Genomic DNA, 230,686 nt, shown 5'->3' with positions numbered 1-230,686 from the left:
TCCGATGGAAGCCGCTACGAGGGCGACTGGAAACGGGGCGAACGGCACGGTGAGGGGCGCTGGCGCTCCGCAGACGGCACGACTTATACCGGCCAGTTCCAGAACGATCAGTTCCACGGCAAGGGCACGCTTACCCTGGCCAACGGCGACATATTGACCGGAAACTGGGAGCAGGGCCGTATGAATGGCCATGGTTCCCTGACCACCGCCGATGGCATGCTGTACGTTGGCGGCTTTCGGAATGATGAATTCCACGGCCAGGGCGCCCTCACCTACCCGGACGGACGCTCCTACGAAGGCGAATTCTCCAACGGCGAATTTCATGGCAAGGGCTCGGAAGTCTTTGCTGACGGAAAGAAATACGATGGCCAGTACATGGAAGGCAAGTTCCACGGCAAAGGCCTGCTGCGCAACCCTAACGGCAGCTCCATCGAGGCCACTTTCCGCCATGGTGAACCCTATGGACAGGTTCGCCTGACAACCGCGGCCGGCGAAGTGTTTACCGCCCGCACCACGGAACCCGGTGTCTGTTATCGGGAAAAGAGTTATCGGGCAACCCAGTGCCCGCAACTGGAAGGCTGGTAATCACCCGGTCGCAGCACCCACGCGTTTGCAGTAACAGGTTGAGGTAGTGACATGGCAATCAAAAATGCTCTGCTGGTGGACGACTCCAAAGTTGCCAGGTTTGCGCTAAGCAAACTGCTCGAGAGTCGGGACATGGAAGTGAACATGGCGGGATCAGCAGAAGAAGCGCTGGATTTCCTGAAGAGCCACGACCGGCCAGACGTGATCTTTATGGATCACCTGATGCCCGGCATGAATGGCGTGGAAGCCACCAAGGCCATCAAGAACAACCCGGAAACGGCCGGCATTCCGATCATCATGTGTACCTCCAAGAAATCCTCTTCCTTTATGGAGGAAGCGCGCAACTTTGGTGTCTACAACATCCTTACCAAGCCGCCTCACAACGAAGGTCTCAACCTGATGCTGGAGCAGTTGGCCAGTGACGTCGAGCAGGGGAACGTGCCAGAAGCACCTGTTGAAATGAACGGCCATGACCTGCGCGAGTCAGATGACGAACCCATGGACTTTCCGGAGGATGCCTCTGTGCAACTGTCGCCAAAAGCAGAAAGCGGCCTGAACGGCCAAAGCGCCCCGAATGTGGTGCCTCTGACCAGCGACCTGATTGAGCAGATTGCCCGCTCGGCGGTCAAGACTCATATCAACAACCGGCTGCATGAACTGCTCAGTTCCCTTTTCGACGAGCAGTTCGATCACCTCAAGCGTGCGCTGGACGAAACCCGCAGCAAGCAGGAAGCCACCATTGAGGAGCGCCTGGAGTCACTCAGCAAGATGCTGGATGAACGCACCCGCAACCTGCGCGACGAAGTGGCCGCCGAAGTGAACCTGAACCTGGGTCGCGAACTTACCTCCCTGAAAAAAGAACTCTCCAAAAACGCCGGGTTCACCTCCGAGCACATGGCGGAGTTGAAGGATCACATCACCAGCGTACAGACCATCGACACCGAGTTCTGGCAAACCCTGCAGTCAGAAGCCATTCAGCAGGCCCACGAGATTTCCCGGGAGACCGCCGAGGACATTGCCCAGCGCACCATCGATCTGTACGTGTCTCAGCAGCGCTCGGCCAACTCGCGCATCTATACCGTTGGCTTGGCCATCAGTCTGGGTATTTTCAGCGTAGGAATCGCCTGGTTATCCGGCCTGTTCGGCTAATTGCCCACGGACCTGCTGCCAGTCCTGAGGGGTGTCAACGTCCTGTTGCACCCCGGCTATTTCAACCGGACGGGTTCCGGCCCGGTTCAGAACTACCCCCGCCCCCGCATCGCCCTTAAGCAATAACAGATCTCCCCAGAGCGATTTCGGAATCCAGGCTGGCACGCCTACCCGCTTGCCATAACTGGCTGCCCAGGGCACCTCTGGCTTCCGCCGGGCGTTTGCGGACAGCCGTCTGAGCCCTTCGGTATCCAGTAAGGGCTGGTCTGCCAACAGCACAAACACACCCAAAGCAGCGGGAGAAAGTGCCTGCAGGCCGGCAATCAACGACGTCGACAAGCCCTCCCGCCAACGCTCGTTAACCACCCAGCGCGCCGGTTGCCGATTGCAGCGAAAGCGCACCAGAGGGAAGCCTGCGCCCGCAACCACCCACGTCTGCGCCGATAGCTGCCGCGCCTGACCAATAGCGTGCCCTAGCAATGAACCGCCACCTGGCAGCTTCAAAGCCTGCTTGTAACACCCCATTCGTCTCGCCTGGCCGGCTGCCAGCACCAATGCCGGAAACTGCGGATCCTTGATGCTATGATTCGCGTTTATGATGCGCCCCCTGAAACTGCTGAATGCAGCGATTTTTGCTAGAATTCCGCCATCATGCAACCTGACCACGCCGGACCCTCCATGAACCATCTCTTTGTCGACAACCTCACTGTGATTGATTTCGCCTATCTGGATCCCGCTCGAGGCCTGGTTGGCGAAAGCTGGATTGCCGATGTGGTGCTGGGAGGAGAACTGGACGAACAGGGCATGGTATTTGACTTCAGCAACGTCAAGCGCACCATCAAAAGGGTGATTGACGAACGCGTGGACCACCGGTTGGTGATTCCCCGCGGATATCAAGGCCTGCAATGGAGCGAGGACGCGCCCAACACTTTCCGCTGGGCACTCTCTGGCGGCGGTCACATCGAGCATAGCTCGCCGGACGAAGCCGTTGTCTGGCTGTCCTCGGACCGGGTCGTCCCGTCTGCCGTGGCCGCCCTGCTGGAAAAGGAGCTTAAAGCCGTTCTGCCCGGCAATGTCATCTCCGTCGACATCAACCTGCGCGAAGAAGTCATCGAAGGCGCCTACTACCACTATGTTCACGGCCTGAAAAAGCACCTGGGCAACTGCCAGCGCATTGCCCATGGGCATCGCTCCCCGATCCGCATTGACCGCAACGGACACCGGGCCTACGACCTCGAAGAACGCTGGGCGAAGCTCTGGCAGGATATCTATGTAGGCACAGAAGAAGACGTGGCTCGCCGATTCGTGGGCGAGGATGGCATTGGCTATATCACCTTCGAGTATGAAGCCAACCAGGGTGAGTTTGCCCTGACACTGCCTGAGCACCGCGTATACATGCTGGAAACGGACACAACCGTAGAGCTGATTGCCGCCCACATTGCGGACAAACTGAAAGCGGAGTTCTCCGGGGAGGAAATTCAGGTAAAAGCCTACGAGGGAGTGGGCAAAGGCGCTATTGCCATACGGGCCTGAACCGGCCACCCGGGATTGGCGTCCTAAACGGCGCGAATCCCGCCGACCATTCGTTAAGACACAAAAAAACCGCCCGAAGGCGGTTTTTTTGATGGCTATCCGGTGGACTAAACCGTCAAGCCTAATTGGCGTCCCCTAGGGGGTTCGAACCCCTGTTGCCGCCGTGAAAGGGCGGAGTCCTAGGCCACTAGACGAAGGGGACTAGAAATTGGTGGAGCCAAGCGGGATCGAACCGCTGACCTCAACACTGCCAGTGTTGCGCTCTCCCAGCTGAGCTATGGCCCCTCAACGGATGCGTATATTAAGGATCCGCCCTTGGGGCGTCAACACCCGATTCCGCTTTTTTTAAAGTTTTTTGAACATCCCTGTTCTCATCGTTCAATTAACCAACAAACCGCTCATCAAACACCCAGAGCGGCGTATTCCTTCTCTACTTTTTTGGTTTCTTTCTTGGAAAAGCCACCCATAACCTCAAGGGCATGACGCAAACGGGAGCGGGTCATGTCCGGGCCAAGCAACGCCATGGAGTCCATCACTGACCAGGAATTGGGCGTTCCGGCAATGGCCACAAAGATCGAGAACATGAAATCGCCCATCTTCAGGTCCATGGCTTTCGCCAACGCCTTGATGTCGGCAAAGATGGTGTCCTTGCTCCAGTGGCGCTGGGCTTCCAGTTTCCAAAGGGCAAACTGCAGCACGCGCTTGATCTGGCCTTCATCCAGTTTGTTATGGGCAAAGTCCTCCGGTTTCAGATTCAGCATGCCGCTGAACATGAACTGGGCCATTGGCGCCACATCGGAAAACACTTCTGCCCTACCCTTGATATGGGGCACCAGGGCTTTCAAGTCGTCCTGGTTAAACCACCACTGTTGCATCCGCGCCATGAACTGCTCGTCGCTCAGCTCCTCACGAATCCACTGGCCGTTGAGCCAACGCAGTTTTTCCACGTCAAACACGGGGCCACCCAGGGACACGCGCTGGATATCAAAGTTCTCGATCATCTCATCCAGAGTGAATTTCTCACGCTCGTCCGGCATGGACCAGCCCATACGACCCAGGTAGTTGGTCACAGCCTCTGGCAAGAAGCCCATACGCTCGTAAAAGTTGATACTGGTCGGGTTCTTGCGCTTCGACAGCTTGCTCTTGTCAGGGTTACGCAGCAGCGGCAGGTGACACAGCTCTGGCATATCCCAGCCAAAGTACTGATACAGCAGCTTGTGCTTGGGCGCAGAATTGATCCATTCCTCACCTCTCAGCACGTGGGTAATGCCCATCAAATGGTCATCAACAACATTGGCCAGGTGATAGGTCGGCATCCCATCAGACTTCAACAGGATCTGGCAGTCCACCTGAGCCCAATCGATCTCAATGGTACCCCGGAGCATATCCTGAATTTCACACACGCCTTCGTCGGGCACTTTCATGCGGATAACATACGGATCACCCGCATCCAGACGGCGCTTTACCTCTTCTTCCGGCAACTCCAGATCGCCCTTGATGCCGGGATTCAGGCCCTGAGCCCTGCGCTCTTCGCGGATAGCATCCAGCTCTTCCGGTGTACGGAAGCAATAGAACGCATGGCCAGCGGTGACCAGATCCTCAGCATACTGACCATACATGTGCTTGCGCTCAGACTGGCGATACGGGCCGTGGGGGCCGCCAACATCGGGACCCTCGTCCCAATTCAGACCCAGCCACCGCAACGCTGTCAGAATATCCTGCTCGGATTCAGCGGTACTGCGGGCCTGATCGGTGTCTTCGATGCGCAAAATGAACTGGCCGCCGTGCTGACGGGCAAAGCAAAGGTTAAACAGGGCCACGTAGGCGGTACCAACGTGTGGATCGCCGGTGGGCGACGGGGCAATTCGGGTGCGTACTGTCATGAAACCATCCTGAAAATAAGTGGCCGATTTATAAAGGGCGCATTATAGCGGCCATCCTGAGGTTTCGCATGGGCGGCTTTTGCATCTCCGATACAAACCGTTATATTATAACATTTCACGTACACGCAGGATTCAATACACCATGCCACAGAATGTCACCCGCCTGGCCCTCGCACTCTCAGCCCTGGCTATAGCAACACCCGCAGCCGCGACCAATGTGGTTGCGTCCATTAAACCTGTCGAACTTCTGGTCAAAGCTGTCGCGGGTGACAGCGTGGAAGTATCAACGCTGATACCACCCGGCTCCAGCCCCCACAACTACAGCATGAAGCCCTCTCAACGGCGGGCCCTGGAACAGGCGGATGTCATCTTCTGGGTGGGCCCGGATATGGAAACCTTCCTCAACCGTCTGCTCGGTGGCAAGGAATTCGCTGGCCGGGCGGTGGCTTTCATGGAAAGCGAAGGCGGTGAATCTGAGCACGACGAGCATCATGAAGAGCACAACCATGAGCATGAAGACCACGATGATCACGGGCATCATGACGAACCCGATGTCCATCACCACGATCACGGCGACGGCGAAGATCCACATATATGGGTAGACCCGATGCTGGCGCTGGACATGGCGAAAGACATCCGGAATGCGCTGAGCGAACATGAGGGCGTAAACCCCGAGGAGCTGAATGCCAATCTCGAGCGCTTTCAAGCCGAGCTGCTCAGTAAAGAAAAGAGTATTCGTGCGAGCTTTGCGGGCCTTAAAGATATCAGCCTGTTCGCGTATCACGATGCCTTTACTCGCTACGCCGATCACTATGATCTGACGCTGGACGGCATTCTGACACTGAACCCGGAGCTCTCACCCGGTGCCCGACATATTGCTGATGTGCAGGCCAAACTGGAGGCCGCCAATCACCCGTGCCTGCTGACCGAACCCCAGTTCAACCGTCAATGGTGGCGTTCCATTACCGAAGGGCTGAACGTCACTTTCAGCACCTGGGACCCGCTGGCAACCGACATTGAATCGACACCGGCAGGCTACATCGAGTTTCAGCAATCTGTGGCCGATGCGGTTCTCAAGTGCTTACCAGAGCAGGCTCAGTAGCACCGGAATAGAGACCATCGCCAACAGGGTTTGCCCGCTGATGATCCCTGCCATCAGCGGCGCATCCCCGCCAAGCTGACGCGCCAGGATGTAGGCGGACGTGGCAGTAGGCAAGGACGCCAACAGCACCGCCACCTTCACCAGCAGCCCTTCCAGCCCGAGCATCCAGGCCAGGCCCGCGGTCATCAGCGGAAACGCCACCAGTTTCAGGGCCGACGACACAATAAACGGAACCGAACCGCCACGCAGGGCACTGAGTTGCAAACCAGCCCCCACGCACATCAGCCCCATCGGCAGCGCCAGATTACTCAACGGCTCCAGTATGCCCGCCAGCAAGGGATGAAACCCTACCTGAAAATAGCTCCAGAGCACGCCAATGACCGAACCGACGATCAAAGGGTTGGTGACAATCGCCCGAATCACCGCCGCCAGATTGATTTGCTCTCGCCCTGCTACAAGAGCGAACATCAGAATACACAGCAGGTTCAACAACGGCACCATAATGGCCACGGCGATAGCCGTGAGCGAGAGCCCATCATCCCCCAGGAGCATGCCACCCGCGGCCAGACCCACGTAGGAATTGAAACGAATCGCACCCTGGTATACCGAAGAAAACACCGGACCAGACCAGCCCCAGAGCCACTGCGCAGCCACCAGCACCAGCGTCATCGCCAGCAGCATGGCGATAATCAGCATCGCCGTATCACCGTAGGCGGAAGGAGGCAGCCGGGCCTGCCCAAGCTTGAACACCAGCATGGCAGGAAACAGTACGTAATAGGTGAAGCGCTCCGCACGGGGCCAGAAATCACCTCCGGGAAAGTCCACGCGGCGCAAGCCATGGCCCAACATGATCAGCACGAAGACAGGAATCAAAGCCTGAACCACCATTGGCATCACCACCTCCCGACTACCAGACACCAGCCCGTTCACAGGTGCAAGACACTAGCACAGATCTTCGGCAAGTTCGCAGTTGCCATTTTGCTCACCCGGGGGTAGATTCAGAGCTTCTTCAACTCTAAAGGCGAAGTGCAATTCCCGTGAACATTCTGCGTTCAGGCAATTACACGATATCTCTGGCACTGCGGTCCTCCTTCGGGAACACCGGCAGGGCTGCCATCCGCCTCTGATTTCGCTGAATCCACTCTCTTCCCCGTCCGGATTCAGCGCCTAACCAACAATCGATTGTTTACCTGGAGATTGCTATGGCTGAATTGCCACCTATCACTGTTGCAGAAGAAGATTATAACCGTCTCAGCACCTTGCTTGAGCGGGTCGCCGGCCAGTCTGATGTGGCCGATGGGCTGGAAGACGAACTCAGCCGTGCCGACATGAAGCCTCTGGCCGACATGCCAGAGGGCGTGGTAACCATGAACTCACGAGTGCGCTTTCTGAACGAAGACACTGGCGAGGAGCACGAAGTGGCGTTGGTATACCCTCATGAAGTTGGCGACGCCGACCACAAAGTCTCGATACTGGCACCGGCCGGTGCAGCCATGCTGGGGCTGAGCATTGGCAGCAGCATCGAATGGCCCATGAAAGGCCGCAAGCCCATCCACCTGAAAGTGATCGGCGTTACCCGAAACCCATAAGCACTTTCCTTTACAAATATCAGGACTTGATATTTCTCCAAAGGCAGAACGGCCTCCGGTGGTAGCATTTCATCAATGCTAACCGACAGATCAGGAGGCCGTATGGCAGAGCAGCACCACGAAGACTGGGACCCCAGATCAGCCGAGGTTCAGACGGACCAGATCCGCGCCTACGATGCCATGCGCAAGGAATGCCCGGTAGCCTGGAGTGATTACCAGCAGTGGACGTTGTTTCGCCATGCCGATGTCATGCGGGCACTGGAGGATCATCACACCTTCAGTAACGCCGTCTCCGCGCACCTGTCCGTACCGAATGGCATGGACCCGCCCGAACACACCCCTTACCGCAAGGCCATCGAACCCTATTTTGCGCCCGAGCCCATGGCACACTTTGAACCGGTATGCCGGGATGTTGCCCGGGCGCTGGTGCAATCCCTGAACAAAAACAAGCCGCTGGATGTGGTCAACACTCTAAGCCGCCCCTTTGCACTACAGATTCAGTGCGCGTTTATGGGCTGGCCGGATAGCCTGCATCAACCGCTGGCCGAGTGGGTGATGAAGAATCACCGAGCAACCCTGGCCCGCGACCGTTCCGCCATGGCCGACGTTGCTGAAGAATTTGACGGGTACATCCGCGACCTTCTGAACTCACGGCGCCGGACCCGGGAGCCCGCACCAGATGATGTCACCACCCGACTAATGCGCGAGCAAATCGATGGCCAACCCATGACCGACGAAGAGCTGGTCAGTCTCTTGCGCAACTGGACAGTCGGAGAACTGGCCACCATTTCAGCCAGCATTTCCATACTGACCCACTATCTGGCCCATCATCCCGAGCTTCTTAATGACCTTAAGGCCGCCCCGGAGCAGCTCTCCGATGCTATTGACGAAATCCTGCGAATGGACGCCCCACTCATTTCCAATCGCCGATTAACCACCCGAGAGGTCAAAATAGACGGCAGAACCATTCCCGCCGGCGCGAAAATCACCCTTCTTTGGGCATCCGCCAACCGGGACGAAGTTGCTTTCGGCAACCCGGATCAGTTCTGCCCACGTCAGAACGCCGCGAAGAACCTGCTCTACGGAGCGGGCATACATATATGCCCGGGCGCACCGCTGGCGCGAATGGAACTGAGAGTTTTCATGGAAGAGTTGTTGAAACAGATCGACACCATCGAACCAGTGGCAGGCGAACAGCCTGAGCGGGCGATGTTCCCTACGGGCGGATTCAACGCTCTGCCGCTGGTATTCCGGTAAATGCCACACTGAAAAACAGAAAAGCCGCAGCGGAGCAACTCCGGCGCGGCTTTAAAGTACGCTGGGATCAGTCTTCGATAAACACCAGGCTTTCATCGGAGCCCGCGGCTTCAAGACGCCCCAGAGGCTGCAGATTCAGCCCATGCTTTCGGGCGAGGGCCTCAAAGGCTTCCCGGCTCTTTTCGGCCACGCTAACCATCAAGCCACCGCTGGTTTGCGGATCACAGAACAGCAGTTTGTCGGCGTCGGTCATACCGGAAATAGCCTTGCCGAAGGCCGCCGCGTTGCGGTGGGTGCCACCAGGGATGCAATCGGCATCAATATATGGCTTCAGGTTTGGCAGCACAGGCACAGCCTTGCGGCTTACCATTGCCTTCAAGCCACTGCCCCGGCAAATTTCCAGCAAGTGCCCGGCAAGACCAAAGCCGGTGACATCGGTCATGGCATTGACACCATCCACCTCAGCAAACACTTCGCCAACCTTATTGAGGGTCGCCATGTTCTCCACCGCCACGGCCAGGTCTTCAGGAGTAACCTTACCTTTCTTGGAAGCACTGGTGAGAATGCCGACGCCCAGTGGCTTGGTGAGATACAGCAAATCGCCCGCTTGAGCGGTATCGTTTCGGATAATACGGTCAACAGCCACCTGGCCAGTCACCGCCAGCCCGAATATCGGCTCCGGTGAATCGATGCTGTGGCCACCGGCCAGGGCGATACCTGCCTCGGCACACACGGCACGCCCACCATCGATTACCTTGGCGGCAATTTCCGGTTCCAGCTCATTGACCGGCCAGCCCAGAATGGCAATAGCCATCACGGGCTTTCCGCCCATGGCATAGACATCGCTAATGGCATTGGTGGCAGCAATACGGCCGAAATCGAACGGGTCGTCCACCACCGGCATAAAGAAATCGGTGGTGCTGATAATGCCAAGGCCGTTACCCACATCGGCAACCGCAGCATCGTCTCGGCTGCTGTTGCCCACCAGCAGTCGCGGATCGTGAAATTCGGGAGCATCAGTGTGAAGGATGCGGTCCAGAACGTCCGGAGCAATCTTGCAGCCACATCCGGCACCGTGGCTGAACTGGGTCAATTTGATGGACAAAGCGTCTTCCTTCTTTCGGTTGAGCAACTCGGTTATCGTCAGGATACGCAACAGTCTACAATGCAGCTCACTCTCCGGCCACCAAATGCGTAGGAACCACCATGACCACCCCAGACAACCAAGGCCCCGCTACCCGCATCATCCACAATCGCCGCCACAAGGATGCCTTCGGCAGCCCCTACTCGCCGGTATACAACACCACCACCTACCGGTTTGAGAATACGGCAGCCCTACTGGATGTGATTGAAGGGCGAAGCGACGGCAACCTGTACACCCGCTGGGGCACCAACCCGAGCATTCAGGAACTGGAGCAGGGACTGGCCGGGCTGGAAAACGCAGAAGCGGGCCTTGGGTTTGCCTCCGGTATGGCGGCAATTTCGGCCACTCTTCTGGCCCATGGCCGTAACGGAATTGTGTGCGTGGGCGATCTGTATGGCGGCACCCAGGAACTGCTGAAGAATCACTGCCAGGCGCTGGGGATTCCAGTGACTTTCCTGTTCCGTGAAGAGCAGGACCAGCTTGCGAAAACGCTCACCGAACCGGGCAAGCTGGTCTATTTTGAAACCCCGGCCAACCCGAACATGGCGATCCTGGACATTCGCGCCATTGCTGAAACGGCCCACCAGAACGGTGCACTGGTGGCGGTGGACAATACCTTCGCCAGCCCCATTAACCAGAAACCGCTGGAACTGGGCGCAGATCTCGTCTTGCACAGCGCCACCAAATACCTGGGCGGCCACAGCGACCTGACCGCCGGTGCCCTGATGACCTCTGCAAGCCTGGCAAAACCCGTGGTTGCCTGGCGCAAGAACCTGGGCCAGCTGATTGCCCCGGAAACCGCTGCCCTGCTTTCCCGCAGCCTGCGCACGCTGCCATTACGAGTCCGCCAACACAACGAAAACGCCATGGCCGTTGCTCAAGCCATGGAACAACATCCGAAAATCACCAAAGTACACTACCCGGGCCTGCCTTCATTCGAAGGCCACGAACTGGCGAAACGGCAGATGACCGGCTTCGGCGGCATGCTCAGTATTGAAGTGAAGGGTGGCCAGCAGGCAGCCGAAAAAGTGGCGGATTCCCTGAACGTCTTTCTGCTCGCTACCAGCCTGGGCGGCGTAGAAAGCCTGGTAAGCCAACCAAGCGCCACCAGTCATCACGGCCTGAGCCGGGAAGAACGCCTCAAACGGGGCATTGGCGATGGCATGCTACGCCTGTCAGTGGGGCTTGAGGATGCAGCCGATCTGATACAGGACCTGAATGATTCCCTTACACAAGTGTGTTAACGCCCCTGTAGCATGAAGGTTTCGTACTCAAGTTCATCGAACTTGCGGGACAGCAGCGCCAGTCCAACCAGAGCTGAGACCAGGGTAGCCGCCGCATAGCCGTATCCGTAAAAGGCGGCTCCCAACTCAATGGTGATCAGCGTGAACACGATATTGGTACCGAGGAACAGGGCGCAAAGAATCAGGTTTATCCCCCGGGCATCGAGGTAAAACAGCACATTCTGTATCGCAAGAAGAATCAACTGCATGGCCACCGCAATCAGGAAAATGTGGAACAGTGGAAGGTACAGTGTGGAGATACCCAGGGCGGAGAGAATCTCCTCTCCCCACAGGAACAGAATGATCACCGTCATTCCCTGCACTTTGATGATCTCATAAATGCCGTTTCTGGCGACCAGAACCATGTCATCCCGAAAACGGTTGATTCGCTCCAGGGTATCGCCCTCACGGACGGCGTTATAAAACCGGTCGTATGCTTCGGAAAAATCGGTTTCCATTCGCACCAGAAAAACAGCCATACCGGGGATGATCGAAAGGTAGGCAAGAAAAATGGGAATGTCATAGATAATCGACGCTCTCAAAAGCCCGATAATCGGCTCTGAGGTTTCCGGCACGAACCAGAAGATCAGCTTGTCGGCCCATACCGCAGCATTGAAGAGCAGCCCGGTAAAGATCAGGGTGGGAAAGATCTGGGCACGCCTGGCGAAGTCAAACCGGATGAGCGTGGTGCCCGGGTACTGGCGGATGATGGTGTAAAAAAAACTGAAAAACAAAAGGCTGTGGCCCAGCAGCAATCCGAGCAAAAACCCTTCAATGCCGAAATCACGCAGCTGCACCGAGGCAACGATAGCGACCAGATACCCAAGCGCGAAAACAACAACAATACGACGATAGGACTTCATGCTGGAGAGAAAGATGGTAACCGGCCAGAGGTTACACAGCACCACAAAATTCGCCAGCATCAGGAGCCGGTATAGATAACTGGTGCCCGGCATAAACCAGATAGCAGCAACAACGCCGAGCATGAAAGACGCGGCGGTTGAGACCCAGATAACCCCCATGAGGTTGGGCAGTATCAGGTTACGCTTGGACTCGTAGAGCCTGTCTGCGACCCAACGCGTGAAAACGTGCTGAAATACCCCGGAGAGAATCAGCGAGAACGCCATCAGATAGGTGACCGACACCAGAAACTGGACCACGAATCCCTGGTTTGCCTCGAGCGCAAAACTCAGCACCCCGATGATCATAACCCCGAGTACCGACAGTACCCAGGGCCCCGAACTGATGATGCCCGCCAGACCATAGGCACCCAGGAGGTTCACAAAGCTTTCCCGCCGGAGTATTCGCCTAAGCTCAAAACCGATACCCGCCACTAGCGCTCTCCCCCACTCGCCGTCTCTAACGACGCCTCATAGAGGCGGCGGTATTGATCAAACATACTGTCCAAAGTGTAATAGCGTGATACCCGCTCCAACCCCGCGGCCTGGGCTGCCCGCCAGGCCTCACTGTCCGTCAGCAGATGAATCGCTTCCCTGGCTGTCGCTTCAGGGTCGGCGATCGGAACGACAGCGCCCGAGGCACCCAAAGCCCGATCCTCCTCACTCATTCCCTCAATGAGTTCACGGCAGGCGCCGACATCCGTGGCAAGGCACGGCAGCCCCGCGGCATTGGCCTCAAGTATGACCAACGGCAGCGCCTCGGAGATCGAGGTAAGCACCATCAAACCCAGTTGGGGCAAAATCTCGCTGACATTCTGAAAACCCAGGAATTTAACGCGGCCTTCCAATCCCAGGCTGGTCACAAGATTGCGACACTCAGCGACATAGGCGGGGTCTTCATCCTCTGGCCCGACGATCCACCCTTCAGCCTCGGGCACTTGCTCCGAGACGCTTCTCATCGCCCGGATGAAGGTTTTAATGTCCTTGATCGGGACGACGCGGCCAACCAGCCCAAGCACCTTGGGAATGGCCTCCGACCGCTGCTCCCGTGGTTCCCGGAAACGCTCAGGATCGATCCCGTTCGGGATAATGCAGGTTTTTTCCGGCGAAGCCCCGTCCTGGTGCTGGCGAGTCTGGTTACCGGAATACAGCGAGACAATGCTGTCGGCCTTCTGGTAAGCCAGCCTTCCCACCACCTCGAAGAAGCGTATCCAGAGACGCCGGATATAGCCCAACTGGTCGTTAAGTGCCGCACTCACCTGGTCCTCCGGATCGTCAATCCATTGTGCCTGGGATAGATCGATCTTTCGTTCTTTGGTGTAAATGCCATGCTCACTGATCAGGTAAGGTATACGGTATCGGTCGCTCACCATTGCACCGAGCAGACCGGCATACCCGGTTGAGATAGAGTGCACCATCTTTACCCTGGGCATGTTCTTCGCAATCTCTGCCAGCGTAAACAGCGGCGCATGCATCGTCCGGATAGTCCAGAAATAGTCAACAAAAGAGGGTTCGGTGCAATAGGCACGGAAACTGTCTTCAATGACCTGCCAGCTCTCCCGGCTGTACAAAAAATCCTTGCGGGTAATCCCCCCGGTCTCACCCAGGTCTCTGAATACCTGCGTGAGCACCTCCTCGGGCACCGCCTCATTGGCCTTGAAACTCTCGTGCAGCCGCCGCTGACTCTGGAAGGCCCGCTTGTTTCCGTCCCTCGGCCTCGGCTTTTCCCGAACCTGGGTGTCCATCAGGTAGTGGCACTCCAGATGGGTGACATTATCCGGCAGGGTGTATTGCTGCTTTCCGTAATGGCTGGGATCGCCCCCCAGAAAAACCAGGGCAAACCGGTATTCCGGAAGTCCCGAGATCATCTGGTGTACCCAGGAAGACACGCCTCCCCGTATAAACGGATAGGTGCCTTCTAACAGCAATGCGATGTCCGCGATATACGGCTGCTTTCGTTTGAACAAACTCATAACCAGGCTTCGAGAAGAGGAGTGATCGCCGGATGATTGTGACCATGGGCGCACCGGGCCAGATAGAACCTGACCCGCTGGTAGTCCCTGGCCAGAAACGCGATTTCAGCAAGATAAGGCAGGATGTGTTCCTGACGGGCGCCATTATCAATAGCCAATTCGAAGGCATCACGTGCTTCTTCGGGCCGCCCCAACGCCAGTTCCACCCGCCCCAGGAGCTGCCAGTCCGAGGGCTCGTCATAGGTGGCAACCAGTTTCACCAGGAGGTCCCGCGACTTTTCGAGGTAGTACTGCCTGAGACTGCCCTGAGCCAATCCAAGATAGGCGGTTTCCCACCAGGTTTGTGCCAGGCGGCGATTCATGCGCTCGAGCGATTTCGGGTCAGCGGCTTCCGTCACCTGGCTCTGCAGGCGCTCAGCCTCCTGCACCAGCGCCTTTTCCTTCTGCTCCAGCATGGAATACGCCAGCAGCCGGACATCATCAACGGGATCCTTGAGTGCCTCCCGAAGAATATCAACTCCCTCCCGGCCCTCCATCTGTCGGCTGGCCAACAAAGCTTTCAGGCGTTTACCCGGATCACTCGCCTCTCTCAGAACCTGGCGCAAACCACCCTCGGTATAGACAACCTGACTGCCCATATCGGTCGGCCGGAAAGGCAGCTCGGGAATGGGCACCTGCTGCCACGGGAGTTCCCGGTTCGAGCGCGGGAGATACAGCGCGAGCAGAATGCCGACAAACACGCCAAGACTGCCCACCAGAGGAATCGCAAACTGCAGCGAAAACAGAAAGACTGCAGGCCGCCAGCGCTGTTTTCGGTAACGTTGAGGCATGAGGACCAGCAGAGCAAGCGTAAACACCACGCAGGACAACGCATGGGCAACGACATAACCACCCACTGCCCGAACCGAATCCTCACCGGTAAACAGTGCAACCGCACCGCCCAATTCTGAGACCAGTCCAAACGGTAACAACCAGTAGCTAGTCAATCGCGCCACCTTCGCGAGCCAGCCACTCGGCGACCTGGGCTTCCGTCTTTACCACCAGTGACTGCTGACTGGCAAAATCCCACAGTGAACGGCCCGCATTTTCCCGGATATCCAGTTCCAGTCGGTGCAGATACCCGGCAAGCCCCAATTCATCGGTCAGTGGCATCAACAGGACCACGCTGGGGCTCTCGTTCGCTCGGTTAACGGCAATCACATCAAGCCCCCGCAGCAAGCCGGTCATCCTGTCCGCGAGGGTTGCCAGATCCTGCTCGTTCACCTGCAGCTTAAGCAGCACGGAAGGCAAGCCAAAGGCCTCTGCATCTCTAGCTGCGCGACGCGCCTGGGAACACAGGCTCTGCCACTCATGAGAACCTGCCATCGTCTGATCCCGTTGGCACAGCATATCCGCCATATGCCCGGCAAGAATCGCCATCAAACGAAGCGTCCGGTTCTGGAAACTGAAGAATGGAATGGACTCCACCACACAGAGTGCCACCAGGTCATCGGTAGAACTAATGAGAGGGATCACAACCAGCAGATCAGTATCCAGTTTTTTCAGGTGTTTGCGGAACTCTGTCTGCACCGACACCAGTGTTCTTTCCTGCATGGCATATCGAATCAGCGGATCGGACTCCGAAACCGCCTCATAGTCACCAACCGTTGCCAGCGCCTTCGGTTCAATGTTTCGGTTTCCTTCCACTGCCAGTATGGCGGCCGTCTGGAGCTGGCCGTATCGAGCCAGAACCCGCAACATCAGGGCCGCGCTTTCTTCATTCAAACCCTCGGAGCGGGTCTGGGACAGTTCGCCATACAGTCGTCTCAGCGCTTCCCGCAGGCTGCCGGAGCTCCCGGCTAACTGTTGCTCGAGACGATCATGGGACACCTTCATCAGGTAGAAGTTGCGGGTAAATTCTTCCAGGCGCTGGAGACTGTATTCGTTAACTGCGTTGGCCCGGCGCAATTGACGTTCCCAGTAGTCCCGAAACTCCCCGGCCAGCAGCCCACATGCCAGCATGCCGGCGGCCCATCCCCACGGGTAGGCCGTGGCAGCGGCCTTGTCATAGTGCCACCCGGCCACAAGCAGCACCAACAGACTCGACATCAGAGCCGGGAAAAAGCCGTAGCGCAGGCCGATCAACAAGGGCGCCAGAACCGGCCACGCAAACGTATTGCCAACGTGGAGCGGGTCGTCAGGTCGCAGCCAGAAGCCTGCCGCGAGAAACAGGCCTGAGACCAGAACGACTTCCAGCCATTTCAGCCAGCCATGCACCTCGGTGGCGGGCCCCGATTGTGCCACTGTCGTAGTTGCCCGGGTGTCCTGCATCAGTATCAGTCTTCGCCGCGAACCAAAGGCATGGCATCAATGAGATCCTGAAGCACCTCACGCCCAACCGTTCCGAGACTCTCCCGCCCCCATCCCGTGCGAGCTGCTGTTCCGGACCAGACGATAGCGTTACTGCCAGAGCGTCTGACAATCATTGTCACGCCAACCGCGGGTTCGCTGTCGAAACCCGCCTTATAACGCCATTCTTCCACCGTTCCCGTGACGATAAGATCAGCCCCGTCCCGATCCGCCATGTCCATCGCTTCAGCCTGACGAGCCTGACTCTCATACATCAGTGGGTTCTGGTCTTCGGGCAAGTACAGCTCTACCCGGCCAGCCCCCTCCGCCCGCAGAATGGCAACCGCGATACTGGCGGCCCGGTCACCAGCCTGAGGGGTCTCCGAGAGATTAACAAAAGGCACAACCGCCACTTGCTCCGCCAGGCTGACAGGCGTGTCACCCGATTCCGTGATCAGGGTAGAACAACCGCTCAGGGCGACAAACAGTAGCCCCAGCAGCAGAGGTCGAAAAAGAATCATCGGTTTTCTCCCGCAGTTTTGAAAAACAAGGTATAGGTAACACGTGCGTCCAGCGAGCTGGCTCCACTCAGACTATCCGACGCATAACCGGCAGATAGCGCGATCTCGTCATCCCCGAATAGCGACCAGCTTACACCGCCGCCAAGCCCGTACTCGACGGTATCGGTGGAAAGAACATAGCCGGTGTTCACATCCAGGAACCAGCCTGGCTGAGCCTGTTGCTCGAGCAACGAGTGAGGTGAATGCTCTTGCCACCGCATACCGACAGACACGCGCTCGTAGTGTTCGGTGAGCAATTCACCGGTCTGGAGTGGTCGTTCAAACAGCGATTGCACTGCGCCTTCCAGGCGCTCTAGTCGATTCAGATCCTGCAACACATATTCCGCCCGTACACTCCAGTCCGGATAACGGCGAGCCACGAGATGACTACCGAACACCTCGAGCCGTTGTCCCTCCGCCACACTGCTTTGTGAACCGGCATCAAATGACAGTGATGCTAATCGCGCCCCAACGGTTGTTCGGCTGTCTGGCTGGTAAAGGCCCTCAAACGAAGTGCTGTCCCTGGAAACCAGCCACCAGGCTTCTGCCGAATCGGTCGAGCGCTCTCCCGAATGATACCCCACTGCCATCTGCCACCGGCCCAGTGGTTGGAACCGGGCCTCAAACCTGGTACTCAGTTCATCGCCGTCAAGACGCCCCACGTGCCCAAGCCCAGCCGTAAACAACCAATCTGTGGCGTTATTCTGAAGTTCAATCATGGCCTCGCTGGACGGTTCGGGAGCCTTCGTGAATCTCGTGTCGTCGCTGGTATCAACGCGGGCCGCTCGCCCGGTCAGCCGATAGCGTTCCGAACTGTAGTCCCACGCGCCGAACCAATGATTCACAGCCATGTCGCTGATGCGCTCCTGCTGCCAGCCCAACTGGGCAGCACGGTTCTCGGAACCAAACACCGGTTGCGCCCTGTATCCGGAGGACAACTCATCAGGGCTTCTTTGCCGTGACGGGGTTCTTTGCTCGACGCGTCGAGGAACCTGTCGAGCGGCGAGACGTCTGAGATGAAAAGCACTCGCCTGATCGCCAAGACTCTGGGCGAGCCCCGCCTGCTCCTCAAGGGCGCGGGGCTCAACGGCATTCTCCGTTCGCCACTTCTGTAACCAGTACCTGGACCGCTTATCCTGCCCAAGTGCCGAGTATCCATACGCAAGCAACGCATACTGTCGCTGCCCGGATTGCGATGACAGTTCTGTCAGAATGGCATTCAGCTTATCGCTCTTGCGCTGAGGTTCTGCCACCAGCAGCCAGCCCCACGCGCTGAGGATGTCCTCGCTTCCAGGATTCAGACGCAGCGCCTGTCGATAGGCCTTCTCTGCGTCACCAGCCTTGCCCCGCTGCTCAAACAGTCGCCCCCGGAATGTCCAGTAAAGGCCATCCTGACGGTGGGCCGGGTCTGACCGCCACTGTGCCAGCGTACGCTCCAACGCCTCCCACTGCCCCGTATTCGCCTGTGCATCGGCAAGAATGGGAATGTAACGGGCATTCCCGGTACGTTGAAACCGGTAACGGGCGAGTTCCGCAACACGCTCATAATCCCCGAACTGCGCGGCCAGGCCGATCAGCCGATCCGCCACACCAGGTCCATGCTGCCGCCAGGAACCAGCCATCAATTGCGAATACTCAGCCCGAATCTTGTCGACATCCCCCAGCATAGTCAGAAGATCCAGCCGCATCAGCTCTGCCTCTGCAGCGAAATCCGGATTCTGGAACGATACCGACAGGGTTTCGAACGCCCGCTCTACGCGCCGGGTTCGCCAATACAGATTGGCCAGAACCAATCGATCTCCCTCACTGAGCACATCCTGCCGCTCAAACAGGGCAATGGCGTCGAGATAACGATTGTTGTTGACGTACAACTGATACAGGCGGTCCTTGAACCCGGCGACGGAGGGATGCTTTCGCTGTCCCTCCTCAAGAACCGCAACTGCCTTGTCCAGCTCCACCGCTCTGGTATAGGCATCACCAAGCACAAGGTAACCATCGGCCCCAAGCTCACCTCTTGCCCTCGCCGTCTCGAGAGTTTTCACCAGTTCAGGCCAACGAAACAGTTCCTGAGCAAGCGCTGTTGCGCGCTGCAGTGCCTCGGGGTGACCGGCAGAAAGATAAAGCGACTGCCAGCGGGCCAGGGCTTTCTCCGGCTGCCCTCGCCACTCCCACACCCTTGCGGCCCAGATTCGATCCTCAACCACGGCCGCCGGCATCCCGGCAACGCGCTCAGCCGTCATTGCCACCTGGGCCAGATCTCCCTGGCCCAACTGCAGGGCTCGCAAACGACGGAGTTCGGTGATATCGGCCGTATACTGTCGCATCAACGACTCTAGCCATTGTCGTTCGAGAACGTCTTTGCCCGCCAATCGGGCCAACTGAATGGCCTCTTGCAGTCCCTCGGCTCCGGGAGACATCAGATTCCGGGCCTGAAAGGTATCCAGCGCGCGGACGGGTTGACCTGAGGCAAGGTATAGTCGCACCAGTTCCCTGGCCGCTTTGTCCTGCTCCTCAGCGGGTAGCTGGTCGATAATCCCGGCAAGGGTTTCCGCAGCGTCTGCCGGGTTCCCGGCAGCGACCTGAGCATGTCCTAGCGACATCACTAACCACAACCGGTCTTGCCCCTCCGATGATGAGATCAACGTCGGCAGCAAACTCAATTGCTCATCCGGCGTGAGCCAACCTAGCACCGTCTCTACGCTTCTGTGTACTCGGGGATGGGCACCTGCGCCCCCAGTCAGCCGCTCAACCAGAACCAGCAGGTCAGCCTTTCGCTCAGCGCGGGTATGTTCATCAGTCGCAGCCGCCAGTTTCTGAATGGCCAATGTCAAGGCCAGCTCCACGGCTTTCGGCGACACTGTCGGCTCATGGAGCAAGGGGCTCAACGTTGCCATGGCCTGTTCGGATTCACCAACATCCGATTGCATCTGTGCAAGCCGATAGCGCAACTCTTTATTATCGGAATCAGAATTCAGCAACACGGTGAGGTAAGCCAGGGAGAGCGCATCCGGCTTCTCAAGGCTGCCGATCTGGTCAAAAAACGCCTCCCTCGGGTGTACTACGTACAGCAACGCAATGGCCAGCACGCCCATCACCGCCAACGCCTGAACCCCGAACAGATTGGGACGGGAAGAGCTTCGCCTCACTCAACTACACTCCACCACAACGTTCGACACCGCTTTACCGGACAACCTGAAAGCAACCGGGCTCAGGCGGGTGGCCGGGTGATCACTTACCACTCGACAGGATTCAGCGCCACCAAAACGGAACTCCACCGGCACATGGCCATTTGCCGAGACAGTAACGCGCGAAGTCGCCCCGGAAACCTGCTCGCGCTCCCAACGCGTCAACCTGGCGTTGGCAGACTCCAGATATACTCCCTGAGGGGCGACCTCACTCACCGCCAGCGCTGCGCCGGGGCCTGTGAGGTGAACGTAATGTCTCTGACCATGCCTGATGAAGCCGGCAACTCCGGTGCTATTTTTCATATCCGGATACAGAGAATCGGGCAGTGTTACGGTCGCTGGCGTGTACACCCCTTTCCAGCGGTATACGCCATCGTCATCCCTGGTCATAACGCTGTAATAGCGGGCCTGGACCCGCGTTGCGTATTCGCTCAGGTATAGCGGTGAATTTGGTTTGTCCAGCGCATGCTGATAGACCTCATGAAGCGCCTTGATCGACTCCGGGTAGGTGCCGGAGTAAAAGTGATAATAGATCCCGCTGGGTTTCAACCGGTATGGGGCATCCAGCAGGTCGAAGCTCTCCCGGGCGTTACGATAACCATAGAACGGGCCTGTCCAGAGATCGGTGTAGACATTTTCGTTCAGCACGGGCGCATGAACCTGTAGCTCATCCCCCACCAGACGGGCATCCGGCCAGACCGCCGCGAGGGTAGAATCATATTTCAACGGCCGTGTATTGCCACCGTTGACGTTGACCAGCCCCAACTCCCTCACCATTCGCAACGCCGTTTTACCGGGCCGGGCATCACCACTCCACAGAAAGACACGAACCGCTTTATCGTCCGGGGTCAGCTCGTTAACAAAGGCCACCGAACCCGGGATTTCCCTTTTCAGATCCGGTTCGTAACCCGGCACTTCCGTGGCATATCCGTAGGCGGCCTGCTCGGCCGTCGGCGCTTCCCCACCCTCCATCATGCGCCAGAAAAACGGGTGACTGAACGTATGAGAGGCCACCTCGACATTCGGCTCCCGGAAGATCTGCCGCGTAGTCTCCAACGCCTCCCGACTCTCTGCCGGATAGACCCCGCGCTCCGAGACTTCCGCTTCGATGACGGAAACCGTATGGGGGATGGGATAGTGGCGGATGATCTTGTCCAGGATCACCTTGATGGCTTGCGGGGTTCCAGGCAGGTTAGCCCGGGAAACCGCTCCATCGCCGTCGATGTGAGCCGTGATGATGCGTCGCCCGGCTTCCGTCGTTGCATCCACGCCAGGATGACTCTCCGGCTTCAATGCATCGGCCATAAACCGTACCGGGTCAAACAGCCAATACGCTGCATTGTCTGGCCCTGGCTCAAACAAAAACGGACTCAGCGCGACGCCCCCTTCCGGGCGAATAAATACCGGGGAGTAGGATCGCGCGTTCTTGTCCTCAATCAGAATCCACGGCTCATAGGTATCCATGGCGGGCGGCATCGCCAGAGGAACCCGCGCCGGCAGACGGCTACCTTCAAACCTGCCAACCGTCTCCTGAAGTGCAGAAACCTGCAGCATCCCCTCCGGGACCCGCATGCGCTGGCCAGAAACGAGTCGCTGACAGGCAGGAGCTGCGGGCATTAACCCCATTAAAACCAACGGCAACTGGTCTTGAACGCTATTACCCAGCCACTGACACAGCCGGCTATGAGCCGTGCCCGCTTCCCACCAGACAACCACGCCGTGATACCGGTCGAGCACGGGTTCGGATAAGGGAGGTTCCAGAGCAGAGCGGTATACCGGTACAAACCCGAGGTATTCCAGAACAACGCCCAAACGGCTGTGGGCCTGACTCTGATCCGCTTGCTGCGGCGGCAGGTCATGCAACACCAGCACTTGTCGGCGTATCGTCTCTGGCGACGTCGGGCCTAATCGATCCAGCGCCTGGTTGCTGACCACCGGCAAAAGGCCCCGATCGCGAAGACGATGGGCCGTTTTTTGAGCCAACTGTGGCGTCGCTGTGTAATCAATGGCAATAACGGGCTTTTCGGGATATCGAGCCGACCACTCGGCAATACGAGCATCCAGCCATTCCCGATGTTCCTCAGGAACCGGCCGATAGCGACCCGACTCTGGATCAAAGCCCTCGAAGTAGGACTCGAACGCCAGCGCATCCACCTGATCAAGCGCCCGGACCGGCAGATGAAAGCCGCGGTTAATAATCATGACAGCTTCAGGGTACCTATCTCGGATATCGGCAATCAGATCAGCCTGCGCTTGCGCGAAGCTCAATGCGTCTACCTTGCCGGCCTCCACCATCAGGTGACTATCGAGCGTGTCGAGAAAAACCCCTTCAAAGCCTCGCATCAACGCCGGCACAACGCGCTTATTTACGAGAAACCGCCGGACTTCGGGTTTGCGGATATCCAGAATCACGCTCCCCCAGGCCTTATTGCGACCAACGATCCAGGCCGGATCTATTTGCGGGAAAAGCGCGTGAGATTTGGCAATCTCGTCAACCGCAACGTACGCCAGGGGCGCAGTCCCTCCCCGGGAAAGCAAAGACAGCCGGGCATCTGTGGCCTGATCCGGTTGCAACACCAGCCAGTCGTAGGCAAAAAGTGGCCCTATCGGTGACTCGTGGCCATAGTAAAAGCCAACATTTCTCGGGCTCTCGGCGGATAAAACCGGCACATGGAAAAGGAGTGAAAGAACCGTCAGAACTCTGAAAAACGTCATGGAGGCAGCGCAACCAACAAGCCAAACAGGCAGCAAAGAAAGAAGGTGCCTAGGGTACCATGGGTACCATGGGCTTGACAAAGGTCATACATCAAACGGCTAAAAAATGATCACCTGCATCAACAACCTACGAATGCGACGACCTGCTGACAAGATAGTCGGCCAGCGTTCGCGTCCAGTAACCCGGGAGCAGCTTGTTGGTGAACCAAAGCCCCCTGGCCCGCCAACCCGGGATAATCATAAACCGGCGGCGATCGATACCTTTGCGGATCTGCGCCACGGCATCATTCAAAGGCAAGGTGCCGGCCATCAACTTCAGCGCTTCGGTTTGCCTGGGGCGATTCAAGCGCTCCGCCTCTACCATCGGCGTTTCCACTTCCGGAGGGCACACCACAGAGACATCAATGCCCCGCGTTGCCAGCTCGATGCGCAACACCTCAGCTAACCCCACCACTCCGTATTTGGAAGCACAATAAGCCGCGTAGCCATAACACCCCACCAATCCGGCCATGGATGCAACCAGAACCAGCTGCGAACCTGCTTTCAAATGGGGCAGGACACCGGCCACCACATTGCGCGTACCGACCAGGTTGATGTTGATCACCCGGGCATAGGCATCGTCGTCTATGGCCTCGAAATCGGCCGCAATGGCAATTCCCGCGCAGTGAATGACCAGATCTGGCGGTGAAGACTCCGCCGCGGAGGCAAAGGCCTCTCTCACTCCGCCCGGTTTGGTCACATCCATGGCGAATGTTCGAATGGATGCCGGCCCCGCTATGGCTGCCAACATCTCCACAGCGGATTCCATGGGCTGGATATCAAACAGGGTAACCTCTGCCCCTGAACGCAGATAAGACCGCGCCAGTTCAAAGCCAATTCCGCTGGCACCACCGGTGATGTATACCTTCCTCGCAGACTTCTTCTGTACATTACCACCCGCCATACCACACGCTCCGCAAATCCTTGTTATCCCGCCAGCGTACCCCCGGCCAGCATAATCCTCCATGCCTTCAATGCCGGCCAATGCCCCGTGTTTGGCTATTGACGTAGCCGGTGCCGGTGTGATGCCGCCATCGTCCTATTTCCCGGGCCACGCGTTTATGAAACACTCTGCCCCTTTTGACGGAACCACACAGATTAAGGACGCAACATGGCCGTAAAATCCGTTGCCCTGGTGGCACACGACAACAAGAAGAAGGAACTGGTGGACTGGGCGAACGAGAACCGCACCCGCCTTGCCCCGTTGCGCTTGTACGCCACCGGCACCACTGGCCGGCTACTGAGTGAAAGCCTCGGACGAACCGATCTCAACTGTCTGCTGAGCGGGCCTTTGGGGGGCGACCAACAGATCGGCGCCAAGATTGCTGAAGGTGAAATCGACCTGCTGGTATTCTTCTGGGACCCTCTCGAACCTCAGCCCCACGACCCTGACATCAAGGCCCTGCTGCGCATAGCCGCACTCTGGAACATCCCCGTTGCCTGCAACCGGGCCACCGCAGAGTTCGTGCTGACCTCTGCCTATATGACCGACGACCAGCACCAGCCACAGAAGCCGGACTTCTCGGAATACACTGGTCGCAAAGTTCAGTAACCGAAAAAAACAGCCAGACGTCCAGATCGGAACTAACATGTAGGGACACCCTTGAAAGGAGCCGAGGGGAAAGACTATGGAAGCAATACGCCGATTACTGATCGCAGTGCTTGCCTCTCTGGCATTCGTTGCGCCCCATACGACGGCCAACGGGTTGCCGGCAGAAGTCAGACTGGCAACCATTGAGGGTGTGCCCAGCGCAACAGCCGCAAGGCAAATCCTGGAAATCGCCTACCAACGTTTGGGTGTCGGTGTCTCCGTGATGGAGGTGCCCACCAAACGCGCTCTTCTGCTGGCCGACAATGGCGGCCTGGATGGCGACCTCTACCGGGTTGATGCCGTCGCATCGAATTACCCCAACCTCGTGAGGGTTGAGTTCCCTCTTCTCCAGGGCAAGCTTCTGGCCGTTGTCCGGGAGACAGAAACCCACGACCTGCCACACTCTCCCAAAAATCAACCTCTTCGGGTATCTGTACTCCGGGGGGCCATCATCGCCGAGGACAAAGCCAGAGAGCTCGGCATGGAGCCTATCCTTGCAGACGATTACGATCAGGTCCGCTCCCTTCTGGAGCTAGGGAGAGTTGACGTGGCTTTCGTCTCGGATGTTGAGGGCATATCACCGCTGACAAACGAACATTGGCATCGGCTAAAGCCGATCCGAAAGCCCGTGACGACTTTTACGTTCTACCACTACCTTAACCAGCGACATGCTGTGCTCGCTGATCAACTCGCCAAGGTGCTCGAACAACTTGAACGCGAAGGAATCAAAGCCGAAGTACTGGAGTCCCTCCGTCGACATCAACACAGCAAAAGGTGACTCAGCATCGGAAAACCGCCTTTAAGGATCCCACATTATGCCCCGATCTTGGCCGCATCCACTGTTGGACATACTGCACGTAGAAAAACCCATCATCCAGGCCCCCATGGCTGGCGTTCAGGATTACCGCCTGGCCGCCGCGGTTACCAACGCCGGCGGCCTCGGTTCTCTGCCCTGCGCCATGCTCGGCCCCGATGCACTGAAAACAGAACTTCAGGCACTGAATGAAGCCACCCAGGGTGGCCCCTATAACCTCAATTTTTTCGCCCATACACCGCCCGCCCCGAATTACTCGCAGGAGGCCGGATGGAGGCAGGCACTGGCGCCCTATTACCAAGAATTCGAGATAGATCCAGCCACCATCAGCAACGGCCCCGGCCGCATGCCTTTCAACGAAGAATCCGCAGCTATTGTTGAAGCCTCCCGCCCGGCAGTGGTGAGCTTCCATTTCGGGCTACCAGAACCGGCATTGCTGGATAGAGTCCGGCAAGCCGGGGCAAAGATATTCTCTACCGCCACGACTGTGGAGGAAGCCATCTGGCTGGAACAACACGGCGCAGACGCAATTATCGCCCAAGGGCTGGAAGCGGGCGGTCATCGAGGGATTTTTCTTACGAAGGACATGACCACACAAATGGGCACCTTCGCCCTGTTGCCTCAGATTGTGGACGCCGTGAACATTCCCGTTATCGCTGCCGGAGGCATTGCAACCGCAGAGGGTGTGCAGGCCGCGTTGAAGCTTGGCGCAGTTGCAGCACAAATTGGCACGGCGTTTATGCTATGCCCCGAGGCAACCACCCGCCCCCTGCACCGGCAGGCACTCAAAAGCCCGCAGGCCAGGCATACCGCCCTGACAAACCTGTTTTCCGGAGGCCCTGCACGGGGCATTGTTAACCGGATAATGCGAGAACTCGGGCCAATATCAGAGCTCGCACCGGCATTTCCACTGGCAACCAACGCCATCGCACCACTCAGGGCAGCGGCTGAAGCTGCGGGCTCCGGCGATTTTTCACCGTTGTGGAGTGGGCAGAATGTGAGTGGGTGCAGGGAGGTTTCAGCGGGGGAGTTGGTGAGTGTTTTAACTCCTAAACCAGCAAACTAAAAAGAACACTCATCGGAGCACTACCCGTGTGACTTTTGTATGCGACTGGACCGTAGTATGTAAACGGAGCCGATTTGCCATTACGAAGCTTATTTTCACGAACGAACAGATGCACTGACAGTCCAAGCTTCTGATGGTGAATCAGCTCTCTACCACGCTTGCTCTCTGGCGTCGTTGAATTCTGGCTTTGCCAATGAAAGGTAGTTTCGTCGACCCAATGATCGATATAGCGGTGCTGACTTGCTTTGCCCTGCTTATTAAGTGTTACTAAAAGAACATGGGCCCCTGCCTCTTTCAAAAACACATGACCACTCTGCCAGTTCCCTGGGTTAAATTCCGCACCGAAAAGAGCTGGTATGTCTTCTCGCAGCAATTCCTGTCCGCGAGCCATTTCCAGCGGCGAGATAACCTCTTTCAACCGGGCGAAGGTCCTAAACTGCTCTACTAATTCCGGGGTGAGAACAATATCCTCGTAGGCTGGATTCGCAGCTTCCAGAATATATTCACCCTCAGCGGACTTCCGAACAGTTCGGAGCAAATATTGGGTATCGCCAGCCTCATCCAATCTTTCGATCGCTAACGTGGCATCAGAGATTTTCCCTGCAGCGCCAGAGCTGATCTGTTCGAGAAGTAGGTAATCGCCATCGTGGATAGGATTCTTGCCACCGTTCATGGAATTACCTGAGGCTTTCGCAATGAAATGCTTCTCCGGGTTTAATCGCCCGTAGCCGTTACCCAGAGACCGGTATTCCACGTCTTCAATCGCATCAACTCTGCTGTTTCTGAAGTGGCCGCAGGCAATTTTAAGAGTTGGAAAGAAAGGGAGTTCTGTACCCTCCGACGACATCGCCACTACGTTATTCTGCACTTCGGTCGCCGGAACAGTCTCGGACCTAGTCAAGTATTGGGCTAGCCTGAAGTCGATGAGTTCCTGGACCATTGACTCAAAAATCCCTAATCCAAACGTATCAACAGTGACTGTTGACTCAAATCGTCCGTTTTCCAAAACAAAAAAAGCGGGCGACTTGTTCGTCCAATATTTAGCGGGATTCTCTCTCCAATAATTCTGCCATTCAGGCGCTACACCATCCAAATGACGGACAGAATCGTGAATTTCCGCAAATAATCGAGGCCGGCGAGCCATTATTTTCCACGACTCATCCGCAAGTTTGGGAAACTCGACACCACCAGTCCAGCCACCAGTTGTCTGAAATGCCTCAAGCAATATTATTTTGAATGATTTATTCAGGGAGGTTTTCTCGACCTCTACGAAAAAATCACTATGTTTAGCCAGCAACTCATTTTCAGCTTCCGAGGCGTCACCAATAGCGCTCAGCAGACCAAACCAACTCCCATACTGCTTTCGCATCTGGCTAATATTAGCCCCAAAATGATAGTACTCAGTAAGCGTTGGCCTGCGCCCCAGCGTGTCTTTGAGCGCCTGATAGTCCTTCTCTGTCCCCTTCTGATCCAGCCCTTTCAGGAACTCAATCACTTCCAGATCATAATTAACGAAGCAGCCATCGGGCAATTCCAGCCGATTTTGCTCTGCTTTTCTCGCAAAATCAGCAAGCTGACGCTGGTTCATCGACTGCCCCATAAGGGCTTGGGGCTTGTGAAGGAAGCTTTGGTGGTTCCCGACAAAATCGAGAATCACAAGCCGCTCTTTACCATTGCTCTTACGCAGACCTCGGCCGATCTGCTGAAGAAATAAAACCTTCGATTCGGTTGGCCGGAGCAACAAAACCGTATCAATCGCGGGAAGGTCCACACCTTCGTTAAACAGGTCCACGGAGAAAATAACATCGAGATCACCCGACTCCAGCAACTCGAGTGCTTCACCTCGGGACATTTCTGAATCACCATGAACGGCAACGGCTCTAATCTTGTTCTTTTGGAAATACCGAGCCATAAAATCCGCATGTGCGCGGGACACACAGAAGGCCAATGTGCGGATTTGTTTATGTTGATTCCAGACCCGCAACGCATGGCGCGCACGCCCCATAGTAGCGAGTTTATGGGCGAGTAAATCAGGATCGAACTTCCCGTTGCGCCAGGGAATTTCCTGATACTCCACGGTTTCGTCGTAAATGCCGTAGTAATGGAATGGGACAAGGAAGTCGCCCCTTACGCCATCGAATAACGGGTATTCATAAACCAGATTGTCGTCACAAAGTGACAGAATGTCAGACCGGTCCGTTCGGTCAGGTGTGGCTGTCAGCCCCAATAAAAACTGTGGCGCAAAATACTTTAGGAGCCGGTGGTATGTCGGTGCGGCTGCGTGATGAAATTCATCAACCACAATGTAATCAAAATGCTGAGGAGCAAACCGCTCAAGGTGGGACTCTTTGCCTAGCGTTTGTATGGACGCGCAGAGGATATCGACAGAATGATCCCGCTGCTTGCCCATATAAAAACCAACGCGACTATCTGGTTTTATTCGGACAAAAGTCTCGGCGGCCTGGTACAGAATTTCCTCTCGATGCGCCACAAACAGAATTCGCCGCGCACCCAACTGCTTGGCATCAAAGGCTGACAACCACGTTTTACCAAGGCCGGTAGCCAAAACAACCAGGCCTCGCTTATATCCCTCGCCCCTGGTCTCGTCCAGAGCCTTTAACGCAGCCTTTTGCACTTCATTAGGTGTTGGTGGGGCTTCCTGCTCAGTACTACCAGGCGCTACTGGCTGAGGTGGGGGAACGCGCCTTTTAGCATACTCGTCGATCCAATGATCTGTTAGCGGAACGACATTGGGATGCCGGAAAAGTTCTTCAAAACGGTTTACAGCCTCCAGATAGCCGGTTTCTGGTGGATAATCGATTTGATAGTTCCACTCCAGTCCATCCTGAAGCGCTTGCCGACTGATATTACTAGAACCAATAAACGCCCTTCCCCAATGGTGACGAGAACCACCATGCCCCGCAAAGAGGTAGGCTTTCATATGAAAACTACTTCCTTTGCTCTCGTAGACGGCAACTTGTGCACCGTGATCTTGCAGCAGGGATAGCTTGCGCAATGCTTCCGGATCAGTGATATCGAGGTAATCACTGGTTAGTATTCTCACCCGTGCTGGGGCAGGCTCCCTGTCTTTGTGAATCACATCCAGAAGATCCGGAAGCAACAAATTCAAGCCCGTCGTTTTCACAAATGCGACAGCCATATCTACTTGGCCAGCTGAACGTATCGCATGGCACAGTTTCGGCAAGAAATGATGCTGTCTGCCTCCGATAGTCAGCCTGTCATGTGCTGCTGGTGCTTTATGAGCAAGCATGTTTAGCCATTGCTCATCACGCTCGGGCCGCTGATCGAGAGTCCGCCAGAAAGTTAATTGGACATCCTTCTCGACGGCTTCAAACCATTGCGCAGCCAACTCTTCGTTTGCATCCGTAAAATGCCGCCCGCCACTTTGGCGTTCGCCTTCGCCAAGCTTAAAGCTGGCATACAACGTGCCTCCGGGTTTTAAAGCAGACCAAAGGCGAGTTAAAGCGCTCGGAACTTCACTTGCGGGAAGATGTAGCAAACTGGCACAGGCCCATATTCCGTCGTAGGCATGCAGTTCTTCAACATCCAGAAACGACCGATGCTCAACCGGAAGCCCAGTTTTCTGACGAGCAAGCGCGGTGATTGCCTGCGATGCATCAAAGGCGGTAACCCGGTATCCATGACCGTGAAAATACAAAGCATCTCGGCCAGAGCCACAACCCGCATCAAGTATGTGGCCACCGTCGGCCACATGAGGGAGGAAGACGCGATAAATGTCATCCATAGATACATCCAGAGTTGAATCCACAAACGCTTCGGCATTGGCATTGTAATAGCCCAGCGTGTCTGACATTCGGTGGTTTCCTTGCTACTATTTCGCGCCCAATTCTTTTCTACCAGGTTACCAGCGACCGACTTTTTGTCCAGCCGCCTAAGGCAGCCACTCGAGCTCCCGCAGTTTCGCCTAGTTTGCTCAGACCGCAACCTGCCCGCTGGTGGCAACGTTCTTACACTCAGTGCGGGCGACGGAGTAACAGTTTGTGTCGTATGGCGGCGCTTTACCTTTGGATTCAGATAGTTGCCAACCAAGCGGCTCCGCGCACCCCACTGGAGTCTCCATGGGCGGCTTTCACAATCGACGTATCACACTCACCCCCAAACACATAGCTCGAAAGCCTTCCCGGCAGTTCCCGATATATCTGTTCCGCATTACTCATGCCGCCACCCAGCACGACGATGTCCGGGTCCAGCACGTTGATAACGGCGGCCAGGCCTCGGGCCAGGTGCTCCAGGTATTGCTGCAGGGTTTCGGTGGCTTGCGGGTCGCTATTTCGTGCGTTTGCAACAATGGTGTGGGCGGGCAGTTGCTGTCCCGTGTGCAGTTTGTGAGTGAGTGACAACCCGGTTCCGGAAAGAAAGGTTTCGTTGCAGCCATACCGGCCACAAAAGCAGGGGCGCTGTTGCAGTTCAGCTTCCGGTGTCCAGGGTAACGGGTTATGGCCCCATTCGCCGGCTACGCCGTTGGGGCCGGTCAGCAGCTGGCCGTTCACGGTGATGCCTGCGCCACAGCCCGTGCCTAGTATGGCGGCGAATACCGTGTGGTGGTTGCGCCCTGCTCCGTCTGTGGCTTCGGAAAGCGCCAGGCAGTTAGCATCGTTGGTCAGGGTTACGGGCCGTTGCAGGAGTTCACGAAGGTGTTGCTGCATGGGCTGGCCGTTCAGCCAGGTGGAGTTGGCGTTTTTAATGCGGCCGGTTTTGCCCGAAACGCTGCCGGGTATGCCTATGCCCACGGGTATTCCGGTGGTGCCGGCGTGGGCTTCGGCCTTTTGTACCAGGGCGTGGATGGTTTGCAGGGTGGCTTGATAGTTGCCGACGCTGGTTGGTACCCGTTGGCGAAAATGCTCCTGGCTATGCCGGTCGATCAGGATGACTTCGGTTTTGGTGCCACCCAGATCAATGCCTATCAGCCAATTGCTTCCCATGCCGCACTCTTTGTTCAACGGTTTCCCAGAAAATACGGTGTTATGAGCGGAAAGGGAACCCGGTATTTTTATGCGTCTTCTTTCTGACAAAAGCTCAGGTTATTCATAAAGCTCTTAACCATTATCGAAAATCCCTGTTTGCCTTGATATTCGTCAGTGCTTATCATCCCGCACCCTTTAACGCACCAAATCAGGGCATGAACAGGCAGTATGGGACGCAGGAACGAACAACTCCGCTGGCAGCTGGCCAAAGGCCTGGTTCAGGCGCTGCACCTGGAGCGCCTGGCGAGCAAGTACAGCCGTACCACGGTGATGGCGGTGTTCAACCTGGTTAATGGCGGGTTCAGTATTGCTTTGGTGTCGTTTGTGGCGCTGGTTACGCAGGAGGCTTTCATTTTCCCCTCCCTCGGTGCCACCGCTTTTATTCTGTTCTATGTGCCCATGGCGCAACCGGCGTCTCCCAGAAATACACTTTGCGGGCACCTGATTGGCGCCCTGATGGGCTTGCTGGCTCTGTACATGTTCGGGCTGCAGGGGCAGGCGTCGGCATTCATGACCGGTGTTGATCTGCCCAGGGTGGGGGCGGCGGCGTTATCGCTGGGGCTTACCAGCTGCCTGATGGTGGTGTTTCGGGTGGCTCACCCTCCGGCCGGTGCCACCGCACTGATCGTTTCCCTGGGCCTGATGCCCAATCCGGCGCAGTTGCCCGTGCTTATGGCGGGAGTGGCGTTGCTGTTGGCCCATGCCTTTGTGATGAACCGGCTGGCAGGTATTCCCTATCCGCTCTGGTCGGCCAGCACGGGTTCCGCTCCCATTCGGCAGCAGGCCCCAGCGGCCGATTGAGACTTACTTCTTCACCCATTTGCCGTTGATCAACACAAACTGGCCTGCGGGCGTTTTTTCAATGGCTTTCTGACCGGCCACGGTCTCAACCTGTGTCACCGGAATGTCGTGTTTTTCAGCAATGCGGGTGTATTCATCCCGGCGGGCCTGGTTAATGGCTTTCACCACAGCCTGGGCATCGCCTTCTGCACGCACCACGTCCAGGTAGCCGGTTGGCGTTTCCCCCACCAGGCCCTGCTGTTTAGCCGTGTCCAGTTTCTGTTTCGCTTCTTCCAGCCCCATGGCCAGCGCCGGTATTGCTATGGCGAGCGCCAACACAAAGGCGCCCAGTTGTATCAATCGTTTCATATTCAACCCCTTGGTCAGCCGTTGGCATTGTCCGGTGTTACTCAGAACAGCCCCTGTTCGCTGAACAGCTCGTCTACTTCTTTGTCCACCTTCACGTAGATCTCGTGCTGAATCTTTACGTTCAGGTTGACGGTAATCGGTTCTTTTGGTGCCGCCATCTGCACAGTGGGTGTGCACGCAAATAGCGCCAGCGGCAACATTAAAACCAGCAATGTTCTGGCCGCCAATGGCCGGCACCAACGCCATAGATTTGTCATGGCACTGCCTCCTGCCCGGATTGTTGTACCCGCTCCCGAACCCTTTCGGTCACGGCTTCGTTCACTCTGCCACTCAGCTGAAGGCTGGTTAACAGGGCGGGGATATCCTCTTCAAGATTGATGTTGAGCACAACCGGCTGCCCGCCACGAAGATCCGGATTCTCACCTTCCAGCCTCAGACCGAGCGCCAATTTTCCCTCTTCATCGTAGTCTATCGTGCTCTCCAGCACCGAATAGTGAAAGTTTTGCAAAGCTTGCACCACCAGATCCATGGCATCGCTGCTGCCCAACATGGCCTGCAGTCGCTCGGCCGGCATGATGAGTTTGCCACCGGGCGATACCGCCCTTAGTGCGCCCTCGTCTACTCGCACACCAGCGTCGGTCACCGCTACCGGAATGCGGCCTGTCAAGGTGCCAGTGCCTGAGAAGCCCTCTGCCGGATACGCCTGCAGCAGTCGCTCCAGCGAAAGATCGTAGACATCAATGGGAACCTGCCAGGGACGATTCGAGAGATCGACAGTGCGCGGCGCTACGCGAAGCCGGCCACCCAGAAACTCGGCTGTCGCCTGCTGAACGGCAAGCTGCCCCCTGAGCGGCGCAGCCAGGTTCGCTTCGTAATCCGCCAGGAGCTGAATCGGCCCAATGCCGATTCCGGAATCGACTTCGCCTATCCGGATGTCTCGCAGGGCGGCGGTTAATGTGTCCGCTTCCAGGGCAAACAACAGGCGCCCACTCAGGTTGGTGAGCGCCGTACGGTCCATTACCCCGGAAACATCAGAGAGGTCTAGCCGGGCATCCACCGCCAGCGGTTCATTTGGCTCCACCCAGAGATTTGCCTGAAGTGTTAGTTCACCGCTGTCCAGGGAAAGCAATTCCGGCCAGTTCAAGAGGGTGGCCGCAAGCGCCTCTCCTGCGTTCTGCGCAGCCATGGTCGTGCGGATGTCGGCAGTGAAGTCGCTCGCCGACCGGTTACGCAAGACGAGATTGGCTATCAGGCCGGAGCTGGCATTCAGTTTTCCCGCCAGCTCCAGATCTGCCAGCGTTCCGCTCACCTCTCCCTCAAACCACCGGCGTTGGGGCTTCAGGCTCGGGTGGCGGACTTCCGCTACGTCGATGCGCACATTTCCGGAGATGCGGGTGCGTTCCGGCATAGCACCCGGGGCGCCGAGATCAACGGTTACCTCGGTATCCGCGAGATCCAGCTGAACATCAATTAACTCTGCGGGGGTGCTTCCGGATTGCCGGGCAATGCGGGCTATTGTCAGCCGGGACCCCGGGCGGAAGGTAACGCCGACCTGCTTGTTACTTGCTTCAACGGAATTGACGATATCTGCGTGAATGCCCGTCGCTTTCCAGCCGGCGATTTCATAGTCAGGCAGCGCCAGGTCCATCCGACCTTGCTGGAGCGAGAACGTCCATGGCGTGGCATTTGCCTGAGAGAGTGTCAGGGCACCAGCCACCACAGCAACCAAACAGAACCAGAGGGCCCGAAAGAAGCTGGCTGGGGATCTTGGCGGTGGCAGTATCATCCAGTCGTTCCGATAAATTGGATTACTCCATGCAGGTATAGAGAGCCGGATTTAGGATACTACGGAGGCAGGGCTGATCATATTTCGTGTTAGACTCCACTCCGAATTTTTCTGTATCCGGAATACGATGACTTCTGAACAAGCCACCACCAAGGCCCTGTCCCGTCGCTTCTGCGTCGCTCCCATGATGGACTGGACCACCCCGCACTTTCGTTACCTGGCCCGCATCCTCAGCAAGCGGGCGCTGCTTTATACAGAAATGGTCACCACAGGTGCGCTCATCCATGGCGATACCGAGCGCTTTCTGCGCCACGATGTTTCAGAGTATCCGCTGGCGCTTCAGCTCGGCGGCAGCGACGCTAACGAGTTGGCCCATTGCGCGCGGCTGGCGCAACAGTTCGGGTTCAGCGAGGTTAACCTGAACGTGGGTTGCCCCAGCGACCGGGTGCAGAACAACATGATCGGCGCCTGTCTGATGGGCCATCCAGACAAGGTAGCAGAGGGCGTGGCCGCAATGATTGAGGCCACCGACCTTCCGGTTACGGTAAAGCACCGCATTGGTATCAACGGCCGGGAATCCTGGGACGAGCTGTGCGAGTTTATTGAAACCGTGGCCGCAGCCGGCTGCAAGACATTCATTGTGCATGCCCGTATTGCCGTTCTTGAAGGCTTGAGCCCGAAGGAAAACCGGGACATTCCGCCGCTCAAATACGACTGGGTGTATCGCCTGAAACAGGCCTATCCGCACCTGGAGATTATCATCAATGGCGGCATCAAAACCTTCGAGGACTGCCATGAGCATCTGGCCCACACCGATGGCGTGATGCTGGGGCGAGAGGCCTACCACAATCCCTGGTTGCTGGCCGAGGTAGACACTGAACTATTTGGCGAGCCACCGGCCGTTACCAGCCGCCATGTGGCCCTCCGGGCCATGTTCCCGTTCATTCAGCAGGAACTGGACCGGGGCGTGTACCTCACCCACATTACCCGCCATATCATGGGCCTGTTCCTGGGGCAGCCGGGGGGACGGCAGTTCCGCCGTCATCTGAGTGAGAATGCCAACAAACCCGGCTCGGGGCTGGAAGTGGTCGAACAGGCGCTGGCGAAAGTCAGAGAACCGGAACCCAGTTTGGAAACCTGATCGCCACCATACCTTTTGTTGTCTTGTTACTGTCGTAAGCTGCCGTTATTGTAGGAGTTAAAAGGGCACTGTGGATGAGTGCCCGAATAACACCGAACCATCGGGATGACAGGACGAATGAACAGCAAACTCGAACAGCTTAAAACCATGACCACGGTTGTGGCCGACACCGGCGATATCGATGCCATCCGGCATTGGCGCCCGGAAGACGCCACCACCAACCCTTCTCTGTTGCTGAAGGCCGCGGCCTCTGAGGCATATCGGCCCATGCTGGAAAAGGCCGTGGCCCATGCTGCACAACATGGTGGCTCGGATGCCGAACAGCTGACGGTCGCAACCGACATGTTGGCAGTGCTGGCTGGCAAGGAAATTCTCGGGCTGATTCCGGGCGTGGTCTCCACCGAGGTAGATGCCCGGTTGTCCTTCGACACCTCTGCCACTCTGGAACGTGCCCGCCGCCTGGTGGACTTTTACGACCGCCAGGGCGTGGACACTAACCGTGTTTTGATCAAGATCGCCTCCACCTGGGAGGGTATCCGTGCAGCAGAGCAGCTTGAGAAGGAGGGCATCCGCTGCAACCTGACGCTGCTCTTTTCTTTTGTGCAGGCAGTGGCGTGCGCCCAGGCCGGCGCCCATCTGATTTCACCGTTCGTTGGCCGTATCCTCGACTGGCACCTGGCCAGCTCCGGGCGCGACAGCTATCCGGCCGAGGAAGATCCTGGCGTACTTTCGGTTTCACGCATCTACAATTACTACAAGGCCAATGGCTTCAACACGGTGGTAATGGGTGCCAGCTTCCGCAACACCGGCGAAATCGAAATGCTGGCCGGCTGCGACCGGCTCACCATCAGTCCGGCACTGCTGCAGGAGTTGAAGGATGATCAGGGCACTCTGGCCAGGAAACTCAACCCGGAGACGGCCTCCTCGCACGACAAGCCGGGCCAGATTAACGAGAAGCAGTTCCGCTGGGAATCCAACGAAGACGCCATGGCCACCGAAAAGCTGGCTGATGGCATTCGCCGTTTTGCGGCAGACCAGATCGAACTGGAGCACCGGGTTCGCCAGCTCGCGCAGGCGGCCTGACATTTGTTGAAACGAAGTAACTGACCATGATCGAACGCCTGAAGAAACTGTTTTCCGTTGCCGAGTCAGAACCGGTCGAGCCGGATACACATCAACTGGCCGTGGCAGCCACCGCCCTGATGGTGCAACTGTCACGGGTCGATAACCAGGAAGATGAGCGGGAACTGAAGACCATTGTCGACTGTGCGGTGAAGGCTCACCAGATTACCCGGGAAGAGGCTGAGGAAATCCTGCACGATGCCCTCGCCCACGCCGAAGACGCCACATCGTTGTATCAGTTTACCGGGCAGATTAACGATCATCTGGATCAGCAACAGAAGCAGTCCCTGTTGGAGAGTATCTGGCGGGTTGCCTTTGCCGACGGCCGTATCGACAAATACGAGGAACACCTTATTCGCCGCATGGCAGACCTGCTGCATCTTAATCATCGCGAGTTCATGCAGGCCCGGCACCGGGCGGAAGAATCCGCATCCTGATTCAAGGAGATTCCATGTTAGCCATTCTTCACCCCAACACCGCGCTCGATAGTGAAGCCTATCGCCAGACCATGGAATACCTGGAAAACCTTCCGGGCGTCAGCATCCGGGTACACGAAATTCAGGGTGCCAGCCAGCGACTGACCGAAATCTACCTGCTGGGCGACACCAAATCCCTGGAAAAAGCAGAAATTGAAGCCCTGCCGGCGGTGGAACGCGCCATCCGGATTTCCGAGGATTACCGGATTCTTGGGCGCCACAAGGATGACCAACGCCAGAGTGGGTTTACTTATAACGGCGTGGAGTTCAGCCAGAACAACCTGAACATTTTCGCCGGCCTTTGCGCGGTGGACGTACCCGAGCATGTGGAAATGATGCTGCAGGCGCTGGAAGACAACGGTGAGGTATGTACCCGAATGGGTGCCTACAAGCCGCGCACCAACCCTTACTCCTTCCAGGGCCACGGCAAGGGCTGCCTGCCCTGGGTGTTCGAGAAAGCAGGCAAGCATGGCATCAAGGTGATTGCCATGGAAATCACCCATGAAAGCCATATCGAGGAAATCGACACCTGCCTGGAAAAACTCGGCCGGCCAACCGGCGTGATGTTGCAGGTAGGCACCCGCAACACCCAGAACTTCGAGCTGCTCAAGGCCATTGGCCGGCAGAGCACCTACCCGGTGCTCCTGAAGCGTGGTTTCGGTATCACCCTGAACGAATCCCTGAATGCAGCCGAGTATCTGGCCAGCGAGGGCAACGCCAACGTCATTTTCTGTTTACGCGGTATGAAAACCGAGGCCGGCCTGCCCCACCGCAATATGGTGGACTTTGCCCATGTGCCTGCGGTCAAACGCCTGACCCGCATGCCGGTGTGTGTGGATCCGTCCCACTCCGTGGGCAGCCGGGACCAGTCACCGGATGGTATTCTTGATGTGATGCACGCAACCGCACAGGGCGTCGTTGCCGGTGCAAACATGGTGCTGGTGGACTTCCACCCGAAACCGGAGAAAGCTCTGGTAGACGGCCCTCAGGCGCTTCTGATGAACGAATTACCGGCCTACCTGGAAGATATTCGCCTGTGCCACGAGACCTGGAAGAAACGCCAGGCCATCTACCAACGCCTCAGGGAAACTACAGCAGAATGATCGTTTATGGTCACCGTGGAGCCAAAGGAGAGGCTCCAGAAAACACCATGCCTGGCTTCATCCATGCCCACCGGCATGGTATCCGGCATTTTGAGCTGGATCTGGTGCTGTCTAAAGACGGCATTCCTGTGCTGGTGCACGATCTGACCGTGGACCGCACCACCGGCCAGAAAGGCAGTGTCGGCAAGTATACCGCCGCCGAACTGGCCGAGATGGATGCGCGCCGCAATACCAGCTCATGGTCCCGGAAAACCGGTATTCCCTCGCTGGAGAATCTGCTCGATCAGTTTGATGACATTGAGCACCTTCAACTGGAAGTGAAAAAGGATGCACGGCACAGGCTGAACATCCTGTGCAATCGCCTGACAGAGATCATCCAGCGCCGGGATTTGTACCAGACGGCCGCCATCACTTCGTCCGATCCCTGGTTTCTGCGAGAAATCCGGCGTCGCGACAAAAACATACGCATCGGCCTGGTAGCCGAGCGCAAGTTTCCCAAGCCACTGAACCTGGCCACCCGGCTGGGCTGCGAATATTTCTGTGTGAACTGGAAAATACTGACCAAAGGCATGGTCGAGACAGCACATCGGCGGAACATGCATGTCTCTACCTGGACGGTTAACCGTATCCACGACATGCTGCTTCTGGAAGAGATGGGGGTCGACAGTATTATCACCGATTACCCCACCAGCACTCGTATGTTTTTCGACAACCGGGCCAAGGCGGTGTTGAACCTGCCGATACGGGAAACCTCACCAGAGCCCGCCTGAAGCAGGGCTCTGGTGGGCAACGGTCTGATCAGAAGATCCGGTTCAGGCCGTTCAGGGCAGCTACCCGATAGGCTTCCGCCATGGTCGGGTAGTTGAAGGTGGTGTTGATAAAGTAGTTCAGGGAATTGGCCTCCCCTTCCTGGTTCATGATGGCCTGGCCGATGTGAACAATCTCGGCGGCCTGGTCACCAAAGCAGTGTATCCCCAGAATTTCCCGGGTCTCCCGGTGGAACAGAATCTTCAGCATGCCCACGGCTTCGCCGGTAATCTGCGCCCTCGCCAGATCCTTGAAGAACGCCTGGCCGACATCGTATGGCACTTTGGCTTCGGTCAGTTCGCGCTCGGTTTTACCAACAGAGCTGATTTCCGGAATGGTATAAATGCCGGTAGGCACGTCGTCCACAAAGCGGAAATACTCGTCCTGGGTAATGTCAGACGAGGCCGCCCGCCCCTGGTCGTAGGCGGCACTGGCCAGGCTTGGCCAGCCAATCACATCGCCGGCAGCATAGATATGCTCGACTTCCGTGCGGTAATGCTCGTCTACCGCCAGCTGGCCCCGGCTGTTCGGTGTCAGGCCCACGTTCTCAAGCCCCAGATTCTCGGTATTGCCGCTACGGCCATTACACCACAGGAAGGCATCGGCCCGAATCTTCTTGCCGGATTGCAGTGACAGTACAACGCCGTGATCGTCACCTTTCACGGATTCATACTGCTCATTGTGGCGAACCAATACACCGTTGTTACGCAGGTGGTAACTCAGGGCATCGGAAATTTCATCATCCAGGAACGACAGCAAGCGACTGCCCGGGTTGATCAGGTCTACCTTCACACCCAGTCCAGCAAAGATAGAGGCGTATTCCGACCCAATGACACCGGCACCGTAGATAATCAGGGTACGCGGGGTGTGGGACAGATTCAGAATGGAGTCTGAGTTGTAGATCCGATGATGACGGAAGTCGACATCGGGCGGCAGGTACGGGCGGGAACCGGTGGCAATGATGGCCTGTTTGAAATGGATGGTTTCCACAGACTTGTTGCCACGGATTTCCAACCGGTGCTTGTCGACAAATGCGGCACGGCCGTTGATAAGGTCTACCCGGTTACGGGAATAGAACTGAGTGCGCAGCTTCACCTGTTTGCCAATCACCTTCTGGGCGTTCTGCAATACCCGCGGAAAAGAGAACCAGCGCGGTTCACCAATGTCCCGGAACATCTGGTTGGTGTTGAAGGTGATGATCTGCTTGACCGAGTGACGCAGTGCCTTGGACGGAATGGTGCCCCAGTGGGTGCAGTTACCGCCAACCGTAGGCTTGTCTTCAATGATGGCGACGCGCCTGTTGTGCTTCGCCGCATTCATTGCCGCCCCTTCTCCCGAAGGACCGGCGCCAATAACCACCACGTCGTAATGATGCTCTGCCATGCGCGCACTGACTCCTTATCTACACTCTGAAAGCGTAGCTATAGTTATTAATGTATTGTTGGCCGGGAGCGGTTATTTTTCGGCCTTGGTGGCATCGTATGCCAGGTCTTCCGCTTTTACTGGCTCATCCGAGCCGCTCCGGCTCTCTTCGCATTTCTGGGTATTGCCCCCGCAAATCTCACAGGAAGTACTGATTCCCAGAGCGCCAATACCACCGCAGGTTCCGCTGATCGGCTTTCGACCAAAAATCACACCGATCGACATACCGGCAATCAGCAGCACCACAATAAACAACACCAAAAGAAAGGTACCCATTACTGCCCTCCTTTACTGGACAAGGTAAGACGAGAACGCCGGTGTTTGATGGGTTTCAAAGCCGTTGTCTCCCCTCACAATAAAAAATGCGGGAATGTTTTCACGGGTTGCCAGGCCCATCGCCTTGTCAAAACCCATCACATTAAAGCCGGTTGCCAAGGCATCTGCCGTCATACAGTCTTCTGCAATAACCGTAACCGATGCCAGTCGATGACCAATCGGCTTTCCCGTCTCAGGGTCTATTGTATGGGAGTACCGCTGGCCGTTCGATTCGTAATAGTTACGATAATCGCCGGACGTCGCCATGGCCTGAGCATCCAGCGCCACCACACTATTTACTGCCCGGCCCTGCTCTATCGGTTGCTCAATAGCCAGACGCCAGGCGGTACCGTCCGGCTTGCGTCCATTGGTACGCACTTCGCCGCCCACTTCCACAAGGTAAGCGCCAACACCTTCACTGTCGAGGTAACGGGCCACCGCATCCACGCCATAGCCCTTGGCAATACCCGACAGATCAATGTACTGGGGCTTCTCGCTGCGAATGGCACTGGCCAATTCATCGAACTCCAGGTGCTCCCAACCGGTGCCACCAAGTACGGTGTTCAGTTCATCGTCGGAGGGTATCTGTTCAGGCCGCGCCTTGGGCCCAAACCCCCAGAGATTCACTACCGGGCCAATGGTCACGTCGAACGCCCCACCCGTCAGTTCAGCAATCTCGACTGACCGCCGGATAACCTCGAACAATGCCGGCGAAAGCTCAATCCACTCCGACTGGTCCCGCAGACTGTTCAGTTGAGACAGCTCGGAATCCGGCTTCCAGGTCGACATGGCATTGTCCACCTGATCCAGCGTGCTCTCGATGCCCTTGGCCAGAGTCTGAAGCCGTTGCTCATCTTCTGGCAATACGACGTTAATGTGATAGGTCGTCCCGAAAATCCCGCCAGAGATCTCCCAGACTTTTTCTTCTTCCTGAAACGAACAACCCGCCAGGGTGGCCAGAGCCAGCGCCATAAAGACGCTGACCACGGCTACCCTGGCGGGTCGAAACATGCGGGATGTCATGCGGTCTGATTAACCTCCGAAGTCATCCAGCATGATGTTCTCGTCTTCTACACCAAGATCTTTCAACATCTTGATCACAGACGCGTTCATGATTGGGGGTCCACACATGTAGAACTCACAGTCTTCCGGAGCCGGATGGTCCTTCAGATAGTTTTCGTACAACACGTTGTGGATAAAGCCCGTAGGGCCGTTCCAGTCATCGGTTGGCAGGGGGTCTGAAAGCGCCACGTGCCACTCGAAGTTGTCGTTCTCTGCAGCCAGACCGTCGAAGTCTTCCACGTAGAACATTTCGCGTACGCTACGCGCACCGTACCAGAAGCTGATCTTGCGCTTGGAGTTCAGGCGCTTGAGCTGGTCGAAGATGTGGGAGCGCATGGGCGCCATACCGGCACCACCACCGATAAACACCATTTCCGCATCGGTATCCTTGGCGAAGAACTCACCAAACGGTCCCATGACGGTGACCTTGTCACCCGGCTTCAGGTTGAACACGTAAGTGGACATGATACCTGGCGGATGATCAGTTCCAGGAGGCGGCGTAGCGATACGGATGTTGAACTTGAGAAGACCTTTTTCTTCCGGGTAGTTCGCCATGGAATAGGCCCGGATGGTTTCTTCCTTGTTCACGCCCTTGTAGCGCCAGATATCGTGCTTGTCCCAGTCCTCGTGGAACTCTTCCTCGATGTCGAAATCCTTGAAGTTGATTTCGTACGGAGGGCATTCCAGCTGCACGTAACCGCCGGCGCGGAAGTCTACTTCCTCGCCTTCCGGCAGTTTCAGTACCAGTTCCTTGATGAAGGTGGCCACGTTGTGGTTGGAGATAACCTCACATTCCCACTTCTTCACACCGAAGAACTCTTCAGGCACTTCGATCTTCATGTCCTGCTTCACAGGAACCTGGCAGGACAGACGCCAGCCTTCTTTTTCTTCGCGGTTGGTGAAGTGGGTCTTTTCCGTGGGCAGCATGGCGCCACCGCCGTCCAGAACCTTGCACTTGCACTGGGCACAGGTACCGCCACCGCCACAGGCAGAGGACAGGTAGATGCCGCTGTTGGCCAGAGTACCCAGCAGCTTACCGCCCGCGGCGGTCTTGAGCGTGTGCTCGGGGTCGTCGTTGATCTCAATGGTCACGTCACCGGTGCTTACCAGCTTGGAGCGGGCTGCGAGGATAACCGCAACCAGCGCCAGAACGATAACGGTGAACATGACCACGCCGAGAATAATTTCTGTATTCATGGTCTCGCCTTTTCGTTAAACCGAATCACCGGGTGAATTACAGGGAGATGCCTGAGAACGACATGAAACCCAGTGACATCAGACCAACGGTAATGAAGGTGATGCCAAGGCCACGCAGTCCGTTCGGAACATCGCTGTACTTGAGCTTTTCACGGATACCCGCCAGAGCAATGATGGCAAGAGCCCAGCCAACGCCAGCGCCGAAGCCATACACCAAACTCTCGCCAAAGGTGTAGTCACGCTCAACCATGAACAGTGACGCCCCAAGGATGGCGCAGTTAACCGTAATCAGCGGCAGGAACACACCCAGCGCCGCGTACAGGGCCGGAATGTATTTATCCAGCACCATTTCCATGATCTGTACGATCGCGGCGATTACCCCGATATACGTCAGCAATCCGAGAAAGCTCAGGTCTACGTTCGGCAGGCCAGCCCAATCCAGGGCGCCTTCGCGCAGAACGCTGTTGTACAGAAGGTTGTTCACCGGAACGGTGACCGTCAGCACGACCACCACGGCAATGCCAAGACCGGTTGCGGCCTCGATCTTCTTGGAGATGGCCAGGAAGGTACACATCCCCAGGAAGAAGGCCAGCGCCATGTTTTCAACAAAAACAGCCTTCAGAATCAAGCTGATATAATGCTCCATCAGAAGGCCTCCTTGGCGACATGGCGAGACATTTTATAGTCCGGCTCTTCAACCTGCTCCGGCTTCCAGGTCCGCAGACCCCAGATCGCCAGGCCGATAATAAAGAACGCACTCGGCGGCAGCAGCAACAAGCCGTTAGGAATGTACCAGCCACCTTCGTTCACCACCGGCATCAGGGAGACACCGAACAGTGAGCCGGCGCCCAGCAATTCACGGAAGAAGGCAACGAAGATCAGGAGTACCGAGTAGCCCAGACCGTTACCAACGCCGTCCAGGAAGCTCAGCCAGGGGCCGTTCTTCATGGCAAAGCCTTCCGCGCGGCCCATAACGATGCAGTTGGTGATAATCAGACCAACGAACACTGAGAGCTGCTTGGAAATCTCGTAGGCATAGGCCTTGAGCACCTGGTCAACCACGATTACCAGGGAGGCGATAATGGTCATCTGCACGATGATCCGGATACTGCCCGGAATCTGGGTGCGTACCAGGGACACGGCCAGGTTGGAAAATGCGGTAACGGCAATAACCGCCGCGCACATAACAAGTGTAACGTTCATGCTGGTGGTAACCGCCAGCGCTGAACAGATGCCCAGGATCTGCAGGGCAATCGGGTTATTGCTGAAGATCGGTTCGAAGAGAACCTGTTTGGCTGATGCATCTGCCATGATCAGATCTCCCCTTCACGAAGTTTTTGCAGGAACGGCGCGTATCCGCGGTCGCCCATCCAGTAGTTAACCAGTTGCTCAACGCCGCGACTGGTCAACGTTGCCCCGGACAGAGCATCCACTTTATGCTGCCTTTTTTTTGCATCAACGTTTACGCCACCTTTAACCAGTTTGATCTGCGGTTCAGTGCGATCACCATCATAAACTTTCTTCCCCACCCACTGCGACTTCCAGCGTGGATTGTCTACCTCCCCACCGAGGCCCGGAGTTTCGGCGTGGGAGTAAAAGCCAAGCCCTTCAATGGTGTTCAAATCACCTTCCAGCGAAATGAAGCCATACAATGTAGACCAGAGGCCATAACCATGAATTGGCAGTACCACACGCACTAGCTCTCCGTTCTCGCTCAGCGTATACACCCTGGCAACATTCGGCCGGCGCTTGATGCCAGCCTTGTCTTCCGAGGAAGGAATATCCGTAGACAACTGAGGGTCCGAGGCAGCCTTGTACATATCATATTTCATGGGCTCAGCAACACCAACGGCGGAAGGCTTTACAAATTTACCAGTATCCAAATCCACCAGGCGAACATCGAAACTCTCGAATTTCTGCAAAATCTGCTCTGCAGTATCGCCTTGATCCAGCATACCTGCGGCAGAGAGAATGTTCGTTGTCATATCAAGATGCTGATTCTTGACCTGGGCAGGTCTGAGCATGACCGCCGCGGTGGATACCACGACAGAGAACACGATACTCAGCACCAGCGCAACGATCAGCGTGCGGGAGACGGTTTCTTTAGCTTTAGCCACGAGCAAGCCTCCGTTTGATGTTGGCCTGAACCACGTAATGGTCCATCAATGGCGCGAACAGGTTTGCGAACAGGATGGCAAGCATGATGCCTTCCGGGAACGCCGGATTGATCACGCGGATCAGCACAGTCATCACGCCTACCAGAATACCGAAACACCAGCGACCCGTGTCAGTCATCGCGGCGGACACCGGATCCGTCGCCATGAACATCATGCCAAAGGCAAACCCGCCCATGACCAGATGCCAATGCGCCGGAACCGCGAACATCGGATTGGTCTCGGAACCTATGATGTTTAGCAGCAGCGACATGCCGATCATACCGATCAACACACCTCCGACGATGCGATAGGAGGCAATCTTCATCCCCAACAGGATCAGGCCACCAATCAGAATGGCCAGTGTCGAGGTCTCACCCATCGAGCCCTGAATGGTGCCCATGAAGGCGCTCATCCAGCCAATTTGAGCTTCCAGAGCTTCCAGACCACCACTGGCGGCCCAGCTCAGCGCCGTGGCGCCACTGAAGCCGTCAACCGCAGTCCAGACGGTGTCGCCGGAAATCTGCGCCGGATAGGCGAAGTACAGGAAGGCACGACCGGTCAGGGCCGGGTTCAGGAAGTTTTTGCCGGTACCGCCGAACACTTCCTTACCGATCACCACACCGAAGGTGATACCCAGGGCCACCTGCCACAGCGGGATGGTGGGCGGGCAGATCAGTGCGAACAGTACGGAGGTCACAAAGAAGCCTTCGTTCACTTCGTGCTTACGCACGGTGGCGAACAGGACTTCCCAGAAGCCACCCACAATAAAGGTAACCGCGTAGATGGGCACAAAGTACGCCAGGCCATATACGAAGTTATCCCAAAGGCCGGCTCCGGCTCCGGTTACCGCCAGGGCGGTAATGAAGGCTTCACGCAGGCCGCCGTCGGCAATCTGGGCGCCGGCATTTTCTGCCAGGAAGCTGTTGGCCTGGAAACCGATGTTCCACATACCGAAGAACATGGCCGGGAAGGTACACAGCCACACAGTGATCATGATGCGCTTGAGGTCTACGCCATCACGCACATGGGAGGTGGTCTTGGTTACGCTCGCAGGCGAGTAGAAAATTGTATCAACGGCTTCGTACAGGGCGTACCAGCGCTCGTACTTGCCGCCTTTTTCAAAGTGATGCTCGATTCCATCGAGAAACTGTCGGATTGCCATCGTATTAGCCCTCGATCTCGATTCGGGTCAGGTTCTCGCGGAGAATCGGACCGTATTCATATTTGCCGGGGCACACGAAGGTGCACAGCGCCAGATCTTCTTCGTCCAGCTCCAGGGCACCCAGTTTCTGTGCCATTTCAGTGTCGCCCACAATCAGCGAGCGCAGCAGCTGCGTTGGCAGAATATCCAGAGGCATCACCTGCTCATAGGCACCCACCGGCACCATCGCACGCTCACTTCCATTGGTCGTGGTCGTGAAGTTGAACAGCTTGCCCGGATTGAGCTTGGACAAATAGATGTTCAGCACGGAGAACTTGTTGGGACCCGGCGACAACCAGCCCATGAACTCGCGTTTGCTCTGCTCTTCCAGAACAGTAATCTGGTTGGCGAACCGTCCCAGGTAGGCACAGGGGCCATCACCACGACGGCCACCGAACACGGAACCGGAGATGGCACGGACTTCACAGTCTGTGGCAACTTCCCCGTCCAGAAGTTCCGGCAGGCTGGCACCCAGACGGGTACGGACCAGGCGCGGCTTCACGGCCTTGGGGCCACCAATAGCGACAATGCGCTCGACCGGCACTTCACCGGTTTCGAACAGCTTGGCGATATCGATCACATCCTGGTAGTTGATAGACCAGACAGTCTTGCTGGCCGACACCGGATCCAGGTGATGGATATGGGTACCGACATTGCCTGCCGGATGCACGCCATCAAACTGATGCACTTCAATATTGTCAGCCTTGGGCACGGCAACGTTAGAGCCGGGCTTGCCAGTCACAAACACTTTGCCGTTGGTGAGGCGAGAGATAATAGTCAGGCCCTTTTCAAAAGCCTTGCTATTTTCGCCAATGATAACGGTGGGATCTGCCGCCAGCGGATTGGTGTCCATAACGGATACAAAAATCGAATTCGGCGCAGAATCGATTTCAGGAACCTTGCTGTAGGGGCGCGTACGGAAAGCTGTCCACAGGCCAGACTCTACCAGGTTATCAACCACCTGCTGGCGTTCCAGGCCGGCGAGGTCGGAATCGCTGTAGCGGGCATAGGTTTCCGCATCGTCGCCATCAATTTCGATCACGACAGACTGGAAAACGCGACGCTCACCGCGATTGATTTCTTTCACCACGCCTGCAGCGGGGGAAGTATAACGAACGCCTTCGGTCTTCTTGTCCGTGAACAGCAGCGTACCGCGCTTGACACGGTCTCCCTCTTTCACAGCCATCGTCGGCTTCATGCCGTGATAGTCAAAACCGATGAGCGCCACGTGGCGAACCGGCTTGCCGTCAGTAATGGTCTGTTCGGGAGCGCCGCTGATGGGAAGATCCAGGCCTTTTTTGATCTTGATCATTAGCCTCATCCAATCATCAGAAACTATTCTGTGGATTTGTAACGCCCGGCCCCTGCGGCCCTGGTTTCCTGTCCGGATTGCGCCGAACGGCTGCACCTTGAGGTTCAAATGCCATAGCAGTTGCTGCTGTTTGCCATTTGACGCAGGAAAAGATGAGAAACGGGGTGCCAGACATACCCAAAATCGCGCCAATTATAGAGATTAAGGAAACCTATTTCCACCGGTAACAAAAATGGTTTTGTACGGCCAAAGTAACAAAAAACCCCGGCAGCTGGCGCTACCGGGGCTTTCTGCCAATCAACTGCCGAGACCGGCCTACGACTTTAGTCGCGGGCGCGCTTCGGGAAGATCGGATAGGTTACGCCGGCCATCTGGTTCACACAACGCACAACCTGGGCGCTGTAGCCGAATTCGTTGTCGTACCACACGTACAGGATCAAACGCTTGCCATTGGCGATGGTAGCCTGGGCATCGACGATACCGGCATGACGGGAGCCCACGAAATCGGTGGAAACCACTTCCGGAGAGTTCACAAAGTCGATCTGCTTCTGCAGCTCGGAGTGAAGCGCCATATCGCGCAGATATTCGTTTACCTGCTCGGCATCCACATCGCTTTTCAGGTTCAGATTCAGGATCGCCATGGACACGTTCGGTGTCGGCACCCGGATAGCATTACCGCTCAGCTTGCCTTTCAGCTCCGGCAGTGCTTTGGCAACGGCTTTGGCCGCGCCGGTTTCGGTAATAACCATGTTCAACGGGGCGCTGCGGCCACGACGACTGCCCTTGTGGTAGTTGTCGATCAGGTTCTGGTCGTTGGTGTAGGAGTGAACGGTTTCAACGTGACCATCCTCAATACCGTACTCGTCATTGATGGCCTTCAGTACCGGAGTGATGGCGTTGGTGGTACAGGAAGCAGCAGACAGGATCTTGTCTTCGTCGGTGATCCAGTCGTTGTTGATGCCATAAACGATGTTCTTGATGTCGCCCTTGCCCGGCGCAGTCAGAATCACTCGACTGACACCCTTGGACTTCAGATGCAGGCCCAGGCCCGCTTCATCGCGCCACTTACCGGTATTGTCGACCACGATGGCGTTGTTGATGCCGTACTCGGTGTAGTCCACCTTGTCCGGACCATCGGAGTAGATCACCTTGATAAAGTTGCCGTTGGCGATCAGCGCAGAGTTCTCGGCATCGACCGTGATGGTGCCATCGAAAGGACCATGCACGGAGTCACGACGCAGCAGGCTGGCACGCTTTTCCAGATCGTTGTCAGCACCACCCTGGCGGACAACGATCGCACGCAGGCGCAGGTTGTTGCCGCCACCGGCCTTTTCAACCAGGATCCGCGCCAGCAGTCGGCCGATCCGGCCAAAGCCGTAAAGCACCACATCCTTCGTTTCTTCCTTGGCATCCTTGGCCGCCTCTTCGGCGTACTTGCCAACCACCGGGCCGATTTCCTTTTTCAGGAACTCGGTGAGGTCACCGCCCTCTGCCTTGAATTTGACCGCCAGCTTGCCAATATCCACGTGAGCGCGGCCAAGCTCCAGCTTGTCCATCGCCTCGAGAATGGGCAGCGTATCGTGAACAGACAGCTCGCTGTCCTCAACCTGACGCACAAAACGATGGGCGCGGATGATATCGATAACAGACTGGTTGATGATCGCACGGCCGTATACGGACGTAACAACGTTGTTTTTACGGTACAGGCGGCCGATCAACGGGATCATCGCTTCTGCGGTAGACTCCCGGTCAGTCCAGTTGGACAGGTGCTGGTTGATCTGTTCGTGACTCACGGTTGGAACCTCGTATAGCACTGGAAATAATTTGGGGCGCACATTATCCAACTTAAAAGGCGATACGGCAAATAGCCGTTTGTCTGCCCCGACCATGACACTGTCACAACCGGGCGATAGAATAGCGCCGCCCCGGCAAATGATGCATTTATTCAGGAGAACGCTTGCCCCATGACCAAAGGCCAGGCCCACGCCCCGCTTATCGCCCCCGCTGCCCCTGAAAAGGCTGCCGACCACAGAAAATGGGGGCAACTGAATGGCTGTGCCGACGCCCTGGCCATCTGCGAGAGCGCCCGCGCCCACAAAGGTCTGACACTGGTCATCACTCAAAGTACCAGCGAAGCCATCCAGCTGGAGCAATCCATCCGGTTTTTCCTAGGGCTGCCCACGGATGAAGACGGCGCCATCATTACCTCCGATGGCATTGAGCTATTGTCGCTTCCGGACTGGGAAACACTGCCCTACGATCTGTTTTCGCCACACCAGGACATTACCTCGAGGCGGATTCGCTCCCTGCACCGGTTACCCGGCACACGCCACGGCATTCTGGTAGTACCGGCGCGCACCCTGATGCACCGGCTTGCCCCCCCAAGCTATCTGCAGGGTAACACCCTGCTGCTGGAAGTGGGCCAGACCCTGGATATCGACAGCTGGCGAATGCAACTGGAGGCAGCCGGTTATCATCATACCGACAACGTGTATGAACACGGCGAGTATGCGGTACGAGGGGCCATCCTCGACATTTACCCCATGGGCTCTAACCTGCCCTACCGCATTGATCTGTTCGATGACGAAATCGAAACCCTCCGGACCTTTGACCCGGAAACCCAGAGATCCATCGATAAAACCGAACGCATCGAACTTCTGCCGGCCAACGAATTTCCCTGGCACAAGGAAGCCCGCTCAGGCTTTCGCAATCGCTGGTTCGAATATTTCCCCAATGCCGACAAAGACGCGCCGGTTTACCAGGATGTTACCCACGGCATCACACCGCCTGGCATTGAGTACTATCTTCCACTGTTTTTCGATGCAACCGCCACGTTATTTGATTATCTGCCGGGCAACACTCTGGTGTTTACTGCCAACGGCCTCAATGATGCCGTCAATGCCTTTGATGCGGAAACGCGGGCCCGTTACGAAGACCGCCGCCACGATCGACTGCGCCCTATTCTGCCCCCCACCGAGCTGTTTCTGCAGCCGGATGAAGTGTTCGGGCAACTCAAACACTACCCGCGTATTACCTGCAGCAGTCAACCCGAAGACGGCGCGGGCGCCAGCAACTGCGGTACCGAATCTCTCCCGGATGTCGCCATGGACGGGCGCGCCGCTGATCCGGCAGGGCGCCTCAAACGGTTCATTCAGGAGTTCCACGGGCGCATCCTGATCTGTGCTGAATCGTCCGGGCGCCGGGAGGCGCTGATCGACAACCTGGCCGATCACAAGCTCAAGCTGTCAACCGTGCAGAGCTGGTCGGAATTCCTCGAAAACGAGAGCACCACTCTGGCCATCACCATTGCCCCACTGGAACAGGGCATGGTGTTGCCCGGCCAGAATCTGGCACTGATTACCGAATCGGCGTTGTTTGGCGAGCGGGTGCTGCAGCGTCGCCGGCGCCAGAAACCAACCGAAACCGACGATGCCGGCTACCGGGACCTGTCTGAACTGAGAATTGGCGCACCGGTCGTGCATATCGACCATGGCGTGGGGCGCTACAAGGGGCTGGAGACACTCACCGCCGGCGGCCAATCCGACGAATTCCTGACCCTGGAATACGCCGGCGGCTCCAAACTCTATGTACCGGTGTCCAGCCTGCACCTGATTTCCCGTTACGCCGGCACCGATGAGGAACACGCACCGCTCCACAAGCTCGGAACAGAACGCTGGAGCAACGCCAAGCAAAAAGCGCTGGAAAAAATCCGCGACACCGCCGCAGAACTGCTGGATGTTTACGCCCGCCGGGAAGCCCGGAAAGGCTTCCAGTTTGAGGACCCGAAAGAGGCCTATCGGACCTTTGCTGCCGGCTTCCCGTTTGAGGAGACGCCGGACCAGCAGGTGGCCATCGAATCGGTGTTCGAGGATATGACGAGCGAACGCCCGATGGACCGGCTGGTATGCGGCGATGTCGGCTTCGGTAAAACCGAAGTCGCCATGCGCGCGGCTTTTCTGGCCACCTGGTCTGGCAAACAGGTGGCCGTGCTGGTGCCCACTACTCTTCTGGCCCAGCAACATTACGAGTCGTTCCGTGACCGGTTCTCGGATACGCCGGTAACTGTAGAGCTTCTGAGTCGCTTCCGCAGCGGCAGCCAGACCAGCAAGGCCATCACTGCCATAGAGGAAGGCAAGGCAGATATCGTCATTGGCACCCACAAGCTTCTGCAAGGCGATATCAACTTCAAGAATCTGGGGCTGGTGATTATCGACGAAGAACACCGGTTTGGCGTTCAGCAGAAGGAAAAACTGAAATCCCTGCGGGCCGAGGTGGATATGCTGACCCTCACCGCCACACCGATTCCCAGAACCCTGAACATGGCTATGGGCCACCTGCGCGACCTGTCCATTATCGCGACCCCACCAGCCCGCCGGCTGTCGGTGAAAACCTTTGTGCGCCAGCGCGACGACGCCATGGTGAAAGAAGCGATTCTGCGGGAAATCCTGCGGGGCGGTCAGGTCTATTTCCTGCACAATGATGTCGCCACCATCGAGAAAACCGCGGAAGATCTGCGCAAACTGATTCCGGAGGCGCGGGTGGGTGTGGCACACGGCCAGATGCGCGAGCGCCAGCTGGAACAGATCATGTCGGATTTCTACCACAAGCGTTTCAACGTACTGGTGTGCACCACTATTGTGGAAACCGGCATCGACATCCCCAGCGCCAACACCATTATTATTGAACGGGCAGACAAATTTGGCCTGGCGCAGCTGCACCAGCTTCGGGGTCGCGTGGGCAGGTCTCATCACCAGGCGTACGCCTATCTGCTGACACCACCGCCAAAGGCCATTTCCGCCGATGCAAGGAAGCGACTGGATGCGATTTCCGAATCCCAGGACCTGGGCGCAGGCTTCATGCTGGCCACCCACGACCTGGAAATCCGGGGCGCTGGCGAGCTGCTGGGTGAAGAACAGAGCGGTCAGATCGAAAGCATCGGCTTTACCCTCTACATGCAGCTGCTGGACGAAGCCGTAAAAGCGATTCGCGACGGCCGCACGCCCAACGCCGAGCTGCCTCTCAGCCACGGCACCGAAATGAACCTGCGCATTCCGGCCCTGATTCCCGACGACTACCTGCCAGATGTCCACAACCGCCTGATGCTGTACAAGCGTATTGCCAGCGTGAAGGATCGTGAGGCATTAAAAGAACTTCAGGTTGAGATGATTGACCGCTTCGGATTATTACCGCCCCCGGCCAAGAACCTCATGCGCCAGGCACAGCTACGCTTGCAGGCAGAGACTCTGGGCATCGTGAAAGTGGATGCCGGCAAGGAATGGGTGCGGCTTGAGTTCGGGGCAACGACACCGGTCGACCCTCTCGAACTGGTTAAAAAAGTGCAATCCGCTCCGGATCGATACCGGCTCGAAGGCGCCAACAGCTTTCGCTTCCGGCTGAATGATGACTCAACCGATGGTAAACTCGACGCCATCGCAGCGATGCTCGAAGAACTGGCGCCCGACAAGGCCCCGGCAAAGGCATCATGACAAAAAAGGATTCAGGTGGAGTAACGCCCTTGCAAGCTCACATTTTATGCTCCCGGCAAACCCTGGCCAGTGCCGCGCTGTTCGCCTCAGTTGCATTCACACCGGCAACCCTGTGGGCCCAGGGCGCTTCAGGCAATGTCCCGAACGACTACTACCGGGCAGAGCTGGTGATTTTACAGCGTCTGGTGGACCCGGCCGGCATTGAAGAGCAGATGGCGAACAAGTCGGTGGAACCTGTCGAAGAGGCCGGCAAAACCCTTTGGGTGGAGCAGGAATCCGGGGAGCGGGTAACCGAACTCAACCTGATACCCCGCAACCAACTGCACCTGGGCGAGGCGGCCAACCGGCTCGAGCGAAGCGGTAACTACCGGGTACTGGCGAGTGCCGGCTGGTATGAAGCCTTTCCGCCCGACTACGAGGGCGAACCTCTGCGTGTCGCAATCGGTGACTGGCTGGCCGAGTCTGGCCAACGAGCGGTGGAAGGCCAGATCACCATTGACCGCCAGCGCTACCTGCACGTTAATGTGCAGCTTAACCACTGGGCCGTCAGCGACGATCCCGAGGCTGTGCCGGCAGAGCCTGAAACACCGCCTCAGACCGAAGCGGTTGCGGAGTTTTCCGATCAGGACTCTGGCAATACACTTGATAGCGAAACCGGTGGTTCAGCATCAGAAGGCACCGGTACCGCTTACCAACTCCGTCCGGCACCAGTAGAACTGGTGACCTGGATTCGTGAAACGCGGCGGATGCGCAGTGAGGAAATCCACTTCATCGACTCCCCCACCGTCGGCGTCCTGGTTTTCTTCAAGAAGATTGAGGGGTAAGCGCAAGCTGCCCCAGACTTGCCATTGAACGCTCCAGAATCTGCCGAACGCCGGACATGCCCTGGGCAATCGCTTCTTCAATCTCGGCCATGGTAATAATGTGGTCGGTTTTACCCGCAGCCCAGTTCACCACCAGCCCGAGGCTGACGTACCGCAAGCCCAGCTCTGCCGCCAGCACTGCCTCGGGCATGCCGGTCATACCAACGATGTCACAGCCATCCCGCTCCATCCTGCGGATTTCCGCCGCCGTCTCCAGCCTGGGCCCCTGCGTCGCGCCATAGACGCCAAACCCGGAAAATGACAGCGACGCCGCGCGAGCAGCATCAATCAACACCTGACGCGCTTCCTGATCGTAGGGCCAGGTAAAATCAATGTGTGTAACTTCCTCCAGCTCGCCTTCGAAGAAAGTGCTGGCCCGGCCCCAGGTGTAGTCGATCAGTTGATCCGGGATCACGATGTGGGCCGGCCCCATATTGGCATGTATGCCACCAACCGCGTTTACACCCACCAGCACCCGAGCGCCGGCATCATGCAACGCCTGAATGTTGGCCCGGTAATTGACCTGATGGGGCGGAATCCGGTGCGGGTTACCATGACGCGCGAGAAAGATAACAGGCTGATCACCTAGTTGCCCCCGCACCAGCGTGGAGGAGGGCTCACCCCACGCAGTTGTCACTGTCTCTTCTCCGGTGATCTGGATATTGCTCAGGCTGGTCAGCCCCGTACCACCGATAATGCCTACCGGTACATTGTCATTCGTTACTGTCATTCCCCGTCTCCGGAATCTGAATCGGCTTCACCGTAACCGCCATCATGATCGATATTTTTTCCGGATTTTCCGGAATCAGCGTCCTTGTCCGAGGACTTGTCGTTTGAGTCCTCACGCTTTGAGGAATCGCGCCCGTCTACCCGCACCCCATCCGGCAGATGCAGCGTGCGCGTCGGGAAGGCCACCTCGGCGCCATGGTTTTCGATGATGTCACTGATTTTCAGTAATACATCTTCCTTCACCTCATGGAAACGCACCCACTGGGTGGTTTTGGTAAAGGTGTACACCATGATATCCAGTGACGATGAGTTAAACGCCAGAAAATTAACGATCAAGGTCTCGTTGGCATCAATCTCTTCATGATTCTTCAGCATCTCCCGGATTTCGTCCACGATGGTTTTCATGGAATGCACATCGGCATAGCGAATGCCGATGGTCTCGTAGATCCGGCGATTGGTCATACGTGATGGGTTTTCCACTGCAATAGTGGTAAACGCCGCATTGGGGACATAAAGCGGGCGCTTGTCGAAGGTGCGAATGGTGGTCAGTCGCCATCCGATATGCTCAACCGTACCCTCAATGCTCCGATCCGGGGATCGAACCCAATCCCCCACCTTGAACGGACGGTCCAAATGGATAATGAAACCACCGAAAAAGTTCGCCAGGAGATCTTTCGCGGCAAAACCAACCGCGATGCCCCCGACACCACCAAATGCCAGCACGCCCGAAATACTGAAGCCCAGGGTTTGCAGGGCGGTCAGAGCGGCGGTAATAATCACAACCGCGCGCGACAGCTTGCTGATGGCATTGACCGTGGTGTAATCCATCGGCTTGCGCATCTTGATCGGAGAGGTGAGGATATTCTCGAACTGTTTGATCAGCCGAATAAAAAACCAGACCACCACCCAGACAAAACCGATCTGAAGCAACGTTCCGTTAGCCTTGAAGACCTCAGCCTCGGAAAAATGGTGAGCCACTTCGGCAGCCCAATACACCCCTTGGAGCCACACGAAAGCCACGACAGGGCGACGGACCGCGTGCAGAATAGCATCATCCCAAAGGTTATGAGTGCTGGCGAATTTGCGCTCCAGCGCAGAAATCACATGACTGGCAATATAGGCAACCGCCGCCGTCCCCAGCACGAGCAGGAAAACCAGCACACCGGCCCGCCAACCTTCAGATAGCAACCCGAACTGCTCTATCCAGCCATTCAGTACACCCAAAACTTCGCCAATCATCCTGTCCCTCTGAATTATGCGGATTAATAGATACTGACTGGAGTCCCCGCTGGAACCCGGTCAAAAAGCTCAACAATATCGGTATTGCGCATCCGGATGCAGCCATGGGATCTGGCAACTCCCATAGGTTCACTGTCCGGCGTGCCGTGGATATAGATAAAACGACGAAAAGTGTCTACCCCCGGCCCACGGTTTCGCCCCCATTCACAGCCACAAAGCCAGAGTATACGGGTAAGAATCCAGTCGCGCCCCGGGTTCGCTGCCGCCAGACTCTGGCTGTAGATCTCGCCAGTGGGGCGGCGCCCACGATACACCGTATTTAATGGCTGCCCTGCCCCGATTCGGGCGCGGATATAATGCTTGCCAACAGGGGTACAGCCACTGCCGTCGGCCTGGCCGGGGCCATTCAGGCCGGTGGATACCGGGTAGCGGGCAATGATATCACCCGATTGAGTAGCCAGTGTCAGGAACTGATTGGCGATATCAATGGACAGGGTAACCCCGGGGGGCTTGTTATCGGGCATTGGTAACGACTTCCCTCCGGCTGCGAACCAGAGGGAAGACTACCCGAGGCGGGGGAGTTCAGGCAACCGAAACGCCTGAAGCGGTAGGCGGCACCAGCATTTTGTCTGGAGCCTTCATGCCTGCGGCCAGGAACGGCACCAGGCGTGCGGCAATTTCCTGAACCGTGGTTTCAACGCCGAGCTTGTTTTCGAGAATATCAATCAGGGCATCACTGCTGGACATGGTGAAGGCCGTCGCTCCCAGCATGAACTGGATGCGCCAGTAGCGATCAACCGAGGACAACTCAGGCGTGGCCTCTTTGAGCAAGCGCATGAAACGACCAAATGGCTCACTGTATTCCTGTTCGAGAAATTTACGCAGGTGGCCCTGAGACTGGGTATAGGCAAGACCGAGCAGGCGCATGAAGATGGATATGCCTTTCTCATTACGCTGAGGCATGCGCACGGCACTTTCCGTAAGCGCCCACAGGGTCTGGTTCAGCGTGGGCGGCTGGCCATCACAACGCTCTTCGAGTTCATCAAAGGCGGTATCCAGGGTGGCCGAAAACGGCGTCAGGAACCGGGCGAACACGGCGTGGATCAGGGCATTCTTAGACCCAAAGTGATAATTGACAGCGGCCAGATTTACCTTAGCCTTACTGGTAATCATACGAAGCGATGTTTCCGAGAACCCACGCTCGGCAAACAGCTCTTCGGCAGCGTCAAGAATGCGGTCAACGGTATCAGACTGCGCCATTTTGTTGTCAGAGCCTCTAGCAAACGTCTGTTTGAAACATACGTTTGAAGGCCTGTCATGTCAAGCTCGGTCTTCAGGAACCGCCGCCACTGCCTGCCACCCCCGGTCTATCGCGTCCTGATTGCCGTCGAAAAACGCTTGCTGGACTTTGCCATAGGCTTTCTCGGCTTCCAGCAGATAGATAAGATACAGCCGAACATGTTCCCGCCGGGTAAGATAACGCGGCAACACCCGTTGCTCAGACAGTCTGAGCAATTCACTGAAGCGGGTATGACGCAGTGTCGGGTTGTACTCTGCCATACGCGCACACTGCCATATCAGCCCGTCCTTTCCCTCCAGGTGGGCCGCATGTTTGCGGGCATCCCGAAGCATGCGCTGACGGCGAATAATTAAATCCATATAGGAGGGGCTGGACGTGTAAATCCGACGGATAAACGGCACTCCCAGCAACAGAATAATCACGAAAGCGCCAAAACCTCCACCGGCTACCCAGGCCGGCACAAAACCGGTCAAACCACTGAGGAAAAACGTCGCAGCCAAAAGGGCACTGAAGATCCACAGGTCTCGGCTACGCCGCGCAGCTGCCATCTGATAGTTATCCGGCCAGTCCGACATAGCCAGCAAGTTGAAGTCCATCAGCAGAACCCGGTCACACTGCCTTAGCATAAGACGCAGCTTGCGCTGTCGCGACTCCGCCAGCGCCTGCTCGATATCCGGATTCTCCGACCCGGTCTCGGCAGTCCGATCCTGCGATTCCTGCGCCCCGGGCTGCTCGCTGCCAGATTCAGCGTTCGGGCCCTGGTCATCGTCAGCCTGCAGAGCAGCGGTTCTTTGCGCGGCATTGAGGGCAGATTCCGGTGTTGCCGGCACCGGATCAGCGGCCCGACCGGGGCGAAGGACCGCTCCGGATGCATTGGCCGGATCTGTCTTGTCTACTGCTGTATTTTCCGCCATTGAGCTCACTGTTCTTCAGGTTCTTTATGCAAGTATCGACCTTTACGAACAATTCTTGAATGTCGGCTTTGCCGTCATAAGCGGCTTGCAGACTTCTTGGCAACACTGGCAGGCGCCGGTATGCTTGCGCCAATCAACGGCTTTCAGGAGAGCATGTATGTTTACCGGTATCGTTCAGGGCATTGCACGGGTCGAAAACGTGATCGCGGCGCCGGGCCTGAGTACCTTCGTGATCGAGTTCCCGGAAGACCGGGTTCAGGGCGTAACCATCGGTGCCTCGGTTGCCATCAACGGCACCTGTCTGACGGTTACCCGCCAGGAAGGCCACCGGCTGTACTTCGACGCCATGCAGGAAACCCTGCGCTTGACCACCCTCGGCGACCTGAAACCCGGCGACGAAATCAACTTCGAGCGCGCCGCCCGAATCGGCGATGAAATCGGCGGCCATCTGCTCAGTGGCCATATCCACACTACCGCAACCATCGTCGATATTCTGCGGCCGGAAAACAACGTGACCCTATGGTTCGAACTACCGGAAACCTGGGCGAAGTACATCTTCCCCAAAGGCTACATTGCCATCAATGGCGCCAGCCTGACCATTGGCGAGGTGGAAGGTAACCGCTTCAACGTCCACCTTATCCCGGAGACCCTGCGTGCCACCACGTTTGGGAAGGCCACTAAGGGGCAAAAGGTCAACATCGAGATTGATAGTCAAACCCAGACCATCGTGGATACCCTCGCGCGCCTCGGCTACGATCGCCCGGCGACGGCCTGAGACTCACACCGCGCCATTCCGGGCTTCGAACACCACGAATTTCGGGCTTGCAGCTCTCTGTTCAACGCTGCTGAAGTATTGTTTCAGGGAACGGTGATACCCCAGGTGGCGATTGCCCACCATCAATACGCGGCCGCCCGGCGCCAGATGCCGGGCGGCATCCCTGAACAGTCTCAGTGCGATGTGATCGCCTACCACGCCACCCTCATGGAAGGGTGGGTTCAGCAGAATAAGCTGATAGTCAGGCAAATCATCTGCGATGCCGTCCTGATGCCATAAGTGCACGCAATCGCCGCCCTCATACCGGCTCAGGTTATGCTCAACACTGGCAATGGCCTGGCTGGATACGTCACTGAAATGCACTTCGGCACCCGGTCTGCCGGCAAGCGCAGACAACCCGAGCACGCCATTTCCACACGCCAGATCCAGAATCCGCCCAGCCGGGGGCACTCGACTAACCGTCTGAGGAATCAGCGGTAACAACTCCCGCGTGCCAATATCCAGCTTTTCTCTGGCAAACACTGCGGGCAGTGCCTCGACCGGCCCGGGCAATCCTGCCACCGGGTAGCCGCGCCATTGCTCCTGCCATTCCGGCAATGTGGCCGAGCCACCACGACACACCACTACCCGCGCCTTTTTGCGGGCAGGCAACACCTGTTCGGTGACCACCGCACTGGCGAACACATCAACACTACGATCGGGCAGATGCTTGATCATACCGCCCGCCAGTATGCGCCCGTCTTCCGCCAGCACGCTGTTGAGCCACCGTAACAACCAGGCCAGATAACCGGCCTGGCGGGGAATACGGAGCAGCACCAGATCAAAGGGCCCTGAGGGTGGCCGACGCCAGTTCAAAACCGCGGGGCAGTCGGGCAACGCCGGATTGAGCGAAGCGTTCGTCAACAGGGAGTGGGCGAGCGTCGCGCTGTCGGCAACTGTCTGCGGCTGATAGCAGGCAAGCCCGAGGGTCAGCGCACCAAACTGGTCGTCCACCACCAGCACGCGCAAACCGTATGCCAGATAAGGCTCCGCAGCCGACAACAACAACTCGTCGGCAGCGTCCCAGGCGCGCAGCCCAGCCGTTCCGCCAGGCCGGATCAGGCGGAGTTCACCGGCAGGTGTCTGGAGTCTGACAGTTGTCATTTTGGGCTTCCGTTGGCAGCTTTCGGGAAAATAAACACTTTTAGGCTGTTTATTCTAGAAATTAAACCTAAGTTAGGGGTGTTCACGCCGAACACCCTTTCCGGTCATGCCCCAGCCCTGACCCGGCTGGCCGGCCGCATTTTTCCGGACAAGATCTTTTGCCCCTTACCCCAGGGGCTTTTTTCTGTCTGTTTTTCAGCCCGACTTTTTCCGAAATGCCCGGTAAACGGTAAACCGCCGGTCCTGCGCAAGTTTCTCAACCGGGCCGATGTGTTGTCGAATCAGGGCTTCATACGGCAGAAAACTGTTGGCCACCAGCCTCAGCTCGCCGCCGTGCGCGAGATGCGCGGCCACCTGGGCCAGGAACTGCTCGGTCATGGAGGTATCGGTTTTTACACCGGTGTGGAAAGGCGGGTTGCTGATCACGGCCGGCCATTTGCCTTGAACGGCTGCCAGGCCATCGGCGGCAAAAATCTCACCGTTTACTCCTGCCTTACGGTAACTTTCCCGGGCACAGAACACGGCCTGCGCCTGAACATCGGTCCCATCTACTCGAATCGGCTTCTTCCCCGCCAACTGATGAAAACCATGCAGCCAGGACCCGATAACACCTGCACCGCAAGCGAAATCGAGCACCCGATCGACACCCAGGGGTGACTCAGCCAGGGTTTCCAACAACATCCGGGTGCCATCGTCCAGTCGACCCAGACTGAAAACGCCTGGCAAGCCGGCAACAGAGAGCGCCACGCCAGCGCAGGAAAGCTCCGTCCAGCTGAGCCAGTCAGTCAACCGGAATTCGGTCAGGGGTTGGGTATTTCTGCCGCACCAGACCTGGCAATGGCGGGCGCTGTCGACCTTTACAACCTCCCCGGCGACGACGGAAAACTGCTTTATGGCACCGGCAATGCCTTCCTTCTTCTCGCCAATAACCACCAGTGCCGCACCTGGTTTGCCGAGGTAACGAGCCAAAGCCAGGCGGAGCTCACACTCAGCCCGGGCTTTAGGCAAAAATACCACCACGGTATCGCAAGAGCCCTGCTGCTGCCGATCTGGCTCGTAACCAAAACAGCCAGCCCAGTCAGTGTCATGGGACAGGATTTGCCAAAGACCGGCGTGCTCGGTCATCGCGATACCGGGAACCGGGCATCGGGGCAAAAGCGATGCATCCGAGACGCCTAACAGCGCTGGGCGTCCATTCAACAGATGCGCATTGCGGAGCAGAACTTCGTGGGTATTGGGCAGTGCAGACATGGGTAGCGGACCATTGCCAGAATCATGAGCCGCGTATGCTAACCGGAAAAAAGCCCCGAGTCTGCCCTGTGGCATCAGTCGGGGCTGTCGCTATCGGGGTCGGCCTCTGGGGCCGCCCGGGAAGAGCCAGATATTATTTGTAACGTGCAACCGTACCCACACGCAGGGCGTCTTCAGGTGACATTCCCCAATCTTCCGGGGTGCGTGCTTCGGTGCGCTTGGCCTCAGCCCTTGCGCTATCCATGGCAGAACTTTCGTTTCTGCGGGTTCCCAGTGCCTGCAGGGCTTTCTGCATCAGTTCTTTCATGGTTTACCTCCCTTACTGCTTACAGTTGCTACTGTAACAGACGCAGAAGGTCACTACTGTGATGACGCCACGGGTCAGGAAGTGACGGACATCACGATTTTTTGACAGTTTTTGACAATCTTCGCATTATATTTTTTGGCGCCCGGAGCGGACCGGTCGTTCGATCAGCTCATCCAGGCTGGACTGACGAATCGTTTCCCGGTCTGCCTCACTGGCGATCGAGAGCCCCATATCCCTCAACAGACCGTCGGCCACGTCGTAAACGAAACCGTGCACAGTCAATGGCTGGCCGCGACGCCAGGCTTCCTGAACGATGTTGTTCTGGCACACATGCCCTACCTGCTCTACCACGTTCAGCTCACACAGGCGGTCTACCCGGTCCTGCACATTGGGAATGGCGTCCAGTACGGACTGGTGACGGTCACGCACGTCCTGAACATGGCGGAGCCAATTTGAAATCAGGCCAAAGCCTTCGTTCAGCAATGCCGCGCGCACGCCACCACAACCGTAATGCCCCACCACCAATACGTGTTTGACCTTCAACACTTCGATGGCGAACTGGAGCACCGACAGGCAGTTGAAATCTGTATGTACAACCACGTTGGCCACGTTTCTGTGCACGAAAAGTTCACCGGGGAGCAAGTCCACAATCTGGTTCGCAGGTACCCGACTGTCGGCACAGCCGATCCACAGGTACTCCGGTGCCTGCTGGTTCGAGAGCCGGTCAAAGAACTTCGGGTCCACCGACTTGATGCCATTGGCCCAGGCCCGGTTCTTGTCCAGTAGATGTTTCAGTGGTGCCATTATCTTGTTGCTCCTGCCATTGATTCCCGCTGCGGGATTGAACGGGAATCAACGACATAACGCAATAGTCAGTTGGTCGTTACGTCTTCCGGGCTCTGGTGCATGGTGCTTTGCGCCAGGTCCAGCAGCTCCCGCAGTGCGACCGAGAACATGGCGTATTCCGGTTCCCTTACACCTTTGAGTTCCGCCAGCATCGCGTTCCAGCGATCAATCATGTGCTGGTTGCGCTGCTCCCAGGCGTTCACACTATCGGTGACTTTCTCCGGGCTTTCAGCGGTTTTCAGCACACCGGTGGTCAGAGCCCGTTGCTGCCAGTCCAGATCCTCCCGGAAGCTTTCCCGCGCCAGGGCCTGCCAATGGGAACTTGGCGTCAACGCTGCGATGGCATTAGCGAACCAGGTCAGGTCGAGACGGTCACCCAGATCGTAGTACAGGTTGGCCACCGTTTTCAGCGGCATGCCTGTGGCTTCCTGTGCCTCGATAATACCAAGAGAGGAATACAGATAGCCGGTTCCTGCCAGCACCGACGCCAGTTCCTTCGGCAAACCCGCAGCCATCAGCTGATCATTGCGTTTTTCCCAATTGGCACGAGCCTGGTCGCCAAGGTATTCCGGCAGACCCGAGGTAATGGCCCAGACGCTGTCGGCAAACCGCTCCATGTGACTCTGGATATTGAGTTCTGCCCGGCGATTACGAAGCAACCAGCGCACAGCCCGACGCATCAGACGCATCAGATCCTGCATCAGCTCCATCTGCAGATCCGCAGAGATGTGGAAATCCAGGGCTTCGATCTTGTCCCACCAGCTGTCGATACGGAACACATCCCGGGCAATAATCCAGGCCAGGGCAATGGACGCCGCGTCAGCCCCGGTGGACTGGTTCAGGCGCTCCACAAAGGTAATGCCCATGTGGTTGACCATGTCGTTGGCGATCTGGGTTGCGATGATCTCCCGCCGCAGCTGGTGCTCACCCAGCTCCTTCGAGAAACGCTTGGTCAGATCCCGCGGGAAGACCTTGTACATCTCGCCCGCCAGCAGGGGGTTGTCCGGCAGATTGCTGTCGATCAGCACCTGCTTCAGGTCTCCTTTGACATAGGAGATCAGCACCGACAGCTCCGGCCTCGTCAGCCCTTTCTTGGCCAGCTTGCGCTCAGACAGGGTTTCGTCATCCGGCAGGAATTCCAGCGCCCGGTTGAGCTTGCCTTCGCTCTCGAAGGTATTCATCAGCCGACGATACTCTTCCAGCCGGGTGGCGGCATCCTCGCTGGCAATACTGATGGCCTGGGTCTGACGGTAATTGTTTTTCAACACCAGCGAGGCGACATCATCTGTCATTTCCTCCAGCATGATGTTGCGCTGCTTGCCAGTCAGATCGCCCATGGCCACCGCCCGGTTGAGCAGAATCTTCATGTTCACTTCATGGTCAGAGCAGTCCACCCCGCCCGAGTTGTCAATGAAGTCGGTATTCAGGCGCCCCCCCTTCAGGGCGTATTCAATCCGCCCCATCTGGGTGAAGCCGAGGTTACCGCCCTCGCCTACAACCTTGCAGCGCAGCTCCGCACCATTGATCCGCAGACCATCGTTGGCCTTGTCGCCCACGTCGGAATGGCTTTCACCGCTGCCCTTCACGTAAGTGCCGATACCACCAATCCAGAGCAGGTCCACTTCTGCCTTGAGGATGTGACTGATCAGCATGTTGGGCGGAACGCGATCTGCCTTGATGCCCAGCAGTTTCTTCATTTCCGGGCTGACCGGAATAGACTTGGCATTCCGGCTGAATACGCCACCGCCCTTGGAAATCAGCTTGGTGTCGTAATCGGTCCAGGCAGAACGCGGCAGTTCAAACAGGCGCTTGCGCTCCTTGTAGCTGCGTTCGGCGTCCGGGGTCGGGTCAATGAAGATGTGGATGTGGTTGAACGCGGCCACCAGCCGGGTCTTTTCCGAGCACAGCAGGCCATTGCCAAACACATCGCCCCCCATATCACCGATGCCGATCGCAGTGAACTCATCCACGGCCGGATTGATGCCCATCTCACGGAAGTGCCGCTCTACAGAAACCCAGGCGCCCCGGGCAGTAATGCCCATTTTTTTGTGGTCGTAACCGTTACTGCCACCGGAGGCGAAGGCATCGCCCATCCAGAAACCGTATTCCGCGGCCAGGCCATTGGCGATATCGGAGAAGGTGGCCGTGCCTTTGTCAGCCGCCACCACGAGATAGTGGTCGTCTTCATCATGGCGGATCACCCGCTCCGGCGGCTGGATGCCGGAATCCACCAGATTGTCAGTGATGTCCAGCAAGCCCCGAATGAACGTCTTGTAGGCCGCAATACCCTCAGCCTGGAATGCCTCCCGGTCGGACGGATCGGGCAGACGTTTGGCAACAAAGCCACCCTTGGCGCCCACCGGCACAATCACCGCGTTCTTCACTTGCTGGGCTTTTACCAGGCCCAGGATCTCCGTGCGGTAGTCCTCGAACCGATCCGACCAGCGCAGCCCCCCACGGGCTACCTTGCCGCCACGCAGGTGAACCCCCTCCACACGGGGGGAATACACAAAAATCTCGAACATGGGCAACGGCAGCGGCATGTCCGGAATCTGCGACGGGTCAAATTTTACACTGATGTAGGGCTTGGGCTGACCCTCGCCATCCGGCTGGTAGTAGTTGGTACGCAACGTCGCCTGCATCAGCTCCAGGTATAGCCGCAGCACCCGATCCTCGCTGAGGTTTTCCACCTCATCCAGACCGGCATTGAATTCGATTTCCAGTTTCTGCTGGGCCGCCTCACTTTTGCCCTTGCTCTTGAAGCGCTCAGGGTTGAAGCGAACCTCAAAGTATTCCAGCAGGATCCGTGTCAGGTTGACGTGGTTCACCAACGTGTTGGAAATGAACGTCTGACTATTGGAGAACCGGATCTGGCGCATGTAGCGGGCATAGGTGCGCAGCAACGCGATTTCACGCCAACTCATGTAGGAGGACAACAGCAGGCGGTTAAAGGCATCATTTTCCGCTTCACCGTGCCAGACCCGACGGAACAACTCCTCGAAAATCGGGCGGATACGGTGAATATCCACCACATTGCCGGTATGGGACTGCAGGGTGAAATCGTGAATCCACACGGTTTTACCCGTGCGGTCAATCACCTCGAACGGGTGCTCACCAATCACACGGAAGCCGAGATTGTCGAAAATCGGCATCACATCCGACAGCGGCAGCGGCTCATCGGGATAAAACAGTTTGAAATGCAGCGTGTTCTCGTCTTCTTCCAGGGCCCGATAGAAGCTCATGGCCAGATCATCGTCGCGGGCAGAGGCAGTGATGTGCTCCAGGTCGATGGCCGCCCGGCGGGGTGAAAACATGTCAGTGTAGCTGGCCGGGAAACCGCCTGCCCAGACGCGATACAGCTCATTGCCCTGCTCTTCGCCATAGGCTTCGCTTAATGCCTCGTAGAGGCCGTCTCGCCAGGATTGGGCAAGCTCAATGACCTTGTCGCGGATCTCCGCCAGCGGCAACTGGCGGTTTTCCACCTGTGGCACCCGGATGGTGAACTGTACCCGGGCCAGCACCGACTCGGAAAAATGAGTAACAAACTCAATGTCCTCGGCCTCCAGGCGATCCAGTAGTACCTGCTCCACCTTCAGGCGCAACTCGGTGTTGTAGATGTCCCTGGGGAAGAAGGCCAGACAGGTTACAAACTGACCGTAAACATCCTCCCGCATGAACAGCTCAATCCGGCGACGTTCCTGGATGTACAGAATGTTCTTGGCAACGCGCAGCAACTCATCGGTTTCGATCTGGAACAGCTCGTCCCGCGGGTAGAGCGTCAGGATCTGTTCCAGCTCCTTGCCGGCGTAATCGTCGGTCAGGAAACCGGACCGCTTCATCACGCTCTGGAACTTGCGCCGCAACAGCGGAATCTCATCGGGCCGCTCGTTATAGACCCGTGCGGTGTATAGACCGAGGAAGCGGCGTTCGCCCACCACTTCACCCTTGCTGTTGAATTTCTTGACCGCGATGTAGTCCGGATAGGCCGGCCGGTGCACGCGGGACCGCTGCGCAGACTTGGCGAAAATGAAGATGTCATCGGAACGGGTCATTTCATGGCGGGTACGCTGTGGCAGTTCATTCAGCCGGACCCGATCCGGGCGTTCGTTGTTGACCCGCAGGATACCCAGCTCCGAGTTCTCCACCCGGCGCACCACCATGCCCTGCTTATCCTTGGCAAAGTCGTATTCGTCGTACCCGAGGAATGTGAAGTGATCATCCACCAGCCAGGTCAGAAAAGCCCGGGCTTCTTCCTTACCTTCCTCACTGATCCCCGCCGTGGTCGCATCCAGCTCCTTGACGATCTCGCTGACCTTGTCTTTCACGATCGGGAAATCACCCACCGCAATGCGTACCTCGTGCAGCACTTTCTGCAGAGTCTGCTCCAGATCCCGCAGATCTTCCGGAGCACTGTGGCGGTCGATTTCAAGCACGATGAAAGCTTCGTAGCTTGCGTCCTTCGACGCCTTTTTGGTGGTGTGCAGCTTCTTCAGCTTGCCACTGTCATCCCGCTCCACCCGCAGGATGGAATGCTGAATGGAATGGGTGCCGATTTCCCGCTGATTGATGGCCATGCGCAGGGAATCAATCAGGAACGGAATATTGGGATGGAGAATAAAAATAACGCTGTGGGTGGACTGCCAGCCGTCGCTTTCCAGGTCCGGGTTGAACACCGAAACCGGGGTTTCATCGGCACTGCGCTTTTGCAGGAACTGCCAGGCCGCCAGAATGGCGCCGTAGGTATCCGAGAAGCGGCGACTGACCAGCTCCTCCAGAGGAATATGGGCGTAATGCTGTCGTGCAAAATCGGCGATCTTCTTCGCCTCGGTTTTTGCAATCTTTTCTGAGAACGCATCGGCCAACTGCTCGAAAAACTGATCCTTGCTGGCGATTGTCAGCGCATTCATATCCAACCTCTGGTTTGTGTGAAAGAAACGTAATCAGGGTATCGTCACATAAGCATAGTCAAACCCTTGATTTTTGCCGGCCAGACGCCAAAACTGCGGCAATCACTTACCCAGGCTTTCATCAATCAAGAGCAGTCATTTTCATGTCGTTACAGCAAACGTTCGGTGATCTCAGAGCTCAACTGGCCAAGCGCATTATCGGTCAGGACAAACTGGTCGACCGGCTTCTGATTGCCCTGCTGGCCGATGGCCACCTACTGGTTGAGGGCGCGCCGGGGCTGGCCAAAACCACCGCGGTGAAAGCACTTGCCGACCATCTGGAGGGCGACTTTCATCGCATTCAGTTCACTCCGGATCTGCTGCCGTCCGATGTCACCGGCAGCGAAATCTACCGCGCTGAAACCGGCACTTTTGAATTCCAGCGCGGCCCCATATTCCATAACCTGGTGCTGGCCGATGAAATCAACCGCGCACCGGCGAAAGTCCAGTCGGCCCTGCTCGAAGCCATGGGCGAACGCCAGATCAGCGTTGGCATGAGAACCTTTCCCCTGCCCAAACTGTTCATGGTGATGGCCACCCAGAATCCGATTGAACAGGAAGGCACCTACCCGCTGCCGGAAGCCCAGCTTGATCGCTTCCTCATGCATGTGGTGATCGACTATCCCTCTGCCGATGCTGAGCGTGAGATTCTGCACCTTGCGCGCAGTGACTACCGTCAGGGAATCCCGAACGTAGACATTCGTCTAACCCAGGAACAGGTGATGGCCGCCCGGCAGGCGGTCTCGGATATTTACATGGCGGAACCTGTCGAGCAGTACCTGCTGGCGCTGATTCTGGCCACCCGCGATGCCGCAGCCCTGGATCCTGAACTGGCGCGCTGGACCGCCTTCGGCGCCAGCCCCCGCGGCACTATCGCCCTGGACCGTTGCGCCCGGGCGCTGGCGTGGCTCGATGGCCGGGATTACGTAACACCGGACGATGTCCAGACCATGGCTTACGATGTACTGCGCCACCGGATTCTGTTGACCTTTGAGGCCGAGGCCGAAGGCATGACCGCCGATTCCGTGCTGCAGCGGCTGATCGACCGGGTTCCGGTTGCCGCCTGAGGTGTTGCTGACAGGAGACCATAACAACGTCATGGCAGATTCCAGCCCAGCCACGTTCATTACCCTGCCGGAGCTGGTGCGCCTGCAGGCAGATGCACGAGCTCTGAAGCTGCCGTCGGTAAAACCGGTCCGGTCTCGCCAGGCCGGGCTACGCCAGTCCCGACAGAAAGGGCGCGGGATGACGTTTTCTGAAGTGCGACAGTACCAGCCCGGTGACGACATTCGCAGCATAGACTGGCGGGTAACAGCCAGGCGCCAGGCACCGCACACCAAGCTGTATGAGGAAGAGCGGGAGCGGCCTGTATTGTTGATTGTGGATCTCGGGCCGACCCTGTTCTTTGCCAGTGCCGGCGCCTACAAACAGGTCCGAAGTGCCCAGGTTGCGGCTCTGCTGGCCTGGCTGGCACTCTGGGCGGGTGACCAGGTGGGCGGTCTGGTGTTCAATGACCGGGATCTGGCCGTACTCCGGCCCGCCCGGCGCCGAAAGTCCGTCCTGCGCCTGCTGGATCATCTGGCCAACCACCAGCATCAGGGCAAAACACCGCCAACCCCCGCAACGAACGCCAGCCATGGGCTGGATACGGCACTGGCAGAAGCCCGCCGGGTCACACACACTGGTTCCCGCGTGTTTATCATCAGTGACTTCATGAATATCACCGAGCAGACCACCACCCTGCTGGGCGCCATGAGCCGGCACAACTCGGTCAGCGCCATACGGATTCAGGATCCGCTGGAAAAGGCCCTGCCTTCATCCGGCCGGTTTGCCGTTGCTGGCCCGGACGGCCCGATCTGGTTCGACGCTTCAAACCCTCGCTTCCAGCAGGCCTGGCAACAAAAGATCGAGACCCATGAGCAACGTCTGGCAGACTGCCTTCGGGCATCCGGCGTGTTTTCCGCAACTCTGTCGACGGTCGAGGATCCGGCCACGGCCCTGCGCCTGCTGCTGGGCCCGGGAGGTCGCATCGGATGAACCCTCAGGATCCCCTGGCACAACTTCGTGATATCCAGTTGCCAGCTACCGGTGGTTGGTGGCCGCCGGCTCCAGGCTGGTGGCTGCTGGCGATACTGGTTATTGTCGGCGCACTGGCACTTGCCTGGCTGTGGCACCGTCAGCGTCAGAAGCACCGCTGGAAACGCAGCGCCCGGACCGAACTGCAACAGCTTGAAAGCAAGGCCCGGCCGACGCCGGAATGGTTCGCAGCGCTCAATGCCCTGCTCAAACGTGCGGCACGACAGAGCCATCCGGAAAAGCATCCCGAGGCCATGACCGGGCAGCAATGGATCAACTTCCTCCTGGAAACCGCGCCGAAAGACCGCATCGCCTCCCGGCCCGTGGTCGAGGCCATGGTTAAAAGCACCTGGCAACCCCGGCCCCTCGCGCAGACTGAACAGGCAATGGCGTTCGCCAGAACCTGGCTGGAGGCCCAGTCATGATCAGTCTGGCTTACCCGTGGGTGCTGTTACTGGCATTACTGCCGCTGCTGCTTGCCAACCGCAAGCAGCAGAGCGAACCGGTGGATGCCCCGGTCATTCCGGTCGGGCACTGGTTGTCCGGGATGCCGGGCGTAAGCCCCCGGGGGCGCTCAACGCCGCTCTGGCGCCAGCTGTTGTTATTGCTGGGCTGGCTGTGCCTGGTGGTGGCCCTGGCCCGCCCCCAGCATGTAGGGGAGGAGATCCAGATGCCGGTGACCGGCCGGGATCTGATGCTGGTGGTCGATATTTCTCCCAGCATGGACGAACAGGACATGGTGCTTCAGGGCCGCAGTATCAACCGCTTGCAGGCGGTGAAACGGGTGCTGGATGACTTCATTGACCAGCGCGAAGGCGACCGGCTGGGGCTCATTCTGTTCGGCACCGAACCCTACGTTCAGGCGCCACTGACCTTCGACCGGGAAACGGTACGGACCCTGCTGTTCGAGGCGGGCCTGGGTATGGCAGGCCGGGCCACCGCCATCGGGGACGCCATCGGGTTATCGGTGAAACGTCTGCGCGAACGCCCCCAGGAACAGCGAGTGGTGATCCTGCTGACAGACGGCGCCAATACCGCCGGCCAGGTCAGCCCGGACAAGGCCACGGAAATTGCCCAGGCCGCTGGCGTGCGGCTTTACACCATCGGCATCGGCGCCGATACGATGATCCAGCGCGGGCTACTGGGTTCAAGGCGGGTCAATCCTTCAAGGGATCTGGATGAAGAACTGCTCACGCGAATGGCAGAACAGACCGGTGGCCGGTATTTCCGGGCCCGAAGCCTGCCAGAGCTGGAAATGATCTACGACAGCATCAATCAGCTCGAACCGATAGAACAGGATGGCCAGTTCTACCGGCCGGTGACAGAACTCTACGCCTGGCCTGCCGGCATGGCCGCCGGCCTCTGGCTGCTACTGATTGCCGTGCGACTGGCATCCAACCGTTATCAGCAAAACACCGCCACGGAGGCTGGCCATGGCTGACTTCCATTTTCTGCGCCCCTTGTGGTTAATGCTATTACTGGCGGTTCCGGTCCTGTTTCTGGCCCGACATCAACTTCGCCAGGGTGAGACCGGATGGGCCCGATACATCCCCGCTCACCTGTTACAGCCCTTGATTCGTTCCCGGGCCAACGAGAGCACTGGCACCACCCGCTCACCCCTGTTGCCCCTGAGTCTGGCGTTGGTTTTGCTGGCGATCGCCCTCGCCGGGCCAAGCTGGCGACAGGCGCCCACACCCCTGAAACAGACCCAGGACAGCCTGGTCATTCTGCTGGATCTGTCCCTGTCGATGCTGGCCACCGACGTAGAACCGGACAGGCTGACCCTGGCCAAGCGCAAGGTTCGTGACATTCTCGACCAGCGCAAAGGCGGTTTGACTGCCCTGGTGGTCTACTCCGGCGACGCCCACACGGTAACGCCACTCACTGGTGACACCCGCACCATTGAGGCCATGCTCAGTGTGCTGGACCCCACCATCATGCCTGCCCAGGGCAACCGCGCCGATCTGGCGGTCCGCCAGGCGGTCGACCTGCTGGATCAGGGCGCACCGGGCCAGGGTCGCATCCTGCTGATCTCCGAGGCGGTGCCGGAACGGCAACACAGTGCAATCCGCCAGCAGCTGGCAGATACCCCCTACCCTCTGAACACTTTGGTAGTGGGTACCCGTGAAGGCGGCCCCATCCCTCTGGCAAAGCGTGGATTCATTCGGGACAACGGCAGAATTGTCATCAGCCGTGCCGAGCCGGACACCATGGCGCAGCTGGCCAGCAACAACGGCGGAACCAGTCACGAACTGACTCTGGATGACCGTGATATTCGCGCCCTGGCGCTGGAGCCATCGCAAACCGATGAATGGCAGAGTGAACAGGATGGCATGACCGTTAATCGCTGGCAGGATGACGGTTACTGGCTGCTCTGGCTGGCCCTGCCGTTACTGATTCTGGGCTGGCGCCGGGGAGCCTTTGCCATTCTCGCCTTTGCGCTGATTCCGCTGGCAGGCGCACCGCGCCCGGTTCAGGCCCTGGACTGGGGCAGCCTGTGGCAGCGCGAAGACCAGCGTGGCCCGGACCTCATTCAGCAGGATCCGGCCAGGGCGGCCACCATTCTGGAGCAGCCGGGTTGGCGCGGCTCAGCACTCTATCGTGATGGCCAGTACAGCGACGCCGCGGAAGCCTTTGCCAATCAACCCGGTGCCGTTGGTGACTACAACCGGGGCAACGCCCTGGCCCGGGCCGGCCAACTGGAAGAAGCCATAGACGCCTATCAACAGGCACTGGAACAACAGCCGGATTTCGAAGATGCGCGCTTCAACCAGCAACTAGTAGAGCAACTCCTGAACCAGCAACAGAAGTCCCAGGGCGAGGGAGAAGGCGACAACAACCAGGAAAGCAACGATCAGAATCCCGGACAGCAGAATGGCTCCGGAGGCCAGGGCAATGACAGCCAGGACAGCGCCGGACAGGATTCCGCAAACAACAATGGCGAGAATCAGAATCCCCGCCCTGGAGAGCAACAGCAGCCCTCCGAGAACGGCGAAAATTCACAGGATAACGCCGGAGAGCCACAACCGGAGGATGGCACACAGGAGCAGCAGGCAAATGCCCAGGCAGACCCGGATGGGCCTTCCGGAGAGGGGCAGAATCCTGCCAGTGCGCCGGCCGAAATATCAGAACAACCTCTGAGCCAGGGCCAGGAACAGTGGCTGCGCCGCATACCGGATAACCCCGGCGGATTGCTGCAGCGCAAGTTCCTGCAACAGCACCAACAACGACAGACAACACCCGATGAGGGCGACACACCATGGTAACGCGCGTTCTCTCCCTTGCCGCGACACTCCTGCTACTGCTCCTGTCCGCCGCCAGCCATGCTGCCGACAGACTGCTGGTGGAACCGGACCGAACCCAGCTCTACGAAGGTGAGGTACTGACCCTGACCGTTAAGGGCTCCATGAAAATCGACATCAATCTGAGCAATTTGTTCAGCTTCGATCTGTCACAGTTGCCTTCGCCAGATATCGAAAAGGTGGAGCCGGATTTCGAAATTCTGGCCCGCAACCAGCGCTACAGCGTGCAAACCGTCAACAACGAGATGGTAGGCGAGATTACCTGGACCTATCAGCTCGCCCCTGCACGCACCGGGACACTGACGATTCCCGAACTGACGTTCAAGGATTCCGTTTCCGACCCGGTCGACATCGAGGTTATTTCCGGCACCCCGCCGGATCAACCGGCGGCCAGCCGTGACAGCTTTATCGAGCTGTCCGCAGACAAGGCGGAAGTGTACGTTCAGGAACAGCTGGTACTGACCATACAGTTGTTCTTCTCCGGCAACCTGATCCGGGGAGAGCTGTCGGAGCCTGAGCACCCGGACGCCATCATCGAGTCACTGGGCAAACAGCGTGAGTTTACCCGCTATCGCGACGGAATCCGGTATCGGGTGGTTGAGCGGCGTTACGCCATCTTTCCCCAAACACCAGGCACTCTCAGCCTGGAGCCTATCCGGTTTGAGGGCCAGGCCAGGGATGCCTCGGGCCAGTTGCGCTTCCTTCGTGACCGGCAGCAACTCTATGACGTTCCGGTCAAACCCGTACCTGCCGGATATCCGGACAATCAGCCCTGGTTACCAGCACGAAGTCTGACCCTGAGCGACGAAGGCCTGCCCTCTACCCAGGAACTCGCCGTCGGCAGCAATCTCAGCCGGAAAGTGACCCTACAGGCGCGGGGATTGCCCGCTGAGGCCTTGCCGCCGATCGCCCAAGAGGTACCGGATGCCATCCGCAGCTACCCGGAACAGCCCCTGCGCAATACCGAAACCACTCCGGAGGGGCTTCGCGCCACGCTGCAACAGGTGACCGCCCTGGTGCCTGTCCAGGCAGGTGAAACCACCCTGCCCGCGGTTCGTATACCCTGGTGGAACACCGAGACCGACCAGCTGGAGGAGGCCGTGTTGCCGGAGCGTCGTTTCCGGATAACCGGCGACCATGCCACCGCCGCACCGCCCGCGCAGACAACGGGCGATTCAACGGCGCCCACGGATTCACCGGTAACCCCGGATACAGCCCCTGGTTCGGAAACCTCCGGCAACACTTTCTGGCTCTGGGGTACGGTTCTGTTTGCGGCGCTTTGGCTGCTGACCCTTGCGCTCTGGTGGCGGGCTCGCCAAACCCCAGCGTCCGGCCACAATGAGGCGGAAGATGACAGCATCAAGAACGAACGTCAGGCGTTTGAAGCACTACTGGCGGCTGTCAGACGAGGCTCCGGGGAGACGTCAACGCTGTTGCTGCGCTGGGCCCGGCTCCGTTTCCCACAGCACTCGTTTGATTCCGTTTCAGATCTGTTCAAGCTGACGGAGGACAGCTCGCTGAAAATTGCCTTTGATCGTTTTCAGGCGGGACTGTATTCGGGCCAGCACCGTACCCACGTTGAGAATGCGAGACAGCAACTGCAACGGGAGCTGGAAAGCCTGCGCCGGAACACCGGTCAGGGCAACGAAGCGCCATCGCCAGACCTGCCGCCACTGTATCCCGCCTCCCTCTCGCGCTGATTCCGGTCCAGAAAAAAGCCCGTCGAGGTGACGGGCTTTTCAAATTCAGTTGGTCAATTCCTGGTTAATCACCAATTCAACAGGTGGTTCCGCTTCCGCCGGGGGCAGCACCTCTGCCTCAACCCGGCCCTCCCAGTCACCGGGCTGCGGATTAACACTTCCGGAGCGACTCAAGCGGGCGACCACCACCACATCTTCCTGGCCAGAAATCGCAGATTCAGGGGACATGGCATAACGATCATCCAGGCGGATCTCTGCCGGCAGATCACCGGCCGTCATTCTGGCAACCGCAACCGGCGCACCGCCCGCCGCAGACGCCGGCCGGGCAAAGATGAACAACACGGTATTGTCAGCCACTTGCTGGCGCAAACCTTCGTCCAGCGATACCCGTAAAGATACGCCCGGACCAGCAGCCTGCTGAGGCTCGGATGCAACCTGGCCCGGCGGGGTTTCACCCAGGCGCTTGTAGGCCTCCTCGATACCGCCACGGATGGCCCCGATCTGCGGATGGTCCGGTGCCACCTCGGTAATACGCTGCCAGTATTCAATGGCTTCCCGGTAGTTTTGCTGGCCGAAGGCATTGATGCCCATCAGCCCCAGTGCATTGACCTCGTCCGGGTTCAGGGCCCGGGCAGCCGCAATGGCATCGATCACCGCCGGGGTCATCTCGCCTTCACTGGCAAAATAGTTGGCCTGGGCAGCCAGCCCCAGGGCCACCGCGCTGGCGTTTCGGTCCTCAGATACCACATCGGCCAGACGGCGATAGGCTTCGGCCGCTTGCTCATAGCGCTCAAGACGCATGTAGGTCTGCCCCAGCATTGCCCAGCCATCGGCGTTGTCCGGACTTTCCTCAAGCCGCTGGCGCAGCTGGTCCGCCAGTTCCGCCATACGGGCCGTCTGATCCCCCTGAGCGGCATCCATCTCCTGCATCGCAAGGAACTGTTCCACCTGATCCATGGAACCCCATTCCGCATAGCCGAAATAGGTGCCTACCGGCAATGCCAGGATCGCCAACAAGGCGACAACCATGGCGCTACGGCGCCCGGGCACCCGCCGTTGGGTAACGGGCTCCTCCGGCACATCATCAAGCATGGCACCGGCCAGCTCTTCCTTCAGCTGCTTGTAACTCTCGCCATCCAGTATGCCGGCCTCGTGCTCGTCCTCCAGCTCTTTGAGCCGGGTGCGATAGGCCAGCAGGTTCTGATTACGCAGATCCGCCTCCAGGCGGGCCCGGGGTTTATGGAAAAAGACTGGATAAAGCACAAAGGCCAGGGCCACCAGAATGAGTACGGTCCCGGCAATCCAGAAGGTATCGGTCATGGAAATATCGTCACGTCTCGAAATGAATGGGAGTTATCGGCGATCAGCCTTGTCACTTTGACTGGCCAGAATTTGCTCTGCCCGGGCGCGGTCTTCCGCACTCAGGGGCGGTTCGTCTTCACGTCTGCGGGCACGCCACACCACACCGGCCACAATCAGAAAACCGCCAATGGTGGCAATCGCCGGAAAGGCCCAGAGCAGGATGGTGCGGTTATCCACCGGTGGCTTGTACTGAACAAACTCGCCAAAACGATCCACCAGGGCACCGACGATCTGATCGTTGGAGGCACCGTCCTGCATCATACGGTAGACCTCATCCCGCATATCCTTGGAAATGGGCGCATTGGAATCGGCGATGTTCTGGTTCTGACACTTGGGGCAGCGCAATTCAGAGATCAGTTGCTGATAACGCTGTTCTTCAGCCCGGGTATCAAAGTCATAGACTTCTGACACCTCGGCAATTGCCGGCCCCGAGAGCATCATCAATACGGCTAAGAAAGCAGGCAACAAACGCATCAGCTGTTCCCCCTGGCCTGGGCAATAACGGGCAGCAGCACTTCATCCCAGACTTTCTGATTCACTACACCTACGTGGCGATAGCGCACCACACCATCCGCGTCGATAACAAAGGTTTCCGGGGCGCCGTAAACGCCCAGGTCAAAACCCAGGGTTCCCTTCGGGTCGAAGATAATGGTCTCGTAGGGATTACCCAGCCGGTTCAGGAAGCGGAAAGCATTTTCCCGCTGATCCTTGTAGTTCAAACCCACAATGCGAACGCCCTGTTCCCGGGCCAGATACATCAGGTATTCGTGTTCGTCCCAGCAGGAGGGGCACCACTCGGCCCATACATTCAACAAGGATACTTCGCCCTGGAAAACTGAGGGATCCAACTGAACCTCCGGATTGTCCAGAGACTCCAGGCTGAATTCGGGAACGGGCTTGCCGACCAGAACGGATTCCAGTTTGGTGGGGTCCTTGCCCAGGCCGGCAAACAGGAATACCCCCACGCCGACGGCAATTACCAGCGGCAGGAACAGCAATACCCGCTTCATGAGGACGCCTCCGCCACTTTGCCCGGCGCTGCCGGCTCGCCGCTTTTCACGGCTTCCTCATCGCGCACACGAATACGGTATCGCTTGTCGGCAATCGCCAGGAAACCACCGATGGCCATCACCAGGGAACCGAGCCACAACCAGCGCACCAGCGGTTTGTATTGCAGGCGGATAGCCCAGGCATCGTCACTTATACGCTCGCCGATGGCCACAAATACATCCCGGAACAGGCCGGCATCAATGTCCGCTTCGGTCATCACACTCATGCCGACCGGATATTGCCGCTTTTCCGGATGGAGGTCGGTCACGAGTTCCCCATCCAGGTAAACATTGAAGCTGCCGTACTGGGCGGTAAAGTTGGGGCCGCGACGCTCACCAATGTCTGTGAAGACAATCTCATAATCCCCCACCATGGCGCGGTCACCCGGTTGCATGCGCACATCACGCTCGACCCCGTAGTTGGAAACTACCGTCGCGCCGGCCATTACCATGGCAAGCCCCAGATGCCCGAGAACCATGCCCCAGTAACTGCGGGACTGGCGCTTCAGGCCATGCCAGCGCCCTTTGCGGGAGGCGGATTTATCCCAGAGGTCCCATGCGGTGGCCACCGTTACCCACATGGCCGCAAACACACCCAGGAAGGCCCAGGGCGCAAACCCGCCGTAGCCGATCATCACCGCCGCGCTGGCTATCAGACTGACGGCCAGCGGCCACAACAGCTTGCGGGCCAGCCAGCCGCCGTCCGTCTTCTTCCAGCGCGAGAAAATCCCCGCGCCCAGCAGCAGGCCGGTTGCCACCGCGAGCGGGCTGAAGGTGGTATTGAAGAACGGCTCACCAATAGACAGCTTGCCAAGGTCCAGATAATCCAGCACCAGCGGGTAAAGTGTGCCGATGGCTACCAGCATCGTGGCAGATACCAGCAAGACATTGTTCAGGAGCAGGAAGATTTCCCGGGACAAGGAGCCATAACGGGAGCGGACATGCACTACCGGCGCCCGGAAGGCGTACAGTGTCAGGCTGGCCAGAATGGTAATGCCCAGCAACGCCAGCAGGAAACTGCCCCGCTCCGGATCCGACGCGAAGGCATGGACGGAGGTGAGCACACCGGAACGCACCAGGAAGGCACCCAGCAGACTCAGTGCAAAAGTGACAATAGCCAGCAACACCGTCCAGCTTTTGAAGACCCCTCGTTTTTCCGTTACCGCCAGCGAGTGCATCAAGGCGGTACCCGAGAGCCAGGGCAACAGGGAAGCGTTCTCAACCGGGTCCCAGAACCACCAGCCACCCCAGCCAAGCTCGTAGTAGGCCCACCAGCTGCCCAGGGCAATACCCAGGGTCAGGAAGGACCAGGCAACCGTGGTCCAGGGGCGCGACCAGCGAGCCCAGGCCGCATCCAGCCGGCCATTGATCAGGGCGGCAATGGCAAAGGCGAAGGCCACCGAAAAACCAACATACCCCATATAAAGCATGGGCGGGTGCATGATCAGGCCGATGTCCTGCAACAGCGGATTCAGATCCTGCCCATCTGCCGGTACGTTCGGCAACAGACGGTCAAAGGGGTTGGAGGTCAGGATGATGAACAGAAGGAAGCCAACGGAGACCATACCCAGAACCGACAACACCTGGGAGACCATCACCGAAGGCAGTTTACGGCTGAAGATGGCAACGGCCAGCGTCCAGCCTATGAGCATCAGTATCCACAAGAGCAACGAGCCCTCATGCCCGCCCCAGACCGCGCTGAACTTGTAGTACCAGGGCAACATGCTGTTGCTGTTATTAGCCACATAAGCCACCGAGAAGTCATCCACCAGAAAGGCGTGGGTCAGGATCGCAAACGCCAGGGCGGTGAACACAAACATGCCGGACGCCAGTGGCCGGGCAAATGCCTGCAGGCTGTCACGCCCGGTCAGAGCGCCCGCAAGCGGCACCACGGAAAGAAGTACTGCCAGCAGCAACGAGAGAATCAGTGCAAGCTGTCCGAGTTCCGGATACATCGGGTTTCTCCAACGTCAGAAATGAATTGAGCGCTCAGTACGCCGTGGTTTCCGCGGCTTTTTCCACATCCGCAGACTTGTACTGCCCCTTGGAAGAGCGCTCCAGCGCCTCGGCCACTTCCGGTGGCATATAGTTCTCATCGTGCTTGGCCAGAACCTGATCGGCCACGAACACGCCGTGTTCATTCAGCCGCCCCATGGCGACCACGCCCTGCCCTTCGGCGAACAGATCAGGCAGTATGCCCTCGTACTGTACCGGCACCGACGCCGCATAGTCGGTCACCCGGAAGTTCACCTTCAGGCTGTCGGTATCCCTTGCCACACTGCCCTCTTCAACCATGCCACCGGCGCGGATGCGGACGTCAACCGGCGCGTTACCCGCTGCAATTTCCGTAGGATCGTAAAACAGGTTGATATTCTGCCTGAGGGCATAGGTGGTCAGGCCTACCGCAATGGCAATACCGGCCACCAGAAAGAGCACAATCGTCAGTCGTTTTTTTCGGATCGGATGCATGGATTACCTGCTGTTTATTCCTGGGAAACTTCGACACGGGCGAACGTAGCGGCCTGTTTTGGCCGGGCACTGGTGCTGTTTTCCTGCTGCTGGTAGCGGCGTTTGCAGCTGGCCATAACCGCCTGATGATGCCGGGACGACCAGACCATCAGCCCCACCAGCAGAAGGGCGAACACGGCATAACAGGCCCAGACATAGGGACCATGGCCTTCCATTGCGATAAATGCTGAAAAAGAATCAAACGCCATCGGTCAGCCTCTCCCCGCCATCACCAGCTCTTTCACCCAGCGGGTTTTTTGCTCCCGCATGACAATTTCGGTTTTCATGCGCAGACACGCCAGCCAGCCAAACAACAGGTATAACCCGAGCACCGAAAGCAGCAGCGGAACCCACATCTCAACGGGCATAGAGGGCTTTTCGGTGAGTTTGAACGTGGCCGGCTGGTGCAGTGTATTCCACCACTCCACGGAGTATTTGATAATCGGGATATTTACCACCCCCACCAGCACCAGCACCGCTACCGCCCTGGCAGCGGATTTTTCGTCATTGATGGCCCGGTCCAGGGCGATGGCACCGCCATAGAGGAACAGCAGAATAAGCATGGAAGTCAGCCGGGCATCCCACACCCACCAAGTCCCCCAGGTAGGCTTACCCCAGACGGCACCGGTAAATAGCGACAGAAAAGTAAACACCAGGCCAACCGGCGCCACGGCCTTCACGAAGACATCCGCCAGCTTCATGCGCCAGACCAGCGTAACCACGGCGGCAGACGCCATCATGATGTAGATGGATTGGGCGAGAAAAGCAGTGGGAACGTGGATAAAAATGATGCGGTAACTGTTGCCCTGCAGATAGTCCTTGGGAGCAAACGCCAGGCCCCAGACCAGGCCAGCAAGGAGCAGAAGAATACCGGCCGCCAGCAACCACGGCATAAACCGGGTTGCAATCCCGAAGAACCATTTGGGAGAACCCAGTTTGTGAAAGAATTGCCACATCAGTTGGTCACCATCTTCACTGTTATCGTTTGGTTGGTTGCCGGCCCCAAAGAACCGATCAGCTGTTCGAAAGACTGATTCTCAGGGCCGCTGCCGAGGCGAAAGGCGACAGGGTTACCGCCAGAACCAGAAACGCGCCCATCAGAGCCAGGTATCCGCCAACCGGCGCGCCTTCAGCTGCCGCCGCTACCGTGCCGGTACCAAAAATCAGCACGGGAATGTACAGCGGAATGATCAGCAGTGACAAGAGCACGCCTGCCGAGCGCAATCCCAGGGTCAAAGCTGCGCCAATAGCTCCGATCATGCTCAGTACCGGGGTGCCGATCAGGAGCGTTAGACACAGAATTGCAATAGAGTTCCCGTCCAGGTGCACCATAACGCCTAAAACCGGCGCTAACAGCACCAGTGGCAGGCCCGTCAACACCCAGTGTGCGGCTGTTTTGGCCAGCACCAGCAGGAACAGAGGCTGAGGCTGCAGTACCAGCTGCTCCAGGGTCCCATCGTCAAAATCGTGACGAAACAGATGGTCCAGCGACAGCAACACCGACAGCAAAGCCGCTACCCAAAGGATACCGGCTCCGGACTGTTTCAGAAATGCCACTTCCGGGCTGACTCCCAGGGGAAAAAGGGTTACTACCATGATGAAAAACAGCAACGGGTTCAGCAGATCCTGCCGCTGCCGGAAAGCCACCCGGACATCCCTGGCAAATACTGCCGCCATGGCGGCTATCGGGCCAACCGATTCAGACACCGGCTTCAGTGCCGGCCGCCGATCAGCATTCATGCACACCTCCGGCGCCCAGAGTGATGCGTTTCATACCCGGCAACTGGAGTTCATGGTGGGTTGTTACCAGCACCGCACCACCTTCCGCGGCGCGTTGCTGTAGCAGAGACTCAATGGCACGGACACCGTCTGCATCAATCGCGGTAAAGACTTCGTCCAGCAGCCAGAGTGGCTCGTCGGCAATCAGTAACCTGGCCAGCGCCACACGACGTTGCTGCCCGGCGGACAGATTCCTGCATGGTACGTTTTCAAACCCTGCCAGCCCGGTACCCGCCAGTGCCTGAACCAGCACCTCTTCGCTCACCTCCCGACGTCCGGCCATCAGAGCTTTCAGGTTCTCGACCGGTGTAAGCAATGGTTTGATGCCCGGGCGATGGCCGATGTAAAGGGTATTCCGAAGGAAGGACTCGCGTTGCCGGGCCCTGGGCTCGCCGCACCACAGCAATTGTCCTGACCAGGCATCGTTCAGGCCAGCAAGAATTCGAAGTAATGTTGTTTTGCCGGTACCGTTGGGGCCCTCGACACGGGTAACCGTACCGGGCAGTATGGAAAAGGACAGATTCTGGAACAACAGGCGCTCGTCCCGTTCACACTCAAGATCTATCGCCTGTAGTAACGGCTCGGACATCAGGGCTCCGTTTCAGAGCGATGGATGCGCAGCAGGCATCAGGTGCATGTAATGAAGGACACACAGGTGCCAACATGAAATCAGGGCAATCACTGCCAGCGCGGCGTATTATAACGAAAGCGCCAGCATATTACTCTTGCCCGACATCAAATCGACACTAATGAAACTGAACGGCGGACAACCACCCATTCCCCCGAAACAGCCCGCACCGGACCAGACCACCCGGAGCCCGGGCAAGGCTAACCCGGGCACCAGCACGGAGCCCGGCGCTGCGCTCTCGGCCAGGCAACAACTGGCCCAGTTGCAGCTGGCAGATCGGGAGACAGCATTGGCCAAAGTGGCCGACATCCTGCGACAGAAAGGTGGAAGCCATGAGCTGTTGCTGGAACTGCGAGGACAATCCCTGAAAGTATCGGCAGGCAACCGGCCACCGGATCTGTCCGTAGGTGACCTGATCAAGGTCATGCGTGCCGGTAACGAACTGCAGCTGATGGGCAAGCTGGCGCCGGGCCAGGAGAGCGCAGTCGCCCGGGCTCTGGCGCAGCGACTGCCCTGGCAACAGAACCTTCAGGGTGGTCTGTCACAACTGTTCACCGCCCTGAGCCAGGGCCTGAAATTGCCGCCCCAACCCGGGCAATTGCCATCCGCCACCAGTGCACAGCCTCTGCCAGCGCCCGCGCAACAGGCCCTGCAAAATCTGTTCAATCAGTTACCCAAGGCAGACGCTCTGACTCCGGGCGCCGGCAAGGCCGAGTCCATGGCCACGCAGGTACGGCAGTGGTTGTCTGAAAGCGGCCTGTTTTCCGAGGCTCGATTGTTACAGGCCGGCCCTTCCGCCGCCAGCCAGCCGGATCTTAAACTGGTACTGTTAAAGGTGGTGTCGGCTCTGCTCGCCAGCCAGAACCAGGGGCCAGAGCAATTCAACCGGCTGACACCCCTGTCCAGCCAGGATTTGCTGCAGGCACCATTGCAGTTTCCAAGAGCACCAGCGCCGACCGCCTCTCAGAACACGGGGGAGCCAGCCACGGTCGGGCAGACCCTGCGCCTGCTAGCCGGCATGCTGAACCGGATTACCGTAAACCAGCTGCACAGCCAGACGCTGAATGCCCGGGCCGGCGCCGAACCGGGCGTGCCCGTGAACACTCTGCTGATTGAACTGCCATGGTTAACGCCGCAACAGGAACCCAGAACGGCGCAATTACGACTGGAACAGTACTCTCAGGAGAAGGACGGCAGCAACCGCCCGGAACGGGCCAGCGCCAGTGAGTGGCGGTTGTCCCTGTCGATGGATCTGGACAAGGCGGGCCCGCTGCATTTCGATGTCACTTTCCGGCCTCCGTCCGTGAGCGCTCTGGTCTGGGCGGAAAACCAGAGCACCCTGAGAACCGTGCATCGCGAGCTGCCACTGCTGCGACAAAGCCTGAACGACCTCGGGCTGGAAGTCACCGACCTGGACTGTCGCAGGGGCAGCCCACAGCAGATGCAAACCCGGCTGGAACACCGACTGGTGGATACCAAGGCATGACCAACACATCACAGGACAACATCCCGGCCGCTGTCGCCCTCAAGTACGACGGTGAACGTGCACCGGTTATCTCCGCAACCGGCACCTGGGAGCTGGCCGAGGAGATTATCCGGATTGCCCGCGACAACAATGTCCCGCTGTACGAGAATGCCGAGCTTGCCGGCATTCTGGCGCGTCTGTCGTTGAATGAAGAGATTCCGGAAGAGTTGTACCGGGTGATCGCGGAGATTCTGGCGTTTGCTTTCCACATCCGGGGCCGGACACCCGGAGATGCCCGGCCGGAGGAAAATAACCCATCAATGGATCAGGGAACGTAGCGCCCAGGCCTGCTGCCAATGCTCACCTTTGCGCGGCGCAACGGCGGTAGACAGGGCCGCTTCGGAAACCACGCCAAGATCAATCAGAATCTGTTCGGAGTTACGGTTGAAATCTACCCAGCCCAGGGTTCTGACCCGTTCCAGCTTGTCGCCTTTACGCTGGAACATGGCGACACTGGGCACCGGCCCCGCCCGCCCCTCCAGGCATACCAGATTCCCGCCCTCGCGCAGGTTCGGCAAAAGCATCTTGGGGTCCGGAATGAAGGTGGTACACAGAATCAGGTCACAGGGCGAGTCCAGTTCCAGCCCGGTATCTGCCGAAGCCTCAACAACATCCACATTATGGGCGCCGTGCTTGAAAAAGCGCTCGCGGGCCTTCTCCACCAGCGCCGGGTTGCGGTCAACATAGACCACCCGGTGAGCCAGATCCGCCAGCACGGCGGTCACATAACCTGAGCCGCCCCCAACGTGCATGACGACCTGGTCAGGCTCGATCTCTGGCATCAGGCTCAGCAGGTGTCGAACCGTTTCTTCTCTGGGGATTGAGTGGCCGGTGATGGAGGGGACGAGATCGGCACCGGAAACGAAATCGGGGCGGGAAACAACAGCGAGGGCCTCAACGGCCCTCTGATAGAGCTTCTTCATTCAGCAGCATCCGATAAAACGCGGGATCAGGCCGCCTGTCGCCGCTTCAGGGCAGATACCAGTTCGGCCTCCGGACGGGAAATTCCGCAAGTATTCATAAGATCGTCGATATCCGCGCCAAGATCAACCAGTCGCGCGGCTTCGTCGTAGGAAATTCGCAACGGATCATTCTGCCGCATTTCTTCCAGAGTGTTTTTGAGCTCATGAATCTGCCGCTCACAGGCTACCAGGCGCTGCCCCACGCCGAGGCTGCCACTGGTCGTGGCATGCAGTTCACGGCCAAGGGTATCGCAACGCTGCTTGACAGAAGCCTGTAAGGCCCGGATACGCCGGCCATGGATAACACCCTGAACCAGAACCAGAGTGATGGCTGCAGCGGTCAGGCCCCAGGGGAGCCAGGAGGGAATGGTGAAACTCATAATGGACGTCTCCGTTGTTGGTGACCCCGGGAGACGTCCATCACTGCGCTGTGAAAAGCCGGTTACAGCGACGCGATTTCAGCCCACTCGTGGTCTGACAGCATCTTGTCGAATTCGACGAGAATGATCAGCTCGCCGTTCTTGTTGCACACGCCCTGGATGAACTTGGCACTTTCCTCGTTCCCCACGTTCGGTGCAGTTTCAATTTCACTGGCCTTGAGATAGACCACCTCTGCCACAGAATCCACCAGAATGCCCATCACCTGGCTGGACGACTCCATGACCACAATCCGGGTGGCATCGGTCACTTCCGCGTCCGCCAACCCGAACCGGCGACGAGTATCGATGACCGTAACCACGTTACCCCGCAGGTTGATGATCCCCAGCACATAATCCGGGGCTCCGGGAACCGGCGCGATTTCCGTGTAACGCAGCACTTCCTGGATCTGCATCACGTTGATGCCATAGGTTTCGTCATCCAGGCGGAAAGTCACGTACTGCAGTACCTGATCGTCCTGGGCCTGATTTTGCTGTCCGCTCGGGGATGCCATAGCACTCTCTCCTTCTCGGCTGCCCGGCGGGCAACCTGATCGTCAAAAATTCATCATCAGTGCCCAATACTATAGTTAAGGGCACAAACCGTGCCAGCCTCACACGGTTTCATTGAGTAACGGACCTGTTTAACTCAGATCCAGATGGTGTTCACGCTCTGCCCGCACCAGCAGATGCGCCATGGTGCGCACATCGATCAACGCACACATGTGGTCAACCACGGTGCCCGCCAGCCAGGGGCGCTTGCTGCGCGCTGTGCGCCAGCGCACTTCATCCGGCCGCAGCGTGAAAGACTGGGCCACATCGTCACAGGCCAGCCCCCACTCACTGTCATCCAGCCGGATCACAAACCGATAATTGTCCCGGGCACCAGCCGGTACCCGGCCAGCCATAATCCACTCGGCGGTGTCCACAACCCGCAGGTTGTGGTCCCGATCCGGCCGTATCCCCATGTACCACCGGGGACTGCCAGGAATTGGCCGGATCTCTTCTTCAATACGATGGATGGCGCCCAACAGAACCAGCGGCACCGCCAACTGCAGCCCGGCCACCGTAAAAATCAGGCACTCGAACGGCTCTTCCGACCAGTCCGGGCGCGCCGGTGGCACCTCGCCATCGTTGCCCGGGGCCGTTGCTGGCGCCGCTGTCTGAACCGGATCCGGCGCTTTCTGTTCCACCACAGGTGCCTGAACGACCGGGCGAGGACGGGTTCTGGTGACAGGCTTTGCTTCGGTTTTTACCGGCTTCGGCAGTTCCGGTTCCGGTTGCGCCACTTCCGGCTCCGGCTCAGGCTTTACCTGCTCTTCCTGAAGCGCTGTGCTGGTGGCGGTGTGCAGCAATTCATCCAGATAACTTGCAATGGCCGCTTCCGGCGCCGCCAGCGGTATCATTTTTCTGTCAGCCATGCTGACGCTCCTTCACCGAACCCGTTCGCTTCAGGAGGTCGTCCAACAAATGATCATAAGCCCGGACACCGTGGGTTTCTGCGTCCAGTTGCGACGGAATAACCCCGGCCTGGCTGGCATCCCGGAATTTGGTATCAACCGGTACGGCGAACCGCCAGAGGGTATCCTGATAGGTCTTGCGCAACAGATTAAGGCTCTTGACCGAAGCCTGGGTCCGGCGATCATACAGCGTGGGCACAATCATGTACGGCAATTCGTTCTTCTGGGAGCGCATGATCATCTGCAGGGTGTGCAGCATTCGCTCCAGGCCCTTGATGGCCAGAAACTCGGTCTGTACCGGAATCACCAGGTACTGGGCAGCGGCCAGTGCATTCACCATGAGCACACCCAGCGACGGCGTGTTGTCGAGAATCACGTAGTCAAAATCATCCCACAACTGGGCCAGGGCACGGGAGACAATCAGCCCCATACCCTCAACGCCAATCATCCGACGCTCCAGGGTGGCCAGTGCAGTACTGGCAGGCAGCAGCGACAGCCCGGGGCAACCGGTATCGGTGATCAGTTGCGCCGGCAGGCCTTCAGGGACCTTGCCCTGATGCTGAAACAGGTCAAACACGCTGTGGGCGATAGTATCCGGGTCATAACCAAACCAGCTGGTCAGCGACCCGTGCGGATCCAGATCAACCACCAGCACACGCTTGCCCCGTTGGGCCAGCAATCCGCCCAGCACGACCACAGAGGTTGTCTTCCCCACTCCACCTTTTTGATTGGCTACAGCCCAGATACGCACGTTTTGTTCTCCGGTAACGGCTCAGCCTGGCGCCATGCGCCGGCCTCTGTTCAACTTATCGGCAAGGATACGGGTAACTTGAAAGCCGAATCGATGGTTTTGCGGCAACCCCTTGCCGATTCGGACAATGAACAACAGGTAATACAGGAAGTGTGCCAGCTCAGCCATAGGCATCTGCCACCGGCAGGTAATCAGCGCACCGCACCCCGGATGCTGGCATCCCGGGAGATCAGCAGAACCACCCTTCGGTTACGACGCCGCCCCTCCTCGGTGTCGTTCCGGGCCACGGGCTGATATTGGCCATACCCCACAGCCGCCAGGCGCTCCGGCTCAATGCCTTCCATCATCAACATCCGGGCCACCGCCGCTGCACGGGCAGTGGACAACTCCCAGTTGGACGGGAAGCGGCTGGTACGGATAGGCTGATTGTCAGTAAAGCCTTCCACCTTGACCGCGTTGTCGCGGTTGCGCAGTACACTTGCGATCTTTTCGATGACTTCAAAGGCGTCGTAATGGGGCTCAGCGTCACCACTGCCAAAGAGCATGCTGTTCGGCAGATTGAGCTCAATCCACTCGCTGCTGGTTTCCAGGCTCACAACCCCCTGATTGATCAGCTCGTCGAATTCCATGGCAAGCTGATTGGCCATGGTTCGCAAAGCCTCGATGCGGCCCTCGGCATCCAGTTCGGGATTACGGGGCGCCTCAGTAACCGGCGGCGGAATGACATCTTCATGCTGTTGTTGCGGCGCCCGGACCGGCTGGTCGCCCACGGTAACGGGCTGCAATGAGCGTTGGGGCGCGTTGAAGACACCGGTGAAGGTCTCAGACAGCACCTTGTATTTGCCCTCATTCACCGAAGACACCGAGTACATCACGACGAAAAAGGCAAACAGAAGCGTGATGAAATCCGCATAGGAAATCAGCCAGCGTTCCTTGTTGTGGAGATCATCCTGGGGTGGTCTGCGACGGCGCATAGGAAGCCCTGGCCCGGAATTACTGCAGGAAGCCCCGCAGTCTCAATTCGATGGATTTCGGGTTTTCGCCCTCGGCAATGGCGATAATGCCATCGATCATCATGTCCTCATAACGGGTGCGTTCCTTGATGATGCCCCGCAATTTATTGGCCACCGGAAAGAACAACAGGTTGGCCAGGGCAACGCCGTAGATGGTCGCCACAAAGGCCGTGGCGATGCCGCCCCCCAGTGATTGGGGATCTTCCAGATTGGTCATGACCTGAATCAGGCCCATCACCGCGCCAATAATACCGATCGTGGGGGAATACCCACCCATGGCCTCATAGACCCTGGCCGACTCCAGATCGCGCTGCTCCCGGGTTTCCAGATCCACTTCCATGATACTGCGAATGGACTCGGGCTCTGCACCATCAACCAGCAACTGCAGCCCTTTCCGGGCAAACGGCTCGGGCTCTCTCTCCGCAAGCCCTTCCAGGCCCAGCAGGCCCTGTTTGCGGGCTTTGACGCTCCAGTCGATGACCTTGCCAATGCCATCTTCCAGCGAGATGTAGGGCGGAATAAACACCCAGCGAACCTGACCGAAGGCACGCTTGAGCATCGGCCAGGAGGTTTGCAGGATGGTCGCCGCCAGAGTTCCGCCCACCACGATCAACCCGGCCGGGCCGTTGAACAGCGAACTGACAGCGCCTCCTTCCAGCAGATTGCCACCCAGGATGGCCACGAACGCCAGGATGATTCCGAGCAGGCTCAGAATATCCATCAGCTCACACCTTCAACCAGCCGCGCGCCAATATCCTCCAGCGCCAGAATCTCGTCGCTCAGTCCGGCTTTGGCCACAGCCATCGGCATGCCATAGATGACGGAGGATTTCTCATCCTGGGACCAGATCACGGAACCGGACTGCTTCATCATCCTGCAGCCTTCCTTTCCGTCGGAACCCATACCAGTGAGGATCAGACCCAGGGTTTTGCCTGGGAAGCTCCTGGCCAGAGAGCCGAAGGTAACATCCACACAGGGTTTGTAATTCAAGCGGTCATCGCCCGGAAGAATCCGCACTTTTGCCTGCCCGCCGCGACTTTCAATCATCATCTGCTTGCCACCGGGCGCCAGCAGGGCCAACCCCGGACGAAGCACGTCGCCGTCCTCGGCCTGGCGCACCTCAATGCGACACAACTTGTTGAGCCGCTCGGCAAAGGCCGGAGTGAAGCTGGCGGGCATGTGCTGAACTAATACGATGGGCGCGGGAAACGAAGCCGGTAACGCCGTGAGCACCTTTTGCAGCGCAACGGGGCCACCGGTGGAAGTGCCGATGGCGACCACACTGTAGTGCCTGGCGGCCGTTTTTCTGGCGGGTTTACGAACCGGCTCGGAGGTCGCAGGGTCTTTACGGGGTTCCGTCGTTACCGGGCGGTGCAGGCGCGAACCGGCGCGCTCGACAGGTTCACGGCGAGGTTCCGCAGCCGGTGCCGCCGGCCTCGGGGCCACAGGCGCCGATCGGGCACCCGGGCGGCTACCGGCCACATCCAGAATACGCTGGATAAGGATTTTCTGAAGTTGACTGGTGTCCCTGGCAATTTCCTCGAAGTTCTTGGGCAGGAAATCCACTGCCCCGGCTTCCAGGGCATCCAGGGTAACGCGGGCACCTTCATAGGTCAGGGACGAGAACATCAAAACCGGGGTGGGATGTTTGCGCATGATCTCGCGCACGGCAGAGATGCCGTCCATCACCGGCATCTCGTAATCCATGGTGATCACATCGGGGCGCAGTTTTTCTGCCAGCTCGACACCTTCCCGCCCGTTGGTGGCGGCGCCTACCACTTTAATCTGGCCCGAGGCCGTCAGGATTTCCGTCAGCCGTTTGCGAAAAAAGCCCGAATCATCCACGACCAGGACAGAAACTGTCATCCATTTCTCCTACACAATCCCGGAAATTCCTGCTCAGCCGTAGTGCTGCAGGAGGCTCGGCACATCAATAATCAGGGCGATACGGCCATCACCGGTGATGGTGGCGCCGGCCATTCCTGGCGTCCCTTGCAGGGCCCGGCCCAAAGGTTTGATCACCACCTCTTCCTGGCCAATCAGCTGATCAACGACAAAGCCGACCTGTTTGGTGCCCATGGCCACAATCACCACGTGCGCATTCTCCGGCTCGGCCTGACCTGCCGCACCGTGCACCAGCCAGCGCTTGATATGGAACAATGGGAACACTTTGTCCCGCACGACAATGCACTCTTTGCCGTCGACAATATTGGTCTTGGTCAGGTCCAGGTGGAAAATCTCCACCACACTCACCAGCGGCAGCGCGAAAGACTGGTCACCGAGCATGATCATCAGCGTTGGCATAATGGCCAGGGTCAGCGGCACCTTGATGATAATGCTGGTGCCCTTGCCCTGCTCGGACATGATATTGATCTGTCCATTGAGCTGGCCGATCTTGGTTTTCACCACATCCATGCCGACCCCCCGACCAGAGACATCGGAAATCTGGTCCTTGGTGGAGAAACCGGCCGCAAAAATCAGATTGAAGCATTCGTTATCGGTAAGGCGGTCTGCCGCATCCTGATCGTACAGGCCCTTCTCGACCGCCTTGCGGCGCAGGACATCAGGATTCATACCGGCGCCGTCGTCGACAATGGACAGCAGAATATGGTCGCCTTCCTGCTCCGCCGACAGAGTCACGGTTCCAGCGCGAGGTTTGCCGGCCTTTTCCCGTACGTCCGGTGCCTCGACACCATGATCCACGGAATTTCTCACCAGGTGCACCAGGGGATCGGCCAGAGCTTCAACCAGGTTTTTATCCAGGTCGGTTTCCTCACCGTGCATGACCAGATTCACTTCTTTCTTCAGACTGCGGGCCAGGTCGCGCACCACTCTGGGGAAACGGCCGAAAACTTTCTTGATCGGCTGCATCCGTGTTTGCATGACGGCAGCCTGCAGATCCGTGGTCACCACATCGAGATTGGCCACTGCCTTGTGCATGTGTTCGTCTTCGCTTTCGGAACCCAGACGCTGCAGGCGGTTACGCACCAGCACCAGTTCGCCCACCATGTTCATGATGTCGTCCAGGCGCTTGGTATCAACCCGAACCGTGGTTTCGCCCGCTGGTGCGGCCTCACGGGCAGGCGCGGGCGCAGGGGCCGGTTTGGCAGCGGCCTTGCTCTCGGCTTTGGCTTCCGCTTTCTTTGGTTCCGGGGCTGGTTCGGCCTTGCTTGATGGAGCCGGCGACGGCTTGGGCTCACCCGCGACAGCCCCCGCGCTCGGGCCTGCCCCCTTGCCATGCAGTTCGTCCAGCAGGTTCTCGAACTCGTCGTCGGAAATCAGATCGGCGTCGCCGGCTGATTTTTCTGAGCCACCGCTGGTATCAGTATCTGCCTTGGTTGTTTCATCTTCCGCAGGCGCGCCGGCAAACTGGCCCTTGCCGTGGAGTTGATCCAGCAGGGCCTCAAATTCATCGTCGGTAATCTCATCACTGTCGGAGCCGCCGGCGGGTTCTGCCGGAGTGCTCACCTGCTCGTTGCCGACCGGTTTCTGGCCATCGGATTTTTCATCCGCCAACGCATCCAGCAGCTGCTCGAACTCTTCGTCAGTGATATCGCCCTGGTCCCCTTGCTGCCCGACATCCGCAGACGACGGCTCCTGTGCCGGGGTTGGCGCTTCCACCGCCGGTGCATCCTCGGACTCGGGTTTGGCGAGTGCATCCAGAGCTTCAATCAGTTCGTCCTGCGCGGGCGTCGGTTCTTCCCGGTTGCGGACTTCTTCGAACATGGCATTAACGTTGTCCAGCGCCTCCAGCACCACGTCCATCAGGTCCGGTGTTACCTTGCGCTTGTGATTCCGGAGAATATCAAACACGTTCTCCGCAGAGTGGCAGCAATTAACCAGTGCCTCCAGTTGAAGAAAGCCTGCGCCCCCTTTCACGGTATGGAAGCCACGAAAAATGGCGTTCAGCAGATCGCTGTCATCGGGATGCTGCTCCAGATCCACCAGCTGCTCCGACAACTTTTCGAGTATCTCGCCGGCTTCTACCAGGAAGTCCTGCAGGATCTCTTCATCAGCATCTAACGCCATGCGTCACCCTCTTTATTATCAGAATCCGAGACTGGACAGCAGATCGTCCACATCGTCCTGTCCCGAAACTACATCTTCCCGCTCATCGGCCTTGATCTGGGGGCCTACACCTTTTTCGGCCGATTCTTCTTTTTCTTCAATCTGATGCACTGTACCGGTCAGTTGATCTACGTGGCTGGCCATCACCACCAGACCAAGAAGGTTGTCTTCCACCTCTTTCACCAACGCGGTGACCTTCTGGATGACCTGACCGGTAAGGTCCTGAAAATCCTGAGCCAGAAGGATTTCCGACAGGTTCTGGTACAGACTGTCGGAGTCCGTCGTCAGGCCAGCGAAGAACTTGTCGATGCGACCGTAAAGCTCCCGAAATTCCGCAGGCTCCATTTCACGACGGCGCAGACGCTGCCACTCATCCCGCAGGGCAACCGCTTCATCCCGCATGGCGTGAGCCACCGGCATGCTTTCCTCAACCAGATCCATGGTGCGGTTCGCCGCCTGGCTGGTCATCTGAACCACATAGGCCAGACGGTCAGAAGCGTCGCTCATCTTCGACAGGACTTCTTTCTGCTCGGCATTACGCGGGTCTATCTGGAAGTTCCGGATTGCCTCATGGAGGCTGCGGGTCAGTCGCCCCACTTCCCGATACAGACTCTGATCGCGAACCTCGCTCAGTTCATTGATCAGGGTCATCGCCTTGGCATAATTCCCGGCGTTTACATTCTCGGCCAGGTCGGAGGCCTGCTTTTGAAGCTTCTCCGCCACCTCCGGATCAAGGCCCTGATGGTTCTGTTTGGTATCACTCATGGCGAGCCATCCGACCTCTGGTTACTGGATTCGTTCGAAGATTTTCTCGATCTTTTCCTTCAGCACGGCTGCCGTGAAAGGCTTGACCACATACCCGTTCACCCCGGCCTGAGCCGCAGCCACGATCTGGTCCCGCTTGGCCTCCGCCGTTACCATCAGAACCGGCAGGTTCTTCAGATTTTCATCAGCACGGACAGCCTTCAGAAGGTCAAAGCCCGACATGCCGGGCATGTTCCAGTCAGTCACCAGGAAGTCATACTTGCCGCTTCGGAGCATGGGCAACGCGGTGTTGCCATCGTCTGCTTCATCCGTATTGGTGAAGCCGAGATCTCGCAGCAGGTTTTTGATGATGCGTCGCATTGTGGAGAAGTCATCCACAATGAGAATTTTCATGTTCTTGTCCAATGGGACCTCCAGTCAGTAACACCCGGAATTCATTCAGCCTTTTGGAAGTCTAGCAGGCTGCTACCTTAAGCGCTTATTGTGTGGTGTTTGCGCACGTTGTAAAGCATCGTTTACCAAAAGCTACACAGCTTGCTGAAAGCGAAACACAGCACCTGGCCGATCAGTCGTTGTCACCATCCCGCCACTCGGCCAACCGGCTGCGAAGTCTCAACGCCGCCTGGCTGTGAATCTGGCTTACCCGGCTCTCACTGACCCCAAGCACCGCACCGATTTCCTTGAGGTTGAGCTCCTCCTGGTAATACAGGCTCAATACCAGTTTTTCACGCTCAGGCAACTGCTCAATGGCGTCTGCCAGACTGCGCTGGAAAGCGCCTGAAGCAATACCGTCCAGCGGATTATCACTCGCTTCTGCTTCTTCTATCGGCAGCTCGCCGGATTCATTGAGCTCATCAAGACTAAAAAGTCTACCGCTGTTCGCGTCGGCAAGTGAGGCATGATACTCGTCCAGACCAATGCCAAGCTCTTCAGCTACTTCGGCATCCTGGGCCTCGCGCCCGGTACGATCTTCCACTTGTTTGATAGCACTGGCGATTCGCCGGGCGTTGCGATGCACTGAGCGGGGCACCCAGTCGCCCTTGCGGATCTCATCCACCATGGCACCGCGGATGCGAATCCCTGCGTAGGTTTCAAAGGTGGCACCTTTGCCGGAAGAATAGCGCTGCGCGGCCTCCAGCAGGCCAATCATACCGGCCTGCATAAGGTCTTCCAGCTGCACTGATGGCGGCAGCCGGGCCATGAGATGAAGGGCGATTTTCTTGACCAGCGGCGCATGCTCTTCAATCAGGGCTGAAGGGCTCCTGGCGCCGGCCTGATGGTAAATTCCCAGATGTTTCGCCAATGTCATGTATCCGGTTTTCTTGTAGGACTGGATTCAGATCAGACTTCGACGAGCCGCTCCACGAAGAATTCGAGATGCCCCCTGGGAGAGGACGGCAAAGGCCAACTGTCCACTTTTTCGGCCAGAGCCCGGATAGCCAGCGAGGCTTTCGCCCTCGGATAGGCATCCAACACCGCTTTCTGCCTCTGAACGGCTTTCTTGACGGCCTCGTCGTAAGGCACGATACCTACATATTGTAGTGCCACATCCAGAAAACGCTCGGTGACCCGGGTCAGTTTTTCAAACAGATGGCGGCCTTCCTGCTCATTGCGGACCTGGTTTGCCAGGATACGGAAGCGGTTGGTGCCATAATCCCGGTTCATCAGCTTGATCAACGCGTACGCATCGGTAATGGAAGTAGGTTCGTCGCAGACCACCAGCAGAAGTTCCTGCGAGGCCCTGAGGAAGCTGACCACCGATTCAGAAATACCTGCGGCGGTATCCACAATCAGAACGTCAATCTGGTCGCCCAGCTCACTGAAAGCGTTGATCAGGCCGGCATGTTCCATGGCGCTGAGCTGGGTCATACGCTGGGTGCCGGAGGAAGCCGGTACAATCTTGATACCACCAGGGCCATTCACCAGCACGTCTTTCAGATCACAATCGCCGCTGAGTACGTCTTGAAGATTTCGATTGGCGGTAATGCCGAGCAACACATCGATGTTGGCGAGCCCGAGATCCGCGTCCAGCAAGACAACCCGGCGCCCCTTCTGGGCCAGGGCGATACCGAGATTGACCGAAACATTGCTCTTGCCGACACCGCCCTTGCCGCCGGAAACCGCAATCACCTGAACCGGATGTGGTCTGCTCATACTGTTATCAGTCTCTTACTACGTTCTTGTACGGGCACGCGTGCCGGTGTTTTATTCTGGTCGCCAACGAGGCTCAGGCACCTTCGGCGACTGTCTGTGCGCTCTGCACGGCCTTAAGCCGTTCTACGCCCAGGCGCACTAACGGAATGGCCTCCGCCCTCTGGAGATCTTCCGGTATCTTCTGGCCATCGGTGTACCAGGCCACCGGTAAGCTGGTCTCCATAACGAACCCGAGCGCTTCGCCCAGGGTCAGGGCCTCATCAATCTTGGTCATGATGCAGCCTGCAAGGTTTGCCATCTTATAGCAATGCCACACGGATTTCATGATACGAGGCTGACTGGTGGCGGAGACCACCAGATGTGTACGGATATTGTGATCGCTGCGAGCCAACTCCGCCAGTTGTTCCTGGTAACCGCGGTCGGCACTGGTCAGGCCGGCAGTGTCAATCAGCACCAGGTGTCGATCCGATAACTCATCAAGAATGTCATCCAGGGAATGGCTCTCATCCACCACACGCACGGGCACATTCAGGATGCGGCCGAACACGAAGAGCTGCTCATGAGCGGCCACACGATAGCGGTCGGTGGTCACCAGGGCCAACGAATCCGGACCATGCTCAAGGACGTAGCGGGCCGCCAGCTTGCCAATGGTGGTGGTTTTGCCAGACCCGGTTGGCCCGACCAGGGCATAGATACCGCCGGCATCAAGCCAGTCTTCGCGACCGGTACGAACGCCGGTCGCCAGCATTTTCAGTGACTGCTTCCAGCCGTCCTCCAGACGCCCGGCCCGGTGCCGACGGGACAGAGAGCCGGCCAGCTCCGCGCCCAAACCGAACTCCTGCAGGCGCTCGGCCAATCGTTGCTGAACTGCGCTGTTGCCGGTCGGCGTGGCAGTTGCAGCCTTACCACTGACCAGATCACGCAGAGAGCTGATTTCGGCACGCATACTGGCCAGTTCATCGGCATAGCCACCGGCGCCGGATTCGCTACCCGCAAACGGCTTTGCCACTGTTACATCACTGGGACGTGACGCCGGAAAATCGGCCGCCTCGAAAGACAAGGACGACGCCGCGCCACCTGAGGCGCCACTTCCTGCGCGCTTTTCCCGAACCTCACGAATGCGACTGCGGGACCGGTTCAGCTCATCTTCCAGCCGACGATGCTGCTCGGCCTGCATCTCTGCCAGCCGGGAGCCGTTGGTGGCTTCAACCGCCCTATCGCCAAGACGCTGACGCGCCATGTTTTCGTCGTAGTCGAGTGCCGTCACGATCTCAACACCACCATCAACCCGGCGGTTAGACAGAATAACGGCATCCGGCCCCATTTCGTGGCTTACCTGCTTCAGGGCCTCAGCCATGGACTGCGCAAAAAACCGTTTTACTTTCATGCTGTTTCATCCTCCCACCGGCAAGCACTCTGGCTCCCCGCGATGCTCCGTCGGTTTATTGACCCACAGAAGCGACTATCGTGATCTGTTTGTTATCCGGGATTTCCTGGTAAGAGAGCACATGCAAACGCTCTACCCCGTAGCTGGCAAACTTCGCCAGTACTGGCCGCAAGGGCCCCGAAACCAGCAGGATGGCGGGCTTGCCGAGCATTTCCTGGCGCTGCACGCTGTCCTGAAGGGATCGTTGCAGCTTTTCCACCATGTTGGGCTCAAGCACCAGACCAATGTCATCCTGACCGCCGGATTGTTGACTCTGCTGAACAGACTTCAGCAATAACTGTTCCAGGTCTGGATCCAACGTGATAACAGGGATTTCGGCGTCGTTGCCACAAATACTCTGAACAATCATCCGGCGCAGCGCCTGGCGGGCTACCGTGGTCAGTACTTTCGGGTCCTGACTCTTTGGATGCACGTTCACGATGGCCTCGGCAATGGAGCGCATATCCCGCACCGGCACTTCTTCTTTCAACAGGTTCTGCAACACTTTCAAGAGGATGCTGATGGAAATGGTGGTCGGCACCAGTTCCTCCGCCAGCTTGGGCGAAATCTTCTCCAACTGGTCCAGCCACTTCTGGGCTTCTTCGTGGCCAATCAGCTCATGAGCGTGTTTCTGCAGGATCTGATTGAGGTGCGTCGCCACCACGGTACTCGCATCAACCACGGTGTACCCCAGGGTCTGGGCCTGATCTTTCCTGTCGGACTCAATCCAGATGGCGTCCAGGCCGAAGGCCGGGTCCTTGCCGGCAATGCCTTCAACTTTGCCAAACACCTGCCCCGGATCAATGGCCAGCTCCCGCTCCGGATGAATCTCCGCCTCGGCAATGGTCACGCCCATCAGGGTAATCCGGTAGACGTTCGGCATAAGATCCAGATTGTCGCGAATGTGCACCGAGGGCATGAGGAAGCCCAGATCCTGCGAAAGCTTCTTACGAACCCCCTTGATCCGACTGAGCAATTGTCCACCCTGGGATTTGTCTACCAACGGAATCAGGCGGTAGCCTACCTCCAGCCCGACAATGTCCACCGTGGCCACGTCATCCCATCCGAGCTCGCGGGTTTCTCCCGGCGCCGGCAGTGCCTGCCCCTCGCCACCCGGACGATCCGGAGAGATTTCCGCACCCTGCCGGGCCGCACCACCAGCCATGCCGCCACGGCCAACAAAACCACCTTCATCCTCAACCGTTTGCTGCTGTTTCTTCCAGATAAACCAGGCTGCGCCAGCGGCCAGCAATCCAAGGCCGAGAAACGCGATGTGGGGCATCCCTGGAATCAGGCCAAGCAGAATCAGGATACCGGCCGCAATGCCCAACGCTTTGGGAGCGCTGAACATCTGCTGAATGATCTGGCCACCCATGTCCTGGCTGGACGTTACCCGGGTAACCATGATGGCGGCAGACGTGGAGAGCAACAACGAGGGAATCTGGGCAACCAGACCATCACCGATGGTCAGCAACGCATAGCGCTCCATTGCCAGACCAAAATCCAACCCGTGCTGCATCATGCCGATAGCCACACCACCAACGATGTTGATGGCCAGAATCAGCAAACCGGCAACAGCATCGCCTTTCACGAACTTCGAGGCACCGTCCATGGAACCGTAAAAATCGGCTTCCTGGGCGATTTCCGAACGGCGATGCTTGGCCTCGTCCTGATTGATCAGCCCGGCATTCAGATCGGCATCAATCGCCATCTGCTTGCCAGGCATGGCATCCAGAGTGAAGCGGGCACTGACCTCAGACACCCGGCCGGCACCTTTGGTGACAACCAGAAAGTTGATGATCATAAGGATGGCGAAAACCACCAGACCAACAGCGTAGTTTCCCCCAATCAGGACTTCACCAAAGGACTCGATGACCTTACCGGCAGCATCGCCGCCCTCATGGCCGTTCAGCAATACAATCCGGGTGGACGCCACGTTCAGGCCCAGGCGCAACAGGGTGGCCACCAGCAATACCGTGGGGAAGGAGGCAAATTCCATCGGCCGCATGGCGTACACGCAGACCAGCAGAATGACGATGGACAGAGTGATGTTGAAGGTGAAGAACACATCCAGCAGGAACGCCGGCATGGGCAGAATCATCATGCCAAGCAGCCCCATCAGCATCAGGGGGATGCCGAGGTTCCCCCGCGTCAGGGATTTGACGTTGTTAAGGACTAGAGCTCTGTCCATGCCGGGTCTGTCTCCACGTATCTGTGCCTGCGGGCATTTTCCGGGTCGAAAATCTGACACCAGGGGTCGCTTTCCGGGTGGTATCGCAAGAACCGTACCAGCCCTTGCAAAATTTGACGGCTGAGCACCGTTCAACGCCTGACGCAGCGGCCCAGATACGGTATCCTTTCGCCATTTGCACTATCCCGATTCAAGCCAGAAACCCGAACACACAGGTGACCCCATGCCGATCCACGAAGTGAAGCACCCTCTGATCCGCCACAAGCTCGGCCTCATGCGCCGCGCCGACATCAGTACCAAAAACTTCCGAGAGCTGGCACAGGAAGTTGGCGCGCTGCTGACTTACGAGGCCACCAAAGACTTCAATCTTCAGGAAAAAACCATTGAGGGCTGGGCAGGCCCGGTCTCCGTGGAGCAGATCCACGGCAAGAAGGTAACCATCGTGCCCATCCTCCGTGCCGGTCTGGGCATGCTGGACGGTGTCCTGAGCCTGATTCCGGTGGCCCGGGTGAGCGTGGTTGGCCAGATCCGCAACGAAGACACCCTTGAAGCGGAAACCTACCTGGAAAAACTGGTAGGCGAGCTGGATCAGCGCATGGCCCTGATCATCGATCCGATGCTGGCTACCGGCGGCTCAATGATTTCCACCATCGATTTGCTCAAAAAGGCCGGTAGCACCGAAATCCGGGCTCTGGTTCTGGTGGCTGCGCCGGAGGGCGTGGAAAAGGTTCTGGAAAAACACCCGGACGTGTCCATCTACACCGCATCGGTGGATGAGCGCCTGAACGAGAAAGGCTACATTCTGCCGGGCCTGGGTGATGCCGGCGACAAGATCTTCGGCACCAAGCAGAAGGACGTCTGAGCATGCAGGACCATAACAACGATCCGGTCTGGAAACAGGCTATTGCCGGTTCCCAGATGCTGCTGGTGGCTTTTGGCGCCCTGGTACTGATGCCACTGATTACCGGCCTGGACCCGAACGTCGCGCTGTTCACTGCCGGCCTGGGCACTCTTATCTTTCACATTGTGACCGGTGGCCAGATCCCGATTTTCCTGGCTTCATCGTTCGCGTTCATCGCGCCCGTGCTGGCCTCCAAAGGCCGCTTTGGCCTGGAAGAAACCCTCGGTGGCCTGATGGCCGCAGGCATTCTATATATCATTCTGTCCGGGGCGATTCGCCTGCGTGGCACCGGCTTCATTACCCGGCTGCTGCCTCCGGTGGTGATTGCACCGGTCATCATGACCATCGGCCTGGGGTTGGCTCCGGTAGCAGTGTTTATGGCTACAGGCAAAACCGGTGACGGCCAGACTCAGCTGGTGCCCTACAACACTGCCATATGGATTGCCATGATCTCTCTGGCCGTGACCATCATCATGTCGGTCTGGGCCAAGGGCATTTTCCGACTGATCCCGATCATGTTCGGTGTCCTCGTGGGTTACCTTCTCTCTGCCATTATGGGCATTGTTGACACAACGCCGATCCAACAGGCTGAGTGGCTGGCAATGCCAAACTTCGTAGCACCGGCGTTCAGCTGGGGCGCTATCCTGTTCATGATTCCGGTCGCCATCGCACCAGCCATCGAACACATCGGCGACGTTCTGGCCATCGGTAACGTTACCCGCAAGAACTATCTGGAAAAACCGGGCTTGCACCGTACCCTGCTGGGTGATGGTCTGGCCACCAGCGCTGCCTCGCTGCTTGGCGGTCCTCCCAACACCACGTATTCCGAGGTAACCGGTGCGGTGATGCTGACCAAGAACTTCAACCCGAAAGTTATGTGGTGGGCGGCGGTGGTTGCCATTGTTCTGGCGTTTGTCGGCAAGTTCGGCGCCGCGTTGCAGACCATTCCGGTACCGGTTATGGGCGGCATCCTCTGCCTGCTGTTCGGTTCAATCGCCGTTGTGGGCCTGAATACCCTGATCCGACATCAGGTGGATCTGTCCCAGTCCCGTAATCTGGTGATCGTAGGCGTGACCCTGGTCTTTGGTATCGGCAACATGGCGCTGGGCCAACTGGAAGGCATCGCCCTGTGCGCAGTGGTTGCCATCATCCTTAACCTGATCCTGCCGGGCGAACGGGAAGCCTGGGGCAAGCGGATTCACGAGCACGAATCCAGCTGACCCCGCGGAAAGCAATATCCTGCCTCTATTCCGATCCCCGGAATAGAGGGCTTCAGATATCGCGCCGCATATCGGGCGGAATCGGGAAGTCCGGCATGCCGGGCTTCGGCCCACGGCCCTTGCGGAACTGACGCAGCTGGAAGACGTAGGCCAGCACCTGAGCAATGGCCATGTACAGGCCGTCCGGAATCTCTTCACCAATATCGGTATTGTGATACACCGCCCGTGTCAGTGGCGGTGTTCGCAGGACCTCGACCTTGTTCTCCCTGGCAATTTCCATAATCTTGAAGGCCACCTCGTCTGCCCCCTTGGCCACCACCACTGGCGCGCCCATGGTTTTCTGATCGTACTTCAAGGCCACGGCATAGTGGGTCGGGTTAGTAATCACCACATCGGCCTTGGGAACGTCCTGCATCATCCGGCGCTGGGCCATCTCCCGCTGGAGCTGGCGAATCTTGCCTTTGACCTCCGGCTTGCCCTCGGTGTCCTTGTACTCGTCCTTGACCTCCTGCTTGGTCATACGGAGCTTTTTCTGGTGATCGTAGATCTGGAAGGGTACATCGATGGCGGCAATGGCAATGGTGGCGCAGGACAGGAAGAAGAAACTCCAGCCCAACGTCCACAGTACATGCTCTATGGCCGGAACGGTGGGCTCTTCGGCGATGGCGAGCAGATCTTCTGTACGCAGGTTAAGAATCAGGATGGCGACTGCCATCACCAGCCCCACCTTGGCAATGGCCTTGACCAGCTCGATCAGGGAGCGCATGGAGAACATTCGCCCCAGGCCTTTGATCGGATCCATGCGGTTGAATTTCGGTGCGATGGCCTTGGCACTGAACAGCAGACCGCCGATGCCAATGGAGCCGGCAATGGCGGCAATCAGCAACATTACCAGTATCGGTGACAGCGCCCAGGCGGCCTCTTTGGCCGCCAGTATCAGTTGCACACTCATTTGCCGGGTATCAAAAATCGCTGAGCGCTCGATTACGAAGGAGTCGCGCATGATGGACTCAATAGATGCGCCAAGCGACGTACCAAAAATCAGAAGCCCGCCAGCGCCGGCCAGCAATACCGCCATGGTGGCCAGTTCCTTGGAACGGGCCGTCTGACCTTCCTCCTTGGCCTTTTCCAGGCGTCGGGGGGTAGGCTCTTCGGTTTTTTCCTGACTGTTGTCGTTCTCTTCGGCCATGGTCAGGGTTGCCCTTGCAGAGCGCGCATGAAATCAAAGGTTTCCCGCGTGTACTGGTCAAAGTGCGGCAGGAAGTTGGCGTGTAACACCCAGATAGCAAACAATCCAAAAATCAGGCCAATCGGAAAGCCGAGGGCGAAGATGTTCATCTGCGGTGCTGCGCGTGTCATCACACCGAAAGAGATGTTCACAATCAGAACCGCAGTCACCGCCGGCAATGCCAGCAACATGGCGGAGGCAAACATCCAGGAAATGCGATGGGCCAGCGCCCACACACCATCCTGCCCCAGCCCCTCCAGGCCAATAGGCAAGGTATAAAAACTTTCGATGAACACCTCGAAGGCCACCAGATGGCCATTCATCACCAGAAACAGCAAAGTAATGGTGATGGTGTAGATCTGAGCCAGCACTGGCACGTTAACACCATTGGCGGGGTCTACCATGGAGGCAAAGCCCAGGCCCATCTGCATGGCAATCATCTGCCCGGCGATCACAAACAACTGCCAGAGTGCAGTCAGCGCGAAGCCCAGGCCAATACCAATCAGGATCTGCTGCAGGGTGATGACGACCGCGTCGGCACTGAGCGCTTCCACCTGGGGAACGGGAGGAATCATGGGCACAATCAGGATGGTCATCAGCAGCGCCAGTCCCAGCCGAACACGGGCGGGCACCAACTGAGTACCGAAGATGGGGATGACCATGAGGAAACTGGCCAGCCGGAATAATGGCCAGATATGCTGCCCCACCCACTGGCCAATCAGATCTGCGCTGAACTCCGCCGGCAGCATGGGCTCAGCCGATCAGATAGGGAATGCGGGAGATCAGCCCGTTGGCATGGTCCAGCAAGGTGGTCAGCATCCAGGGCCCGGCGGCAATGATCACGATCAGTGTGATCAGAAGGCGAGGCAGGAAACTGAGGGTCTGTTCGTTGATCTGGGTGGCAGCCTGGAAGGTACTGACCACAAGACCAATCGCCAGCCCCGGCCCGATGATGACGGCAGACAGCAAAACAATCAGCCAGAGCGCTTCTCGCAGTATGTCGATAACCGTTTCCGGAGTCATGATACCTCCTAGATCCCGTAACTGGCGGCCAGGGTTCCCATGATCAGGGCCCAGCCATCCACCAGCACAAACAGCATGATTTTAAACGGCAGCGAAATGATAATGGGTGACAGCATCATCATACCCATGGCCATCAGAACACTGGCCACCACCATGTCGATGATCAGGAATGGTATAAACAGAATAAACCCGATCTGGAACGCCGTCTTCAGTTCACTGGTGACAAACGCCGGCATCAGAATCCAGAAAGACACGTCCTGAGGTGTTTCATACTGAACATCGGCAATCCTCATGAACAGCGCCAGGTCGTCTTCTCGAGTCTGCTCCAGCATAAACTTCCGAAACGGCTGGCTGGCCAGTTCCACCGCCTCCAGTGAAGTCACCTCTTCCTGCAGGTATGGTTGCAGGCCCACCCGGTTCGCCTCTTCCAGCACCGGCTTCATGATAAAAATGCTCAGAAACAGCGCCAGCCCCAGCAAGATCTGGTTGGAGGGTGTGGCCTGTAGCCCCAGAGCCTGACGAAGAATCGCAAAGACCACGATGATCCGGGTAAACGAGGTCATCATCATCAGCATGGCCGGCAGGAAAGTCAGCGCGGTCATCAGCGCCAGGATCTGCAGGGTTACCGAGTACTCCTCGGTGCCGTTCTCGCCGGGCTCAACCGTAAATGCCGGAATGCCGGGCAGATCAGCCTGGGCCAGGGCGGGAAGGAAAAGGCCGGCAATCAGGGTAAGCCAGGGAAAACCGCGTTTGAGAATGGCCACCACCATGACGTTAGTCTTTCCTCTCTGGCGCTGACCAGGATTTGCCAATCATGGACTGCAGCTTGCGGGCGAAGTCACTGGAGCCGGCATTGCCGGCATCCACCACCGGCTGATCAAATACATGCAGGGTCCTGATCGTGCTGGGAGTAATACCAAGCAGAATCTGCTGCTGCCCCACTTCCACCAGCGCAATACGTTCCCTGGCACCGATAGCCAGCACAGACACCACCTTGATGGCGTTGTTGTTCATACCGGTCATGCCGCCCATCCGACGGATCAGCCAGGCACAACCATAAATGATGGCCACCACCGCCAGCAGGCCCGCTCCCAGGCTCAGTATCGTCGCCACAGTATCCGGGGCACGCCCACCAGAGGTGGCGATTTCGCCCGCCGCTGCCGTTTCCTCGGCCAACAGCGGCAGCGGAGCCCACAACAGCAACCAGCCCGTCAGTCTTGCCATATTATTTCTGCAGCCGTTTGATTCGCTCACCCGGACTGATCACGTCCGTCAACCGGATACCAAACTTCTCATTGACCATGACCACCTCACCGTGGGCGATCAGGGTGCCATTAACCAGCACGTCCAGAGGCTCGCCCGCCAGTCGGTCGAGTTCAATCACTGAGCCCTGGTTCAGCTGAAGCAGGTTTCGTATCGGAATCTGGGTGTTCCCCACTTCCATGGAAATGGTAACCGGAATATCCAAAATTACGTCAATGTCAGGAGACTCACCGCCACCAGGGCCCTGGTCCGCACCAAACTCTTCCATGGGAGCGGTGCGCACATCCTGGCGTTCGGCTTCAGGCTGGTCGTCGCCACCTTCAGCCTCGGCCATGGCCGCTGCCCACTCATCTTCCCGGGAGCCTTCTCCATCGCCGGACTCGTCCATTGCCGCTTCCCACTCGGCCGCCAGCTTTTCGTCTTCGCTGAGTTCCTGCTCGTCTTTCTTGTCGTCGTCAGCCATTGCGTCCCACCTTCAGTTGTTTCTTTACCTTGGGCAACTTGGCCCGGTCGTGAATCCTCAGCGCCAGCTTACCGTCGCGGGTGCCCAGCGTTGCCTTGTAGATTGGAATACCATTGGCGGTCACCGTCAGGTGCTCGGGAATCTCTACCGGAATCACATCGCCAGCTTTCATCCGGGCAATGTCACGCAGAGAGATGCGGCGCCGGCAGACGGTGGTATTGATGGGCACATTGACCTCTTTGATGTCCTCCTGCAAGGCGTTTACCCAGCGTTCGTCGACATCATCAATATCACTCTGCACACCCGCATCCAGCACATCGCGGATTGGCTCGATCATGGAATACGGCAGTGCGAAATGAAGTTCGCCGCCCCCCCCATCGAGTTCAATATGGAAGGTGCTGACCACGACCACTTCGCTCGGGCTGACGATGTTGGCCATGGCCGGGTTGACTTCCGAGCTGAGGTATTCGAATTCCACCTGCAAGACTGCGTGCCAGGCTTCTTTCATATCGTGGAAGACCTGATTCAGTACCATTTGCACAATTCGGGTTTCGGTCGGTGTGAATTCCCGACCCTCGATCTTGGCATGGCGGCCCTCACCACCGAAGAAGTTGTCCACCAGTTTGAACACCAGCTTGGCGTCCAGCACGAACAGGGATGTACCGCGTAACGGGCGAACCTTGCACAGGTTAAGGCTGGTGGGTACGTACAGGGTATGGATGTACTCACCGAACTTCATGATCTGGACGCCGCCGGTGGAGACATCGGCATTGCGGCGCAGCAGGTTGAACAGACTGATACGGGTATAGCGGGCAAAACGCTCGTTGATCATCTCGAGCGTTGGCATGCGGCCACGGACGATCCGATCCTGGCTGGCGAGGTCGTAGTTCTTTACGCCGGTATCATCGGTCTCTTCATAGGTATCGATGTCACCATCATCCACCCCGTGGAGGAGGGCATCGATCTCGTCCTGTGACAGTAAATCCTGCATACCTGTTCCTGCCCCTAACTGTTGGTTATCCGTCCGGTATGATTACTGAACCACAAAATTCCGGAACAATACCCGGTCGATTGCCGGCTCCCCTTCCTGCTCCAGCACCTGGTTCACAGTCTGCAGCATGCTGTCGGCCAACGTCTGACGACCTTCCGGCGTTTGCAACTGCATGAAGTCGCTGCTGCCCAGCACCATCACCAGTTGGCTGCGGATAAGCGGCATATGAACATCAGCAGCGGCCAGTGCCGCAGGATCTTTGGCTTCGAATGACACATAGACCTGGGCATAGCGCTGGCGACCCTGCGCCTGAACGGTAGTCACCAGGGCTTTCTCAATTTCGGTATAACTGCTGGCGACAAACGCGGGCTCTGCCGAAGTTGTGGTTTCGGCGTCATCTGCGCCGGGCAATCCTCCGCCCAGGAACCAGAGTGTCCCGACCACGGAAAGACCCACCGCCAGGATAATGATGATCACCAGCATGATGATCAGTTTCAGCTTGCCTTTTTTGGCAGGCGCTTCGGTCGCAGTATTTTCGGCCATAACACTCGCTTGTCACTTTTTTGGCGTCCGGGAAGCTCCGAACAACCTTTCTCCGATGTGATGCAAAGGCCGGGCCAGACAGCCCATCCCCTGTTGTCAGAACCGCAGTTTAGCGTTGCCGGAGGGGATGGGCAAAGAAGTCGGAAAACAGCAGGCTGAATTGTTCAGAAATTATCCGGACTCAGGCAAAGACGTCCACTTCACCCCGCCAGCCCAGATCAAGCTGGCCGGTGCTCAACGACTCTGCATCAGCATCGTGGCTGGCCAGTGATGATCCACCAGAAGACCGACCATCGCCCTCACCGGCCTCACCACTCTCGCCACCGGCCTGCTGACCGCCCTGGTCAGAGACATCAAACTGCCCCAGGGACAACCCCTGTTCACCCAGCATGTCGCGGAGCCGGTGGGAGTGCTGTTCGAGCTGCTCCCTCACCACCGGGTTGGCCGCATGCACGGTGACGCTGGCCTGATCGTTGTGGACTTTCACCTTGACTTCCATTGGCCCCATATCCGGAGGCGTGAGGTGTATTTCGGCAACCGACATATTGCGGGCGGTCAGCCAACTGAGCTTGCCCATGACCTTGTCGCCCCACTCCGCCTGTCCAACCGGCACATCCACCGAGGTGGTGTAGCCCCGGAGCGGAATGTTGGCGTCCGCAGCCAGTTTTCCGGGCTGTGCTGCCTGCTGCGCTGCGGTTTCCATTACACTCTGGAATCTCGGATTGGAGAGCAGACTGGTCGGATCAACGGGGCGGGCGCTCTCAGCGCTCGTCGCACCGGCAAACAGGTCGGTTAGCTGCATGCCCGGAGCCAGAGCGGTGCTGCCTCCCCCGGCAGTTGTTTGCCCTGGCAGGCCCTTGATCAGTCCGGAAGTGGCCTGAGTTCCTGTGAGCGTCATATTTGAAGCCATGCTCCCAGGCCCGCCCGTACCGGATTGGTTGGCGGCTGCAGGATACAGCGACTGAAGATTGGCGAATGTCAGGGGCATCAGCGGTTCGGCAACGACCAGGGCATCGTCTGCCTCAGTGTCGCCGGTATCGCTGGTGTCACTGGCAGAGGAAGGACGAGCCGGTGAATCGGAGTCCGCTACCTGCTTCTGGTCAGTGGGCGTATCGTTTTTTTCTGACCGGGTACTGGAGGCTTCGGCTTTCTCATCAGCCCGGTCGGCTGCCTTGCGTTCCTTCGCGGCATCTGCCTGATCCCGACGTTCGGCGCGCTTGGCATCCATCCGCTTCTGCTCGGCCCTGGACAGCTCGTCAAAACGACTGTCACCGGCCTCCGGGTCCTTCCGGCCCTGCGATTTCGCTGCACCGACCTCTGGCTGACTCGTTTTCGCCGGTGCCTGGGGAAGTATGGTCTGTTGCATGGCAACCTCTTGCCGCTTTAGATCTCAGGTAGCCCCTGTTCGGAGCGTTTTCCTGAAAACTGCAAAAGCGGTGCCAAACCTCAGCGCGGGGTGACGGTCAGACCTCCTGGCCAAAATTTTGCAATCGCTGGGCCACTTCCGAAAACTCGGCCTCAATCCGCTCAAGCACTGCAGGAGCCTGTTCCAGAGTCGCGTCCTTGCCCAGCTGCTCGGCCTCAAAACACAGCCCCCCCAGTCTGGGAGCACCGATATTGATGCAACTACCCTTGAAGCTATGCGCCGTCTTGGCGAAGTGCTCCGGATCGGCCGTTGCCAGTGCCTCTTTCAGGCCATCAATGCGTGAACGGGAGTCTGCCAGGTAGGTCTGGATCAGGACATCAAACTCGTCTTCCATCACATCCTGCAGTTCGGCCAGTGCCTCCACGTCAAGATGGGGTTTGTCGTTCATTCGCTATCCTCGCTTGTCGGCACTCAGGCGCCACTCGTTATGGCCGCGTCGGGAAACCACCAATCATAGACGATTTCCACGCGATTGCCCCGGCCGTGAACCTTCAGATTTCGTGTCATTCGCCGGAGGATCTCCAGCCCCCGGCCCGCGTATCGACCGGTCGAAGCCGCCTGCTGGTGCGTCACTGTGTCAGAATATTCCGTGAAATCAAAACCATCACCACTGTCTTCACAGACAACGGTGAGGGTACCTCCACCCTCCCTGGGCTGATGCTCCAGAGAAAACCGGATGAAATGCCCATCGGTGTTACCCAGTCTGCGTGTTCGCTCCTGGTAATAACGACTGAAACCGCCCGGTGACGTTTTCCACTCTGAGGACAAGGCCAGCACACCGTGTTCAAGGGCATTGTTGTAGAGTTCCGACAACAGCGTGTAGACCTCGCCGCTTCGGCTCCTCAGACCGGGCACTTCCATACAGATATGCAGTAAAAGCGGCAGTGGGTTGAAGTCTGCCAGGGTCTGTTCCCGCAGCTCATAGACGCAGTGCCAGTCCGCCGGCCCGGTCAGCGCCGATTCCGGAATCTTGTCCGGCATTGCCTCGGGCGCCTCCGCCCGGACCATTTGCAGACAACACAGTGTCAGGTCATCGGCCAGCTCTGGCTTTCCGGTATGCTGTTGCATTCTCGCCAGCAGGGCCTCGAAGGGCTCCTGCCCTGTTTCCAGCCCTGCCAGCACGCTCAGGACACCTTCCTCGCCCAGACTTTCACCCGCACTGTTGGGTGCCTCGGGGAGCCCGTCGGTCATCATCACCAACCAGTCGCCCGGTGCAGCATCCAGCACCGTCATGGATGCCGAGAACTGATCCGGCTCCTGTACTCCCAGCGGCAGGTGCCGGGACGGAATGGCGACACGGTAGCCCCCGGCACGCAACAGCCAGCCATCCGGCAAGCCACCGTTCCAGACACGCAGACTGTTGTGTTTGAAATCCGCCTCAATCATCAGGCCGCAGCAAAACATGCCAACTGGCAGTATTCGTCGAAGCTTGCGGTTGATTTCCCGGAGAACATCCGGGGCTCCGAAACCTTTGGCCGCCATCCCATAGAAGATTTCCGCCACGGGCATGGCACCAATGGCGGCTGGCAATCCGTGCCCGGTGAAATCACCGAGGAACACCAGGGTGCCCCCGCCGGGGCGCTGAGCCGCAAACAGGACATCACCGTTGAAGACCGACAGGGGTGAGGCATGGTGGCGAATATTAGGTGCATCCAGGCAACCGGTGTGGGCAATATTGTCGAACACCCGCCGTGCCGTGCGTTGCTCGTCCAGCATCTGCTGGTTCTGGCGCCGAATCTGGTCACGCTGGTCCGACAATGCCTGGTGCAGGGCCCGCATACGATTAAACGCGTTGATCTTCGCCTCGAGAATCACCCGATTGTAGGGTTTCACGAGAAAATCGTCGCCGCCAGCCTCAAGACATCGGGCCAGATCTCCGGCCCCGGACAGGGAAGTGAGAAAGATGAGCGGCACCAGGCGCTCACCCGCCAGCACCTTGATTTGGCGGGCGGCTTCCATTCCGTCCATCCGGGGCATCAGGGCGTCCAGCAACACCAGATCCGGCTGGGATTCCCGGAACAGTTCCACCGCCTCGGTACCGTCTTCGGCCTCAATCACGGTATGGCCCAGGCGGCTTACCAGCCGCGCCAGAATCAACCGGTCGCTGGCACTGTCCTCGGCAAGAAGTACCTTCAAGGGAATCGCCTCAGCGAATGCTGAACAACTGCTCGAAGTTGGAAATGGAGAGTATGCGCCGGACATCGCTGTTGCAGTTCTCGATAGAGATGCGGGCGCCATCGCCGCCAGCGTGATCCCTTAACAGAAGCAACATGCCCAGAGCCGAGCTGTCGAGGTAGGTGGTGTCTGAAAGATCAATGACGTAGTGGCTGACGGTGGGTTCGCTATGCTCGTAGGCATCCCGAAAGGATTGATGGGTACTGAAATCGAACCGACCCTCCACGCAGATCGTGAGGGTCTTGCCATCATCGCTCCGGCGTGTCTCTATAGGCATTCCTGAACCTCCCGGCACATTCCACCAATGACTTTCCTTTGCCGCCGGCCATTGATGGCAAGCTTATCTGGTAAAGGATAGACAAATTAACGGAAATTGCATCCAGGTTTTCTGATGCAGGTCATCGGGGCAAACAATTATCGCTGCCGCCGGGCAAAGGCCCGACCGGCCGCCTCGTCCGCCAGTTTCTGGTCTCTGAGATCCTGCTCCCGCTGCTCCTGTTGTCGGCAGGACTCGATGTATTTTTCCATCCCACGGCGACGCTCCCAGGCCTGCTGCCACTCCCGACGCCGGGCTTCAAACACCTGCTCCGCTTGTTGCAGCTGCCGCTGTTGCTGGGCAATCACCTGGTCCAGCTGGGCGATAAACGCCTGCCAGGCCTGCAACCGCGCCACAGGCACAACACCCTGCTGGCTGGCGCGGATCTGGTCACGATACTCCTGCTGATACCGCTCCAGGTTTTCCACCTGTTCTCGGTGCGCCTCCACCTGCTTTCGGGCCTCACCAAGGCGTTCCAACGCTTCCTGTTCTTTCCGCTCTTCAAGGGAGAGGACAACTTCAAGCCGTTTCGATCGCAGCATCAGACATTATCCCGATTGCCGGCGGGGTTCGGCACCGCCGTCTTTCTTCGTTCCGGTGAACGTCGTTCGGGTACCACCGCCAGCAGCTGCTCAATCGCCTCCGTAAGGGGAGCACTTTCATTCAGCCCCTGCTGCAAAAACTGGCGCATGTTGCCTATATGCTGGATGGCAAAGTCGGTCTCCGGGTCGGAACCCTTCACGTAGGCGCCCACACTGATCAGATCACGGGCCTGCTGATAACGGGAATAGACCTGTTTGAATCTCTGGGCCCGGGAGAAGTGCTCCGGATCGGTCACCTGGGGCATCACCCGGCTGATGGAGGCTTCCACATCTATGGCCGGATAGTGGCCTTCTTCCGCCAGGCGTCGGGATAAGACGATGTGACCATCAAGGATGGCCCGGGCTGCGTCAGCAATGGGATCCTGCTGATCGTCGCCTTCCGTCAGAACGGTATAAAAGGCGGTAATGGAACCACCGCCGGGACGGCCGTTACCGGTTCGCTCAACCAGTTGTGGCAGCTTGGCAAAAACCGAGGGCGGATAACCCTTGGTCGCCGGTGGTTCGCCAACGGCCAGGGCGATCTCCCGCTGTGCCTGGGCATAGCGGGTGAGAGAATCCATTAAAAGAAGAACGCGCTTGCCCTGATCGCGGTAATATTCGGCAATTCGGGTGGTGAGCATGGCAGCGCGCAGGCGCATCAGCGGCGAATCATCCGCCGGGGCGGCTACAACCACGGAACGCGCCAGGCCTTCATCGCCGAGAATGTCCTCGATGAATTCCTTGACCTCCCGGCCCCGCTCGCCAATCAATCCAACCACGGTAATATCGGCATTGGTAAACCGGGTCATCATCCCCAACAACATACTCTTACCGACACCACTGCCGGCAAACAGGCCGAGGCGCTGGCCCTGGCCCACAGTCAACAACGCATTGATGGCGCGAATGCCCACATCCATGGACTGGCGAACCGGCGCCCGGTTCAATGGGTTGATGATGTCGCCGGTCAGCTGCACTCTGGCCTCCGCCTGCAACGGTCCCTTGCCGTCCAGCGGGTCGCCGGCACCATTCACCACGCGTCCTAGCATTTGCGGGCCCACCGGCACCCTGCTGGCCGAGGCCAGAGGAATCACCCGGGCTCCGGGCTTGAGACCTTCGATGGCGGTCAGCGGCATCAGGTAAACCTTGTCTTCCTCAAAGCCCACCACTTCCGCTTCGACACTGGTGGCGCCATCGCCCTGAATCAGACAACGGTCCCCCACCACCATAGGGCAACCCACGCATTCCAGCGTGAGACCCACCATGCGCGTAAGCCGGCCAGACAATTCTGGCGCCGGTTCGGCATTGATGGCTCCCTGAAGCTGCCGTAACCGTTCAGCCAGGCGTGAGGTCATCGTCCTGGCCCTGCTCGTTGAATTGGTCAGACTCGGATTCCGGTGCTGATGTCATGCCTGAACCACTCAGTACATCCCGGTGAAAATCGGTCAGCTCCCCCATACTGGGTGCCAGCTCTTCCTGATCCGGGCCGGCAGGCTCCGCCAGCTGTTCTTCCAGCATGCCCTGAACCGCCCGCTGGAATCGCTTCTCCACGGTGTAATCCACCAGACTATGGCGCGATTCCACTTTACAGCCACCGGGCATGAGAGAATCGTCCTCAATAATCACGGCCGATGATTCCAGGCGCTCAGTGACTTCGCGTACCGGTTCGATATCGTCGGGGTGAATATGAATGCGTAGATTGTCGGCGGTCGAGGGCAGTGACGACAGCGCCCGACGCACCACCTGGCGAATCTGGGAGGAATCCATGCTGAGCTCACGGAAGACCACCGCCCGGGCCAACACCGTAGTGAGGTTGACCAGCACCGCTTCCAGCTCGTCTTCATGGCGCTCGATGGGCAACAACAGCTCTCCCATCAGATGCTCCAGTCGTTCCATCCGGGAGGCAACTTCCTGACGCGTCTGCTCTGCTGCCTGCTGCTCTCCGTGACTCCGGCCCTCCGCCTCGCCAGAGGCGTAGCCGTCTTTGTGCCCGTCAGCACGTCCCTGCTCAAAGCCTTCAGTGTACCCGGCCTGGCGCCCCTCCTGAAAACCGTCCTCGCGGGCAGCCTGGCGAATCTCTTCCAGGTCGGCCGCGGTCAGCGGCTTGACTTCCTCTTCCTCGACAACCTGGTTTCCGCGCTCATCAAGCAGGGGCAATTCCCACCGTTCCCAGGCGGTCATCTGTTCTTTCGGTATGCGCTTGCTGTCCTGATCGGAATCTTTCATCACATCATTTCTTCGCCACTACCACCCAGCGAGATCTCGCCGGCTTCAGCCATACGGCGAGCAACGGTGATAATGTCTTTCTGGGCCGCTTCGACTTCGCTGACCTTGACCGGCCCCTTGGCTTCCAGATCATCCTGCAGCAACTCCGCAGCACGCTTGGACATGTTCTTGAAGATCTTCTCCTTGACGGCTTCGTCGGCACCTTTGAGCGCCACCACCAGCACCTCCGAGGAGACCTCTCGAAGCAGCGCCTGAATACCCCGATCATCAATATCCTTGAGGTTATCAAACACGAACATGAGGTCTTCAATGGTGGACGCCAGATCCGGATCCATGTCTTTGATGGAATCCATCAACGAGCCCTCAATCCCCCGATCCATGAAGTTCATGATATCGGCCGCTCGCTTCACGCCACCAATCCGACTGGTCTGGGAGGCTGCGCCACCAGAGAACTGCTTCTCAAGGATGTCGTTCAGTTCCTGCAGGGCCTGTGGCTGAATGCTTTCCAGCGACGCCACCCGCATCATCACATCCAGTCGCACTTTTTCATCAAGTGTGCCAAGAATTTCAGCGGCCTGGTCCGGGTCTAGGTAGGAGATAACAATGGCCTGAATCTGGGGATGCTCGTAACGGATAATATCGCCCACAGCCCGGGGCTCCATCCACTTAAGAGTATCCAGGCCGGTGGTATTGCCGCCAATCAGGATTCGGTCAATCAGGCTCGCGGCCTTGTCATCACCCAGCGCCTGGGTGAGCATCGCCCGGATATAATCGTCATTACCAACCCCCAAACCGGTCTGGCCGCCGACAGCGTCCACAAACTGGTTAAGCACGTAGGTGACGTCGTCCTTGCTGACGTCTTTCATCTGCGCCATGGCGACGCCAACCCGCTGAACCTCTTTCGGCCCCATGTGCTTGAGCACCTCAGCAGCGTCCGCTTCACCCAGAGACATCAGCAGGATCGCTGCCTGCTCCACTCGCGGAATCTTGCGCTGCGGCTTTTTCGGGGCATCCCCCTGCAACTGGCCGTTTTCTTCAGTCATCGACATTCACCCACTGGCGCATAACCTGTGCAACCCTGGCGGGATCTTCCGCAATCAGGCCTTTGAGTGCATTCAACTGTCTATCATAGCTGTCTGTGGCGCCCGGCAAAAGCAGGTCATCCTGAGACGACATGGCATCGCGTAGTGCCTGCCCGCCTTCAATATCAGCAAGGCCACCATACTCACCCTCTTCTCCGCCTTCACCACGCTCGCGGCGACCGCCACCGGACAGTGTCTTCAGGGTGGGGCGCAGCAAGCCAAGAACCAGAATCAGAATGACCAGTCCTGCCAATACCTGCTTCATCAAATCCCAGAACCAGGGCTGCTCCCAGAAGCCCGGAGCTTCAAACTCCACCGCTTCCTCAGGGGCAAACGCGGTATTCATGACGGTAACGCTGTCTCCGCGGGACGCGGAATAGCCAACCGCATCACGCACCAGCATGCTCAGCCGTTGCAGTTCGGCCTCTGGCCAGGGTTGATAGCTCACCTCGCCGGTTTCCGGGTCGACCACTTTCATGTCATCCACGGCAAGGGCCACGGTCACCCGCTTGACCGCACCCAGCTCCTGACGGGTGTAGCTGACGGTACGATCCAGTTCATAGTTCCGGGTGGATTCACTCCGGACATTCACCGGCGGAGCTGCAGGAGCGCCATCTTCCCCTGGGGCGGCAGTGGCCTGCTCCGGAACCGTCGCAGCCCCTGGCGGCTGATTGGCCAGCGCACCGGGAATGCCACCCTGGGCTCCCGCCACACGCTGCTCAGACAACTCGCGCTCACTGCGCACCGCCTGTTGCTCCGGATTGTATAACTCCTCGGCACGCTCGACCGCAGAGAAGTCGAGGTCGGCGGTGACTTCCGCGCGGTAACGCCCTTCCCCGACAATTGGGCCAATCAATGAGGCGACACGGCGGGTCAGCCGCTCTTCAACCCTGGACGTGTATTCATACTGGTCTTTCATCCGGTCTGTTTCGGCCTGAACCTCATCGCCCGTCAACAGATTGCCGTTCTGGTCAACCACAGTCACCTGATCCCGGTTCATCATCGGAATGCTGCCGGCCACCAGGTTGACGATGGCCCGAATCTGCTCGGGCTCCGGACGACGTCCCGCAAATACCTCAAGAAACACCGAGGCGGTTGGCTCCCTGGCATCCCGGATAAACACCGAGCGCTCTGGAATGGCCAGGTGCACACGAGCATTACGGACACCGCGCATGGCAGCGATGGTCCGAGCCAGTTCGCCCTCCAGTCCGCGCCGGTAGCTGATGGTTTCCATGAACTGGGACGTTCCCAGACCACGTTCCTGGTCCAGCAACTCATAGCCCATGGTCTTCTGGTCGGTTACGCCTTCAGCAGCAAGCTTGAGGCGCGCGCTATAGACCTGTTCAGACGGCACCAGCAATGCTCCGGTGCGGGGGTCCATCTTGTAATCGATACCGTTGCTGTCGAGGATGGTGGTCACGTCCTGCGGGTTGTAAGCAGACAGATCCCCCACCACCGGCTGGTAATTGGGCTCCTGGGCCCAGAGCACCACAGCTACACCCAGTGCCACGCTGGCGGCCAGCCCGACCATAAGCCCGACCTGGCGCAGCAGATTCAATCGGTTGAATCCGAGCAAAAGATTGCTACGGCTCTCCGGAGTATCAGACTCCTGAGTAGCCGGCAGGTCAGAGGCGGCGGTTTCCGCAGGTACGCTTGCCATGCTGTTGCTCCGTTATCAGATCGGCATATTCATGATGTCTTCATAGGCTCGCACAACCCGGTTACGCACCTGGGTCAGAGCCTCAAAAGACACCGAAGATTTCTGGGCAGCAATCATTACCCGGGTAATGTCCACGTTCGGATCGCCCATTTCGTAGGCCGTCCTGAGTTCACTGGCCTGACTCTGAACCTCGTGTACATTGTTGACGGCCTTGCCCAGCATATCGCTGAAGCTGGGAACTTCCTGGGTTTCCTGAACCTGTCGTGGGCCATCGATGCGGCCACGTACGGACTGATCCTGTTCAATCCGCTGGTTCTGCATCATCTGGGTACGCAGATTCCGGATCTCAGACAGAACATTGTTTATGTCGGCACGTTGAACCATCACACTCTCCCGGCGACCCTGTCGGGTCTGTACTTGTTGCTGACTCAAATGAACTGAAAGCAAGCAACAGGCCAGAAACAATTAAACCATTTATTTCAACGGGTTAATAAATCATTGCACAACGGAAGGCGTCTGCGCGACGAAGAATTGACAGGGATGAAACCAGACCGAAAAAGAAGACCAGGCAGGCAAGTAAAAAAACGGCACCCCGAAGGGTGCCCGAAGGAGTATAAGGTCGACAACAAAGGCCCTGACTCAGGCCATGGCCAGCTCCGCATCAAGATCGATACCGGCATCTCGCATCTGGGCCAGTTTGTAACGAAGCGTTCGCGGGCTGATGCCCAGTTGCTCCGCGGCCCGGTTGCGCCTGCCACGCTCTTTCTTGAGGGTTTGAATAATGATACGGAACTCCTGTTGGCGCAGATCATCTCCGAGTGAGCCAATCGCCTCATCAGCCGCTGAATCCGCTTCCATCGCCGCCTCGGGGTCTGGCAAGTCGGCCTCAGGGGCCTCCATGGATCTGGCGGGAATGGCCGGCTCAGCGGGTGCACCAAAGTCAGCGGCACCGGTAATCCCAAGCTCCAGACAAAGATCACCGGCGTGGATTACATTACCCTGATGCAACACCAGCGCCCGCTGAATGGCATTGTCCAGTTCCCGGACATTACCCGGCCAGGCATGAGCCATCAGTGCCTTGCGGGCATCCTCGGCCAGGGTGATGCCGGTCAGCTTCATCTTGCGGCAATGCTTTTTCAACAGTGAGCGGGCCAGGGGCAGAATATCCAGCGGCCGCTCCCGCAGGGGCTGCCACCGCATCGGGAACACCGTCAATCGATAATAAAGGTCTTCGCGGAACTTGCCCTCGCGCACGTAGTCCGCCAGATCACGGTTTGTGGTCGCCAGCACACGAACATCCAGCTGAATGGTCTTGCGACCACCGACGCGCTCCACTTCCCGCTCCTGCAACACTCGCAGCAGCTTGGACTGCAAACCAAGATCCATTTCGGAAATCTCGTCCAGCAGGATCGTTCCGCCATTGGCCTGCTCGAATTTACCTGGAGAGGCTGCAACGGCACCCGTGAAAGCACCTTTCTCGTGACCGAACAGAATGGCTTCCAGCATATTCTCCGGAATAGCGGCACAGTTGATCGCGACAAATGGCTCATCCGCTCGGGGTGACTGCTGATGGATATAGCGGGCCAACACTTCTTTACCGGTACCACTCTCACCGGAAATCATCACTGTGGAATCACTGGCCGCCACTTTCGCGGCCAACTGGAACATGCGTTTACTGACCGGATCCTCAGCCACCGGCTCATCGCCAGCCTTTTGGCGGCTTCCGCCCACGACCCGACTGACCGCTTCCACCAGAACCTGAGGCTCAAACGGCTTGACCAGATAATCGATGGCACCGGATTGCATGGCAGACACCGCGTGGCTGATCTGGCCGTACGCGGTAATCAGCATCATGGGCAGCCCCGGATACAAGCGCTGAACTTCCGCCAACAACTCATGGCCGGACATGCCGGGCATATTGACATCGCTGACCACCATATCGACCGGCGCCCGGGCCAGGCTTGCCAGCGCATCTTCAGCGCTGGCCGCTTCCCGCACCTGGAATTTCGCCAGTTCCAGCGTCGTTACCAAAGCTTCGCGCAGGTCGTGGTCATCTTCCACAATCAGAATCTGGGCCTTTGCCATGCTATGTACCTCCAACCTGTTCTTTAAAACCGGGCTGTCAGAATCGGCAGCCGAACTATCGCGTCGGCACCTTGCTGTCCGGGGGATGAAATCGAAAACTCGCCCTGATGGGCCTTGACCACAGCCTGCACCACGGCCAGCCCGAGGCCGGTGCCATGGGACTTGGTGGTGTAGAAGGCTTCCATAATCCGACCTGCCTCACCAGGCTCGAACCCGGGCCCATTATCGGAAACCCGGATCTCCAGGCGGCCGGAGGTGGCGGAAACAACGATTGAAACGTCGGCGGCCCCCGCCTCCAGACTGTTATTCACAAGATTGGTACAGGCGCCGACCAGGGCATCGCGATTGCACATCAGCCGGCAAGGCGTCTGCACCTGGTTGTCCAGGGCCACCTGCACACCTGGCGCAAGCTTGAGCCCATCCACAGCAGACTCCAGCGCCTCCACCAGGCGCGACGAATCCAGCTCTTCCGCCAGTCGGGTTTCGCCCCGGGCGAAGATCAACATGTCGCGAACCTGCTGTTCCAGATGGGTGAGGCGGGACATCAGCCGGGAGGCGCAACGTTGACGTAGCTCCTCATCGAGATCCGGCTGGCTCAGATGGCCACCATAGAGAATGGCAGCAGACAGCGGTGTGCGAATCTGGTGGGCCAGGGAGGCAACCATCTTGCCCATGGCAGAGAGGCGCTGGGCATGAGCCAGTTGCGACTGGAGCTGGCGCGTTTCAGTCAGATCGGTCAGCAGGATCAACTGACCCGGCTGATTCTCCATGGTACGGATCTCAATGCTGACCCGGCGACCATCCTTCAGGGACACCTCATGGCCATCATCGTTACGGGGTGCGAAACAGCGGCGGATTACGTCAATCCAGCGCTCGCCCTCCAGCGGCTCGCCCAGCAAGGCAATGGCGGCCGGGTTGCTCTGGCTGACAGTACCATGTTTGTCCAGCACCACCACGCCCGCAGGCAAAGCATTGAGCAAGGTAGACAGGCGATCTGCCAGCTGCTCTTTCTGCTCCAGCTCCTGCTGGCGCTGTCGCGATTCATAAGACAGTTCACCGGAGAGCTGGTTCACCCGAGACTCGAGTGTGCGATAGGAATCGGTAATCTGCCGAGACATGCGATTGAACAGTTCCAGCGCAGAATCTACAGCCTCATCGTCCTGCTGCGGAAACAGTGCTGTCACCTTGTCGTTGACATCAGCCGCAGCGTTGGCATCCGGCTGGTGGCGGGACTCCATAACGACATGTGCGTGGCTCATAACCTTTCCCCCTGACAGGCCCGGCGGGGCCATCAATACTTTTGTTCGGAAAGGTTAAAGCTAACAGCGTGCCAATTAGTATTTATTGTTTATTTTCAAATAGTAACGAAACCAACGATACCCGGGGTGACGAATTACCGTCGGCCAGAAACAACAATGGCGTCGCAGGTTACAAACCTTTGACGCCACCTTTTAACGGCCACCCCGGTATCATCAGGCTTCTTCTGAGTCGTCCCTCAGACCATACTTTCGCACTTTCTCCACCAGCGTAGTGCGCCGTATCCGCAGCTTCTCGGCAGCGCGGGCGACTACGCCGCTGGCTTCATCGAGAGCCTGCTGAATCAACTGCTTTTCAAGATTGGAGAGATAATCCTTCAGATCAATGCCGTTCACCGGCAGCAACGCTGGCGCATCCAGCCCCACCAGGCCTGGTATGGAAGAGGGCATACCGGAATCCTCTACCGGGCGATTCTCGTCATAATCATCCACATAGCGGAACTTCTTCGGCAATTCCTGCACTCCGATCACGCCATAGGGATGCATGATGGCAAGACGCTCCACCAGGTTAGCCAGCTCACGGACATTGCCCGGCCAATCATGACGACACAGGCTCATGATGGCCGCCGAGTTCATCCGCAATGAACCACGCTTCTCTTTTTCCATCCGGGAAATCAGCTCATTGATCAACAGTGGAATGTCTTCGACTCGCTCCCGGAGTGCCGGCATTTCGATGGGGAACACGTTCAGCCGGTAGTACAGATCCTCCCGGAAATCACCGGATTCAATCATGTCCTCAAGATGCTTGTGGGTCGCCGCAATCACCCGTACGTCAGCGGTCTGGGTGCGGTTACTGCCCACTTTTTCAAAGGTGCGCTCTTGCAGAACCCGCAGTATCTTCACCTGCATGTTCAGGGGCATATCGCCAATTTCATCCAGGAACAAGGTGCCGCCTTCCGCCATCTCAAAGCGCCCTACCCTCGCCGTAATGGCACCGGTAAACGCGCCTTTCTCATGGCCAAAGAGCTCGCTTTCCAGCAGCTCTGCCGGAATGGCACCACAGTTCACCGGCACAAAGGGCTTATCGCGGCGGGAAGAATGGTAATGCAGATTGCGAGCAACCACTTCCTTCCCAGTACCGGACTCTCCGGTAATCAGCACGCTCACATCCTTGTCGGCCACCTGCTCCATCAACTGGCGCACTTGCTGGACTTTACGACTGGTTCCCACAAGGCTGCGGAACAGCTGCACACCACGCTGCTGGCCGCGCTGCTGGTTGCGGCTGAACTGGTCCCGATAGATCTGTGCGCGGTACAGGGAATCCACGAACTTGGTGTAGTTCAGCGGCCATTCCATCCGCGCAATCACTCGTGCCGCATCGTCCTCTGACAAACCCTTGAGCTCAGGGTCGCCAACCAGCAACACTGGCACACCGGTCATGGCTCGGCATACTTGCTCTATGGCGGAACAGGCGCCGGATTCGGTGCCGTTGACGACCGCCACTGAAACACTATCCCAGGCCTGATCATCGTCACTCGCCAAAAGCGCCAAAGCCTCGTCGCCGGAAATCACCTGCTCTTCACCGACAAACTCCAGAATGGTGACCAGATCTCGTCGCCTGGTTTCATCCTCACTCAGCACCAGCACTTTGTTATTTTTGGACATTCACAGGAATCTCTTCATGGATTTGTGCGGTATTTAAGACCGTATGCCGGCCCGAGTCAATTTTATGACGCTATCTTTGACGATTCGAGGAGACGTTCTGATAGGTTTTGGCGGCGTTACGGTTCTGGCTGACCCACTTCAATGAGGCTTTCGCCTCGTCGCGGGCCTTCACAGCGGCGGCATCGGCCTCGGCCACAAAACGATTCAGCGCTTCCAGTCGCTCTCGCACCAGTGTGGCATCAAGTCGGCCCTGCTCGAGCTCAGCCATCAACGGTTCCACCGTCGGTCGAACCCGAGCATTAAGCTGGCCCAATCGTTCCCAATCCTGGTTGTCCAGGGCCAGGGTTAATTCGTCTTGAAGCTGATCCAGATCGGAAAGGAGGTTTTCAGGGTTGGCCATCAGCAATCTCCGTGGTCTGCGGGACAGACTGGCCAACGAAAGGGCACCACCGGAAGCGATGGCGCCCCGCAAGCGGACGGTTAACGCCGTGCTGCGCGACGGGCCGCAGAGGCGGTAAACTCGTTACCACGATACCCCGGCGCGAAATCATAGGCGGGGTAACCATTGTCCAGACCATCAATGTAATAACGATTTGCCTTCAGATCATACGTCATTTCCATGGTGGTCCAGAAGACCGGCTCACTGTAGTAGCTGATATTGTGAGCCTCGGAAACGCGCCATAGCTCGCCTTTCTCGTTGTACTCCTCAGAGACCAGAATCTGCCAGCTATCTTCATCAATGTAGAACACACGGCGCTCGTAAATATGGCCGATACCGGTACGACGCTTGGCCTCTACCACCCACACCCGATGCAGCTCATAGCGAGCAAGACTCTGGTTGATGTGGTTGGGGCGGATGACATCCTCAGGGCGAACACTGGAATCGTGAAGCTTGTATCCGTTGTAGGGAACCAGCAGCTCCCGTTTACCTTTGAGTTCCCAGTCATACTGGTTTGGAGCACCGTTATACATATCTTTCTGGTCAACCGAACGCAGAGAGGACGAATTCGGCAGGTCTGTCTCGTAGGCCAGGTTCGGAGACCGGCGCAAGCGTCGGGAACCCGCATCATAACGCCATGCAAGGCGAGGTGAACGAACCTGGTCCAGAGTCTCGTGCACCAGGGTGATGGTGCCCGCCAGCGTGGTCGGGGCGATAGTCTCGGTTTTCAGGTAGAAGATCTTGTTGTCGATATCGGCAAGATCCGCGCCTACCTGACTGTACGCGAAAAAATAATCGTAGTGGTTGACCACCGGGTTGAAAGAACCGTCTTCCTGAGGAGTGGCTGAAGCACTTCGGAAGGACACCTCCTCACCGCGATACCGGAGAATGTGGTTCCAGATCGCCTCCAGACCATTCTTCGGAATGGGGAACGGGCTGGTCATGATGGTGTCTCTTACCCCGTTACCATTATCCAAAAGCTCGGCGGTCAGGGCATTCTGACGGAACTTCTCGTATACATGTTCGGGAAAAGCCGCTGTCCGACGGGTTTCATACACCGGCATGAAAAATGCCGGGCCATATTGCTCCAGCATCCGTATGTGGCCGTCCGACAACTTATCCCGGTAAAGATCAAGGTTATCACCCGTCACCACATACAGGGCGTCATCGCCAGGGAACGGATTGGTTTCTACAGACCCCTCGCGCCAATTCGCCGGTGGCGTGGCAAGCCCGCCATCCCAGGCTGGAATGGTGCCCGCTGCGTTGCCCGCGCGCTCAGCACCAACCGGTGTCAGCTCATTATTCAGGCGCGCGGCTTCCGCCTGTGTTACCTTTGCCAGCAGCGGACTGGACGCCCCCATAACAGCAACTGCGATGGCAGCAATAAATCGGTTTCGCATCCTCAACCTCCAGCGTGAGTCACATGAGTGGTCAATACTCACCCAATCTGACGCTCTTTTTGCCAGTTTCAAACGCCCGTTTCAAGTGGTTGTTTGTAGTTTCTTGTGACAAGAGCATTTCCACAAAGCGGACAGAGCGAGAAATAAACAGCCAAAAATGGTAGACTCCCAAAGTTTTACCGGCCCTGTTTCTCTGATTTTTCGCTCGCAGGTTTCCTCATGGCATCACAATGGCACACCCTGGTTTCGCAAAAGCTGTTTCTGGCCAAAACGTTACTAGTCCGGGTTGAGCAAGACGAAGCGGCGACTGCACCAGAACGAGAAGCCCAACTGCAAGGTGCCATTGAGTTGTTGCTGCGGGCTCGCTTACTCCTGCTGGTAATGATTGCCCGATGTCACCAGAACAAAGTCGACAGACCGGCCTCCATTGATGAGCTGGAGGCGCTGTTTCCCTATGCGATTGCGGAAGGCGGGATGTTGAAGGAACTGGCTGAAACACCAGGCAGTTGGTGGCAACAGCTGAATCAGTTGGAGGCTGCCGCTGGAGAACCGCCCAAGACACGGAAAACCGTGACGGAAGAAAACATCATTGCGGTTTCGGCGGATCAGGGGCCAGATCGGTCCGTTCAGGCTCTGAACAAGATACTGGCTGCCATGACCGTATTGACCAGAGAGATAGACGAGCAACACAGCGAGTGGTAATCCGCCTGCCGGAGCCAATCCATTAACATACGCTGACAGCAGATATAGGTTGAATGAATGTCACCTTCGTTTTTTGAAATTGTACAACTCGCCGACGGCGACTACGCGCTTCGCCGGATTGATGACGACGCAGCTCCACTTGTGCGCATCTCATTCTCTGATGAGGCCAGAGAAATGCTGGAAGACCGGGACATGAACGTCGCCAAGGCGATGATTGCCGCTGGCATCGAGGCCGCTGGCAACATCAGCCACGACATTGACTGGGAAGAGGACGAAAGCGAGTTCGCCGACAATCAGCCCCACTACACCTTGCATTGAGCACCCGTTATCTCTGGCGCAACACCACACCGTGGCTATTACCCTTGGCAGATGCCTTTTGCAACGCTTCCAGCGCCGCACGGCCCAGCTTGTGAGTCCAGAGCACAACGGCATGGCAGGTGCCTGCGCCCAGCGCCCGCTCAGCCAGCTCTTGAGCCGGGAATTCTGTCGTTGACCGCAACACCAGAATCTCACTGGCCACAATGCCGTGCATTTTCTGCCACTTGGCCACCAGGGACTGGGGAGGATCAATCCACGCCAGCCAACGTTTCTCCTGGTTGAGTTGTGTGAGCATTGGCAGCAGCAACTGGAAATTCTCCACCTGCTCCTCCGGAAGAATAATCTCGGTAACATTGCCACCGAAGCCAGACGCTGAACGTCGCTCCGAACCGGACGCTGCTACCCTGGCCGCCGGTGCCCTTTGGCCAGAGGAAACCGCACCAGCCGCAACAACAGCTGCCGGCTGAAATGCCATGTTCTGAGTGAAGCTCAACTGTTCCATTACTCACCTACCTGCGCCATGCGCTGCCGAATACGGTACTCAGTGAAGATCGGAGCGGCGGATAACGCCTACGCCGAGACCTTCAATAAACAATTCCTGCTCCGCAAGATCGACCTCAATCGGAGCAAACTCCTCATTCTCTGCAATCAGCCAGACCTTGTTGCCTTCCCTGCGGAAACGCTTGACGGTGACCTCCTCTCCGACACGAGCGACAACGATCTGACCGTTATGGACATCCTGGGTACTGTGCACCGCCAGTAAATCACCATCCAGAATCCCGATGTCTTTCATGCTCATCCCCCGTACCCGCAAAAGGTAATCTGCTGAAGGAGAGAAGAAGCCCGGCTGCAGCGTGCAGTGATCTTCAATATGTTCCTGCGCCAGAATCGGGCTACCGGCGGCAACCTGCCCGATGACAGGGAGGCCCAGATCTTCTTCGGCCTCCGGCAGGCGAATGCCCCGGCTGGCTCCCGGGACCATCTCGATGGCGCCTTTCCTTGCCAGAGCCCTCAGATGTTCTTCCGCCGCGTTGGCGGAACGGAATCCCAGCTCTGCGGCAATTTCAGCCCTGGTGGGCGGGTAGCCGGTTTCATCCACGTAACGTCGGATAATGTCCAGCACCTGGGATTGTCTTGCAGTCAGTTTCATCAGTCGGGCTCCGGAATTTCGATCCTGTTTTTTTATACAGTGAACTGACTATATACAGTGTTTTATCCAGTGTAAAGCCCCCTCCGTTTCGTTTCCTTCCTGTAACAGGCGAGCACCAGCCTGTATGTTATGGTGACGGAAACCAGACACAGGGAAGCCATAACCAACCATGACCGCAAACGATCGCTGCAAGATGCCGGAACGCAAGACAAATCGGGACGGCCAGGAACGAAAAGTCGGGGTTGAGATTGAACTGTCCGGCCTGACCTACGAGGCCCTGGTCGCGCACGCTGCCCGCCTACTTGGGGGTGAGCCGGAGCTGACATCCCGTTATGTCACCCGACTGGACACCGATGCCGGGGTTTTCACCATCGAACTGGACTCTGATCCCATCAAAGATCTGGACCTCGCCGATGAACGGCTCCCGGAATCCATTCGGGAGCTCGGCAACCACGCCATGGATGTCATTGATTTTGCCGCTGAAAAAATTGTCCCTCTGGAGATAGTAGGGCCGCCGCTGGCAATGTCGGCTCTGGACATGATTGAGAATCTGGTAGACGAGCTTCGAGGCCTGGGTGCAGAAGGCAGCCGGGAGGCCATTTACTTTGCGTTCGGGCTTCAGCTCAACCCGGAACTGCCCGACCTCGAGCCCGATACCCTGGTTCGTTACCTGCAGGCGTTCGCACTGCTGTATGACTGGCTCAAGTCCCGGCATCAGCTGGATATCAGCCGGAAGTTCACCACCTACATCGAGCCCTGGAGCAGCCGCTACACAGACAAGCTGATGGCGGACGATTACCGTCCTGACCTGGACACACTGATGAGGGACTATCTGCACTACAACCCTACCCGGAACAAGGCATTGGATCTTCTGCCACTGTTCGCTCATCTGAACGAATCGCTGTTGTCCGAATACGTTCAGGACCCCAGGATCAAAAGTCGTCCTACTCTGCACTACCGGCTGCCGGATTGTGATATCGACAATCCCAATTGGCACTTCTCCACAGTCTGGAACGATTGGGTAGTGCTGGAGCAGCTTGCCAACAACCGTCAGGATCTTGATGCCCTGCGGGGCGAATTCCACGACTCCCGGAAGTTCAGCTTCCGCAATCTCACCCGCTCCTGGCGTGAGACCACCGATGAATGGCTGCATCAGCACGGTTATGTCTGACTGGGAAAGCGAAACGGACATCCCCGGCCTCACCATCGGCATCAGTGGCCCGGCCCGGCGAAGTATGGCCCATCGGCTGATCAGCCTGGGCCTGCGCCTGCATGGCGCCAGAACACACTACATCCGCCCGGGCGACCGAACCAACGTCGAACTACTGGACGGGCTGGTACTCTCGGGCGGCACCCACGTGCATCCGGGCCGCTATGGTCAACAACCCCAGGTGACGGCCAGGTATGACCTGAAACGGGATGCTACCGACACCGAGCTTCTCCGCCAGGCGGAGGCGATTAACATTCCGGTGCTGGGTATCTGCCGCGGTGCACAGTTTATCAACGTCTTTCACGGCGGGTCCCTGTGCCAGAACGTTACCCCGTTGCGGGTACATACCCGACATCGACCTTTGTTATTACCCCTCCAAACGGTTCGCCTGGTCCGGGACAGCCGTCTGGGAGGCCTGATGTACAGCCACGTGATTGGCGCCAACCGCATTCACAGCCAGGCCATCAAGCGCCTTGGACAGAATCTCAGAGTGACGGCCGTGGACAACGACCTGTTTGTGCAGGCCATCGAAAACACCGGCCGACAATGGTTGATGGGAGTGCAATGGCACCCCGAATACCTGCTTTACCACACCGGGCACCGTCGCATCTTCAGCCACTTTGTGCACGCCGCCCGGGCCCGGAAACTGGAACGACTGGATAACCGGGAAGGCCCGGAGTTCCACTCATAAGGAGAATGACCATGATCAAACGTCGACTGCCACTTGCGCTCGCCGCCGCCGTCACCGTGATACCCGCGGCAGCCAGTGCCGGAGAAGTGAGCCTGAATGGCGAAGGTATTGTTCGTTACGAACCAGACAGCGCCAGACTGCAGTTCTCAGTCACGGCCGAGCACCCGGATGCCGCCAAGGCCTCTGAACAGGTGTCCGACACCATGGACGAATGGCGCCAGGCCATTGCGGCCTATCGTAATGAGCTGGACGACTATTCTGATGCCGATCTCAGTGTTTACACTCGCATGCTTCCTGTACGGGAACAAGGCCAGGATCCCAAGCGAGTATCGGTGGCAAGCCAGACCGTCAGCTTCTCGATCAACGATCTGGATCTGCTGAATCCGTTGATTGGTGAAGCCAACAAGCTGGGGCTGCAATATCATCTTGGCAGCCACCAGTTTTTCCACTCAGACGAGCAGGGGCTGGAACGCGAGGCTCTGGCAAGGGCCATCGCCGATGCCAGAAGCCGCTGCGAGTTTGTCGCCAAGCAACTCGAGCAACGTTGTGGCGAAGTGGTCAGTCTGAATGTGAACGGCGGCCATCGTCCGGTACCGATGATGCAAGCGGAATCGAAAATGGTCGGTGACGCCGTTTCAAGCGTGGGCCCCAGGGAAATCCAGGCCACCGTCAGCGCCACCTTCGAGCTGGACTGACCTGGCCACTCAGAAGTTCCGTGTATAGAAAATATCCAGTGAGGCCGCCAGACCACTGGCGGCCTCCAGATAGAAGTAGCGGCCCAAATCGTAGCGCAGGGCTACCGTGGTAATGGGTTCAAATATGCCAACACCATAACGGAGGCTTAGTTCGTCTGTGATATAGCCGCTCGCCACCACGGAGGCCTGCTCCCCTGAACCCTCCGCCTCCAATGTCAGGTTACGGATACCCAGCTCGTTTCCAATACCTTGTGTGATCTTGCTGGCCTGGGTAAGACCCAGTGACAACGCAGCCCGGCTCATCTGCCCCTCATCCCCCTGGCCCCGGGGCGGACGGCCAAGAATAACGTACGACAAGGCATCACTCTGCGGCATCGACGGTTCCGAGAACACTTCCGTTTCCGGCTCATCCACCGGGCCGGACAACCGGATCCCGGCGACCACCGTATCAACTTCACGGACTGCCTCAATGTCCAAATACGGTCGGTTCAGCGCACCTACAAAGAGAATCCGTGCCCGGCGCAGGTCCAGTTCCTGGCCAAAGGCTTCATAGCGACCATTCACTAACTGCAGCGCACCCCGCGTATCCATTTTGTTGCCAATGCGCAACGTGCCTTCGAGGTTGCCGGTGACACCAAACGCGGCAAACGACACCTCATCCTCACCGACCACCACAGTCACATCCATCAGCATCGACCGAATGGCAGGTTCTTCCCGTTCGACACCCACGATGACTTCATCCTCGGAAACCGATACCGCCGATGGGGGGACGCTCTGGACTTCGATTTCGCCTCTGGGCACCTCAACGCGGCCGGAGACCGACAGCTCTCCAGATTTGAAGGCAATATCCAGATCCGGCGCCACCTCCAACCGGGCATAAGGTTCCAGCGTCACCGGCAGCCGTTCGCCTTTCAGGTTGATCGCGACTTGCGGCGACTGTCCCCACTCCAAGCTCCCGGAGACCTGGCCCTTACTGCGATCATTGCTTTTCCAGCGCCCGCTGATATCGGCCGACTGCCCCCGGAACTCAAGCACTACAAGCAATTCCTCCAGTGGCAGGGGAAGGCCAGGATCAAACACTCGCCCTTCACTAAGCACCAGCTCGCCGGTGACGTCAGGCTTCATCAAGGGACCGTTCAAACGACCACTGCCATTAACCCGCCCCTGAATGTCTTCAATACCGGTAAATGCCGAGAGGAAGGCAAGATTAAGGGCCTGGAGCCGGAATTCACCATCAACCGTGCGGTCACTGGCCAGAGGATCCACAGCAAGATCCAGGTCAAACTGGCCAAGTTCCGGGCCGCTGAAATCCAGGCTGACATTGGCCTCATCCGGTTTAAGATTAGCCTCAACCACTAGCTGGTCATGAGTGATGGGCTGCCAGTCGTCCAGCACCAGAACCCCGAACTCGCCGGCGCCGGCATCAATCCGGATAGTGCCATCAGGACCCGCATCCGTGAGAGTTACGGCAATGTCGGCGTCTATAGTCGATTGCCACCGAAAAGTCTCTGGAAACAACGGTTCCAAAGCACTGGCCGGGAAACCTCGCACTTCATAAGCAATGCGGGAGTCTGGCCACAGTCTCTGGTCAGCCGCACAGACCGAGCTTTGCTGCCAGCGCCAGCAGTGACTGCCAAGTTCAAGAGCCCCGGCCACGTAGGTGAGATCCGCTCTCGTATCCAGCTGCCAGATCTGCCCTGGCTCTGGTACGGAAATCAGGCCCCGGGTCAGCTGTCCGCGCCAATCCGGTAGTTTCTCTCCCAGCCCGCCCGCGAATTCCAGCTCAACCGAAGCTTCAGGATGATCGACTTGCAAAGCCAGGGTGTGGCGCTCCCGGGTGCCGCTGAGGGACGCTACAACCTTGTCGAGTTCCTGGCCAGCGAGACGCAGCTCAGTGCCCGACAGATCAAGGTCCAGCACCCCGTCACTATCAAGTCCCGCCTCAAGCTGCGCCTCGGTAACCAGGAATTGATCCTGCCAGGCCAGATTGCCCGCCGTCAGTGAGAGCTCAGCTTCCGGAGCTTCCGGCGAGCCAGACAGCCGAAGCCGTCCGGCAGCCTCCCCACCCAGACCAGCCAACAGTTGTTGCGGTGCGGCAAGATCAAAGCGCAGGTCGCCCGCCAGAGATTCGCCATACCGTCCACTGCCCTCAAGCCGGTTATCCCCGACGGACAGGTTGAAGTTTTGCACAACCCAGTCTCGCCCCTGGGTGGACAAGGTTCCTTTTGCCTGTGCCGGCTGCTGCCGCCATTGGCCGCTGAGATCCAGATCTGCGAATAATTCGGGCAGCGCCCCCTCCCGCAACTGGCCTCGGGTAGCCGCCGTTCCATTCAAACGCGCTTCCAGTTGCGGCACCCAAAAGCCCGGATTGAATCGATCGAGCTCAAACTGCGCCTCCCAGCTCAGCGGCCCGGAAAACACCAGTTCTGCCTGTCCGGAAAGCGCGCCGGCACCGGTGGTCATGTCCAGCTGGCTAAGGCTCACCGATTGCAGATCCCCTATCAGCCGGGATGTCAGTTCGGCTTCACCCAGGGGCCCCGCCACTGAAGCATCCAGCGCTGCCTGATAACGACCATTACCATACTGAACCTGGCCATCCAGACGTTTCAGCACAACCGGTGGCGGCTCCAGGCCCGGAATCAGGCCGTACCAGGGAAACTCCTCCAGGGTTATGTCTGCGCTGGCATCAATACCGTCACGCCAGGATACCTTGCCGTTCGCACCGAAGCGGCCATCGGAATTGCCCTCCCGATCCCGCGCGATCATCGTAACCTCGACGCCGGAAGCACCTTGGAGGGTCACCAGGCCCTGAACTGACGCCTCCACTGGCCCGGTGGACGCCGGGAGCATCGCCCGGGTTCGGGTATCGAAGCCCCGAGCCAGGCTACCATCGAGTTCCAGCCGCCATTGGTCCAGCGTCAGGGTTTCAGGCACGGCGCTGTGCGGCCGAAATTCCGGCGACTGAAGCTTCAGGGTAGCCGGCAAATCGGCATCAAGCGGATCCATCTCCCCCTCAAGGCGGGCATCGAGGTAGCCTCTGCTGGCGCCTGCCACACGAAGATCCCGGGCGCTGCCGGACAGATCCAGGGCAATCTGCCAGTCGTCTCCGCTCGGTGGTGGCAAGGTAACGTTGACTGAAAGATTCAATGGCCAGTCCCGACGCATCTCGGCTCGGCCATCGGCGGTCACCAGAATATCACCGCGTTCATACAGAAGGTGGTCAATGTTCAGGGTGGCACCCGACGCCCGGGAATCCAGCTCGACCCGATTCCAGACCAGGTTGTCATTTACCGTTAGTGCCCCGAGCCGGACTTCACGGATATTCACACCCAGGGGCAGATTGACGGAAGGCAACCGGATATCACCTCGTGGCTGATCAGCCTGGCCGGGGGTTTCTTGCACAGTAACCGCGATACTGGCCGCCTTGAGCGTGTCCAGACATACCGTCAGCTCAAGAAGGCACGACGGTGACCAGTCAATTTCCGGTTCGCTCACCTGAACGCCAACACCATAGCCCTGCCAGACCAGGCCATCGGCCCGCCACTGCCCCAGCATCGAGCCCTCGGCAGCTTCCGTCCGCAGGCCTGGTACCTGTTCAATGACCCAGGCGGTTCCCGTCTCACTGCGCAGGGCCAGCAGAACTGCAACCACCAGCAACAGGGGCACCAGCAGCAGTACCAGGACAATCACCAGCGGCCAGAACCACCAATGCCGGGATTTTCGGGTTTCCGGTTCGGCATCCGGGGCCTGTGTATTTCTGGATTGCGCCTCGGTCACAGTTCCGGCCCCATGGAAAAGTGAATCCGCCAGCCACCGCCAAGCTCCTCATTCAACCCCCTGGCAACATCCAGGCGAAGCGGCCCCACGGGGCTGACCCAACGAATCCCCACCCCAACACCGGTCGCCAGCGGATCAAAGACATCGTTCACGGCATTACCCTCATCCACAAAGGCAGCCACACGCCAGTTCCTGGCAAACTCATACTGGTACTCAGCACTCCCCACAATGAGATATCGACCGCCAACGGCCACACCATCGCTGTTCTCCGGTGAAAGCGTCTCATAACCATACCCTCGTACGCTCTGGTCACCGCCGGCAAAGAACCGCAGAGAGGGCGGCACATCGGAAAAATTGTTGGTGGCTACACCGCCAAAGTTGAACCGGGCAAGAAAACGATGGTTGTCGGCCAGGGTATACAGACCCTTGGCAAGCAGATTGACATGCAGAATATCCGCATCTGAAAGCACCGCCCGGTGGGCCCCGGTGACATCCAGCTGTAAACGAAATCCCCGGGACGGATCCAGTGGCGAATCCGCCTGCAGCTTCGAATAGCTCACACCCGGCAGAAGCAGGCTGGAGGTCCCTCGCTCACCGTCACCAATGCGAAAGCGCTCGCCTTCCCAGCGCATCGACAACACCTGCATCCAACCGTTGTCCAATTGATGGTTCCATTGCTGACCGAAGGTCAGGCGTTCGGACTCAACGTCTTCCACATGTTCCCGCTGATACCCGGTGCCCAGGCGGATGGAATCGGTCATGGGCGGGTCAAGAGGCAGTTCGTACCAACCACTGACACTCTGGCGCAGTTCAGAGAGCTCGGTATCTGCCCCTCTCTTGTGCCCCATGGAGTTAATATAGTGCTCACGCCAGTTGCCGCGGAAACGCGGCCCCACATCGGTCGAGAACCCGACGCCCGCAGACACCGATCTGGGAGGCCTGGGAGTGAGACCGATTGTCACTGGAATAACACGATCCTCTGCCTGGGAAGGAGAGGCATCAATGTCGACGCCAGAAAAATAGCCGCTGTTGGAGAGATCCCGGTTCAACCGGGCCACCTTATCGGCATGAAACGGCTCGCCCGGCTCTGTGGTTACAAATTGCCGCAGCAACTGCTCATCAAAACCATGGCCTTCCAGAAAGGTGACTTCACCCAGTTGGTAGCGTTCACCGGTGCGATAGGTAAGCAGGATATCCGCGGCGTTGGCGTCCGGGTCGACCTTCAGCTTTCGGGTCTCATACTCGCCGTCAAAGTAGCCCAGGCGCCCTGCCCGGTTCTGGATCGCCTGCCGCAAACCGTCATATTCACCATGATTCAGAATATCACCTTCCCGGGGACGCTCCGGGAGGCTTTGCACCAGGTCCGGATCGTCGGCCCCGGGCCCCTGGATATCCACCTGCCGGGATCGCACGCGCACGGGCTCGCCGGGAACGATGGTCAGCACCAGCTCCGCTGGCGCTTCATCCTGTTCATTCACTTGCCAGCGTATGGTCGGATTGTAGTATCCGAGGGCCCGGACCGCTTCTTCCACCTGGGAGACGGCGCTGGAGGCATAGCGGCGCAGACCGTCGGCGGTTCTGTCCTCAACCTCGCCCAGCAGGATTTCCGCGTTCTCCTGCAATTGGTCGTAATCCCCCTCGACCTCCACCCGTACCTGGTTGGCCAATCCTGAACTCGCCTGCCATAACAGCAGCCATATCATCGGCCTGATCGCTGTTTGAATGTGAGTGCCGAATAACCGCATCAAAGGATGGCTGCCCTGACCAGATAAAGTGAGTATTCCCTGTCACAGGGGCGAGAGTTTACCCGCAAGACCGGGGCGCTATCCATGCCCGCCGTATTAAGATTAGCAGCATAACGCCATCGCCGTTGCCACCGTCAGCCTCGTACCTGATCCAGAAATAGGCTAACCTGTCAGACACTTATAGAGTCATAGACAGGTCCTACGGATGCTTCATGTAAACCGCGAAAACCTGAAATCCAGTCATCAGTTGATCTGGTTCCTGATCGACTTTCTGATGCTTGGCCTGTTGATCATCAACCTTTCGTTCATCATCTGGGATTCCATCTACAACTTTGTGGCTGTGCAGAATCTCCTAAAAGACTACGCGCCGGCACTGCAATCTGCCTACCACCCCATTCATGAACGCTTCATCTTCTACGACCTGATCTTCGTGGCCATTTTCCTGAGCGAATTTGTACTGCGCTGGGGTTATTCAATCAGGGCAAAAGTCTATGACCGCTGGTACTTCTATCCGTTCATCCACTGGTACGATCTGGTGGGCTGCATTCCGGTTGGCAGCCTCCGGTTTCTGAGAATCCTGAGGGTGATCTCTATTATCTACCGGCTGCATCAGTACAAGATCATCGATTTCACCAACACCCGGCTGTTCCGGTTCGTTAATTTCTACTACGAAGCTTTCATGGAGGAGTTGTCTGACCGGATTGTCCTGAAAGTACTCAGCGGTGTTCAGGAAGAAGTTCGACGGGGCTCGCCTCTGTTTGAGCGTATCCAGCAGGATATTCTTTATCCGCGGCGGGAAATGCTGTCAGACTGGATTTCAGAGCGGGTGGCAGTGGCAGCCAAGGAGGGTTACGTACCAAATCGCGGCGCATTGAGGGCCTACCTGGAAAACCGGGTGGACCAGGCCTTGAAGCAGAATCTTGAGCTGTCCCGGTTGAAATACCTGCCTGTGGTGGGGCCAACCATCCAGGACACACTGGAGAATGCGGTGGGTGACATTGTCGCCAATGTGATTCACCAGATTCTCGAAGACCTGGCCTCCACTTCTAACCATGCGTTTATTGAAGATATCGTCAACGTGTTCCTGCCCGAACCTGGCCAACAACAGGAAGAGGCCGAAAACGAAGCGCTAATCAACCTGATACTGGAGGTGGTCGACGCCATCAAGGACCAGGTCCGGGTCAAACACTGGCGCGAGAATCTGCCCTGACAGGAATTGCTCGTTACTGTGGCAACCCATCGATGACCGCCTGACAGACCTGTTCCTGGTTCAACCCCTGGCCCTTGATGGCCAGGTCCGCGTAGCGGGTATAAAGGGCGAAACGCTCTTCAAATAACGCTTCCAGCGACTGGTCGGGCCGACGGGAGATACCGCGGAGGCTGTAATTGCCGATACGTCTGCGCACCTCATCCAGAGAAATGTCGAGAAACACTACGGTGCCCTTCTGCCTCAGGTGTGTCATCGCGGCCTCACTGTACACCGCGCTACCACCGGTGCTGATGACCTGACCTTCAACCTCAAGAGCCAGCAGTACCTGCTCTTCAATCCGGCGCAGGGCCAGATAGCCGTCCTGGTCAACGATCTCCTGCAGCGTTCGCCCGGCCTGCTCCTGTATCAGCAGATCGGTATCGATAAACCCCAGGCCCAGGCGTTTTGCCACCAACACCCCGACGGTGCTTTTGCCGCTGCCAGGCATGCCGATAAACACCAGATTTCTGCGCCCGGTGGTCATGCTGATTCACGAGCCTCTGCCGAACGACAGGCCGCCGCGGTGAACAGAACATCGGTTGATGAGTTCAATGCGGTTTCGGTGGAATCCTGAACCACGCTGATGACAAAACCAATGGCAACCACCTGCATGGCCACTTCCGTGGAGATACCAAACAGACTGGTCGCCAGCGGAATAAGCAGCAGTGAACCTCCAGCCACGCCGGAAACCCCGCAGGCCGCAATAGACGACACCACACAAAGCAGCAGTGCGGTCGGGAAATCCACCGGAATACCCAGGGTATTCGCAGCCGCCAGGGTAATCACGGAGATGGTGATGGCGGCACCGGCCATATTGATAGTGGCACCAAGCGGGATGGAAATAGCGTAAGTATCCGGGTCCAGCCCCAGCCGGTCACACAGGTTAAGGTTAACCGGGATATTGGCAGCGGAACTGCGGGTAAAAAAGGCGGTGATGGCACTGCCCCTTAAACAGGCGAATACCAGGGGGTAAGGATTCTGGCGGGTGTGGAGGAAGACAATCAACGGATTGGTCACCAGAGCCACAAACAGCATACAGCCAACAATGACGGCCAGAAGGCGGCCGTATTCCAGCAGCGCGCCGATGCCGGCATCGGCCAGGGTATTGGCAACCAGCCCGAAGATTCCCAGGGGCGCAAACCGGATAACGGCCCGGACAATGCCGGAAATTGCATCGGACAGGTCGTTCACCACTTGCCGGGTGGCGTCACGGCCCTGGCGCAGCATTAATCCCAGACCAACGGCCCAGGCCAGAATAGCAATGAAGTTCCCCTCCATCAGGGCGCTGACCGGATTCGTCACCGCGCTCAGCAGAAGATTGCGCAGGATCTCGACGACCCCGCCAGGCGGGTTGCCGCTGACTTCCGGAAGCTCCAGAGTGAGTTCCGTGGGGAAGACAAAGCTGGCGATCACCGCTACCACAGCCGCCACCAGCGTACCGATCACATAGAGCAGCAACACCCCACGAATGTGGGTTGGCTGTCCCTGCTGGTGATTGGCAATGGCTGCCGTCACCAGCGCAAACACCAGGATAGGCGCAACCGCTTTCAGGGCGGATATAAACAGTTGGCCAAGCAGAGAAACCGATTGGGCAGTATCAGGCCAAATCACGGCCAGCAAAACGCCGGCAATGATTCCGATGGTAATCTGGGGTATCAACCCCATCTGCAGCAGGGGGCGTACAACGCCAAGTCGCCGGGAAGACATCTTTGGGCTCCTTTTGCTTGGTCAGAAAGGGGCATCACCCGGCAATAATGGCCATGGGAATAATCTGCCGCCCAGAAAGCAAAAAAGGCAGATCAGTGAAGGTAACTGACCTGCCTTTTTCTTTTTTGGTAGCGGGAGGTTATGAGTAGGACACCAGGGGCGACTACTAGATAGTCGCTATTTTGCCTTAAGTTGCACAAAACCACATGATAAGAGATGATTACTCATAATTTCGCCATGGCATTAAGAGCAATCAATGACAAAAGAAGTGGCGCAGGATTGGCACAGATCTTCAGCGACTGTTGCGGACAATATGACCTTAAGGCTCGGAGAGCGCTTTGGTGACCTGTGTCATTGGGCGGTAGACCAAGGGCTGGAGTTTCCGGTCGAGCTGAGTTTCCACATCCTAGGCTTAGACGAGTTCACGGTTGGCTTTGAAAACCTGGCGCAGGAGTTGCGGCACCCTGAATCCGAGTCCATCCTCGCAGACTGGTCATTCAACCCAGTTGTCCACGAACTTAAGAAATTCGCGGACGAGTTTGCTGCTGATTCAAGGTTAACCAAACTCTACCCCAGCATTGGGCACGGCGGGGGTGCTAAGAGGAACAAGCGACAGTTCAAAGATCTCGCAAGCCGAACTTTTTTGTTGAGCTTGATTGTTAACCCGCTGGCCGCTAACACGGATGAAGAAGTCTTTTGTAATCGACGGCGCTTGCGTATCTGGCTCATTGGTCAAGCAGCGATTCGGCTCATTGATTTTGGTTGTGTTGCAGATACCTCCGTTAGCAGTGCGGCCAGGTTCTTACAAGCCGACTCGCTCGACAGTCGTTGGGCATTGATTGACGAGTTACTAAGTAGAACAAAGAAGCTGATCGGCTCCGCTCCAAATTCCTTTGAGAACTTCACCTCTGCAATGGAGAATGCGGCAGGTGTGATGAGGGAAGTAAAATCTCGCCCGAAAAGCCATAACGAATTTCTCAATGCGATACTCTCCATCGCGAGCGGCTCGTATCACCAAATCGAATCGCGAACTTCAGCAAAAACCACTGCGATTCCCCTTCATTTAAGATCCAAGCCCTCCCCGATTGATGAGTTGCCGTTCGAGTCTGGAGACTCGACGTACAGTGTTATCCCCTCGGTTTCTGATGACGATGAGGGCGAAACCTTTTCGTACGTCACTGAAGTTGATCCAACGGATAGTGCGGCCCAGCAAACTCTCAGCTCCGGAAGTGTGTTCATGCAGACAATGGAACTGGCCCATTATCTGCCGTGGACCTGGGATCGCCTTTTGCCACCAGAGGTGCAGCTGGTCGAGTCCTGGGTTGAGCGCACATTGCAAACGATGGACAGGAGAGACCGGTTTGGCGGTGTTCTGGTTTGGGCAGCCATACAGTTATCTCGATCACTTCAGCTGGTTGAGCGAATACCAATTGGGACCGAGATGACCGATGAATGGAGCCTGAGTCCAGACTTCATGTTTCTTAAGCGGCGATCGCCGAGACGCCACAGTGCGTGGCGTCCTGATGACGTTAGTAGGAATCTCGTCGAGCCATTCCGTGACGATCTAGCCATCATCGTTCCAGAAAAAGTTAAGCAGTCCCTGGAATGGGTGATTGATGCCAACGAGTCTGGCGGGGAGCTCACCCTGGGGGCGGTCTGGAATAAGCTGTCGGAGATCAAGCTGGAAACCTGGTTCAATGGCCAGGCTGAGAAGCACTTTCCTCGGGTCACCAGCGCAAAGTTGGCGCAATGCAAAGGTCAGCAGTTATTCGGTCGAAGCGGCGACTTCAGCTTTTCGAGGTTGTTGGCGTCACATCCGAGAAGCGCACTTCCGGGAGCTTGTAGCTATGCTACTTGGGACGTTAAAGCGATCGAAAAAGGCTTACAGCTAGAAGTAACGAAAGGGCCCAACGAGCAAGATTCCCTTCATGTAATGGGAAGTCTTCTGGCCCCGCTTGAGTCGGTTCTGTCCGAGGAAATTCAGCAAGCCACGGAAAAGCTCGAGCAAGCAAGAGGACGAGGGCTTGTTTTCTATCACAATGTGCTGGGCCAGTATGTTGTAACGGCACTTTACGCTGCAAGTGGCGCCCGCCCGTTGAGGGATCCGTTTGAATCGATTCATCACTTCTCGTTATCGCGCCAGTGCGTCTACATCAACGACAAGAATGATGAAGGGCTCCATAACGGTCGTTTGGTTCCATTGCCGCAGGCTGCGATTGAGTTGCTGGCGCTCTATCTTGGTCATCTGAACCACTTGAGTCAGGCTATCGGTACCCACCGCCCAGAGTTGGCGGAGCAAATAGCCGACATGGTCCAAGGGCCTACGGCTATGCCAAGCATACCGTTGTTCTTTCTTCTTGATGACCACCTTCGCTGGCACTCCATGGCTGATGCCGCTGACCTGAGTTGTTCGCTGTTCGACTGGGGGCTGCCCAATAATTTGTTTCGCCACAGGTATGCCCAGCGGTTATTGAAAGAAGGGGTTGACCCGGAAGTCATCGAAGGGTGGATGGGGCATGCGGAACGGGGGGCTGCAAGTTACGGTGATTATTCCGCCCGATGTTGGGCAGAAGACGCAAAGAACTACCGCGATGTGATTGAACACGTGTTTCGTTCACTGCCCTTTGCGCTTCCAGCATCACTCCCGGAGCCGCCCCTGCTGGTTCTAGCCGACACCCCACCAGGAAGCTATAGAGAGCCCGAGGTGTTTGGGCAGAGAGCCAGAGCCCGTGAGCGAAAGAAAAAACTCAAAGCCGCGATTCAACAAGCGCGGGCAGATATTGAGCTGATCCTGAATGGGCGATCACTCAACGAAATCAGTGATAACGAACTGGTCCGGCTGAGTACTCGGATGCTGTTGAGAGAAAACCATTTGCCGCATCCGCAGGCCAGCGTTCGTTTTCGGGTCTTTACCAAGCTCATGACAAAACCCGAGCAAGAGACCGATTCTATAACTGAAACTGAGCCCGAAGGTGGCGACCAGAAAGTACGGGATGGGGCGCTGGCCTCTGGCGCAGCAAGACAGAAAATACTGAAAAAACGGCTCATCAAGGTCAGCGATGAGCGATCGTTGATAAACCCAGACATTGCAGCGTCTCTGACGGTGTATGGCCATTTGCAACACTGGGCTGAGTTAACCAACAAATCCTCGTTTAAGGCGGCGCTATCGAAATCCCGAGCCCTTTGCTTGGGAGCCGTGCTGTTGTCGGTGGAAAAGCGGCTCGGATACCAGCAGTTATTGCTCGATGTGATCAAGGGGGATAATTTTCGTCTGATACAGCACAAGCGTCAGTATTTCTTCGAGTACAGCGAAACGCTCACGTCGGATGATTTCGTGACGCCGGTACAGAGGCTTGAGGTCAGTTTTAAGGTCGCCAGTTTGCTGGCCTACGGGTGGGGTAAGAAGTGCGGAGCCACTCTGCCGGCGCCCAAGGAGATAACCGAATTCAAGGGTCTGTTAGCGATCTATCAAGACAACCATTCAGGTCACCCTGATCCGTCAATGTTGGAACTGGTTGACTGGTTGTGCGGTGTCATCAATCAATCCAACCTGGCTGATATGCCTGGGATTGTTGCGGCGGCGTTGAGTGACCGCGCGCCACCAACCAGTGCTTCGATGTCGGATTTCGCCCGCATCCTTCATGACCGCGTTATCGATTTGCCAGGTGACGAGGATCAGGCTGCCGAACTTCCATCAAGACTTCCTGCGCGCTTACGAGATCAGGAAACCGATAAGACGCGACTCCAGGAAAACGCAAAAACCTTCACTCAACTCGTCACGGCTGCCTTGAATGAGTATGAGCCGAGACAGTCCAAAGCCCTTGAGTGCGATAAAAGTATTCAAACGATCTGTGAGAACTATCGTGGTTTGATCAGCCCGAGCTTGATTCTCAGTGGTCTATGGATTGCCGATCATGCTCGGCGTGGAAAAGCGAAATGGCGAAAGCGGTTCGATGCTTTCGCCAAGAATACGTTGACGACGTATTGGAGCTTGTTGTCCCCGGCGGTTCGGGGCTTGCTGTATGACGTTGATTTGGTGGGCCTCGACAGCGATGAGATCACGGAACTGTGCGCCGACATGCTGGAGTACAAAACTCTCACATCCCGGTACACCGGAGCGTTCGGCAAAAGACTCAAGGATTTTTTTAATTGGGCCTCACGGTACGGCGTGGCCTCGCCTGAGTGGGATGAGCTGGATATCACCAGTGATTATCGGTCGGTGAGCCCTGGGCTGATTACTGAAACTGAGTACCAGGCTGCGCAACAGGTCATTCAGGAAGACGGTAGTCTGGAGGTCGATGATAAGAGGATGCTGGGATTTGTTCTTCTCCTGACCTACCGTTTTGGCTTGCGAGCCAAGGAGGCAATCAATCTATTGCGCAGAGATTGGTGCGAAGATGAGCGGTTCCACTGGGTCCTGGTTCAAAATAACCAGTACCGGAAATTGAAAAGCAAACCCAGTCGTCGTGCTGTGCCTTTGCTTTTCACGCTGTCTGAGATCGAGCAAGATCTCATTGATGGTGTTCTGGCCCGCTATCAAACGATTGCCTGGCCAGAAACCAATCGGCCCATTCTCTGTGAAACCTCGGACAAAGGGGTTCCGGTGCTCACCAGTCTTGCGCCGCGGATATCCGAGGCGTTGATTCGTATTCTTCGCAGTGTCACGGGCAATCCCACGCTGGTTCTTCATCACTGTCGCCACAGTTTTTACAACCGGATTGTTCCAGCGCTGTTCGGCCTCGATAGCCCTCTGTCGAATAAGCTAACTGACGTCCTCGATTATCCAGCCTTGAAACGTTTGATACTGGGTGAAGCGGATGGTGTCTCACGTCGAAGCGCAATGGCTGCAGGCCGCTTGATGGGGCATCGCTTTCCGAGTACAGGGCTCAAAAATTACTGTCACCTGGTGACAGATTGGATCGATCAGTTGACTCCGGTAGTCCACCAGCGAGCCCGCAAGTTAGCCGGCGTTGTTCAAATTTCCGATCTGCCAACGAGACCGGCAACGGCCTCTCCGGAAATGGTAGCTGCACTGGATTACCCGGCCCCTACGTTAGGTGCCCTCTTGAGAACGCTTCGGCTTGTGGGGTTGGGGCAGCGCTACGAGCGGGCCGCAGAGCTCATGAAGATTCATCCTAACGTTCAGACGCAGTTAAAGTCCGTCATCAACCTTGCAAACAATCGCATGAGGTTCAGCTCACCCACTGACAAAAACGTAAAATTCAAGGGTGCGGATTGTCCTAATGCTCTGCTGGAGACCGTCTCGGATCAAGCCTGGAGCAGAATGATCCATCACGCTGAGTCTTTAAGTGAGGACGAGGTCCTTGGTTGGAGCGGCGTCTCGGCCGATTACCTGGATGAGCTTAGCTACGTTGTGAGCCCGAATCGCCAGCTGCTTATGTACCAGGCGTCGCATTTTGCATTGGTAAAACACGTGCTTGAGCTTTTTCAGGTGCCGAGTAGTCAATTTAAAGTTGTTGCAAAAAATGGAAATGAAGAGATCATGTCCGGAATGCGAGGGGCTGGTTTCGATGTGCTTCCGGATTCTTCAATCAGGTCCAACTTGGATGGCTTTCCGGTGTATATGAGGGATAGAGGCACGAATGCTCGCGTGAGCGACTATGGTGGCCTGATACTCTCGCGATCTAAGACTGGAACTGTGCGCAATTCTTATGAGCTTGCTCTCGTATTCCTCGCTGTCGGTGTTCTGATTCAAATGCAATGCGCCACCATCAGTGCCGCCTAAGACGACAATCAGCGGCGCTTTACAGCGCCAACTGATTGCTAGCGATTTTGGTATGAATCTCCGCGTCAGTAATGGGGCGGATATCCTTCACATAGCGTCTGACAACGCCCTTGAGGTCTTGTCTCGTGCAGACGGTAACCTCGATGGCCTTGATGGGCGCAAGATAAGCTTCAGCGGCGATGCGCAGCTGTTTTTCCTGTTCAGCGGTGTATGTATCTGTGCGGTCCGTCTGGGGTTTTCCCATGTCGTTGAGCTTCCGAAGAAAGATGGATAAATCATCCGCTTTGATTCCATCGGATAGCGCCAGAAAAACCTCGTCACTTGAATCTACGACATCCGACGGTGCAGGTTTGATTTTGCCCTGAATGGGAAGCGGTTGTAGACCTGAACCGGGAAACGAGCATTCGAATGGTGCGATGATTGTCTGGTTTTTATGTTGCCGACGGTACTCTGTGGCTGCCTCCCTCACAAACGTGCGTTGCTCGGCGGTAAGGATTGTCGAAGGCGCTGAAAAGATATCTGCGCCGAATTCCAGAATCGACGAGGTAAACTCCAGCAGGACCTGGCGCAGCTCATCTACCATGGCATCGTCAACGTGCCCTGATGCCGACTTTACAAGGAGCAGGATGAAAAATGGGTCTGTCGCGTCCCAGGCTTCTATCAGACAGTCCTGGGATGTAAATATCAGTTCGTCCTCTAAAATAAACGTTTCGGCGTAGTCCTCGAATAACCCAAGCACTCCTCCCAGAAAATTATCGAGCGCAGGGTTCTTGGTGCGCTTCCGATTAATCGTGTAGACGTGATCTGAAAGCGGACTAAAAGCGCTGTTCTTAAGGCGGATAAACGTTATGGTGCTTCCAAACAAATGAAGTTCCTGCATGATGGATCCCCAGCATTGAATTTGAATCATCGCACTCAAGGGAAGGAGCTCCAGATCGGCGGTGGTGTCGAATTCGGCACCTTCACGATGTATACCTAGAACTTCCCCATGAACTACAACAGACGTTAAATCCGGCTTTTCATTTCGGCTACCGTAACCCTACATCTTGTCCAGGTATCCGGACTTTTGGCCACAACAGAGAAAGTGTATTTCTAATCACTGATGCTTTTGGTCGCCAAACTGTCTTTTTTCGTGGCTAATACAACGAGATGGTAAGAAGTCACCAAATCTTTTGGTCGGCAGATGGAACCGATGGGGAGATTGAGGGGGGAGGGGAACAAAATAGCAGATACTGGGAAAAGGGATTGAGCGGACTGGAGGAGCCCGTGAGTTCATTGTTTCCATTCCACTGATTTCAATGCCTGACAGCCAGCGTAGTTATCCCGCGTGCCAAAGCACAATGCCGTCCATGGCAAGGTTTTCGAGTAACTCTGGATTGGAGTAGTCCCTCGGGCTCGCCCGTTCACGCTCCCAGATTGGCAGTGCCTGAATCAACACACCAGTATCCAAAAGCACATCAAACGCCAGACCAGCCATCTCCATCTTGGTCTCAACGAAATTCCCTGGCTGCCCGGCCAAAATCACCGCGACATCGGCATCGCTTTCGTCGTGATAATCACCACGGGCTCGGCTGCCAAACAGGATCATTTGAACGATATCGAAACGACCGGCCAGTTTTTCACGAAAATGCAGGACCGCCTCCCCAATATCAACCTGCTCACCCATAACGACCTGCTCCAGACCAACCGCCTCAGCCTGCTCCCAGTCTTGCAGCGCCTCGGGCATCGTCGCGTTCGGGTCACACTGGGCCACCAGGTCACTCAAGCTGTAAGATTTCTTATCCTTCATGGCCTTACCTTCGATGGCCTCTACGTCCCCAGATTACCGCGGCATGCAGCGCTCCGGTTTCCTGGCTGGAGAACCTGTCGAGTGGTTGGTATTCACCATCCCACTCCTGAGCATGTCGGTACCGGACAACCTGTTCTGAGGTGAACTCTACAATATCATCGAACCCGGTTTCGTACCCCTCAACCAGGACAGGCGTTTCCGGCGGCAATAATTTCAGATGTTCAATCAGTTCTTCCGCTGTCATTCAAACTCCTTGTTCAAATATGACCTTGTCATATCTCTACCACGACAGGCTCGTTGTTGGGTTCGTAGCGAGCCGTACAGGTGCTGGCATTGATCAGTCTCGTGCTTCCCCGCCAGTATTCCCCGTAGCCCTCGTGGATATGGCCAAAAATGTGCGCTTTGAGTGAGAGTTGCTGGATTCGGTGAAGCAAATCAACGCATCCGACATTCTGGCATTTGAACCCCAGGTTGACCTCATCCCCAATGCCGTGAGGCGGGCCATGAGTGATGAGAACATCGGTGTTGTCCGGAATGCCTTGCCAATTTTCGTACAGTGGCTCACCACGCTCCAGCATGAACGCCCAATCCATGAAAGTCGGCGTCCAGGGGGATCCCCAAAATCGTATGCCTTCAATCTCGACGCCGCTGTTTTCCAGGTATATGGCGTTGGTCAAAGCCTGCCTGGCCTGATCTGGCGTCTCCTGAAAGGCCCAATCGTGGTTGCCTGCAATCACAATCTTATGGCGATGCGGCAGCGTTCCGAGCCAGTCATTGAGCTCTTCGATGTTCTCCAGTGTGCCCTGCCCCAGACTATCGCCCGCATGAACAAGCACGTCGCCATCGGGAATCTCCGGAATACGACGGTGCATGCTGTGGGTGTCGGATATGCAAACCAGCTTCATACTCCCACCTCTAGTGGCAAGGTGTTAACTCCCGGCTTTACCCCAAATCGCTCGATCCATTTCTTCAATTGTCACGACCTTCTTTGATTGAATATGTCCTTTTAGCGGCAGCGACTCGGGCGGAGTCATTAGTTCGCTTTCCAGCGACCAATCCATATAAGGTAGTACTCTGGCCATGTTGCGCGCATCGTCTATACCGCGGTGGTGGTGCCCCTCAAAGGTCAGGTTGTGATAGGCCAGTGCGTGGGCAAGGCCGTTCTTTCTTTTTTGTCCGTTGGTGAGGCGCCAAATCCGCTTCAGGTTCAGATGCGGATACCCCATGAAGACAGGCACCGCGCCCACACGTGCACCTTGAGCTTTGATATGCAGACGATCGTAGTTGCCCCAACTGCACCAGATGAACTCTTCCGCTGGGACACCAAGCCACTCATCCATCGCCTCGATAGCATTTGAATAGACGGGCGCGTCATCCACCATCGGTTGGCTGATCCCTGTCAGTTCGGTGCAGAATTCACTGAGCAGCGGAGTCTCCACAGGGCGCACAAGAAACGACCGACTGTCCAGCAACTCCCCTTGCCGTGTGGCCACGGCGCAACCGAACTCAATTATTTCCATATTGTGGACACTTTGTGGCTCGCCCTCCGGGTTTAACTCCAACACTTGGTGAACCGGCATCAACGGCACCTGACCGGTTTTTGCCAGAGTATCAATCCAGAGCTGGTTGCCCATCACGCTTTGTACCCAATCCACCCCGTGCGGATTGGCAGCAAAAAATCGGTGCGGGGTCAGTCGCATGTTCATCAACAAATACCACATGTAGGCATATTGCCTTTTGCGAACAACAACATATGGTTAAAGACTAGCAATGCCGATCAAAAAACACCAGCATTGATATGAGTCCGGAATTCTCAAGGAGAAAGCGCTGAAATAGTTCAGCTACGCCAAGGCTCTGCCCTCAACCAGTTCCGCATGGCTTCTCCAAGTTTTAACTGGCCAGACCTCGCGTGCCCCCATGTTGTGCCAGAAAGGTTTCAAGCGCCCCGAGTGGAGAGTACTAAGTGCCGTTAGGCCGGTAATATATGGAATCGGCATTGTTATCGCTCTAAGAGGGCCATTATGTTCGTCCCTTCTTGGGCTGCTCTCGATCCTCCATGAAATCGTCTGTTACGCTTTCATCGGACTCAAAGAATTCATCCCAAACCGGATCGGTTGGCCGGTCATAGCGCTTGACCGAGCCTTTGAGGCGCTCCATAGGTGCAAGCTCCTGAGGCAACGGCTCGGCGAGCTCATCGGCATGGGCGGTGTGGGGATTGAGGCCCTCCAGTAGTTCTTTTTCCGTTGGTCGCTTTGTTTTCATCTCGGGACATGCTCCGTGTTGCCTGCCAGCGAACGATCAAATGGACGGTCAAATTTGACCACGAATTCGACGGGCCTGCATCAAGCCGTCGCCGATCGTTGTTGTCGGAAAAGGGCAGCAAATGACTCCGTTCGGGATCGCTCAACAAGTGATCCAGCATCGCGGCGCCGTTAAGGCCCCATAAATGGACCGGTTTCCTGAACCAATCTGCCGCCAACCCTTAGTGACCATCCCCCTCTGCCATCGCTAGTGCAATAAGGTTTGAAAGCGTTAACTGTTGTAAGATTCAGGATAACCAATTGCCGAAAAACAATTATAGAAGACAACTTGCAGCAATATGGGACAGAACTCGGTGCCAGTCCTGTTCACAAATGCAGCGCCAGCTTTGTGCTGCTGATCCGAATGGAGGGCTTAGGACGTGCAATCAGACAACGAAATTCGTGATCAGCTTGCTACCGAGGTGAGTCAAGACTATCTGGCCTACATGCTATCTCAAAACATCCAGAACAACATTTCGAACTCACAGCCCAATAACGAAACTCGTCAGAAGAGCCAGCCCCTATCGCCAAAAGAAAGGGACATTCTCAAAGCCGGCGGAGCGCGATTCACAGACGCTGACGGCCTTACCAGCCAAGAAATAACCCGCCGCCAGATCCAGCAACTCCAGAATGAGGTGCGAGACATCATTCAGCAAGCGCTTACGCTGGACGAGGTAGCCCAACGTCTTTCCACATCAAAAGAAGCGGTTCGCGGTCTTATTGCGAAGAAACCCCCGGGGCTTTACACGTTTGAGTCTCCCAGCGGAGAGTTGTTGTTTCCTCATTGGCAGTTTACAGAGGAAGCCACTCTCCCCCATCTTCAGATCATTTTGCAGAGCATTAACCCAGGTGTGAACCTGCTTACCCTGAACCGGTTTATGACGACCGAAAATGGTGACCTGCTGCTCAGCAACCGCTGCCTAAGCCCAAGGGACTGGCTCGCCTCAGGCCATGCCCCCTCAGAAGTTGAGATACTCGCCAGAGATATCTCCGGGCAGGTATGATATAAACCCAGCATCAGGTAACGCGGAGGCACCATGAATATGACAGCAGCCCTCATCGGCTATGGAAGCTTTGTCTTGTCGTTACTGGCCATTGGGGTTGTCGGGTATTGGAAGGCCGATGCTCTGGAAGCTTGGGCGACCCGAAGATTTAAAGGCTTCAGGGGCTGACGGGGGATTCAGCAATTTAGTATCCAGGATACCGCTCCCAAAGCCCATCGTTATCCATAAAAGAATGCCACTCCTGGCACGTCCACAAATCCGACGCGACCGCCTCAATAACCTCCCGAAGTTCTAACGGCTCCAGCCATCGCTGCGGAATCACCCCGGTGCCAAGCATGGCGCCAAGCATATTCCCGGTGATAGCCCCCGTGGAGTCTGAATCCCCATCGTGATTCACTGCCAGCACAATGCCCTGCTCGAAACTTTCAGCCACCAGGGCGCAATAAACAGAAATCGCCAGCGCTTCCTCTGCGACCCAGCCTTCGCCGAGTTCCTGGATAGCGATATGGTGTGGCGTACCGGACTGGCTCAGTTCTACCGCCTTATCCAGGGCCGCCAACGTCTCCTCGTGACCGCGCTCTGCAACCAGTAATATCTTGGCGGCACCCAGGGCATCCAGCAGAGTTTTGTCGTTCAATAACTCAAAGATCAAAACGGCCAGTACGCCACCGGTCAGATACCCGCTGGGATGGCCGTGGGTGAGGCCGGCGCACATACACCCATCTTCAAATACCCTTTCCAAGCCGGAGTTACCGTTGAAGGTGCGCCAGTAAAGCCCTACCGGAGCCACCCGCATTACCCCGCCACACCCCTTACTGTCATTGCCGGCGGTCTCTGGAACACCCGGGTAATCCCGCAGCGCACTCAAGCACGTCATGCCCGGTGCTCGCTGGCTGTGCAGCTCTGGCTGCTGAAACAACCAGCCGTCTTTCTCTGCGGTTACCGCACGACACTCGTGGCCCTGTGTTGCCAACCATCGTAGATAAGCATTGGCAACTGTGTGGTCGAAGCCTGCAATGCCTTTACTGACTCCCCGCATTCGCCCCCGCAACAGGCCTTCGGCGCTGAACAGAGTCATTTGGGTGTCGTCGGTTATCTTGCCTTTGCCACCATAAGCCGGGGCGTAGTCAGTTATACCTTCGGGGCCGAAGCGGTTCAGGATTTCAGCGCGGGACATGAACTCAACGGCGGCACCGAGGGCATCGCCTATTGCGCCGCCGAGGAGGCAGGCGGTGTATTTATCTTTCAGCTTGGCTTCGCTACCAGGACCCGGCATGCTCTGCACAGTCGAGGTTACTGTTTCTGGCGCATGCTTCATTTTCCAGTCATCCGTCAGTTCCATGAACAATGCAATTCGCTCTGTTCCTACAACCAAGGCCAATAAAAAATGCTCAGTTCGCTCGATCGTCTGCAACGTATATAACTTGTCTCGCACCCCGGCAGGATAGGCCGCATGGTAAAAAGAAAGCTCTAACCGTCGCTTACCACCACCAACCGGAGTGACGGAGTACACCTGAATTGGTGAAAAGCGCCGGATGTTGGGACCAAACTCGGAACTGATCAGCTCCATGGCATACCAGCACCGAGGTTCAAAAGTGAAACGCTTCATTGACGATCCCCTACGACATAATCAAACCACTCCCGCAAGAGTGCCCTCTCTGAGTCCTGAAAATCTCCCGCCGGAAAATTCAACTGGACCTCAAACTCTCCAGCACCCTTCTCCCGAAAGTTCACAAACGGAAACCGGCTATTAAGCCGTAAAAGGTTCAGTGCTGGATCGGCACCTTTTGCTGAACCGGCGGTCTGGTCTAGCAGAGCGTGAATTTGCTCTTTCGATAACGGTGCGATCAGCTGCTCGACCTGTCCCAACTCAGATTCAACTGAGCTCCAGGCGCCCTCCGCCCGCTTAATGTTACGCTGGCTCATGAATCTCTCCGGCAAAGGTTTAGGGCCGGAAATATTAGAGCTGCTTATCTCTGCAACGGTAAGATCCTGCCTCCCATGGAACAGCTGCGCCTCCAGTTCATCGGAAAACTGCTTGATGCTTTCCAGCCCCATACGAACCTCATACAAGGAGAACCATTCCATTTTTCCTCGGCGAACAAACAGAGGGAAGTTTACCCGGGTACTCAAGTAGAAATGGCTGTTCCCCACATCCTCGTCAATCCCAACCCGGACAAGCGGATACCGTTTACTAAGCTCGGATATCAGTGCATTTAAATTCTGTAAAGACACCTTTTCCAGATTCGCCCGGTTTGCAATAGGCGATGAAAAACTCACAACATAAGCCGTGTCGGGGCTCAAGGCTGAGAATCTCGGGGAGAAGCCCAACGTCGCAAAAATGGGTTGGTGCCTCTTTGTTTCCCGACGCTCAACCAGCGGGTCAATAACAAATAAAGGCTTTGGGGATGTCTGACTGGAGTTGGCCTCAAGAATCTTGTCTTTGAGCGGATCGCAGGCACGCTCCAGGTGATTACGCAGTTTTTCGGTAATGTCTTCAAAGGTGTGAGTTTCTTGTGGCTTGTATCCGCATCCTGCCTCACGCAATCGTCGAAACTTAGCCGGGTACGGGTCCTCAACCAACTCCTCGGAATGATCCAGAGGCTTTCGGAGAAACTGCCCCCAGTCGACCATGGAGCTCGGTCGATATTCAGAGTCGAACCTAGACTGGAGGCATGCATCCATTCGCTCCTCCACCCGATGTTTTCGCTCAATGAAAGAGGCAACCTGGTCTTCATCTACGGAGCCCGCAAGGTATGGGTAATGTATACCTAGCTCCCCACCTCCGGTTGCCAGCCGCTTATTGACACATCCGTACAAACGGTCGATTCGCCCTACCCTCTGCTCGTTATCTCCGGGGGATCCAGCAATTCCATAGTGGTGGACCTGATGGCAGTTCATGTGAAGGTTTACCCCTTCCTGGAATACCGAGGTAGAAACCAGAACGTTGGGGTAAAAGGGGCTGTTAAAACCAAGTATGAGGCGTTGGCGGGCAGTGTTATTTTCGCCACTCGCGTACCAGGCAGGACTGGTCAAACCTTTTAAACTGCGCCATTCCTTTCGCCAGTCTCCCGCACGATGATCAACAATTTTATCGCAAAGCGCTTCAAAGGTTTCCAGGGCAGCGACAAAGTAGCGGAGTAACAAAGAACCTTTGATTTTTTCCTGCCGAACGAACTCATAGAACCCTCGGTACGAGCCTGTAAATAAATCTGTGTAACTGCCCACCCCATTACAGGTGGCCGTCCAGGCGGTCACCGAACTCGATAATAAAGCGATTCAATGCCGGCTTCCAATCACGGATCGGCATGGTCCATTTCTTTGAGGCCTGCTGGATCGCCAGGAAGGCCACTTTCAGGGCCGAGTCATCACTTGGGAACAGCTTCCGGCGCTTGGTGGCTTTGCGGATGACACTGTTCAGTGACTCAATAGCATTGGTGGTGTAGATCACTTTCCGGATCGCCGGCGGGTACTCGAAGATGGTGATCAGGTTCTCCCAGTGGCTTTGCCAGGAACGAGAGATCTGTGGGTATTGGCTGTCCCAGCGCTCTCCAAAGGCCGCCAGTGCCTGCCGGGCTTCATGTTCCGTGGCGGACTGATAGATCTGCTTCAGATCGGCCGTCACAGCCTTGTAGTCCTTCCAGGACACGTAGCGCAGCGAATTGCGAACCATGTGCACGATGCACAGTTGCACCTTGGTTTGGGGGTACTCAGCGGCAATGGCATCCGGGAACCCTTTGAGGCCATCCACACAGGCGATCAAGATGTCCTCCAAACCACGGTTCTTCAGTTCCGTCAGTACCGATAGCCAGAACTTCGCACCCTCGGTTTCGGCCAGCCAGAGGCCCAGTAACTCTTTCTGGCCCTCCATGTTGATACCCAGGGCCAGGTATAGGGACTTGTTGATGACCCTCTTGTCCTGACGAATTTTCAGAACGATACAGTCCAGATAGACGATGGGGTAGATCGGATCAACAGGGCGATTCTGCCACTCGTGAACCTGATCGATCACACGCTCCGTCACCTTGGACACCAGAGTCGCCGAGATGTCGGCGTCGTACATTTCCTTGAAGGCGTCTACGATGTCTCGGGTGCTCAGGCCCTTGGCGTAAAGCGCTAGGATCTGGTCATCCATCTGAGTCAGGCGGGACTGGCCTTTACGGACGAACTGAGGCTCGAAGGAACCGTCCCGGTCCCGAGGAGCCTGTATCGGTACTTCGCCGTGTTGGCCCTTCAGGCGCTTGGCAGAATAGCCGTTACGGCTGTTGCCGGTGCCACGGCCTTCAAGAGCGTGCTTCTCGTATCCAAGATGCTCATCCAGTTCGGCGTTGAGTGCGGTCTCGACGGTGAGCTTGACCAGCTGCTGTGTGAGGGCTCCGAGATCTTTTTCAGACTTGATGTCTTTGGCCAGCTCGGCGGCCATGGCTTTAAGTTTTTCTTGGTCCAATTGCGTACCCACGATGGTATCCTTTTGAAAAGATTACTCAGTCGTGGGCAGTTACACAATTTGGTTTACAGCCTCCTCGGTACCGTTCCTGCACACTGTCAATCTTTCCTTTGCGGCGATACTCCACAAACCAGCTATACAATTCCACTATCACTGGGCTCGCGTGCAAAAACCCGGCTTGAATATAGTTCGCGAAGTTTTCCGCAACGGGCTTCTTAGTGTTGGCCCATCCGCGCATTAGTTCCTGAAGCTTGCTGGGAAGCTCATCAAAAACCAGTCTCCAAACAGTAAACATCTCCTGTATGTAGGCTGTTTTCGGCGCTTCATTTTCACCCACGGCCTCACGCAGATCGGCAGCACTGTTCCAGCTGCCAAACCGTTCGTAACGAGCGGCCAAACCGTAGTTGGCTCTCGTGCGCTCTGAATCACCGTAAAAGTAGTTGTAACCGCCCTTTAGATAATCACTGGATGGCTCAAGAAACAGCGAAAAAAGACTTTCCGGCTTGGTGAAACGGAGCCGCACGTTTGCGCAATCAGTCTGGCCACCGGCGCCCCCTCTCTTCACTACAAAAAGCTGGGCAATCCGTGATGCCAAATAATCGTCTTCTATACCGTCAGAATCGCCATCTTCGGCATCCATTTCGATACTTTCATCCTGAGAAACCCCGGCTCTGGTGCTTTCTAGCAGCTGTTCAAACTCATTGCGGGAAAAGGTTTTAAGCCTTGGATTTCCCTGAGTATCCAAAAACGATAGCCCTAACCCCGAAAACAGAATCTCACCCAGTAGCTGGTCGTAGCGCTCATTCAGGCGCTGCGTTAATTCTCGGACGGAAGGAATACGACGTACAAATATAAGGTGTTTCAAGTTGCTCAGTGGCAACTGATACAAATCCTGCTTTTCAGGAACACACTCCTCTATCAACCGTCCGTATTTGGGGTGCCCGGGAAATCGATTAAAGGTCCGATAAAAGCTGTCGGTCAGTCCCATAAGGAGATTTGTATCCGGGGCTGTCGAATAATCGCTTTTACCGTTCTCGCCGTCTGGTGTGTCCCGCTCAGAATCCTGCCTGAAAACCTCGTCCGCTAAGACATCTCGGCCAACGGACTCAAACCCCTCCAGATAGCCATACATCAGGCTTTTGTTTTCATTTTTCTTGTTCAGTTCAGCGACCAGGCCTTTTTGATACAAGGCAAAGAAGCCCTCAGCCTCGGGCTGTCCAACAAACGTCGCCGGCACCGGCTTTTCATGGCGATAGTGGCGTTTACTGAAAAGCTTCCCATTCCCCTCCATGAGTCGCATCCGCCGCAACCCATAATTATTAAGGAGATGACTGGCGCGGTCAGATTCACTTGTCCACCCATCCCCACAGTCCAGAAAGTAACTGAAAATGCTGTTCACATTTGAAAGACGGGTATGACTGGGTGTCGCCGTTAGCAGCAGCACTCTTTGCGAGAGCGGATCTTGCCGAGTCCCAAAGAATTCCTTGGCGGCAGCAACCCGCTGCGAGCCACCGTCAATATTTCTCAGGTAATGCGCCTCATCCACGATTATCAGGTCAAAACCCTCAGGCCCAAGGGCGCTCTTGATGCTTTTGTGAATCTCTCCGGCCCTCTCCCCGGCGATTTTGTCCGGCCTGCGATTGTCAAGCTCCTCGCCCCTCAACAATCCGCTCAGGGAATGAATCGTTGTGAGATAGAAGTGGGAAACACCCCGCATAACTGCGGCGTTCAGGTCTGCTAACGACTTACAGATTTCAACGCTGGGAACTGGACCACCATCAACACTATTCTTAACGGTGTGGTCGACTACTCGATAGTGCGAAGCTACCAAATTGTTAAATTCGCGGCGCCAATGCAGGCAAAGATCCCGGTTAGGGGCCATCACCAATATTCGGGCATCAGGTTTCATCTTCCAGAGGAGCGCAGCCACCCCAAGAGCCTGGAATGTCTTCCCCATACCGACTTCATCCGCCAGTAAAGCAACCTTCTGCTCTGCCAACAGATTCCAGAGGTAGGCCACACCTTCAGTCTGTTTAGCTGGCATGGATTGGCGATCTTGCGCACTATAGTGCCAATCTTTCTGGCCACCATTGAAATTGATCCACTCAGAGACCATTTCCGGGCTTAGCAAGCCCCAATCGGCTTCGCTCATATTTTTTCCCTGTGTGAGCTTCGGCGGTGATATTCATCGACCAGCCATGCCAGATACTCATCACTAAGTGATGACGGCAGCGCCGGCTCATCCACCAGTAAAGCTCCCCACCGTTCAGCGGTTGTATCGACCCCATTCCCTGGCAATTGGGAATACTGAGCGCGTGCCGTAAGGCATAGCTGATTTACTTCCTGAGCAAGAAACCAGTTGAACAGCGAAGGTACAGAACTGCTCTCAATGCGATGCTCCGTTTTCTCTACCAGCTCCTGAAGGCAACCCGGGCGGATGAAGGCCCAATACTCCAGTTCTTTCTGATCCCTGCAATTGAGCAGCAGCTCTTCATAGTGGTGGCACGCGGAAAACAACCGAAAATAACTAATATTAGTAGATTGGTGCTCGTGTTCAGAAATCGCACCAACAGCATCGGACTCCAAAGCATCTACCAACACCTTCCCATCAACGTCTTCCTGTACCCGGTAGGTAGCGTCATCAGCGGGCGGCTCACCGCCAGTAAGCACCAAGGCATCTAACAAATCCCGAAGATGCTCGTACTGCTGTGCCCTTCGGAATATAGGACGTGTTTCGATGATCAGTCCCTTTATTACGAAGCCTAAACCACTGAGCACTTCGTAACTTCGGTTGACCAACAGCGGCTTCGTGGTGGTCACCGGAAGCTCCAATTCCTCCAAAATAAAATCATCATTTTCAGGATCAGGCATCCAGCTCAGTTCTATTGAGTGCGAAAACCCGGGTAGTTCTAGCCTGAAGTTATCATCAGGCTCTGTCTTGCCAAGCCACACTCCTGAAATGTGAAAGCGCTCTGTTTGCCAGTCAAAAACCACTCGGAGATCAAATGGCGGCGGCTCTGGAACCCGCAGGCTCTCTTGCTCTATCTGGTCTGGCGTCGCAAACAATGACTCGGTAAGCGGCAATGCCTCGCCCACAAAATCAGCCAAAGAAGCATCACTACGGGCAATAAAACCAGCCTCTACGTTCTGACTCTGGGCGCTGCTGCCGGTAATTAAATTGCTGCCAGGCTGGGTGAAATTCCAAGATCCAATCGCTAACCGTTCTGGCGATTTCCAAAGCTTTGCATGAGTCATAAAGCTACGATCATCACGCTTAACAGGGCTCTTGTGCAAAGAGAGCAATCCATGACCATGCAGCTCAGAAAGGCCCTGGCTCCATTCTGCGCGTAGATACTGATTATCCACCCTGTCCGGTACCAGCTGAACCCTGAGACCTGGTGCATCTGCGTAACGTTGTAGGCTCCTTACGTAGTGGCTGATATCTCTGGAAAAATACGGGGACCAAACTGCAAGTTCGGTCGCTTTACCCTCAAGCAGCTGGGTAAGAAACGGTGCGCCAGCCAGGCTATGGCAGAAGTCGATGCCGAGATTTGCGTTCTGTTCGGGGGCAGGAAAGTCGTCTGGGAATCGTTCCTGTACGTTGGCGAATACTGGCTCAAAGAAACTTCTTACCGATTCCGCCATATTTCGGCTTGCGACTGGCACAAAGGAGAAAACCTCCTGGTTTCGCCCCCAGCCATCTACAGTCAGGTTTGCACTACCAGAACCGAGAACAGATCCTTTTTCGCCCTGAAGATAGATAACTTTCGGGTGAAACAGGCTGCGCTCAGAGAAATTGATCTCGGCATTGGGCGACAACCGTTCTGGCGATACCCCATGAATGGGAATTGCCGTTCGCTTATTCTGATCCGGCTCAACAAACCGCTTGTCACAGAACACCCGAACATCGATACCTCGCTCGCTCAATACCTGCTGCATTCCCTCATAGTCCATTCTCAGTTTAGGGGGATCCATGCCAAGAATGACCGGTAAAACGTAGGTTTCAATAAACTCAATATTTATGACAAAGCTAGTGAGCCAAACCCTCTGAACAGTGCCGACTTGTTCAACCTGTTTGCCAAAGGCCGAGAGTAGTTTCACTGCCCACCTCCGTAATACCCGCTCACCAAAAAATTAAACTGATGAAGATAGTAAGAGTTCACCCAAGAACCGATCGGGCGGTCGGCTGCAACCGGCAACGATGTCGTTCGACCATGATTATGGACTTCCCCGTTTCTGGCTAGCTCAACCCAACGCAACTGCCCTCGCTGTTTCATCACTGCAGCATGGTAATCAAGCAAGGACTCCAGCTGCTCTTCCACGGTATTCAAACGCGCAAGATCACGTATCTTGTCCAAGCGATATCGGCCGGTGCCCTGAAGAACCGCTAAAACTTCGGGCTGGCTAGCGATGGCCTCAGCGCAACTCTTCAATGTAGCGTCCGAACGGTAAAGCCGTTCCCAGTGACCTCGAATTTCTGCGACCGTCTGAACCTTCTTATATCGAGCGATCTGAAATAGCAGATCTACTTCAGCTAGCAATGGCTCAATAAGTTGGATGTTGAGAAGTTTCTGACGTTCATCCAGGCCACCCTCAAAGGAATGGATAGCCTCTTGAACAATAGATTGGGGTTCCAGCTTCTCAGGCAGGACATTACCAGACTTAAACTGAGTGAGCCGGCTTTCCATGACACGAAGCAGCGCGCCGGCCGCTCCCTCATCCAGTCCGGTTACTGAGAGCCAGAAATCCCGAGTTTCCGAACCCACTTTGGCACCACTAGTGAACGCGGTGCGGTAGGCATTTTTAAGATCTTGGGAGACATCAAAAAAATTGACCTTGGGTGGTATCTGGGCTTTTGACTGAGATGCAGTAACAAGCCTCACCAAGTGGCTCTTGGCTTCCATGAAGCAGTGATTGAGCGCATCGCTCCCAGCCAAAAGCTGAGCGAATTCAGCCCAACGCATTGAAGCGTCCTGACCAAAATAATTGTAGCTCTGATCAAAGAACCCCATCTCAACAAACGGTGTTTTGTAACGCCCACTCACCCCCAGGCCCAGCTGACGAACCAGCAGTTGGCCGGAAGGTTTATCGGTGAAAATAAGCTGGGGGTTTCCATCGCTATCCTTGTCTTCTAAAGCGGCCCGGCCTTTGCTGCCGCCCAAAATACCAAGCGTATCGATACCCGCGTCCTCTGGCCGGTTAACCATTGAATAGGTAAAGATGTTCTCAAGGTGTATCAGACAGGCGTGAACGAAAGGGAGACTTTCCTTCGGTCCAAGTTCACTGGCAAGCGCATCTGAAACTTGAATCTCTTCATCGTGAAGCAACGAGCGAATCACACCATGGTGCAGCAAGTTCAGCGTGAAATTGCGGACATCATTTGAGACAGAATTTACGCGGTTTCGGAAAATCTGTTGACCATAGGCCGACCAGATAACCAGCTGGCCAAGGGGGTCGATAAACGAATCACCGGATAAGGAGTCATCATATTCCGTGAGCAAGTCCTGGAGCTTCATAAGTCAGTCCAATCCTTCGGAGAAACAATCACGTTACAGCTTCCTGCTCCAGCTTTTCAGCCTCCCAGCCCTTATAGGTTTTTCCATCCGGCAGTCGCCATTCAGTAGTGCCATTGGTTGGACGGCCATTCACAACGGCGGCCGCAGCACTCGGGCTTTTAAACGCGTAGCTCTCGGTAAACACAGCAACCTCTCCTTCTGGACGGATTACACCCGATGCCACCAAATCCCCATGTAGCTTGCTGTATCCTGTGTGGTGGGAGCTCTTACCGCGCCATCTGGGGCTCACTCTTGAGCCTGAGAGAACAACGAACTCCCCATCAGTAAGCACAGCTTTCGCTTCTATACCGTGTTTTGGTGTTCGGAGTTCGAATACTGTATTCGGCTCCTCTGCTGTGGCGGGAGAACCTGAATCGGTTTTAGTCTGTGGTCTGGTCTGAGCCAAAAAACTGTCGATCCTCAAGGCGGGTAACACCATCATGAGGTACTCGAGAAAACTTTCCATATTGGCCTGAGCTGCCTCACTCAATGACGAACGCGGCGGCGTGTTGCCGTTGTCTAAGCGGATTTTTCCAGCCCTGCGAGCCTCTTCAACCAGTCTGGACTCCAAATACTTCGCATGCGCCTTGTTGAGGTTGTTGCCAGAAGTGGTAATCAAAACCGCCGTCGTCCACCAGTCTTTCTTGGTATCGTGGCTTTTTATCCGGTCAGCGATGTCCTCACCTTCGCCTATGTAGGCCAGCAGCCCTTCATCGTCCTCCCCGAATAACAGGTAAACACCGGTATAGCTCGCCTCAGGCCTTTTCAAAGCCGCGCCAAGTCGAGTGCGCGGCGCCATCAGCACGTGGCCTGTCCAATTGAAGACCTCGGCAGTCATCATGCCGTCTGGTTTTCCGTCGATGAAAAAGAGTTCGAGGGACTGTCCCTTGTTACTAATCATCATTCCCTTCCCACATATGGCTTCAACTGAATTCAGGATGCTCTTTTCGGGGATTTCCACTTTTCTGTAGCTGTTCCTTAAATGTAAAAGCCGAAATCAGATACCAATCAAGGACATATTCTCTTCAGCTTAGCTTGATCGAGTAACAGCCTGAACCAACTTTCCAACGTACCCCTCGTCCTCCTCCCGAAACAGAATATTCCAGCTTTCCATAAGCTCCCGAGTGACTGCATTGCCTGTCTTATCCTTCCACTGGCTGACAAGTTGTGAAGAATGGGTTTCTGAAATAAGGAACGCATGCAGCTCGATTCCGGCATTCTCCGGACGTTGCTTGCGAAGGTCTGCCTCAATGTCCTTGATGGTCTCATAGAAGCGGACTTTGGGATCGTCCGGTTTATGATGGCGCAGGCCTTTCGGGTCGACGAAAACCACTTTCTGGGATTGGCCCTTCACCAGCCAAAGGATAAAGTCCGGGTAGAAGCCACCATCAACGAATACGCCCACGGCTCCCTGGCCGGTCTGGTTGCGCAGTAGGTAAACCTCGTAGCCTTCAAAAGCCCCAGTCTTAGTTGCCGCCTGGATGTCGCGAACGAAATCGGCCTCGCCTTTGTTGAGCGATACCGGAGTCACCTGAAAATCCAGCCCCTGGGTGGATGCCAGCAGCGGCTGATAGAAGTGCCGCTCACACCAGATAAACTCCAGTCCTTCTTTAACCGCGCCATTCCAGGTATCCACATCACCCTTTTCGATACTCTCCCTCAAGTTCGAAAGTTGTTTGATCAGGGACTGATGGCGAACCCGGTCAAGGGTGACCATGTAGCTGCCTTCTGGTGTGGCTTCACTCACACCCGGGAGGTACTTCCGATTTTCGGTGATCGGTCTGTACTCCAGCTTGTCCGCTTCCCACTGTTTCCGGCGGAATCCGTAGAACAGCTCGCAGTATTTTCTGAGCAGGGATATCGCCATGTCATGCCATAGCGTCATCTTCTCCAGCCGGCCCAGCAGCATGGCCTCATCCGGGGCATAGAGCCGGTACCAGTCGTACCGGTTATCAGTCAGGAGTTTTTCAACCACATCCGGCGTGATGGTCAGGTTTGACCAGCGCTTGTCCCGCTTGAACGCCAGTAGCTCGAAATAAAGGCGCTGCATATCCAGCAGTGCAATGTGAGTCGGCTTTAGACGCTGAATCTTGGCTCCAGTGTTCTGAACGCCCTTCTTGTCGGTTGCGAACAGTCCAACCTGGGGATAGAAATCCAGACTGACCCTTGGTGGATTGCAAAAGTAGTCAATCTCAGTCGGCTGCAAATCCCCTGGCGCCTTCAGTACCACCTGTTCGGCAAGTTCCTGAAATGCGGTACCGGAACCGCCAATGGCCTTATTGGCAATGCTTTCCTTCACCCGAACGACATGAAGATCCTTACGCAGGTCTTTCATCGGCTTCAACGGAAGCACGAATTCTTCGAGACCCTCGTTAACCGGAATCTCCTCGTCTTCCAGCTCTTTCCGGAACTGAGCAATGTAATCGGCCTTCACCCCGAAAATATTCAGTGTCTCCATGACACCGATGTGCTCAGGCCGCTCTATACCGGCCTCTTTCAATCCGGTTGCCAGCTCGGCAGAACGCTTTAGCGTTGTTTTCCAGCCCTTCAGCCTTACACCGCGACCGAACAGCTGAATGATCTGCGCACCCTCATTCTTGCCAACATTCATCAACGTCATGTTGGAAACGCGCCAACTACTCCAGCCCTCGGTGAACTTTTTCGAGCCCAGCAGGAGGTTGACCGGCGAACCGTCGGTATTGATGCCATGGAACAGGCTTTCGCTAAAACGCGAATCCTGTGTGAATAGGTCGTGCTTCTCGCAGAGTTTGACCAGCTTTGAGTCATCCCCCACGTTGATGACACCGAACGGCGTGTCTGAAGTGCCAGCTCGAAGCGCGATTTCACCGGAAATGCCGGTAATGTTTTCGATGTGGAGACGACCACCACTGCTGTGGAACACCCTGTCTAACAGGTCGTGATAAAGCGCATCCCCACTTTCGCCAAGCTCTTTCAGGTAATTGAATCGGCCATGCAACAGATCGGTACCACCCTTGGCAACCATGCCGCGCTTCAGCAGGTAATCAATTGCAGCAACCGTCTCCTCCTGCTTATGCAATACCTGGTCAATAAACGCCAATACCTGAACCGTATCGGAAGCTTCACCGCTGGATAGCCCGGCACTCACTTTAGAACTGACGAACACCCACAGCGGCCTCTCCAGGTTGAAGGGCTTGAAGCTGGCACCATGATCTTCGAACAATCGCAATTGCTGGTAGTAGCTCAATAACGAGGCAACCAGATATCGGAATTCATCCTGGGCATTGGGATTCGCTTGCAGGTTCAGAATCTGAGACTGCTTACCGTAACCATCCCCGTAGAAATGTCGGTAGGAGTAATCAAACAGAATGGCCTTGGTATAGGTCTGGCGCAGATTCTCGTGTTTGGAGCCTGACTGGGCAAACGTAGCGGAGTATTCGAAGGAAAAACCCAACGAACACAATTTTTGCCGGTATTCGTACCAGCTGCCACCCCCACTGGCCGTGCCTCGGTGGCCCTCGTCCACCAACAACAAGTTGCGAGAGCCGAAAGAGTCGACCGCCACCGTTTTCTTCTTCTCGCTATCGCGGAGCTTGTTGATGTCGATGACAATCACATCCTGAGCAAACAGATCACCGCCACGGGCAGAGAACTCGCTGGCCCTGATTCCTGACTTCTCCAGGTCTCGTAAGTGCTGCTGCGTAAGACCCTCGTTGGGAGTCAGCAAAATGATCTTGTTAATATCCCCAGCTTTGCCATACCGTTGCAGGTAGAAGCGATACTGCAGAATGTTGGCATGCATGATCAGGGTCTTGCCGGAACCGGTCGCGCTCCAATAGGCCACCATGTTGAGCTGCGGCCAAAGATCGTCTTCCGGGTTCAGCAATTCCAGGGGCTTATGCTTAAAGCCCTGTTCCACAATCCAGTGCTCATTCCAACGCTCAATCTGATGGTTAAGCGCTTCCAGTAGCTCATCCGGTTTAGTAAACAGATAGTCGAGGTAGATCTCGGTAAACAACAGCGTCAGGTACTGGAAGTACTTCCATTCAATTGGCTCCTCACCAGAGGCGAGGCGCGCATTATTGATGGTATCCGTCAGCTGCTTTATCCGGCGGTCGTATTCCAGCAGTTGTTCATCACTCAGCTTGGCATTTTCGTTAAGATTCTCCCGGATTCTCTGAATCAGCAGGTGCTCCCCCTCGGCATTACGGCCGCTGGTTTCGCCAATCAGCTGAAAACGGTCCCGGAATGCCTCAAGCGTTGGCGCTTCCCGGTTTCCCAAATCAAACTGCCCACTGAGGGAGTCGAAGCCGAACAGAGAGAACAACCACTGATTCAGCACCAGGTGATGGCGGAAGGGCAACGTCTGCTTGCTTCCCTTGGCGGATTTCCGTGCTGCCATGATATTCCCCTCAGTGAACCGCTTCGGTGTCAGCGAACATCAGCCGATGAAACGCTTCCTCAATCAGCTGGATACGCGCCTGCTCCATGGGTTCACCCTTGCGAGACCGGGGAATACTGATGTTGTGGTCACCGTTTACGTACAGCACGTCGATCTCGTCGTCCTGGCTTTCAGTCAGGCGAATAGAGAGCTTCTCGATCAGTACCGCATCCAGCACGGCATTATCCTTCTGGATGCCATCCGCCTCACCATCAATGACCGACGGTAGGTTTCTCCATACCACCAGCACCTGTTGCCCGGCCCGATTCGTGCCGTAGACGGTTCGGAACCACCACTTGCCGGTTTCACTACGTTTAACCTTAGCCTGCCAGCGGCCATACTCACCTTGGTCCAGTTCAGCATCAAAATAAATGGGAGCGGCAATATGATCTACCGTCATCCCCAGCAAATAATTAAAGGTTTCAAGCAGGTCTACATTGACGGATCTGGTTTCGTAACCACCAACAGCGTGGACATTGAGTTTGTATTGGGTGGGATCGACAAACTGACGGGTATTTAGCAGCGACGGGGAGTTGCGGGTTTCGGCTTCCAACATATAGTTCATAACATACGATTGGCGGGCCTCCGCGCTATTGGACTCTTTCGATTCATTCAGGAGCTGCTGCTGGCCATGATTTCGCTCTAGGGAAAGATTTCCCAAAGCATCGTCATAAGACTCCAAGCGCACATATTTAAAACAATGGCTAGCCGTACTTTCTTGCAGGACAGGGTCACCTGAATCCCAGATTGGCGTGTAGGCAACCTTCATCAATCTCGGCTTAAGTACCGAATTAAAGTGATCTCCCATTTCCACTAACAGAAATTTTCTTTTACCACCATCAATATGATTCTGCGCGAGCACGGCGTGCCCCGCCGTCCCGGAGCCACTGAAAAAATCACAAACGAGTCCGTCATCACCAACATTACTATGCTGAATAAATCGCTGGATCAAAGTAGTCGGTTTTGGAGCAGCAAAACTTCTTGTTCTCCCGAACAAATCAGTAAGCTCCTTCTCACCATCAGAGAAATCAATTATTACGGACTTTGCGACATTGCTCTCTACTTCGTGTAGGAAACGCTTTGTTTGAGGTATTTTATTTTCATCCTCCCCCCATGCAATTCGATGATCTTTTGCCAATTCAGAAAAACAGCTTGTTTGGCGCCCTAAAGGATCAAACGGCCAACTCCAGCCACGCTTTGGAGCGGGGCATGGGTTTCCTGTGATGGGATGTATAGGGTTATAGAATCTGTACGCAGGATGGTCAGGATCTCTGAACTCAGCTTTTTGAGAATCTTCTTTAATTTGTGGCATCGAGGGATTATCTTCCCTCCAAACCCAAATATTAGCGCTCTTGCTTTCCGCGCTTGCCTCGTCTACAAACCGACCGCATTCATCCCGATATTCAGCCCGATTATAATTATATATGCCCTTCCATTCATCAATGGCATCGCCACCACTTTCTTTTATTTTACGCTTATGCTCTCGGTACAGTTCTCTAAGAGCCAGCTCAATTTCTTCAACAGGAGGGAATTCTGGATTCAACTTATCCAGAAGATCCATTATTTCTTTAAATCCAGGCTTGGCCTCACGAAACATCATGAAATCTGACTTAGCTTCGACAATATCTTTGGCATATACCTCTACATACTCGTGGTTTGTCGAGTATGTGGGAGATTGATTCTTAGTTGTATTTTGAGTCCACACAATCTCCTCGACTCTATTACGCTCAGAAAACACGTGATTTAGCGCTTGCTCAAGGTTCGCACGCTCAATATTGTCTATACTCGCAAAAATAACGCCATCATTAGAGAGTAATCCATGAGATGCGGACAGCCTCTCTCGTATCATGGTAAGCCAGGAAGAATGCTGATACCGATCTTTGTAAGCAAAACCGTCGCCGCCAGTATTATAAGGCGGGTCAATATAGATACACTTAACTTTTTCTTTATAACGCTCTTGTAATAAATTTAACGCTTGGAAATTCTCAGAATTAATTATTACTCCCTCACACTGCTGATCCAGACCGTCAATACCAGCCAGTATTTTCGCCTTGTAACTCTCGCCAAAGTTCCCAGTATCTACCATCATATAGCGGTATTTCGGCTTAGCGAGAAGCTCTTTCCAGCTTAGCGACTTGCAATCCTTTTCCAACTGCTCAAGATCAATTCGATATAGCGATTCCCAATCTTTAAGTTGCTTATCGCTATCAAACGCTTCTTTCAATAGGTCGGGCTGATCTTCCAAGCGCCCGACCGTAATGCAATAGTTGGTCTCAGTCACAAACTTCTTTTTCAGCCAAAGCTTTTTCTGGAAATTCTCAAGTTGTGCCAGGAAAGTAATGATTTTTTCTCCAAGCGAACGAATCACTTCAATCTTGCTGAGCAATGGGGCGAGTCTTGCCGAGTCATTTTTTAAAGAGGCTATATCCTCCCAGTCGAGGAGTTCATTCTTGATATAAAAATCGAGCTCCCGGGTCAAAAAGCCACCGAGATCTTTATGGATAAAATAGTCAAACGTGTTCTTTTTAGTGTAGTTGTTCAGTTGCCCTGTCAACATTGAATAATCAGCCCGGTTACCATCAGCCTTGCGGTAAGGCTTTGTAAGCGCACTTTTCCAGGGCTCGGGCAAGTCAGAGGCGGCTCCCAGAAGCCTTTCTTCAGCAATCACCTTGAGCGCATCTTGTGTCGGCGGTTTCTTCTGGGCTGCAGCTGTCGCCTTTCTCTTCTCGGCTTCTGTCCAGTCGCTTTCCGTTGCCGGCCGAAACACGAACCGACATTGCAGTTCGGTGTGCTGGTCACCGTACTCGGTTGGTTCACCGGTGATCAGCTCAAACGGGTTCTCTGCGTCCAGCACGAAGACTCGACGACTATTATCGGATTCTTTGTTGTTGTCTTTGGCACCGGCTTCCGCATCCACCAGCTTGAAATGAACGCGCATGGGGTCTTCACCGGGGCCAGCATCCGGGTTCAGGCGAAAGCTGTAATCCCGCAAGGTTTCACTGCTTTTGATGTAATACTGGTCTTTGTTGGCCCAATGCAGCACCACTTCTTCCCCCTGGTAGGGAATCGCGTAGGTGCCGTCTTTGTAGACCCGGCGTGATAAGAAGTCACCCTCGTTGTAGTAACGACTAAAGAAGGTGACCAATGCGTCGTAGACTTCGCCTTCTTCCCGCGCGAGATCAAATCCACCCTGTAGTTGCTGCTTGAGCTCCTGCACCTTGGGGATCGCGTCCGGGTCCATCCCCAGGCCTTTCGCGCTCTTGATGTGCTCTTCCAGCTCGGCTTCAAGCTGTGCCTGATCCTGGCTGGCGTATTGGCTAAATGCTTCCTGCGTGATTCTCGACAGGTCCTGATCAATAAAGCAATTAATGTCGTCTTTACGGGCATGCATAATGCGATAGAGCCCAAAATCCAGTTCCGGCTGATTGAGCTGGAACATTTCACGCAAAAGGTCGGCAAATTTCTGTCGACGTTGCTGGGCTTTTAACTGCTGTGTCGCGTTACTCATGGTATTCCCTGTTTAAAAATCGAACTTGGCAGGTCAGAAATGCTGAGGATTCTCCCACAAATAGCTGGAAGATTGTTAATCGAACTGACAGCTAAAGATCAGGCTAGGCGCCATCGAATTCGAAACAGGTGATGGGTGCTACTGCTCTGATGCATCTGGCGCTCCAGCGCATCAATTAAGGCATCCCTGCGGGCTTCTATCTCGTCTTCCACATCGAATATTTCCTGTCGCTGCCGGCGCTGCAACTTACTGAGACGCTTGATCTCTTCTTGAGCATGCTTCTGATCTTCAACGCTTTCTGCCAGGCGGGACTGGCGCTTTGCTTCCTTGATCTGAGCTTTTGTGTCCTCGAGCTTTTGCTCTGCACTCAACAATTGATCATCCGCCCAGGCTTCGAGCTTGGTCCGCTCACGCTGGAAGTATTCGTTGTTCTCGTCGAGCAATCGGCTGAGCCGGGCATCCAGTTGCCTGGTAACGGTTTCACTTAGCTGCCGCCCCGGTTGCTGAACGGGGCCGTCAGCGTCATTGCTCAGCACCTCACCCTGCAGCCGGAAAAAGAGTTCGCATTGCTCTTCATCAAGCAGCTGTCCGGCATCCGTGACTGCGGTAAAAACCAAGTGTTCTTCACGCTGAAAGCTTTGCAGCTCGAGCAAATTAAGTTCAAGCCATCCTGATTTTTCCGGCAGATTCTGGAGTGCGGAAAGTTTCGCCTCGTGACCAGTCAGATTGAACACCATTTCCGTTACCGGTGTTTCCAACCTACGGCCAGTGTCCAAAACGTACTCACCGAGGGGGTGGCTTAACCGGTACAGGTGGGCGTGCTCTGACGGTTTCTCGCCCTTTCGGATCAGCTCATATGCACCGGTGGGCACCTTGGTTAACGGACTTTCGTTCAACTCAAATGCCAGGCGCTTCTCATCGAAGGTGGCGAAGGGAGCAAGTTGATGCCTGGTGAGCTGCCAGAATAGGCGACTTACCCGGTCGAGCTGCTGCTCTGCTCTCTCGCGCTGGATCTTCAGCAAGTCGTGGATTTGGGCATCGAAATGCTCCAAAAGCTTTTCCTGAGTCTCTTGCATTCGCCGGTTGATGCTTTCTTCCAGCTCCTTTTGAAGGTCATTGAAGGCCTCTTCGATTTCGGCCTGAGACCGGCAAGTGTCATAAATGGCCGCTATGCGCTTCTCGAAGTCGACACCGGACTCGATTCGGCCCAGCACTTCGTCTGACGCACCAAACAGGCCATCAAACAAGTGAAACTTCTCACTGAGCAGTTCAAGAACTCGCCGATCTGCTTCATTCTTTTGGTTGAGGAAGTTGATGACGACGACATCAAATTTCTGACCATAACGATGACAGCGCCCGATCCTCTGCTCTACCCGCTGGGGGTTCCAGGGCAGATCATAATTAACCACCAGGCTGCAGAACTGAAGGTTCACGCCCTCTGCTGCGGCTTCGGTGGCAATGAGTATTTCTGCATCGTCCCTGAAGTGATCGATAATCGCTGTGCGCCGGTCAACTGCAGGGCTACCGGTAACCTGATCAGAACCTTCGTTACGCGTGAGCCAGCGCTTGTAAATCGCCTGCGTAGTGCTGGAATTATTGGTACCACTAAATGTGGCGACCTTGCCGAGATAGCCATGGCGTTCCAGGTACTTGAGCAGATAATTCTGAGTTCGACGGCTTTCGGTGAAGATGACGGCCTTACGCTCCGCGCCCATTTCCGTCATGTGGCTGAAGCCCTGCTCCAGCGCATTTAGCAGAGCTACAGATTTGGCGTCTTCAGTGATTCTGTGTGCCAGATCCAGATACTGTTCCAGTTCAGCAATTTCTCCACGGAGGCGGTCCAGCTGTATGGGCTCATCCGGTTGTTCAACCTGGTATTCGCCCTCCCCGTCAGCGGCTTCATCGAGGAGGTCCCCTTCTACATCCTCACTACCGATCAGTTTTTCCAGCCAGTTGTCTTCATCTTCTTGAGTTTGCTCCAGCCTTTTCAGCCGCTCGATCATTGTCTCAAGCGTATTGATAATGGCACTCGTTGAAGACGCCAGCAGTTTCCTGACCACCAAAGTGACCAGGTGGCGCTGCCGCTGGGGGACGCCGTAACTGTTCTCACGCTGCAGGTAGGCAGACACAAGATGATAAAGCCGCAGTTCATCTTCCGATGGAGCAAAGGGAATCGTAATGGCACGCCGTTGTGTGTAGCGGATGTACTCAAGAACCTGTTTTCGTAAGGTCCGTTTGGTGAACTCCTGAAGCCGTTCTTTCAGGCCTTCCAGGTCTTCTGCACCGCGCAGATATTGGCGACGGAAACTGAGCGCATCACCAAACAGTTGGCTGTCGATGACCGTCGAAAGACCGTACAGCTCCATCAGGGAATTCTGTAATGGCGTCGCTGTTAGCAGCAGCTTGTTGCAGGCGCCGAACGCTTCTTTGATAGCCTGACCAGTACGGTGACTTTCCCGGTGAGCATTGCGGAGTTTGTGGGCTTCGTCGAATACCACCAGGTCCCACGGTGTGAGCCGTAGTTTCTCCGACATTCTCGCAGCAAAATTGTAAGAAATGACGTTAACACCGGGCTGGTCGAACGGAGCTGCCACACCCTGCTTCCGCAACTCTTTATAGGTTCGAGCGTCCAGAACCTGCGACGGCAGATGAAATTTCTCTGCCAACTCGTTTGCCCACTGCTTACGCAAAGCCGCAGGGCAAACAACAATCAATCTTCGTCTACGTTCTGCCCAGTACTGTGCCAGCACCAGAGCAGCCTCAATGGTCTTACCCAGGCCGACCTCGTCCGCCAGAATCACACCTTTTACCAAGGGGTTCTGCAAAGCAAAGAGCGCTGCATCAATCTGGTGGGGGTTCAGGTCTACTGAGGCATCGAACAGCGACTGGGTCAGACGACCAACGTCACCACCACGACGCTGCCTGGTGAGTTCGTAGGCAAAATACTTGGCGTGGTAGTCCGTTATCGGCATTGGTTACTTCCTTATTTACGACAAGAGTACTCAAACTGTAGCCTGCTAACGGCAGGAATCAATAGTACCGGTCGCTTACCCAGAATCACTGTTGCTGTATGCTCGCTACCAAGCCTTTATAGTGCCCTTCGAACTGAGCGTATCTTTTAACGGCCACTTTCGACCCAGACAAAGCTATCTGCGTCGAGTTTCGCTTCTCCATTAACTTGGTATGCGCAGAGTTTCCCCTTACCCTCTCCGGCAATGCTGTAGTCAAGGCAAGCAACATGCTCACTCAAAGGCTCTGGAGATCCAGACATCCAGTAATGCCCCACGAAAACCGGTTTTTCACCGTCATAGCCCGGAAGCACATCGGATTCGACTGGAGTATGGGGAATCTTGGCGATCTCCGACCCAGGTACCATGGCGAGATCTCGGTAAGTTAATTGCTCTTGCTGCCACCAGCGAGTTCGAATGTCATATCTCGGATTACCATCCTTGTCGTGGAAATGGTGTCCGGGTGGTAACCGGATTTCCAAGCCTTTAAGCAGGGTCTCAACAGCCTCGTACGCCTCTGAGCCCTTTCGACTTGCCTCCTCCCAAGCGGTCGGAAGTAACCGATTTTCTTTATCGGTGTACTTGGCTATGGCCGCAAGATGCTCTGGGTGCCAGCAGGCATGTACTACTCGAAATTCCGGCAAGTCCAGGTACACCGGCAAAGTTTTGAACCACTCAATCATACTGTGGTGCAGTTCGCTCCCCTCACCTACTTGCTCCAGAAAGGCTCTGTGCTGCTTAAGATTCTTATCAATATGGGGGCGAAGATGTTCACCAGGGTTTTGCGGGTCTTCCGTAGCCCAGGCTACTGCGTTGAATTCGTGGTTGCCCATGACCGCCAGGGCGTGGCCCTTTTCGACCATGTTTTGGGCAATGGTTACGACCTCTACCTGTTCCGGGCCGCGGTCTACAAAGTCACCCAGGAAAATAACTTGGCGCTCGGGGTGCTGCCACACGCCGTCTGTTTCGCGGTAATCCATCTTGGTGAGGAGGGCTTTGAGTTCAGTGGCGTGGCCGTGAATATCGCCGATCAGGTCGTACATCTTTCGTCCTTGTTTGGTAAATCTCTCTGCGCAGCCGGTCCGCCAAGTTCAGAAAAGTTAGGCTGCGTTGCATTCCGAGTATAAGCAATACTGCTTGAAGTTGGAGCCAATTCCAACAAACGTAACTATTGTTTACATGTTGCAAAGTGTTTTTCGCCAATCACGTCACCTTCAGTCGACAGGACATAGGCGTGGCCTGGCGCCGGGATAAACCAGTAAGATTCAATCTTGCCCCAGACACCGAGAGTGCCGGTGGTCTCGAGCATGTGTTCGCGAATCTTTTCACCCGCTTTGGCCAATTGTTGCTCCAGTGGTAGCCGCCAGAAACCCTTCGGAAAGAACAGGTGGCGGAATGACTCACACGCGGCCAGAGCGAAGATCGGCTGTGTGGTGCGTTTGAAGTTGGTATCTACCCAGAGATAAGGCTTGTATGCATGCCACTCTTCTGAGAGGGGGTGCTCAAGGTGGCTGATCCGTTGGCGAGCCTCCTGCCCCTTAAGACCTGCCACTTTACTCAGTGCCAGCAGAAACTCTGCCGAACTGTATTTCAGGTCAAATCCTCCTCCCTCGAGGCCAAGATGTTTGCTGGCCAGTACGTTCTCCAGGCGCTTGATGTTCGCAGGAGTCGGGTTTCGGTAGCCCATGGCTTTCAGAATGGCGGTATGGGACTTTCCCTTCAATCCGGCTTTCAGGTCGGTTCTAAGTTCACTCATGGTGTCGTCCCTCTTTCTCGAGCCATTCAATGACGGGCCTGATCACAGCGGGTTGCACTGGAGGATCCTCATCATCGTAAAACCAGGCTCCGAGCGCACGGGCAAAAGCATGTTCCAGGGCTTCACCACTCTGTAGATGCTCACTGACGCTCCGGGCCACTGCGTCGTACTCATCGAAGCAGTCATTCTCTGCGCAGCACGTGTGCATAGGATCTGTGTGGAACAATGCACGGGAGATGCTTTCAGGGGTGTAGTGGGTGCTCATTCATCCCTCCTTTGTTGATAAGTTCATTCTAAGGAACATCTGCGACAATATGTGTCGCCCAACTAACCTAGACTGATCGCAGTTGAACTGAACAGGGAGAAAGCGATGAATCGTGCCGAAAAAGAACTGCTCAAGAAGCGCACCGCAGAACGCGAGGGTTTATCCGAGGAGGAGTGCCGAAAGCTGGATGAGCTCAACAAGCTGGTCCACGATGTACACTACGAACTCTTCCCGGAAGAATACGATGCCATGATGGACTCCATCGCAGACGCTAATGACCGTCGCCATGGTATTAATCCCATGAGTTTGGATTACACCGAGAAGGTAAACGCCCGTCGGAAAGAGCGCGGGGTGCCACCGCTGGGAGCTAACGGATTGCCTACCGACGAATCCAGCTGGGACGTTGCACGGGAAGAAGCGTTGCGCCGCCTCGGATAATGTCCTCCCTTCCCCTGAGCCCATGCAGCTCAGGGCCTTCAGCCTGACTGAACCTCAGGCTTTTTGTCTGAGCTGGTAGTAGCCCATACTTGTTTTGTCCTGGGCGGTCTTGCGGGTACCGTTGTCCGTCAACGCCGCGTATTTTGCCTCGGCTTCCTCTCGAGGCATCGCTTGCCCTTCGAAACTGTCCGAAGGATTCATCAGGTCAATATACTCCACTACCCACAAATCTTGCGGGAAGCCGGTTTTTGGTTTTTTGCTCATTATGCGGCGCTCCTGATCTTTTACGATTGAACAAATCCGATTGGTTGGCTGACAACGCCCTCCGTCTGCTGGCGCTGCTCTTCTTTCAGCGCCTCCAGCAGCCTCACAGTGCGTGCTTTGAAACCCCGCAGCCGGAGGTTCTGCACCGCAGCTCGGATCAGACCCGGGGTGAGATGGTCCAGGTGACTGAGCTGCTCGGGGGTTAACGCGCTCGCCTTATCCTTATCAACCACACATGCACTGACAATAGCCTTTACGTGCTCGGCTGTCAGGCAGCTGAACGCTACTTTCAGCTGGAATCGGCGCAGGATGGCTTTGTCGAAGCTGTCGAAGCGGTTGGTGGTGGCCAGGAAGACACCTTCAAACCGCTCAAGCCGAATCATGAACTCGTTCACCGCGCTCACTTCCCAGCTACGCTGGGCCATGCTGCGGGTGTAAAGGAAGGTGTCGGCTTCATCCAGCAATAGAACTGCACCGGTTTTTTCTGCTTTGTCGAACATAGCGGCGATGTTCTTCTCTGTTTGCCCGACGAACATCCCCAATAAGTCACTGCCCGATTGCAGCATGAACGGCTTTTTCAGGCGCCGGGCCAGTTCCTGGGCATAGGCGGTCTTCCCTGCGCCCGGTGGGCCGTACAAGCAAATGCGCGCGGTGCCTTCATCACGGGCCAGTCGCTCTGCGTTCCGTAAGGTTGGGCGGGTGTTGATCCACTCGATCCTGAATTCCGGGAAATCGGCTTTACGAGGCTTTTTCAGAATCTTCACCGGGCGATTCTCGCCCATCGCCGCCAGGCGCTGTTCGATCAGTGATTCCAGCCTGTTCTGGTTTCGGGTGACCTGTTTTACTGGCAGATACTGCGCCACCTCTGACAGATTTTTGGCCAGAGCCGGTGTCATCCAGGGCTGCTTGGCAGCACTCGATGCCCAGTCCGGTGAAACCGGCAGCATCAGGAGTTCTCTTTCCATACGTTCGGTTTGCTGGTCAGTTCCACTGCCTTTCACTTCGACAATAAAATCGAAACGACGTAAAAAAGCCGGATCCATTTCTGAAATGTTGTTGCTGATCCAGATAACCGGTGCCTGGTTTTCCTCCAGTAATTGGTTGAACCAGCCCTTGGCCAGCTGTTCCGATTTACGGAAGGCATCTTCCATTTCATCAAACAGGAGGATGGCGCCAAGCCGGTCTTCCAGAAACATCTGGGCCAGTTTGGCCGCATCGAGGCGTATCCGGCCTGTCATTGATCCGGTGTTGTCGCTTTTGGTCGGCACTTCATACAGAGGGGCTGAGAGCTTTTCGGCCATCGCCCGGGCCAGCTGGGTTTTCCCGGTGCCGGGCTTGCCATGCAGCAGAATATTTTTGCCTCGGGATTTGCTGCGCAACGCATTCTGAAGATAGTCCAACATCAACTGCAGCTCTGGCACACCATTGAAATCACCAATTTTGTGCCGCGCAGCAGGGCCCGGTGGGCAGATTTGACGAAACAGCATTTGTTCCAGGTCGTGCTCATCTTCTTCGTCGTTTGCTTCGGACGAAGCGATGACCAGCTGGCCCAGCAAGGGGCCTCCCTCAACCAGGTCCCAGATGTCACTGTTGCGATTAGGCGCTTCGAGCAGTCGAATCTGGCACAGCATGGCGTCTTCGTCCAAAGCGCGAGCGAGCATACGTGAGGATTCCCGCATGGCTTTGGCCAAAGCGTTTACCGAGTTGTTGAGCTCGGTGATTTCCAGCTCCCGCAGAACCTGCTTGGCTTGTGGATGCTTGTGCAGCAACAGAGTGAAGATCAGAACTTTGATCTCCACCAGGTTGGGTTTCAGCAGTTTGGTGAGGCTCGACAGCAACGGCTCGAAAGACAGATTCGGCTTGCCTTTCAGGGATGCCGTCAGGGCTTTTTCGCGGTCACGAATCGCCTTGAGGTAAACACCGGTGCCCGACACGGAACCACCGCCTTCCGGCACCTTGATGCCCAGAAATGCCAGAGCGTCGTCGGCGCCGAAAAAGCTAAGTGTGTTCTCATACCCGGGAGTGAGATACAGCCGGCACAGGTAGATCTGGAGCAGCTTCAGGTCATCCTTCGAGGCTGACAAGTCTGGCCCCGGGTCCTGCGCTTCGTTGATGAGCTCTTTCCACAGCAGCATAGAGGTGGTCTCCTGATCCATTTACCACCATCTTATACTTCGTTTGCGTCAGTTTATGTCGCTTACGGGCGTTAAGCTCTCAGTCCTGACTACCAGCCTGTGGAGCTCGCTATGCGCAAAATCGCCGTTATTGGTTCTCGCCACTTTACTGACTACGACCGCCTGGAGCGTGTGCTCCAACCCTGGTTGCCCGCGCACATCATCTCTGGCGGCGCAAAAGGCGCGGATGCTCTGGCGGAGCAACTGGCCCGGGAACATAAGCTGCCTATTACCGTGATCAAACCCGACTGGAAACAATACGGCCGTGGGGCCGGCCCGATTCGTAACCGCACCATCGTCGATACGGCGGATTTGGTGATCGCCTTCTGGGATGGCAAATCCCGGGGTACCGCGTCCGCCCTGAATTATGCCCGGGCCAAAGGTAAAACGGTGATTGTTGAAGCCGTGGGGGAGGCATGACCAGGCAACAACTGATCTCCCTGATCAACGCCAATGGCCACCGTTACCTTGCCTGCGAGGAGGACTGGGAAGCGGAGATAATCGAGTGGCAAACTCTGGTCGCGATCTTCGAGTATGGTATGGCGACGGGCTTTGAAGCCCATGAATACAACCTGAGAGCCATACTCGACGCCGTTGATGACGACTCACCCGGTGTCCCGAGTATGGGCTGTGAAGCCGCTCTAACTGATTTGATTGAGCGGATCTCCGCGCCGGAAGGTGAGCGGGGAATAGATGCGCCAGAATTACAGGATATGTTAGTCCTGATGGAAACGGCCTTTGGTCGTGCGGAGATTAGAATAGAAACGGACGACCATTGATACGATTAAAGCCCCATGGACTTGAGAACTTCGTTCTCGCTCACAGATTCAGGCGTCACTACTGCATCTTTCAGCATTAATTTTCCACGCAGCAGTCGATCAAGATGCACATCGAAAGCATCGAAATCTGGGTGGAGTACGGCTGGGAGATGAATGGTTACCGGCTTCTTCTGACCGATTCGATAAACTCGGTCTGAAGCCTGAGCCTCTTTAGCTGGATTCCAGTGGCGCTCCAAATGCACAACGTGATTAGCACCAACCACAGTTAGGCCAACGCCCGCCGCAACCGGTGACATAATCAATATATTAAAACCTGAAGCTGCTTCAAACTGGGTGATCAGCTGCTTTCGGCTGAGAACGTCGGATTTTTTCGCAACGGCAGCAGTGTCTCCGTTGATAATGGCAACATCCAACCCGTAGATCTGATCGAGCCACAGTTTTAAAAGTCTTTGCAGGCGCTTCGTGACCATGAACAAAATCACCTTTTCGCCCCTGGATTTAATAGCATCAAGCGTTTTAAGCAATACCTGGAGTTTGCCTGATTGATGCATTACTCGCCTTGCCGAGGCCGGATCATCGGCCATCAGTTCTGCCTCATGTCGGAGCCTAGGGTGCAACGATACTTCCCTTAACTGCTGAAGAACTGCTAGAGCTTTACCGCGCATATCTTCTGTGGCTTGCTGCTGCCGGTATCCTTTAAGAATATCCTCATAGGCTTGGCGCTGCAGGCCTTCCATAGTGCTACCCAGGCCAGGGTCGTAAACCAGGTTCCCCGACTCCGGCTGTGGAACACCGCACCGGATAGTTTTTGAGGGTAGTCCGGTTAACTGATCTTCTTTGACCCGTCTAAGCATAAAGGGGCCGACCGCGTCCCGAAGTTCTTGCCCCAACGATGCCCTGACAGAATCGCGATCATCTTCATCTGCAGTAAGGATTGGCTTAATCCACGTATCTCTGAATACCGGCCAGCTGCCCAGCAAACCCGGCTGGGCAGTATCCATCAGACACCAAAAATCACCCAAACTATTTTCCACGGGGGTGCCCGTTGCCAGCAATTTAAAATCTGCTTTCAGGCCCTTTGCAGCGCGAGTTTGCAGTGTGTTCGGGTTTTTGATGTTTTGCGCTTCATCGAATATCACCATTCCCCAATCAATACGGCACAGGGAGAATTGATAGTCACGAAGGGTTTGGTAAGTTGCCAATACCAACCGCCGCTCTACATCCAGCCGCTTGGCTCCGGCATCCGGGCCTATTTGAAGCGCGTAGCGAATGGCATCTTCATCAAGAATCTGGTCATTCTCGAGCATCTTAGCCATTTGGACAGTTTCTCGTTTCTCACCTTTCACCCGATACTTGGCGAGATCACGGCCGGATTGGAGAACAACGATGTCTTTGAATGGAACACCCTTGTACGTGACACCAACCTCATCCTCCCAGTTTTCCAGCAGGCTCAGTGGCGCGATCACAAGAATGGGTTTCTGCTGCTTCCCTGATTTCTCCTGTTTGCTCAAGTACTCACCCGCAGCAACAAGGCTCATGTAGGTTTTTCCAAGCCCCATATCATCAGCCAAGAGCGCGCCCTGTAATCTGTATAGGTCATCGGGGGCTTCACTCCGAGCCCGATCTAGCAAGCCGAGCATCCAGAGAACACCTTCTCTCTGATGGGGGAAAGGTTCTCGGGCATAGTTACTCCAGTCAGGATCTGAGCTTACAGTCGATTCGAGAGCTTTCTGCCGCAGCTCATCGTGAAGTTCCTCCGCTTCCTTCAGAACAAGGCTTAACTTTTCCTGCTTCTCGGGAGTATCGTCATCCTGAGTTATATCCTTGCGCACCGGATTTCGAAGGGATTCCTCAATCTGAGCCAGCCGTTTGGAAACAGCGCCTCTGTCAGAAACATCAAATGTTTCTCCGTTATATGCAATTGTCTCTGCGCCCTGCCCCCAGGCTGCATGGAGTGCTTCCTGAAACTGGCATAACTCCTCTTCTGACTGAACGGACTGCGCCAATGCCTCCGGAGGCGCGGGCAATTTGTCCAGGGCAAACCAATCTTGCTTCTTTGCGTCGCCTTCTCCGAACTCCATATGCTGAAGCTTGCCTACACCTTGAACTCTTACGGAGAAGCCAAGTTCCAGGTTTACGAGAGCAGCATCCAGAAACGCACTGGGTGTTTGAATAAACTCTTTTACTTTGTCGGCAGGTATTCGGCGATTTCCCAGAACCTCTTTAACGGCCTCTACCTTTTCGGGCTCCAAAAGAACTACCCGATTTCCGATTCTAAGGGCACCTCCGGAATTGGAGTTAAGATCCAATTGATCCCACCGGCGGTCGAGGTCATCGGGTGAGGTTCCATCACCAATGCTGGGGCTAAGGAAGAGACCGCCATCGGGCATTTGAGATGCGGTGATACCAATGCCTTCAGGGATAACGACATCCAGTTTTTCAAAATGCCCAAGGTCAAGGCGCATTCCATTCTTTTGAGCTGTTTGAAGCGCACCCATGAGCCTCAGGCTTTCGCTTTCGCCACGCTCTTCAGGCGGTAAACTTTGGTGGTACGCCAAAGCATTTAAAGCAAATAGTTCCGCAAGGTTGAGGCGATAGACTTCAGTGGAGGTCAAAGACAAGAAAGGCCCTTTAAGCTGGTATGGCACTGGCTGGCCATCCACTACCGCTAATGCTGATACTCGAAAACCGCTATGCCCGGTTCTACCATGAATCTCGGTCTGGAAATGGCCGGAAAATTGCTCCGGCAACCCCATAATCTGCGCATGATCGTCATCCAAGCCCGCAATATGCTCTGCACTTACATGGAAACCGTTCGCCATGGGGGCCGCAAGGCCCTGCTCTTCTAACATCCTGAGAGCAATGAGCTGCATTTTCTTTAACGTCGAACCATTGCCCTGCTTCAACTCATTCAGCTCTGCAAGGTCTAGATAAAACAACACTCCTGAAGAGTCTGCCCGGTGATAGAAGCCACTTTGCTCGTCAACCTCATCCTTGCCACCGGACACCATCGAGCGGAGTAGATCAAACAAACCCATAAGAAGTCTCTGACATTATTTGAACTTGTGAATTAACTCTGGCCGAATCGTCCAGGTATGCAGGTCTTCACGCTTCACAAAGGGTGATAACGGGCCCGTGAACATTGTTATCAGATCCCTGAGTGGAATGCTTAGAAGAGTGGCGACATGGCGAGCTTTCACCCCGGGGTTATGAGCCATATAGCCCAAGACCGTTTGCTCTATTTCAGATAGTGCTGCTGGCTCTCTATCATCATGTGCTTTGGATCTTCTCGGGTCAGCGGGAGAGGCGTTAGTTGACTCAGCTTCGCGGTTACCACGCAAATACCGGTCGACAGCACTTAAGGGTTCTTTTTCTTTCTCTTTAAAAAGATCCTCAAACCTGGGTGCCCGCCTTCGCTCCATCAATTTTGGTGGCCTGACTTGCAGACGAGGTGGCAGCTCTTGCGGAGCTGGAACTCTGGTTTTAGGGGATTTAATAACCGGCATACCGAAGCGAGCCAGATGTCCCCGATATTCTTGGGGGGTCAGTAATCCCTCAATATCCAGTTCGATACCATGTTCTGCCAAAAAGTTTATCACCTTAGATTGCCAGGTCCCGTTGTGGGTAACGGACTCGTGTGGCAGGCCATACATGGCGCTATATTGGTCAGGTGTCCTTCTGGTCAAATCATGGTGACTAAAACTGGGGAACTCATAAGACCAGACCATGGTTCCCGGCCTGGCTAGGTACACCCATATTTTGAAGCTATGTGATCCTTCAACGAGAAAGAAGTCTCCACAATCCAAGTAGATAACTGCCTTATCCGACAGTGTTCCTTCAAGCCTCGCGAAATTAGTCTTGATATCGTCAGCCAGTAACCGTTTCACTACCTCCTGAGCTTTGTCACCCAGCATCAACCGTGTGTTTCTGATCCGTTTTTGCTCGTATAGCCCTTCAAGAAATTTCTTTCGGGCCGGGAACATTCTCTTCAGATCAGCTTTACCACTCTCAATGCCATACTGTTCTACAGCTCGGAGAAATAGCTTTAGGTCCTCTTTAGATAACCACCCACGAACTTTCTCAACCCGCTCCTCCCCAAGCGGCTTCCACCACTCCTGGTAGGTTCGGGAGCCACTTTGAATCCTGGGATCTCCCGCGATACCAAGCACGAATTCTTGCCACGGCTCAGAGACTTCATCGCCGGCTCTGTCAATGATGATCTCAAGCGCAGCGTGTCCGATCCTCTTGCCATCACCAAAAGGTGCCTGACTAACCGATGGCTTCAAGAGCTCGTCAAAAATTTCATCCCACCGGCCAAGCGGAACCACTTTCAGAGCTTCGATGTAATAATGGGCCCTACAAATGTCGCCATAGCGTCCAGCATCTAGCCCGACCATCCCCAGCTCTGCAAATCGCTGTTCTAGCTCCTGGCCACTTTCGCGAACCTGCTCAGCAAGATGTGCCGGGCCATCAGCACCTATAATCCAATGCGAGTTAGCTTTGATGGCGGAAATGGGGTCACCTAACTCAGACTCGTGCTTTTGTTCTGGGATTCTGATGACCTGAGATCGTATAGTCTCACCTAAGGCGCTGAATAGACCTTTATCCACCGCATCCAGATGGTCGAACTCTTTGAAATAGAGCTGAACGAGCTGTAAAAGTGTTAGGCGCGTAAGCCTCGGGTGTTGTTTATGGGTAAGCGCACTCAATACCGATTCACGACAACTGGCCCGAAATACAACTTGCTCGTGAATCCATAACCAGGTTAATGCTCTTGCGCCCAACCGAGATTCCAAGGCATCGTAAAGGTCTGTAAAGTCAGCGAAACGAACAGATCGTTTGATTCGCGCGCACATTTGATTGAATGCATCACCACCACCTGTAGCCTGTGCGTGGAGTTTGGTTTTTTCGACTATTCGATTCCAGCCGATAGCAACATGGTCCGGCCACTCCAGCTCAATTCCAGGAAGTGGTGGTAGCTTCATTGATTCAGGTCCACTTTCGCTCGAACTTTTTCGTAGTCTGAGCTTGTCGGTCGGCGAATAGTAAAGCGAATATCGATCCGACGGTTCTGGCTAAAATCCTCCTCGGTTATCTGGCTCTCAATTACAGGCCGCGTCTCCGCGTAGCCACTAACGGAAAACAAGGTATTACCGTCACCATTCCTGAGGTAGCCTAACTTGTCATCCGCTGGCAATGCGCTTTCCCAGAACTGCCAAAGAGAAATAGCCCTAAAAGTTGAGAGGCACCAGTTGCCTTTCGTACCACACAATCTTCCGGTGAAAGGACGGTTGTCGGTGTGCCCCTCAACAAACACCGTATCAAGATAATCGGCGCGATCTTCTTTGGTGATCAGCTGATGAAGAACAGAGCCAATTTCATAGGCCGTTTCGCGGTACTGCTGGCCAATTTCATCGGCACCTGTGTCAAACCCGAGCAAATGATTGGGTATCCTCAGTACCGTACTGTTTTCACTGACCTCAACCTGGATACCGCGGCTTCGCAGTACTTCGGCAGCTTCGGAAAGTATGTTTCGACGAACCTCCTCCGCTTTCCTAAGAAGCGCAATTTCCTCCTCAAAATCTGCGACTTGCTCCTGAGCTTGAGCCTGAAGCTCCATTAACCGAAGAATTAGAATCACTGACGCAAGGATAAAGATCACCAACAATCCCGACATCACATCAGAAAATGACATCCAATACGGGTTCTCCTCGTCTACTGACGCGGACTTGTTGGAGCGACGCAGAGCCATCAACGGGCCTCCAATTCGTCAAGAATACTGCTCATGTTTTCGACGATGCGAAGCATTGAGTCGGCATAAGCCCTTGAGCTGGAATTCCATTTCTCCATCCGGTCCTCGATTTGCTGGTTTACCTGGGACGAGTATGCACTGAGCCAAGACTCTGCTTGCTTCTCAATAGTGGAAACCTGATCCGCGAGGCTTTCTGATAGCTGACTGAATTCGGATCTAATAGAGCTGAGCCATTCTCTTTGATGTTCCTTAAGCTCTCCAAACCCCTCATTCGTCAGTTTCGCTGCATCACCATACTGCTGAATGCTATCCCGGATAGTCTTCTGCAGGTCTTCGAGCAACCGGGACTGCTCACTCAGGCGTTCTGATAACTCGGAATTTCGTGCACCTGCAGCCTCTATAGTCGAAACTGCTTGAGTTAACTGAGAGCCAAGCATCTCACTCGCTTGACGCACCTGAGAGCTCAGCATTCCAAGCTGGTTTGAACTGCTGTCCAGATGTTTGCTGCTTGCGGACATCGAATCGGTAACCTGGGAAAGCTGTACGAGAATTTCACGATGTTGTTCCGCAAGCTGCTGGCTCTGACTTTGCGTAGCGCGTACAGATTCAGCAATACTGTTGACAAGGCTCTGCTGCTGATCGACTGCTTTCTCGGTTTGATCTGCAAAGCGTTTTTGGCGCTCAGCCTCCCTCTCATCTGCTGAAGATAGCTGGGAATTAAGGCGAGACATCATGTCGTCAGTCAGTTGTTTGAAGCGGCTCTCGAGGGCTTCCTGACTAGCCGTAGCAGAGTCGGCAACTTTGGCCACTTGCTCTTCAAAGCGCTCCGCTTGCTGCCGACTGCTCTCGATTTGGCGCTCCTGCTGCTCATTAAGTTTTGAAAAGAGGTCACCCAACTGCGAGCTCATTCCGGTAACCGCGTTGTTCACTTCTGCTGCAGCTTGTTCCAGAAGAGCACCCTGATTTTTTGCAGCACCACTTACGCCCTCAACAAAATCACCGACTAGACGCTCCAAGACCTGCGTGGACTGCTGACTGGCATTACTGACAAGGGACTCAATTGCTGGCGCCATGATTCGGTTCAGGGCTGTAGTGAACGCCTCTTCCATCGAATCACTAACACCCTTGATGCTTTCTTGCAGGCGATCTCCAATACGTTCATGCAGCTCCTGCAAGGCCTCTTTACTCTCTCGGCTGCTATCAGCGATATGGACCAATGACTGCTCAGCGGGAATTCTGGGATAGAGAAAGTCTATCTCCTGCTGCACTTTTTTAATCTTAGCTAATGCCGACCGCTCAAAGAATTTTTCAATCAGATTCAAAACCAAGCTCAGACCAACACCCCAAACCGATGTCATGAACGCTACTGATGCGCCTTGAATGAGGTTGTCGATACCATCACGAAGATCATCTGTACTCGAACCCGACACCAGGTTCAGACTATCCAACCCCACTGTCAGCCCAACAAAGGTACCCAGTACACCTATCGCTACAAGAAAACTTGGGGTAGCCGCAAGAAGCCTGCTTCCTGTCAGCCCGCTAGCTAATGTCTTGGCATTAAAAAAGTGATCTGCATCGAGGGTATTATAAAGATTGCTATGATCACCCGAGACAACGAGGCTTTCATCGAATTCGCGCCAGAGCTTCCCGACTTCATCGTCCTTCAGCTGCTCTGCGTTGTTAAGAACTTCCCGGCGGTTGGCGCTTAATGCTTTTTTATCCTGGTCCTTGATCAAGCCCCAGAGTGATGTCACACGCCGCTTGAATCGGATGAAATGCAGTCCGACGAAATACAGGGCAACACCGAAAACCAACACCATCAGTGACCAGAAGATAGTCGCCAGACCCTGTGGGGAGCTCTCTGCCAATGCAGGAAAATCAGGTAACAAGTGTGACAGAAGATTCAAAAATTCCATTTACATCCCTTTTTAGAATGACATGAGCTGCGAATGATGATGAAAAGGTAGGGAGCTTTCTGATTTAACCCTAGATACTGCTTGAACTGTTTCTATATTCCAAGGCTTCTTGTCGCATTTTGGTACATAGCCGGAGTTTAGATTGATGCTTGCCGCCATGTCTTGAGTCAAATTACTTTCTGGATGCGACAAGATAAGTCGCACAGGTATCCTAAACTGCTCCTAAATTAATGATAGGATGCGCACTAACAGGTTCACCGGCTGGAGGCTATGGCGTTTCGTTTTCGCAGAACCGTTAAGATTTTCCCGGGTGTTCGGTTGAACCTCGGTAAGCGTGGTGTGAGCGTGTCTGCCGGTATGCGCGGGGCCAATGTCACGCTGGGACGAAACGGGCTTTATGGCAACGTGGGTGCTCCCGGTACCGGTTTGTCCTACCGGGAAAAACTGCTCAAGAACCGCCAACTGGGCGGGCCTTCAGCCAGTGCGAACGGGGACCATCCGCAAAGCTCGCCTCTGCCGCCCATCGCCGAGCAAATTGCCCAGGTTCAGCTCAATACGGCAACGGGGGATATTTCCATCCTGGACGCAGATGGCCAGGATCTTGGCAACGAAGCCATGGCGGCGGCCAAGGCCTATGCCCTCGACGCGCTTAAAGATACTCTCAATGAACAGGTTGATACCCATAACCGGATGATGGCGCGCATCGGCGCGATTCACCTGGGCACCCCTGCGTCCGATCAGTTTCCCAAATTTCTCTCGGAACCCTTCGACCTTCCCGAACCTGTTCGACCGGTGCCTCGCAAGCCGGACTGGAAAGCCTGGTTTTGCCCCGCTCGCCGAAGGGCCATTATGGAGAGCAACCAGCGAAAGCTCTCGGAGTACCAGCGCCAGCGGGTTCAGTGGCAATCTGACCGGGAACACCACCAGCGCAAAGAAACGCAGCGGGCTACGCTGTACCAACGGGCCGTGCAAGGCAGTTTGTCTGCGATGGAGTCGGTGTTGGATGACCACTTGATGGACATCGACTGGCCCCAGGAAACCAGTCTGTCGCTTGAGCTGAGCGACGATGGTAAAACGCTGATGCTGGATGTGGATCTGCCGGAGATTGAGGATTTCCCAAAAACCGAGCTGCGGATGTACCAGCGGGGCACCGGGGTTTCCGTAAAAGAGCTATCGGATACGGCGCTCCGAAAGCTCTATATGGCCCACGTGCACGGCATGGGATTTCGGCTGATCGGTGAGGGATTTGCCTGTGCGCCGTCCGTCGAGACCGTGGTGCTTTCCGGTTTCACCCAGATGACCAACCGCGCCACCGGCCGGGTTGAAGATCGCTACTTGTACAGTGTGAAGGTCAACCGCGACACCTGGCGCCAGATTCACTTCGGCAACCTTGAAGCGGTGGACCCGGTTGAGGCCCTTGCCGCGTTTGCATTGCGGCGGGATATGACCAAAACCGGGATTTTCCGGTCTATTGAGCCTTGGTCTGCCGGGTCCGTTTCAGCCCCTGCTTAAGCGTGGCTTCAATCTCTTCCCGCAACCACGCCGGCTCCAGAATATCGCAATGCACCGCCTGAGCGGTGAGCCACCAGCGCAAGTCCTGGGTGTCGCCCACGGTGACGGCCATTTCGAAGGTCTGGTCATCAACCTCGGTGGTGATCTGATCAAATCCCAGTGGGGATTCGATCAGGTGGTTCAGCACCGGTTTGTCGCAGCGTAACTTCAGATACACCGGCTCATCGGATTTCAGGATGCCCATAGCGCCGGAGTGGATGTACAAATCCAGATCAAAATCTTCCGGGCGCTCGATGAGCTCTTCCACCACTTCACCTGCCGTCGCCCTGTGCAGCACCAGCTGGCGAACCCCTTCTCTACCGTCGATAGTGCCGATCAGGTACACGTTCGGGTCCCGGAATATCAGCCCGAACGGATGCACCACAATCTCTTCCGGTTCCGGCCAGCTGCGGGCCTGGTACGTAAGTTTGCACTGGTACTCCCGGAGCAAGGCTTCGGTGACCGCTTCCAGAACATCGGCATCAACGGGCGGGCGCGCACCTCCTAATCCCCGATTGATCACCCTGACCCGGTCTGGCCATTGGCCCAGGGGGTTCTTTTCACGCAACAGCGTGCGGTGGGCTTCATCGAAGTGGGGCTTTAAGTGGGACAGTGCCCTTGGGGGTAGCATTGGTGAGAGGTAGGCCTTCGCCAGCTCAAACGTGAGTGCTGCTGGCAGATCCAGCGCCGGGATGATGTCCATGGTGGCATTGCGGTCGAACGACCAGCGGTAAGGCCGGGAGTTTTCATCGACCAACAAAGGGAAATCCGCACTCAGCTTTTCCAGATCCCGCTGGATCGAGCGCATGGTGACCGAAAAGCCCTGCTCTTCCAGGCGGCTCGCCAGTTCGGTGGTGGTGATGGATCTTGGGTACCGGGGCACCATCCGGAGCATGGTGAGGTAACGAACGGCAGTGCTGGACATGGCGGGATCCTTGTCTTTTCTCGAAGTCGACAGCTTAAGCGACACATTCTGACGCTACGTCATGCTAGATTCTTGTGCTGGTCAAGTAAAGCCAATGGCCAACTCTGCCAACGACACAAGGAACCCTGCACTGAACAAACACAAATTTGCCGCCCTCCTGCTAGAACATGGGTTTACCCCAAAAACCTACGATTTCGACTCCACCATGCTGGGGTTCCAGCACGACATCTTTAATGCCCTGATCCACAACGACCCTGTGTTCAGCGAGCAATCATTCATTCGCGAGCAGCCCGATTGCCCCGATGCCCTATTGCGCTGCGAGCTCGTCACCCAGTCAGAGGATCTTTCCGCAGCCGTTCAGCATTTCTATGCCCGATGGTTTGAGGAGCTTCGCTATTCGAATTCTGTGCTGGAGTTGCTCAATCTGGAGATGCACGAAGATGCCGCTAGCATTCACGTGCTAACCATCAGCAAAGCCAATGCGATGACGTTTGTCTTTAACATCCAGCGAGGTGCGTGATGATTCTGATTTTAGCTGCGTTGGGTGCGGTGCTCTGGGTTGTGGTGTCGATGCTGTGCATCAGCTATTTCAATGACCACGGTGTCGGTTGGGAGGAATGGGAAGCCTTCCCGGTGTGGTTAAAGATTCCGATCCTGGTGGTTGCGCCGGTGTTTTTTATTTCCTGGTGGGTTCGCTAAAAACACCTAACCATCGGCAGTGATAACCTCCTTATCGCCTACCGGCTTCAAGTCATGAGTACTCCGCACCGGCTCGCACACCAGCGGTGCAGAAATATGCGCTCGCATCAGCCCCCGAAAGGCATCCGTCTCGTGAAACTCAGGATCCAGCCACAAATCAAACTCTTCTGGCCGGAGCATCAGTGGAATGCTTTTCGGGTGGATATGGCTGAACCTCGGGTGAGGCGGCAGTGTGATGACGGTGAAGGAATTCACCTGCTCGTCCCCGAAATGCCAGGATTGCCAGAGCCCCGCCAGTGCCGTGGCCTCATTCTGCGGGTGAATGTTGTAAACCTGCTTACCTTTCCATTCGTGAAATGCGCTGACTGGAATAATGCAACGCTTGGTCGCATACACCTTTTTCCATAACGGACTGCTGGTCAGCCGATCGCTGCGGGCATTGAAGGTGTGAAATTTCGGGTTGGGCCGGAAACCATAGCCGTTCGGGTTCGGCTCAATTAATAGCGACCAGATCCCTTGTAGCAGGTACCGGTCATCCGCCGCTTCTATGACAAACTCACCGATTCCGCCTGGTGGTACATTGTGTTGAGGCCTGGGTGCAATGCCAGACAGCCCCAGTTGTTCCATCAGCGTTTGGACTTCCGGAGAGTCGCTTACGTTGTACCGTCCGCACATAGCTGTATCCTTGGCCGTTCTTTCCGAGGCAGTGTAGTCAAAGTTTTACGGCTCAGGCGACCCACACTGTCGTATCGCTGGATTATCCTGCCTGAAGATCGTCGAAGAGCTTGATTGTATGACCAGCACCACCACCGTTTACGACCTGAGCCAGATACTCAATTACCCGATCCGGGTTGAGGTTAATCGTTGGGATTCAGAGCATCCCCTGCGTTGGGCCAGCTATAACGATGAGGGTCAGATTGCCTCTGGCCAGTTCCTGGAGCCGCCCGGGTTACCGCTGTTTACGCTGGAAGATGATGAAGGAAGGCGCCTGTGTGATGCCCTGCCGAAAGCAGTATCAGCCATCACTGCGTTGATGCCCGCCATGGACTTTGTGCTCGCACAGGCCTGTGCGGCTTCGGCAGCGGCTCGGGAATTGGCCGAGGACGCTCCTCTACTGTTTATCCTGGCGGTGGATCATGCGCGTGAACAGTCCTGGTCGCTCGAACGGTTTAACGCGTTTCTGGCCGGTAAACGCACCGATATTCTTAAAGCAGTTGGGCTTCCGGGCAGCAGATCCCTCGTTCGATTAGTCCGTCGCCTGGCCTTGTCGCCTTTATTACCCTGGGAGCTGGAAGATATTCGCGCCGCACTTCAGAACCCCGAGTACTTAGCCTTGATGCGGCACCACCCTCACCTCCATGTGAACCACCTTCGTTTGCTGAATCGCGTTCGGCAACCGTTGTGGCCCGGATTGCTGAATCTGGTGGACGAACACACCTCGGCTGTGGAGCTGTCCTGGCTATGCCGGATGATTCGGGATTCGCTCGCCATGGCCGGCGGTAACGAACAGGCCCTTGCTGCAATTCATTCCAGAGAAACCCTTCAGGCCCAGCACGACCGCTTGGTTGAACGCTTTAACCGGGCAAACAGCCGAAACTCCGAAGAGAAGCGCCAAGACCTGGCGAAGGAGCTTTCTGAGGAGCACGGCGACTATCCGAAACCGCCTCTCGCCCCAATCGACGGTATAGAGCCGTTGGGTTCCTGGCTGGAGCTTCTGAAAGAAGGGGCAACCATGCGCCATTGCGTCGGCAGCTATGACGTGCCGGTCGCCCTCGGGGAAGTCTTCATTTACCGGATGGTCCACCCGGCGCGTTTAACCATATCGCTTGAGTATCAGAATAAAACGTGGGTGATCGGCGAGGTTCGCGGGGTGTGTAATTCAAGCCCGTCAGAGGGTGCTTTGGATTGGATTCGGCGGTGGGTGGATACTGGTCGCAGAAGTTAGCTGCGGTGGTGAGTTGCGTGCGAAAAAACTCATCTTCGCGTCGGCAAGATTGGCTAGGCTGATCTGTCTCGAACAATGTTTAAGCAAAAGGACGGCAGTCCATGTGCATTCAAAACCGTATTAAATACCCGTTATCCCACGGCGGCCTAACAGGCGCCCTTGCTGGATTTAGGGGCAGTCGAAGAGCGTACCTGTCCGCTCTCATGTTTGACAATTTTGAGGAACTGGATACCGCTTATACACTGTTGACCGGCTTTTGCCCGAAACACCGTGTTCGATTTGAAACCAGTGCCCTCCACCTTTTCACCAAATCAAAGATCTCATCGTGTCAGGTGTGCGATTGGGAGAATGGTTTCAGGAGAACCGAGCCGTGGACTGAAGAGCGCGTTGAACGGTTGCTGTGTTCGGTTAAATCCACCTGGTCACTGGTTCGAGAGAATCCGAAACAAAACCGGATTCTAATCATGAAAGATCGCTTGACCCTCGTATGCGAAGTCAAGGATCGAGAGGGACTCCAGTGTGTAGGGCCTCATAGGAAACCGACCGTGCAATCGCTGCGAAATATTCAATCCCTCGCAACACGTCCTGATCACGTGATGTGTCAGGGTTCAGTGTGTGATCAAAAAAAGAGGGGAAAATCATGCCGAGTAGGACAGCAGTCCATGGAGAAACGACTTTTCGATCGGGCTAGCGCCTGGAAGATTCTGCCGAATGGCGCATCAAAAATATCCGACGACTGGGTAGCCGAGCATAAGCCCTGTGGTGTTCAGGTCATTTGCGGCGGTGGTACATTGGCAAGAAATGAGCCTAATTGCCCACTCTGTACGAGTTTTCGCTCTACCATTCGGCTGCATCGACCTCACGTTGACGCGCCCAGGATTCTGCAGGCAATCACTGAGGGCCGTGTCGAATGGGCCTCGGCTTCGAACGTTCCGTCAAGAATCCATCGTGGGGTTCCACTTCCCGTGCGGTGCGTCGTCTGTGATACATCATATTCACCACAGCTGCACGAACTGAACTATGCCTTCCACGGGTGCCCGACGTGTAAGAAAATCGCAAGTGAGAGCAACGCGACTATCCTGTTTTCGGAGATTGATTCATTAACCACCACAAAGCTCGGCAATTTCCAACGCCGGATACGTGGCGCGCTGGATGCCCGGGTGCACATAGAGAAACGCGGAGGGCGCCTTGCGCCTGATGCGGTCTACCAAAACAGTTCCACGCGGATTCACTTTTTCTGTCCTTATGGTCATGAAGCTGCTGTCTCACTCGATAAACTGCGGGGGGGAAGTTGGTGCCAACAGTGCCATGATTTACACAAATCACTCCCTGAAGTCATCACTCGGACCATCGTGGAAATCATTATTGAGGAACCGATGAAGAAGGTCCGTCCCGACTGGCTCCGGTCTTCCAAAACAAACGAACGCTTAGAGTTTGATGGGTTGAATGAGAGTGGAAGCATCGCTTTGGAAGTCCAAAGCAAATATCACCTCAAACCAGAACAGCAAGGTCGTGATGAAGATAAAGCGAAAATCGCTGAGCAGCGGAACATTGCTCTTATCCTAGTCTGGGACCTAAACCCGGGCTGGGCGCCGGATAGAATGTTTGATCACGTTGAGGAAGCAATTCGCGAAGCGGGCCTTGAGGTGCCGGCTTATGACCGAAGCCTGCTTGATCTCGCCAAGATTTACAGGGCGCACGAGATGCGACATACACTTCTTAAAAAAATAGAGGATCGTGGTGGGGAACTGCTCTCGGATTTTTTCGGTATAGATTCGCACGTATCCATTTGGTGTGGGCATTCGGAACATTCCGAATGGACAACAAAGCCGGCCTCCATTATATATCAGGACACCTGGTGCCCATCCTGCGCCGCAGAGCGTTTAGCGTTGCAGAAACTAGCTGATTCAGAGGCGGAGTTTGAGCGCTGGTTACGCGAACACAGCTCAGTTCGTGTCAACCTCACTGACGGCCAGTATCAAAACGCTACGGTGAAGCATCGTTTTTTTTGCGACAGCTGTCACTGGCCCAACGAATTGAGTTTTCTACAGATTAAAAGCCGTCAAAAAGACCCGCAGTTCGAGGGCCGGTGGTGCTCCTTTTGCAGGCAAGTAATTTCCTCGCAACTTAAGCTTGCGGCCGATCAAGCTTTTTTCGTGGGGTTAGTAAAAAGGGCTGAGCGTTTGTGCAAAGTCCTCGGCTTCGTCATCGTCGCCAATCCTTCTCGGAGGGCATGCGGAAGATTCGAACTACAGTGCCAGGAAGATGCTTTCCATCGCCTGAAGAGGACGATTTATCAGTTGGAGCGCCTTGAAGAGAAGGTTAGCACCTCACCATCCTACGTAGCCTGCGATCAGTGCCGGGGTGATCACCGGAAAAAAAAACAAGATGCCCAAAAGCTCGCAGCGGATCTGGGTGGAGAGTTTCTAGATGCAGAATTTTCCTCGGTTAAGACACTGCATCGATGGCGGTTTGATGGCGTGGAGATCACCCGTAGCTACGATGGCTTGAACCGTATTCGGCGGAACCGAATTAAGCAAGGTTTAGCAGTCCCTTTCGTATACCAGCCGGGGCAGAACAAGCCTTGGACCTGGAAACAAGCGGACGCCATGGGCAGACTGTTAGGCCTTCGCCTGAAGCCAGGTCAGACCATCAGCGGCATCCATAGGCAATATGAGTGGGAAGGCTCAGAGAAGCCCCTGACCCTCAATTCCATCGAAATGCGGGCTCGAAAAAAGTTCGGGAAAGATGCGGTCAAGCGGATTCGTCAACGATTGTCCCATCCCGCATAACTGATCGACAGTTCGGCCCGCCCGGACATCATAGCGAAAAGGCAGAAAAACTCTCCGACATGCGGTCAAGTGGCTCCTCGGGTCGCAAAGCGAACGTTCAGATTTCGGAATAACGCTGAGCACAGCGGCACCCTTGGAGTGGCGACGAAGGAGCCACGGAAAGGGTGTCCGGCGGCCGTAGGCCGCGTACTGCTGCGACTTGTTAATTGCCAACGGTCACCCCCGCATCCAGAACCCAACAGCGGTCATTGTGCGTGTAACCAATCTGACCATAATACGAGTTGGCTGCCGGTGCAGCGATGAGTATTAATTTGCAGAGCGGCCCCAGTTGCTCCTAGGTCAGTGACTGCAGTCGTTTGCCTATTCCTGACCGCTGATAACTCTGATGAACTGCCAAATCTGACAGGTTGCGTATTCCGGCCCATCGTGACCACCCATTCCGTTTGAACGTGACCGCCTGTTCCGGGCGATCGTGACCACTGATTCCGTTTTATCGTGACCGATTTCGGGTGCTTTTCCGGAATCGCCGGTCACGATGCCGGAATCACCGGTCACGTTCCTCCGGAATCACTGCCAACACGCTGGAATTCTTCAACTTTATCCGGCATACCTGTTTCTTTTTCATCACGAGGAAGGGCGGATGCCGGCAGCGAGGATTTCCATGCGACAGATCATCGAGGTCTTGCGCCTCAAGTACGAAGCGGGCCTAAGCCATGAGCGCATTGCCCGTGCCTGCGGGCTCTCCAAGGGCGTGGTCGGCAAGTATGTCAGCCTGGCCACTGCGCAGGGCATCACCTGGCCGTTGCCGGAAGGCACGGATGAAGTACGGTTAGAGGCCCTGCTGTTCCCGGCCAAGACACCCCCATCTCGATTTGCTGAACCCGACTACTTCCAGGTCCATCAGGAGCTGAAGACCAAGGGCGTCACCCTGCAACTGCTCTGGGCCGAATATGTGGAGCGCCACGGCGACAAGGCCCGCCGGTACAGCCAGTTCTGCCATCACTACCGGCTCTGGCGCGGCCGGCAGAGGCGCAGCATGCGCCAGGTCCACCGGGCCGGTGAGAAGATCTTTATCGACTACTGCGGTCCCACCGTGCCAGTGGTGGACCGCAGCACCGGTGAGATGCGCAAGGCCCAGGTCTTTGTGGCCGTGCTGGGCGCGTCCAGCTACACCTTCGCCGAGGCCACCTGGAGCCAGAGCCTGCCGGACTGGATCGCCTCCCACCAGCGGATGCTGGCGTTCTACGGCGGGGTAGCTGAGCTGTTGGTGCCCGACAATCTCAAGGCAGCGGTTACCAAGGCAGACCGATACACGCCTCAGATCAACGAGACCTACGCCGAACTGGCCGCCCACTACCAGACCGCCGTATTGCCAGCACGCCCTTACAAACCCAAGGATAAAGCGAAGGCCGAAGCCGCCGTGTTGCTGGTCGAGCGCTGGATACTGGCCCGGTTACGGCACCGGATGTTCTTCTCCCTGGCCGAACTGAATACGGCCATTGCGGATCTGTTACCGGCCCTGAATCAGCGCCCGTTCCAGGGACGCTCCGAGAGCCGCCAGAGCCTGTTCGAGGCACTGGATCGTCCAGCACTGAGGCCTCTGCCTGCAACACCTTACGTCTATGCCGAGTGGCGCAAGGCGCGACCCGGCATCGACTACCACATCGAGATCGACAAACGCCTGTACAGCGTGCCTCACGCCCTAGTGGGGGTGAAGCTAGATGTTCGGGTTACCGATACGTCCGTTGAGGTCATGCACAAAGGCCAGCGGGTGGCCCTGCACCCTCGGCATGGCAAGGGCCGCTTCGTCACCCTGACCGAGCACATGCCTAAGTCCCATCAGGCCCATCAGAACTGGTCGCCCGGGCGGTTCCTGAACTGGGCCACTGACATCGGTCCCGCCACGCTCGACGTGGTACAGCGACAGCTCAAGGATCGTCCGCATCCCGAGCATGGCTACCGGGCCTGCCTGGGGCTGTTGAACCTGAGTCGACGCTACAGCCGTGACCGCTTGGAGCAGGCCTGTAGCCGAGCACTGGCCATCAACTCGGCAAGCTACCAGAGCATCAGCTCGATCCTGAAGCAGGGTCTGGATCAGCTGCCTCTGCCACTGAACGAGGAAGAACCGGAACTGGCCGATCTGCCCGTTCACACCAACGTTCGCGGGTCCCGCTACTACCACTGATACCGGAGAAACTGATGTTGACTCAAAACACCCTCGACACCCTGCGCCAGCTCAAGTTGACAGGCATGTGCGATGCCTTGGAACAACAACGGGCACAGCCCGACACCCACGACCTGGCGTTCGAGGAACGCCTGGCCTTACTGATCGACCGGGAGGTGCTGCACCGGGAAAACCGCCGATTAGAGCGGCTGCTGAAGGCAGCCCGGTTGCGAGTGCCTGCCTGCGTGGAAGACATCGATTACCGCCATCCACGGGGGCTGGAACGCTCCCGCATGGCGGGCCTGGCCAGCTGTGACTGGATCCGCCAATCCCTGAACCTGTGCATCACCGGCCCGACCGGTTGTGGCAAGACCTGGCTGGCGTGCGCCCTGGGCAACCAGGCCTGCCGGCAGGGGCTCTCGGTTCGCTACTTGCGAGTGCCGCGCCTGTTCGATCAGGTGCGCATCGCCCACGGCGATGGCAGCTACGCGCGGCTGATGAACCAGTTGCTGAAGACCGACCTGCTGATCCTGGACGACTGGGGCATGCAGAAGGTAACCGCGCAACAACGACAGGATCTGATGGAAGTGATTGAAGACCGGCACGGGCGAGGCTCAACGCTCATCGCCAGCCAGTTACCAACCGAACACTGGCACGACTACATCGGCTCCGCCACGCTCGCCGACGCCATTCTGGACAGGCTCCTGCACGGCGCTCACCGACTCAATCTGAAGGGGGAATCACTGCGAAAAGCGAAAGCACAAAACACGGAATCGGTTGACCCATCGTGACCGCTCAGAGTACAAAACTAGCTCCAGCGTGATGGCCGTGTGCGAATCGGTCACGATCCCCGGAATGACCGGTCACGTTCGCCGGAATACGCACAGGTAGCAGGCATAGTGGGGTATAGGACAAATAAAGCGCCTTTTCGCTGAAATCCTATCATATGAAATCCGTGCATGAACGGCCCAAAGGTCCTTTCGGAGCCAGAATTCAGCCTTTTCCGTTCGGTAGCGTAGGTATTGGCTGTCGGTTTTTCATCGGTTTTCTTGAAAGATGCACCCAGCAGGCGCGTCTCATCCTGCCGTGTTGGGGCAAGTCGTTGGTGAAGGAGAAAGAGTGGTGGTTTAGAGCTGGAACAGCGCCGCCTGATCCGGCGGCGCCCTCGCTTCATGGACGCGGGGTAACGGCAGCGATTCCTTCATCGCCAGATGTTGCAGAATCTTCTCGATCACGGCAGGGTCTTCGATACAGGAGACCACCTTGACGTGCCCGCCGCAAAGCTCGCACTTTTCTATGTCGATGTTGAAAACGCGCTTCAATCGTTGCATCCAGGTCATGGCTTTGCGGCGTTCGGCAATGGTCTTTTCTGAGCATCCCTGTTTCGCAAGTTTCCTCCCCTTGCCTCTTTTTGCTGGCGTGATCAGCGCCCGAGGTTTACTGTTGGGGGCGAAAATACCGTGGAACCGCGTCAGGTTCACACGCGGTTTCGGCACCAGCGCCGCTAGCCGCGCCATGAAATCCAGGGGATCGAAAAACACATGCGTGGTGCCATCACGGTACGGCGTCTTCAGTTCATAGCGAACTTTGCCATTGCTGGTGAGCGCCAGCTGCTTTTCCGACACCGCGGGCCGAGAAATGTAGCGGCACAGCCGTTCCAGCACGTCACGTTGGTGGGCTTCGGCCATGACTCCGGCGTGCAAGGAAAATCCCGCTTGTTTGGCCACACGGTCTGATACTCTGGGGGTATCCAGACGGGGTGGCAGGCTTTGCAAGGTGAACACCTTGCGTCCTTTCTGCGGCCCCATTGCGATGCGGTAAGTGATCGAATGCCCTTGCAACTGGCCGAGGGCATCATCCTCCTGATCGATGGCATCCAGAAGTAAATAGGTGTTTTCATCGTCACGTTGCAGCCAGCCTTTTTTCTCCAGAACCCGAGTGACGCGATGAGAGAGCTGATGCACCAGAGAGCTGAGTTCCTCTATCGTGGGGGCTTTGACGCGGTGAAAGCGCATGACGCCGTATTTGTCCTCCGCGTAAACGCCGTCGAGAAACAGCATGTGAAAATGAATGTTCAAGTTCAGTGCAGAGCCGAAGCGTTGAATCAGGGTGACAGCCCCGGTATGGGCAGTACGCTTGTTGAACCCGGCCTTCTTGACCAAGTGGGTGGCCACCGTGCGATAGACGATCTCCAGCACTTTGCCCATCATGGCGGGTTGCTGGGCAAGCAGAAAACGCAATTCGTAGGGGAAACTCAGCACCCACTGCCAGATGGGCTCTTTCGGCAGCACTTCATCAACCAGCAAGGCGGCGGACTCCGCCATTCGCCGAGCACCGCAACTCGGGCAGAACCCCCGTCGTTTGCAACTGAAAGCAACCAGGCGTTCATGCTTGCAATCTTCGCAGCACACCCGCAAGAATCCGTAATCAAGCCGACCGCATTTGAGGAACTCGTCGAACTCCTGCTTAACGAAGGCAGGCAGCGTTTGTCCTTGAGCTTCGAGCTGGGCACGAAACGCGGGGTAATGGGTTTCGATGAGTTGATAGAGCAGCGTTTCTTCTGGCCGGTGGCGCTCGTAGGGGCGCGTCGGAGCAGGCGCGGCCATCCTGGCCAATGGCATGATGCAATCCCTTGATGCTGTACGCATATACAGCTTAACAATTGCTCAGAGGTTTGGACAGGGGCAGAAAGGGGTGCCGATGCTCGGACGCAGGCTGGATGCCAGGGTGATGTAGTGTTTATATTTTGCTGAGAAGTTAGCAGCCTGTTGAAATTCGGTGTAATGACTGCGCGCACTGCGTTGTGGAGGCAGTGATCGCGGTCGAATAAGCCTTACTCAGGCCGTCAGGCCGGTGAAACAGCCCGATTTGGCGGACACCGGGCGCACCTCTCCTGTCAGCGCGTTCATGCCGCTGTGCCTGCAGCCAGCAATTTCGGCAGGCGTACCAGGTTGCTGGCCGCCATGGCCAGCTGGAACAGTGCGTCGACACGTTCCAGTCCGCGTTGCTTCACCTGGCGCAGGCCTGCCGCTGACTTGAGCCAGCCGAAGTGGGTTTCGATCCAGGCACGGATCTTCTGACTCAGACCGTAGCCGACATGGCGCGTGGTGCGGCCATCAATGGCACTACGCCGGCCACGGGTGTTCTGCGCCACATGGGGCGTTACGCCGAGGGCGCGACAAGCGGCCACGAAGTCTGTTGTGTCGTAGGCCTTGTCCGCAGCCAAGGTGCGCCGCCGCCGACCATCCAGTTTCCCCAGCAGCGTCAGCGCGGCTTCGCGCTCACCACGACCACTGGCCAGGGTCACATGGGCACCGCGCACCAGACCGCTGCGGTGCTCCATCAGCACATGGCCCAGGTAGCTCAACTGGCCCTTGAAAACGAAGCTGTCCGAGCAGCCAGCCAAGACCAAAAACACCAAGATCAGCCGTACCGATCCGGACAGTGGCTATATGGTTCGGGAAGGCAAGCCCAAGAGCTTCTTCTACCTTGATCACCGCACCGTCGATGGCCGCAACGCCATCATCACCGACAGCTACGCCACGCCGGCCAACCTGCACGACAGCCGCCCCTACCTCGACCGGCTCGATCGACAATGTGAGCGATTTGGCTTCGATGTCTGGGGTGTGGGCCTGGATGCGGGTTACTACACGGCAGGTATCTGCAAGGGCCTGGAAGACCGGGGCATCTATGGGGTCATGGGTTACCGGCGACCAAACAAGCCCAAGGGCTATCTCCCAAAGCGGGCCTTCACCTATGACGCTGAAACGAATACGTATCGCTGCCCGCAAGGTCAGCAACTGACCTACGCCACGACCAATCGGCTGGGCTACCGTGAGTACAAGTCCAATCCGGCTCACTGCAAAGACTGCCCACTATTAAGTCAATGCACGCGCAGCGCCAACCACGTCAAAGTGCTTACCCGGCATGTCTGGCAGGACAGCAAAGACCGAACAGATAGTTACCGGTTAACCCCGTGGGGCAAGGCGCTCTACAAACGACGACAGGACGTGGAGCGGTCGTTCGCCGATGCCAAACAGTTGCATGGTCATCGTTACGCTCGATTGCGAGGGCTCTCGATAGTGCGTGAACAGTGCCTGTTGGCCGCCGCTGCCCAGAATATGAAGAAGATCGCGCAGATCCTGGCGCGTCTTTTATGGCTCAAATCCCTTGGTATACCTGGATTACAGAGGCCCATCCGGAAATGGGCCCAAAAACTGGTCGATCTGGCGTGTTGGGAATCCGGGCCAGGGTGTGGCCGATAACCTCCTTGCGGGTGACTGCACGGACTTCCGCCAGGCGCGCAGGTGGCAGCGCCTTGACTGTCGACTCCTGAAGCAGGCGGTTGTACCCGACCGGTTGCATGGCTCAGTTCCTTCTTGAATACCGTTTTGCGCTTAGGAAACTTTGTGCGAATCCTGTTTTTATTGCGCAGATTGGCATTATTACCATTTTTTTTGTGCGGCGGCCTGTTTCACGAATCCTGATGTGTTTACTGGCATAAGGCAGGCGCTTTGGAGTGCGCCATGCCTTGGCCTTAGAGCGGCATTATGGGGTCAACAGAATGATGGGATGTTGATCCTGAGCGTTGACTGCGTTCAGGTAAGCCTGGCCACTGATTTCTCTGCTTCCGAGATGTTCGAGCAGCAACGGTTGCGTCATCGCGGCATCGGTCATCTCGCGTAGGCCCAACATTACCTGCGCTGCTTTGGCTTGGTTGGACTTGAACAGGTGCAGGTCATCCTCTCGCGAGTCTTGTTCCGCTTCGGTCATTCTTGCCGCAAGTTGTGTGGCGCTGAGCGGGTCAAACAGGTCGCTGTAGTTATCGGCAATAACCGTGGAGGCATGCTGAGCGGCGCTCATCTCGTTGGCTTGCAGCAGGCACTGAATGCGAGCGGCATTACACATTGCCAGCGCGCTGGTCATTTTATTGAACCAGTCGTAGTGGAAGCTGTTCTGGGTCAGGTGATGGCCGATCTCGCTTCTTAGGAAGCCGCTTTCCATGGCGAGCTGGCCTTCGATGGTCAGCCATTCTTGCGCCGGGCTGCGCAAAAACGAGGCCTGTTCGGCCCGCTCAAACAGCACGTATATATTGGCGAACTTATGCCGCAGGTGTTTTTCTGCCAGCTCTTGGAAGTGCTTGTCCATCTGAGTGGATAGCTGAGCGATGGCGCTTTCGAGCCCTTTGAGCTTTTGGTTGATCAGCATAAAGCCCAACACGCTTACCCCAAGCCCGGTGGCGGCAAGGCCGATGTTGGCGTACTGCAGCATCTGCAGCCCTTCCACCATGGTTTTGAGTTGATGCAGCTGGACGTTGGCGTAACCAGAGGACGCCAGGTCCAGGGCGCTCAATGGGGAAAACGGCAAGAGGCTGGCGTTGCTGAGAAGCTTCTGGGCCAAGCCGGTTTCCTGAACGTGGCTGAGAATCTGACCGGACATACTGTCCTTAAGCAGCGTACCGATGCGCACGATGCTGCCATCGGCAATACCGCTGGCAAACTTTGTGGGCACCTCAAACAGGATCTGCTCAACCATGGCGCAGTTCCTTGATCAGCGTGTCCGCAGTGTTTTCGAGCATTTTGGTCATGCCCATCGCCAGTGATCGTTCTTTTTTACTGAAGTGGATTTTCTTGATGATCTGTTTGTCGACCCTGGCCTTCAGGCGGCTGCGGGCATTGCGCTTGATGCTTTTGAAGCGCAGCAGGGCTATCAGGAATAGGAACCCCAGGACTACCAGGCCGGCGATTAAGTTACGTGTCACGAGTACCGTCGTGGTGACGCCCAGAAACCCAAGCAGACCACCTACCGATACAGTGGTTGTAGAAAAGGCGACAACCGCTGGAATGGTCGCGGCAGTAAGACCGGTTGAAATGGCTGCAATGCCTACATCCAGCAGTGTGCCCTTGCTGCTATGTCCGTCCAGAGAGGGGGTGAAATCCTCCTCGGGGATGGCTCGCGCTACGACTGATTGCAGGTCTTGCTCTGCCGCCATTCTCAATTCCGTGGCTTTGGTTTGGCACCACTCGGTAAAGAGCGGCTGAATGGTGTTGCGCAGATACCGGCCGGAAAAAAGTGCATCCCAAAAACTGATTTGGTCGATTTTGGCGTGCAGCTCGCCCTGCAGCTGCCGCGACTCGACTTCGAGGCGCTGCTGTGTTGTCTGCGTCCAGCGGTCCTTCCAACTCAGAATCAGTCGGCGGGCTTCTATCTTTTCCAGTCTGTCCATACACCGCTCCAATCCTTGGTATCTGGCTAGCGCAGCCGAATACGTTTGCCTTGTTGAATCTGTGCATCTAGCTCTGCTTTCAAGGCGCTGAGGGGGTATAGGACAAATAAAGCGCCTTTTCGCTGAAATCCTATCATATGAAATCCGTGCATGAACGGCCCAAAGGTCCTTTCGGAGCCAGAATTCAGCCTTTTCCGTTCGGTAGCGTAGGTATTGGCTGTCGGTTTTTCATCGGTTTTCTTGAAAGATGCACCCAGCAGGCGCGTCTCATCCTGCCGTGTTGGGGCAAGTCGTTGGTGAAGGAGAAAGAGTGGTGGTTTAGAGCTGGAACAGCGCCGCCTGATCCGGCGGCGCCCTCGCTTCATGGACGCGGGGTAACGGCAGCGATTCCTTCATCGCCAGATGTTGCAGAATCTTCTCGATCACGGCAGGGTCTTCGATACAGGAGACCACCTTGACGTGCCCGCCGCAAAGCTCGCACTTTTCTATGTCGATGTTGAAAACGCGCTTCAATCGTTGCATCCAGGTCATGGCTTTGCGGCGTTCGGCAATGGTCTTTTCTGAGCATCCCTGTTTCGCAAGTTTCCTCCCCTTGCCTCTTTTTGCTGGCGTGATCAGCGCCCGAGGTTTACTGTTGGGGGCGAAAATACCGTGGAACCGCGTCAGGTTCACACGCGGTTTCGGCACCAGCGCCGCTAGCCGCGCCATGAAATCCAGGGGATCGAAAAACACATGCGTGGTGCCATCACGGTACGGCGTCTTCAGTTCATAGCGAACTTTGCCATTGCTGGTGAGCGCCAGCTGCTTTTCCGACACCGCGGGCCGAGAAATGTAGCGGCACAGCCGTTCCAGCACGTCACGTTGGTGGGCTTCGGCCATGACTCCGGCGTGCAAGGAAAATCCCGCTTGTTTGGCCACACGGTCTGATACTCTGGGGGTATCCAGACGGGGTGGCAGGCTTTGCAAGGTGAACACCTTGCGTCCTTTCTGCGGCCCCATTGCGATGCGGTAAGTGATCGAATGCCCTTGCAACTGGCCGAGGGCATCATCCTCCTGATCGATGGCATCCAGAAGTAAATAGGTGTTTTCATCGTCACGTTGCAGCCAGCCTTTTTTCTCCAGAACCCGAGTGACGCGATGAGAGAGCTGATGCACCAGAGAGCTGAGTTCCTCTATCGTGGGGGCTTTGACGCGGTGAAAGCGCATGACGCCGTATTTGTCCTCCGCGTAAACGCCGTCGAGAAACAGCAGCCGGTCGGAGGAAGTCCGGTCGGCAATTTCGTTGACTTGCGCGTTGTGGATGATGAAGTCGAGCCTGGGGTAGCGGGCACCCTCCACCCAGACCAAGCGGTAAACGGCTTCGCGCCAAGCAAAAGCTTCTTCAGTCGGTTAGCACATCGGGCGGACTCTGTCGGAAATTTTTACACTTCTGTAAGAAACGGCAATGGTAACACGTCCTGATCCGGCGCATGGGCCAGGCGATGGTGCTTGAGTTCCCCGCCAGAATCGGCTAAACCACTGGCACGGTGCCCGGCACCCATCCACCATCGCCTCTACAATACGAGAATCCGGCATGCTCCTTCGTTCACGCCTCGCCTGCGCCCTGCTCGTCCTCAGTGGACTGAGTGACTAAAGTGACCTTTGCACAGTTTGCACCTAACTACCTTCATGGCACAGCCTCGCAGCACCATCCAAGCAGGCATTTTCAGCTTTGGTCGCAAATCGGACATTCAGATTCGGGCGTAACGCCTGTGCTTTGTTCTCAAGGCGGTCCTTTTTTCGGTGCCGCTACTGACAGTTTTGACCACAAAACGGGCCTTTTCCTGGGCCGCGCGACCTCGTTCACCTCCCCCCCCCCACTGTTTCAATGGAAGATCTTCTTATTAAACCGCAACGCAACTTGCCCGTTCAAACCTCGTCGTTTGTAGTTCTTGTCGTCAATTTTCTTTACACGAGTACGGACGGTATCAATGAGAGACCATTGATCTAAAGGGATTTGACATCTTTGGCGTCACCTTTGCTTAGACACTATCGCGAACCACCAATGGAGAGGAACATCGAGATGCTAATGAGACTATTACTGAACAGTTTAGTGGCATTTTTTGTCTGGGGTGCGGTAAATGCTGTAGCGGCGCCTATTTACCTGAACGAGTCCAATATAACGGTTGCAGTAGGCTCGGGCACGTCGCCGGGTTCTTATAACAACACCTTCGCAAGCGGCCAAACGATCAACAAAGTGATTGACGCGCCTAGCGCGACTTCCGAGGAGTTCCACAATCAAACAACACATATTTGGTATACAGCTTATGAGATCGGCGGGGGCTTGGAACTCTCATTTGACTTTGGGCAGGAGTACGATCTAAACACTCTGCACTTCTGGAATTACACAGGTGAAAACTATGATGTCGACAATATCGAGTTCACCTTTTTCAATTCCGCGAATTCTCAGGTGGGCATTTTGCAAGTTTTGCCAGATCTAGGCACTGCTCCAGGAATCACCGCTCAGGATATTACTCTAGCCGCTCCGTTAAACGTTCAATATGTTACGGCGTTTCTTACGGGATCCAACCGCCAGGTCGATTTTCAAAACATTGGTTTTACCGCAGAATTGTCGAGCCCAACCGATCCAAAACCCGTCCCAGAGCCGGGGACGTTAGGTTTGTTAGCTTTTGGCTTGGTCGCGTTGATAAGTCGCTCACGTCGGCGCAAATGTTAACGTGCAGTTTTCCTGTTAGCCGCGGTTCTGTTTTGACCGCGGCTTTCTGGACACTGAAAAAGACTCTTTTGATGCATGCCGTAAGCAAGCAACACCAGAGGATGGCCTTGTTTAGGTTCTAATCCCGTCAATTGGGCGGTTTTACAACGAATGATAGCTTCAGGTCCTGGCCGGCAACGTCTGATTTGCTTCTCAGATGGTGAAGCCGCCCAATTGAACAGAACACACTACCTCGCGCTTCGTTTGTGACGCCATTTGACCGCTTACCAGGATCATGAAGGCTCGTTTCCTAACCAACTCAGGGTGAACTGAGGGAGCAACTCGCGGCTTTGGTTACGGTGCCGACCGGAATACGGGATGGTCGCAAAGCGAACATTCAGATAAAGTGATTCCGAGCTTCAACCAGCCTTCTCTATCTGCACTGCTGAATTGTGATCAGCTGCAAGGACACAATCACGCAACATCATGCCCCCAATCCCAACCCGTCGATTATTTTTACAAAAAGGTCGAGTCCGTTTTGTCGGCCTGAAACTTAAGAAAATAATTCCGCGCAAGTCTTTGGCCATTGGCAGTTAACTTGCATCAGCACCACTTGGCTAAAAAACGCTGGTTAAATTTGCCAGGGAGACTTAAATATGCGCGTTAAATCAGTCAGGTCCTTCTTGGTCGCTGTTTGCGGTTGCCTAACCTTTGCCATCCCATCGTTATTGTACGCAGCTCCATGCGTAGAGGAGCGTGTCGACGATGCTGAATGGGTGGTTGTTGATACTCGAATAACGGCAAACGCTACCCACCTGCGCCAAGAATTCATCTGTAACCTCCTGGAAGATGGTCAGATCCGTGGCACACGCGGAGCATCTACCACCCTGGGACCTAATCCCGGCGTTGATGCTGGATTTGAGATCGATTTGGCTCGGGCGACTCCTTCAGATATGGGCGACGTTTTTTCCGAACCGCTGCCTAGCGACGTTAATTTGTTGGAACTGTTGAAAGACCAAATTAAAACGCGGGTTCGACAAAAGTATGATGATGCTGAAAGAAATATCAGGTATGAGAGGAAACAGCGGGGATTGGGAGGTGGCGGCATCAGGGGACAGATTGAGATTACCGGTGAGGTGATGACCGAAGCCTCACCAGATTTTGTCATGGTGCCTATTACCAACTTTGATCCGCTTCCATTTTCCGGCGACTTTTACATTCCATTTTTTTGGGAAGATATCGGCGATGGCGATTGGCTAAGCATTTTTTTAGATGATCAGCTAATTTGGGAGACCTCCAATGACTCATACCGGCAAAATGAACTCTATTTTGCGGGAGTGGACTCCCGCCTCTTCACCGGCACACACAACCTACTGACGTTTGTTCTCAACAGCCAGGGGGCAGCCAACGCTTCTGTTATTCTCGCTGAAGATTATCGGTATCTCGACAATCCGGTTGAAGTGCCAGAACCCAGTCCTTTTTATCTCTTACTGCTCGGACTCTTGCTCCTGAAAATCCGTCGTCATTATTGCCGAAATACAGGAGATCAAGTCAATGCTCGAAGGGTCTAACGCACATTGAAATCTTTCGAATATTTATGTTCGCTTATGTTTAGCTGCTACGGTCGCAAAGCGAATAGTAGGATTCCAGTTTCAACTGTCAGATCTACTCTCGGATTTCAATGGTATGAGGTAAGGTAGGAAAGCATCGGACCTATCCAAATCACGAAAGAGATGCAGAGTCCGAATTTTCCGGGTTTCAACAGCGTGCTTTTCTTCGGATTGTTTGGGTTATAAAAAATCTTTACCAAGCCCCCCTGTCGATCCACGCTTTTGAACTGATGATCGAGAATACCTTTGGCGTTTCGATTGGTGACGAAGATCCAGGGTGAGACACGTTTGCCCTGATACCTTCTACCGCTGATCTCATATTCGTAGAGGGCGCTGACCACATAACGAGTATCAGCGTCATATCGATCGCTCCCGCCGATGGTGCGGGGGCCGCCTTCCAGCAATTTGCCTGTGACTGAAGGCCACTGCCGCATTCGCAACTGGCCTATGAGCGAAATACTCATGATCAAAAAGCAGTAAACGGCAATGAAAAACAGAACACCTTGCTTTTCGCCGGCTCTAGCCAGATCCCACATCGTGATGAGGTATTCCACGCAGTTTGCTCTGTTGGTTGAGGAGTGATCTGCCTATTTTCCGTATTTTCTAAGGGGATAAAACAAATTTCTTGCCCTTGCGCAGCGTGATCATTCGACTCTGACTAACCCAAGTGAAGGTCGCAAAGCGGACATTCAGAATGTATCAAGTTTATGAAAAATTATGGGATTCGAAGCAGCATAATTGAGTACTACAAGGCCAACCGCCCGCGATTCTCGTCTAGTAAGGGTGCTGACGAGTGATACCTACCCGCACAAAGATGACGCTCAGACCTGGCGCAACGACTGATCTCTGGATAGAACTCTGAAGCCCTCTGCTCAACCCAACAAGGATAGGTGCGTATTCCGGCGAACGTGAACACCCATACCGGTTGAACGTGAACACCATTTTTCTTAACGCATCACCCACCGGAGTTTTTACTCCGGGTGTTCACGTTCAGTCAATTTCCTGAAGTCGTTTTCTCATCGATTCCCCCTTCAGAGCCCAGCGATGGGCGTTGTGCATGAGCCGGTCCAGGATGGCGTCAGCCAGGGTGTTATCGCCGATGGCGGCATACCACTGATCCGTAGGCAGTTGGCTGATGATCATGGTTGAGTGCGTGCCGTGACGGTCATCCATGATCTCCATCAGATCGTTTCGGTGTGCCGGTTTTAGGGCTTCGAGTCCCCAGTCATCCAGGATCAGCAGCTTCACTTTGGCCAGCTGGTTCAGCGTCTTCTGGTAGGTGCCGTCAGCTTTGGCCTGAGTCAGTTCCAGCAGTAACCGGGAGATCCGGTAATACCGGGCACTGAGGCCGTTCAGGCAGGCCTGGTGCCCCAGTGCACAACCCAGGTAGGTTTTCCCGCTGCCGCAGGGGCCGGTGATCAACAGGTTCTGGCCACGCTCCAGCCAGTCGGTCTGAGCCAGCTGGGCCACCTGAGCTTTCTTCAGGTTGCGGGGGTGCTGGTAGTCGATGTCCTGGATCGAGGCACGGAGCTTCAAGCGGGCCTGGCGTACCAGGCGGTCCTGTTTCCGGTGCTCTCGGGTCTGGAACTCTCGGTCAAGCAGCAGTTCCAGGCGCTCCGCGAACGGCAGTTCGTCGTAGGTGCCCAGCTGGTTTTGTTGGTGTTCCAGGGCGGCAGCCATGCCGCCTAACTTCAGGTCTTTCAGTCGTGCCAGGGTCTGTGTTGTGCTCATGGGTAATGTCCTAGTGGAAGCTCTTCGGGCCACGGATATTCTCGTGGTGTTGAGGGAGTTCGGCGTTCAGGGACAACTGCTCCGGCAGCTTGTCCCGGTTGCTCCGGAGAATGGCCTTGATGTGCTTCAGCCGGTTCAGACCTTCCCGATTGGCGATGCGGCAGCCGGCATTCAGGCGTTGGCTGGGGTACTCCCGAGTCAGGTTGAGCAACCCGAGACAGACCCGGTAGGCCTGCTCCGGGTGTTCCCGCTCAGCCAGTCGATCACTGACCCAGATCAGCGTGTCTGGCCCGATGTCCCGGGCCCAGTTCTTGAGACGCCCCGGGGTCCACTGCTGCTGTTTTCGATGCCGGGCAAGCATATGACCGGCTTCGGTGGTGGTGCCCGGCCTGTGACGCCGTGGGTGACTTGCCACCTGGCGTTGCCGGAAGTGGACCTGCACCAGATGATCGCTGGCCTGGACTTCCACCTGCTCGCCCACGTACTGGTGCGGTACCGAGTAATGATGCTGGTCGAACTCGATGTGGTAATCGATATTGACCCGGCAACGCCGGATCTCGACGTACTCATAGGGCTGTTTCGGCAAGGGACGCAGGGCTGGCTGATCCAGTGTCTCGAAGGCGGTTTGCCGGTTACCCGGGAGCCGCCGGAACGGGCGGCTGTTCAGCTCTTCAAGCAGTGACCGGATGCACTGGTTGGCTTCGGCGAGAGTGAAGAAGGTGTGGTGACGCAACCGGGCCAAGATCCAATTCTCCACGATTTGCACGCCGACCTCCGCCTTCGATTTGTCCTTGGGCTTGTAGGGCCTGGCCGGGAGGATGGCCACCTGATAGTGCTCGGCCAGTTGCTGGTAGCTGGGGTTTAGCTCTGGATCGTACCGACAGGCCTTGCTGACACCGCTGCGCAGGTTGTCCGGCACGACCATCTCCGGAATGCCACCGAAGAACTCAAAGGTACGCACGTGACTGGATAGCCAGTCTCGCAAACTCTGGCTCCAGGTGGCTTCAGCGTAGGTGTAGTTGGAGGCCCCAAGCACCGCCACGAACACCTGAGCGGTGCGTACCTCACCGGTCTGCGGGTTGATGATCGGCACGGTCGGGCCGCAGTAATCCACGAAGCACTTCTCCCCGGCCTTATGGGTCTGGCGCATGGAGCGCTTCTGCTGCTTCAGCCATTGCCGATAACGGTCACAGTACTGGGAGTAGCTGTAACAGCGATTGGGATACTGAGCTGTGTATTCCTCCCACAACAGCTGCTTGGTCATCCCTTTACGCTTGAGTTCCTGATGAACGGTGGCCCAGTCAGGCACCTGGTAGCGAGTCGATGTGGTGGGATCGGCACTGGGATAGAACAGGGCCGCAAGGCGGCCATCGTCCAAATCCTCGGGCAACGGCCAGTTGAGGTTCAGGGCATCGGCCCGGGCTAACAGCTTCTGGATGGCCCCGACACTGGTCTTGGTGCTGGCACTGATCTGCCGGATCGAGAGCCCGGCTTCCAGCCTTAGGCGAAGCACCTCTCTGATTTTACGCATTAGAATTCTCTTTGCTGGCACAACTCCGCTCCCCAGAAAAAGGAGTCAGAGTAGCAAACGGTCTAATAAACAATGCGTTAAGAAGGATTCCGGTTGAACGTGAACACCGTTTCCGGGAATGTGAACGCTGATTCCGGCATCGTGAACACCGATTCCGGAAAATCCGGAAAAGTGTTCACCTTCAATCGGAATGACTGTTCACGTTGAACCAGAATCGGTGTTCACGTTCGTCCGGAATGGGTGTTCATGATGGGCCGTAATATGCAATAGGGGGATGCGTGTCTTACGGGCACTTTATCGTTACAAATTAGTAACTTACTAACAAAATTGGCCCCACCTGTCGGTGGCCCGACAGGTCCACCCAGCTTGATGGAAACCTATCAGCCTCTTACAGACCTGACAACGACGCGCAGGAAATTAGTCGTCGATCACATCAATTGACACACAGACAAAAGCCTGACTACACTAAATCTTAATTCAGAATTCTATTCTGCACAGCAAAACAATAACCTCAAAAGAGCGCATACATGATGACAACAAAAAATATCATTTTAATTTCTCTTCTTGCCGGGAGCGCAACCACTGCGTGGGCTGCAGAAAATGTCGATCTGCCAGCCACCATCGGAATGACTGCCTATGGCACCAGCTCAGCAGGTTATAGCCAGATGGTTTCTATCGGCAACCTGCTACGTAATGAGTACGGCGTATCCCTGCGGATCCTGCCCGGCGAGAACGACGTTTCTCGGATGACACCACTTAAAACCGGGCGCGTACCTGTTTGTTCCTGTGGCATTGCCGCTTATTACGCCGCCGAAGGCGTACTGATGTTCTCCGAGGACAACTGGGGGCCGCAGCCGGTTCGGGTTATTACCACCTCCATTGCCAGTTTTGGCCTGAGCATTGCTGTAGCCGGCGATATCGGCGTAGAAACCCCCTATGACCTCAAGGGCAAACGCATTTCCTACATTCGTGGTGACGATGCCCTGAACCTCGGCACCGAAGCCATGCTGGCCTTTGGCGACCTCACCTGGGATGACGTGGAGCGGGTAGACTTCCCGGGATACGGCAGGGCCTTTGAAGGCATTGTTGCCAATCAAAGCGATACCGCATTTACCGTTTCTGTCGCCGGCGGCCCACAACAGCTTTCCGCCAGCCCGCGCGGTATATCCTGGCTGGAGCTTGATCCTGAGGACACCGAGGGCTGGGAGCGACTGCGCTCCGTGGCTCCCTATTTCCAACCGCACCGGGTTACTTCCGGCGCCGGCATCAGCAAGGATGAGCCGTGGATTGGTTCCAGCTACCCCTACCCCATCATCATCGCCAACGCCGATGCCGATAAAAAACTGGTGGACGGGCTGATTCGTGTCTTCACCGAGGATTACGACAAGTACAAGGACTCCGCACCGGGCAATGCAGGCTATGCGCTGGAGAACCAGAATCTCAACTGGGTCATCCCGCTGCATGATGTGGTCGTCGACTACTACAAGGAAATCGGCCACTGGACGGAAGACATGCAACAGCACCAGGACATGCTGGTACAGCGCCAGAATATCCTCCTGGACACCTGGGAGAGCTACACCAAGGCCAACCCGCCTGCCGACAAGGAAGCCTTCAAAAAGGGCTGGATGACGGCGCGGGCAGAAGCACTTCAAGCGGCTGGCATGAATCCGGTATTCCGGTAAAACCTGCTGTCCTTGTTGAAACCTGATTCCGGTGTAAAGACAAGGGGTCTGTTACACCGGAGTTCTTTCAGGAGTCTTACTGCATGTCTGAAACACACAACACTGAACCATCGAAAGAAAACGTCAGCGGCATCCGGCGGCTTTCCGGCGGATGGCCATGGGTCCCCAGGGTTGCAACTCTTGTCCTGACACTGCTGACGATTGACTACCTGTTCAATTTGCAGCTGATCAATATTGTTACCAAAGTGGAAAGCCAGTTTTTCTATGTGGTGGTGGCACTTATGCTACCGCTGGTTTTTCTGCTTTGGCCAATGTCACGCCACGCTTCCCGGAACAAGGTTCCGTGGTACGACATCATCCTGTTCCTTGCCGCCTCGGTTATCTGCGGGTTCTTTGTCTACAACGCGGAAACTATTCTGGATTACGGCTGGGAATACGCGGCACCACAATACGCCGTAGTGTTCAGCTTCCTGTTCTGGGTTACCGTCATCGAAGCCATTCGTCGGGCCGGCGGCCTGCCGATTGCCATGATTGTCGGTGTCGCCAGCCTGTACCCGATATTTGCAGACAAGCTGCCGGGCCCCATCCAGGGGTTTCCATCCGCCCCCGACCAGACCGCGATCTACATGGCCATGAGTCGAGAAGGCATCATGGGCGTGCCCTTACAAGCCTTTGCCAACATCGTGATCGGCTTCCTTCTGTTTGGCGTCGCCCTGCAGAAAACCGGCGGCGGTCGTTTCTTTATCAACCTGGCCTTCGCATTGCTGGGCCATGTTCGGGGCGGACCGGCAAAGGTTGCGGTTTTCTCCAGCGGCCTCATGGGATCCATGAGCGGCAGCGTAATCACTAATGTGATGACAACCGGAGTGATGTCAATTCCGGCAATGCGCCGAGTCGGCTTCAGCCGTTCCTACGCAGCCGGCGTAGAAGCCTGCGCTTCTACAGGCGGCGTTCTGATGCCACCGGTTATGGGTGCCACCGCGTTCATCATGGCCGCGTTCCTGAACATTCCCTACGGCACCATTGCACTGGCGGCAGTCGTGCCCTCCGCACTGTATTTCCTCGGCCTGTTTATCCAGATTGATGCCTATGCTGCGCGCAACAAACTTCAGGGCCTGCCGGCCAGCGAATTGCCGTCACTCAGGCAGACATTAAAGGAAGGCTGGTACTTCATCTTCGTGTTTGCCCTGCTGATCTGGATGCTGTTCTTCCTGCGACGAGAGGCCACGGCACCATTCTTTGCAACGGTTCTCTTGCTGGTGATCAACCAGGTACTGCCCTACCAGCGCTGGAAGTGGCAAGACGTGAAGGACTTCTTCGCAGAGTCAGGGAAGCTGTTTGCAGAGCTGATCGCGATCCTCACCGGTGTTGGCTTGCTGGTAGGTGCACTGTCGGTTACCGGGCTGTCAGGCACTATTGCCAATGACCTTATCTACCTTGCCGGTGGCAACACCCTGGTACTGCTGTTGATGGGAGCGCTGACCAGCTTTGTGCTCGGTATCGGCATGACGGTTACAGCTGCCTATATTTTCCTGGCGGTTGCGCTGGCACCGGCCCTGATAAACGGCGGCGGAATGGATCCCCTGGCCGTTCACCTGTTCATCCTTTACTGGGGCATGCTCAGCTTCATCACCCCACCGGTTGCCCTGGGCGCCTTTGCCGCTGCAACGGTTGCCGGCTCCAACGCAATGAAAACCGGTGTGGAAGCCATGCGGCTGGGCAGCGTGATCTACTTTATCCCATTCCTGTTTGTGCTTAATCCAGCGCTGATCTTTCAGGGTACCTGGAGCGAGATTCTCCTGGTGATTGTACAAGCACTGATTGGGGTAACGTTGATAGCATCGGCCATGCAAGGCTGGCTGATCGGGGTAGGCTCTCTGGCAGCAAGCAAGCTGTTGCAATGGCCAATCCGGCTGGGACTCATTGCCGGTGGCATGATCCTTGCCATCCCCGGTGGCGGACCGGTTCCGCTGACCAATCTGGAATTGTCTCTTATTAGTGCTGCGTTGATCATTCCTGCGGTCATCGCCGCCGCACTGACGCACAAGAAATACGAAAGAAGGGAAAAGGCCCTGGCCTGAGACGGTCCTGCCCGGAGGGTGACACACCCTCCGGGCAATTCAATTACAAAAAGCCGGAAAGTCTCTGGCGCACAATCCCTTCAGCCTCTTCCATGATTCTGCGGACCAACTCATCGCATGAAGGGATATCATTAATCAACCCAACAACCATGCCACAACTCCAGGCAGCTTCATCCATCTTGCCTTCCTGCAACACCAGCTTACCCTTTGCACCTGTGACAAGGTGACGGATATCGTCAATAGTTTCCTGATCACCCTTTTCACTCTCAATCCGGATGATTTCCCGCACGGCGGCGTTATCCATCACCCGCTCGGTGTTCTTCAGGTTGCGCATGATCAGCCGGGTCTGCAGTTCACTGGCTTCCACAATTGCCTGCTTCACGTTCTCATGAACCGGCGCCTCTTTGGTGGCCAGAAAACGGGTGCCCATATTCATACCTTCGGCACCTAATGCCATAGCCGCTACCAGGCTCCGACCATCGGCCATCCCGCCAGATGCAATAAAAGGTATCGTCAGCTCTTCGGCTGCACGGGGCAGCAGAATGAAGTTTGGCACATCATCCTCACCGGGATGGCCGCCGCATTCAAAGCCGTCCACACTGACGGCATCACAACCGATTCGCTCGGCCTTCAAAGCGTGGCGAACAGATGTGCACTTGTGGATAACCTTGATACCCGCAGCCTTCAACTGCTCCATGTACTGCTCGGGGCTGCGGCCGGCGGTTTCAACCGCCTTGACACCACTGCGGATGATAACGTCAATGTACTCGGGGTAAGGCGGCGCGTTGAAGGACGGCAGGAAGGTCAGGTTTACACCGAAGGGTTTATCCGTCATCTGCTGGCAGCGGGCGATTTCACTGGCGAGATGTTCAGGCGTAGGCTGGGTCAGGGCGGTAATCATGCCCAGACCACCGGCATTGGAGACTGCCGATGCCAGTTCGGCAAAGCCTACGTTGTGCATGCCACCCTGTACGATCGGGTGCTCGATTCCAAATAATTCCGTAATTCGTGTTTTCACGGCATCACTCTTTTGTTGTTGATAAACATTTCCGGCCCTTAAACGTGAAGGAGCCGCTGCTGCGGCTCCTTCGTTGTCTTGCGATTACAGCTGCAGCGAGCGAACTTCCAGAAACTCCTCAAGCCCCCACTTGCCGAACTCCCGTCCGATACCGGAATGGCCAAAGCCACCAAAGGGAGCCAGCGGGTTAAAGCCGCCACCGTTCACGGACACCTGACCGGTCCGGAGCTTTGCAGCAAAGGCCTTCGCCCTTTCCTGATCTGCCGACCAGACTGCTCCGGACAGCCCATAGGCTGTGCCATTGGCAATACGCAAGGCTTCGGCCTCATCGCTGTAGGGAATCACGCACAGCACGGGACCGAATATTTCTTCCTGAGCGATTGTGCTGTTCGGATCTACATTGCCAAAGACGGTTGCCTGTACAAAGTATCCCTTGTCCAGACCGTCCGGCGAATCCGGACCGCCGGCCATCAGGGTTGCGCCTTCGGCAACACCGAGCCGGATGTAATCCACCACCCGGTCCCGCTGTTGCGAGGAGGCCAAGGGGCCCAAACGGGTAGTTTCATCCAGCGGGTTACCCGGAGTCATTCGGGCCGCGGCTGCAGCCGCCAGCTTGCACGCCTCGTCATGGCGATCGGCGGGCACCAGCAGCCGGGTCAGGGCGGTGCAGGTTTGTCCGGAGTTGAGCAGGCAGTTGCTCACTGTGCCTTTTACTGCGGCTTCCAGGTCCGCATCCGGCAATACAACCGATGCCGATTTGCCGCCCATTTCCAGCGCAATTCGCTTGAAATCATCTGCAGCGGCGTGGGCAACCGTGTGGCCGGTACGAGTGGATCCGGTAAAAGACACCATGCGTACATCCGGATGCCGGATCAGGGTTTCACCAACGGTTTGCCCGGCCCCGCATACCATGTTGAACACTCCCGCCGGCAGGTCGGTTTCATCCAGAATGTCTGCGAGGATAAAAGCTGCCTGCGGCGCAATCTCAGAGGGCTTCAGCACGACGGTGCAGCCGGCAGCAATCGCCGGTACTACCTTCAGAATGATCTGATGCAGCGGGTAGTTCCAGGGCGTAATACAGCCCACCACTCCGACCGGCGCATATTGCACTTCCGAGTTACCAGACTGCTCAACGAACGGAAACTCCGGCAACATATCGGTATAGGTCTTGGTTACAGTTGCCGGCAGGCCAGCCTGGATTGCCGTGGCAAGCTTCAGTGGCATGCCCACTTCCCGGCTGACCGCTTCCGCAATTTCCGGTGCCCTTTGCTTGAGTCCAGCATGCAGCTGGCCAAGCACGTTCACCCTTTGCTCTACAGAACTTTCAGACCAGGCCTCAAATGCTGCATGCGCAGCGGCAATTGCAAGCTCCATCTGCCCCGGATCGGACATGGGCACCCGGGCAATCACGTCGCCGGTGGCCGCTTCATGCACATCCGCCATGTCGCCGTTCCAGTCGACCCAGCTACCATTGATGTAGTTCTTGTTCAGAATCTTCATGTTTTTCCCTCAGTCGAAGACAATCACGCCACGCGCGTTCTTGCCGGAGATCATGTCGTCAAAGGCCTGAACAGCTTCATCTATGGAGTAAGTCTGGGTGATCAGCTCATCGAGTTTAAGCTTACCCGCACGGTACAAACCTAGAAGCCGCGGGAAATCGTGTTGCGGCCGGGCTGAACCCAGCCAGCTGCCCTTCAGGGTGCGCTCGTCGGCCGGCAGGGTGAGCGTAGTAATCGAGGTTTTGTCTTTCGGGTCAGCGACCCCTACCACGACAGCGGTACCACCGCGCCCGAGAGACTTATAGGCTTGCTCAACCACGGCACCGGCACCAACACACTCAAAGGCGTAATCCACGCCGCCGGTCAGTTTTCTGATGGCCTTGGCGGCATCGTCCACTTCATTGAGGTCAATCGTGTGGGTGGCACCGAATTCCCGCGCCATGGCGAGCTTTTTCGGGTTGTTGTCCACCGCCACAATCATTTCGGCACCGGCGGTTGCGCAGCCCTGAACGGCGTTCAGGCCAACACCGCCAATACCGAACACCGCAGCCCTGGAACCCGGCTCCAGCCCGGCAGTATTAAATACAGCACCCACACCGGTCATCACGGCACAGCCCACCAATGCGGCGTTCTGTAGTGGCACATCCTCTGCAACCTTCACGCAGTTATCCACATGCAGGGTTGCATACTCCGCCATCACGCCACAGGCGCCGAACACATTCAAGGGCTCGCCCTGACTGTCGCGGGTTCGAACGGTTCCATCGGGCAGTGTAAACATCGCCTTGCGGGCGCTTTCACACAGAACCGGATGGCCACGCACACACTGGCGGCACTTGCCGCACATTGAGATAAACGAACTAACAACGTGGTCGCCTTCACTGAAGCCTTCCACACCCTCGCCAACTTCAACCACCACACCGGCCGCCTCGTGGCCCAGCACCAATGGCGGTGGATACTGAATCTTTCCAGTGGTGGCTGAAAGGTCGCTGTGGCACACGCCGCAGGCGGCAACCTTGATGGTTATCTCGCCCCGTTTTGGTCCGTCCACCGTAATCTGTTCGACCTGTACCGGCTTGCCCCACTCCCGGCAGACCACCGCCTTTGCTTGTCTGTCCATTACCCTGACTCCTGTTGTTTTTGTGTTGATTCAGAGTTGGCGAGGCCCGTCAGAATGCCTCGTCAAACATATCCAGTGCCGTTGAGTCCACCGATTGCAGCAACTCAGCCGTTGCAACCACTCCGGGCAATTCGTACCGGCAGAAATAATCGCAGGCGCGCAACTTACCCTGATAGAAGCCCTCCGTCTGCTCACCGGCCCCGCCTAGTCCGACAAGGGCTTTCAAGGCCTGTCGCACCCAGAGCCAGCCGACAACCACCTGCCCGAAGGCGTCCAGGTACAGAGTGGCATTTGCCAGTGCTTTTTCCTTGTCACCGGAGGCCTTTACCTCATTGATCACCCGGGTAGCTTCAACCATTGCTGACAGGGACCGCTCAAGCAGCCCGGCATTAGAAGCCAGCCGTTCCTGCTTGCGGGCCTCGGCAATAGTGGCTTCAATCCTGCGCACCAGTTCGCGGTAATACCGGCCATCGGCCATGGAAACCTTGCGACCAAGCAGGTCGATGCCCTGAATACCATGGGTGCCCTCGTGGATCGGGTTAAGCCGGTTATCCCGGTAGAACTGTTCTACCGGATATTCCCGGGTGTAGCCGTAGCCACCATGCACCTGAATTGCCAGGCTGTTAGCTTCGAGACAATAACGGGAAGGCCAGGACTTGATCACTGGCGTGAGCAAGTCGAGCAGCCCGGCGGCAAGCTCACGCTGCTCGCCAGTTTCCGCAAACTTCTTCTCGTCCACCAATACTGCACCCTGCAGACAGAGCGCCAGCCCACCTTCCACATAGGCCTTCTGGGCCAGCAGCATGCGCCGGATATCAGCATGGCGGATCAGAGGCACCTGGGGGCTTTCCGGATCCTTCTCTCCAACCGGACGCCCTTGCTGCCGCTCGAGGGCATACTCAAGCGCATGAAGATAGCCGGTGTAACCCAGCATCACCGAGCCCAGGCCAACACCAATCCGGGCTTCGTTCATCATATGGAACATGGCAGCCAGGCCCTCGTGGGGCGCGCCAACCAGATACCCGACCGCCCCCGCTGCCTCACCAAAGTTCAACATGGTAGACGTCGTGCCACGGTATCCCATTTTGTGAATCAGGCCAGCCAGGGCGACATCATTGCGCTCGCCTAAAGAGCCATCTTCGTTAACCAGGACCTTCGGCACCAGAAACAGGGAAATTCCTTTTACGCCGGCCGGGGCCCCAGGTAAACGCGCGAGTACCATATGAATGATGTTCTCGCTCAGCTCGTGATCACCACCGGAGATGTAGATCTTGTTACCAAATAACCTATAACTGCCATCCGCCTGCGGCTCCGCGCGAGTGCGCAGATCTCCCAGAGAGGATCCTGCATGGGGCTCGGTCAGGCACATGGTGCCGAAAAAACGCCCCGCCAGCATCGGCTCGGCGTAGCGGCTTTTCTGCTCGTCGGAGCCATGGGCGAGAATCAGGTTAGCTGCCGCAATAGTCAGCCCGGCGTAGCCCTGAGTCCCTACGTTGGCTCCTTTGAGCATCCCCACACACATCTGGGCAACCGCACTGGGCAACTGCATGCCACCGCGCTCGTAGTCCTGGCTGGCCGCCATCAGACCAGTACTTTTCAGTACGTCCAGCGCCTTGTGAACTTCCGGGCGCATGTGCACACGGCCATTCTCGAAGGTCGGCTCTTCTTCATCCACCAAGCGAGCATGGGGTGCGAACTCCTCTGCGGCAACTTTCAGCGCCAGGTCCAGCGCCGCCTGCAGCGTTTCACGACTATGGTCCTGATAGCGCTCAAATCTGAGCACCTTCTCTACTTCATGAAGTTCATAAAGCTGGAAAGCCAGGTCCCGGGTACTGACGATTTTCTGCTGCATGACGGCGCTCTCCGTTTATACCACTTCGAACAGGCCGGCTGCGCCCTGACCGCCGCCAATGCACATGGTGACCACCACATATTTGGCACCCCGGCGCTTGCCCTCAATCAGGGCATGGCCGGTAAGGCGGGAACCACTCACACCATAGGGGTGACCCACAGAAATAGAGCCGCCATTCACGTTCAGCTTTTCCATCGGAATACCCAGACGGTCGCGGCAGTAGACCACCTGGGATGCAAAGGCTTCGTTCAGTTCCCACAGGTCAATGTCGTCCATGGTCAGGCCGTTGCGGGCAAGCAGGCGTGGAACAGCAAACACCGGGCCGATACCCATCTCGTCGGGCTCGCAGCCCGCAACAGCAAAGCCACGGAAAATGCCCATAGGCTCAATGTTGTGCTTTTCGGCATAGGTGCTGTCCATGACCGTACAGACGGAGGCGCCATCAGAAAGCTGGCTGGCGTTGCCCGCGGTAACAAACTGGCCCGGGCCACGTACCGCGTCCAGTGAGGCCAACCCTTCCAATGTAGTATTCGGGCGATTGCATTCGTCCCGGTCCAGAGTTACCTGTTTTTCGCTCACTTCACCGGTTTCTTTGTCTTTAACCAGCATAGTGGCGTCAAAAGGCACAATTTCGTCGTCAAACTTTCCGGACTGCTGGGCCGCGGCGGTGCGCTGCTGGGAAATCAGTGCGTACTCATCCTGGGCTTCACGGCTTACGTTGTAACGCTGGGCGACAATATCGGCCGTTTCGATCATCGACAGGTACAGTTCCGGCTTGTTCTTCATCAGCCATTCGTTAGTAGCACGGAAGCCATTAAGTTTGTCGTTCTGAACCAGGGAGATGGACTCAACGCCACCAGCCACGATGGCAGGTACTTTCTCCGACATTACGCGCTGGGCAGCAATAGCAATGGATTGCAGGCCGGAGCTGCAGAACCGGTTAATTGACAGCCCGGCCGTAGTAACCGGGAGCCCGGCGCGAATAGCCGCCAGGCGTGCCATGTTCTTGCCCTGACAACCTTCGTGAAAGGTTGCGCCCAGAATGACATCTTCAACGATGGCAGGGTCGATTCCTGCACGCTCAACGGCGTGCTGGATAACGTGCCCGGCCAGATCAACACTGTGCGTGTTGTTCAGGGCACCACGATAGGACTTGCCAAGGCCGGTACGCGCGGTCGAAACGATGACAGCATCAGACATAAGATGAACTCCTTATAATTATAGATCGCTGAACTTGCGGCCTTCCGCCACCAGCTTCTCGAGCAACGGTGCAGGCTTCCACTGCTCGCCACCCACTGTGCTGTTGTAGTTCTTCACTGCCGCCAGAATATTGTCCAGCCCAACCTGATCTGCCCAGAACATGGGGCCGCCACGATACGCGGGGAAACCATATCCGTAGATCCAGACCACATCGATGTCCAGTGACCGGTCGGCAATGCCTTCTTCCAGGATCTTGGCACCTTCGTTGACCATTACGTACATGCAACGCTCAAGGATTTCCTGGTCGGTAACCTCCCGGGCTACGATCCCCTGTTCCTCGCGGAAGCTTTCAATCAGCTGTTCCACTTCCGGGTCGACAACCGGCGCGCGGCTACCTTCCTCATATTTGTAAACGCCAGCCTGGGTTTTCTGTCCCAGACGACCCTGCTCAACCAGCTTGTCCATCCAACTGGCCGGCACATCTTCACCGGCGTTACGACGCTCTTCACGAATACGATAACCGACATCAATGCCGGCCAGGTCAGACATCGCAAACTGCCCCATCGGGAAGCCGAGGTCGGTCAGTACCTTGTCCACCTGCTGCGGCGAAGCACCCTCGTTTACAAGCGCCATGGCCTCGGCACCGCGTTTATGCAGCATCCGGTTGCCAACAAAGCCGTGACAGTTACCGACCATGACTCCGACTTTGTTAATTTTCTTCGCTACGGCCATCACAGTGGCCTTCACCTCGTCAGACGTCTTGCTGCCACGAACATTTTCCAGCAGCTTCATTACGTTAGCCGGGCTAAAGAAGTGCATACCCACAACGTCTTCCGGGCGTTTGGTAGCAGAGGCAATTTCATCAATGTCGAGGGTGGAGGTGTTGGACGCCAGAATAGCGCCCGGCTTACACACTTCATCCAGCTTGGCGAAGATTTCTTTCTTGATAGCCATATTCTCAAATACGGCTTCGATCACCAGATCTACATCACGGAAATCGTCATAGCTCAGGCTGGTTTTGATCAGCCCCATGCGCTCTTCCACCTGCTCTGCAGTGAGCTTGCCTTTCTTGGCGGAGTTTTCGTAGTTGCGGCGAATTACGGCAAGGCCTCGATCAAGCGCGTCCTGTTTGACCTCAACGATGGTGGCAGGAATGCCCACATTGGCGAAGTTCATGGCAATACCACCACCCATGGTGCCGGCACCGATAATACCCACACTCTTCACCTCACGTACCGGAGTATCCTTGGCCAGGCCTTTGACCTTGGAAACCTCGCGCTCGGCAAAGAACGAATGAATCAGGCCAGCACGCTGCGGCGATTCCATGCATTCCTTGAACAGTTCACGCTCACGCTTCAGGCCCTCGGCAAACGGCAAGGTGAAAGCTGCTTCTACGGCGTCGACACACTTGAAAGGAGAGAACAGGCCACGGGCTTTTTTGGCCAGGCCAGCACGGAACTGGTCAAAGACATCGCTGCCCTTGTCAGCTTCAACCTTGTCGGCAATATCACGCACCCTGCGCACCGGAGCACCTTCAGCTGCCAGTTTCCGCGCATAGGCCAGCCCAACCTGGCGAATATCGTCACCGCCTTCAACAGCATCAACAATGCCCAGAGCCAGCGCGTCTCTGGCGCCTACGAAGTTGCCAGACGTAATCATTTCCAGTGCCTTCTGGGCACCCACAAGGCGAGGCAGGCGCTGGGTACCGCCAGCACCGGGCAACAGACCAAGCTTTACTTCAGGCAAACCCACCTTGGCAGACGCCAGGGCAACCCGATAGTGACAACCCAGAGCCGTTTCCAGGCCACCGCCCAGAGCGGTGCCATGAATAGCGGCAACAATGGGCTTGTCGCTTGATTCATAGGCATTGATCACATCGGGGAGGCCGGGTTCCTGAAGAGGCTTTCCGAACTCGCGGATATCCGCGCCCGCAATGAAGGTTCTGCCTTCGCAGACCAGCAAGAGGATGTCTGCCCCTGCATCTTTCTGTCCCTGCTCCAGGGCGGCAACCAGACCGGCACGCACCGCATGGCTCAACGCATTAACCGGCGGGTAGTTTACGGAAATGACACCGACATTCCCTTCACGGGTATAAGCAACAACCTCAGACATAATCTCCCCTCGCCTTTTGATGAAATATGGTTTTATCTAGCGAAATCATTTAACGATTTAATACAAGTTTACCCCTCATTTCAACCACCGTTTTGGTTCAGGTATAAAAAAACCGCAGATTCTCATCTGCGGTTTTCACTTTCATCTCACTCTGTGCCGGCTTGCTACCGGCGCCCGGCACTAGACCCCGAGCGACTCGATATCACGGGCCAGCATGGCGAGCTGGTGAGCGTAGGAGTCGCGTAACTTGTCACCCGGCACCAGATACGAGGGTGCAGCGCAGGTCAAAGCCATGGTAGTGCCATCCTGCAGGTGGATAGGCACACCGGCCGAGTTGATATTTCGATCCCAATCTCCCAGCGACAGGCAGAAACCGTGCTCCCGGTAATCTTCCATCGCCTGGTCCAGGCCTTCTTTAATAGTCGGCCACTTTTCACCGTACTTCTCAGCCATGGCATCGTCGATCAGCTTGCGGGCCGGGTCGCTAACGGCACAGTAATACGCTCGGCCGGCAGAGGTTGTAGACATAGGCAACTTCAAACCGATATCCATGCGCAGCAGTGTTGCTTCCGGTGGCAGGCGATTCTCGACATAAATCATGTGCAAACGGTCGCGACAGGTGAGACCAACCGACATGTTGGTTTGCCGGGCGAACTCATCCATGTAAGGCTTGGCAAGCTGACGAACCTTCAAATTCGACACATAGGCATAGCCCAAAGCCAGTACGCCCGAGCTGAGCTGATATTTTTCCAACTGCTGGTTATAACTCAGGTAGCCAAGCTTGGTCAGAGTGTATGTCATCCGGGAAACGGTAGGCTTGGGAAGGCCAGTAATCCTGGCGATATCCTGGTTACCTAGAATCACAGATCCCTGACTGAAAGCGCGCAGTACATCGAGCCCCCGGGACAGCGCCTCTACAAACTTGCGATCCTTGCCCGGCTGAACGGGCTTGCCATCGCCAGACGCTACTTTCAACTCCGGTGAGTTGTCCTGCTGTTTTTTTGCCATAACTTGCCTATTTCCTGAACTGCGTTGCCTGTCACGGATAGCCTGTGAACCGTGGGCGTGAAAAGTGGACATATTCTAGTCTATGAGAAACTCAAGAACCACAATCTGCCATCAAATTTCATGCCAGATTCGAAACACTGGCATTACCCGATGCCACGAAATAGCCATGACGGAAACCCGGGCAACCTTTACCATAGTATAGCGATACTTTATTCTGCAATGCGGAACCAAGTCATATGCACGACAACAAACCATACTCAGGAGCATGTATGAAGGTACTTTTTGTAGCGGGCGATCCCAAACCAGAGCGCTGGACCGTACCTATCAAACAACTGCTACCAGAAGCAGACATTTATGTCTGGGATCCGGACGGACCGGCGATTAATGCAGACTACGCCATCGTATGGCAGCCCCCGGCGAAGCTGTTCGAGCGTGAAACCCGCCTGAAGGCCGTGTTCAACCTGGGCGCCGGTATCGACGGATTGCTGAAAGTCCCCAACCTGCCGGCAGACCTTACCGTGGTAAGACTGGAAGATGCCGGCATGTCGGTACAGATGGCCGAGCATGTACTGCACCAGATACTGGAAGTCAGTCGGCAGATGGAGCTGTACCGGGATCAGCAACGCCAGCGGCTGTGGAAGATACACCGCCCCATCAGCCGGAAAGAGTGGCCCATCGGCATTATGGGGCTTGGGCACATTGGCAAGCGTGTGGCCAGCACACTGGCAAGCCTGGACTATACGGTAAACGGCTGGGCCAGGAGTGAGCACACGGTAGAAGGCGTGCGCACCTTTGCAGGCAACGGGCAACTCGGAGAGTTTCTGGGGGCAACGCGAGTGTTGGTTAACACCCTGCCACTGACCAGCGAAACCGAAAACATCCTTAACTACGACCTGTTCAGCCAGCTCCAGCCGGGCGCGGTGCTGATCAACGTCGGCCGGGGGGAGCACCTCGTGGAAGAAGACCTGCTCAGGGCCTTGGATGAGGAGAAACTGCAGCGGGCCTCCCTGGATGTGTTCCGCAAGGAACCTTTGCCGGCTGGCCACCCATTCTGGGAGCGAACCGACATCACAATCACGCCGCACATTTCGGCGCGAACTCTTCGGGATGCCACGCTGGAGCAGATCACCGGGAAAATCCGGGACCATGCCAGCGGGCACCCCATCACAGGAATAGTCGACATAGCCCGTGGCTACTGACTAACCCGCGAGCCGACTCTGCCGGTCAACCCAGGACCGGCAGAAGTACCGCAAACACCGCCAGCAATAACAGCAACAGCGGCACCACCAGCAAGACAAAAACACCGTTCCACTGAAAGGCCACTACGTTACGGGAAACCTGACCAAACCGTGACAGCAACATCACCGACGGCCCGAACGGCGACACCATCATTGCCAGTGAGAAACCAATAACCAGGCCAATTGCCACCAGCATCGGGTCAGCCCCGCTAGCCACAAGTTGCGCAAGCATGCCCGACTGCACGCTGAGCACGGTAATCGGAATCACCCCAGCCATGGAGAACAGCGGCATGATCAGCAGCCCTGCGGCTGCAATCAGGTAACTACCCCAGCCGCTCACCACAAGTCCGTTCAACAGATCTGCCGGCACCACAGTGGCAATCGATACCCCAAGCATGGCTGAGCCGGCAAAGATCGCCATTTCGTTGGACATCACCGCCAACTGCCCTACCCCTTCTGCCAATGCCGCCACCGGAGAGCGTTCCTGCAACAACATATAAGACAAAGTGACAGCCGGAACAGCCAACATGGCAGCCACCGACACCTTCACGCCCGCCAAGGCAACCAGCAAAGCCATACAGGCAAACACCACCAGAACCAGAAGCGTCAGTTTGCCCGTTCCTTCAGGCCAGCCGTCGAGCGCAACCCGTTCACTACTGATTTCCCGGAAGCGCTGCCTTTCCAGCACCCAGCCAACCACAATCATCAGCAAAGCTGCCACAAAGCCGAAAGGCAAAAGAGAAGACCAGCTGAGCTGGGGCAGCTCTCGCGTGAGAATCGCAACCGCTACGCTGGTGGGTGCCACCAATGGCACCAGGGCAAACCCCCGCAAGGCGCTGATCAGCACACTCCTGAGCCACTGCAGTCTTGCCGCGCCCTCTATCCCCCTCTCCTTCAGGCTATCCGCGAGTGTGCCACATAGAAGGCTCATCATTCCGAAACTGAGTACCGAAGCAATACCGCAGCTCACCGCCGCATACTTTGGGTATAAAAGGGATACCCGACCCCCGAGCAGCACATCGTGGATACGCCTGAGGACTTCAAAGCGGCGCACCAGGCACTGCATCATCCCCAGGCTGCCCAAAAACGCCGAATAGAACGCTGCATCCGACAACGCATCAAGGGCACCGTCCATTCCGAGACGGCCGGTCACAAACAAACCAGCACTAAACGTGAGGGAAAGCAGGAACAACGTCCTTGCATAGACCTGAAGGCGCATCGCGCCCAGAACAAACACCAGGATGAATACCAGCCCGGCAGAGGCGCTAAGGGCTTTGCTCTGCAGACAAATCGCGACAAGCTCCATGACCACGGCACAAGCCAGCAGCCAGCGAAGAGTTCCATTCATAAACCAGTCAGCCACCAATGATGAACAATTCTTGCAATTGAGATAGACCCAGATTAGTCTTTTCCAATATCATTTACAAAACTATATTCCGCAGTTCGGAATTACCTAACCATAATCGATACGGCAATTCTTATGAACGCATACATCTATGATGGCTTGAGAACACCATTTGGGCGGCATGCAGGCGCCCTGGCCAAGGTTCGCCCCGACGACCTGCTGGCCGAGGTCGTTCGCGCACTCATTGAGCGCAACGCCTTTGCTCCGGAGAATTATGAAGACGTGATTGCCGGCTGCACCAACCAGGCCGGTGAAGATGCCCGCAACCTGGCACGACACGCCGGACTGCTGGCAGGCTTGCCGGTCGAAACCGGTGGCCAGACCGTGAACCGGCTTTGCGGCTCTGGCCTTGCCGCCATCATCGATGCTGCCCGCGCTATCCGTTGTGGCGAAGGCGACCTGTTCGTAGCCGGCGGTGCCGAGAGCATGAGCCGCGCGCCGTTTGTGCTGGCCAAGTCCGAATCACCTTACAGCCGTGAATTCCGCGCCTTTGACAGCACCATTGGTGCCCGCTTCCCGAACCCGCTGATCGAACGCCAGTTCGGCTCGGACACCATGCCGGAAACCGCAGACAACATCGCACGCGAGCTGAATCTGTGCCGACTGGAAGTGGATCGCTTTGCCGCACAAAGCCAGGCCCGCTATGAAGCCGCCCGCCAGGACGGTTTTTTCAAAGACGAGATCCTGCCCATTTCTGTACCTCAGGGCCGCAAACAACCGCCACTGACCGTACAGGACGACGAGCATCCAAGGCCTACATCCAACCTCGAGGCGCTTTCCAATCTTCGCTCGCTGGCTGAAGATGGCGTGGTTACTGCCGGCAACGCCTCCGGCGTGAACGATGGTGCTGCCGCCCTGATTATCGGCTCCGAAGAAGCCGGCAAGCGGGCTGGCATCCAGCCCCGCGCACGTATCGTATCGGCTGCCATCGCCGGCGTTGCGCCCAATGTAATGGGGTACGGCCCGGTTCCGGCAAGCCAGAAAGCCTTGGCCCGGGCAGGCCTGACACTAAAAGACATGGATGTAATCGAGATCAACGAGGCGTTCGCCGCCCAGGTTCTCGGTTGCACCACCAAACTGGGAATCGATCCTTCCGATTCCAGACTCAACCCGAACGGCGGCGCCATCGCCGTGGGGCACCCTCTTGGCGCTTCCGGCGCCCGGATTGCCCTGACGGCGGTACGCCAACTCGAACGTACCGGTGGCCGTTACGCTCTGATCAGCATGTGCATTGGTGTAGGCCAGGGCATTGCTGCTGTAATTGAACGGGTTTCCAACTAACTTTTCAGGAGAACAACAATGGCTTCCGCACCTTGGGATGACCTGCTGAACTTTGAATCACAACTGGACGAAACCGAGCGTCAGGTACGCGACAGCATTCGCAGCTTCTGCGATAACCGTCTGATGCCCGGCATCGTCGAGGCAAACCGCCACGAAAAATTCGACCGCAGCATCTTCACCGAAATGGGTGAACTGGGCATGCTGGGTGCCACCCTGCCGGAAGAGTACGGCGGCCCCGGCCTGAACCACGTGTGCTACGGCCTGATCGCACGGGAAGTTGAACGGGTAGACTCTGCCTACCGCTCGGCCCTGAGCGTACAGTCTTCACTGGTGATGTACCCGATCTTCTCTTACGGCAAAGAAGAGCTGAAAAAGCGCCTTCTGCCGAAACTGGCCTCTGGCGAGTTTGTTGGCTGCTTCGGCCTGACCGAACCCAACCACGGCTCTGACCCCGGTGGTATGGAAACCCGCGCCAAGAAAGTTGACGGCGGCTACCTACTGAGCGGCTCCAAGACCTGGATCACCAACTCCCCGATTGCCGACGTTTGTGTGGTCTGGGCCAAGCTGGACGGCGTGGTAAACGGCTTTGTGATCGAGCGCGAAGGCGCCAAGGGTCTGGAAACTACGAAGATTCAGGGCAAATTCTCCCTGCGCGCATCCGACACCGGCTCTATCTTTATGGACGAAGTCTTCGTTCCTGAAGAAAACCGCCTGGAAGTTGAAGGCCTGAAAGGCCCCCTGAGCTGCCTTACCAAGGCTCGCTACGGCATCAGCTGGGGCGCCCTGGGTGCTGCGGAATTCTGCTGGCATGCAGCCCGCAACTACACCCTGGAGCGTAAGCAGTTTGGCAAGCCTCTGGCCGCCAACCAGCTGATCCAGAAGAAGCTGGTAGACATGCAGACTGAAATCACCCTCGGACTACAGTCTGTGCTGCAGCTGGGCCGCATGATGGATGCAGGCATTGCCACCCCGGATTCCGTTTCTCTTCTGAAGCGTAACAACTGTGGCAAGGCCCTGGACATCGCCCGCGTAGCCCGCGATATGCACGGTGGTAACGGTATTGCAGATGAATACCACGTTATCCGCCACGTCATGAACCTGGAAGCAGTTAACACCTACGAAGGCACCCACGACGTCCATGCCCTGATTCTGGGCCGTGGTCAGACCGGTATTCAGGCCTTCAGCTGATCCCTCCGGAAACAGCACTCCTGAACCCCTCCGTAGAGGGGTTTTTTGTGCCCGGCGCCTCGAGGCCTAAACTTCTCGCGCTGGCATAAAAAAGCCCCGGCGTGCAGCGCACCCGGGGCAAGCGATGAAATACCTAATATTCGTTTTAACTCAACGGAAATCGCTGATCAGAATGCCAACTTGGCGGAAGCCATTACCTGCTCATACTGCTGACTGCCGCTGCCGGCGATCTCGCCAAAGTCCCAGTAGGCATACTCAAGACCCAGAGCCAGGTTCTCATGAGCGGCCCACAGCAGGTTAACGTGGACTGAGGTGGAGGAGTCGAAATAGCTGAGAGTCCCTGCAGGAGAGAAGTCCAGATCGTCCACAATCTCGGTATGGGAAACCGACAGGTTACTTCTCCAGGCTGAATTCCAGAAGTGACGGTAGGCCGCAGTGACCCCGTAGGTATTCAGCGGCTCAACCTTTCCGGCCGCCTGCTCAGCCCGATCCACATCCGGGTAGGTGAACAGCCCCATGTAACGGCCAAGCGCTCCATAGCTGTATTGCAGACGCAAGTCATCACGCCCAAACGTAGGAATACGGGCACTCAGAGATACAGCACCGGCTGCCTTGGTGTCCTCCGCAGCATCATCTTCCAGATAGCGCAGCAGGGCCGCAACAGAGTAGAAACCGTAGTTGCCGCGAGTCTGATAGCGCGCTACGAGATCCGGATAGGACTGATCGCCATAGGATTCAGAGCCAAAACCATCTTCCGGGTTTTCGAGGGCGACCATCAACTTGCCACCCGGAGCGGACATGTTATAGCGGAGCATCGGCTGTCGGGCATAGATAAAGGCAGCCTGTTTACCTTGGTTCAGAATCTCTGGCAATGCAGACAGATCGGTAAAGGTTGTGTAGGTCTGGCCAAAATCCCAACCATTCCAGGAGCCAAACGCCTGCCGAACGCGCGCATTATAGCCGTTTGTGACAACTTCATTGCCGGGAGCATCCTCCGCGGTGTTGAAATCCATTTCGATGTACGTGGTCCAATCATGGCCGCCAACATCCTCGGTCTTGGTACCAATGCTGATACGAGATTCACGGATAGAGAAGCCTGTTTTCCAGTCGCTTTCACCTTCATTGGCCGCCTTGGCAAGCGTCCGGGGCAAAGCAATGGAGTAACCGTTGGGGGTTCCATTACCGTTGGATCCGAAAATCACATCGGCCTTGATGAACCCGCCAAATGTAATCGTGGTATCACCAATCTTCATCCCCTTGCCTTCACGTAACAGATATGGGTTGTCGTCCCGCGCCTCAGGGGCAGTCGACACATGACTTTCCAGAACCTGGATGCGCTCACGCAGCTCTTCCAGCTCTGTGTTGCTCTGCGCCTGGGCAGTTACCGAGCCAAGCATCAGCAGAGGTGCACCCGCCAGGGCTACGGCGCGGACCAGCGGATGGGTGGCAAAACGGGTTGTTGTTGTTGTCATCTTGAAAAACCTCGCATCGGAGTTGGTTAGCGTCTTTATTGTTAAATCTCCGGGACTGGTACAGACCCTACCGCAACAATTCCGCACAGCGGGGTGCTGGGTTATTTGCATTTCATTATGCAGTACCATATTCCACGCCAACGAATATAGATGAAGAATTTTAGATCAACAAGTCCATTTATCTTTTTGCATGCATACAACGATGCATTTTTTTGACAGTTGATTCCGTTAGCATTGACATCCACCGTTTGGTTGATGGATCATGGAACAATTCTGCTATGCGGTATACATTTTCGCTACGAGCACGGTGAGGGTTACCTATGAACATGAATTACACAGCCGAGGAATTGGCTTTCCGCGATGAAGTTCGCGCATTCCTGGATGCCAAGCTGCCTGAAGACATCGCAGCCAAGGTGAAAGGCTTTCGCAAGCTGAGCAAGGAAGACCACCAGCGGTGGCAAAAAATTCTCAGCGAGCAAGGCTGGTACGCCACGCACTGGCCGGAACAGTACGGGGGTGTCAGCTGGACACCGGTCCAGAAGCACATCTGGGATGAAGAGTCCTGCCGTTACGGCGTGCCCCGCTCCATTCCCTTCGGCGTAAATATGGTGGCTCCGGTCATCATCAAGTTCGGCTCCGAAGAACAGAAGCAGCAATACCTGCCCCGGATTCTCAGCGGCGAAGACTGGTGGTGTCAGGGTTATTCCGAGCCAGGCGCGGGTTCTGACCTGGCTTCCCTGAAAACACGGGCTGTGCGCGAAGGCGACCATTACATCGTTAATGGCCAGAAGACCTGGACCACGCTGGGCCAGCACGCCAACATGATCTTCTGCCTGGTACGCACCAACACAGAAGTGAAGGCGCAGGAAGGCATCTCATTCCTGCTGATCGACATGAACACCCCGGGTATTACCGTTCGTCCGATCATCACGCTGGACGGTGAGCATGAAGTTAACGAAGTCTTCTTTGAAGACGTGAAGGTTCCGGCCGAGAACCTGGTAGGTGAAGAAAATAAAGGCTGGACCTATGCCAAGTACCTGCTCACCTACGAGCGTACTGGCCTGGCGGGCATCGGCCTGTCCAAGGCAGCGCTGACACACCTCAAGCAGCTGGCCAGCCGTCGGGTGAAGAACGGCAAACCCCTGATTCAGGATCCGACCTTCAGCCAACGTATCGCGCAGGTCGAAATCGACCTGATGGCAGCAGCGATCAGCAACCTGAGAATTGTTGCCTCGGTAGAAGGCGGCGGCGTTCCGGGAGCGGAAAGTTCCATGCTGAAAGTGCGCGGCACCGAGATTCGCCAGGCCATCAACGACCTGGCACGCCGGGCGATCGGACCTTACGCCATTCCGTTTGTTGAAGAAGAGATGGACCAGGCCTATGACGGCGAATTCCTGTCTGACCCGGATGCTGCGCCCCTGGCTGCCCATTACTTCAACAACCGCAAGCTGTCTATTTTCGGTGGATCAAACGAGATCCAGAAGAACATCGTTTCGAAAATGATTCTGGGACTTTAAGGAGGCGACCATGGATTTCCGACTCAACGAAGAGCAGCAAATGCTGCAGGACACCGTGGCTCGTCTGGTTCGCGGTGAATACAGCTTTGAAAAGCGGCTGGAATACAGCGAAACCGAACTTGGCTTCAGTGAAAGTTTCTGGAAGCAACTGGGCGAACTGGGCCTGATGGCTGTGCCATTCCCCGAGGAACTTGGCGGCTTTGGCGGCACCGGTGTTGAAGTTCAAAGCGTGATGACCGAGCTGGGCCGCGGCCTGTGCATCGAGCCGTACCTTCAGTCTGTGGTTCTGGGCGGCGGGCTGATTAGCCAGGCCGGCAATGAACAGCAGAAAGAACAGTGGCTGGCGGGCATTGCAACAGGCGAAACCCAGCTTGCCGTTGGCCTGCAGGAGCCCCAGAGCTTCTACAACACCAATGACGTAGAAACCACCGCCGAGAAAGCCGGCAGCGACTATGTTCTTAACGGTCGCAAAGCGGTCGTAATCGGTGGCCATAGTGCCGACCTGCTGGTGGTTTCTGCCCGCACAGCCGGCAACAGCCGTGATGCCGCTGGCATCAGCCTGTTCGTCATCGACGCCACTGCTGAAGGCCTGGAGCGTCGCAGCTACCCGACCATCGACGGCGCGAAGGGCTGCGATCTATTCCTGAACAACGTCAAAGTCGGCGCAAACGCTCTGCTGGGCAACGAAGGTGAGGCTGCCGATGTTATTGAATACCAGGTTGGCCGTGCCATTTCCGCTCTTTGTGGTGAAGCTGTCGGCGTTATGGAAGTCGCCTGCGACCTGACCCTGGACTATCTCAAACAGCGCAAGCAGTTTGGTGTGCCCATCGGAAAGTTCCAGGTGCTTCAGCACCGGATGGCCGACATGATGTCCGAACTGGAGCAGGCTCGTTCAATGGCCATCCTTGCCGCCAGTGTGGCTGATGAGTCTCAGAGCGACGAACGCCGCCGGGTAATTGCGGCCGCTAAAAACGTAATTAGTCGCAGCGCCCAGTTTATTTCGGAAAAGGGCGTTCAGTCCCACGGCGGTATTGGCATGACCTGGGAATACAACTTTGCCCATTACGCCAAGCGGCTGGTGATGATCAACCACCAGCTGGGCGATGATGACTTCCATCTTGAGCGCTATGCCGCTCTGCTGGAAGCCAACTGATACCAAATCAGTGAACCTTGGGTCTGTCTCCACATTCAGTCAGGACCCTCTTTCGGGGTGGCCTATGCCACCCCTTTTTTATGCCCGGAATAACCTTGAGTAATCATTCTCTGTGGAGGAACAATCATGACAAAAAACCACCCGGACGAAATGCAGGCTGATCTGAGAAAAGCCGAATGGAAAATAAGAACCGAACTGGCTGCTGCCTATAGACTGGTAGCCCTCTTTGGCTGGGACGACCTGGTGTTCACCCATCTGTCGGCCCGGGTGCCCGGGCCTGATCATCACTTTCTGATCAATCCCTACGGATTGCTGTTCCATGAAATGACCGCCTCATCCCTGGTGAAAGTCGACCAAAATGGCGAAGTCGTGGAGGCTGGCGGGCTGCGCAGGGTTAACCCGGCGGGGTTTACCATCCACAGTGCCGTACATATGGGGCGTGAAGATGCCGGAGCCGTCATGCACCTGCATGCAGCAGATGGTGTTGCGGTATCAGCCCACCGTGATGGCCTACTGCCCCTGAGCCAGACCGCCATGCTGTGCCTTGAGCACCTGAGTTACCACGAATATGAAGGCGTAGCGCTCAACCTTGATGAGAGGGAGCGCCTGATCCGGGATCTGGGCAACAAATCCATGATGATCTTGCGAAACCACGGCATTCTGACCGTGGGCCGCGATGTGCCGGAAACCTTCACATACCTCTACTTCCTGATGAAGGCCTGCGAGATACAGGTAAAAGCGCAGAGCTGTGGCCCGGTATACATGCCCACCCAACAGGCTATCGACACCACGGCGGATCAATCAGGCTCACTCGGCAAGACAGCAAAGCTTACCTGGCCCGCCCTTCTGAGACTGCTTGATGCCAGGTCTCCTGGCTACAACGTTTGAGCCCTTCATCAACCCACTATCAGGAAGGTCCTATGATTACTGTTGATATTAATAAACTGGCAGCCTATCAGGGCATGCTGATTGGCCACAGCCCCTGGGTAACCGTGAGCCAGGCCATGATAAACGCCTTTGCCGAAACCACCGGCGACCACCAGTGGATCCATGTGGATATCGAGCGGGCCAACCGCGAGTCCCCCTGGAAGAGCCCGGTCGCCCATGGCTACCTGACCGCATCACTGATACCCAGGCTCAACAGCGAGGTCATCAAGGTGACGGGAACTTCAGCCACCATCAACTACGGCTTGAACAAACTCCGCTTTCCCGCAGCCGTCAAGGCTGGGTCAGATATCCGGTCCCGGGTTGAGCTGGTATCAGTGAAGCGGGTGGATGATCACCGCCTACTGGCCACCTACCAGACCGTGGTGGAAATAAGGAACGAAGACAAGCCAGCCTGCGTACTGGAAAATCTGGCCATGTACGTGGTCTGAGTTTTCCGGTCAGTGCAAAAAGGCGGCAAGCCCTGAGGGTGGGGGGGGGAGCCGCCTTCCTAACTTCCAGTGTTGTGCAAGCTACTTCTGCCACTCCTGCTCCTGAAGTGCCCGCCACATCAGCTTTCCGGTCGGTGATTTTGGCAACTCATCAACAAATTCAATGATGGTTGGCACCTTGTAGGCCGCCATTTGCTCCTTACACCAACTGATGATGTCATCCTTGGTTGTTGTGCTTTCAGCCTCAGGCGTTAGTACAATACAAGCCTTGACCGTTTCACCACGCTTGGGGTCCGGGGCAGAGATAATGCAGACTTCGTGGATGGATGGGTGACGGTACATCAAACCTTCTACCTCAGACGGCCAGACCTTGAAGCCAGACGCGTTGATCATGCGTTTGACCCGATCCACCATGAAGAAGTAACCATCTTCATCGTAGTAACCCAGATCGCCGGTGCGGAAGAAACGCTTACCATCGATTTCGACGAACGAGGCCTCGGTATCCACGGGTCGATTCCAGTAACCCAGAGTGACCTGAGGCCCGCAGGAAACGATCTCGCCGGTTTCTCCCACGCCTTTTTCTTCAAGTGTGTCGACATCGATAATCCGGCTGTCGACATCAAACACCGGAATGCCCAGACACTGGGGCTTGGGGCTTTTGGTTGGATTGATATGGGTCGCTGCCATGGTTTCAGACAGACCGTAGCCTTCAATGTAATCAAGGCCCGTCAGCTTTTTTAGCTTCTCGGCGACCGCAACCGGCATGGCGGCACCACCACCACCAATCATGTTCAGGCTGCTGATGTCGTACTTGCCCAGATCCGGATTCGACAGGAAGTCCACCGCCATGGTGACGATGTTGGTCCAGCCGGTAACCTTGTAACGCTCAATCAAACGTGCCGCGGTGGTTCTGTCCCAACGGGTCATGATTACGGAAGTGGCACCCGAGAAGATGGGGCCGTTCATGGAGCCCGTCATACCAGTTACATGGAAGAATGGCAGCGTGGAAAGCTGCACACCATCGGGCGTAGACAGGTTCCAGAATACCCGGTGCACGGCTGTCGCCATTACCGACCGGTGAGTGTGCATGCAGCCCTTGGGTGCCCCGGTGGTACCGGAGCTGTACGGAATAACGGCAAGGTCATCCGGGCCGGCAGTATGTTCACCGGGCTTGTGTCCGGCTTCCAGGGCCGCCTCCCAGGTAACCACTCCCGGTATATCCCTGGACCACGCGGGCGCAGCAACTTCAGCCGGCAACGTCAGGTCGGTTTCCGGATTAATGTAGGTGTTGTAAGACGCAACAATCACTTGTTCCAGGTTGGTCTCACCAATCAACGGCGCGATGAAGCCCGCCAGTTCCTGGCCCGCCATGCAAACCGTGGAGCCGGTATCCGAAATATAGTGCTCAAGCTCCGCCGCGCGGTTCATG

The 230,686-nt window shown here is 56.4% G+C and carries 192 protein-coding genes, 2 tRNA genes and 3 pseudogenes (2 of these 197 cut by a window edge); 60 read left to right on the top strand and 137 right to left on the bottom strand.

All coding sequences use genetic code 11. From position 1 onward, the window contains the following. Both OZ656_RS08345 and OZ656_RS08340 read left to right on the top strand, forming a co-directional pair. On the top strand, positions 1-585 hold the 3' end of the coding sequence (locus OZ656_RS08345) for an MORN repeat-containing protein (RefSeq protein ID WP_199452192.1). It extends 801 nt beyond the left edge of the window; the window shows 585 of its 1,386 coding nt (coding positions 802-1,386); its start codon lies off the left edge, out of view; the stop codon is at positions 583-585. Positions 586-636: 51 nt separating this feature from the next. Further along, positions 637-1,734: a response regulator gene (locus OZ656_RS08340; RefSeq protein WP_153740332.1), complete on the top strand. Its 1,098-nt coding sequence runs from the start codon at positions 637-639 to the stop codon at positions 1,732-1,734. Here OZ656_RS08340 and OZ656_RS08335 read toward each other — a convergent pair. Beyond that, positions 1,714-2,259 (bottom strand): nucleotidyltransferase family protein, encoded by a 546-nt coding sequence (locus OZ656_RS08335; RefSeq protein ID WP_194841890.1) that lies wholly within the window; start codon positions 2,257-2,259, stop codon positions 1,714-1,716. The genes OZ656_RS08340 and OZ656_RS08335 overlap by 21 nt on opposite strands. Positions 2,260-2,412: 153 nt before the next feature. On the opposite strand from OZ656_RS08335, the gene OZ656_RS08330 reads away from it, so the two are divergent. After that, a complete protein-coding gene (locus OZ656_RS08330) occupies positions 2,413-3,267 on the top strand; it encodes a 6-carboxytetrahydropterin synthase (RefSeq protein WP_014421114.1) in 855 nt (284 codons plus the stop codon). 126 nt (positions 3,268-3,393) lie between these two features. On the opposite strand, the gene OZ656_RS08325 is transcribed toward OZ656_RS08330, so the two are convergent. The 3 genes from OZ656_RS08325 to gltX all read right to left on the bottom strand — a co-directional run bounded on the left by OZ656_RS08325 (position 3,394) and on the right by gltX (position 5,150). After that, a tRNA-Glu gene (locus tag OZ656_RS08325) sits at positions 3,394-3,469 on the bottom strand. Between the two features lie 7 nt (positions 3,470-3,476). Beyond that, positions 3,477-3,552 (bottom strand) — tRNA-Ala (locus tag OZ656_RS08320). Between the two features lie 116 nt (positions 3,553-3,668). Then, a complete protein-coding gene (gene gltX / locus OZ656_RS08315) occupies positions 3,669-5,150 on the bottom strand; it encodes a glutamate--tRNA ligase (protein WP_153740334.1) in 1,482 nt (493 codons plus the stop codon). A gap of 142 nt (positions 5,151-5,292) precedes the next feature. Between gltX and OZ656_RS08310 the strand changes: the two genes are divergently transcribed. Beyond that, entirely contained in the window at positions 5,293-6,252 is a 960-nt protein-coding gene (locus OZ656_RS08310) for a zinc ABC transporter substrate-binding protein (RefSeq protein WP_153740335.1), read from the top strand. Here OZ656_RS08310 and OZ656_RS08305 read toward each other — a convergent pair. Continuing rightward, positions 6,232-7,146 (bottom strand): AEC family transporter, encoded by a 915-nt coding sequence (locus tag OZ656_RS08305; RefSeq protein ID WP_278350931.1) that lies wholly within the window; start codon positions 7,144-7,146, stop codon positions 6,232-6,234. The two genes, OZ656_RS08310 and OZ656_RS08305, sit on opposite strands and share 21 nt — an antisense overlap. Positions 7,147-7,454: 308 nt before the next feature. On the opposite strand from OZ656_RS08305, the gene rnk reads away from it, so the two are divergent. Continuing rightward, a complete protein-coding gene (gene rnk, locus OZ656_RS08300; protein ID WP_014421109.1) occupies positions 7,455-7,841 on the top strand; it encodes a nucleoside diphosphate kinase regulator in 387 nt (128 codons plus the stop codon). Positions 7,842-7,943: 102 nt separating this feature from the next. Further along, positions 7,944-9,098 carry a cytochrome P450 gene (locus tag OZ656_RS08295; RefSeq protein ID WP_278350932.1) on the top strand — a complete coding sequence of 385 codons (1,155 nt, stop codon included), beginning with the start codon at positions 7,944-7,946 and terminating at the stop codon, positions 9,096-9,098. Positions 9,099-9,165: 67 nt separating this feature from the next. Here OZ656_RS08295 and selD read toward each other — a convergent pair whose 3' ends face one another. Next, positions 9,166-10,203 carry a selenide, water dikinase SelD gene (gene selD, locus OZ656_RS08290; protein WP_278350933.1) on the bottom strand — a complete coding sequence of 346 codons (1,038 nt, stop codon included), beginning with the start codon at positions 10,201-10,203 and terminating at the stop codon, positions 9,166-9,168. Between the two features lie 101 nt (positions 10,204-10,304). Here selD and OZ656_RS08285 point away from each other — a divergent pair, with 101 nt between their 5' ends. Then, positions 10,305-11,486: a PLP-dependent aspartate aminotransferase family protein gene (locus OZ656_RS08285; RefSeq protein ID WP_278350934.1), complete on the top strand. Its 1,182-nt coding sequence runs from the start codon at positions 10,305-10,307 to the stop codon at positions 11,484-11,486. On the opposite strand, the gene pelG is transcribed toward OZ656_RS08285, so the two are convergent. The 8 genes from pelG to OZ656_RS08245 form a co-directional block, all read right to left on the bottom strand. Then, positions 11,483-12,859 (bottom strand): exopolysaccharide Pel transporter PelG, encoded by a 1,377-nt coding sequence (gene pelG / locus OZ656_RS08280; protein ID WP_023009912.1) that lies wholly within the window; start codon positions 12,857-12,859, stop codon positions 11,483-11,485. The genes OZ656_RS08285 and pelG overlap by 4 nt on opposite strands. Then, positions 12,859-14,397: a GT4 family glycosyltransferase PelF gene (pelF, locus tag OZ656_RS08275; RefSeq protein WP_278350935.1), complete on the bottom strand. Its 1,539-nt coding sequence runs from the start codon at positions 14,395-14,397 to the stop codon at positions 12,859-12,861. Before pelF ends, pelG begins: the two co-directional genes overlap by 1 nt. Next, on the bottom strand, positions 14,394-15,392 hold the full coding sequence (locus OZ656_RS08270; protein WP_157680625.1) for a lipopolysaccharide assembly protein LapB: 999 nt from the start codon (positions 15,390-15,392) through the stop codon (positions 14,394-14,396). The genes pelF and OZ656_RS08270 overlap by 4 nt, the downstream gene beginning before the upstream one ends. Continuing rightward, positions 15,376-16,707: a PelD GGDEF domain-containing protein gene (locus tag OZ656_RS08265; RefSeq protein ID WP_113879007.1), complete on the bottom strand. Its 1,332-nt coding sequence runs from the start codon at positions 16,705-16,707 to the stop codon at positions 15,376-15,378. Before OZ656_RS08265 ends, OZ656_RS08270 begins: the two co-directional genes overlap by 17 nt. A 5-nt stretch (positions 16,708-16,712) precedes the next feature. Then, positions 16,713-17,246 carry a hypothetical protein gene (locus OZ656_RS08260; protein WP_023009908.1) on the bottom strand — a complete coding sequence of 178 codons (534 nt, stop codon included), beginning with the start codon at positions 17,244-17,246 and terminating at the stop codon, positions 16,713-16,715. Then, positions 17,243-20,431 carry a tetratricopeptide repeat protein gene (locus OZ656_RS08255; protein WP_278350936.1) on the bottom strand — a complete coding sequence of 1,063 codons (3,189 nt, stop codon included), beginning with the start codon at positions 20,429-20,431 and terminating at the stop codon, positions 17,243-17,245. Before OZ656_RS08255 ends, OZ656_RS08260 begins: the two co-directional genes overlap by 4 nt. Then, positions 20,432-23,185 (bottom strand): bifunctional glycoside hydrolase 114/ polysaccharide deacetylase family protein, encoded by a 2,754-nt coding sequence (locus tag OZ656_RS08250; RefSeq protein ID WP_278350937.1) that lies wholly within the window; start codon positions 23,183-23,185, stop codon positions 20,432-20,434. A gap of 127 nt (positions 23,186-23,312) precedes the next feature. Then, positions 23,313-24,128 (bottom strand): SDR family oxidoreductase, encoded by an 816-nt coding sequence (locus OZ656_RS08245; protein WP_278350938.1) that lies wholly within the window; start codon positions 24,126-24,128, stop codon positions 23,313-23,315. A 207-nt stretch (positions 24,129-24,335) separates the two neighbouring features. Between OZ656_RS08245 and OZ656_RS08240 the strand changes: the two genes are divergently transcribed. The 3 genes from OZ656_RS08240 to OZ656_RS08230 all read left to right on the top strand — a co-directional run bounded on the left by OZ656_RS08240 (position 24,336) and on the right by OZ656_RS08230 (position 26,695). Continuing rightward, positions 24,336-24,776 carry a methylglyoxal synthase gene (locus OZ656_RS08240; RefSeq protein WP_014421098.1) on the top strand — a complete coding sequence of 147 codons (441 nt, stop codon included), beginning with the start codon at positions 24,336-24,338 and terminating at the stop codon, positions 24,774-24,776. Between the two features lie 76 nt (positions 24,777-24,852). After that, a complete protein-coding gene (locus OZ656_RS08235; protein WP_278350940.1) occupies positions 24,853-25,593 on the top strand; it encodes a hypothetical protein in 741 nt (246 codons plus the stop codon). 37 nt (positions 25,594-25,630) lie between these two features. Beyond that, positions 25,631-26,695 carry a nitronate monooxygenase family protein gene (locus tag OZ656_RS08230; RefSeq protein WP_278350941.1) on the top strand — a complete coding sequence of 355 codons (1,065 nt, stop codon included), beginning with the start codon at positions 25,631-25,633 and terminating at the stop codon, positions 26,693-26,695. On the opposite strand, the gene OZ656_RS08225 is transcribed toward OZ656_RS08230, so the two are convergent. Both OZ656_RS08225 and OZ656_RS08220 read right to left on the bottom strand, forming a co-directional pair. After that, positions 26,679-30,530 (bottom strand): DUF3427 domain-containing protein, encoded by a 3,852-nt coding sequence (locus OZ656_RS08225; RefSeq protein ID WP_286895351.1) that lies wholly within the window; start codon positions 30,528-30,530, stop codon positions 26,679-26,681. The genes OZ656_RS08230 and OZ656_RS08225 overlap by 17 nt on opposite strands. 217 nt (positions 30,531-30,747) lie before the next feature. Continuing rightward, the gene (locus tag OZ656_RS08220) at positions 30,748-31,659 is read right to left on the bottom strand and encodes an ROK family protein (protein ID WP_286895349.1); all 912 of its coding nucleotides are present in this window, start codon (positions 31,657-31,659) and stop codon (positions 30,748-30,750) included. A gap of 210 nt (positions 31,660-31,869) precedes the next feature. On the opposite strand from OZ656_RS08220, the gene OZ656_RS08215 reads away from it, so the two are divergent. After that, entirely contained in the window at positions 31,870-32,502 is a 633-nt protein-coding gene (locus tag OZ656_RS08215; RefSeq protein ID WP_278351338.1) for an HPP family protein, read from the top strand. A 3-nt stretch (positions 32,503-32,505) separates the two neighbouring features. Here OZ656_RS08215 and OZ656_RS08210 read toward each other — a convergent pair whose 3' ends face one another. Genes OZ656_RS08210 through OZ656_RS08200 form a run of 3 tightly spaced genes read right to left on the bottom strand, consistent with a single transcriptional unit; the run spans position 32,506 to position 34,636 of the window. After that, complete coding sequence (locus tag OZ656_RS08210; RefSeq protein WP_114433335.1) at positions 32,506-32,850, bottom strand: YdbL family protein; 345 nt, start codon at positions 32,848-32,850, stop codon at positions 32,506-32,508. Positions 32,851-32,891: 41 nt separating this feature from the next. Further along, positions 32,892-33,107 (bottom strand): YnbE family lipoprotein, encoded by a 216-nt coding sequence (locus OZ656_RS08205; RefSeq protein WP_022992281.1) that lies wholly within the window; start codon positions 33,105-33,107, stop codon positions 32,892-32,894. Beyond that, positions 33,104-34,636: a YdbH domain-containing protein gene (locus tag OZ656_RS08200; protein WP_303292449.1), complete on the bottom strand. Its 1,533-nt coding sequence runs from the start codon at positions 34,634-34,636 to the stop codon at positions 33,104-33,106. Before OZ656_RS08200 ends, OZ656_RS08205 begins: the two co-directional genes overlap by 4 nt. Before the next feature lie 127 nt (positions 34,637-34,763). Here OZ656_RS08200 and dusA point away from each other — a divergent pair, with 127 nt between their 5' ends. From dusA to OZ656_RS08175, 5 genes are all read left to right on the top strand, one after another. Then, positions 34,764-35,777 carry a tRNA dihydrouridine(20/20a) synthase DusA gene (gene dusA, locus OZ656_RS08195; RefSeq protein WP_278351336.1) on the top strand — a complete coding sequence of 338 codons (1,014 nt, stop codon included), beginning with the start codon at positions 34,764-34,766 and terminating at the stop codon, positions 35,775-35,777. Between the two features lie 117 nt (positions 35,778-35,894). Further along, on the top strand, positions 35,895-36,860 hold the full coding sequence (gene tal / locus OZ656_RS08190; RefSeq protein WP_206851475.1) for a transaldolase: 966 nt from the start codon (positions 35,895-35,897) through the stop codon (positions 36,858-36,860). A 26-nt stretch (positions 36,861-36,886) separates the two neighbouring features. Then, on the top strand, positions 36,887-37,336 hold the full coding sequence (locus OZ656_RS08185; RefSeq protein ID WP_011785394.1) for a TerB family tellurite resistance protein: 450 nt from the start codon (positions 36,887-36,889) through the stop codon (positions 37,334-37,336). Between the two features lie 14 nt (positions 37,337-37,350). After that, the gene (locus OZ656_RS08180) at positions 37,351-38,478 is read left to right on the top strand and encodes a 3-deoxy-7-phosphoheptulonate synthase (RefSeq protein WP_278351335.1); all 1,128 of its coding nucleotides are present in this window, start codon (positions 37,351-37,353) and stop codon (positions 38,476-38,478) included. Beyond that, a complete protein-coding gene (locus tag OZ656_RS08175) occupies positions 38,475-39,248 on the top strand; it encodes a glycerophosphodiester phosphodiesterase (RefSeq protein WP_011785396.1) in 774 nt (257 codons plus the stop codon). The genes OZ656_RS08180 and OZ656_RS08175 overlap by 4 nt, the downstream gene beginning before the upstream one ends. Positions 39,249-39,276: 28 nt before the next feature. Here OZ656_RS08175 and sthA read toward each other — a convergent pair whose 3' ends face one another. The 10 genes from sthA to OZ656_RS08125 form a co-directional block, all read right to left on the bottom strand. Further along, positions 39,277-40,668, bottom strand: a complete 1,392-nt coding sequence (gene sthA / locus OZ656_RS08170) for a Si-specific NAD(P)(+) transhydrogenase (protein ID WP_011785397.1) — start codon at positions 40,666-40,668, stop codon at positions 39,277-39,279. 72 nt (positions 40,669-40,740) lie between these two features. Next, on the bottom strand, positions 40,741-40,983 hold the full coding sequence (nqrM, locus tag OZ656_RS08165) for a (Na+)-NQR maturation NqrM (protein ID WP_014421086.1): 243 nt from the start codon (positions 40,981-40,983) through the stop codon (positions 40,741-40,743). A gap of 12 nt (positions 40,984-40,995) precedes the next feature. Then, complete coding sequence (locus tag OZ656_RS08160) at positions 40,996-42,045, bottom strand: FAD:protein FMN transferase (RefSeq protein WP_011785399.1); 1,050 nt, start codon at positions 42,043-42,045, stop codon at positions 40,996-40,998. Between the two features lie 9 nt (positions 42,046-42,054). Continuing rightward, entirely contained in the window at positions 42,055-43,281 is a 1,227-nt protein-coding gene (nqrF, locus tag OZ656_RS08155) for an NADH:ubiquinone reductase (Na(+)-transporting) subunit F (RefSeq protein WP_011785400.1), read from the bottom strand. A 37-nt stretch (positions 43,282-43,318) separates the two neighbouring features. Beyond that, positions 43,319-43,927: an NADH:ubiquinone reductase (Na(+)-transporting) subunit E gene (nqrE, locus tag OZ656_RS08150; RefSeq protein WP_153740429.1), complete on the bottom strand. Its 609-nt coding sequence runs from the start codon at positions 43,925-43,927 to the stop codon at positions 43,319-43,321. Then, a complete protein-coding gene (locus OZ656_RS08145) occupies positions 43,927-44,592 on the bottom strand; it encodes an NADH:ubiquinone reductase (Na(+)-transporting) subunit D (protein ID WP_008175066.1) in 666 nt (221 codons plus the stop codon). The genes nqrE and OZ656_RS08145 overlap by 1 nt, the downstream gene beginning before the upstream one ends. A gap of 2 nt (positions 44,593-44,594) precedes the next feature. Further along, complete coding sequence (locus OZ656_RS08140) at positions 44,595-45,398, bottom strand: Na(+)-translocating NADH-quinone reductase subunit C (protein WP_278351334.1); 804 nt, start codon at positions 45,396-45,398, stop codon at positions 44,595-44,597. Beyond that, entirely contained in the window at positions 45,391-46,599 is a 1,209-nt protein-coding gene (locus OZ656_RS08135) for an NADH:ubiquinone reductase (Na(+)-transporting) subunit B (protein WP_153740430.1), read from the bottom strand. Before OZ656_RS08135 ends, OZ656_RS08140 begins: the two co-directional genes overlap by 8 nt. Positions 46,600-46,603: 4 nt before the next feature. Further along, complete coding sequence (locus OZ656_RS08130; protein WP_141067582.1) at positions 46,604-47,950, bottom strand: Na(+)-translocating NADH-quinone reductase subunit A; 1,347 nt, start codon at positions 47,948-47,950, stop codon at positions 46,604-46,606. Positions 47,951-48,273: 323 nt separating this feature from the next. Beyond that, positions 48,274-49,677 carry a glyceraldehyde-3-phosphate dehydrogenase gene (locus tag OZ656_RS08125; protein WP_370258753.1) on the bottom strand — a complete coding sequence of 468 codons (1,404 nt, stop codon included), beginning with the start codon at positions 49,675-49,677 and terminating at the stop codon, positions 48,274-48,276. Between the two features lie 237 nt (positions 49,678-49,914). Here OZ656_RS08125 and mfd point away from each other — a divergent pair, with 237 nt between their 5' ends. Continuing rightward, complete coding sequence (mfd, locus tag OZ656_RS08120) at positions 49,915-53,436, top strand: transcription-repair coupling factor (RefSeq protein ID WP_288589530.1); 3,522 nt, start codon at positions 49,915-49,917, stop codon at positions 53,434-53,436. A 29-nt stretch (positions 53,437-53,465) separates the two neighbouring features. Further along, the gene (locus tag OZ656_RS08115) at positions 53,466-54,260 is read left to right on the top strand and encodes a CsiV family protein (protein ID WP_153740433.1); all 795 of its coding nucleotides are present in this window, start codon (positions 53,466-53,468) and stop codon (positions 54,258-54,260) included. Here OZ656_RS08115 and OZ656_RS08110 read toward each other — a convergent pair. From OZ656_RS08110 to OZ656_RS08090, 5 genes are read right to left on the bottom strand one after another with little or no spacing between them, the layout of a single operon-like run. Continuing rightward, positions 54,241-55,029, bottom strand: a complete 789-nt coding sequence (locus tag OZ656_RS08110) for an S-methyl-5'-thioinosine phosphorylase (RefSeq protein ID WP_023009890.1) — start codon at positions 55,027-55,029, stop codon at positions 54,241-54,243. The genes OZ656_RS08115 and OZ656_RS08110 overlap by 20 nt on opposite strands. Further along, positions 55,026-56,267, bottom strand: coding sequence for a mechanosensitive ion channel family protein (locus OZ656_RS08105; protein WP_014421076.1), 1,242 nt, complete (start codon positions 56,265-56,267; stop codon positions 55,026-55,028). Before OZ656_RS08105 ends, OZ656_RS08110 begins: the two co-directional genes overlap by 4 nt. 23 nt (positions 56,268-56,290) lie before the next feature. Continuing rightward, positions 56,291-56,791, bottom strand: a complete 501-nt coding sequence (locus tag OZ656_RS08100) for a L,D-transpeptidase (protein ID WP_023010568.1) — start codon at positions 56,789-56,791, stop codon at positions 56,291-56,293. A gap of 58 nt (positions 56,792-56,849) precedes the next feature. Then, complete coding sequence (locus OZ656_RS08095; RefSeq protein ID WP_011785412.1) at positions 56,850-57,527, bottom strand: TetR/AcrR family transcriptional regulator; 678 nt, start codon at positions 57,525-57,527, stop codon at positions 56,850-56,852. A gap of 60 nt (positions 57,528-57,587) precedes the next feature. Continuing rightward, a complete protein-coding gene (locus OZ656_RS08090; RefSeq protein WP_022991586.1) occupies positions 57,588-58,481 on the bottom strand; it encodes a hypothetical protein in 894 nt (297 codons plus the stop codon). A gap of 157 nt (positions 58,482-58,638) precedes the next feature. On the opposite strand from OZ656_RS08090, the gene OZ656_RS08085 reads away from it, so the two are divergent. Further along, entirely contained in the window at positions 58,639-59,256 is a 618-nt protein-coding gene (locus OZ656_RS08085; protein WP_153740434.1) for a riboflavin synthase subunit alpha, read from the top strand. Positions 59,257-59,259: 3 nt separating this feature from the next. Here OZ656_RS08085 and OZ656_RS08080 read toward each other — a convergent pair whose 3' ends face one another. The 5 genes from OZ656_RS08080 to OZ656_RS08060 form a co-directional block, all read right to left on the bottom strand. Continuing rightward, positions 59,260-60,399 (bottom strand): class I SAM-dependent methyltransferase, encoded by a 1,140-nt coding sequence (locus OZ656_RS08080; protein WP_278351332.1) that lies wholly within the window; start codon positions 60,397-60,399, stop codon positions 59,260-59,262. Between the two features lie 195 nt (positions 60,400-60,594). Beyond that, entirely contained in the window at positions 60,595-61,650 is a 1,056-nt protein-coding gene (locus tag OZ656_RS08075; RefSeq protein ID WP_222179998.1) for a class I SAM-dependent methyltransferase, read from the bottom strand. Between the two features lie 133 nt (positions 61,651-61,783). Continuing rightward, the gene (locus tag OZ656_RS08070; RefSeq protein WP_014421070.1) at positions 61,784-61,957 is read right to left on the bottom strand and encodes a hypothetical protein; all 174 of its coding nucleotides are present in this window, start codon (positions 61,955-61,957) and stop codon (positions 61,784-61,786) included. Between the two features lie 126 nt (positions 61,958-62,083). Next, positions 62,084-62,761, bottom strand: coding sequence for a carbonate dehydratase (can, locus tag OZ656_RS08065; RefSeq protein ID WP_011785417.1), 678 nt, complete (start codon positions 62,759-62,761; stop codon positions 62,084-62,086). Between the two features lie 68 nt (positions 62,762-62,829). Next, positions 62,830-67,710 carry an NAD-glutamate dehydrogenase gene (locus OZ656_RS08060; protein ID WP_278351331.1) on the bottom strand — a complete coding sequence of 1,627 codons (4,881 nt, stop codon included), beginning with the start codon at positions 67,708-67,710 and terminating at the stop codon, positions 62,830-62,832. Positions 67,711-67,853: 143 nt separating this feature from the next. Between OZ656_RS08060 and OZ656_RS08055 the strand changes: the two genes are divergently transcribed. The 6 genes from OZ656_RS08055 to OZ656_RS08030 are packed head-to-tail and all read left to right on the top strand — an operon-like array spanning position 67,854 to position 74,827. Continuing rightward, positions 67,854-68,816, top strand: a complete 963-nt coding sequence (locus OZ656_RS08055) for a MoxR family ATPase (RefSeq protein WP_222447887.1) — start codon at positions 67,854-67,856, stop codon at positions 68,814-68,816. 31 nt (positions 68,817-68,847) lie between these two features. Next, the gene (locus OZ656_RS08050) at positions 68,848-69,786 is read left to right on the top strand and encodes a DUF58 domain-containing protein (RefSeq protein ID WP_278351330.1); all 939 of its coding nucleotides are present in this window, start codon (positions 68,848-68,850) and stop codon (positions 69,784-69,786) included. Then, on the top strand, positions 69,783-70,250 hold the full coding sequence (locus tag OZ656_RS08045; RefSeq protein ID WP_278351329.1) for a DUF4381 domain-containing protein: 468 nt from the start codon (positions 69,783-69,785) through the stop codon (positions 70,248-70,250). Before OZ656_RS08050 ends, OZ656_RS08045 begins: the two co-directional genes overlap by 4 nt. Then, positions 70,247-71,266: a VWA domain-containing protein gene (locus OZ656_RS08040; RefSeq protein WP_278351328.1), complete on the top strand. Its 1,020-nt coding sequence runs from the start codon at positions 70,247-70,249 to the stop codon at positions 71,264-71,266. The genes OZ656_RS08045 and OZ656_RS08040 overlap by 4 nt, the downstream gene beginning before the upstream one ends. Then, entirely contained in the window at positions 71,259-73,091 is a 1,833-nt protein-coding gene (locus OZ656_RS08035) for a VWA domain-containing protein (RefSeq protein ID WP_278351327.1), read from the top strand. The genes OZ656_RS08040 and OZ656_RS08035 overlap by 8 nt, the downstream gene beginning before the upstream one ends. Beyond that, positions 73,085-74,827 carry a BatD family protein gene (locus OZ656_RS08030; RefSeq protein WP_278351326.1) on the top strand — a complete coding sequence of 581 codons (1,743 nt, stop codon included), beginning with the start codon at positions 73,085-73,087 and terminating at the stop codon, positions 74,825-74,827. The genes OZ656_RS08035 and OZ656_RS08030 overlap by 7 nt, the downstream gene beginning before the upstream one ends. A 45-nt stretch (positions 74,828-74,872) precedes the next feature. Here OZ656_RS08030 and ccmI read toward each other — a convergent pair whose 3' ends face one another. The 9 genes from ccmI to ccmA are packed head-to-tail and all read right to left on the bottom strand — an operon-like array spanning position 74,873 to position 82,114. Beyond that, the gene (gene ccmI, locus OZ656_RS08025) at positions 74,873-76,147 is read right to left on the bottom strand and encodes a c-type cytochrome biogenesis protein CcmI (protein WP_278351325.1); all 1,275 of its coding nucleotides are present in this window, start codon (positions 76,145-76,147) and stop codon (positions 74,873-74,875) included. Positions 76,148-76,180: 33 nt separating this feature from the next. Beyond that, complete coding sequence (locus tag OZ656_RS08020) at positions 76,181-76,663, bottom strand: cytochrome c-type biogenesis protein (RefSeq protein WP_278351324.1); 483 nt, start codon at positions 76,661-76,663, stop codon at positions 76,181-76,183. Further along, positions 76,663-77,199 (bottom strand): DsbE family thiol:disulfide interchange protein, encoded by a 537-nt coding sequence (locus OZ656_RS08015; protein WP_278351323.1) that lies wholly within the window; start codon positions 77,197-77,199, stop codon positions 76,663-76,665. The genes OZ656_RS08020 and OZ656_RS08015 overlap by 1 nt, the downstream gene beginning before the upstream one ends. Next, positions 77,196-79,193, bottom strand: coding sequence for a heme lyase CcmF/NrfE family subunit (locus OZ656_RS08010; RefSeq protein WP_278351322.1), 1,998 nt, complete (start codon positions 79,191-79,193; stop codon positions 77,196-77,198). The genes OZ656_RS08015 and OZ656_RS08010 overlap by 4 nt, the downstream gene beginning before the upstream one ends. A 34-nt stretch (positions 79,194-79,227) precedes the next feature. Further along, positions 79,228-79,707 carry a cytochrome c maturation protein CcmE gene (ccmE, locus tag OZ656_RS08005; protein ID WP_278351321.1) on the bottom strand — a complete coding sequence of 160 codons (480 nt, stop codon included), beginning with the start codon at positions 79,705-79,707 and terminating at the stop codon, positions 79,228-79,230. A 14-nt stretch (positions 79,708-79,721) separates the two neighbouring features. Then, on the bottom strand, positions 79,722-79,955 hold the full coding sequence (gene ccmD / locus OZ656_RS08000; RefSeq protein ID WP_278351320.1) for a heme exporter protein CcmD: 234 nt from the start codon (positions 79,953-79,955) through the stop codon (positions 79,722-79,724). Positions 79,956-79,958: 3 nt separating this feature from the next. Next, complete coding sequence (locus OZ656_RS07995; RefSeq protein ID WP_273029826.1) at positions 79,959-80,702, bottom strand: heme ABC transporter permease; 744 nt, start codon at positions 80,700-80,702, stop codon at positions 79,959-79,961. Positions 80,703-80,760: 58 nt separating this feature from the next. Continuing rightward, complete coding sequence (gene ccmB, locus OZ656_RS07990) at positions 80,761-81,486, bottom strand: heme exporter protein CcmB (RefSeq protein WP_011785433.1); 726 nt, start codon at positions 81,484-81,486, stop codon at positions 80,761-80,763. Further along, positions 81,476-82,114 carry a cytochrome c biogenesis heme-transporting ATPase CcmA gene (gene ccmA, locus OZ656_RS07985; protein ID WP_278351319.1) on the bottom strand — a complete coding sequence of 213 codons (639 nt, stop codon included), beginning with the start codon at positions 82,112-82,114 and terminating at the stop codon, positions 81,476-81,478. The genes ccmB and ccmA overlap by 11 nt, the downstream gene beginning before the upstream one ends. 160 nt (positions 82,115-82,274) lie before the next feature. On the opposite strand from ccmA, the gene OZ656_RS07980 reads away from it, so the two are divergent. Beyond that, complete coding sequence (locus OZ656_RS07980) at positions 82,275-83,639, top strand: flagellar hook-length control protein FliK (RefSeq protein WP_379945157.1); 1,365 nt, start codon at positions 82,275-82,277, stop codon at positions 83,637-83,639. Beyond that, complete coding sequence (locus OZ656_RS07975) at positions 83,636-83,956, top strand: EscU/YscU/HrcU family type III secretion system export apparatus switch protein (protein ID WP_278351317.1); 321 nt, start codon at positions 83,636-83,638, stop codon at positions 83,954-83,956. The genes OZ656_RS07980 and OZ656_RS07975 overlap by 4 nt, the downstream gene beginning before the upstream one ends. On the opposite strand, the gene OZ656_RS07970 is transcribed toward OZ656_RS07975, so the two are convergent. The 15 genes from OZ656_RS07970 to flhA all read right to left on the bottom strand — a co-directional run bounded on the left by OZ656_RS07970 (position 83,936) and on the right by flhA (position 98,884). Beyond that, positions 83,936-84,601, bottom strand: coding sequence for a protein-L-isoaspartate O-methyltransferase (locus OZ656_RS07970; protein ID WP_278351316.1), 666 nt, complete (start codon positions 84,599-84,601; stop codon positions 83,936-83,938). The genes OZ656_RS07975 and OZ656_RS07970 overlap by 21 nt on opposite strands. Positions 84,602-84,627: 26 nt before the next feature. After that, the gene (locus tag OZ656_RS07965) at positions 84,628-85,020 is read right to left on the bottom strand and encodes a DUF2802 domain-containing protein (RefSeq protein ID WP_011785439.1); all 393 of its coding nucleotides are present in this window, start codon (positions 85,018-85,020) and stop codon (positions 84,628-84,630) included. Between the two features lie 62 nt (positions 85,021-85,082). Further along, complete coding sequence (locus tag OZ656_RS07960; protein ID WP_011785440.1) at positions 85,083-85,571, bottom strand: chemotaxis protein CheW; 489 nt, start codon at positions 85,569-85,571, stop codon at positions 85,083-85,085. A gap of 129 nt (positions 85,572-85,700) precedes the next feature. After that, a complete protein-coding gene (locus tag OZ656_RS07955) occupies positions 85,701-86,477 on the bottom strand; it encodes a chemotaxis protein CheW (RefSeq protein WP_278351315.1) in 777 nt (258 codons plus the stop codon). Continuing rightward, entirely contained in the window at positions 86,470-87,267 is a 798-nt protein-coding gene (locus tag OZ656_RS07950; protein WP_278351314.1) for a ParA family protein, read from the bottom strand. The genes OZ656_RS07955 and OZ656_RS07950 overlap by 8 nt, the downstream gene beginning before the upstream one ends. A gap of 191 nt (positions 87,268-87,458) precedes the next feature. Further along, positions 87,459-88,241, bottom strand: coding sequence for a flagellar motor protein MotD (gene motD / locus OZ656_RS07945; RefSeq protein WP_222179982.1), 783 nt, complete (start codon positions 88,239-88,241; stop codon positions 87,459-87,461). A gap of 19 nt (positions 88,242-88,260) precedes the next feature. Beyond that, on the bottom strand, positions 88,261-89,001 hold the full coding sequence (locus tag OZ656_RS07940; protein ID WP_011785444.1) for a flagellar motor protein: 741 nt from the start codon (positions 88,999-89,001) through the stop codon (positions 88,261-88,263). Next, positions 89,001-90,146 (bottom strand): chemotaxis response regulator protein-glutamate methylesterase, encoded by a 1,146-nt coding sequence (locus tag OZ656_RS07935; RefSeq protein WP_011785445.1) that lies wholly within the window; start codon positions 90,144-90,146, stop codon positions 89,001-89,003. The genes OZ656_RS07940 and OZ656_RS07935 overlap by 1 nt, the downstream gene beginning before the upstream one ends. A 33-nt stretch (positions 90,147-90,179) precedes the next feature. Next, positions 90,180-92,309 carry a chemotaxis protein CheA gene (locus OZ656_RS07930; RefSeq protein ID WP_278351313.1) on the bottom strand — a complete coding sequence of 710 codons (2,130 nt, stop codon included), beginning with the start codon at positions 92,307-92,309 and terminating at the stop codon, positions 90,180-90,182. An 18-nt stretch (positions 92,310-92,327) separates the two neighbouring features. Continuing rightward, a complete protein-coding gene (locus tag OZ656_RS07925; RefSeq protein ID WP_011785447.1) occupies positions 92,328-93,113 on the bottom strand; it encodes a protein phosphatase CheZ in 786 nt (261 codons plus the stop codon). 21 nt (positions 93,114-93,134) lie between these two features. Beyond that, entirely contained in the window at positions 93,135-93,518 is a 384-nt protein-coding gene (gene cheY, locus OZ656_RS07920) for a chemotaxis response regulator CheY (protein ID WP_011785448.1), read from the bottom strand. A gap of 160 nt (positions 93,519-93,678) precedes the next feature. Then, the gene (locus tag OZ656_RS07915; RefSeq protein WP_023010591.1) at positions 93,679-94,422 is read right to left on the bottom strand and encodes an RNA polymerase sigma factor FliA; all 744 of its coding nucleotides are present in this window, start codon (positions 94,420-94,422) and stop codon (positions 93,679-93,681) included. Positions 94,423-94,454: 32 nt separating this feature from the next. Beyond that, on the bottom strand, positions 94,455-95,267 hold the full coding sequence (locus OZ656_RS07910) for a MinD/ParA family protein (RefSeq protein WP_011785450.1): 813 nt from the start codon (positions 95,265-95,267) through the stop codon (positions 94,455-94,457). 73 nt (positions 95,268-95,340) lie between these two features. Beyond that, entirely contained in the window at positions 95,341-96,654 is a 1,314-nt protein-coding gene (flhF, locus tag OZ656_RS07905) for a flagellar biosynthesis protein FlhF (RefSeq protein WP_153740452.1), read from the bottom strand. Positions 96,655-96,709: 55 nt separating this feature from the next. Beyond that, the gene (gene flhA / locus OZ656_RS07900; protein WP_036148968.1) at positions 96,710-98,884 is read right to left on the bottom strand and encodes a flagellar biosynthesis protein FlhA; all 2,175 of its coding nucleotides are present in this window, start codon (positions 98,882-98,884) and stop codon (positions 96,710-96,712) included. A gap of 223 nt (positions 98,885-99,107) precedes the next feature. Here flhA and upp point away from each other — a divergent pair, with 223 nt between their 5' ends. Then, positions 99,108-99,746 (top strand): uracil phosphoribosyltransferase, encoded by a 639-nt coding sequence (gene upp / locus OZ656_RS07895; RefSeq protein ID WP_011785453.1) that lies wholly within the window; start codon positions 99,108-99,110, stop codon positions 99,744-99,746. Positions 99,747-99,748: 2 nt separating this feature from the next. Beyond that, complete coding sequence (locus tag OZ656_RS07890) at positions 99,749-101,005, top strand: uracil-xanthine permease family protein (protein WP_011785454.1); 1,257 nt, start codon at positions 99,749-99,751, stop codon at positions 101,003-101,005. A 52-nt stretch (positions 101,006-101,057) separates the two neighbouring features. Here the strand turns inward: OZ656_RS07890 and flhB are convergent, their stop codons facing one another. The 23 genes from flhB to OZ656_RS07775 all read right to left on the bottom strand — a co-directional run bounded on the left by flhB (position 101,058) and on the right by OZ656_RS07775 (position 122,824). Then, positions 101,058-102,194, bottom strand: a complete 1,137-nt coding sequence (flhB, locus tag OZ656_RS07885) for a flagellar biosynthesis protein FlhB (protein ID WP_379945156.1) — start codon at positions 102,192-102,194, stop codon at positions 101,058-101,060. Between the two features lie 2 nt (positions 102,195-102,196). Beyond that, positions 102,197-102,982, bottom strand: coding sequence for a flagellar biosynthetic protein FliR (fliR, locus tag OZ656_RS07880; protein ID WP_022991614.1), 786 nt, complete (start codon positions 102,980-102,982; stop codon positions 102,197-102,199). Between the two features lie 4 nt (positions 102,983-102,986). Next, positions 102,987-103,256 carry a flagellar biosynthesis protein FliQ gene (fliQ, locus tag OZ656_RS07875; RefSeq protein WP_014421042.1) on the bottom strand — a complete coding sequence of 90 codons (270 nt, stop codon included), beginning with the start codon at positions 103,254-103,256 and terminating at the stop codon, positions 102,987-102,989. An 8-nt stretch (positions 103,257-103,264) separates the two neighbouring features. Continuing rightward, a complete protein-coding gene (fliP, locus tag OZ656_RS07870; RefSeq protein WP_379945155.1) occupies positions 103,265-104,026 on the bottom strand; it encodes a flagellar type III secretion system pore protein FliP in 762 nt (253 codons plus the stop codon). 4 nt (positions 104,027-104,030) lie between these two features. Continuing rightward, a complete protein-coding gene (fliO, locus tag OZ656_RS07865) occupies positions 104,031-104,480 on the bottom strand; it encodes a flagellar biosynthetic protein FliO (protein WP_121206856.1) in 450 nt (149 codons plus the stop codon). 1 nt (position 104,481) lies between these two features. After that, positions 104,482-104,982, bottom strand: a complete 501-nt coding sequence (gene fliN, locus OZ656_RS07860; RefSeq protein ID WP_113878971.1) for a flagellar motor switch protein FliN — start codon at positions 104,980-104,982, stop codon at positions 104,482-104,484. Then, complete coding sequence (gene fliM / locus OZ656_RS07855; protein WP_011785461.1) at positions 104,975-105,973, bottom strand: flagellar motor switch protein FliM; 999 nt, start codon at positions 105,971-105,973, stop codon at positions 104,975-104,977. Before fliM ends, fliN begins: the two co-directional genes overlap by 8 nt. 42 nt (positions 105,974-106,015) lie before the next feature. Then, positions 106,016-106,516 (bottom strand): flagellar basal body-associated protein FliL, encoded by a 501-nt coding sequence (fliL, locus tag OZ656_RS07850; protein ID WP_011785462.1) that lies wholly within the window; start codon positions 106,514-106,516, stop codon positions 106,016-106,018. A gap of 181 nt (positions 106,517-106,697) precedes the next feature. Next, the gene (locus OZ656_RS07845; RefSeq protein ID WP_278351309.1) at positions 106,698-107,882 is read right to left on the bottom strand and encodes a flagellar hook-length control protein FliK; all 1,185 of its coding nucleotides are present in this window, start codon (positions 107,880-107,882) and stop codon (positions 106,698-106,700) included. Between the two features lie 97 nt (positions 107,883-107,979). Further along, complete coding sequence (locus OZ656_RS07840; protein WP_153740455.1) at positions 107,980-108,330, bottom strand: Hpt domain-containing protein; 351 nt, start codon at positions 108,328-108,330, stop codon at positions 107,980-107,982. 23 nt (positions 108,331-108,353) lie between these two features. After that, on the bottom strand, positions 108,354-110,078 hold the full coding sequence (locus OZ656_RS07835; protein ID WP_153740456.1) for a fused response regulator/phosphatase: 1,725 nt from the start codon (positions 110,076-110,078) through the stop codon (positions 108,354-108,356). Between the two features lie 10 nt (positions 110,079-110,088). Continuing rightward, on the bottom strand, positions 110,089-110,394 hold the full coding sequence (locus OZ656_RS07830; protein WP_014421036.1) for an STAS domain-containing protein: 306 nt from the start codon (positions 110,392-110,394) through the stop codon (positions 110,089-110,091). Positions 110,395-110,531: 137 nt separating this feature from the next. Continuing rightward, a complete protein-coding gene (fliJ, locus tag OZ656_RS07825; protein ID WP_011785467.1) occupies positions 110,532-110,975 on the bottom strand; it encodes a flagellar export protein FliJ in 444 nt (147 codons plus the stop codon). Then, on the bottom strand, positions 110,975-112,366 hold the full coding sequence (gene fliI, locus OZ656_RS07820; RefSeq protein WP_278351307.1) for a flagellar protein export ATPase FliI: 1,392 nt from the start codon (positions 112,364-112,366) through the stop codon (positions 110,975-110,977). The genes fliJ and fliI overlap by 1 nt, the downstream gene beginning before the upstream one ends. Further along, positions 112,347-113,237, bottom strand: coding sequence for a flagellar assembly protein FliH (locus OZ656_RS07815; protein WP_278351306.1), 891 nt, complete (start codon positions 113,235-113,237; stop codon positions 112,347-112,349). Before OZ656_RS07815 ends, fliI begins: the two co-directional genes overlap by 20 nt. Further along, positions 113,237-114,280 (bottom strand): flagellar motor switch protein FliG, encoded by a 1,044-nt coding sequence (gene fliG / locus OZ656_RS07810; RefSeq protein WP_011785470.1) that lies wholly within the window; start codon positions 114,278-114,280, stop codon positions 113,237-113,239. Before fliG ends, OZ656_RS07815 begins: the two co-directional genes overlap by 1 nt. Then, a complete protein-coding gene (fliF, locus tag OZ656_RS07805) occupies positions 114,273-115,979 on the bottom strand; it encodes a flagellar basal-body MS-ring/collar protein FliF (protein WP_011785471.1) in 1,707 nt (568 codons plus the stop codon). Before fliF ends, fliG begins: the two co-directional genes overlap by 8 nt. Positions 115,980-115,994: 15 nt before the next feature. After that, positions 115,995-116,363: a flagellar hook-basal body complex protein FliE gene (gene fliE / locus OZ656_RS07800; RefSeq protein WP_011785472.1), complete on the bottom strand. Its 369-nt coding sequence runs from the start codon at positions 116,361-116,363 to the stop codon at positions 115,995-115,997. A 255-nt stretch (positions 116,364-116,618) separates the two neighbouring features. Then, complete coding sequence (locus tag OZ656_RS07795; RefSeq protein WP_278351305.1) at positions 116,619-118,064, bottom strand: sigma-54 dependent transcriptional regulator; 1,446 nt, start codon at positions 118,062-118,064, stop codon at positions 116,619-116,621. Between the two features lie 23 nt (positions 118,065-118,087). Continuing rightward, on the bottom strand, positions 118,088-119,323 hold the full coding sequence (locus OZ656_RS07790) for a PAS domain-containing sensor histidine kinase (RefSeq protein ID WP_023009854.1): 1,236 nt from the start codon (positions 119,321-119,323) through the stop codon (positions 118,088-118,090). 213 nt (positions 119,324-119,536) lie between these two features. Continuing rightward, a complete protein-coding gene (locus OZ656_RS07785) occupies positions 119,537-120,985 on the bottom strand; it encodes a sigma-54 dependent transcriptional regulator (RefSeq protein WP_011785475.1) in 1,449 nt (482 codons plus the stop codon). Between the two features lie 70 nt (positions 120,986-121,055). After that, positions 121,056-121,385, bottom strand: a complete 330-nt coding sequence (locus OZ656_RS07780) for an SOS cell division inhibitor (RefSeq protein WP_278351304.1) — start codon at positions 121,383-121,385, stop codon at positions 121,056-121,058. An 80-nt stretch (positions 121,386-121,465) separates the two neighbouring features. Further along, positions 121,466-122,824, bottom strand: coding sequence for a DUF1329 domain-containing protein (locus tag OZ656_RS07775; RefSeq protein ID WP_206851406.1), 1,359 nt, complete (start codon positions 122,822-122,824; stop codon positions 121,466-121,468). Positions 122,825-123,043: 219 nt separating this feature from the next. Between OZ656_RS07775 and OZ656_RS07770 the strand changes: the two genes are divergently transcribed. Both OZ656_RS07770 and OZ656_RS07765 read left to right on the top strand, forming a co-directional pair. Beyond that, complete coding sequence (locus OZ656_RS07770) at positions 123,044-123,526, top strand: DUF6586 family protein (protein WP_278351303.1); 483 nt, start codon at positions 123,044-123,046, stop codon at positions 123,524-123,526. A 57-nt stretch (positions 123,527-123,583) separates the two neighbouring features. Then, complete coding sequence (locus tag OZ656_RS07765) at positions 123,584-123,844, top strand: hypothetical protein (RefSeq protein WP_121206861.1); 261 nt, start codon at positions 123,584-123,586, stop codon at positions 123,842-123,844. 7 nt (positions 123,845-123,851) lie between these two features. On the opposite strand, the gene OZ656_RS07760 is transcribed toward OZ656_RS07765, so the two are convergent. Together OZ656_RS07760 and lexA are read right to left on the bottom strand one after the other, a co-directional pair. Beyond that, positions 123,852-124,346: a cell division inhibitor SulA gene (locus OZ656_RS07760; RefSeq protein ID WP_121206862.1), complete on the bottom strand. Its 495-nt coding sequence runs from the start codon at positions 124,344-124,346 to the stop codon at positions 123,852-123,854. 39 nt (positions 124,347-124,385) lie between these two features. Next, entirely contained in the window at positions 124,386-124,997 is a 612-nt protein-coding gene (gene lexA / locus OZ656_RS07755) for a transcriptional repressor LexA (RefSeq protein ID WP_031210455.1), read from the bottom strand. A 166-nt stretch (positions 124,998-125,163) separates the two neighbouring features. Between lexA and OZ656_RS07750 the strand changes: the two genes are divergently transcribed. From OZ656_RS07750 to OZ656_RS07740, 3 genes are read left to right on the top strand one after another with little or no spacing between them, the layout of a single operon-like run. Beyond that, positions 125,164-126,165 carry an amidoligase family protein gene (locus OZ656_RS07750; protein ID WP_278351302.1) on the top strand — a complete coding sequence of 334 codons (1,002 nt, stop codon included), beginning with the start codon at positions 125,164-125,166 and terminating at the stop codon, positions 126,163-126,165. Continuing rightward, on the top strand, positions 126,158-126,895 hold the full coding sequence (locus OZ656_RS07745) for a gamma-glutamyl-gamma-aminobutyrate hydrolase family protein (protein ID WP_011785483.1): 738 nt from the start codon (positions 126,158-126,160) through the stop codon (positions 126,893-126,895). Before OZ656_RS07750 ends, OZ656_RS07745 begins: the two co-directional genes overlap by 8 nt. Positions 126,896-126,906: 11 nt before the next feature. Further along, positions 126,907-127,590, top strand: a complete 684-nt coding sequence (locus OZ656_RS07740) for an SIMPL domain-containing protein (RefSeq protein WP_228198057.1) — start codon at positions 126,907-126,909, stop codon at positions 127,588-127,590. Between the two features lie 9 nt (positions 127,591-127,599). Here the strand turns inward: OZ656_RS07740 and OZ656_RS07735 are convergent, their stop codons facing one another. Together OZ656_RS07735 and OZ656_RS07730 are read right to left on the bottom strand one after the other, a co-directional pair. Continuing rightward, entirely contained in the window at positions 127,600-131,367 is a 3,768-nt protein-coding gene (locus OZ656_RS07735; protein WP_278351301.1) for a translocation/assembly module TamB domain-containing protein, read from the bottom strand. Beyond that, positions 131,364-133,070, bottom strand: a complete 1,707-nt coding sequence (locus OZ656_RS07730; RefSeq protein ID WP_379945154.1) for an autotransporter assembly complex family protein — start codon at positions 133,068-133,070, stop codon at positions 131,364-131,366. Before OZ656_RS07730 ends, OZ656_RS07735 begins: the two co-directional genes overlap by 4 nt. 247 nt (positions 133,071-133,317) lie before the next feature. On the opposite strand from OZ656_RS07730, the gene OZ656_RS07725 reads away from it, so the two are divergent. Continuing rightward, on the top strand, positions 133,318-134,322 hold the full coding sequence (locus OZ656_RS07725) for a hypothetical protein (RefSeq protein WP_113878958.1): 1,005 nt from the start codon (positions 133,318-133,320) through the stop codon (positions 134,320-134,322). Positions 134,323-134,335: 13 nt separating this feature from the next. Here OZ656_RS07725 and OZ656_RS07720 read toward each other — a convergent pair whose 3' ends face one another. Together OZ656_RS07720 and sstT are read right to left on the bottom strand one after the other, a co-directional pair. Further along, on the bottom strand, positions 134,336-134,845 hold the full coding sequence (locus OZ656_RS07720) for a shikimate kinase (protein ID WP_121206868.1): 510 nt from the start codon (positions 134,843-134,845) through the stop codon (positions 134,336-134,338). Next, complete coding sequence (gene sstT, locus OZ656_RS07715; RefSeq protein ID WP_113878956.1) at positions 134,842-136,068, bottom strand: serine/threonine transporter SstT; 1,227 nt, start codon at positions 136,066-136,068, stop codon at positions 134,842-134,844. The genes OZ656_RS07720 and sstT overlap by 4 nt, the downstream gene beginning before the upstream one ends. A gap of 256 nt (positions 136,069-136,324) precedes the next feature. Between sstT and OZ656_RS07710 the strand changes: the two genes are divergently transcribed. After that, positions 136,325-141,814 carry a hypothetical protein gene (locus OZ656_RS07710; RefSeq protein ID WP_278351299.1) on the top strand — a complete coding sequence of 1,830 codons (5,490 nt, stop codon included), beginning with the start codon at positions 136,325-136,327 and terminating at the stop codon, positions 141,812-141,814. A 19-nt stretch (positions 141,815-141,833) separates the two neighbouring features. On the opposite strand, the gene OZ656_RS07705 is transcribed toward OZ656_RS07710, so the two are convergent. The 6 genes from OZ656_RS07705 to OZ656_RS07680 all read right to left on the bottom strand — a co-directional run bounded on the left by OZ656_RS07705 (position 141,834) and on the right by OZ656_RS07680 (position 145,865). Further along, a complete protein-coding gene (locus OZ656_RS07705) occupies positions 141,834-142,733 on the bottom strand; it encodes a hypothetical protein (protein WP_278351298.1) in 900 nt (299 codons plus the stop codon). 399 nt (positions 142,734-143,132) lie between these two features. Beyond that, a complete protein-coding gene (locus OZ656_RS07700; protein ID WP_278351297.1) occupies positions 143,133-143,603 on the bottom strand; it encodes a nucleotidyltransferase family protein in 471 nt (156 codons plus the stop codon). Positions 143,604-143,607: 4 nt separating this feature from the next. Then, complete coding sequence (locus tag OZ656_RS07695; RefSeq protein ID WP_278351296.1) at positions 143,608-143,847, bottom strand: hypothetical protein; 240 nt, start codon at positions 143,845-143,847, stop codon at positions 143,608-143,610. 28 nt (positions 143,848-143,875) lie between these two features. Next, positions 143,876-144,508 carry a metallophosphatase domain-containing protein gene (locus tag OZ656_RS07690; protein WP_278351295.1) on the bottom strand — a complete coding sequence of 211 codons (633 nt, stop codon included), beginning with the start codon at positions 144,506-144,508 and terminating at the stop codon, positions 143,876-143,878. Between the two features lie 24 nt (positions 144,509-144,532). Then, the gene (locus OZ656_RS07685) at positions 144,533-145,309 is read right to left on the bottom strand and encodes an exonuclease domain-containing protein (RefSeq protein WP_379945153.1); all 777 of its coding nucleotides are present in this window, start codon (positions 145,307-145,309) and stop codon (positions 144,533-144,535) included. A gap of 313 nt (positions 145,310-145,622) precedes the next feature. Beyond that, positions 145,623-145,865 carry a hypothetical protein gene (locus tag OZ656_RS07680; RefSeq protein WP_278351293.1) on the bottom strand — a complete coding sequence of 81 codons (243 nt, stop codon included), beginning with the start codon at positions 145,863-145,865 and terminating at the stop codon, positions 145,623-145,625. A gap of 418 nt (positions 145,866-146,283) precedes the next feature. Here OZ656_RS07680 and OZ656_RS07675 point away from each other — a divergent pair, with 418 nt between their 5' ends. Together OZ656_RS07675 and OZ656_RS07670 are read left to right on the top strand one after the other, a co-directional pair. Then, entirely contained in the window at positions 146,284-146,907 is a 624-nt protein-coding gene (locus OZ656_RS07675; protein WP_278351292.1) for a hypothetical protein, read from the top strand. Positions 146,908-146,940: 33 nt separating this feature from the next. After that, positions 146,941-147,075: a hypothetical protein gene (locus OZ656_RS07670; protein ID WP_022992860.1), complete on the top strand. Its 135-nt coding sequence runs from the start codon at positions 146,941-146,943 to the stop codon at positions 147,073-147,075. A 16-nt stretch (positions 147,076-147,091) separates the two neighbouring features. Here the strand turns inward: OZ656_RS07670 and OZ656_RS07665 are convergent, their stop codons facing one another. From OZ656_RS07665 to OZ656_RS07605, 13 genes are all read right to left on the bottom strand, one after another. Further along, a complete protein-coding gene (locus OZ656_RS07665; protein ID WP_278351291.1) occupies positions 147,092-148,516 on the bottom strand; it encodes an ADP-ribosylglycohydrolase family protein in 1,425 nt (474 codons plus the stop codon). Continuing rightward, complete coding sequence (locus OZ656_RS07660) at positions 148,513-150,165, bottom strand: helicase C-terminal domain-containing protein (RefSeq protein ID WP_379945152.1); 1,653 nt, start codon at positions 150,163-150,165, stop codon at positions 148,513-148,515. The genes OZ656_RS07665 and OZ656_RS07660 overlap by 4 nt, the downstream gene beginning before the upstream one ends. Further along, the gene (locus OZ656_RS07655; RefSeq protein ID WP_379945208.1) at positions 150,140-151,354 is read right to left on the bottom strand and encodes an IS256 family transposase; all 1,215 of its coding nucleotides are present in this window, start codon (positions 151,352-151,354) and stop codon (positions 150,140-150,142) included. The genes OZ656_RS07660 and OZ656_RS07655 overlap by 26 nt, the downstream gene beginning before the upstream one ends. 37 nt (positions 151,355-151,391) lie before the next feature. Next, positions 151,392-153,506: a DEAD/DEAH box helicase family protein gene (locus tag OZ656_RS07650; RefSeq protein WP_379945151.1), complete on the bottom strand. Its 2,115-nt coding sequence runs from the start codon at positions 153,504-153,506 to the stop codon at positions 151,392-151,394. Beyond that, entirely contained in the window at positions 153,503-155,455 is a 1,953-nt protein-coding gene (locus OZ656_RS07645; RefSeq protein WP_278351289.1) for a phospholipase D-like domain-containing protein, read from the bottom strand. Before OZ656_RS07645 ends, OZ656_RS07650 begins: the two co-directional genes overlap by 4 nt. After that, positions 155,452-156,870, bottom strand: a complete 1,419-nt coding sequence (locus OZ656_RS07640) for a hypothetical protein (protein ID WP_278351288.1) — start codon at positions 156,868-156,870, stop codon at positions 155,452-155,454. Before OZ656_RS07640 ends, OZ656_RS07645 begins: the two co-directional genes overlap by 4 nt. A gap of 28 nt (positions 156,871-156,898) precedes the next feature. Further along, positions 156,899-157,870, bottom strand: coding sequence for a GIY-YIG nuclease family protein (locus OZ656_RS07635; RefSeq protein ID WP_278351287.1), 972 nt, complete (start codon positions 157,868-157,870; stop codon positions 156,899-156,901). Positions 157,871-157,939: 69 nt separating this feature from the next. Continuing rightward, positions 157,940-161,290 (bottom strand): DEAD/DEAH box helicase family protein, encoded by a 3,351-nt coding sequence (locus OZ656_RS07630; RefSeq protein ID WP_278351286.1) that lies wholly within the window; start codon positions 161,288-161,290, stop codon positions 157,940-157,942. 10 nt (positions 161,291-161,300) lie between these two features. After that, on the bottom strand, positions 161,301-164,837 hold the full coding sequence (locus OZ656_RS07625) for a site-specific DNA-methyltransferase (protein ID WP_278351285.1): 3,537 nt from the start codon (positions 164,835-164,837) through the stop codon (positions 161,301-161,303). A gap of 98 nt (positions 164,838-164,935) precedes the next feature. Next, positions 164,936-167,809 (bottom strand): SNF2-related protein, encoded by a 2,874-nt coding sequence (locus OZ656_RS07620; RefSeq protein WP_278351284.1) that lies wholly within the window; start codon positions 167,807-167,809, stop codon positions 164,936-164,938. A 146-nt stretch (positions 167,810-167,955) separates the two neighbouring features. After that, positions 167,956-168,888 (bottom strand): metallophosphoesterase, encoded by a 933-nt coding sequence (locus OZ656_RS07615; protein ID WP_278351283.1) that lies wholly within the window; start codon positions 168,886-168,888, stop codon positions 167,956-167,958. A 125-nt stretch (positions 168,889-169,013) separates the two neighbouring features. Next, the gene (locus tag OZ656_RS07610; protein ID WP_278351282.1) at positions 169,014-169,601 is read right to left on the bottom strand and encodes a hypothetical protein; all 588 of its coding nucleotides are present in this window, start codon (positions 169,599-169,601) and stop codon (positions 169,014-169,016) included. Further along, positions 169,594-169,866, bottom strand: a complete 273-nt coding sequence (locus OZ656_RS07605; RefSeq protein ID WP_278351281.1) for a hypothetical protein — start codon at positions 169,864-169,866, stop codon at positions 169,594-169,596. The genes OZ656_RS07610 and OZ656_RS07605 overlap by 8 nt, the downstream gene beginning before the upstream one ends. Positions 169,867-169,971: 105 nt before the next feature. On the opposite strand from OZ656_RS07605, the gene OZ656_RS07600 reads away from it, so the two are divergent. Further along, on the top strand, positions 169,972-170,304 hold the full coding sequence (locus OZ656_RS07600; RefSeq protein ID WP_278351280.1) for a hypothetical protein: 333 nt from the start codon (positions 169,972-169,974) through the stop codon (positions 170,302-170,304). A 54-nt stretch (positions 170,305-170,358) separates the two neighbouring features. Here the strand turns inward: OZ656_RS07600 and OZ656_RS07595 are convergent, their stop codons facing one another. Both OZ656_RS07595 and OZ656_RS07590 read right to left on the bottom strand, forming a co-directional pair. After that, positions 170,359-170,568, bottom strand: coding sequence for a hypothetical protein (locus OZ656_RS07595; RefSeq protein ID WP_278351279.1), 210 nt, complete (start codon positions 170,566-170,568; stop codon positions 170,359-170,361). 20 nt (positions 170,569-170,588) lie between these two features. Beyond that, positions 170,589-172,703 (bottom strand): AAA family ATPase, encoded by a 2,115-nt coding sequence (locus tag OZ656_RS07590; protein WP_278351278.1) that lies wholly within the window; start codon positions 172,701-172,703, stop codon positions 170,589-170,591. Between the two features lie 111 nt (positions 172,704-172,814). On the opposite strand from OZ656_RS07590, the gene OZ656_RS07585 reads away from it, so the two are divergent. Both OZ656_RS07585 and OZ656_RS07580 read left to right on the top strand, forming a co-directional pair. Further along, positions 172,815-173,162, top strand: coding sequence for an SLOG family protein (locus OZ656_RS07585; RefSeq protein WP_278351277.1), 348 nt, complete (start codon positions 172,815-172,817; stop codon positions 173,160-173,162). Then, positions 173,159-173,521, top strand: a complete 363-nt coding sequence (locus OZ656_RS07580; protein WP_278351276.1) for a hypothetical protein — start codon at positions 173,159-173,161, stop codon at positions 173,519-173,521. The genes OZ656_RS07585 and OZ656_RS07580 overlap by 4 nt, the downstream gene beginning before the upstream one ends. Positions 173,522-173,526: 5 nt before the next feature. Here the strand turns inward: OZ656_RS07580 and OZ656_RS07575 are convergent, their stop codons facing one another. Genes OZ656_RS07575 through zorA form a run of 4 tightly spaced genes read right to left on the bottom strand, consistent with a single transcriptional unit; the run spans position 173,527 to position 181,189 of the window. Next, complete coding sequence (locus OZ656_RS07575; RefSeq protein WP_278351275.1) at positions 173,527-176,559, bottom strand: DEAD/DEAH box helicase; 3,033 nt, start codon at positions 176,557-176,559, stop codon at positions 173,527-173,529. A gap of 15 nt (positions 176,560-176,574) precedes the next feature. Beyond that, positions 176,575-178,506 carry an EH signature domain-containing protein gene (locus tag OZ656_RS07570; protein ID WP_278351274.1) on the bottom strand — a complete coding sequence of 644 codons (1,932 nt, stop codon included), beginning with the start codon at positions 178,504-178,506 and terminating at the stop codon, positions 176,575-176,577. Next, complete coding sequence (locus OZ656_RS07565; RefSeq protein WP_278351273.1) at positions 178,503-179,273, bottom strand: OmpA family protein; 771 nt, start codon at positions 179,271-179,273, stop codon at positions 178,503-178,505. Before OZ656_RS07565 ends, OZ656_RS07570 begins: the two co-directional genes overlap by 4 nt. Further along, positions 179,273-181,189, bottom strand: a complete 1,917-nt coding sequence (zorA, locus tag OZ656_RS07560) for an anti-phage ZorAB system protein ZorA (RefSeq protein ID WP_278351272.1) — start codon at positions 181,187-181,189, stop codon at positions 179,273-179,275. The genes OZ656_RS07565 and zorA overlap by 1 nt, the downstream gene beginning before the upstream one ends. Positions 181,190-181,459: 270 nt before the next feature. Here zorA and OZ656_RS07555 point away from each other — a divergent pair, with 270 nt between their 5' ends. Then, positions 181,460-182,701 carry a DUF4236 domain-containing protein gene (locus OZ656_RS07555; protein ID WP_278351271.1) on the top strand — a complete coding sequence of 414 codons (1,242 nt, stop codon included), beginning with the start codon at positions 181,460-181,462 and terminating at the stop codon, positions 182,699-182,701. On the opposite strand, the gene OZ656_RS07550 is transcribed toward OZ656_RS07555, so the two are convergent. Next, entirely contained in the window at positions 182,658-183,665 is a 1,008-nt protein-coding gene (locus tag OZ656_RS07550; protein ID WP_278351270.1) for a YafY family protein, read from the bottom strand. The genes OZ656_RS07555 and OZ656_RS07550 overlap by 44 nt on opposite strands. Before the next feature lie 94 nt (positions 183,666-183,759). On the opposite strand from OZ656_RS07550, the gene OZ656_RS07545 reads away from it, so the two are divergent. Beyond that, entirely contained in the window at positions 183,760-184,185 is a 426-nt protein-coding gene (locus OZ656_RS07545) for a hypothetical protein (RefSeq protein WP_278351269.1), read from the top strand. Further along, complete coding sequence (locus OZ656_RS07540; protein WP_278351268.1) at positions 184,185-184,364, top strand: hypothetical protein; 180 nt, start codon at positions 184,185-184,187, stop codon at positions 184,362-184,364. Before OZ656_RS07545 ends, OZ656_RS07540 begins: the two co-directional genes overlap by 1 nt. A gap of 6 nt (positions 184,365-184,370) precedes the next feature. Here the strand turns inward: OZ656_RS07540 and OZ656_RS07535 are convergent, their stop codons facing one another. After that, complete coding sequence (locus OZ656_RS07535; RefSeq protein ID WP_278351267.1) at positions 184,371-185,039, bottom strand: SOS response-associated peptidase; 669 nt, start codon at positions 185,037-185,039, stop codon at positions 184,371-184,373. A 118-nt stretch (positions 185,040-185,157) separates the two neighbouring features. Between OZ656_RS07535 and OZ656_RS07530 the strand changes: the two genes are divergently transcribed. The 4 genes from OZ656_RS07530 (at position 185,158) to istB (OZ656_RS07515) (ending at position 192,056) form a co-directional block, all read left to right on the top strand. After that, complete coding sequence (locus OZ656_RS07530; RefSeq protein WP_278351266.1) at positions 185,158-186,309, top strand: PcfJ domain-containing protein; 1,152 nt, start codon at positions 185,158-185,160, stop codon at positions 186,307-186,309. A gap of 662 nt (positions 186,310-186,971) precedes the next feature. Beyond that, positions 186,972-189,101, top strand: coding sequence for a hypothetical protein (locus OZ656_RS07525; protein WP_278351265.1), 2,130 nt, complete (start codon positions 186,972-186,974; stop codon positions 189,099-189,101). A gap of 661 nt (positions 189,102-189,762) precedes the next feature. Further along, positions 189,763-191,286, top strand: a complete 1,524-nt coding sequence (istA, locus tag OZ656_RS07520; protein WP_375172572.1) for an IS21 family transposase — start codon at positions 189,763-189,765, stop codon at positions 191,284-191,286. Between the two features lie 14 nt (positions 191,287-191,300). Next, on the top strand, positions 191,301-192,056 hold the full coding sequence (istB, locus tag OZ656_RS07515; protein WP_375172571.1) for an IS21-like element helper ATPase IstB: 756 nt from the start codon (positions 191,301-191,303) through the stop codon (positions 192,054-192,056). Between the two features lie 336 nt (positions 192,057-192,392). On the opposite strand, the gene OZ656_RS07510 is transcribed toward istB (OZ656_RS07515), so the two are convergent. Continuing rightward, positions 192,393-193,886 (bottom strand): IS91 family transposase, encoded by a 1,494-nt coding sequence (locus OZ656_RS07510; RefSeq protein ID WP_379945150.1) that lies wholly within the window; start codon positions 193,884-193,886, stop codon positions 192,393-192,395. Between the two features lie 284 nt (positions 193,887-194,170). Next, positions 194,171-194,635 (bottom strand): annotated as a pseudogene (locus OZ656_RS07505) (transposase); the annotation flags it as partial. A gap of 1 nt (position 194,636) precedes the next feature. Between OZ656_RS07505 and OZ656_RS07500 the strand changes: the two are divergent. Beyond that, a pseudogene (locus OZ656_RS07500) lies at positions 194,637-195,530 on the top strand (transposase); the annotation flags it as partial. A gap of 283 nt (positions 195,531-195,813) precedes the next feature. On the opposite strand, the gene OZ656_RS07495 reads toward OZ656_RS07500, so the two are convergent. The 3 genes and pseudogenes from OZ656_RS07495 to OZ656_RS07485 all read right to left on the bottom strand — a co-directional run. Further along, positions 195,814-196,800, bottom strand: a complete 987-nt coding sequence (locus tag OZ656_RS07495) for a hypothetical protein (protein WP_203788567.1) — start codon at positions 196,798-196,800, stop codon at positions 195,814-195,816. Further along, positions 196,793-197,491 carry a hypothetical protein gene (locus OZ656_RS07490; protein WP_379945149.1) on the bottom strand — a complete coding sequence of 233 codons (699 nt, stop codon included), beginning with the start codon at positions 197,489-197,491 and terminating at the stop codon, positions 196,793-196,795. Before OZ656_RS07490 ends, OZ656_RS07495 begins: the two co-directional genes overlap by 8 nt. A 318-nt stretch (positions 197,492-197,809) precedes the next feature. After that, positions 197,810-198,742: pseudogene (locus tag OZ656_RS07485) on the bottom strand (transposase); the annotation flags it as partial. Between the two features lie 817 nt (positions 198,743-199,559). On the opposite strand from OZ656_RS07485, the gene OZ656_RS07480 reads away from it, so the two are divergent. Next, a complete protein-coding gene (locus tag OZ656_RS07480; protein ID WP_379945148.1) occupies positions 199,560-200,207 on the top strand; it encodes a PEP-CTERM sorting domain-containing protein in 648 nt (215 codons plus the stop codon). Positions 200,208-200,842: 635 nt separating this feature from the next. Further along, on the top strand, positions 200,843-201,757 hold the full coding sequence (locus tag OZ656_RS07475) for a PEP-CTERM sorting domain-containing protein (RefSeq protein WP_379945147.1): 915 nt from the start codon (positions 200,843-200,845) through the stop codon (positions 201,755-201,757). A 107-nt stretch (positions 201,758-201,864) separates the two neighbouring features. On the opposite strand, the gene OZ656_RS07470 is transcribed toward OZ656_RS07475, so the two are convergent. The 3 genes from OZ656_RS07470 to istA (OZ656_RS07460) form a co-directional block, all read right to left on the bottom strand. Further along, positions 201,865-202,350, bottom strand: coding sequence for a DUF3592 domain-containing protein (locus tag OZ656_RS07470; RefSeq protein ID WP_379945146.1), 486 nt, complete (start codon positions 202,348-202,350; stop codon positions 201,865-201,867). Between the two features lie 436 nt (positions 202,351-202,786). Beyond that, positions 202,787-203,527, bottom strand: coding sequence for an IS21-like element helper ATPase IstB (istB, locus tag OZ656_RS07465; protein WP_199453430.1), 741 nt, complete (start codon positions 203,525-203,527; stop codon positions 202,787-202,789). Between the two features lie 10 nt (positions 203,528-203,537). Then, on the bottom strand, positions 203,538-205,079 hold the full coding sequence (gene istA / locus OZ656_RS07460) for an IS21 family transposase (protein WP_303291908.1): 1,542 nt from the start codon (positions 205,077-205,079) through the stop codon (positions 203,538-203,540). 506 nt (positions 205,080-205,585) lie between these two features. Here istA (OZ656_RS07460) and OZ656_RS07455 point away from each other — a divergent pair. Both OZ656_RS07455 and OZ656_RS07450 read left to right on the top strand, forming a co-directional pair. Next, a complete protein-coding gene (locus OZ656_RS07455; RefSeq protein ID WP_278351234.1) occupies positions 205,586-206,740 on the top strand; it encodes a TAXI family TRAP transporter solute-binding subunit in 1,155 nt (384 codons plus the stop codon). An 83-nt stretch (positions 206,741-206,823) separates the two neighbouring features. After that, a complete protein-coding gene (locus OZ656_RS07450; RefSeq protein WP_278351233.1) occupies positions 206,824-208,821 on the top strand; it encodes a TRAP transporter permease in 1,998 nt (665 codons plus the stop codon). Positions 208,822-208,864: 43 nt separating this feature from the next. On the opposite strand, the gene OZ656_RS07445 is transcribed toward OZ656_RS07450, so the two are convergent. The 7 genes from OZ656_RS07445 to OZ656_RS07415 all read right to left on the bottom strand — a co-directional run bounded on the left by OZ656_RS07445 (position 208,865) and on the right by OZ656_RS07415 (position 218,627). After that, on the bottom strand, positions 208,865-209,839 hold the full coding sequence (locus OZ656_RS07445) for a nitronate monooxygenase family protein (RefSeq protein WP_278351232.1): 975 nt from the start codon (positions 209,837-209,839) through the stop codon (positions 208,865-208,867). An 84-nt stretch (positions 209,840-209,923) separates the two neighbouring features. Beyond that, entirely contained in the window at positions 209,924-211,339 is a 1,416-nt protein-coding gene (locus OZ656_RS07440; RefSeq protein WP_278351231.1) for an aldehyde dehydrogenase family protein, read from the bottom strand. 9 nt (positions 211,340-211,348) lie between these two features. Then, positions 211,349-212,455 (bottom strand): zinc-binding dehydrogenase, encoded by a 1,107-nt coding sequence (locus OZ656_RS07435; RefSeq protein ID WP_058342392.1) that lies wholly within the window; start codon positions 212,453-212,455, stop codon positions 211,349-211,351. 49 nt (positions 212,456-212,504) lie between these two features. Next, positions 212,505-214,307 carry an acyl-CoA dehydrogenase gene (locus OZ656_RS07430; RefSeq protein ID WP_278351230.1) on the bottom strand — a complete coding sequence of 601 codons (1,803 nt, stop codon included), beginning with the start codon at positions 214,305-214,307 and terminating at the stop codon, positions 212,505-212,507. 15 nt (positions 214,308-214,322) lie between these two features. Next, positions 214,323-215,507, bottom strand: coding sequence for an acetyl-CoA C-acyltransferase (locus OZ656_RS07425; RefSeq protein WP_058091205.1), 1,185 nt, complete (start codon positions 215,505-215,507; stop codon positions 214,323-214,325). Positions 215,508-215,525: 18 nt separating this feature from the next. Continuing rightward, positions 215,526-217,619: a 3-hydroxyacyl-CoA dehydrogenase NAD-binding domain-containing protein gene (locus OZ656_RS07420; protein ID WP_278351229.1), complete on the bottom strand. Its 2,094-nt coding sequence runs from the start codon at positions 217,617-217,619 to the stop codon at positions 215,526-215,528. Between the two features lie 180 nt (positions 217,620-217,799). Beyond that, the gene (locus OZ656_RS07415) at positions 217,800-218,627 is read right to left on the bottom strand and encodes an IclR family transcriptional regulator (RefSeq protein ID WP_199457883.1); all 828 of its coding nucleotides are present in this window, start codon (positions 218,625-218,627) and stop codon (positions 217,800-217,802) included. 269 nt (positions 218,628-218,896) lie between these two features. Between OZ656_RS07415 and OZ656_RS07410 the strand changes: the two genes are divergently transcribed. Then, on the top strand, positions 218,897-219,826 hold the full coding sequence (locus OZ656_RS07410; protein WP_094624527.1) for a glyoxylate/hydroxypyruvate reductase A: 930 nt from the start codon (positions 218,897-218,899) through the stop codon (positions 219,824-219,826). A 25-nt stretch (positions 219,827-219,851) separates the two neighbouring features. Here the strand turns inward: OZ656_RS07410 and OZ656_RS07405 are convergent, their stop codons facing one another. Next, complete coding sequence (locus OZ656_RS07405; RefSeq protein WP_278351228.1) at positions 219,852-221,213, bottom strand: hypothetical protein; 1,362 nt, start codon at positions 221,211-221,213, stop codon at positions 219,852-219,854. Positions 221,214-221,345: 132 nt separating this feature from the next. Here OZ656_RS07405 and OZ656_RS07400 point away from each other — a divergent pair, with 132 nt between their 5' ends. Both OZ656_RS07400 and OZ656_RS07395 read left to right on the top strand, forming a co-directional pair. After that, on the top strand, positions 221,346-222,551 hold the full coding sequence (locus OZ656_RS07400; RefSeq protein WP_278351227.1) for a 3-oxoadipyl-CoA thiolase: 1,206 nt from the start codon (positions 221,346-221,348) through the stop codon (positions 222,549-222,551). An 18-nt stretch (positions 222,552-222,569) separates the two neighbouring features. After that, positions 222,570-223,739: an acyl-CoA dehydrogenase gene (locus OZ656_RS07395; protein ID WP_379945145.1), complete on the top strand. Its 1,170-nt coding sequence runs from the start codon at positions 222,570-222,572 to the stop codon at positions 223,737-223,739. A 167-nt stretch (positions 223,740-223,906) separates the two neighbouring features. On the opposite strand, the gene OZ656_RS07390 is transcribed toward OZ656_RS07395, so the two are convergent. Continuing rightward, complete coding sequence (locus tag OZ656_RS07390; protein WP_278351225.1) at positions 223,907-225,211, bottom strand: DcaP family trimeric outer membrane transporter; 1,305 nt, start codon at positions 225,209-225,211, stop codon at positions 223,907-223,909. A gap of 320 nt (positions 225,212-225,531) precedes the next feature. Between OZ656_RS07390 and OZ656_RS07385 the strand changes: the two genes are divergently transcribed. The 4 genes from OZ656_RS07385 (at position 225,532) to OZ656_RS07370 (ending at position 229,257) form a co-directional block, all read left to right on the top strand. Then, positions 225,532-226,728, top strand: coding sequence for an acyl-CoA dehydrogenase family protein (locus tag OZ656_RS07385; RefSeq protein WP_199457880.1), 1,197 nt, complete (start codon positions 225,532-225,534; stop codon positions 226,726-226,728). A 10-nt stretch (positions 226,729-226,738) separates the two neighbouring features. Beyond that, positions 226,739-227,881 (top strand): acyl-CoA dehydrogenase family protein, encoded by a 1,143-nt coding sequence (locus OZ656_RS07380; protein WP_278351224.1) that lies wholly within the window; start codon positions 226,739-226,741, stop codon positions 227,879-227,881. A gap of 126 nt (positions 227,882-228,007) precedes the next feature. Then, positions 228,008-228,769 (top strand): class II aldolase/adducin family protein, encoded by a 762-nt coding sequence (locus OZ656_RS07375; RefSeq protein ID WP_278351223.1) that lies wholly within the window; start codon positions 228,008-228,010, stop codon positions 228,767-228,769. A gap of 32 nt (positions 228,770-228,801) precedes the next feature. Next, a complete protein-coding gene (locus tag OZ656_RS07370; protein ID WP_278351222.1) occupies positions 228,802-229,257 on the top strand; it encodes a MaoC family dehydratase in 456 nt (151 codons plus the stop codon). A gap of 81 nt (positions 229,258-229,338) precedes the next feature. Here OZ656_RS07370 and OZ656_RS07365 read toward each other — a convergent pair whose 3' ends face one another. Beyond that, positions 229,339-230,686, bottom strand: the 3' portion of a protein-coding gene (locus OZ656_RS07365; protein WP_278351221.1) for a long-chain fatty acid--CoA ligase. The gene runs 311 nt beyond the window's last position; 1,348 of the gene's 1,659 nt are visible here — the last part of the coding sequence; its start codon lies off the right edge, out of view; its stop codon occupies positions 229,339-229,341.

Source organism: Marinobacter sp. LM1, assembly GCF_042763285.1.
In the GTDB taxonomy this organism is placed as follows: Bacteria; Pseudomonadota; Gammaproteobacteria; order Pseudomonadales; family Oleiphilaceae; genus Marinobacter; species Marinobacter nauticus.
This window is presented reverse-complemented; position numbering and strand designations above follow the sequence as displayed.

Excerpts from the sequence above, each read along its gene's own strand:
- OZ656_RS08340 (WP_153740332.1), top strand. The coding sequence starts at position 637 with ATGGCAATCAAAAATGCTCTGCTGGTGGACGACTCCAAAGTTGCCAGG.
- OZ656_RS08335 (WP_194841890.1), bottom strand. The coding sequence starts at position 2,259 with ATGGGGTGTTACAAGCAGGCTTTGAAGCTGCCAGGTGGCGGTTCATTG.
- OZ656_RS08330 (WP_014421114.1), top strand. The coding sequence starts at position 2,413 with ATGAACCATCTCTTTGTCGACAACCTCACTGTGATTGATTTCGCCTAT.
- gltX (WP_153740334.1), bottom strand. The coding sequence starts at position 5,150 with ATGACAGTACGCACCCGAATTGCCCCGTCGCCCACCGGCGATCCACAC.
- OZ656_RS08310 (WP_153740335.1), top strand. The coding sequence starts at position 5,293 with ATGCCACAGAATGTCACCCGCCTGGCCCTCGCACTCTCAGCCCTGGCT.
- OZ656_RS08305 (WP_278350931.1), bottom strand. The coding sequence starts at position 7,146 with ATGCCAATGGTGGTTCAGGCTTTGATTCCTGTCTTCGTGCTGATCATG.
- rnk (WP_014421109.1), top strand. The coding sequence starts at position 7,455 with ATGGCTGAATTGCCACCTATCACTGTTGCAGAAGAAGATTATAACCGT.
- OZ656_RS08295 (WP_278350932.1), top strand. The coding sequence starts at position 7,944 with ATGGCAGAGCAGCACCACGAAGACTGGGACCCCAGATCAGCCGAGGTT.
- OZ656_RS08285 (WP_278350934.1), top strand. The coding sequence starts at position 10,305 with ATGACCACCCCAGACAACCAAGGCCCCGCTACCCGCATCATCCACAAT.
- pelF (WP_278350935.1), bottom strand. The coding sequence starts at position 14,397 with ATGAGTTTGTTCAAACGAAAGCAGCCGTATATCGCGGACATCGCATTG.
- OZ656_RS08265 (WP_113879007.1), bottom strand. The coding sequence starts at position 16,707 with ATGCAGGACACCCGGGCAACTACGACAGTGGCACAATCGGGGCCCGCC.
- OZ656_RS08260 (WP_023009908.1), bottom strand. The coding sequence starts at position 17,246 with ATGATTCTTTTTCGACCTCTGCTGCTGGGGCTACTGTTTGTCGCCCTG.
- OZ656_RS08250 (WP_278350937.1), bottom strand. The coding sequence starts at position 23,185 with ATGACGTTTTTCAGAGTTCTGACGGTTCTTTCACTCCTTTTCCATGTG.
- OZ656_RS08245 (WP_278350938.1), bottom strand. The coding sequence starts at position 24,128 with ATGGCGGGTGGTAATGTACAGAAGAAGTCTGCGAGGAAGGTATACATC.
- OZ656_RS08240 (WP_014421098.1), top strand. The coding sequence starts at position 24,336 with ATGGCCGTAAAATCCGTTGCCCTGGTGGCACACGACAACAAGAAGAAG.
- OZ656_RS08235 (WP_278350940.1), top strand. The coding sequence starts at position 24,853 with ATGGAAGCAATACGCCGATTACTGATCGCAGTGCTTGCCTCTCTGGCA.
- OZ656_RS08230 (WP_278350941.1), top strand. The coding sequence starts at position 25,631 with ATGCCCCGATCTTGGCCGCATCCACTGTTGGACATACTGCACGTAGAA.
- OZ656_RS08225 (WP_286895351.1), bottom strand. The coding sequence starts at position 30,530 with ATGTCAGACACGCTGGGCTATTACAATGCCAATGCCGAAGCGTTTGTG.
- OZ656_RS08220 (WP_286895349.1), bottom strand. The coding sequence starts at position 31,659 with ATGGGAAGCAATTGGCTGATAGGCATTGATCTGGGTGGCACCAAAACC.
- OZ656_RS08215 (WP_278351338.1), top strand. The coding sequence starts at position 31,870 with ATGGGACGCAGGAACGAACAACTCCGCTGGCAGCTGGCCAAAGGCCTG.
- OZ656_RS08210 (WP_114433335.1), bottom strand. The coding sequence starts at position 32,850 with ATGAAACGATTGATACAACTGGGCGCCTTTGTGTTGGCGCTCGCCATA.
- OZ656_RS08205 (WP_022992281.1), bottom strand. The coding sequence starts at position 33,107 with ATGACAAATCTATGGCGTTGGTGCCGGCCATTGGCGGCCAGAACATTG.
- OZ656_RS08200 (WP_303292449.1), bottom strand. The coding sequence starts at position 34,636 with ATGATACTGCCACCGCCAAGATCCCCAGCCAGCTTCTTTCGGGCCCTC.
- dusA (WP_278351336.1), top strand. The coding sequence starts at position 34,764 with ATGACTTCTGAACAAGCCACCACCAAGGCCCTGTCCCGTCGCTTCTGC.
- tal (WP_206851475.1), top strand. The coding sequence starts at position 35,895 with ATGAACAGCAAACTCGAACAGCTTAAAACCATGACCACGGTTGTGGCC.
- OZ656_RS08185 (WP_011785394.1), top strand. The coding sequence starts at position 36,887 with ATGATCGAACGCCTGAAGAAACTGTTTTCCGTTGCCGAGTCAGAACCG.
- OZ656_RS08180 (WP_278351335.1), top strand. The coding sequence starts at position 37,351 with ATGTTAGCCATTCTTCACCCCAACACCGCGCTCGATAGTGAAGCCTAT.
- OZ656_RS08175 (WP_011785396.1), top strand. The coding sequence starts at position 38,475 with ATGATCGTTTATGGTCACCGTGGAGCCAAAGGAGAGGCTCCAGAAAAC.
- sthA (WP_011785397.1), bottom strand. The coding sequence starts at position 40,668 with ATGGCAGAGCATCATTACGACGTGGTGGTTATTGGCGCCGGTCCTTCG.
- nqrM (WP_014421086.1), bottom strand. The coding sequence starts at position 40,983 with ATGGGTACCTTTCTTTTGGTGTTGTTTATTGTGGTGCTGCTGATTGCC.
- OZ656_RS08160 (WP_011785399.1), bottom strand. The coding sequence starts at position 42,045 with ATGACATCCCGCATGTTTCGACCCGCCAGGGTAGCCGTGGTCAGCGTC.
- nqrF (WP_011785400.1), bottom strand. The coding sequence starts at position 43,281 with ATGAATACAGAAATTATTCTCGGCGTGGTCATGTTCACCGTTATCGTT.
- nqrE (WP_153740429.1), bottom strand. The coding sequence starts at position 43,927 with ATGGAGCATTATATCAGCTTGATTCTGAAGGCTGTTTTTGTTGAAAAC.
- OZ656_RS08145 (WP_008175066.1), bottom strand. The coding sequence starts at position 44,592 with ATGGCAGATGCATCAGCCAAACAGGTTCTCTTCGAACCGATCTTCAGC.
- OZ656_RS08135 (WP_153740430.1), bottom strand. The coding sequence starts at position 46,599 with ATGGCAATCCGACAGTTTCTCGATGGAATCGAGCATCACTTTGAAAAA.
- OZ656_RS08130 (WP_141067582.1), bottom strand. The coding sequence starts at position 47,950 with ATGATCAAGATCAAAAAAGGCCTGGATCTTCCCATCAGCGGCGCTCCC.
- OZ656_RS08125 (WP_370258753.1), bottom strand. The coding sequence starts at position 49,677 with ATGATCCCGTTGATCGGCCGCCTGTACCGTAAAAACAACGTTGTTACG.
- mfd (WP_288589530.1), top strand. The coding sequence starts at position 49,915 with ATGACCAAAGGCCAGGCCCACGCCCCGCTTATCGCCCCCGCTGCCCCT.
- OZ656_RS08110 (WP_023009890.1), bottom strand. The coding sequence starts at position 55,029 with ATGACAGTAACGAATGACAATGTACCGGTAGGCATTATCGGTGGTACG.
- OZ656_RS08105 (WP_014421076.1), bottom strand. The coding sequence starts at position 56,267 with ATGATTGGCGAAGTTTTGGGTGTACTGAATGGCTGGATAGAGCAGTTC.
- OZ656_RS08100 (WP_023010568.1), bottom strand. The coding sequence starts at position 56,791 with ATGCCCGATAACAAGCCCCCCGGGGTTACCCTGTCCATTGATATCGCC.
- OZ656_RS08095 (WP_011785412.1), bottom strand. The coding sequence starts at position 57,527 with ATGGCGCAGTCTGATACCGTTGACCGCATTCTTGACGCTGCCGAAGAG.
- OZ656_RS08090 (WP_022991586.1), bottom strand. The coding sequence starts at position 58,481 with ATGGCGGAAAATACAGCAGTAGACAAGACAGATCCGGCCAATGCATCC.
- OZ656_RS08085 (WP_153740434.1), top strand. The coding sequence starts at position 58,639 with ATGTTTACCGGTATCGTTCAGGGCATTGCACGGGTCGAAAACGTGATC.
- OZ656_RS08080 (WP_278351332.1), bottom strand. The coding sequence starts at position 60,399 with ATGACAACTGTCAGACTCCAGACACCTGCCGGTGAACTCCGCCTGATC.
- OZ656_RS08075 (WP_222179998.1), bottom strand. The coding sequence starts at position 61,650 with ATGTCTGCACTGCCCAATACCCACGAAGTTCTGCTCCGCAATGCGCAT.
- OZ656_RS08070 (WP_014421070.1), bottom strand. The coding sequence starts at position 61,957 with ATGAAAGAACTGATGCAGAAAGCCCTGCAGGCACTGGGAACCCGCAGA.
- can (WP_011785417.1), bottom strand. The coding sequence starts at position 62,761 with ATGGCACCACTGAAACATCTACTGGACAAGAACCGGGCCTGGGCCAAT.
- OZ656_RS08060 (WP_278351331.1), bottom strand. The coding sequence starts at position 67,710 with ATGAATGCGCTGACAATCGCCAGCAAGGATCAGTTTTTCGAGCAGTTG.
- OZ656_RS08055 (WP_222447887.1), top strand. The coding sequence starts at position 67,854 with ATGTCGTTACAGCAAACGTTCGGTGATCTCAGAGCTCAACTGGCCAAG.
- OZ656_RS08050 (WP_278351330.1), top strand. The coding sequence starts at position 68,848 with ATGGCAGATTCCAGCCCAGCCACGTTCATTACCCTGCCGGAGCTGGTG.
- OZ656_RS08045 (WP_278351329.1), top strand. The coding sequence starts at position 69,783 with ATGAACCCTCAGGATCCCCTGGCACAACTTCGTGATATCCAGTTGCCA.
- OZ656_RS08040 (WP_278351328.1), top strand. The coding sequence starts at position 70,247 with ATGATCAGTCTGGCTTACCCGTGGGTGCTGTTACTGGCATTACTGCCG.
- OZ656_RS08035 (WP_278351327.1), top strand. The coding sequence starts at position 71,259 with ATGGCTGACTTCCATTTTCTGCGCCCCTTGTGGTTAATGCTATTACTG.
- OZ656_RS08030 (WP_278351326.1), top strand. The coding sequence starts at position 73,085 with ATGGTAACGCGCGTTCTCTCCCTTGCCGCGACACTCCTGCTACTGCTC.
- ccmI (WP_278351325.1), bottom strand. The coding sequence starts at position 76,147 with ATGACCGATACCTTCTGGATTGCCGGGACCGTACTCATTCTGGTGGCC.
- OZ656_RS08020 (WP_278351324.1), bottom strand. The coding sequence starts at position 76,663 with ATGCGTTTGTTGCCTGCTTTCTTAGCCGTATTGATGATGCTCTCGGGG.
- OZ656_RS08015 (WP_278351323.1), bottom strand. The coding sequence starts at position 77,199 with ATGAAGCGGGTATTGCTGTTCCTGCCGCTGGTAATTGCCGTCGGCGTG.
- OZ656_RS08010 (WP_278351322.1), bottom strand. The coding sequence starts at position 79,193 with ATGTATCCGGAACTCGGACAGCTTGCACTGATTCTCTCGTTGCTGCTG.
- ccmE (WP_278351321.1), bottom strand. The coding sequence starts at position 79,707 with ATGCATCCGATCCGAAAAAAACGACTGACGATTGTGCTCTTTCTGGTG.
- ccmD (WP_278351320.1), bottom strand. The coding sequence starts at position 79,955 with ATGGCGTTTGATTCTTTTTCAGCATTTATCGCAATGGAAGGCCATGGT.
- OZ656_RS07995 (WP_273029826.1), bottom strand. The coding sequence starts at position 80,702 with ATGTGGCAATTCTTTCACAAACTGGGTTCTCCCAAATGGTTCTTCGGG.
- ccmB (WP_011785433.1), bottom strand. The coding sequence starts at position 81,486 with ATGAATGCTGATCGGCGGCCGGCACTGAAGCCGGTGTCTGAATCGGTT.
- ccmA (WP_278351319.1), bottom strand. The coding sequence starts at position 82,114 with ATGTCCGAGCCGTTACTACAGGCGATAGATCTTGAGTGTGAACGGGAC.
- OZ656_RS07980 (WP_379945157.1), top strand. The coding sequence starts at position 82,275 with ATGAAACTGAACGGCGGACAACCACCCATTCCCCCGAAACAGCCCGCA.
- OZ656_RS07975 (WP_278351317.1), top strand. The coding sequence starts at position 83,636 with ATGACCAACACATCACAGGACAACATCCCGGCCGCTGTCGCCCTCAAG.
- OZ656_RS07970 (WP_278351316.1), bottom strand. The coding sequence starts at position 84,601 with ATGAAGAAGCTCTATCAGAGGGCCGTTGAGGCCCTCGCTGTTGTTTCC.
- OZ656_RS07965 (WP_011785439.1), bottom strand. The coding sequence starts at position 85,020 with ATGAGTTTCACCATTCCCTCCTGGCTCCCCTGGGGCCTGACCGCTGCA.
- OZ656_RS07960 (WP_011785440.1), bottom strand. The coding sequence starts at position 85,571 with ATGGCATCCCCGAGCGGACAGCAAAATCAGGCCCAGGACGATCAGGTA.
- OZ656_RS07955 (WP_278351315.1), bottom strand. The coding sequence starts at position 86,477 with ATGGCTGACAGAAAAATGATACCGCTGGCGGCGCCGGAAGCGGCCATT.
- motD (WP_222179982.1), bottom strand. The coding sequence starts at position 88,241 with ATGCGCCGTCGCAGACCACCCCAGGATGATCTCCACAACAAGGAACGC.
- OZ656_RS07940 (WP_011785444.1), bottom strand. The coding sequence starts at position 89,001 with ATGGATATTCTGAGCCTGCTCGGAATCATCCTGGCGTTCGTGGCCATC.
- OZ656_RS07935 (WP_011785445.1), bottom strand. The coding sequence starts at position 90,146 with ATGACAGTTTCTGTCCTGGTCGTGGATGATTCGGGCTTTTTTCGCAAA.
- OZ656_RS07930 (WP_278351313.1), bottom strand. The coding sequence starts at position 92,309 with ATGGCGTTAGATGCTGATGAAGAGATCCTGCAGGACTTCCTGGTAGAA.
- OZ656_RS07925 (WP_011785447.1), bottom strand. The coding sequence starts at position 93,113 with ATGAGTGATACCAAACAGAACCATCAGGGCCTTGATCCGGAGGTGGCG.
- OZ656_RS07915 (WP_023010591.1), bottom strand. The coding sequence starts at position 94,422 with ATGACATTGGCGAAACATCTGGGAATTTACCATCAGGCCGGCGCCAGG.
- OZ656_RS07910 (WP_011785450.1), bottom strand. The coding sequence starts at position 95,267 with ATGAGCAGACCACATCCGGTTCAGGTGATTGCGGTTTCCGGCGGCAAG.
- flhF (WP_153740452.1), bottom strand. The coding sequence starts at position 96,654 with ATGAAAGTAAAACGGTTTTTTGCGCAGTCCATGGCTGAGGCCCTGAAG.
- flhA (WP_036148968.1), bottom strand. The coding sequence starts at position 98,884 with ATGGACAGAGCTCTAGTCCTTAACAACGTCAAATCCCTGACGCGGGGG.
- upp (WP_011785453.1), top strand. The coding sequence starts at position 99,108 with ATGCCGATCCACGAAGTGAAGCACCCTCTGATCCGCCACAAGCTCGGC.
- OZ656_RS07890 (WP_011785454.1), top strand. The coding sequence starts at position 99,749 with ATGCAGGACCATAACAACGATCCGGTCTGGAAACAGGCTATTGCCGGT.
- flhB (WP_379945156.1), bottom strand. The coding sequence starts at position 102,194 with ATGGCCGAAGAGAACGACAACAGTCAGGAAAAAACCGAAGAGCCTACC.
- fliR (WP_022991614.1), bottom strand. The coding sequence starts at position 102,982 with ATGCTGCCGGCGGAGTTCAGCGCAGATCTGATTGGCCAGTGGGTGGGG.
- fliQ (WP_014421042.1), bottom strand. The coding sequence starts at position 103,256 with ATGACTCCGGAAACGGTTATCGACATACTGCGAGAAGCGCTCTGGCTG.
- fliP (WP_379945155.1), bottom strand. The coding sequence starts at position 104,026 with ATGGTGGTGGCCATTCTCAAACGCGGTTTTCCCTGGCTTACCCTGATT.
- fliO (WP_121206856.1), bottom strand. The coding sequence starts at position 104,480 with ATGGCAAGACTGACGGGCTGGTTGCTGTTGTGGGCTCCGCTGCCGCTG.
- fliN (WP_113878971.1), bottom strand. The coding sequence starts at position 104,982 with ATGGCTGACGACGACAAGAAAGACGAGCAGGAACTCAGCGAAGACGAA.
- fliM (WP_011785461.1), bottom strand. The coding sequence starts at position 105,973 with ATGCAGGATTTACTGTCACAGGACGAGATCGATGCCCTCCTCCACGGG.
- fliL (WP_011785462.1), bottom strand. The coding sequence starts at position 106,516 with ATGGCCGAAAATACTGCGACCGAAGCGCCTGCCAAAAAAGGCAAGCTG.
- OZ656_RS07845 (WP_278351309.1), bottom strand. The coding sequence starts at position 107,882 with ATGCAACAGACCATACTTCCCCAGGCACCGGCGAAAACGAGTCAGCCA.
- OZ656_RS07840 (WP_153740455.1), bottom strand. The coding sequence starts at position 108,330 with ATGAACGACAAACCCCATCTTGACGTGGAGGCACTGGCCGAACTGCAG.
- OZ656_RS07830 (WP_014421036.1), bottom strand. The coding sequence starts at position 110,394 with ATGCCTATAGAGACACGCCGGAGCGATGATGGCAAGACCCTCACGATC.
- fliJ (WP_011785467.1), bottom strand. The coding sequence starts at position 110,975 with ATGCTGCGATCGAAACGGCTTGAAGTTGTCCTCTCCCTTGAAGAGCGG.
- fliI (WP_278351307.1), bottom strand. The coding sequence starts at position 112,366 with ATGACCTCACGCCTGGCTGAACGGTTACGGCAGCTTCAGGGAGCCATC.
- OZ656_RS07815 (WP_278351306.1), bottom strand. The coding sequence starts at position 113,237 with ATGAAAGATTCCGATCAGGACAGCAAGCGCATACCGAAAGAACAGATG.
- fliG (WP_011785470.1), bottom strand. The coding sequence starts at position 114,280 with ATGACTGAAGAAAACGGCCAGTTGCAGGGGGATGCCCCGAAAAAGCCG.
- fliF (WP_011785471.1), bottom strand. The coding sequence starts at position 115,979 with ATGGCAAGCGTACCTGCGGAAACCGCCGCCTCTGACCTGCCGGCTACT.
- fliE (WP_011785472.1), bottom strand. The coding sequence starts at position 116,363 with ATGGTTCAACGTGCCGACATAAACAATGTTCTGTCTGAGATCCGGAAT.
- OZ656_RS07795 (WP_278351305.1), bottom strand. The coding sequence starts at position 118,064 with ATGGCAAAGGCCCAGATTCTGATTGTGGAAGATGACCACGACCTGCGC.
- OZ656_RS07790 (WP_023009854.1), bottom strand. The coding sequence starts at position 119,323 with ATGAGCCACGCACATGTCGTTATGGAGTCCCGCCACCAGCCGGATGCC.
- OZ656_RS07785 (WP_011785475.1), bottom strand. The coding sequence starts at position 120,985 with ATGTCCAAAAATAACAAAGTGCTGGTGCTGAGTGAGGATGAAACCAGG.
- OZ656_RS07780 (WP_278351304.1), bottom strand. The coding sequence starts at position 121,385 with ATGGCCAACCCTGAAAACCTCCTTTCCGATCTGGATCAGCTTCAAGAC.
- OZ656_RS07775 (WP_206851406.1), bottom strand. The coding sequence starts at position 122,824 with ATGCGAAACCGATTTATTGCTGCCATCGCAGTTGCTGTTATGGGGGCG.
- OZ656_RS07770 (WP_278351303.1), top strand. The coding sequence starts at position 123,044 with ATGGCATCACAATGGCACACCCTGGTTTCGCAAAAGCTGTTTCTGGCC.
- OZ656_RS07765 (WP_121206861.1), top strand. The coding sequence starts at position 123,584 with ATGTCACCTTCGTTTTTTGAAATTGTACAACTCGCCGACGGCGACTAC.
- OZ656_RS07760 (WP_121206862.1), bottom strand. The coding sequence starts at position 124,346 with ATGGAACAGTTGAGCTTCACTCAGAACATGGCATTTCAGCCGGCAGCT.
- OZ656_RS07750 (WP_278351302.1), top strand. The coding sequence starts at position 125,164 with ATGACCGCAAACGATCGCTGCAAGATGCCGGAACGCAAGACAAATCGG.
- OZ656_RS07745 (WP_011785483.1), top strand. The coding sequence starts at position 126,158 with ATGTCTGACTGGGAAAGCGAAACGGACATCCCCGGCCTCACCATCGGC.
- OZ656_RS07740 (WP_228198057.1), top strand. The coding sequence starts at position 126,907 with ATGATCAAACGTCGACTGCCACTTGCGCTCGCCGCCGCCGTCACCGTG.
- OZ656_RS07730 (WP_379945154.1), bottom strand. The coding sequence starts at position 133,070 with ATGATATGGCTGCTGTTATGGCAGGCGAGTTCAGGATTGGCCAACCAG.
- OZ656_RS07725 (WP_113878958.1), top strand. The coding sequence starts at position 133,318 with ATGCTTCATGTAAACCGCGAAAACCTGAAATCCAGTCATCAGTTGATC.
- OZ656_RS07720 (WP_121206868.1), bottom strand. The coding sequence starts at position 134,845 with ATGACCACCGGGCGCAGAAATCTGGTGTTTATCGGCATGCCTGGCAGC.
- sstT (WP_113878956.1), bottom strand. The coding sequence starts at position 136,068 with ATGTCTTCCCGGCGACTTGGCGTTGTACGCCCCCTGCTGCAGATGGGG.
- OZ656_RS07710 (WP_278351299.1), top strand. The coding sequence starts at position 136,325 with ATGACAAAAGAAGTGGCGCAGGATTGGCACAGATCTTCAGCGACTGTT.
- OZ656_RS07700 (WP_278351297.1), bottom strand. The coding sequence starts at position 143,603 with ATGAAGGATAAGAAATCTTACAGCTTGAGTGACCTGGTGGCCCAGTGT.
- OZ656_RS07695 (WP_278351296.1), bottom strand. The coding sequence starts at position 143,847 with ATGACAGCGGAAGAACTGATTGAACATCTGAAATTATTGCCGCCGGAA.
- OZ656_RS07690 (WP_278351295.1), bottom strand. The coding sequence starts at position 144,508 with ATGAAGCTGGTTTGCATATCCGACACCCACAGCATGCACCGTCGTATT.
- OZ656_RS07685 (WP_379945153.1), bottom strand. The coding sequence starts at position 145,309 with ATGAACATGCGACTGACCCCGCACCGATTTTTTGCTGCCAATCCGCAC.
- OZ656_RS07680 (WP_278351293.1), bottom strand. The coding sequence starts at position 145,865 with ATGAAAACAAAGCGACCAACGGAAAAAGAACTACTGGAGGGCCTCAAT.
- OZ656_RS07670 (WP_022992860.1), top strand. The coding sequence starts at position 146,941 with ATGAATATGACAGCAGCCCTCATCGGCTATGGAAGCTTTGTCTTGTCG.
- OZ656_RS07665 (WP_278351291.1), bottom strand. The coding sequence starts at position 148,516 with ATGAAGCGTTTCACTTTTGAACCTCGGTGCTGGTATGCCATGGAGCTG.
- OZ656_RS07650 (WP_379945151.1), bottom strand. The coding sequence starts at position 153,506 with ATGAGCGAAGCCGATTGGGGCTTGCTAAGCCCGGAAATGGTCTCTGAG.
- OZ656_RS07640 (WP_278351288.1), bottom strand. The coding sequence starts at position 156,870 with ATGAAGCTCCAGGACTTGCTCACGGAATATGATGACTCCTTATCCGGT.
- OZ656_RS07630 (WP_278351286.1), bottom strand. The coding sequence starts at position 161,290 with ATGGCAGCACGGAAATCCGCCAAGGGAAGCAAGCAGACGTTGCCCTTC.
- OZ656_RS07625 (WP_278351285.1), bottom strand. The coding sequence starts at position 164,837 with ATGAGTAACGCGACACAGCAGTTAAAAGCCCAGCAACGTCGACAGAAA.
- OZ656_RS07620 (WP_278351284.1), bottom strand. The coding sequence starts at position 167,809 with ATGCCGATAACGGACTACCACGCCAAGTATTTTGCCTACGAACTCACC.
- OZ656_RS07615 (WP_278351283.1), bottom strand. The coding sequence starts at position 168,888 with ATGTACGACCTGATCGGCGATATTCACGGCCACGCCACTGAACTCAAA.
- OZ656_RS07610 (WP_278351282.1), bottom strand. The coding sequence starts at position 169,601 with ATGAGTGAACTTAGAACCGACCTGAAAGCCGGATTGAAGGGAAAGTCC.
- OZ656_RS07605 (WP_278351281.1), bottom strand. The coding sequence starts at position 169,866 with ATGAGCACCCACTACACCCCTGAAAGCATCTCCCGTGCATTGTTCCAC.
- OZ656_RS07600 (WP_278351280.1), top strand. The coding sequence starts at position 169,972 with ATGAATCGTGCCGAAAAAGAACTGCTCAAGAAGCGCACCGCAGAACGC.
- OZ656_RS07595 (WP_278351279.1), bottom strand. The coding sequence starts at position 170,568 with ATGAGCAAAAAACCAAAAACCGGCTTCCCGCAAGATTTGTGGGTAGTG.
- OZ656_RS07590 (WP_278351278.1), bottom strand. The coding sequence starts at position 172,703 with ATGCTGCTGTGGAAAGAGCTCATCAACGAAGCGCAGGACCCGGGGCCA.
- OZ656_RS07585 (WP_278351277.1), top strand. The coding sequence starts at position 172,815 with ATGCGCAAAATCGCCGTTATTGGTTCTCGCCACTTTACTGACTACGAC.
- OZ656_RS07580 (WP_278351276.1), top strand. The coding sequence starts at position 173,159 with ATGACCAGGCAACAACTGATCTCCCTGATCAACGCCAATGGCCACCGT.
- OZ656_RS07575 (WP_278351275.1), bottom strand. The coding sequence starts at position 176,559 with ATGGGTTTGTTTGATCTACTCCGCTCGATGGTGTCCGGTGGCAAGGAT.
- OZ656_RS07570 (WP_278351274.1), bottom strand. The coding sequence starts at position 178,506 with ATGAAGCTACCACCACTTCCTGGAATTGAGCTGGAGTGGCCGGACCAT.
- OZ656_RS07565 (WP_278351273.1), bottom strand. The coding sequence starts at position 179,273 with ATGGCTCTGCGTCGCTCCAACAAGTCCGCGTCAGTAGACGAGGAGAAC.
- zorA (WP_278351272.1), bottom strand. The coding sequence starts at position 181,189 with ATGGAATTTTTGAATCTTCTGTCACACTTGTTACCTGATTTTCCTGCA.
- OZ656_RS07555 (WP_278351271.1), top strand. The coding sequence starts at position 181,460 with ATGGCGTTTCGTTTTCGCAGAACCGTTAAGATTTTCCCGGGTGTTCGG.
- OZ656_RS07550 (WP_278351270.1), bottom strand. The coding sequence starts at position 183,665 with ATGTCCAGCACTGCCGTTCGTTACCTCACCATGCTCCGGATGGTGCCC.
- OZ656_RS07545 (WP_278351269.1), top strand. The coding sequence starts at position 183,760 with ATGGCCAACTCTGCCAACGACACAAGGAACCCTGCACTGAACAAACAC.
- OZ656_RS07540 (WP_278351268.1), top strand. The coding sequence starts at position 184,185 with ATGATTCTGATTTTAGCTGCGTTGGGTGCGGTGCTCTGGGTTGTGGTG.
- OZ656_RS07535 (WP_278351267.1), bottom strand. The coding sequence starts at position 185,039 with ATGTGCGGACGGTACAACGTAAGCGACTCTCCGGAAGTCCAAACGCTG.
- OZ656_RS07530 (WP_278351266.1), top strand. The coding sequence starts at position 185,158 with ATGACCAGCACCACCACCGTTTACGACCTGAGCCAGATACTCAATTAC.
- OZ656_RS07525 (WP_278351265.1), top strand. The coding sequence starts at position 186,972 with ATGGAGAAACGACTTTTCGATCGGGCTAGCGCCTGGAAGATTCTGCCG.
- istA (WP_375172572.1), top strand. The coding sequence starts at position 189,763 with ATGCGACAGATCATCGAGGTCTTGCGCCTCAAGTACGAAGCGGGCCTA.
- istB (WP_375172571.1), top strand. The coding sequence starts at position 191,301 with ATGTTGACTCAAAACACCCTCGACACCCTGCGCCAGCTCAAGTTGACA.
- OZ656_RS07510 (WP_379945150.1), bottom strand. The coding sequence starts at position 193,886 with ATGCCATTGGCCAGGATGGCCGCGCCTGCTCCGACGCGCCCCTACGAG.
- OZ656_RS07495 (WP_203788567.1), bottom strand. The coding sequence starts at position 196,800 with ATGGTTGAGCAGATCCTGTTTGAGGTGCCCACAAAGTTTGCCAGCGGT.
- OZ656_RS07490 (WP_379945149.1), bottom strand. The coding sequence starts at position 197,491 with ATGGACAGACTGGAAAAGATAGAAGCCCGCCGACTGATTCTGAGTTGG.
- OZ656_RS07480 (WP_379945148.1), top strand. The coding sequence starts at position 199,560 with ATGAGACTATTACTGAACAGTTTAGTGGCATTTTTTGTCTGGGGTGCG.
- OZ656_RS07475 (WP_379945147.1), top strand. The coding sequence starts at position 200,843 with ATGCGCGTTAAATCAGTCAGGTCCTTCTTGGTCGCTGTTTGCGGTTGC.
- istB (WP_199453430.1), bottom strand. The coding sequence starts at position 203,527 with ATGAGCACAACACAGACCCTGGCACGACTGAAAGACCTGAAGTTAGGC.
- OZ656_RS07455 (WP_278351234.1), top strand. The coding sequence starts at position 205,586 with ATGATGACAACAAAAAATATCATTTTAATTTCTCTTCTTGCCGGGAGC.
- OZ656_RS07450 (WP_278351233.1), top strand. The coding sequence starts at position 206,824 with ATGTCTGAAACACACAACACTGAACCATCGAAAGAAAACGTCAGCGGC.
- OZ656_RS07440 (WP_278351231.1), bottom strand. The coding sequence starts at position 211,339 with ATGAAGATTCTGAACAAGAACTACATCAATGGTAGCTGGGTCGACTGG.
- OZ656_RS07435 (WP_058342392.1), bottom strand. The coding sequence starts at position 212,455 with ATGGACAGACAAGCAAAGGCGGTGGTCTGCCGGGAGTGGGGCAAGCCG.
- OZ656_RS07430 (WP_278351230.1), bottom strand. The coding sequence starts at position 214,307 with ATGCAGCAGAAAATCGTCAGTACCCGGGACCTGGCTTTCCAGCTTTAT.
- OZ656_RS07425 (WP_058091205.1), bottom strand. The coding sequence starts at position 215,507 with ATGTCTGATGCTGTCATCGTTTCGACCGCGCGTACCGGCCTTGGCAAG.
- OZ656_RS07420 (WP_278351229.1), bottom strand. The coding sequence starts at position 217,619 with ATGTCTGAGGTTGTTGCTTATACCCGTGAAGGGAATGTCGGTGTCATT.
- OZ656_RS07415 (WP_199457883.1), bottom strand. The coding sequence starts at position 218,627 with ATGGCAAAAAAACAGCAGGACAACTCACCGGAGTTGAAAGTAGCGTCT.
- OZ656_RS07410 (WP_094624527.1), top strand. The coding sequence starts at position 218,897 with ATGAAGGTACTTTTTGTAGCGGGCGATCCCAAACCAGAGCGCTGGACC.
- OZ656_RS07405 (WP_278351228.1), bottom strand. The coding sequence starts at position 221,213 with ATGAATGGAACTCTTCGCTGGCTGCTGGCTTGTGCCGTGGTCATGGAG.
- OZ656_RS07400 (WP_278351227.1), top strand. The coding sequence starts at position 221,346 with ATGAACGCATACATCTATGATGGCTTGAGAACACCATTTGGGCGGCAT.
- OZ656_RS07395 (WP_379945145.1), top strand. The coding sequence starts at position 222,570 with ATGGCTTCCGCACCTTGGGATGACCTGCTGAACTTTGAATCACAACTG.
- OZ656_RS07390 (WP_278351225.1), bottom strand. The coding sequence starts at position 225,211 with ATGACAACAACAACAACCCGTTTTGCCACCCATCCGCTGGTCCGCGCC.
- OZ656_RS07385 (WP_199457880.1), top strand. The coding sequence starts at position 225,532 with ATGAACATGAATTACACAGCCGAGGAATTGGCTTTCCGCGATGAAGTT.
- OZ656_RS07380 (WP_278351224.1), top strand. The coding sequence starts at position 226,739 with ATGGATTTCCGACTCAACGAAGAGCAGCAAATGCTGCAGGACACCGTG.
- OZ656_RS07375 (WP_278351223.1), top strand. The coding sequence starts at position 228,008 with ATGACAAAAAACCACCCGGACGAAATGCAGGCTGATCTGAGAAAAGCC.
- OZ656_RS07370 (WP_278351222.1), top strand. The coding sequence starts at position 228,802 with ATGATTACTGTTGATATTAATAAACTGGCAGCCTATCAGGGCATGCTG.